The sequence below is a fragment of the Aeromonas sp. 600724 genome (assembly GCF_049175135.1).
Classification (GTDB): domain Bacteria; phylum Pseudomonadota; class Gammaproteobacteria; order Enterobacterales; family Aeromonadaceae; genus Aeromonas; species Aeromonas veronii_A.
The window spans coordinates 1-225,815 of sequence record NZ_JAAKUM010000004.1 but is presented as its reverse complement, the minus strand read 5'-3'; the positions used below and the strand labels follow the sequence as shown (position 1 = coordinate 225,815).

At 59.6% G+C, this 225,815-nt stretch carries 216 protein-coding genes, 4 tRNA genes and 2 riboswitches (1 of these 222 running past the window's edge); of the genes, 107 read left to right on the top strand and 113 right to left on the bottom strand.

The annotated features are described in order from the left end of the window. Positions 1-251 carry the 3' portion of a DMT family transporter gene (locus G5168_RS05805; protein WP_216952690.1) on the top strand. 649 nt of this gene lie to the left of the window's left edge, so only the last 251 of its 900 coding nucleotides appear in the window; the start codon falls outside the window, past its left edge; its stop codon occupies positions 249-251. A 64-nt stretch (positions 252-315) separates the two neighbouring features. Here the strand turns inward: G5168_RS05805 and G5168_RS05800 are convergent, their stop codons facing one another. The 3 genes from G5168_RS05800 to G5168_RS05790 form a co-directional block, all read right to left on the bottom strand. Further along, the gene (locus G5168_RS05800; protein WP_216952691.1) at positions 316-942 is read right to left on the bottom strand and encodes a glutathione S-transferase family protein; all 627 of its coding nucleotides are present in this window, start codon (positions 940-942) and stop codon (positions 316-318) included. A gap of 106 nt (positions 943-1,048) precedes the next feature. After that, positions 1,049-2,317: an O-acetylhomoserine aminocarboxypropyltransferase/cysteine synthase family protein gene (locus G5168_RS05795; RefSeq protein WP_005336464.1), complete on the bottom strand. Its 1,269-nt coding sequence runs from the start codon at positions 2,315-2,317 to the stop codon at positions 1,049-1,051. Between the two features lie 152 nt (positions 2,318-2,469). Further along, the gene (locus G5168_RS05790) at positions 2,470-2,646 is read right to left on the bottom strand and encodes a hypothetical protein (RefSeq protein ID WP_216952692.1); all 177 of its coding nucleotides are present in this window, start codon (positions 2,644-2,646) and stop codon (positions 2,470-2,472) included. A 100-nt stretch (positions 2,647-2,746) separates the two neighbouring features. Here G5168_RS05790 and sgrR point away from each other — a divergent pair, with 100 nt between their 5' ends. Genes sgrR through G5168_RS05775 form a run of 3 tightly spaced genes read left to right on the top strand, consistent with a single transcriptional unit; the run spans position 2,747 to position 5,655 of the window. Beyond that, positions 2,747-4,465, top strand: coding sequence for an HTH-type transcriptional regulator SgrR (gene sgrR, locus G5168_RS05785; protein ID WP_421251968.1), 1,719 nt, complete (start codon positions 2,747-2,749; stop codon positions 4,463-4,465). Positions 4,466-4,513: 48 nt separating this feature from the next. Continuing rightward, positions 4,514-4,909: an acyl-CoA thioesterase gene (locus tag G5168_RS05780; protein ID WP_421251967.1), complete on the top strand. Its 396-nt coding sequence runs from the start codon at positions 4,514-4,516 to the stop codon at positions 4,907-4,909. Positions 4,910-4,953: 44 nt separating this feature from the next. Next, on the top strand, positions 4,954-5,655 hold the full coding sequence (locus tag G5168_RS05775; RefSeq protein WP_216954488.1) for a hypothetical protein: 702 nt from the start codon (positions 4,954-4,956) through the stop codon (positions 5,653-5,655). A 44-nt stretch (positions 5,656-5,699) separates the two neighbouring features. Here the strand turns inward: G5168_RS05775 and G5168_RS05770 are convergent, their stop codons facing one another. The 3 genes from G5168_RS05770 to tyrS all read right to left on the bottom strand — a co-directional run bounded on the left by G5168_RS05770 (position 5,700) and on the right by tyrS (position 8,782). Continuing rightward, on the bottom strand, positions 5,700-6,440 hold the full coding sequence (locus G5168_RS05770) for a lipase secretion chaperone (RefSeq protein WP_421251966.1): 741 nt from the start codon (positions 6,438-6,440) through the stop codon (positions 5,700-5,702). Next, the gene (locus tag G5168_RS05765) at positions 6,437-7,348 is read right to left on the bottom strand and encodes a lipase family alpha/beta hydrolase (RefSeq protein WP_216954489.1); all 912 of its coding nucleotides are present in this window, start codon (positions 7,346-7,348) and stop codon (positions 6,437-6,439) included. Before G5168_RS05765 ends, G5168_RS05770 begins: the two co-directional genes overlap by 4 nt. Positions 7,349-7,516: 168 nt before the next feature. Continuing rightward, positions 7,517-8,782, bottom strand: a complete 1,266-nt coding sequence (tyrS, locus tag G5168_RS05760; RefSeq protein WP_227341558.1) for a tyrosine--tRNA ligase — start codon at positions 8,780-8,782, stop codon at positions 7,517-7,519. Between the two features lie 145 nt (positions 8,783-8,927). Here tyrS and G5168_RS05755 point away from each other — a divergent pair, with 145 nt between their 5' ends. Further along, a complete protein-coding gene (locus tag G5168_RS05755; RefSeq protein ID WP_421251965.1) occupies positions 8,928-9,737 on the top strand; it encodes a response regulator transcription factor in 810 nt (269 codons plus the stop codon). 7 nt (positions 9,738-9,744) lie between these two features. Here the strand turns inward: G5168_RS05755 and G5168_RS05750 are convergent, their stop codons facing one another. Continuing rightward, positions 9,745-10,524, bottom strand: a complete 780-nt coding sequence (locus G5168_RS05750; RefSeq protein WP_216952698.1) for a substrate-binding periplasmic protein — start codon at positions 10,522-10,524, stop codon at positions 9,745-9,747. A 109-nt stretch (positions 10,525-10,633) separates the two neighbouring features. Further along, positions 10,634-11,800: a hypothetical protein gene (locus tag G5168_RS05745; RefSeq protein WP_421251964.1), complete on the bottom strand. Its 1,167-nt coding sequence runs from the start codon at positions 11,798-11,800 to the stop codon at positions 10,634-10,636. Between the two features lie 644 nt (positions 11,801-12,444). On the opposite strand from G5168_RS05745, the gene G5168_RS05740 reads away from it, so the two are divergent. Then, a complete protein-coding gene (locus G5168_RS05740; protein WP_216952700.1) occupies positions 12,445-12,942 on the top strand; it encodes a GNAT family N-acetyltransferase in 498 nt (165 codons plus the stop codon). 4 nt (positions 12,943-12,946) lie between these two features. After that, positions 12,947-13,801 carry an AraC family transcriptional regulator gene (locus G5168_RS05735; protein ID WP_421172994.1) on the top strand — a complete coding sequence of 285 codons (855 nt, stop codon included), beginning with the start codon at positions 12,947-12,949 and terminating at the stop codon, positions 13,799-13,801. Positions 13,802-13,896: 95 nt separating this feature from the next. Here the strand turns inward: G5168_RS05735 and G5168_RS05730 are convergent, their stop codons facing one another. After that, positions 13,897-14,484, bottom strand: a complete 588-nt coding sequence (locus G5168_RS05730) for a superinfection exclusion B family protein (RefSeq protein WP_216952701.1) — start codon at positions 14,482-14,484, stop codon at positions 13,897-13,899. 169 nt (positions 14,485-14,653) lie between these two features. Continuing rightward, a riboswitch (yybP-ykoY riboswitch) is annotated at positions 14,654-14,760 on the top strand. An 88-nt stretch (positions 14,761-14,848) separates the two neighbouring features. Here G5168_RS05730 and G5168_RS05725 point away from each other — a divergent pair. Beyond that, complete coding sequence (locus G5168_RS05725) at positions 14,849-15,835, top strand: sodium:calcium antiporter (RefSeq protein WP_227341555.1); 987 nt, start codon at positions 14,849-14,851, stop codon at positions 15,833-15,835. Between the two features lie 70 nt (positions 15,836-15,905). On the opposite strand, the gene G5168_RS05720 is transcribed toward G5168_RS05725, so the two are convergent. From G5168_RS05720 to pepA, 3 genes are all read right to left on the bottom strand, one after another. After that, complete coding sequence (locus tag G5168_RS05720) at positions 15,906-18,758, bottom strand: valine--tRNA ligase (protein WP_421230871.1); 2,853 nt, start codon at positions 18,756-18,758, stop codon at positions 15,906-15,908. A 64-nt stretch (positions 18,759-18,822) separates the two neighbouring features. Continuing rightward, entirely contained in the window at positions 18,823-19,278 is a 456-nt protein-coding gene (locus G5168_RS05715; RefSeq protein ID WP_040068777.1) for a DNA polymerase III subunit chi, read from the bottom strand. 174 nt (positions 19,279-19,452) lie between these two features. Continuing rightward, entirely contained in the window at positions 19,453-20,961 is a 1,509-nt protein-coding gene (pepA, locus tag G5168_RS05710; protein WP_005336423.1) for a leucyl aminopeptidase, read from the bottom strand. 172 nt (positions 20,962-21,133) lie between these two features. Here pepA and lptF point away from each other — a divergent pair, with 172 nt between their 5' ends. Beyond that, complete coding sequence (gene lptF, locus G5168_RS05705; protein WP_421251963.1) at positions 21,134-22,246, top strand: LPS export ABC transporter permease LptF; 1,113 nt, start codon at positions 21,134-21,136, stop codon at positions 22,244-22,246. 25 nt (positions 22,247-22,271) lie between these two features. After that, positions 22,272-23,342 carry an LPS export ABC transporter permease LptG gene (gene lptG, locus G5168_RS05700; RefSeq protein WP_216952705.1) on the top strand — a complete coding sequence of 357 codons (1,071 nt, stop codon included), beginning with the start codon at positions 22,272-22,274 and terminating at the stop codon, positions 23,340-23,342. A gap of 66 nt (positions 23,343-23,408) precedes the next feature. On the opposite strand, the gene G5168_RS05695 is transcribed toward lptG, so the two are convergent. Then, on the bottom strand, positions 23,409-23,942 hold the full coding sequence (locus G5168_RS05695) for an RDD family protein (RefSeq protein WP_421172973.1): 534 nt from the start codon (positions 23,940-23,942) through the stop codon (positions 23,409-23,411). Positions 23,943-24,085: 143 nt separating this feature from the next. Here G5168_RS05695 and G5168_RS05690 point away from each other — a divergent pair. Continuing rightward, a tRNA-Leu gene (locus G5168_RS05690) sits at positions 24,086-24,171 on the top strand. Between the two features lie 157 nt (positions 24,172-24,328). Here G5168_RS05690 and G5168_RS05685 read toward each other — a convergent pair. From G5168_RS05685 to G5168_RS05560, 26 genes are all read right to left on the bottom strand, one after another. Next, positions 24,329-25,699, bottom strand: a complete 1,371-nt coding sequence (locus G5168_RS05685; RefSeq protein WP_421251962.1) for a Fic family protein — start codon at positions 25,697-25,699, stop codon at positions 24,329-24,331. Between the two features lie 660 nt (positions 25,700-26,359). After that, on the bottom strand, positions 26,360-27,970 hold the full coding sequence (locus G5168_RS05680; RefSeq protein WP_421251961.1) for a hypothetical protein: 1,611 nt from the start codon (positions 27,968-27,970) through the stop codon (positions 26,360-26,362). Further along, positions 27,967-28,527 carry a hypothetical protein gene (locus G5168_RS05675; protein ID WP_421251960.1) on the bottom strand — a complete coding sequence of 187 codons (561 nt, stop codon included), beginning with the start codon at positions 28,525-28,527 and terminating at the stop codon, positions 27,967-27,969. The genes G5168_RS05680 and G5168_RS05675 overlap by 4 nt, the downstream gene beginning before the upstream one ends. Then, on the bottom strand, positions 28,524-29,405 hold the full coding sequence (locus G5168_RS05670) for a hypothetical protein (protein WP_421251959.1): 882 nt from the start codon (positions 29,403-29,405) through the stop codon (positions 28,524-28,526). The genes G5168_RS05675 and G5168_RS05670 overlap by 4 nt, the downstream gene beginning before the upstream one ends. Beyond that, entirely contained in the window at positions 29,402-29,827 is a 426-nt protein-coding gene (locus tag G5168_RS05665) for a tail fiber assembly protein (RefSeq protein WP_421251958.1), read from the bottom strand. The genes G5168_RS05670 and G5168_RS05665 overlap by 4 nt, the downstream gene beginning before the upstream one ends. A gap of 15 nt (positions 29,828-29,842) precedes the next feature. After that, positions 29,843-31,378, bottom strand: a complete 1,536-nt coding sequence (locus G5168_RS05660; protein WP_421251957.1) for a phage tail protein — start codon at positions 31,376-31,378, stop codon at positions 29,843-29,845. Further along, positions 31,375-31,977, bottom strand: coding sequence for a phage tail protein (locus tag G5168_RS05655; protein WP_421251956.1), 603 nt, complete (start codon positions 31,975-31,977; stop codon positions 31,375-31,377). Before G5168_RS05655 ends, G5168_RS05660 begins: the two co-directional genes overlap by 4 nt. Beyond that, on the bottom strand, positions 31,970-33,157 hold the full coding sequence (locus G5168_RS05650) for a baseplate J/gp47 family protein (protein ID WP_421251955.1): 1,188 nt from the start codon (positions 33,155-33,157) through the stop codon (positions 31,970-31,972). The genes G5168_RS05655 and G5168_RS05650 overlap by 8 nt, the downstream gene beginning before the upstream one ends. After that, complete coding sequence (locus G5168_RS05645) at positions 33,154-33,477, bottom strand: DUF2590 family protein (RefSeq protein ID WP_421251954.1); 324 nt, start codon at positions 33,475-33,477, stop codon at positions 33,154-33,156. Before G5168_RS05645 ends, G5168_RS05650 begins: the two co-directional genes overlap by 4 nt. After that, the gene (locus G5168_RS05640; protein ID WP_421251953.1) at positions 33,477-35,249 is read right to left on the bottom strand and encodes a phage tail tape measure protein; all 1,773 of its coding nucleotides are present in this window, start codon (positions 35,247-35,249) and stop codon (positions 33,477-33,479) included. The genes G5168_RS05645 and G5168_RS05640 overlap by 1 nt, the downstream gene beginning before the upstream one ends. Positions 35,250-35,255: 6 nt before the next feature. Further along, entirely contained in the window at positions 35,256-35,390 is a 135-nt protein-coding gene (locus tag G5168_RS05635) for a DUF6890 family protein (RefSeq protein ID WP_378006070.1), read from the bottom strand. Between the two features lie 50 nt (positions 35,391-35,440). Beyond that, positions 35,441-35,704, bottom strand: a complete 264-nt coding sequence (locus G5168_RS05630; RefSeq protein WP_201912128.1) for a putative phage tail assembly chaperone — start codon at positions 35,702-35,704, stop codon at positions 35,441-35,443. Continuing rightward, complete coding sequence (gene lysC, locus G5168_RS05625) at positions 35,701-35,931, bottom strand: Rz1-like lysis system protein LysC (RefSeq protein WP_421251952.1); 231 nt, start codon at positions 35,929-35,931, stop codon at positions 35,701-35,703. Before lysC ends, G5168_RS05630 begins: the two co-directional genes overlap by 4 nt. Continuing rightward, positions 35,828-36,271, bottom strand: a complete 444-nt coding sequence (locus tag G5168_RS05620; RefSeq protein WP_421251951.1) for a hypothetical protein — start codon at positions 36,269-36,271, stop codon at positions 35,828-35,830. The genes lysC and G5168_RS05620 overlap by 104 nt, the downstream gene beginning before the upstream one ends. Then, positions 36,268-36,729, bottom strand: a complete 462-nt coding sequence (locus G5168_RS05615) for a glycoside hydrolase family 104 protein (RefSeq protein ID WP_421251950.1) — start codon at positions 36,727-36,729, stop codon at positions 36,268-36,270. The genes G5168_RS05620 and G5168_RS05615 overlap by 4 nt, the downstream gene beginning before the upstream one ends. Next, complete coding sequence (locus G5168_RS05610) at positions 36,716-37,804, bottom strand: DNA-methyltransferase (RefSeq protein ID WP_421251949.1); 1,089 nt, start codon at positions 37,802-37,804, stop codon at positions 36,716-36,718. Before G5168_RS05610 ends, G5168_RS05615 begins: the two co-directional genes overlap by 14 nt. Positions 37,805-37,813: 9 nt before the next feature. After that, the gene (locus G5168_RS05605) at positions 37,814-38,131 is read right to left on the bottom strand and encodes a phage holin, lambda family (RefSeq protein ID WP_075115611.1); all 318 of its coding nucleotides are present in this window, start codon (positions 38,129-38,131) and stop codon (positions 37,814-37,816) included. Between the two features lie 23 nt (positions 38,132-38,154). After that, positions 38,155-38,364 (bottom strand): TraR/DksA family transcriptional regulator, encoded by a 210-nt coding sequence (locus G5168_RS05600; protein ID WP_421251948.1) that lies wholly within the window; start codon positions 38,362-38,364, stop codon positions 38,155-38,157. 9 nt (positions 38,365-38,373) lie between these two features. Continuing rightward, on the bottom strand, positions 38,374-38,829 hold the full coding sequence (locus G5168_RS05595; protein ID WP_108570475.1) for a phage protein: 456 nt from the start codon (positions 38,827-38,829) through the stop codon (positions 38,374-38,376). A gap of 3 nt (positions 38,830-38,832) precedes the next feature. Next, on the bottom strand, positions 38,833-39,957 hold the full coding sequence (locus G5168_RS05590) for a DUF2586 domain-containing protein (RefSeq protein WP_421251947.1): 1,125 nt from the start codon (positions 39,955-39,957) through the stop codon (positions 38,833-38,835). 4 nt (positions 39,958-39,961) lie between these two features. Then, a complete protein-coding gene (locus tag G5168_RS05585) occupies positions 39,962-40,648 on the bottom strand; it encodes a phage virion morphogenesis protein (protein WP_421251946.1) in 687 nt (228 codons plus the stop codon). Beyond that, positions 40,645-41,157 (bottom strand): phage tail protein, encoded by a 513-nt coding sequence (locus G5168_RS05580; RefSeq protein WP_421251945.1) that lies wholly within the window; start codon positions 41,155-41,157, stop codon positions 40,645-40,647. The genes G5168_RS05585 and G5168_RS05580 overlap by 4 nt, the downstream gene beginning before the upstream one ends. A gap of 8 nt (positions 41,158-41,165) precedes the next feature. Continuing rightward, on the bottom strand, positions 41,166-41,627 hold the full coding sequence (locus tag G5168_RS05575; RefSeq protein ID WP_421251944.1) for a head completion/stabilization protein: 462 nt from the start codon (positions 41,625-41,627) through the stop codon (positions 41,166-41,168). A gap of 116 nt (positions 41,628-41,743) precedes the next feature. Beyond that, entirely contained in the window at positions 41,744-42,469 is a 726-nt protein-coding gene (locus tag G5168_RS05570) for a terminase endonuclease subunit (protein WP_421251943.1), read from the bottom strand. Between the two features lie 3 nt (positions 42,470-42,472). After that, complete coding sequence (locus G5168_RS05565) at positions 42,473-43,570, bottom strand: phage major capsid protein, P2 family (RefSeq protein ID WP_421251942.1); 1,098 nt, start codon at positions 43,568-43,570, stop codon at positions 42,473-42,475. A gap of 9 nt (positions 43,571-43,579) precedes the next feature. Further along, on the bottom strand, positions 43,580-44,452 hold the full coding sequence (locus G5168_RS05560) for a GPO family capsid scaffolding protein (RefSeq protein ID WP_421251941.1): 873 nt from the start codon (positions 44,450-44,452) through the stop codon (positions 43,580-43,582). 173 nt (positions 44,453-44,625) lie between these two features. Here G5168_RS05560 and G5168_RS05555 point away from each other — a divergent pair, with 173 nt between their 5' ends. The 6 genes from G5168_RS05555 (at position 44,626) to G5168_RS05530 (ending at position 50,790) form a co-directional block, all read left to right on the top strand. Then, positions 44,626-46,437: a terminase large subunit domain-containing protein gene (locus tag G5168_RS05555; protein WP_421251940.1), complete on the top strand. Its 1,812-nt coding sequence runs from the start codon at positions 44,626-44,628 to the stop codon at positions 46,435-46,437. Then, positions 46,434-47,447, top strand: a complete 1,014-nt coding sequence (locus tag G5168_RS05550; RefSeq protein ID WP_421251939.1) for a phage portal protein — start codon at positions 46,434-46,436, stop codon at positions 47,445-47,447. Before G5168_RS05555 ends, G5168_RS05550 begins: the two co-directional genes overlap by 4 nt. A gap of 58 nt (positions 47,448-47,505) precedes the next feature. After that, positions 47,506-47,757, top strand: coding sequence for an ogr/Delta-like zinc finger family protein (locus tag G5168_RS05545; protein ID WP_181497356.1), 252 nt, complete (start codon positions 47,506-47,508; stop codon positions 47,755-47,757). Positions 47,758-48,199: 442 nt separating this feature from the next. Next, positions 48,200-49,180, top strand: a complete 981-nt coding sequence (locus G5168_RS05540; protein ID WP_421251938.1) for an aKG-HExxH-type peptide beta-hydroxylase — start codon at positions 48,200-48,202, stop codon at positions 49,178-49,180. Then, the gene (locus tag G5168_RS05535) at positions 49,167-49,568 is read left to right on the top strand and encodes a carboxymuconolactone decarboxylase family protein (RefSeq protein WP_258721758.1); all 402 of its coding nucleotides are present in this window, start codon (positions 49,167-49,169) and stop codon (positions 49,566-49,568) included. The genes G5168_RS05540 and G5168_RS05535 overlap by 14 nt, the downstream gene beginning before the upstream one ends. Then, the gene (locus tag G5168_RS05530) at positions 49,558-50,790 is read left to right on the top strand and encodes an MFS transporter (protein WP_421251937.1); all 1,233 of its coding nucleotides are present in this window, start codon (positions 49,558-49,560) and stop codon (positions 50,788-50,790) included. Before G5168_RS05535 ends, G5168_RS05530 begins: the two co-directional genes overlap by 11 nt. A 208-nt stretch (positions 50,791-50,998) precedes the next feature. Here the strand turns inward: G5168_RS05530 and G5168_RS05525 are convergent, their stop codons facing one another. From G5168_RS05525 to G5168_RS05480, 10 genes are all read right to left on the bottom strand, one after another. Continuing rightward, entirely contained in the window at positions 50,999-53,248 is a 2,250-nt protein-coding gene (locus G5168_RS05525) for a replication endonuclease (RefSeq protein ID WP_421251936.1), read from the bottom strand. Between the two features lie 3 nt (positions 53,249-53,251). Beyond that, entirely contained in the window at positions 53,252-53,497 is a 246-nt protein-coding gene (locus tag G5168_RS05520; protein WP_108612204.1) for a hypothetical protein, read from the bottom strand. Then, positions 53,494-53,943 (bottom strand): hypothetical protein, encoded by a 450-nt coding sequence (locus tag G5168_RS05515; protein WP_421251935.1) that lies wholly within the window; start codon positions 53,941-53,943, stop codon positions 53,494-53,496. The genes G5168_RS05520 and G5168_RS05515 overlap by 4 nt, the downstream gene beginning before the upstream one ends. Beyond that, positions 53,940-54,137, bottom strand: coding sequence for a hypothetical protein (locus G5168_RS05510; RefSeq protein WP_075115567.1), 198 nt, complete (start codon positions 54,135-54,137; stop codon positions 53,940-53,942). Before G5168_RS05510 ends, G5168_RS05515 begins: the two co-directional genes overlap by 4 nt. Continuing rightward, entirely contained in the window at positions 54,134-54,394 is a 261-nt protein-coding gene (locus tag G5168_RS05505) for a helix-turn-helix domain-containing protein (protein WP_421251934.1), read from the bottom strand. The genes G5168_RS05510 and G5168_RS05505 overlap by 4 nt, the downstream gene beginning before the upstream one ends. 2 nt (positions 54,395-54,396) lie before the next feature. Further along, entirely contained in the window at positions 54,397-54,585 is a 189-nt protein-coding gene (locus G5168_RS05500; RefSeq protein WP_041213699.1) for a hypothetical protein, read from the bottom strand. Between the two features lie 65 nt (positions 54,586-54,650). Next, complete coding sequence (locus G5168_RS05495; RefSeq protein ID WP_139460778.1) at positions 54,651-55,109, bottom strand: hypothetical protein; 459 nt, start codon at positions 55,107-55,109, stop codon at positions 54,651-54,653. A gap of 10 nt (positions 55,110-55,119) precedes the next feature. Further along, positions 55,120-55,629 (bottom strand): phage regulatory CII family protein, encoded by a 510-nt coding sequence (locus G5168_RS05490; protein ID WP_421251933.1) that lies wholly within the window; start codon positions 55,627-55,629, stop codon positions 55,120-55,122. Between the two features lie 27 nt (positions 55,630-55,656). Then, positions 55,657-55,944: a hypothetical protein gene (locus G5168_RS05485; protein WP_421251932.1), complete on the bottom strand. Its 288-nt coding sequence runs from the start codon at positions 55,942-55,944 to the stop codon at positions 55,657-55,659. Between the two features lie 11 nt (positions 55,945-55,955). After that, the gene (locus G5168_RS05480; RefSeq protein WP_024943319.1) at positions 55,956-56,141 is read right to left on the bottom strand and encodes a Cro/CI family transcriptional regulator; all 186 of its coding nucleotides are present in this window, start codon (positions 56,139-56,141) and stop codon (positions 55,956-55,958) included. A 133-nt stretch (positions 56,142-56,274) separates the two neighbouring features. Here G5168_RS05480 and G5168_RS05475 point away from each other — a divergent pair, with 133 nt between their 5' ends. The 3 genes from G5168_RS05475 to G5168_RS05465 are packed head-to-tail and all read left to right on the top strand — an operon-like array spanning position 56,275 to position 59,062. Then, positions 56,275-56,958: a LexA family protein gene (locus G5168_RS05475; protein WP_411652007.1), complete on the top strand. Its 684-nt coding sequence runs from the start codon at positions 56,275-56,277 to the stop codon at positions 56,956-56,958. A gap of 27 nt (positions 56,959-56,985) precedes the next feature. Beyond that, complete coding sequence (locus G5168_RS05470) at positions 56,986-58,089, top strand: ParB N-terminal domain-containing protein (protein ID WP_421251931.1); 1,104 nt, start codon at positions 56,986-56,988, stop codon at positions 58,087-58,089. Position 58,090: 1 nt separating this feature from the next. Beyond that, entirely contained in the window at positions 58,091-59,062 is a 972-nt protein-coding gene (locus tag G5168_RS05465; RefSeq protein WP_421251930.1) for a hypothetical protein, read from the top strand. 2 nt (positions 59,063-59,064) lie between these two features. On the opposite strand, the gene G5168_RS05460 is transcribed toward G5168_RS05465, so the two are convergent. After that, entirely contained in the window at positions 59,065-60,006 is a 942-nt protein-coding gene (locus G5168_RS05460; protein WP_411651992.1) for a DNA cytosine methyltransferase, read from the bottom strand. A 190-nt stretch (positions 60,007-60,196) separates the two neighbouring features. Between G5168_RS05460 and G5168_RS05455 the strand changes: the two genes are divergently transcribed. Next, positions 60,197-61,249, top strand: a complete 1,053-nt coding sequence (locus G5168_RS05455; protein ID WP_421251929.1) for a site-specific integrase — start codon at positions 60,197-60,199, stop codon at positions 61,247-61,249. A 360-nt stretch (positions 61,250-61,609) separates the two neighbouring features. On the opposite strand, the gene G5168_RS05450 is transcribed toward G5168_RS05455, so the two are convergent. The 8 genes from G5168_RS05450 to G5168_RS05415 all read right to left on the bottom strand — a co-directional run bounded on the left by G5168_RS05450 (position 61,610) and on the right by G5168_RS05415 (position 71,981). Next, a complete protein-coding gene (locus tag G5168_RS05450; RefSeq protein ID WP_216952718.1) occupies positions 61,610-62,233 on the bottom strand; it encodes a PepSY-associated TM helix domain-containing protein in 624 nt (207 codons plus the stop codon). Between the two features lie 64 nt (positions 62,234-62,297). Continuing rightward, positions 62,298-64,340 (bottom strand): TonB-dependent receptor, encoded by a 2,043-nt coding sequence (locus G5168_RS05445; RefSeq protein ID WP_421230876.1) that lies wholly within the window; start codon positions 64,338-64,340, stop codon positions 62,298-62,300. Between the two features lie 293 nt (positions 64,341-64,633). Beyond that, a complete protein-coding gene (locus G5168_RS05440) occupies positions 64,634-65,671 on the bottom strand; it encodes an acyltransferase (protein WP_421172970.1) in 1,038 nt (345 codons plus the stop codon). A 222-nt stretch (positions 65,672-65,893) separates the two neighbouring features. After that, positions 65,894-66,805, bottom strand: a complete 912-nt coding sequence (gene pbpG, locus G5168_RS05435; RefSeq protein ID WP_110303977.1) for a D-alanyl-D-alanine endopeptidase — start codon at positions 66,803-66,805, stop codon at positions 65,894-65,896. A 260-nt stretch (positions 66,806-67,065) separates the two neighbouring features. Further along, complete coding sequence (gene yjeM / locus G5168_RS05430; RefSeq protein WP_279490100.1) at positions 67,066-68,532, bottom strand: glutamate/gamma-aminobutyrate family transporter YjeM; 1,467 nt, start codon at positions 68,530-68,532, stop codon at positions 67,066-67,068. A 435-nt stretch (positions 68,533-68,967) separates the two neighbouring features. Continuing rightward, complete coding sequence (locus tag G5168_RS05425; RefSeq protein ID WP_421251928.1) at positions 68,968-69,846, bottom strand: EamA family transporter; 879 nt, start codon at positions 69,844-69,846, stop codon at positions 68,968-68,970. 33 nt (positions 69,847-69,879) lie between these two features. Next, positions 69,880-70,800, bottom strand: a complete 921-nt coding sequence (locus G5168_RS05420; RefSeq protein WP_227341549.1) for an ABC transporter substrate-binding protein — start codon at positions 70,798-70,800, stop codon at positions 69,880-69,882. Between the two features lie 119 nt (positions 70,801-70,919). Continuing rightward, positions 70,920-71,981 (bottom strand): porin, encoded by a 1,062-nt coding sequence (locus tag G5168_RS05415; protein WP_216952723.1) that lies wholly within the window; start codon positions 71,979-71,981, stop codon positions 70,920-70,922. Between the two features lie 218 nt (positions 71,982-72,199). Between G5168_RS05415 and glpX the strand changes: the two genes are divergently transcribed. Then, positions 72,200-73,210 (top strand): class II fructose-bisphosphatase, encoded by a 1,011-nt coding sequence (gene glpX, locus G5168_RS05410; protein WP_005336386.1) that lies wholly within the window; start codon positions 72,200-72,202, stop codon positions 73,208-73,210. 134 nt (positions 73,211-73,344) lie between these two features. Further along, positions 73,345-73,596: a YkgJ family cysteine cluster protein gene (locus G5168_RS05405; RefSeq protein WP_005336384.1), complete on the top strand. Its 252-nt coding sequence runs from the start codon at positions 73,345-73,347 to the stop codon at positions 73,594-73,596. Between the two features lie 70 nt (positions 73,597-73,666). On the opposite strand, the gene G5168_RS05400 is transcribed toward G5168_RS05405, so the two are convergent. Genes G5168_RS05400 through hemC form a run of 4 tightly spaced genes read right to left on the bottom strand, consistent with a single transcriptional unit; the run spans position 73,667 to position 77,547 of the window. After that, on the bottom strand, positions 73,667-74,830 hold the full coding sequence (locus G5168_RS05400; protein WP_421230878.1) for a heme biosynthesis HemY N-terminal domain-containing protein: 1,164 nt from the start codon (positions 74,828-74,830) through the stop codon (positions 73,667-73,669). A gap of 10 nt (positions 74,831-74,840) precedes the next feature. Continuing rightward, positions 74,841-75,890 carry a uroporphyrinogen-III C-methyltransferase gene (locus G5168_RS05395; RefSeq protein WP_421230879.1) on the bottom strand — a complete coding sequence of 350 codons (1,050 nt, stop codon included), beginning with the start codon at positions 75,888-75,890 and terminating at the stop codon, positions 74,841-74,843. Further along, positions 75,887-76,621 (bottom strand): uroporphyrinogen-III synthase, encoded by a 735-nt coding sequence (locus G5168_RS05390; protein WP_421212210.1) that lies wholly within the window; start codon positions 76,619-76,621, stop codon positions 75,887-75,889. The genes G5168_RS05395 and G5168_RS05390 overlap by 4 nt, the downstream gene beginning before the upstream one ends. Beyond that, a complete protein-coding gene (gene hemC, locus G5168_RS05385; protein WP_139740585.1) occupies positions 76,618-77,547 on the bottom strand; it encodes a hydroxymethylbilane synthase in 930 nt (309 codons plus the stop codon). Before hemC ends, G5168_RS05390 begins: the two co-directional genes overlap by 4 nt. A gap of 323 nt (positions 77,548-77,870) precedes the next feature. On the opposite strand from hemC, the gene G5168_RS05380 reads away from it, so the two are divergent. Continuing rightward, positions 77,871-80,390 carry a class I adenylate cyclase gene (locus tag G5168_RS05380; RefSeq protein ID WP_421251927.1) on the top strand — a complete coding sequence of 840 codons (2,520 nt, stop codon included), beginning with the start codon at positions 77,871-77,873 and terminating at the stop codon, positions 80,388-80,390. 64 nt (positions 80,391-80,454) lie between these two features. Here G5168_RS05380 and G5168_RS05375 read toward each other — a convergent pair whose 3' ends face one another. Both G5168_RS05375 and cyaY read right to left on the bottom strand, forming a co-directional pair. Then, positions 80,455-81,108, bottom strand: coding sequence for an alpha/beta hydrolase (locus G5168_RS05375; RefSeq protein WP_421251926.1), 654 nt, complete (start codon positions 81,106-81,108; stop codon positions 80,455-80,457). Continuing rightward, positions 81,105-81,419, bottom strand: a complete 315-nt coding sequence (cyaY, locus tag G5168_RS05370) for an iron donor protein CyaY (protein ID WP_106843461.1) — start codon at positions 81,417-81,419, stop codon at positions 81,105-81,107. Before cyaY ends, G5168_RS05375 begins: the two co-directional genes overlap by 4 nt. 73 nt (positions 81,420-81,492) lie before the next feature. Between cyaY and lptM the strand changes: the two genes are divergently transcribed. The 6 genes from lptM to G5168_RS05340 all read left to right on the top strand — a co-directional run bounded on the left by lptM (position 81,493) and on the right by G5168_RS05340 (position 86,453). Then, complete coding sequence (gene lptM, locus G5168_RS05365) at positions 81,493-81,669, top strand: LPS translocon maturation chaperone LptM (RefSeq protein WP_019444858.1); 177 nt, start codon at positions 81,493-81,495, stop codon at positions 81,667-81,669. A gap of 32 nt (positions 81,670-81,701) precedes the next feature. Then, positions 81,702-82,952, top strand: a complete 1,251-nt coding sequence (gene lysA, locus G5168_RS05360) for a diaminopimelate decarboxylase (RefSeq protein WP_042053477.1) — start codon at positions 81,702-81,704, stop codon at positions 82,950-82,952. Between the two features lie 185 nt (positions 82,953-83,137). After that, positions 83,138-83,968, top strand: coding sequence for a diaminopimelate epimerase (gene dapF, locus G5168_RS05355; protein ID WP_005336371.1), 831 nt, complete (start codon positions 83,138-83,140; stop codon positions 83,966-83,968). Between the two features lie 91 nt (positions 83,969-84,059). Then, on the top strand, positions 84,060-84,740 hold the full coding sequence (locus G5168_RS05350) for a DUF484 family protein (RefSeq protein ID WP_005336370.1): 681 nt from the start codon (positions 84,060-84,062) through the stop codon (positions 84,738-84,740). Further along, positions 84,733-85,710 carry a tyrosine recombinase XerC gene (gene xerC, locus G5168_RS05345; RefSeq protein WP_337073095.1) on the top strand — a complete coding sequence of 326 codons (978 nt, stop codon included), beginning with the start codon at positions 84,733-84,735 and terminating at the stop codon, positions 85,708-85,710. The genes G5168_RS05350 and xerC overlap by 8 nt, the downstream gene beginning before the upstream one ends. Before the next feature lie 32 nt (positions 85,711-85,742). After that, entirely contained in the window at positions 85,743-86,453 is a 711-nt protein-coding gene (locus G5168_RS05340) for an HAD-IA family hydrolase (protein WP_421251925.1), read from the top strand. A 76-nt stretch (positions 86,454-86,529) separates the two neighbouring features. Here the strand turns inward: G5168_RS05340 and G5168_RS05335 are convergent, their stop codons facing one another. Both G5168_RS05335 and G5168_RS05330 read right to left on the bottom strand, forming a co-directional pair. Continuing rightward, the gene (locus G5168_RS05335) at positions 86,530-86,928 is read right to left on the bottom strand and encodes an STY0301 family protein (RefSeq protein WP_421249441.1); all 399 of its coding nucleotides are present in this window, start codon (positions 86,926-86,928) and stop codon (positions 86,530-86,532) included. A 45-nt stretch (positions 86,929-86,973) separates the two neighbouring features. Further along, positions 86,974-88,500 carry a mechanosensitive ion channel domain-containing protein gene (locus G5168_RS05330; RefSeq protein WP_421251980.1) on the bottom strand — a complete coding sequence of 509 codons (1,527 nt, stop codon included), beginning with the start codon at positions 88,498-88,500 and terminating at the stop codon, positions 86,974-86,976. Between the two features lie 145 nt (positions 88,501-88,645). On the opposite strand from G5168_RS05330, the gene G5168_RS05325 reads away from it, so the two are divergent. Continuing rightward, a complete protein-coding gene (locus G5168_RS05325) occupies positions 88,646-89,029 on the top strand; it encodes a hypothetical protein (RefSeq protein ID WP_227343122.1) in 384 nt (127 codons plus the stop codon). Positions 89,030-89,032: 3 nt separating this feature from the next. Here the strand turns inward: G5168_RS05325 and G5168_RS05320 are convergent, their stop codons facing one another. Both G5168_RS05320 and yjgA read right to left on the bottom strand, forming a co-directional pair. Further along, entirely contained in the window at positions 89,033-89,809 is a 777-nt protein-coding gene (locus G5168_RS05320; RefSeq protein WP_421251924.1) for a gamma-glutamyl-gamma-aminobutyrate hydrolase family protein, read from the bottom strand. Between the two features lie 392 nt (positions 89,810-90,201). Next, on the bottom strand, positions 90,202-90,726 hold the full coding sequence (gene yjgA / locus G5168_RS05315) for a ribosome biogenesis factor YjgA (RefSeq protein WP_421251923.1): 525 nt from the start codon (positions 90,724-90,726) through the stop codon (positions 90,202-90,204). A gap of 114 nt (positions 90,727-90,840) precedes the next feature. Between yjgA and pmbA the strand changes: the two genes are divergently transcribed. Further along, positions 90,841-92,184, top strand: a complete 1,344-nt coding sequence (gene pmbA, locus G5168_RS05310; protein ID WP_421250845.1) for a metalloprotease PmbA — start codon at positions 90,841-90,843, stop codon at positions 92,182-92,184. A gap of 75 nt (positions 92,185-92,259) precedes the next feature. On the opposite strand, the gene G5168_RS05305 is transcribed toward pmbA, so the two are convergent. From G5168_RS05305 to G5168_RS05280, 6 genes are all read right to left on the bottom strand, one after another. Further along, complete coding sequence (locus tag G5168_RS05305) at positions 92,260-94,815, bottom strand: TRAP transporter permease (RefSeq protein ID WP_263084904.1); 2,556 nt, start codon at positions 94,813-94,815, stop codon at positions 92,260-92,262. Positions 94,816-94,918: 103 nt separating this feature from the next. Continuing rightward, positions 94,919-95,890, bottom strand: a complete 972-nt coding sequence (locus tag G5168_RS05300; RefSeq protein WP_204382487.1) for a TAXI family TRAP transporter solute-binding subunit — start codon at positions 95,888-95,890, stop codon at positions 94,919-94,921. A 413-nt stretch (positions 95,891-96,303) separates the two neighbouring features. Continuing rightward, positions 96,304-98,457, bottom strand: coding sequence for a S9 family peptidase (locus G5168_RS05295; RefSeq protein WP_421251922.1), 2,154 nt, complete (start codon positions 98,455-98,457; stop codon positions 96,304-96,306). A gap of 234 nt (positions 98,458-98,691) precedes the next feature. Continuing rightward, on the bottom strand, positions 98,692-99,123 hold the full coding sequence (locus G5168_RS05290) for a DUF411 domain-containing protein (protein WP_005348551.1): 432 nt from the start codon (positions 99,121-99,123) through the stop codon (positions 98,692-98,694). A 46-nt stretch (positions 99,124-99,169) separates the two neighbouring features. Continuing rightward, positions 99,170-99,493 (bottom strand): hypothetical protein, encoded by a 324-nt coding sequence (locus G5168_RS05285; protein ID WP_005339955.1) that lies wholly within the window; start codon positions 99,491-99,493, stop codon positions 99,170-99,172. Positions 99,494-99,581: 88 nt separating this feature from the next. Further along, entirely contained in the window at positions 99,582-100,304 is a 723-nt protein-coding gene (locus G5168_RS05280) for an SDR family oxidoreductase (protein WP_421251921.1), read from the bottom strand. 142 nt (positions 100,305-100,446) lie between these two features. On the opposite strand from G5168_RS05280, the gene G5168_RS05275 reads away from it, so the two are divergent. The 5 genes from G5168_RS05275 (at position 100,447) to G5168_RS05255 (ending at position 105,570) form a co-directional block, all read left to right on the top strand. Then, positions 100,447-101,289: a LysR family transcriptional regulator gene (locus G5168_RS05275; protein ID WP_164537854.1), complete on the top strand. Its 843-nt coding sequence runs from the start codon at positions 100,447-100,449 to the stop codon at positions 101,287-101,289. Between the two features lie 101 nt (positions 101,290-101,390). After that, complete coding sequence (locus G5168_RS05270; RefSeq protein WP_005339958.1) at positions 101,391-101,987, top strand: NAD(P)H-dependent oxidoreductase; 597 nt, start codon at positions 101,391-101,393, stop codon at positions 101,985-101,987. Between the two features lie 67 nt (positions 101,988-102,054). Continuing rightward, positions 102,055-103,911, top strand: coding sequence for a monovalent cation:proton antiporter-2 (CPA2) family protein (locus G5168_RS05265; protein WP_337073106.1), 1,857 nt, complete (start codon positions 102,055-102,057; stop codon positions 103,909-103,911). Then, complete coding sequence (locus G5168_RS05260) at positions 103,908-104,294, top strand: SirB2 family protein (RefSeq protein ID WP_005342850.1); 387 nt, start codon at positions 103,908-103,910, stop codon at positions 104,292-104,294. Before G5168_RS05265 ends, G5168_RS05260 begins: the two co-directional genes overlap by 4 nt. A 289-nt stretch (positions 104,295-104,583) precedes the next feature. Beyond that, positions 104,584-105,570 (top strand): helix-turn-helix transcriptional regulator, encoded by a 987-nt coding sequence (locus tag G5168_RS05255; RefSeq protein WP_005339987.1) that lies wholly within the window; start codon positions 104,584-104,586, stop codon positions 105,568-105,570. A gap of 855 nt (positions 105,571-106,425) precedes the next feature. Here the strand turns inward: G5168_RS05255 and G5168_RS05250 are convergent. Next, a complete protein-coding gene (locus G5168_RS05250) occupies positions 106,426-106,737 on the bottom strand; it encodes a DUF1145 domain-containing protein (RefSeq protein WP_227341533.1) in 312 nt (103 codons plus the stop codon). Continuing rightward, entirely contained in the window at positions 106,721-107,350 is a 630-nt protein-coding gene (gene rsmD, locus G5168_RS05245; protein WP_075112753.1) for a 16S rRNA (guanine(966)-N(2))-methyltransferase RsmD, read from the bottom strand. The genes G5168_RS05250 and rsmD overlap by 17 nt, the downstream gene beginning before the upstream one ends. A gap of 110 nt (positions 107,351-107,460) precedes the next feature. On the opposite strand from rsmD, the gene ftsY reads away from it, so the two are divergent. From ftsY to hutH, 10 genes are all read left to right on the top strand, one after another. Then, a complete protein-coding gene (gene ftsY, locus G5168_RS05240) occupies positions 107,461-109,191 on the top strand; it encodes a signal recognition particle-docking protein FtsY (RefSeq protein WP_227341532.1) in 1,731 nt (576 codons plus the stop codon). Between the two features lie 58 nt (positions 109,192-109,249). After that, positions 109,250-109,918, top strand: a complete 669-nt coding sequence (gene ftsE, locus G5168_RS05235) for a cell division ATP-binding protein FtsE (RefSeq protein ID WP_005339995.1) — start codon at positions 109,250-109,252, stop codon at positions 109,916-109,918. After that, complete coding sequence (gene ftsX, locus G5168_RS05230; protein WP_005342860.1) at positions 109,918-110,871, top strand: permease-like cell division protein FtsX; 954 nt, start codon at positions 109,918-109,920, stop codon at positions 110,869-110,871. Before ftsE ends, ftsX begins: the two co-directional genes overlap by 1 nt. 451 nt (positions 110,872-111,322) lie before the next feature. Further along, positions 111,323-112,177: an RNA polymerase sigma factor RpoH gene (gene rpoH / locus G5168_RS05225; RefSeq protein WP_005339997.1), complete on the top strand. Its 855-nt coding sequence runs from the start codon at positions 111,323-111,325 to the stop codon at positions 112,175-112,177. Positions 112,178-112,302: 125 nt separating this feature from the next. Further along, entirely contained in the window at positions 112,303-112,962 is a 660-nt protein-coding gene (gene can, locus G5168_RS05220; protein WP_005339998.1) for a carbonate dehydratase, read from the top strand. Positions 112,963-112,973: 11 nt separating this feature from the next. Further along, positions 112,974-113,678 (top strand): histidine utilization repressor, encoded by a 705-nt coding sequence (gene hutC / locus G5168_RS05215; RefSeq protein WP_041202413.1) that lies wholly within the window; start codon positions 112,974-112,976, stop codon positions 113,676-113,678. A gap of 154 nt (positions 113,679-113,832) precedes the next feature. Then, positions 113,833-115,068, top strand: a complete 1,236-nt coding sequence (gene hutI, locus G5168_RS05210; protein ID WP_227341531.1) for an imidazolonepropionase — start codon at positions 113,833-113,835, stop codon at positions 115,066-115,068. Next, positions 115,061-116,005: a formimidoylglutamase gene (gene hutG / locus G5168_RS05205; protein WP_421172666.1), complete on the top strand. Its 945-nt coding sequence runs from the start codon at positions 115,061-115,063 to the stop codon at positions 116,003-116,005. Before hutI ends, hutG begins: the two co-directional genes overlap by 8 nt. Before the next feature lie 54 nt (positions 116,006-116,059). Continuing rightward, complete coding sequence (gene hutU, locus G5168_RS05200) at positions 116,060-117,769, top strand: urocanate hydratase (RefSeq protein ID WP_421251920.1); 1,710 nt, start codon at positions 116,060-116,062, stop codon at positions 117,767-117,769. 4 nt (positions 117,770-117,773) lie between these two features. Continuing rightward, positions 117,774-119,306 carry a histidine ammonia-lyase gene (gene hutH / locus G5168_RS05195; protein ID WP_421251919.1) on the top strand — a complete coding sequence of 511 codons (1,533 nt, stop codon included), beginning with the start codon at positions 117,774-117,776 and terminating at the stop codon, positions 119,304-119,306. A gap of 145 nt (positions 119,307-119,451) precedes the next feature. Here the strand turns inward: hutH and G5168_RS05190 are convergent, their stop codons facing one another. Beyond that, on the bottom strand, positions 119,452-120,549 hold the full coding sequence (locus tag G5168_RS05190; protein WP_421251918.1) for a calcium:proton antiporter: 1,098 nt from the start codon (positions 120,547-120,549) through the stop codon (positions 119,452-119,454). 265 nt (positions 120,550-120,814) lie between these two features. After that, entirely contained in the window at positions 120,815-122,344 is a 1,530-nt protein-coding gene (locus tag G5168_RS05185) for an EAL domain-containing protein (protein ID WP_227341526.1), read from the bottom strand. A 495-nt stretch (positions 122,345-122,839) separates the two neighbouring features. On the opposite strand from G5168_RS05185, the gene G5168_RS05180 reads away from it, so the two are divergent. Then, positions 122,840-124,768, top strand: coding sequence for an EAL domain-containing protein (locus G5168_RS05180; RefSeq protein ID WP_421251917.1), 1,929 nt, complete (start codon positions 122,840-122,842; stop codon positions 124,766-124,768). 64 nt (positions 124,769-124,832) lie between these two features. On the opposite strand, the gene G5168_RS05175 is transcribed toward G5168_RS05180, so the two are convergent. After that, positions 124,833-125,756 carry a 1-aminocyclopropane-1-carboxylate deaminase/D-cysteine desulfhydrase gene (locus G5168_RS05175; protein WP_216952742.1) on the bottom strand — a complete coding sequence of 308 codons (924 nt, stop codon included), beginning with the start codon at positions 125,754-125,756 and terminating at the stop codon, positions 124,833-124,835. A gap of 86 nt (positions 125,757-125,842) precedes the next feature. On the opposite strand from G5168_RS05175, the gene G5168_RS05170 reads away from it, so the two are divergent. The 27 genes from G5168_RS05170 to G5168_RS05040 all read left to right on the top strand — a co-directional run bounded on the left by G5168_RS05170 (position 125,843) and on the right by G5168_RS05040 (position 155,533). After that, a complete protein-coding gene (locus G5168_RS05170) occupies positions 125,843-126,706 on the top strand; it encodes an MSHA biogenesis protein MshI (RefSeq protein WP_421251916.1) in 864 nt (287 codons plus the stop codon). A gap of 100 nt (positions 126,707-126,806) precedes the next feature. Beyond that, positions 126,807-127,400 (top strand): PilN domain-containing protein, encoded by a 594-nt coding sequence (locus G5168_RS05165; protein WP_128834786.1) that lies wholly within the window; start codon positions 126,807-126,809, stop codon positions 127,398-127,400. Beyond that, the gene (pilO, locus tag G5168_RS05160) at positions 127,400-128,047 is read left to right on the top strand and encodes a type 4a pilus biogenesis protein PilO (protein ID WP_106844135.1); all 648 of its coding nucleotides are present in this window, start codon (positions 127,400-127,402) and stop codon (positions 128,045-128,047) included. Before G5168_RS05165 ends, pilO begins: the two co-directional genes overlap by 1 nt. Next, a complete protein-coding gene (locus G5168_RS05155) occupies positions 128,040-128,369 on the top strand; it encodes a SctD/MshK family protein (protein WP_106844136.1) in 330 nt (109 codons plus the stop codon). Before pilO ends, G5168_RS05155 begins: the two co-directional genes overlap by 8 nt. Positions 128,370-128,439: 70 nt before the next feature. After that, entirely contained in the window at positions 128,440-130,116 is a 1,677-nt protein-coding gene (gene mshL, locus G5168_RS05150) for a pilus (MSHA type) biogenesis protein MshL (RefSeq protein ID WP_216952745.1), read from the top strand. Positions 130,117-130,208: 92 nt separating this feature from the next. Further along, the gene (locus tag G5168_RS05145; RefSeq protein WP_421251915.1) at positions 130,209-131,099 is read left to right on the top strand and encodes an ExeA family protein; all 891 of its coding nucleotides are present in this window, start codon (positions 130,209-130,211) and stop codon (positions 131,097-131,099) included. After that, complete coding sequence (locus G5168_RS05140; RefSeq protein ID WP_266134568.1) at positions 131,096-132,178, top strand: tetratricopeptide repeat protein; 1,083 nt, start codon at positions 131,096-131,098, stop codon at positions 132,176-132,178. The genes G5168_RS05145 and G5168_RS05140 overlap by 4 nt, the downstream gene beginning before the upstream one ends. 73 nt (positions 132,179-132,251) lie before the next feature. Next, on the top strand, positions 132,252-133,961 hold the full coding sequence (gene mshE / locus G5168_RS05135) for an MSHA fimbrial ATPase MshE (RefSeq protein ID WP_421251914.1): 1,710 nt from the start codon (positions 132,252-132,254) through the stop codon (positions 133,959-133,961). Between the two features lie 3 nt (positions 133,962-133,964). Next, positions 133,965-135,185: a type II secretion system F family protein gene (locus G5168_RS05130; protein WP_005340027.1), complete on the top strand. Its 1,221-nt coding sequence runs from the start codon at positions 133,965-133,967 to the stop codon at positions 135,183-135,185. A gap of 145 nt (positions 135,186-135,330) precedes the next feature. Next, positions 135,331-135,792 carry a hypothetical protein gene (locus G5168_RS05125; protein WP_421231347.1) on the top strand — a complete coding sequence of 154 codons (462 nt, stop codon included), beginning with the start codon at positions 135,331-135,333 and terminating at the stop codon, positions 135,790-135,792. A 77-nt stretch (positions 135,793-135,869) separates the two neighbouring features. Continuing rightward, entirely contained in the window at positions 135,870-136,541 is a 672-nt protein-coding gene (locus tag G5168_RS05120) for a prepilin-type N-terminal cleavage/methylation domain-containing protein (RefSeq protein WP_106844142.1), read from the top strand. 14 nt (positions 136,542-136,555) lie between these two features. After that, complete coding sequence (locus G5168_RS05115) at positions 136,556-136,987, top strand: prepilin-type N-terminal cleavage/methylation domain-containing protein (protein WP_106844143.1); 432 nt, start codon at positions 136,556-136,558, stop codon at positions 136,985-136,987. A 58-nt stretch (positions 136,988-137,045) separates the two neighbouring features. Then, a complete protein-coding gene (locus tag G5168_RS05110) occupies positions 137,046-137,534 on the top strand; it encodes a type II secretion system protein (RefSeq protein WP_128834795.1) in 489 nt (162 codons plus the stop codon). Then, complete coding sequence (locus G5168_RS05105) at positions 137,521-138,081, top strand: type II secretion system protein (RefSeq protein WP_128834797.1); 561 nt, start codon at positions 137,521-137,523, stop codon at positions 138,079-138,081. Before G5168_RS05110 ends, G5168_RS05105 begins: the two co-directional genes overlap by 14 nt. Then, positions 138,081-139,010 carry a PilW family protein gene (locus G5168_RS05100; RefSeq protein WP_421205601.1) on the top strand — a complete coding sequence of 310 codons (930 nt, stop codon included), beginning with the start codon at positions 138,081-138,083 and terminating at the stop codon, positions 139,008-139,010. Before G5168_RS05105 ends, G5168_RS05100 begins: the two co-directional genes overlap by 1 nt. Positions 139,011-139,047: 37 nt before the next feature. Continuing rightward, positions 139,048-139,473 carry an MSHA biogenesis protein MshP gene (locus tag G5168_RS05095; RefSeq protein ID WP_421251979.1) on the top strand — a complete coding sequence of 142 codons (426 nt, stop codon included), beginning with the start codon at positions 139,048-139,050 and terminating at the stop codon, positions 139,471-139,473. Next, the gene (locus tag G5168_RS05090) at positions 139,470-143,126 is read left to right on the top strand and encodes a DUF6701 domain-containing protein (RefSeq protein ID WP_421251913.1); all 3,657 of its coding nucleotides are present in this window, start codon (positions 139,470-139,472) and stop codon (positions 143,124-143,126) included. The genes G5168_RS05095 and G5168_RS05090 overlap by 4 nt, the downstream gene beginning before the upstream one ends. Positions 143,127-143,330: 204 nt before the next feature. Then, positions 143,331-144,371 (top strand): rod shape-determining protein, encoded by a 1,041-nt coding sequence (locus tag G5168_RS05085; RefSeq protein WP_005340051.1) that lies wholly within the window; start codon positions 143,331-143,333, stop codon positions 144,369-144,371. A 42-nt stretch (positions 144,372-144,413) separates the two neighbouring features. Beyond that, complete coding sequence (gene mreC, locus G5168_RS05080; protein WP_005342907.1) at positions 144,414-145,307, top strand: rod shape-determining protein MreC; 894 nt, start codon at positions 144,414-144,416, stop codon at positions 145,305-145,307. Beyond that, positions 145,307-145,792, top strand: a complete 486-nt coding sequence (mreD, locus tag G5168_RS05075) for a rod shape-determining protein MreD (protein WP_005342908.1) — start codon at positions 145,307-145,309, stop codon at positions 145,790-145,792. The genes mreC and mreD overlap by 1 nt, the downstream gene beginning before the upstream one ends. Before the next feature lie 2 nt (positions 145,793-145,794). Then, a complete protein-coding gene (locus G5168_RS05070; RefSeq protein WP_005342909.1) occupies positions 145,795-146,382 on the top strand; it encodes a Maf family protein in 588 nt (195 codons plus the stop codon). A 95-nt stretch (positions 146,383-146,477) separates the two neighbouring features. After that, a complete protein-coding gene (gene rng, locus G5168_RS05065) occupies positions 146,478-147,947 on the top strand; it encodes a ribonuclease G (RefSeq protein ID WP_005340056.1) in 1,470 nt (489 codons plus the stop codon). Next, on the top strand, positions 147,948-151,841 hold the full coding sequence (locus G5168_RS05060) for a YhdP family protein (protein ID WP_421251912.1): 3,894 nt from the start codon (positions 147,948-147,950) through the stop codon (positions 151,839-151,841). It abuts the gene before it with no gap. 34 nt (positions 151,842-151,875) lie between these two features. After that, positions 151,876-152,196, top strand: coding sequence for a Dabb family protein (locus G5168_RS05055; protein WP_421251911.1), 321 nt, complete (start codon positions 151,876-151,878; stop codon positions 152,194-152,196). 25 nt (positions 152,197-152,221) lie between these two features. Beyond that, positions 152,222-153,055: a carbon-nitrogen hydrolase family protein gene (locus G5168_RS05050; RefSeq protein ID WP_421172672.1), complete on the top strand. Its 834-nt coding sequence runs from the start codon at positions 152,222-152,224 to the stop codon at positions 153,053-153,055. Between the two features lie 133 nt (positions 153,056-153,188). Beyond that, entirely contained in the window at positions 153,189-154,637 is a 1,449-nt protein-coding gene (gene tldD / locus G5168_RS05045; RefSeq protein WP_421172673.1) for a metalloprotease TldD, read from the top strand. A gap of 32 nt (positions 154,638-154,669) precedes the next feature. Further along, entirely contained in the window at positions 154,670-155,533 is an 864-nt protein-coding gene (locus tag G5168_RS05040; RefSeq protein ID WP_041209636.1) for an SIS domain-containing protein, read from the top strand. 68 nt (positions 155,534-155,601) lie between these two features. Here G5168_RS05040 and G5168_RS05035 read toward each other — a convergent pair whose 3' ends face one another. The 8 genes from G5168_RS05035 to G5168_RS05000 all read right to left on the bottom strand — a co-directional run bounded on the left by G5168_RS05035 (position 155,602) and on the right by G5168_RS05000 (position 163,099). Continuing rightward, positions 155,602-156,237, bottom strand: a complete 636-nt coding sequence (locus tag G5168_RS05035) for a DUF2057 family protein (RefSeq protein WP_227341513.1) — start codon at positions 156,235-156,237, stop codon at positions 155,602-155,604. A 41-nt stretch (positions 156,238-156,278) separates the two neighbouring features. Continuing rightward, positions 156,279-157,352 carry a porin gene (locus G5168_RS05030; RefSeq protein WP_227341512.1) on the bottom strand — a complete coding sequence of 358 codons (1,074 nt, stop codon included), beginning with the start codon at positions 157,350-157,352 and terminating at the stop codon, positions 156,279-156,281. A 102-nt stretch (positions 157,353-157,454) separates the two neighbouring features. Continuing rightward, on the bottom strand, positions 157,455-158,909 hold the full coding sequence (gene murP / locus G5168_RS05025) for a PTS N-acetylmuramic acid transporter subunit IIBC (protein ID WP_041234056.1): 1,455 nt from the start codon (positions 158,907-158,909) through the stop codon (positions 157,455-157,457). A gap of 96 nt (positions 158,910-159,005) precedes the next feature. Next, complete coding sequence (gene murQ / locus G5168_RS05020; RefSeq protein WP_227341511.1) at positions 159,006-159,902, bottom strand: N-acetylmuramic acid 6-phosphate etherase; 897 nt, start codon at positions 159,900-159,902, stop codon at positions 159,006-159,008. Between the two features lie 262 nt (positions 159,903-160,164). After that, a complete protein-coding gene (locus G5168_RS05015) occupies positions 160,165-160,368 on the bottom strand; it encodes a hypothetical protein (RefSeq protein ID WP_041209699.1) in 204 nt (67 codons plus the stop codon). 181 nt (positions 160,369-160,549) lie between these two features. After that, complete coding sequence (locus tag G5168_RS05010; RefSeq protein ID WP_216952760.1) at positions 160,550-160,753, bottom strand: hypothetical protein; 204 nt, start codon at positions 160,751-160,753, stop codon at positions 160,550-160,552. Positions 160,754-160,912: 159 nt separating this feature from the next. After that, positions 160,913-161,635 (bottom strand): MarC family NAAT transporter, encoded by a 723-nt coding sequence (locus tag G5168_RS05005; RefSeq protein ID WP_151287145.1) that lies wholly within the window; start codon positions 161,633-161,635, stop codon positions 160,913-160,915. A 144-nt stretch (positions 161,636-161,779) separates the two neighbouring features. Further along, a complete protein-coding gene (locus G5168_RS05000) occupies positions 161,780-163,099 on the bottom strand; it encodes an MFS transporter (protein WP_019446502.1) in 1,320 nt (439 codons plus the stop codon). Positions 163,100-163,265: 166 nt separating this feature from the next. Between G5168_RS05000 and G5168_RS04995 the strand changes: the two genes are divergently transcribed. Next, positions 163,266-163,946: an adenine nucleotide alpha hydrolase gene (locus G5168_RS04995; protein WP_216954501.1), complete on the top strand. Its 681-nt coding sequence runs from the start codon at positions 163,266-163,268 to the stop codon at positions 163,944-163,946. Here the strand turns inward: G5168_RS04995 and G5168_RS04990 are convergent. From G5168_RS04990 to G5168_RS04970, 5 genes are read right to left on the bottom strand one after another with little or no spacing between them, the layout of a single operon-like run. Further along, a complete protein-coding gene (locus G5168_RS04990; RefSeq protein ID WP_216952761.1) occupies positions 163,943-165,145 on the bottom strand; it encodes an HD-GYP domain-containing protein in 1,203 nt (400 codons plus the stop codon). The two genes, G5168_RS04995 and G5168_RS04990, sit on opposite strands and share 4 nt — an antisense overlap. Beyond that, positions 165,084-167,750, bottom strand: coding sequence for a response regulator (locus G5168_RS04985; RefSeq protein WP_216952762.1), 2,667 nt, complete (start codon positions 167,748-167,750; stop codon positions 165,084-165,086). Before G5168_RS04985 ends, G5168_RS04990 begins: the two co-directional genes overlap by 62 nt. Next, on the bottom strand, positions 167,751-168,815 hold the full coding sequence (locus G5168_RS04980) for a SpoIIE family protein phosphatase (protein WP_421231355.1): 1,065 nt from the start codon (positions 168,813-168,815) through the stop codon (positions 167,751-167,753). Positions 168,816-168,821: 6 nt separating this feature from the next. Then, a complete protein-coding gene (locus G5168_RS04975) occupies positions 168,822-169,193 on the bottom strand; it encodes an anti-anti-sigma factor (protein ID WP_216954502.1) in 372 nt (123 codons plus the stop codon). Positions 169,194-169,208: 15 nt separating this feature from the next. Beyond that, a complete protein-coding gene (locus G5168_RS04970) occupies positions 169,209-170,429 on the bottom strand; it encodes a PAS domain-containing protein (RefSeq protein ID WP_421251910.1) in 1,221 nt (406 codons plus the stop codon). Positions 170,430-170,603: 174 nt separating this feature from the next. Between G5168_RS04970 and G5168_RS04965 the strand changes: the two genes are divergently transcribed. Then, positions 170,604-170,879: an HAD family acid phosphatase gene (locus tag G5168_RS04965; RefSeq protein WP_321537281.1), complete on the top strand. Its 276-nt coding sequence runs from the start codon at positions 170,604-170,606 to the stop codon at positions 170,877-170,879. A gap of 72 nt (positions 170,880-170,951) precedes the next feature. Here G5168_RS04965 and G5168_RS04960 read toward each other — a convergent pair whose 3' ends face one another. Beyond that, positions 170,952-171,218, bottom strand: coding sequence for a hypothetical protein (locus G5168_RS04960; RefSeq protein ID WP_106844155.1), 267 nt, complete (start codon positions 171,216-171,218; stop codon positions 170,952-170,954). Between the two features lie 169 nt (positions 171,219-171,387). Between G5168_RS04960 and G5168_RS04955 the strand changes: the two genes are divergently transcribed. After that, positions 171,388-172,209 carry an HDOD domain-containing protein gene (locus G5168_RS04955; RefSeq protein WP_201937502.1) on the top strand — a complete coding sequence of 274 codons (822 nt, stop codon included), beginning with the start codon at positions 171,388-171,390 and terminating at the stop codon, positions 172,207-172,209. A gap of 130 nt (positions 172,210-172,339) precedes the next feature. Then, positions 172,340-172,837, top strand: coding sequence for a GNAT family N-acetyltransferase (locus tag G5168_RS04950; protein ID WP_227341506.1), 498 nt, complete (start codon positions 172,340-172,342; stop codon positions 172,835-172,837). Between the two features lie 153 nt (positions 172,838-172,990). Here the strand turns inward: G5168_RS04950 and G5168_RS04945 are convergent, their stop codons facing one another. After that, positions 172,991-173,167 carry a hypothetical protein gene (locus G5168_RS04945; protein WP_421251909.1) on the bottom strand — a complete coding sequence of 59 codons (177 nt, stop codon included), beginning with the start codon at positions 173,165-173,167 and terminating at the stop codon, positions 172,991-172,993. Positions 173,168-173,673: 506 nt separating this feature from the next. After that, positions 173,674-174,951, bottom strand: coding sequence for a cation:proton antiporter (locus G5168_RS04940; protein WP_019446508.1), 1,278 nt, complete (start codon positions 174,949-174,951; stop codon positions 173,674-173,676). A 216-nt stretch (positions 174,952-175,167) separates the two neighbouring features. Here G5168_RS04940 and metH point away from each other — a divergent pair, with 216 nt between their 5' ends. Together metH and rimK are read left to right on the top strand one after the other, a co-directional pair. Beyond that, positions 175,168-178,863 (top strand): methionine synthase, encoded by a 3,696-nt coding sequence (gene metH / locus G5168_RS04935; protein WP_216954503.1) that lies wholly within the window; start codon positions 175,168-175,170, stop codon positions 178,861-178,863. Between the two features lie 231 nt (positions 178,864-179,094). Further along, on the top strand, positions 179,095-179,991 hold the full coding sequence (gene rimK, locus G5168_RS04930) for a 30S ribosomal protein S6--L-glutamate ligase (protein WP_005340088.1): 897 nt from the start codon (positions 179,095-179,097) through the stop codon (positions 179,989-179,991). Positions 179,992-180,086: 95 nt separating this feature from the next. On the opposite strand, the gene G5168_RS04925 is transcribed toward rimK, so the two are convergent. Together G5168_RS04925 and G5168_RS04920 are read right to left on the bottom strand one after the other, a co-directional pair. Continuing rightward, on the bottom strand, positions 180,087-181,331 hold the full coding sequence (locus G5168_RS04925) for a sensor histidine kinase (protein WP_216952774.1): 1,245 nt from the start codon (positions 181,329-181,331) through the stop codon (positions 180,087-180,089). Beyond that, positions 181,328-181,996, bottom strand: a complete 669-nt coding sequence (locus G5168_RS04920) for a response regulator transcription factor (protein ID WP_019446511.1) — start codon at positions 181,994-181,996, stop codon at positions 181,328-181,330. Before G5168_RS04920 ends, G5168_RS04925 begins: the two co-directional genes overlap by 4 nt. Before the next feature lie 88 nt (positions 181,997-182,084). Here G5168_RS04920 and G5168_RS04915 point away from each other — a divergent pair, with 88 nt between their 5' ends. The 10 genes from G5168_RS04915 to G5168_RS04870 all read left to right on the top strand — a co-directional run bounded on the left by G5168_RS04915 (position 182,085) and on the right by G5168_RS04870 (position 194,193). Continuing rightward, positions 182,085-182,507: a hypothetical protein gene (locus tag G5168_RS04915; RefSeq protein ID WP_216952775.1), complete on the top strand. Its 423-nt coding sequence runs from the start codon at positions 182,085-182,087 to the stop codon at positions 182,505-182,507. Between the two features lie 86 nt (positions 182,508-182,593). Continuing rightward, complete coding sequence (locus G5168_RS04910) at positions 182,594-183,079, top strand: hypothetical protein (protein WP_216952776.1); 486 nt, start codon at positions 182,594-182,596, stop codon at positions 183,077-183,079. A gap of 260 nt (positions 183,080-183,339) precedes the next feature. Then, a complete protein-coding gene (aerA, locus tag G5168_RS04905) occupies positions 183,340-184,803 on the top strand; it encodes an aerolysin AerA (RefSeq protein WP_421251978.1) in 1,464 nt (487 codons plus the stop codon). 271 nt (positions 184,804-185,074) lie between these two features. Beyond that, a riboswitch (TPP riboswitch) is annotated at positions 185,075-185,187 on the top strand. A 280-nt stretch (positions 185,188-185,467) separates the two neighbouring features. Then, on the top strand, positions 185,468-187,459 hold the full coding sequence (gene thiC, locus G5168_RS04900; protein WP_421251908.1) for a phosphomethylpyrimidine synthase ThiC: 1,992 nt from the start codon (positions 185,468-185,470) through the stop codon (positions 187,457-187,459). Continuing rightward, positions 187,456-189,063, top strand: a complete 1,608-nt coding sequence (thiE, locus tag G5168_RS04895; RefSeq protein ID WP_421251907.1) for a thiamine phosphate synthase — start codon at positions 187,456-187,458, stop codon at positions 189,061-189,063. The genes thiC and thiE overlap by 4 nt, the downstream gene beginning before the upstream one ends. Next, entirely contained in the window at positions 189,053-189,847 is a 795-nt protein-coding gene (locus G5168_RS04890) for a HesA/MoeB/ThiF family protein (protein ID WP_421251906.1), read from the top strand. Before thiE ends, G5168_RS04890 begins: the two co-directional genes overlap by 11 nt. Beyond that, positions 189,844-190,050 carry a sulfur carrier protein ThiS gene (gene thiS, locus G5168_RS04885; RefSeq protein ID WP_167573687.1) on the top strand — a complete coding sequence of 69 codons (207 nt, stop codon included), beginning with the start codon at positions 189,844-189,846 and terminating at the stop codon, positions 190,048-190,050. The genes G5168_RS04890 and thiS overlap by 4 nt, the downstream gene beginning before the upstream one ends. Before the next feature lie 85 nt (positions 190,051-190,135). Beyond that, entirely contained in the window at positions 190,136-190,903 is a 768-nt protein-coding gene (locus tag G5168_RS04880; RefSeq protein WP_042081355.1) for a thiazole synthase, read from the top strand. A 17-nt stretch (positions 190,904-190,920) separates the two neighbouring features. After that, complete coding sequence (gene thiH / locus G5168_RS04875) at positions 190,921-192,147, top strand: 2-iminoacetate synthase ThiH (protein ID WP_421251977.1); 1,227 nt, start codon at positions 190,921-190,923, stop codon at positions 192,145-192,147. Positions 192,148-192,369: 222 nt separating this feature from the next. Further along, positions 192,370-194,193, top strand: a complete 1,824-nt coding sequence (locus tag G5168_RS04870; protein WP_421251905.1) for an AIPR family protein — start codon at positions 192,370-192,372, stop codon at positions 194,191-194,193. Between the two features lie 208 nt (positions 194,194-194,401). Here the strand turns inward: G5168_RS04870 and G5168_RS04865 are convergent, their stop codons facing one another. Continuing rightward, positions 194,402-194,902 carry a hypothetical protein gene (locus tag G5168_RS04865; RefSeq protein WP_421251904.1) on the bottom strand — a complete coding sequence of 167 codons (501 nt, stop codon included), beginning with the start codon at positions 194,900-194,902 and terminating at the stop codon, positions 194,402-194,404. Positions 194,903-194,906: 4 nt separating this feature from the next. Continuing rightward, positions 194,907-195,320 carry a GNAT family N-acetyltransferase gene (locus G5168_RS04860; protein WP_421251903.1) on the bottom strand — a complete coding sequence of 138 codons (414 nt, stop codon included), beginning with the start codon at positions 195,318-195,320 and terminating at the stop codon, positions 194,907-194,909. 287 nt (positions 195,321-195,607) lie between these two features. Between G5168_RS04860 and G5168_RS04855 the strand changes: the two genes are divergently transcribed. Further along, the gene (locus tag G5168_RS04855; protein WP_106844168.1) at positions 195,608-196,189 is read left to right on the top strand and encodes a penicillin-binding protein activator LpoB; all 582 of its coding nucleotides are present in this window, start codon (positions 195,608-195,610) and stop codon (positions 196,187-196,189) included. Positions 196,190-196,278: 89 nt separating this feature from the next. On the opposite strand, the gene G5168_RS04850 is transcribed toward G5168_RS04855, so the two are convergent. Both G5168_RS04850 and G5168_RS04845 read right to left on the bottom strand, forming a co-directional pair. Beyond that, a complete protein-coding gene (locus tag G5168_RS04850) occupies positions 196,279-196,914 on the bottom strand; it encodes a Vat family streptogramin A O-acetyltransferase (RefSeq protein WP_421251902.1) in 636 nt (211 codons plus the stop codon). A gap of 23 nt (positions 196,915-196,937) precedes the next feature. Further along, positions 196,938-197,255, bottom strand: coding sequence for a DUF6968 family protein (locus tag G5168_RS04845; protein ID WP_058056329.1), 318 nt, complete (start codon positions 197,253-197,255; stop codon positions 196,938-196,940). 349 nt (positions 197,256-197,604) lie between these two features. Here G5168_RS04845 and G5168_RS04840 point away from each other — a divergent pair, with 349 nt between their 5' ends. Next, entirely contained in the window at positions 197,605-198,495 is an 891-nt protein-coding gene (locus G5168_RS04840) for a sensor domain-containing diguanylate cyclase (protein ID WP_159158084.1), read from the top strand. A 690-nt stretch (positions 198,496-199,185) separates the two neighbouring features. Further along, on the top strand, positions 199,186-200,241 hold the full coding sequence (locus G5168_RS04835; protein WP_227341499.1) for an amino acid permease: 1,056 nt from the start codon (positions 199,186-199,188) through the stop codon (positions 200,239-200,241). A gap of 66 nt (positions 200,242-200,307) precedes the next feature. On the opposite strand, the gene G5168_RS04830 is transcribed toward G5168_RS04835, so the two are convergent. Continuing rightward, a complete protein-coding gene (locus G5168_RS04830; RefSeq protein WP_227341498.1) occupies positions 200,308-200,946 on the bottom strand; it encodes an exopolysaccharide biosynthesis protein in 639 nt (212 codons plus the stop codon). 251 nt (positions 200,947-201,197) lie between these two features. Here G5168_RS04830 and G5168_RS04825 point away from each other — a divergent pair, with 251 nt between their 5' ends. Then, positions 201,198-201,821 carry an outer membrane beta-barrel protein gene (locus G5168_RS04825; protein WP_266134616.1) on the top strand — a complete coding sequence of 208 codons (624 nt, stop codon included), beginning with the start codon at positions 201,198-201,200 and terminating at the stop codon, positions 201,819-201,821. A 91-nt stretch (positions 201,822-201,912) separates the two neighbouring features. On the opposite strand, the gene G5168_RS04820 is transcribed toward G5168_RS04825, so the two are convergent. Beyond that, a complete protein-coding gene (locus G5168_RS04820) occupies positions 201,913-202,836 on the bottom strand; it encodes a GGDEF domain-containing protein (protein WP_421251901.1) in 924 nt (307 codons plus the stop codon). Between the two features lie 504 nt (positions 202,837-203,340). On the opposite strand from G5168_RS04820, the gene amt reads away from it, so the two are divergent. Next, the gene (gene amt, locus G5168_RS04815) at positions 203,341-204,768 is read left to right on the top strand and encodes an ammonium transporter (RefSeq protein WP_266134591.1); all 1,428 of its coding nucleotides are present in this window, start codon (positions 203,341-203,343) and stop codon (positions 204,766-204,768) included. An 82-nt stretch (positions 204,769-204,850) separates the two neighbouring features. On the opposite strand, the gene G5168_RS04810 is transcribed toward amt, so the two are convergent. From G5168_RS04810 to G5168_RS04770, 9 genes are all read right to left on the bottom strand, one after another. Then, on the bottom strand, positions 204,851-205,318 hold the full coding sequence (locus G5168_RS04810) for a glycine zipper 2TM domain-containing protein (RefSeq protein ID WP_266134592.1): 468 nt from the start codon (positions 205,316-205,318) through the stop codon (positions 204,851-204,853). Between the two features lie 119 nt (positions 205,319-205,437). Continuing rightward, on the bottom strand, positions 205,438-205,914 hold the full coding sequence (locus tag G5168_RS04805) for a GNAT family N-acetyltransferase (protein ID WP_139405189.1): 477 nt from the start codon (positions 205,912-205,914) through the stop codon (positions 205,438-205,440). Positions 205,915-206,026: 112 nt separating this feature from the next. After that, positions 206,027-206,431 carry a nitrous oxide-stimulated promoter family protein gene (locus G5168_RS04800; RefSeq protein WP_179902684.1) on the bottom strand — a complete coding sequence of 135 codons (405 nt, stop codon included), beginning with the start codon at positions 206,429-206,431 and terminating at the stop codon, positions 206,027-206,029. An 86-nt stretch (positions 206,432-206,517) separates the two neighbouring features. Beyond that, positions 206,518-208,320, bottom strand: coding sequence for an aminopeptidase P family protein (locus G5168_RS04795; RefSeq protein ID WP_421251900.1), 1,803 nt, complete (start codon positions 208,318-208,320; stop codon positions 206,518-206,520). A 33-nt stretch (positions 208,321-208,353) separates the two neighbouring features. Continuing rightward, entirely contained in the window at positions 208,354-209,019 is a 666-nt protein-coding gene (locus tag G5168_RS04790) for a GntR family transcriptional regulator (RefSeq protein WP_005340138.1), read from the bottom strand. Positions 209,020-209,212: 193 nt separating this feature from the next. Continuing rightward, complete coding sequence (gene pckA / locus G5168_RS04785; protein WP_421172705.1) at positions 209,213-210,838, bottom strand: phosphoenolpyruvate carboxykinase (ATP); 1,626 nt, start codon at positions 210,836-210,838, stop codon at positions 209,213-209,215. A gap of 149 nt (positions 210,839-210,987) precedes the next feature. Further along, positions 210,988-211,872, bottom strand: a complete 885-nt coding sequence (hslO, locus tag G5168_RS04780; protein WP_421251976.1) for an Hsp33 family molecular chaperone HslO — start codon at positions 211,870-211,872, stop codon at positions 210,988-210,990. A gap of 78 nt (positions 211,873-211,950) precedes the next feature. Beyond that, on the bottom strand, positions 211,951-212,349 hold the full coding sequence (gene hslR, locus G5168_RS04775) for a ribosome-associated heat shock protein Hsp15 (protein WP_227341494.1): 399 nt from the start codon (positions 212,347-212,349) through the stop codon (positions 211,951-211,953). Positions 212,350-212,605: 256 nt separating this feature from the next. Further along, positions 212,606-212,986 (bottom strand): hypothetical protein, encoded by a 381-nt coding sequence (locus G5168_RS04770; protein ID WP_005340143.1) that lies wholly within the window; start codon positions 212,984-212,986, stop codon positions 212,606-212,608. A gap of 185 nt (positions 212,987-213,171) precedes the next feature. Between G5168_RS04770 and G5168_RS04765 the strand changes: the two genes are divergently transcribed. Next, positions 213,172-214,560, top strand: coding sequence for a bifunctional NUDIX hydrolase/phosphatase PAP2 family protein (locus G5168_RS04765; RefSeq protein ID WP_421251899.1), 1,389 nt, complete (start codon positions 213,172-213,174; stop codon positions 214,558-214,560). Then, entirely contained in the window at positions 214,557-215,648 is a 1,092-nt protein-coding gene (gene ydiK / locus G5168_RS04760) for an AI-2E family transporter YdiK (RefSeq protein WP_323912399.1), read from the top strand. The genes G5168_RS04765 and ydiK overlap by 4 nt, the downstream gene beginning before the upstream one ends. Before the next feature lie 104 nt (positions 215,649-215,752). On the opposite strand, the gene mutS is transcribed toward ydiK, so the two are convergent. Next, complete coding sequence (gene mutS, locus G5168_RS04755; protein ID WP_421251898.1) at positions 215,753-218,344, bottom strand: DNA mismatch repair protein MutS; 2,592 nt, start codon at positions 218,342-218,344, stop codon at positions 215,753-215,755. 250 nt (positions 218,345-218,594) lie between these two features. Between mutS and pncC the strand changes: the two genes are divergently transcribed. The 9 genes from pncC (at position 218,595) to G5168_RS04710 (ending at position 225,815) form a co-directional block, all read left to right on the top strand. Then, the gene (gene pncC / locus G5168_RS04750) at positions 218,595-219,086 is read left to right on the top strand and encodes a nicotinamide-nucleotide amidase (protein WP_216949740.1); all 492 of its coding nucleotides are present in this window, start codon (positions 218,595-218,597) and stop codon (positions 219,084-219,086) included. An 80-nt stretch (positions 219,087-219,166) separates the two neighbouring features. Next, complete coding sequence (gene recA / locus G5168_RS04745; RefSeq protein ID WP_216952794.1) at positions 219,167-220,231, top strand: recombinase RecA; 1,065 nt, start codon at positions 219,167-219,169, stop codon at positions 220,229-220,231. Positions 220,232-220,275: 44 nt separating this feature from the next. Beyond that, the gene (locus tag G5168_RS04740; RefSeq protein ID WP_216954517.1) at positions 220,276-220,785 is read left to right on the top strand and encodes a regulatory protein RecX; all 510 of its coding nucleotides are present in this window, start codon (positions 220,276-220,278) and stop codon (positions 220,783-220,785) included. 295 nt (positions 220,786-221,080) lie between these two features. Next, positions 221,081-223,705, top strand: coding sequence for an alanine--tRNA ligase (alaS, locus tag G5168_RS04735; protein ID WP_040068996.1), 2,625 nt, complete (start codon positions 221,081-221,083; stop codon positions 223,703-223,705). A gap of 16 nt (positions 223,706-223,721) precedes the next feature. Then, positions 223,722-224,960, top strand: coding sequence for an aspartate kinase (locus tag G5168_RS04730; protein ID WP_005336054.1), 1,239 nt, complete (start codon positions 223,722-223,724; stop codon positions 224,958-224,960). A gap of 103 nt (positions 224,961-225,063) precedes the next feature. Continuing rightward, positions 225,064-225,252 carry a carbon storage regulator CsrA gene (gene csrA, locus G5168_RS04725; protein ID WP_005336053.1) on the top strand — a complete coding sequence of 63 codons (189 nt, stop codon included), beginning with the start codon at positions 225,064-225,066 and terminating at the stop codon, positions 225,250-225,252. A gap of 213 nt (positions 225,253-225,465) precedes the next feature. Then, positions 225,466-225,558, top strand: a tRNA-Ser gene (locus G5168_RS04720). 3 nt (positions 225,559-225,561) lie between these two features. Beyond that, a tRNA-Arg gene (locus G5168_RS04715) sits at positions 225,562-225,638 on the top strand. A gap of 100 nt (positions 225,639-225,738) precedes the next feature. Further along, a tRNA-Arg gene (locus G5168_RS04710) sits at positions 225,739-225,815 on the top strand.

Here is a 225,815-nt window from a genome sequence, read left to right as displayed (position 1 = left end):
TGGTGTCGGTCGGGGTGGGTTATACCCTGCAGGTGCTGGGGCAGCGGGGCGCCCATCCGGCCCACGCCGCCATCATCCTCAGTCTGGAGACCGTCTTTGCCGCCGTGGGGGGCGTATTGCTGCTGGATGAAACGCTGGACGAGCGTGCCATTGCCGGTTGCGCCCTGATGCTGGCGGGGATGCTGATCTCCCAGATCCGGCTGCGCTGGTGGTGGAAGTCGCGCCGGGACAAGGTGCCTGCGACCAAGTAAACCGCGCTCGCTGCATAACAAAAACGCCCCGACTATCGGGGCGTTTTGCATGGCGGCTGTTGGGTCAGGGGCGCTGATCCAGCTCGTGCTCCAGCTCTACCGCCTTCTGACGGGCCGGATGGGTATTGAGGCGTTCCCAATAGGCTTGCAGATGCGGGAAGTGGGCCAGCTGGCCGCTTTGCGCCAGCAGATCCACCAGGAAGGAGTTCATGATGTCGGCGCCGGAGAGGCGATCCCCCACCAGATAGTGGCGATTCGCCAGTACCTCATTGAGGTAGCCCAGCACTTTGGCACACTCCGCCCTGGCGTAGTCCGGCAGGAAGCGCATCGGGCTGCCATCCTTGCGCACAAACATGTCGAGCAGCAGCGGCAGAATCCCCGAGCTCTCGGCAAAGTGGAGCCACTGCAGGTATTCGGGATACTCCGGGCTATCTGGTGCCGGAGCCAGCCGATCGGCGGCGTAGCGGGCGACCAGGTACTCGGTGATGGCGCCCGATTCTGCCAGTACCCGGCCGTCGAACTCGATGACCGGCGACTTGCCGAGGGGGTGGATGGCCTTGAGCTCGGGCGGCGCCAGAAAGGTGGTGGTGTCGCGCTGATACGCCTTGATCTCATAGGGCAGGCCCAGCTCTTCAAGCAGCCAGATGATGCGTTGGGAGCGGGATTTGTTCAGGTGGTGCAGGACTATCATAATGACCTCGATTCGGTGGCAGGATGGGGTATACGAGCGGGTGAGGAGGGCGGTTCACCGGCAGTAAAAAAAGAGCGGGCTGATGCCCGCTCGCTCAACACCAGACTCAGGCCTCCAGCGCCTGATCCAGATCTGCCAGAATGTCCTCGATCGCCTCGATCCCTACCGAGAGCCGGATCATCTCAGGTTTGACTCCTGCCTTGGCCTGCTCCTCCTCGCTCAACTGGCGATGGGTGGTGGAGGCGGGGTGGCAGGCCAGCGACTTGGCATCGCCGATGTTGACCAACCGCTTGAAGATCTTGAGCGCATCGTAGAAGCGCACGCCCGCCTCGTAACCATCCTTCAGACCGAACGAGAGGATGGCCGAGGGGCGACCGGCCATGTACTTCTCTGCCAGCAGATAGTGGGGATGACCCGGCAGACCGGCGTAGCTGACCCAGGCCACCTTGGGGTGATGCTTGAGGTGATTGGCAACCCGCAGGGCGTTGTCGACGTGGCGTTCCATGCGCAGGCTCAGGGTCTCCAGCCCCTGCAGCAGCAGGAAGGCGTTCATTGGCGCCAGCGCTGCGCCGGTATTGCGCAGTGGCACTGTGCGTACCCGCCCGATAAAGGCGGCCGGGCCAAAGGCCTCGGTGTAGACCACCCCGTGGTAGGAGGGCTCCGGTTTGGTCAGCTGTGGGAAGCGCTCGGCGTGATCTGCCCAGGGGAACTTGCCCGAGTCGACGATGACGCCACCCAGCGAGTTGCCATGGCCGCCGACATATTTGGTGAGGCTGTGGACGACTATGTCAGCGCCATGTTCGATGGGTTTACAGAGCACCGGGGTGGCGACCGTGTTGTCGACGATGAGCGGCACGCCACGGGCATGGGCTGCCTTGGCCAGCGCGGCCAGATCGACGATGTTGCCCGCCGGGTTGCCGATGCTCTCGCAGTAGACCGCCTTGGTCTTGTCGTCGATGAGGGCGGCGATGGCTTCGGCGCTGTCATCCTTGGCGAAGCGCACCTCGACCCCGAAACTCGGCAGCATGTGGGCGAACAAGGTGTAGGTGCCGCCATAGAGCTGGGGCGTGGAGACAATGTTGTCACCGGCGGCGGTCAGCGCCTGAATGGCGTAGGTGATGGCGGCGGAACCTGCCGAGACCACCAGCGCGGCAATCCCTCCTTCCAGCGCGGCCATCCGCTGCTCCAGCACATCGTTGGTGGGGTTCATGATGCGGGTGTAGATGTTGCCCGGCACCGCCAGATTGAACAGATCCGCCCCGTGCTGGGCGCTCTCGAACTCGTAGGCCACCGTCTGGTAGATGGGCACGGCGACCGCCTTGGTGGTGGGGTCGCTGGAAAAGCCGTGGTGCAGGGCCAGGGTCGCATCTTTCATCACACACTCCTTGTTGGATGTTGCTTGTCGCAGTTATAGATGGATAGACGTCCAATCTATCAGGCCCGTGGCCGATGTAAACAGCAAGATCCGGCAAAGCAATGTCGCCCGCAGGGGATGCGCGTCCCGAGTGGCGGGCAGGCCTGCCGTGCTCAGAGGCGACGGCGATACTCCTTGTCATCGATCTGGTTCATATCCCACTGCATCAGGCGGTTGAGCTGCTGCATGGGATCCTCGATGAGCGCCAGCGGGCGCGGCAGGATCCGCTTGAAGTAACGGCGCAAGGTCTGCTGGACCCGGTTCGGTTTGAGGGGGTTGGCGTGGCTCATGATGGTGCTCCTCTACTGTGGTTCTCACGTTCATCAGCAGTATTGAGCTAAAATGCGGAAGTAAAAACTGATGACTTATAGCAACAGGATTTCCTCTTTTATGCCGACCGGTCGCCTCTACCAGCAATTTCAACGACTCGCCCAGCTGCTTGGCAGCGACGAGCGGGAGATCAGCCTCACCGAGGTGGCGGATCTGCTCTGCTGCACCCCGCGCAACGCCCGCCTGCTGCTGCGGCGGATGCAGGATCAGGGCTGGCTCAGCTGGTCGGCGGAAGCGGGGCGGGGGCGGCGCTCCCGGCTCACCCTGCTCGATAGTCAGGAGAGCCTGACCCGGCGCCGCTTGCGAGATCTGCTCAGTCAGGGCCAGCTGGCACAGGCGGTGCGGCTGACCGAGGATCGCCTCGATCTGCTCACCCCGCTGCTGATCGAACAGCTCGGTCAGGCCACCCGTGAGGGGCGCCAGATCCTGCGGGTGCCCTACTACCGGCCGCTGCCGCAGTTGCTGCCCACCGGCCCGATGCGCCGCTCCGAAATTCACCTGAGCCGCCAGATCTTCAACGGCCTCACCCGGCGAAATGAGGAAAATGGGGAAATCGAAGGGGATCTGGCCCACCACTGGGAGTGTCTGGGCCCCTGTCACTGGCGCTTCTATCTGCGCCCGGCGGTGCGCTTTCACCACGGCCGCGAGCTGGTGGTGGAGGATGTGATGGAGAGTCTGCTGGCCCTGCGGGATCGCCCGCTGTTCGCCCATCTGGATCGGCTGGAGAGCCCTTGGCCGCGCACGCTGGATCTCTATCTCGACAGCCCGGATCCCTGGCTGCCCCACCTGCTGGCGGAGCCGGTGGCGACCATTTTGCCACGGGAGCTCAAGGGGGAGGCGGGCTTTGCCCTGCAACCGGTGGGCACAGGCCCATACCGGGTGGCCGCCAACGATCCCCTGCATCTTTGCCTTGCGGCGTTTGACGACTACTTCGGCCTGCGCGCCCTGCTCGACGAGATCGATATCTGGATGCTGCCTGAGCTTGCGGAGCGACTGGAGACCCACCTGCAGCTGGGGCGCGACAGCCCTGAGCTCGGTACCATGCGCGGCGAATCGGAGCTGGAGTCGGGCTGCTACTTCCTGCTGCAGGACGATCGTTCCGGATCCTTGCAGGATCCCTCGCTGCGCCAGTGGCTCGGCCAGCTGCTCAATCCGGTAGCCCTGATGGGGCGGGTCGCCCCCGAGTTGCAACGGGGCTGGACCAGCGCCCTCGGTCTGCTGCCCCACTGGCGCGAAGCACTGCCCGCGCCCTTGCCCACACCGGCGCAGTTGCCGACGACCTTGGTGCTGGCCTGTTTCAACCAGCATCTGGAGTTCAACGAGTGCGCCAACGCCATGAGCAGCCTGCTGGCCGAACAGGGGATCCGGCTCGAGGTGCGCACCCTCGATTACGGTCGTTGGGTGAGTGGCGAGGATGAAGACGTGGATCTCTGGCTCGGCACCCTCAACCTCGAACATGCCGGCCCCTTTGCCCCCTACGCCTGGTTGCAGGGCACCCCGTTGCTGCGCAAGGTGTGGAGCAGTCAGCATGAGTTGTGGCAAGGGTTGATGCAGTGGCGCGCCAGCGGTGAGGAGCCTGGCCCCCGCGCCCTGCTGGCAACTGTGCAGCAGCAGAGCTGGTTTGTGCCGCTGTTCCACCACTGGCTGGAGCTGGAGAGCCGGGTCGGCGTGCACGGGGTGCGGATGACGGCGCTCGGCTGGTTCGATTTTCGCAGCGCCTGGTTGCGGCCGGAACTGGCTGTCAGCACTTGGGATAAGACGGGGAGGCTTGAGTCCTGATGCGGGGCGCGTTAGCCTGATCGCGGTTCAATGACAAGGAGTCAACCCATGCTGGAAATGCAGATCCAACCCCGCTTTCAGGAGACGGATGCCCTCGGCCATATCAACAATACGGTGCCGGCGGTCTGGTTCGAATCGGCGCGGGATCCCCTGTTCCGGATCTTTTCCCCCGATCTGGATGTGCATAACTGGCATCTGATCATCGCGGGCTATACGGTGCAGTTCAAACGGGAGCTGTTCTACGGCCAGCCGGTCACCATCAAGACCGGCGTGCGCCGCATCGGCACCTGCTCATTTACGGTCTGGCAGGAGGCCTGGCAGGGCGGCGAACTGGCCGTCACCGCCGAAACGACCCTGATCCATTTTGACTACCGGACCCGCCAATCCCTGCCCCTGAGCGATGTTCACCGGGAAGGGCTGCGGGCCTGGCTGACAGAGAGTTAACCACGGGCCGGATGGCCCATCACAGGAGTGTTATGTACAACTCAATGCGCAACACAGCGATCGCGCTGACCCTGGGATTCTGCTCCCTCCCTTCTCTGGCCGCTTCTCTCGCCGAGCAGTTTACCCTGATGGAGAAGGGGGCCGAGAGCGCCCTCGATATCCGTCAATTCAGCCATGACGGCGTCGATATCAAGGCCTGGATCGATGGCGCCCCCGTCATCATCGCCGTGCCCATCATGAACGAGCTGGGCAAGCTGGAAGGGGAGAGCCGCTACTACTTCAAGGGCGGCAAGCTGTTCGGGGTCAAAGAGCCCGCCGCCCAGTTCGCTTTTGACGACAGCGGCAAGCTGACCCAATGGCTGGACGAGAAGGGCCAGCCCGCCGAGTTTGTCAGCAAGATGAGCATGCAGCAGCGTCAGGAGTGGCTCACCAAGCGGGCCGCCGAGCTGAGCAAGCTGTTCGCGCCGAGCGCGGCCGAGCAGAGGGCGGCCAAGGGTGGCGTCAAGCTGAAGGGGGCGGATCTCGCTCACTGGCTCTGCAACGGCAAACTGATGGATCTTGCCCATGGCGACAAGGTGATCTTCGAGCAGGATAAGCTGAAGATTGGCGAGCAGGGGATCGAGGGGGAGGTCTCCCTGCGTCAGGATAAGGGGTGGCAGGAGTTGAGCCTCAAGTGCGAGGTGCAGGGCACTCAGGTGACCCGCCTCACCTGGCAATCTTTACCGGCAACCAACAAGCCGCAATAAGTGCACCACAGCAAGGGGCCCATCGTGGGCCCCTTGTCATTGGCTCATTGTTCCCCCAGCTTGAGCCGGGTGAACGCCTCGACCCGGCGCCACTGTCCGGGTTCGAACCAGCGGGCCAGCAGCTCCTGTTGCTGTTCGGCCCGGGCCTCGTTCGGCAGTTGCCTGAGTTCGGCCAGAAAGCCGCTGAGCTGCTCCTCGAACCCTTGCCGGTTCTGCTCCAGCTGGCGCATCCGATCCACCGCTTCCGGCCCCCCCGTCTCCAGCAGCAGGGCATCCCGTTTGGCTGGCTCCATCTGTGCCAGCTCTTGCAACTCTTCAAGCAGGCGGCTGTTGGCCTCAGCCTCGCGAAACCAGCCCGGTTGCTCCGCCAGCCAGAGATCCAGCTCGCTGGCCAGCTGCGACTTGTCGCTGTCTCTTGCTTCCGCCAGCGCCCTGCGGCGCAGGGTCAGCTGCTCCATCAGTCGATCCTCGGCAAACAGCTGGGCCTGCTCGGCCGGGGTAAAGCTCTGCTGGCGCAGCTGCTCCCGCTCGTCAAACAGGATCTGCAAGCTGGCGAGGGAGATTTCGGTGGGCACCGTCAGGCTGCTCTGGGCGGAGACAAAGGTGCGATAGCGCGCCTGCAGGGCATCGGCGGCCTCCTGCTCGGGATCGTGCGGGTGGCTCTGTGCATGCTGATTGGTTTGAGCCTGTGATGAGTCTGCCGTCGGTGCTGTGGGCCAGAGCAACACCCCGCCAAGCAGCAGGGTGATGGCGCAGGGCACGACGAGCAGGGTGGCGATCTTCATAGTCCCAGCTCCTTGAGACGGTTGGCATGCTGGCGATAGAGGGTGACCGGATCGGTCTCGAACAGATGGTGGATGCCGAATGACTGGTTCACTTCGTCCAGATGGTTCATCCGGTAGTCGGTGCCGATCACCTTGCCGAGGTGACTGCTGCAGACTCCGACCAGCCCGTCATTGGGCTCCTTGAAGAAGGCGCCGGTCAGCGCCAGCGCAGGATCCACCGGATCCAGCAGATTGGTCAGGTTGCCGCGCCCGCTCCAGGAGAAGTAGTAGACGCCGTTGCTGGCCTGCATCGGCCCCTCGCCGCAATAGCGGCTGGGCAGCCCCTCCGGGTAGCGCTGGTTGAACTGGCTGGCCCCCTTGCTAGTGAGGGCATCGAGGGCGGCGACCGGATCTTGCGGCAGCTGGCTCCCGCCCGAGAGCAGCGAAATCATGTCGGAGAGGGCGTGGGCTGCGGCGGCCGCCAGCTTCTCAGCGGCCGAGCCGGGGGCGGCATTGGCCCGTACCAGATCGGCAATCTCGGAGCCGTAGTTGACCCCGCCGACGCTGGTGGCGGAGGCGACCAGCTCGGGGGCGACCGAAGCGACATAGCGGATGGTCGGGCCGCCATGGGAGTGGCCGATCAGGTTGACCTTCTCGGCGCCGGTGGCGGCCAGCAGCAGTTCAATCTGGGCGAGCAACTGCTCCCCCCGCTGCTCGGAGCTGGCGGTAGCAGATACCTGAGCCACGTAGACCTTGGCGCCATCGCGGCTCAGGGCTTGCGGAATGCCGTAGAAGTAATCGACCCCGAGCAGCTTGTCGAAGCCGAACAGGCCGTGCACCAGCACTATGGGGTAGCGGGTCTGGGTGTATCCGCTGGCGTGTGCCAGCATGGGCAGGGTGCAGAGCAGCACCAGAAGCCATCTCTTCATCATCAGCATCCTTGTTGATTCGTGAGGAACAGATTGTGTGGCGTACTCCATGTTCGCCGGTGCCAGTATGGTGGCTGCTGACGGGAGAGGCTGTGAGGGGGATCGCAACTCGGGAGTCAAAAGGGATTCAGGGGGCGGGCAGGGAGGCTGTGCTCCCCGCCCTGCGGCTTATTGCCACGCCACCAAGTGATACTGCTTTTTGCCCCGGCGCAGCAGCAGGTAGCGGCCAAACAGCCGATCAGTGGCACTCAGCTGATCATCTTGCTTGAGCACACCATTGAGGCTGATAGCGCCCGCCGCCAGCAGCTCGCGGGCGATGCGTTTGGAGTTCGCCAGACCGCAGCTGACCAGCAGGCTGACCAGATCCGTCTCGCCGCTGACGGTGCTGCACGGCATGCCATCCTGCGCCAGCTGGGCCAGATCGCTCTCGCCGAGGCGGGCCACATCGCCGCTAAACAGTAACTCGCTGATGCGCTGCACCGCCGCCAGCGCCGCCTTGCCGTGTACCAGCTCGGTCAGCTCGTTCGCCAACACCTGCTGGGCCTGCTTTCGCCCCTGCCGCTTCGCATCTTCCGCCTCCAGTGCATCAATCTCGCTCAGCGGCATAAAGCTGTAGTAGCGCAGGAAGCGGTAGACATCCTCATCTGCGGTGCCGAGCCAGAACTGGTAGAAGGCGTAAGGGGAGGTGAGCGCCGGATCGAGCCAGACCGCGCCCCCTTCGGTCTTGCCAAACTTGGTGCCGTCCGCCTTGGTGATAAGGGGCAGGGTCATGCCGTGCACCTGCGCCTGATGGAGGCGACGGGTCAGATCCATGCCGCTGGTGATATTGCCCCACTGGTCGTTGCCACCAATCTGCAGGGTGCAACCGAGCCGCTGGTGCAGCACCGCAAAGTCGTAGGATTGCAGCAGGGCGTAAGAGAACTCGGTGAACGAGATGCCCTGATCCGGGCGGGCCAGTCGCTGGCGCACCGACTCCCGCGCCAGCATGCCGTTGACCGAGAAGTGCTTGCCGATATCCCGCAGAAAATCGAGGGCGGACATCTGCCCCATCCAGTCGCCATTGTTGACCAGTTGCGGGGCCGACAGGCCATCATCGGCGGGCAGCAGCGCCCTGATTTGGGCCGACAGGCTGGCGACCCAACCCTGCACAGTATCGGCACTGTTGAGGCTGCGCTCGGTCGCCTTGAAGCTGGGATCGCCGATAAGGCCGGTTGCCCCGCCCACCAGTGCCACCGGGGTGTGGCCCGCCAGCTGGAAGCGGCGCAGCATCAAGAGCGGCACCAGATGACCGATATGCAGGCTGCCGGCGGTGGGATCGAACCCGCAATAGACGGTGCGCGAGGTGGCAAGATGATCGGCCAGGGCCGCCGGGTCGGAATTCTGGGCCACAAGGCCGCGCTCGGTCAGCTCATCGAGCAGGTGGGGGTTGATCATGGGTTCTCCAACAGCAGGGGGAAAGCCGTCATCCTCGCCGTTCTGGCTGGTGGCGGATATGTCCCCTGAGGGACATTTTTGCCACTCTCGTGCTAGTATTCAGCCATAGCGGAGAATCGCTCCCCGCCACCGGAAACGTGCCACCATGACCCAGCCATTCACCACAGATGCCTTGACCCGCAGCATGACCGAGGTGGTCGATGCCCTGCACAGCTGCGCCTTTGCGGCGGCGCTGGTGCGGCTGATCCAGCAACAGGTGGCGTTTGATTGCGCCCTGCTGCTCGGGGTGGGGCAGCGCCCCGTCTACCTCTACGACAACCTCAATCATCAGCGGGCTCTGCTGTTTGACCGCTACCTCACCAGCCACTTCAGTCAGGATCCCTTTATGCAGGCGCTGGAACAAGGCTTGCCTGCCGGCGTCTGGACCCTGGCGCAGGTCTCCCAAGGGCGGCTCGATCCCGAATATCGCCACCACTTCTATCAGGCCACCGGCTGGCAGGAGGAGGTGGGGCTGATCCTGCCGGTGCGGGACGGACTGACGCTGATGCTGTTTCTGGGGCGACTCGACAAGCGCAGTACCCTCAGCCGTGACGAGCTGGTAAGGCTGGAGCAGCTGTTCCCGCTGGTTCATTCGCTCTGTCGTCAGCAGTGGCGGCAGAGCCAGCCGCTGTTGGCCCAGAGCACTGCGCTGCCAGACAGCGCCAGCCTCCGGAGTGCGGTGGAGCAGGCGATGGCGAGTGTCGGGGGGGCTCTGCTCACCCGGCGCGAGCGGCAGGTGGCGGAGTTGCTGCTGCAGGGGCTGGATACGGAGGCGATTGCCGCGGAGCTCGGGATTGGCAGCGGCACGGTGAAGAATCACCGCAAGCATCTCTATGGCAAACTGCGGCTCGGCTCGCGGGCCGAGCTGTTTCATCTCTTCCTCAACCATCTGATCACCACAGAGGGAAGAGGATGAACCGGGGTTACTCGATCTTCGGTAGCGGCTTATCGCTTTGGGGAAGGTTACTGAGCCGCTGGTAGCGTTCCATCAACTGCCGGTATTCGCTACCGAGACGAACCTGATCGAGGGCTTGTTGCAACCGGGCGACCTGCTGCCGATCCGCCCGCGGGTTGAAAGCAAAGCAGTTGTCCTGTTCCTCCAGCACTGCGACAGAGATGAAATCTTCCGCGGCAAATCCCAGAGCTTTCAGTTGATGGAATAACATCACCTCGTTGCCTGCTACCAGATCTGTACGGGCCATGATGAGCTGGCGTACCACCTGCTCCATGCGCTCCACCGCCATCATGTTGCCCGGGCTGATGCCGCGGTTGAGCAGTAACTGCTCCCCCACGTCAGCCTGCATTACCCCTACCTGCAGTTTGGCCAGATCCCCCTTGCCGGTCACTCTGGGGGCATCCTGTTTTCGTCCGACCAGCGTCACTCGCGAGTGGCTGATGGGGCAAACCCATAGGAAATGGGGATCACGCTCTTTGGTTCTGGCGGTGGTAAAAAGAACGGCCTCCGGTTGCTGGGTCAGCAGATACCAACCGCGGGCCCATGGCAGAAATTGGATCGGTTGCTCCGGCTCCCCCAGCTCGCGCCACATCAGCCGCAGCAGCTCAACTGCCAGCCCGATGGGCTTGCCCTCCTTGTCCAGCCCGTTGAGGGGCATGTTCTGCTCCGAGTAATAGATAAAGGCGGACCGTGCGGGGAAGCTGGTCAGCAGGAGCAGGGCGATAAGGGCCGCGAGCAGGGATCGCATGACGCACTCCTTGTGCAGGGAATTACCTATCAGTCTATGTGTCCTTGGCCGGAAGTTCATAGTCGGGTCGCGGATACCGCGACAGGCCACCTTGCGGTGACCTGTCGGTTTATTTTAGCAGGGCCTCCATCTCCGCCTCTGCCTTGGCGCGAGCCTCGGCTTCTGCTGCTATGGCGGCATCGGTGGCGCTCTCTCCGGCCGTATGGGGAGCGGCACTGCTTACGGCCTGTTTGGCAGGAACGACAACAGCCTTGGTGGCCTCTTGCGTCGCGGTCGCAGCGGCGCTGCTGACGGCTTGCTTGGCAGGAGCGGCAACGGCCTTGGTGGCTTCTTGCGTCGCGGTCGCAGCTGCGCTGCTGACGGCTTGTTTGGCAGGAACGGCAACGGCCTTGGTGGCTTCTTGCGTTGCGGTCGCAGCGGCGCTGCTGACGGCTTGCTTGGCAGGAGCAGCAACGGCCTTGGTGGCTTCTTGCGTCACGGTTGCGGCGGCGGTGCTGACGGCTTGTTTGGCAGGAGTGGCAACGGCCTTGGTGGCTTCTTGCGTTGCGGTCGCAGCGGTGCTGCTCACCGCCTGTTTGGCGGGTGCAGTGACTGCGGTGGTTGCACTACGGGTCAGATCGGTCGCGCTTTGGCTTACCGCTTGGGTGGCCTGCCCTGTGGCGTTGGCGGCTGCGCCGCTGATAGCCTGACTTGCACTGTTGGTCAGCGAGCCGGTGACGCCGCGAGTCACTGTGCCCAGCGCGCTGCCAAGGGAGAAGGGGGAGGCGCCACTCTGACTGGTTGCCGTACCGGTCAGGGCATTAGCCGCCGGGGTGAGCTGGTTGGTGGGGGTCTGCCAGCCCTGCATGGCGGTTGGCCAGGTCGGTGCCGTGCCCGCCAGATTTTCGCCGAAGGTCAGGGTGGTACCATCCCCTTTTTGCAGCAATACAGACATCTGGTTGGTTTGCGAGTTCCACACCATCCCCGCCTGCTTGGCGATATCCGGCACGGGCGCATACTCGGAGACCACATAGAAAAGCGGCCCCTCCTGCTGTAACTTGTCGGCCGTCTTGAGCAACTGCATGGTGCTGTCGTAGTTGGGGCCAAGGATAGCGGTCATCCGATCCTTGATCAGGGGTTGTTCGAACAGATTGACCTCGTTCGGGTCAAAGCCGACCAGCGGCTTGAGCAGGGCCCACATCAGCTGGCTGGTGGGGCTCATCATCAGCAATGGAGCAACGCAGGCGGACAACATCAGGCTCAGGCAGGCAGCCTTGAGCAACGGCATGATACGCATTGGGATAATATCCAAATAACGATTTGATAAATAAGGTTATATTTTGTCAGGACGTGACAAATTCACCGGGAGTTTGCGCGTGGCAGCGAGAGACTGCCCACAGGCGCTGGCAGGCTACCATATTGGTTCCACAATGCCAGCAGGCTGTATGATTATCCGTCAAGTAAACTCGGGGCCGGGTTGATTGCTGGAGTGGGCCTGAGAGTCTGGCGTTCCCCTGCGATGGTGCTGCCAGTGGCCACATGGCAGCAAAACCAGAAGAGGATTTCAGGGGGCCAGTGAGGCTTTTCTTGATCCAGCTAAAGACATGGACGTGATCCCTGTCGCATAATGCAGCTCCTTTCTACTCTTGGCTGGAACCTAAGAAATGGCTCGTCGCTCTTCCAATGCACAACGTCGTCGCAGTAGCTGGTGGTACAAACGCCTGTTGGCAAGGGAGCGGCAAGAGCGCGAAGCGCGTTCCGTCCGGGATTGATAAAGCATTGAAAAACGGAGCGTTTGCTCCGTTTTTTTTCACCTATGAAACTGGCTGAATGGCTCAGTGTGCAGCCCTGTCTGCCGACAATAAATCACTCTGACCGTGCCGGTTGTATGGACTGATGCGATGGATGATGCATGATGGACGTTTCGAGAAGGAGCCTCATATGCAGATTACCATCCGTCATGCCGAATCCGCCGATGCCCCCGCCTTGCGGGATCTCTATGCCATGCCCAATGCCCAGGCGGGCACTTTGCACTTGCCTATGTCTCCCCTTAGCCAGTGGCAGAAGCGGTTGGAGAGTGACAGCGTGGTGGCACTGGTCGCCGATGTTGACGGCTTGCTGGTAGGCCAGCTCTCGCTGCTGGTTGAGCCCAATCCGAGACGCAAGCATGTGGCCTGTATCGGTATGGGGGTACGGGATGACTGGGCAGGCAAGGGGGTGGGCTCTGCCCTGATGGCTGCGGCGTTGGATCTGGCCGATAACTGGCTCAACCTGCACCGGATTGAGCTGACCGTCTATACCGACAATGAGGCCGCACAGGCGCTCTATCGCAAGTTCGGTTTCACGCAGGAGGGGCTGGCTCGTGACTATGCCTTCCGGCAAGGGCGCTATGTGGATGTGTTCTATATGGCCAGAGTTGCGGGGGGCGTCAGTCGCTAATGGCATGGTCGATTATCAGGCCAGATTGCGCCCGGTGATCCGGGCGCTGGAGCAGAATCCCGAGCTCTGCCTCAGTGAGGCGGCCAGTCTTGCGGCGCTCTCCAGCTATCACTTTCATCGGGTCTTTACCGCCGTCACCGGTGAAACCCCGACCGAGATGCAGCGCCGCCTGCGGTTGGAGCGGGCTGCTCGCTCTCTCTGCTACAGTCGCGACCCGATCACCGAGATTGCCTTCTCGGCCGGTTTTGCCAGCTCACAGGCCTTTGCCAAGGCGTTTCGCAAGCAGTTTGCCATGGCACCGGGGATGTTGCGCCGCCAGCCGTCACTCTTGCAACTGAGCAAGAATGGACACGCGGCTGCCCGGGTCTCTGATTATGCTGAAGGCCGTTCCAGTGAAAGGAGGCTACAGATGAAAACCGAACAGATGGCTGCGCGCACTCTGGCCTATATCCGGGTCACCGGCCCTTACGGCATAGGCTATGAGCCGGTGTGTGACCAGCTCTATCAATGGGCTGTCGGGTTGGGCTTGGCCGAAGGGGAGTGGATCTTCATCTACCACGACAACCCCGAAGTGACGGCTCCCCAGCAGCGCCGCACCGATATTTGCGTCACCGTGCCGGCGGGCACCAGGGGAAGTGGCAATGTGGAGATCCAGCAGCTGGCGGGCGGCCGCTATGGCCAGTCACGTTTTACCGTGACCGACCCGGCCCAGTACCCCGCACTCTGGCAGCAACATATCGGTGAGGTGGTAGCGGCCGGTTTCGAATTTGATGATCGACCCTGTTTCGAGCTCTATCACAGCTTCGATCCGGTGACCAAGGTTGCGGATGTGAGCTTTTGCTCCAGCCTAAAGGGTTAGGGCACAACAAGACGTAAGGGATGGTACAGAGCATCGCGCAGAAATTAGAGAGCCGGACAGTGTCCGGCTCTTTGCATCTGGCGGTTGGGCGGCGGTTAGCGCTGGAACCCCTTCTGGGCGAACTTGGGGCGGGCGTTCATGATCTGCTCCACCTGTTCGTCGCTCATCTTGCCACGCGACAGCCCCAGCACCTTGTAGGTGAGCAGCGGTCGGGCGGGCAGGGCGATCATCAGGGCGCGGATCTGGTTCTCGTCATCCTTATCTCGGGTCGGCTTGCCGTAGGCATAGGTGAGGACGCCGGCATCCATCAGGTTTTTGACGGCGGGCTCGGTGATCGGCAAGTTTATGACGCTTTTACGCTGTAGCACGAACTCGCGCAGCACCGCCTTTTCGTTGAAGTCGAGGAAGCCGATCATCTGGGCCAGCTGGTCCTGCTGACGGCGCGCCTGCCACTCTTCGCAAGCCCACTCCCAGGCGATCAGGAAGCCCTGACTGCAGAAGTAGGAGATGGCGATCAGCATGCCGACCCCCAGCCAGGCCGCATGATCCGCAGCCCACTGGCTGACGGCCCCTTTCATCAGCCCGGCCGGAAACAGCAAAATGATGCTGCAACAGAGCAACAACCAGACCATCAGCCAATTGAGGCGGCTGAGTTGATAGAAATGTTGGATCCACCGTTTCATTGTTCATCCTTCCCAAACTGTTGTGGATAGTGAACTACCTACAGCAATCGGTGTGCCAACAGCGTAATGGCGCCGGGGAGGGGAGGCTGGCGATACATTTCCTTACAACTTATTGAATGAGTTATCAGTAATTTGCCTTGTGAGGTGACGGTCGAGTTGGTAAAACGTCCCCTCAGTCATTGGGGAGTAGCAACCCGCCCGTATTCCGGGCCGGGCCCATGTCAACACTCTTGGATCCTCGCATCCATGGCATGGGCGGCGATAGGCACTATCGCTCTGCAAGACCTTTGGCCTCGATATGCACGCCAGCCGGGCGAGCCATGTCGGGTCCATCGGTTATTCTGCTCGCCTGGCGGTATCTATTATGTTGATTACCCTGCTGTTATTTCTCGTCTCTGCGGTCACCATCTACCTTGCCTGCGAATACTTCGTTAACGGCATCGAATGGACCGGACACCACTTCAAACTCTCGCAAAGTGCCACTGGTTCGCTGCTGGCTGCACTGGGTACGGCGCTGCCCGAATGCATCGTCACCCTGACCGCCCTGCTGATAGGCAATACAACCGCCCAGCAGGAGATCGGCATCGGCGCCGCCCTCGGCGGGCCGCTGGTGCTGGCCACCATCGGCTATGGTGCGGTCGGTCTCACTCTGCTGCTTTGCATGGGGCGTACCGAGCGCGCCATCAATGGGGAGGTACAGCGCGAGATTGGCCGGGATCAGCGCTGGTTTATGGGAATCTTTCTGGTGGCCACTGTACTGGGTCTGGTCGCCTTTACCGGCAAGAGCTGGCTGGCCCCGCTCTTCCTGCTGGTCTACCTCGTCTATGTAAGGCGCGAGCTGAAGCAGAGCGACAGCCATGAGGTCGAGTTGCCTGAGCCCCTCAAGCTGGCTCCAAATGCCGGGATCCCGCCTCTTGGCAAGGTGCTGCTGCAGACGCTGGCTGCGTTAGTGGTGGTGGCGCTGGCGGCACAGCTGTTTGTCCATCAGCTGGAGAGCATGGGCGAACTGTTTGGTCTCTCGCCGGTGCTGGCGGCCCTGCTGTTGAGTCCGGTGGCGACCGAGATGCCGGAGCTGATGAACGTGCTGATCTGGGTGCGACAGGGCAAGAATCGGCTGGCGCTGGCCAATATCTCCGGGGCCATGATGATCCAGGGCACTATCCCCAAGGCCTTCTGCTTGATCTTCACCCCCTGGTTGCTGGATGGTGCCATGATGGCCTCCTCGCTGGTGACGCTGCTGGCGGTGGGGTTGCTCTGGTGGGGGTTCAGAAAGGGAGTGATGACCGCCGGGCGGTTGGCGCTGGTGGGTCTGCTCTATCTCGGCTTCTGCGGCTGGCTACTGGTGAGCTGAAGCGAGAAGCGCGGATATGAAAAAGCCCCCTTGGGTCAGGGGGCTTTGCTGTCGCGGTTGGTCGCGGCGCTTACAGGGCGGCGATCTCGGCCTGCTGGGCTTCCAGCTTGGTCAGCTGGAGACGGTAATCTTCCAGCTTCTCGCGCTCTTTGGCGATGACCGCTTCCGGCGCCTTGGCGACGAAGGCTTCGTTGCCGAGTTTGCCTTCGATACGGCCGCACTCGCCCACCAGACGGGCAACCTCTTTAGCCAGACGGGCCAGTTCGGCATCCTTGTCGATGAGACCGGCCATCGGGATCATCAGCTCGGTGGCACCGATCAGCTTCTTCACTGACAGCGGGGCGGTTTCACCGTCCGCCAGAACGCGGATGGACTCCAGACGGGCCAGCGACTTGAGGAAGGCCTCGTTGTCAGCGGCGCGCTGGGCATCCTTGGCATCGCACTGGAGCAGCACGTTGAGGGGCACGCTCGGGGCCACGTTCATCTCGGCGCGGATGTTGCGGATACTGACGATGAACTCCTTCACCCACTCCTGATCCGCCATCGCGGCTTCGTCCACCTTGGCGGCGTCGAACTCCGGGAAGGCCTGAATCATGATGGTGTCGGCGTGTACGCCAGCCAGCGGGGCGACCGATTTCCAGATGGTCTCGGTGATGAACGGGATGATCGGGTGCGCCAGACGCAGCAGGGTCTCGAGGACGCTGACGAGGGTGTGGCGGGCAGCGCGTTGATCGGCCTCGGAACCCTTGGTCAGCACTGGCTTAGTCAGCTCCAGATACCAGTCACAGAACTGGTTCCAGATAAATTCGTACAGCACGCCAGCCGCGATATCGAAGCGATAGGTATCGAGGGCGGTGCGGAAGTCACGGATGGCCACTTGCAGCTGGGACTGGATCCAGCGATCTGCCAGACTGAACTGCATCTCGCCACCGGCAAAACCGCAATCCTGATCTTCGGTGTTCATCAGTACATAGCGGGAGGCGTTCCACAACTTGTTGCAGAAGTTGTTGTAGCCATCCAGGCGCTTCATGTCCCAGTTGATGTCACGACCGGTAGAGGCCAGCGCTGCCAGCGTGAAGCGCAGGGCGTCGGTACCGTGGGCATCGATCCCTTCCGGGAATTGCTTGGCGGTACGCTTGGCGATCTTCTCGGCCATCTGCGGCTGCATCATGTTGCCGGTGCGCTTCTCCAGCAGATCTTCCAGCGAGATGCCATCGATCATGTCGAGGGGGTCCAGCACGTTGCCCTTGGACTTGGACATCTTCTGGCCCTCTTCGTCACGGATTAGGCCGGTGATGTAGACGGTCTTGAACGGGACTTGTGGCTGGCCGTTTTCGTCCTTGATGAAGTGCATGGTCATCATGATCATCCGGGCAATCCAGAAGAAGATGATGTCGAAGCCGCTCATCAGCACGTCGGTCGGGTGGAAGGTCTTGAGCGCCTCTGTGTTGTTCGGCCAGCCCAGGGTGGAGAAGGTCCACAGGGCGGAGCTGAACCAGGTGTCGAGCACATCTTCGTCCTGACGCAGGGTAGTCACGGACGGGATGCTGTGCTTTGCGCGCACTTCATCTTCGCTGCGGCCCACGTAGACGTTGCCGGCGTCGTCATACCATGCAGGGATGCGGTGACCCCACCACAGCTGACGGGAGACGCACCAGTCCTGAATGTCGCGCATCCAGGAGAAGTACATGTTTTCGTACTGCTTTGGCACGAACTGGATGCGGCCATCTTCCACCGCCTCGATGGCGGTCTTGGCCATCGGTGCCACGCGTACGTACCACTGGTCGGTCAGCATCGGCTCGATGGGCACGCCACCGCGATCGCCGTAAGGCTGCTGCAGCACGTGATCCTTGATCTCGGCCAAGAGGCCCAGCTCGTCCAGCTTGGCGACGATGGCCTTGCGGGCGGCGAAGCGCTCCATCCCGGCGAATTCGGTCGGCAGGGCGGCGTCATAGGCGGTGCTGGGGTTGCCGTTGCTGTCGACCACTTCGGCCTCGGCACGCACGTGGGCGTCCAGGGTGAAGATGTTGATCATTGGCAGGTTGTGGCGCTTGCCCACTTCGTTGTCGTTGAAGTCGTGGGCCGGGGTGATCTTCACGCAGCCGGTGCCCTTCTCCATGTCGGCGTGTTCGTCGGCAACGATGGGGATCAGACGATTCACCAGCGGCAGCAGAATGTGCTGACCGATCAGCGCCTTGTAGCGCGGGTCTTCCGGGTTTACCGCGACGGCGGTATCACCCAGCATGGTCTCCGGACGGGTGGTGGCGACGATCAGGTGATCCTGGCCTTCGGCAGTCTTGGCGCCGTTGGCCAGCGGGTAGCGAAGGTGCCACATGTGGCCCTTGATCTCGCGGTTCTCCACTTCCAGATCGGAGATGGCGGTGTTGAGTTTCGGATCCCAGTTCACCAGACGCTTGCCGCGGTACATCAGGCCATCTTCGTAAAGACGGACGAACACTTCCTGCACGGCGGCGGAGAGCCCCTCATCCATGGTGAAGCGCTCGCGCTCCCAATCCACGGAGTCGCCCAGACGGCGCATCTGGCGGGTGATGGTGCCACCGGACTCTTCTTTCCACTGCCAAATCTTGTCGATGAAGGCATCACGGCCGTAATCGTGGCGAGTCTTGCCCTCTTCTGCGGCGATCTTGCGCTCAACCACCATCTGGGTGGCGATACCGGCATGGTCGGTACCTGCCTGCCACAGGGTGTTTTTGCCCTGCATGCGGTTGTAGCGGATCAGGGTATCCATCAGGGTTTGCTGGAAGGCGTGACCCATGTGCAGGCTGCCGGTGACGTTCGGCGGCGGGATCATGATGCAGAAGGAGTCTTTGCTGGTGTCGCCGTGGGGCTTGAAGTAACCCTGGGCTTCCCAGTGCTGGTAGAGCGCCTGTTCGATGGCGTTGTGATTAAAAGTCTTTTCCATGGTCTCGCCGTAATCTGGATGGATGGAGTCTGGTGTTGATTCTTTATGGATCAATTGGTTGCAGTCAGGGCTGCGCCGGATCCGGTGCGGCAAGGACGGGCTGATCCCTCATTTCGAGGGTATGGCCTGCCTGGCGATAGTGCTTGTAGCGCTCGCGGGCTTGCTGCTTTTGTGTTTCGTCAGTGGGGACAAAATCTACCACTTGAGCGAAGTGTCCTGCAAACAAAGGTGTCGCAGTGGCCAGATTGATGAGGCGGGCGTAGCGCCGTTTCGGTGGCTGATAGCCGATCTCCACCGGGGCCATGCCGCTTTCGCCTTGCAGCTGGTGCGGCACGAAGCGCTCCGGCGGCAGTTGCCACAACAGCTCGTCCAGGCGCAGGGCCTGGGCCTCATCGTTGCAGAAGAGGTAGATATGGCCCGCGCCCCACGACTCGGCCGCAAGAGTGCAGGCCAGTCGCTCGACCGCAGAGGCCTGCGCGTCATCCTGTTCGCTCATCAGGTAAAAGGTCACTTGGCTCATCAGGTTGATCCCGTTTTGCGGTGACGGAGTGTTGACCGCCTCATGAGGCTGACGGGGCGTTTCCCGTCCGCAACTCACTGATTCAAGAATGAAACAAGGAAGAGGCGGGCCTCTTCCTTGTGGTTCAGGGTAACGCCAACCCTTCCGATGCAGCCATCGGCAGGGGCCGGAGAGTTACTCTTTCTCTTCGATATCCACGCCAGCCCGGTTCAGCAGGAACTGGGTCAGCAGGGGCACCGGACGACCGGTGGAGCCTTTATCCTTGCCACTCTTCCAAGCTGTCCCGGCGATATCCAGGTGGGCCCAGTTGTACTTCTTGGTGAAGCGTGACAGGAAGGCCGCCGCGGTGATGGTACCGGCAGGACGACCGCCGATGTTGGCCATGTCGGCGAACGGGCTGTCGATCTGCTCCTGATACTCGTCGAACAGCGGCAGACGCCAGGCGCGATCACCCGCCTGCTCGGAGGCGTTGAGCAGCTCGTGGGCCAGCGGGTTGTGGTTGGCCAGCAGACCCGAGGTGTGGTGGCCCAGCGCGATGACGCAGGCACCGGTCAGGGTCGCCACGTCGATGACGGTTTCCGGATCGAAGCGGTCCACATAGGTCAGCGCATCACACAGTACCAGACGACCTTCCGCATCGGTGTTGAGCACTTCGATGGTTTGGCCGGACATGGAGGTGAGGATGTCACCTGGGCGATAGGCGTTGCCACCCGGCATGTTTTCGCAGCCTGCCAGCACGCCGATGACGTTGATCGGCAGTTGCAGCTGGGCCAGCGCATGCATGGTACCGAGCACGGAGGCGGCGCCACCCATGTCGTACTTCATCTCGTCCATGCCGTCGGCCGGCTTGATGGAGATGCCGCCGGAGTCAAATGTCAGACCCTTGCCGACCAGCACGATGGGCTTGGCATCCGGATGACCCTTGTATTCGATGATGGCCATCATGGCTTCGTTGTCGGAGCCGCGGGCCACCGCCAGATAGGAGTTCATGCCGAGCTCGGCCATCTCCTGCTCGCCCACCACCTTGGTGGTGATGTTGTCGTAGGCATCGGCCAGACGACGGGCCTGGGAGGCCAGATAGGCCGGGTTGCAGACGTTGGGCGGCATGTTCGCCACGTCGCGGCAGACCCGCACACCCTTGGCCACGGCCAGACCGTGAGCGATGGCTTTTTCACCAATGGTCAGTTCCCGACGCGTCGGCACGTTGAATACCAGCTTGCGCAGCGGGCGACGTGGCTCGGCCTTGTTGGTCTTGAACTGATCGAAGCTGTAGAGGCCCGCCTTGGTGGTTTCTACCGCCTGGCGCACCTTCCAATAGGTATCCCGACCCTTGACGTGCAGCTCGGTGAGGAAGCAGACCGCTTCCATGGAGCCGGTTTCGTTCAGGGTGGTGATGGTCTTGTTGATGATCTGCTTGTACTGGCGTTCGTCGAGTTCCCGCTCCTTGCCGCATCCGACCAGCAGTACGCGCTCGCTGAGCACGCCCGGTACTTGATGCAGCAGCAGCATCTGGCCTGGTTTCCCTTCCAGGTCGCCACGGCGCAGCAGCGAACTGATATAGCCATCGCTGATCTTGTCCAGTTGTTCGGCAACCGGAGAGAGGCGACGAGGCTCAAATACGCCGACTACGACGCAGGCGCTCCGTTGCTTCTCTGGACTGCCACTCTTTACACTGAACTCCATGGAATCTCCTACATCCTAAAGACAAAAGGCACCTTTTATTGAATAATGCGGTGCTTGTTGGGGTATCAGAGGCGGAGCGAACAGCCACAGGCTCCGCAGTTCAAACTGGTAAAAATCCAATATACGGCCCTATTTTTCAGGCATTCGACTAAAAACACAAGTTTACTTGGGAATGACTGTGATCGTTTTCCGATATTTGTTCAGGGAAACCCTGAAAACCCAGCTGGCAGTGTTATTCGTATTGCTGCTTATCTTTGTCAGCCAACAATTTATCAAGATCATCGGCGACGCTGCCGATGGCGAGGTGCCGACACGTCTGGTCTCCACCCTGCTGCTGCTCAACTTGCCCAATATGGCGTTGTTGATGCTGCCTATCAGTCTCTTTTTAGCCATTTTGTTTGCCCATGGTCGCCTCTACGCCGAAAGCGAGATGACGGTGATGCATGCGGTCGGCTTCAGCCACCGTTTCGTGATGCGCAGCGCCATGTTGCTGGCCTTGCTGACGGCGGTGGTTGCGGCGTTCAACACCGGCTGGATCGCCCCGCAGGCCAAGGAGCGCGAGTATCAGGTGATCGACGAGTTCAAGTCGGACCCGGGTATCTCCTTCCTGCAGGCGGGCCGCTTTATGGAGCTCGATAAGGGGCGTCTGGTTGCCTATATCCAGGATTTGAACGACAACGGCTCAAAACTGCAAAAGATCTTCGTGCTGCAGCGGGCGGAGGGGAACAATCCTCCCTCGGTGGTGGTGGCGACCGAAGGGGTGGTGACGGTCGACGAGAACGGTCTGCAGTGGCTGACCCTGATGGATGGTTCCCGCTACGAAGGGAACTTCTCCGGCAAGCAGTTCCAGATCTCCGATTTTCGCGAATATGGTCTGGTGATCCGCCAGCAAGAGATGGAGCGTTCCAACCGCAAGGCGGCGGCCAAGCCGACCATGGAACTGTTCGGTACCCAGGACAACGCCATGATGGCGGAATTGCAGTGGCGTATCTCGCTGCCCCTCTCCATTCCGGTGCTCACCCTGCTGGTGGTACCGCTGGCGCGGGTCAACCCCCGTCAGGGGCGCTACGCCAAGCTGTTGCCGGCCATCATGCTCTATCTCTCCTACTTCCTGCTGCTCAGCGCCGCCCGTTCGGCCATCGACAGCGGTCGGCTGCCCTACTGGCCGGGGATGTTCCTGGTGCCGCTCGGTTATCTGCTGTTTATTGGTCTGCCCCTCAATTTGCAGGGCACCAGCTGGTGGAACGGGGTAAAGAGCAAATATTTCATAAACAAATCAAAATGATGAAGCCACATAGGAACTACCGCTGATGTTTGGCATTCTCGATAGATATATCGGCAGGGTCATTTTTATGTCGATCCTGCTGTGTGAGCTCACGCTCGTTGGTCTTGCTGCGCTCATCAAGTATGTGGAACAGCTCAAGTCTGTCGGAGAGGGCAACTACGACATGCTCAATGCTCTCTACTATGTGTTGCTCTCCATGCCCAAGGAGGCGGTGCTCTTCTTCCCGCTGGCGGCACTGCTGGGCGGTCTGATCGGTCTGGGCCAGCTGGCGACCAGCTCCGAGCTGGTGGTGATGCAGGCGGCGGGCCGCTCCAAGATCAGTATTGTAATGGCGGCGCTCAAAACCGCGATCCCGCTGATGATCCTGGTAGGACTGATGGGGGAGTATGTGGCCCCTGTCGCCAAACGGATGGCGGATGATATCCGTGCCGGTGCCATGTCGGAAGGGCGGCTTACCGTCTCGGCCTACGGGGTGTGGGCACGGGATGGCAACAACTTCGTTAATATCAACGGGGTGCGCAACGATGGTGCCCTGACCGGCATCACCCTCTATCGTTTCACCCCCGAGCGCAAGCTGATCGACGTGGTGCAGGCACGGGAGGGGGTATTTGAAAGGCATCACTGGCTGCTCAAGCAGACGCAGGTTACCCGCTTCGACGACCCAGCTCAGATCCGCAGTGAAGAGCACGACAAGATGGAGTGGAGCTCGGAGCTGACGCCCAAGCAGCTGGGGGTGGTGAGTATCGACCCCGAGAATCTCTCGGTCTCCGGTCTGCTCGACTACATCGGTTACCTGGACGCCAACAAGCAGGATGCCGGTCGCTACAAGCTGGAGATGTGGCGCAAACTGCTGTCACCGCTCTCGGTGGTGGCGATGATCCTGCTGGCCTCTTCTTTCATCTTCGGCCCGTTGCGTTCGGTGAGCATGGGGGCGCGGATGCTGATGGGGATCATGACCGGTTTCGCCGTCTATGTGAGTGATCGGGTGTTTGGCCCCATCAGTCTGGTCTATGCGGTACCGCCCATTCTGGCGGCTGTCGCGCCCAGCCTGCTGTTTGGCGGCATCTCCTTCTACATCCTCAGCCGCAAGCAGTAATTCACACGTGGTAATACAAAGAGGGCACCTGCTGGTGCCCTCTTTCGTTATTGCATTGATCCGGTATTACTTGTTCAACAATTCCAGATTGGCCTCTTTGCTCAGCACAATCACTTCGCATTCGGCCCAGATATCCTGGAACGCCCGTGGGCGCTTGCGGTTGAACAGGCACATCAGGTTGCCCAGACCAAAGGCGGCAGTGGCGAGACGGATCAGCGCCTGGGTAATACGGATATGGCTGCCATCTTCGTTCTGAATGCGCAGCCGCCAGGCGCGCATGCCGACGGTCTGGCCAGCGCGGGTCCAGAACCAGGTGTAGAAACCGCAGATGACGAAGGCGAGCCACAGGGTGTAGATCAGGCTCAGGGGGTGGCGGGTCAGCAACCAGACGGTATCTTCACCCGCCGGTACGCTGGCCATGCCGGTGACCAGCAGCAGCTTGGCGACCCCCATGCCGATAAAGCCGGCGATGATCAGCAGCGAAGTCACCACCAGCGCATCATAGATCAGGGCGCCGAGGCGACGCAGCAGACCTGCTGACGGGTATGGCTGAGTGGCGGGAGAGGGGGATTTTTGTTGGACTTTTTTAGGCTTGGCCATCGTTTTTATTCCATTAAGATGATGGCGGCATTCTATGTAACTGGCCCCGCATCAGCAAGGCGTTGAATAAATGAACAAACGGGAGTGTTCAATCGAAAAACACCTTGCATGGCATCGCGCCATTCGTATAATCCCTCGCAGTTGCCCGGGTGGCGAAATCGGTAGACGCAGCGGATTCAAAATCCGCCGGTGAATAACCGTGTCGGTTCGAGTCCGACCCCGGGCACCATTAGAATTCAATGACTTAAGGCCATCCTCAGGGATGGCCTTAAGTTTTTACGCCACATAGTGGCGGCAAAGTGGCGGCAGAAATTATATCTGCTACTCAAAAACAGAAGGCCACCTTGGGGTGGCCTTCTGTTTTTCTAGAGTTAGAAGGGCGTTCTTTACATGAACGCTTTGTTCCAGTGTTTTTGAATGTCTTCAAGTGGCCGCATAGTAAAGACCTGTTGCCTCCCTTCTTGCTTAGCCTCCAAAATTCCCATCTCCACCATGCCTTTAAGAGCTGACGCCGCAGTGTTATAGGAACAATGGAGCTTTGCTTTCACCATATTGGCTGTTAGTTGCATCCCTTTGTTCCCTATGGCGGAGTACATGATTGCCCGTTGTTTCTCCGTCATTACGCCAAAAAGTCCTGATTTGGCGACCCACATGTTGAAATCTTGGATTGCGGTAACATTGGTTTGGTAGGTCTCAGTAAACCGCTTCAATGCCCGTAGAATGATCTGGCACTGATAATCGACAAAATAGGTCAGATCCATCTCGTCTGTTTCGGTGTACACATAAGATTTACCGTACTGTATTGCTGCTTTTTTGAGCATGGTGCTGATTGCTATATAGCGGAATGCACCATAGTCATTTTTGAACATAAACCAGTAGAACAATGCTCTAGCTACCCGACCGTTACCATCTTTGAACACATGCTCATAACCCATCGAGAAGTGCAGGGAGATGGCTTTAACCAAGGGGTGAATGTAAGTTGTACGTTCTGCATCATCATGGCACTGATTGATCCAGTCACATATCCGTTGCAAGCGTTCCTTGATCCTAGCTGCAGGAGGCGGTTGATGTACTATGTTGTTGTCTGCATCTTCGACGATGACGTCATCATCTGTCCTGAATAAGCCGGGTGTATATTTTTCATCATCAATACCCAGCACGCCAGCATGGTGAATCGATTGAATAAGTTCTATTGATAGTGGTTCGTTTCTATGTTCCCAGGCATAACTCATCATCTTGTAATTGCCTAAGATCATTTTCTCATCAGCCGTGCGAGGTTTCCGCTGTTGCCTAAGCATATCCTTGGCAACGATAGTTGTGGTTGCGGCGCCCTCCAACTGACTACTGCTGATGGCTTCATCTTCGATTAAATCATTGAGGAGGTACTCAATATGGGCTCTTTCGCCCACTTTGTTCATCATCCATTTAAGAGTTGCTGTTGTTGCATGCTTATCAACAGCTGAAGTTGCTTTTTGAATTGTCGGTGTAAGTAGCATCTTGCAAAGCTGCATAGGCTCTCCCACCGGGATCATATCCATGTAGAGCGAGCTTCTAGCCATTTTCTTGAAGCTCCAGGCGATTTCAGAGCTAGCTGGAGCTTTCACCCTAAACCGCATTTCATCATAGTGTTGATACCGACCCTTGCTATCGACTGGAGACATATGCCTGAAGTACTCGGGACCGGATGGACTATTCATATGGTCACCGATGGACTTAAGGAACTCTGATGGCTTGAATACTGGGGGCTTCTTGACCATGGCGATCTCATTTCAATTTTTAACGTTATTGAGACAAACTACATCACGAATATGATTTTGTCTCAATTTTTTTAATTTTGAAATGAAAGGCTGCAGCTAGTGTAAGGTGAAGGATCTTGCTCTATGGGCTTGCAATAATTCAGTTTTAAGATCAACGTTCATTGAGGCTAACCATCTGAAATAGATAACTTTCTTTATATTTTTCGTGGAAAGTAGGATTCTATCTCGAGAGATCAAATTTTCACTTAAAGTACAACTATATTAATTTATTCAATAGGTTACGCTTCTGCTGCTGCTAGCCAGACCCCTTTCAAAGTGTAAAACCCTACAATTTTTTTCGATCCTTTCAGATCCTCAACGCCCTGCGGATCCTTTATCTGGCGCGGTCTGGGCATATGGTTTTGCGGTAATCCACTTTTGCAAAAATTTTTACCGGTGAAGCCCGCAGGCGGGAGCGGATGAGCGCGGATTCCGTGGCGCAGACGCCGCCGTGGGCTTTTCCGTGGTGTGCTGGCAGCTGTGCTCGGCTCTGTACGTCGCGTATGATGTGCGCCTGCCTGACGGTGCCCATACATGCGGCGCCTTTCCCTGGCCATGCTTTGGTGCTGTCAGGCAGATAGAAGAAGGCCCCACAATGTGGGGCCTTCTTCGCTTGGTGGGCTACTCGATGATGGGGGAGAGGGTCTGGGCCAACTGACCAGCCTGTTTGCTCTGGCCGTTGAATGTCTCGGCATTGGTGGGGGCCGGTCCGCCATGGGTATGGCTTGCGGTGGTAGCGGCCAACTGCTCCACCAGGTTCATCAGCTGGAGCAGCAGCTCGAAGATGTTCACCCCCTCGCTACCCATCCACGAACGTGGCGCCTCGAAGTGCTGCAGCTCTCCGGCCACACTGCGCCGTAGTTGCCCGATCACCTCCACCAGATCACCGGCAGCGGTGTGGCTCATGTTGCCCAGGCACCCCGCCACCAAGTCATCACCGGCCAGCAGCTCGATGGCCCCGAGCGCCTCGATGTGCTTCATCGCCCCGATCTGCTCCACGCTGTGCTGCAGGGTAGTGAGTCGGTGCTGGCCGAACTCGCCCTGGTAGTCGTCCGCCTCGTGGTGCATCAGCAGCGCCTTGTCATGCTGGGTGCGGTCGGTATGGCGGCGCTGGTTGCCCACGGTGTCGGTGCGGCTGAACACCTCGGCCCGCAGCTGCTGGAGCTGTTCGCCCGGGGTGATGTCCGGCAGCGGCCAGCCCGAGCCCAGCACAGTGCGAATGAATGGCCTGTCAGCGCGGCCGAAGGCAAACCCCAGCTCGACGATCGTCCCCTCGATGGGGAACTGCAGCAGTCCCTGCTCGGGCCCGCCGAACATTACCGGCAGCGGCACGGCGCGATAGAGCGGTGTGACCTTGTCCGGCTGGCCATCCTCGCCCAGCAGTTGCACATCCACCGCATAGCGCGGGCGAAACGGATCACTAATCTGGCCAGCTGCCGCGCTGTCGCTGATAGCTTCGACTCGCCCGAACTTGGGCAGGTGCATCTGGTCGGCCAGCTCCGGGAACTCCCCCTCCATCTTGCGCCGCTCCGGTGACTTCACCGGTTTACCGGGCGTTGCTGTGGTAAGGGTCATCTCATCACCCTTAAGGCGCACCCGCTCCACCCGCTTGCCGTTAACGAGAGCGCCCGGGCGCATCGCCGGGATCGGCGCTGTGGTCAGGGTGTTTCCTGCCTGGCGGCCGGAGAAGGCCGGATCCAGCTCTACCGCCCGCTCGGCCCAGCGGCTGTGGGCGTGACTACCGACGAAGATGGCGCCATCCGGTTGCTGATGCCAAATGAAGTCCGGTACCGCAAAGGCTCGGCCAGCGTTGTTGAGCAGTTGATAGCCGGTGCCGGCGCTGGTGAAGTTGGGGATAGGCCGATCGGTATAGTCGGCCCCGTCCGGTAGCAAAAAGGTGAGCTTGGTTTGGTCGCTCAACCATGCCAGCAGACCGCGCAGGGTGGCATGCTGGAGGCTGACCGGAAATGCACTCCCCAGTATCCCAGCCAGCTCTCGGCACATCAGCTTGCAGGCGCCATTGCTGGCGGGCTGCACGTCATACACATATCCGGTAAACCAGCGGCGCAGCTCGCCGTTGTAGCCCAGATCCACGGTCAGGGTTTGCCCCTTATCGGCGTTCCCCTCGATAGTGAGGGCGGCGCGCCCACCTGCACAGAGATCCAGCACGATATCGTGGTCGATGAGGTTGGCCGGTTGGCCGCCCAGGGTGAGGTTTGTTGAGAGTTTCACGCTATCAGGTCTCCCAGTTTGTTATCCAGCCCCTTGATGGCTTGCTCCCACGAGCTCAGTTGCTCTTGTTCGGAGGCGGGTGCTCCCTCTGACGGCTTAGCCGGTTTGGTGTTGGCGTTGCCCTGGCCCACGGTGGCGGGTGCCTTGGGCATCCGTTGTTCCCGCTTCTCGGGTACCGAGTTGTGTTCGCGCAGGGTGAACTGCACTTGCCACGCCAGCAGCCCCTCCTGTTCGCTGGCGGTGATGCGCCCGGCAAACTTGGCCTGGCGCACCTTCACCGACTTGGCCAATAGCGACCCGACCCGGTAGATATGGCGCTTGCCACCATCCCCTTTGGCATCGGCCAGCTCAAACAAGCGGCTCAGGGTCTGCTCATCCTTGAAGGGAACCAGCCCCGAGATATCGAGTTCCTTGGCTTTGGCCCCTTGCTCCGAGCTGCTGGTCGAGCTGGTCTGGCCGCTGCTGTCCTTGTCCTGAAACTGCATCGAGGCGGTGATCCGCATCGACTTCATCACAATCGGCTCACCGTCCAGGGTGAGCATGGCGGTTTGGCTCATCGGGTTAACTCCTGCCAGAAGGTGAGCGGGGAGGGGGAGAGCAGCAGGGCGCCGACCGTCATGCTGTGGCTATGGTCTGGCGGGCTGCTCTGGCCCAGTTGGGCGGCCAGGCTTGCTGCATCACCATGCCCCTGCCAGTGCCACAGCTGGCCGCTGATGGTAGCCAGCAGGTCCAGAGCCTTCTCCAGCTCTGCCAGTTTGGCCGCGCGACGTTCTGCCAAGGTAGCCAGTTGGGCGAGCGGGGTGGTGGCCCCCTGTGCCAGGCTCTCCAGTTGGGCGAGCTCAGCCCCAAGCAGTGAGCGAGTCGAACGTAGCGGATCCCATACCAGCGGCTCATCTGCTTTCCAGCGTGGCACCTTGGCGGCGGTGGGTTTGCTCATGGCATCGTTGTGGGCCGTGAGGCGACGCAAGACCGCGCTCCACTCAGGCAGTGGCAGGATGGCGCAAAGCGGCGCCAAGGCATCGGCCAGCGCGGTTTCACTGTTCCCGGTGACCAGCCAGGCGATGGCGTGCAGCTGGCCAGCCGGCAGCAGGGGATCTGCGCCGTCCTGCAGCTTGGCGGCAAGGGTGGCCACCGCGTTGGGGGCGGCGAGGCTGTACTGGTTGCCCTGGTGCTGGCCCACCCCATGCTGATAGGGGGTGACCGTCAGGCAGCGACCGGTGACCAGCAGCCGGTCGAGCTCTGCCCGCAGCCCTGTCAACGCGGCAGCGGCTTGGCTGATAGGCGTGGGGCGGTATTGCGCTCTTGGGGCCAGTGCCTGCAAGCGAGTCATGGCGCCAGCCTGGCTGTCTGGCAGTTGGCCAAGCACCCCGCTGGTGCGGGAGTGTATTGCCTCTGTGCTGGCCGGCCAGTGCAGCGTGCCTTGCGTCCAACTCATTGCGGGGCATCCGGCCAGGTCACATCGGTGGGCCAGCCCTCGCTCTGCGGCAAGCGATAGAGGGCGACCCGGTAGCGTTGCCAGGCGGTGAGCTGGGCTTTCTCGTGCTCGCTGATAATGCCGAGCTTGTCGGCATCCTCCAGCGGTGCCATTACGGCCGCCGCCCGTTTGAGCGCCTCATCCAGGCGAGCTAGCAGCTCGGCTTCGGTCGGCGGCGGCGGGGTGATCACCTCAATAGGGCCATACTCACCAAATACGGCACGAACGTAGAGTTCGCGTCCATGTTGCTCATGGTCATCTTTGCGAGCCGCAAACTGGATCGCGTCCGGAAGATGCGAAAACAGCACATCCAGGGTGATTGTTTCGCTATCTCCATCGAATTGTCGTGGGTTCTCGGCGTGGATGATTTCAATGTGTTCCATGATCTTCTCCGGTATTCATGCAATGCGGATAAATAAGCCGGTAGCGTTCGCCGTGCCCACCGCAGCGCCAGCACCTATGTTGCTCAATGCTTTCCAAGACCCAGGTGGCGAGGAACCAAAGCTGATGTTATTGGCCGCGACGTTGCTCCATTTCAACTGTGTGCCTGCGTAAACCCCTCCAGGACCAACCGGAGGGGCTCCGGTATCAACCAGAGTAAACAGACCATGGGTGCCTACCTGCCCGACACCACCACTGACAATGTCCGCATTGGCTTGCGCTGCTGTATGACTGTGAACAGCTGGCGCCGCACCGCACTCCGCCGCGGTGGGTTTGTTGTGGGTGTCGTACACTTCGCACCAGTCACTGCCCACTGGCGTCTGGGTGGCCGTGAGGTTGCGCCATGCCATCACCCCTCTGTTGTAGTCATAGGCAAAGACGAGCTGGGTAACGATGAAGGCGTGGGAGGTGGCTTTGGTCTCGCAATAAAAAAGTTGTCCTGCGTTGGGCGGTGAGTTGGCGCAGGTGGCTTTCTCATACAAGCCAAACTCGCCCGCTTTGCAGGTGTTCATATCCTTGTTTCGGACAATCTCAACAGCTCGCTCCTGAGCGTTGAGGCTGTCGGTGCGGGGCTTGTAGTCTTTCTTTGGTAAGGCCCCGATACTCTCTGGGGTGGGGGGATCGATAATTTCATCAAAATGGTGGCGGTGGGTGCGTTGGCGACGGGTATCCGTCAGACTGCTGTCTGCACTGATGATGGCCAGCTTGGCTACGTGGTGCTGATACCCGCTGTTGTCAATGTAGTCAACCAGCGCCCTTTTACTCAGCACCAGGGAGACGTGATTCTCCCAGGCACCGAGCGGAGAGCCTGCACGATGTACATCAACCCAGACCTCCATCGGCAAGGCCTCTGGTGTTACGGTGCGATCGTCGCTGAGTACCGCCAGCAGCCCTCCAACCACGGCTTCGCCCGGGGTAACGTGATACACACCGGCATTGTTGGTGACCAGAAAGCCATCCCCCTCAAACCAGGCAGGCCCATAGAGCGGCAGAACCAAGCGGCGCATGTCCTCATCCATCCCGCGCAGGCGCGCGGCATAGTCAATCTGCCAGGTGCTGGCGTCCACATGGGTGGCGGTAGCCTCTGCAGCTCTGTCGTACTCCATCAGCATGGATTTGACCAGGCTGTTGCCAGTCTGGCCGGTGGCCTCATCGGTCTTGAGCTTGGTCTCCAGCCCTTTGTGCACAATCATCCCCACCACGCCGGTGCCCTTGTTGATGAGGTACATGGCGTTGAAGCTGAAATCGCCGACCGTGGTGTCCATCACGATGGTGTAAGCCACCGCGTCGTTGTTGATGCGTCCGCGCTGGTCTACCGCTTGGCGGTGCACGATCTGGCCCGCCAGCGGCAGCCCGCTGTCCGGGTCGATAGGGGCGGCAGGATCGAGATCCGGCACATTGGCCAGCACGAACTCATCGAGTACCACCGGCGTCTGGTTGGTCAGGCACTCCTGCCAGTAGCGGGAGAAAGCGTTGGTAATGATCTGGCTCATGGGTTCCTCTTAAGCGTCGCGCCAAACACCTGCTGGCTCATGTCGATGCGACCAAAGTTCAAGGTACTGGCGACCGGGTAAACCACCTGGAAGCGATAGCGTCGGCAGGTGCGTCCATAGTGTTGGATCAGGGTTTCCAGCAGTTGCTGGTTGCCGGCGAGGGCGCTGTCGGTCACCTCTATGGTGATGACGTCCCAGGGCGCCCCCTCTTGCCGTTCGTGGATGTCGCACCAGCCGATGCCCAGGCGCTCGAAGATGCGCTTAAAGCCTGCCACTTCGCCGGCGTCCCTAGCATTCACAAAGGCGAACTTGACCCGCTTGCGAAAGAGCGGCAGCGGCTCGCCATTAAAGCGGCTGATGTCCCGCTCCCAGGCGAGCAGCGCCAGCAGGGATTCCGAGCAGGTGAGGGGGTCTTGCTGGGCTAGCGGTAGCAACAGCCACCCCTTGAGCTGTTGCCAGAAGGCGTTGATGCCCTTGGCCAGAAACCCGGGCTCGGCGTGGGCCGGGCTGATGGTGTAGCCATCCTCCCACCAGGGGGCGTTGGCATCGGGGAGCCGCGGCGCTTGGCTATTGTGTTCAAGCGGGGTCAGGTTAGTCATAGAGGGTCACCTCCAGCGTGTTCAGGCGCGGGATGGCCAGCCCCGAGACAATGTCATCTTGTGCAAACTTGAGGCTCTGCAGCTGCGGAAACTGGCTGTGCAGCTCGCGGGTCAGCTGTGAGAGCGAAAAGCGTGAGCGCGGCCAAGTGCGGGTAACGGTTGGAAAATCCCCCGACTGACGAAACGCCGCTTTGACCAGGGATTCAGCGCCTTGCTTGAGGGCCGCTTTCTGCTCGTCGGTGAGGTTAGTCACCGGCCACAGCTCCAGCGTGAGGCTGTGCTGGGTCTCGGGCATGGCCATCACGAACAGGTCATCGCCGTGGCCGTGGTTGCCCTGGCGGCCCACATAGTCGTTAAGCTGGGCAATCAGGCTGGTCGGGGTGGCGCCCACCTCCAGCAGGATGTAGGCGTTGGCGGTACCGGGGCCCCGTGGCGCGTCATGCTCGAAGAAGATGTGATCGGCGCGAATGCCGGCGACGCTTGCCAGCATCGAGCGGTAAATCGCGTCGATATGATAGCGGCCCACCGCTGAGAACTGGTTCTGAATACGCAGCCCCAGCGCGTCATTGCTCTCGGCATCGGCACCCTGGGTGGTTATCCACTCCTTGTCATCGTTGCGGGCCGACAGGATGCCGGTGACCGGTTCGCTCAGCAGGTTGTAATAGCCCGGGGCCAGATTCCAGGCCGCACCCGCGAACTCGGCCTCGCACACCACTCGGGCCACCGCTTCACCGGCCGGGCTCACCACCGCTTGCAGCGGTTTGACCCGGTAGATGGTGCCGTTGATGCGCTCGGTACTGACCCAGATATCGGCCGGGATGGTGACCGCTTCGCTCGGATTAGCTTTGACGAAATTGATCACCCCGCGGGTCTTCTGGGCGCCCTTGCGGGTCAAGTCCACATCCCACGCCTTGAGGTCGAGATAGGCATCGGTGGCAGTGGCAGCAAAGGTGTTGGGCAGCACATGGCCAGCCAGGAGGGTGCGGATAAGCCAGAGCGCCGGGGTGATCACCACGCCGCGCACCAGTCGCCAGAAGGGGCTCACATCGCTGTCGTTGGTGATAAGGGAGCCGGCGGCCTCGACCTCTTTTTTAAGCTCAGCCTCCATGGCCTGCTCGGTGGTCGGCACACCGGTCTCGGCCAGCAGGGCCATAAAATCCACGTTGGGGCGCAGGTTCACAGGGTTACCTCCAGATCGCCAAATTCATAGGTGCGGGCGGTGACCAGCACTCGTTCGGGGGCTTCTTCGCGGAACACGATGGTGCCGGGCACCAGTCGCTCGTCGTTCTCAACCAGCAGCTCGATCTCGGTCATCACATCGGCGCGCAGGGTGGGGCTGCGCTCGCCGATGAGCTTGCGGGCCAGCCCGGACTCCATGATCCGGTGCTTGATATCCTGGCCGATGCTGTGGCGGTCCTGGGTGTATCGCGGCTGGCCGCCGGCATCGAGCTGCCAGGCGCCGTTCACCACCAAAATGTCGATGTACTTGGCGTCTCTCATCACGGGGTCTCCAGCCAGGCGTTCTCGGCCATCTGCTCAGGGGTCATCGGGTTCTGGTTGTGCATATGAACCTCCCCGATGCTCAGGTACTTGGGCGGCTTCTGGTTGGCGGTGGTTGCGGCCGCGTTGGCCTGGATCAACTGCTGACCCAGCCCGCCAGCCGGTACCCGGCTTTGGCTACCCTGGCTAAAGCGGGCGAGGGGAGCGTTGATGTTCTCCTGATTGGGCAAGTTGAGATCCGGCATGCTGCCCATCTCGATATTGACGCCCGGGATCATGTTCAGCTTCTCGACCAGCCAATCCACCGCCTGCCCGAGCAGTTTGAACACGCTCCAGTCGGCCATGCTCTTTTTCAGGTCGTCCCAGTAGTAGATAGCCACCGCCACGGCACCGATCAGCAGCACGATACCCGCTACGATCAGTCCCACAGGGTTGGCATACATGGCGATGTTGACCGCCAGCAGGATGGCGCGAAAGGTCGCCATCCCAGCATTGAGCAGGGCGAGCGGGGCGGTGATGATGGACCAGGCGATACCAAGCCCCAGGGTGGCCAGCTTGGCCAGCCCTGCGATCAGCATCCAGGTGCCGGTGACCATGCTCAACCCCACGATGGCCAGCAGGGCATAGCTGATGACCTTGGTCAGGTTCGGGAAAAGATGCGTCCAGCGCAGCACCTCGTTGGCACCATCGGCAAAGATGCTCATCACGGCGTTGATGGCGGGCAGCACCACCCCAAACGCGGCGGCGCGGATGGCAAACCAGGCTTGCTCGACCCGCTGCCATTGGTCAGTCATGGCGGCGGCCATCTGCTCGGCCTTGCCCATGCCGTGGGTATTGGCAAGCGCATTGATGTTGGTGGCGAGCGCCTTGGTGTTGGTCATCAGGAGCTTGATCATGCTGACCGCCTCATCCGAGCCGAATGCCTTCTTGAGCTCGTCCCCTTCGGCCACGCTCAGGGTGTCGCCATAGCGGGCCTTGAGCATGTCCAGCATGGTGAGCACCGGCAGCATGTTGCCTGCGGCATCGGTGAACTGGATGCCGAGCGCCTTCTGGGCATTGCCGACACCCGCCAGAAATGCCTTGAACTTGGTGCCCGCCTCGCCGCCGCTCATGGTGGCCTGCAACTGGCCGAGCACCGCGAACTGCTCATCCATCGCGATGCCGGCGGCGGTGGCGTTGGCGCCGATGGCTCCGAAGGCGTCAGCCATCCCCTGGCCGGTGGTTTTGAACATCTGCACTGCTGCGGCTGTTTTGCCTGCCAAGTCTTCCACCCAGTTGGCCTTGCCCATCTGCTTGGCCTGCTGCTCGAAGATGCCGTACATGGTGCCCATGTAGTTGGTGATGGTGGCGGCGTCGGCCTTGGTTGCCTTGGCTAGGGTGGTCGAGGCGCGGGTGAAGGTGGGCAGTTCGTTACCCTCCAGCCCCGCAATCGCCGACTGGATATCGTAGGAGGAGCGGACAATCTCGGTGGCCGATTCCCCGTACTGGAGAGAGAGCTTCAACGCCTCGCGGCCGAGCGCCCCGAGCACCTCCTTTTGCACATCGAGAGAGGCCACTTCCCCCAGCGCCCTGTCCATCTCGATGGCAGGACCTAGGGCAGACTGGATCGCTATGCCGCCGGCGGCCACCGTGGTGGCCCCCATTGCCATGCTGCTCCAGCCCTGACGGCCGGCCTTGCTGACCTTGTCCATCTGGGCATTGATGCCAGCAAGGGGCTTGGTGACCTGATCCACCAAAGCCACCTGCATCATCAATTTTTCCATCCAGGCCATAGGTCGTTATCCGTTGAATGCGTTGGCGATGCCCTCAGCCACTGCAGCGGCGTGGGACTCCCGGGCGTGTCGGTCTAACCAGAGGGCGCGGGCCAGGCTGTCGATGTCGTCATCGTCATGGGGCAGGTAGTGGCGCCGCAGCGCCAGCGCCTGCTCCAGGTGATTGCGCTCGATAGCCTCGGCGCGCGCCGTCAGTTTTTTACGGTGATCTCCAGATCGGGGGCGAACTGCTGGTTAATGGCGCCCGTCAACTGCAGCGCCGCGCCCGGGCGTTTGAGCAGCTCATCGAGCGCCTCTTTGCTCTCCTGGCAGACGATCTTTTTCAGGTAGTTGTGGGCCGGTGCCACCTTGTCGCTCGGCATCATGTCGTTGATAAAGCCGTTGTAGGCCACCATGGTGGGGGCGAATTTCAGCTCTTTGCCGGCGACGTCCAGGGTGATGATGGGTGTGGTCATGGGGTGGTTTCCTCTTGTTCAATCCAATGGTTCAGGGTATCGAGTTGGGTTTGGCAGCGGCGCAGCGCCATCTGCAGGGTGGGGATAAACCGCACGGCGTCACCGTAGGTTGTCCCCGTGAAATCAGGCTCCGGGCAGTGGGGCACCAGCCCCGGCGGCGGTAGCCGCTTTACCACCTGCGTTTGCACCAGGGTTTGGGGCTGGCTGGAGCAGGCGCAAAGCAGCATCAGGCAGAGGCTCGCGAGCGCAGTCCGGGCGGCCCGCCGGCGGCGTGGCCAGCGCTTGTTGCAGTTCATCGGCGGTCTTCCTCTGTTGTTGGTCGAGCTCGGCCAGGGCGGCGTTCTGGGTGCCCAGCAACTTGCGCAGCCCCGCGGCGTCGCGCTGCAGCGTCGCCAGCTGGCTGGCCTGCAGCTGGTTGGTCTGCTGCAGGGTGTTGATGGTCTCGTTGGCGGTGGCGAGCGCCTTGCTGCGGCTCTCCAGCATCCGGTTGCCAAGAAACAGGGCGGCGCCCATCACCAGCACCAGGACCAACAGCACATTGGAGAGCAGTGCCTTGAAGGTGCTCATGCCAGCACCCCGCCGAACTCGGTGAATTTGGCCAGCAGGTCAGCCAGCTGGTGCTCGCGCTGACCGTAACCGGCGCCCGGCAGGCTGGCCCAGATGTTGGCGCACTTGGCCACCGCCTCGCGGATGCGCCCTTTAAGCACATCGTCCAGCGCCCTGCGTTCGCGAATAAGCTGGATAGCCCAGGTGTCTTGTGACTCGGGGCCAAAGTTCGGCAGACTAAGCTGGTCGCGGTAGTGGGCCCAGTGCTTTGACAGGAACTGATAGCGGCCGGCCGCGGTGCTGCTCAGGGTCTTGTTGACCTGCACCAGCACGTTCGGGTGGGTGGCATAGCTCTCAAAGAACCCCGCCGGATTGACCAGCTTGTTGTACCCGTCATCGCCCCGGCCTTTGGTGCCTTCGGCATAGGCAATCATGTCGAGAAACGCGGCTACCTGCGGGTGGCAGTTACTGCGTGGCATGGTGTTTTTCCTCCTGACTGATAAGGGTCTGAAACTCCCGGCATGTTTGGGAAAACCTCGGGGTTTCCAGCTCCACGCCGACGAAACGGCGGCCAAGCCGCCAGGCAGCCTTGCCGGTAGCCCCCGATCCCATAAAGAAGTCACCGACCACATCACCCGGCCGGCTGCTGGTGCGCACAATGTGCTCCATCATGGCGGCGGGTTTTTCGCACGGGTGCTTCCCGGGGTAGGCTTGCACCGAGGGGTAAGACCAGACATCTGTAAAGGGGACATCCTTGGTGACGCTGAAAGGGCGGCGCAGTCGCTCATACTCGGCCTTCAGCTGGTCATAACTGGCTACCAGGGTTTGGTAGGTGCGATGCAATCCCTGATAGGTCTCTTTGAGTTGATGATGAGGCCGGCAAAGGGCGTCAGCCTTCTTGGCGAACAGGGCTTGCAAGCGGGCGTATTGTGCTTCGCTTGGCAGGCTCCACTGGCTGCGACCGAACCAGTGCCCGGCCATCTGGCACCCCATTGCTTGGTCGATCTCCTTGTTGGAGATGCCACAGGCCGCTTTGGCTTGTTGGAAATAGTCGATCAGCGGCTGCATCACCTGAACACGCAGCGTCTGGCAGGCCTGGCGGTAGCCGCTTTGTTGCGTCATGCCATGGGCGTCCAGCTGCTCGGCAAAAATGATGCGTTCACTGGCGGGCCAGAAATTGCGCAGGGCGGATTTGTCCGTGCGATTCCACACCCCCGAGGGTTTGGCCCAGACGATGTGGCTCAATACCTTGAAGTGTTTGCGTACCAAGAGTTCGATATCGGCATTGAGTCCGGGGCTGCAAAACAGATAGAGCGATCCGTTTGGCTTGAGGATGCGGGCAAACTCGATCACACACTGTTCCAGCCAATCCAGGTAGGCCGTGACGTCTGGCCACTGGTTATCCCAGTCCAGATCTTTTACCCGGAAGTAGGGCGGGTCTACCGCTACCAGATCCAGGCTGTGAGAGGGCATGGTTTTCAGGTAAACCAGCGAATCCGCATTCACCAGCTTGATGCGGTCGTTGATTTTGTGGATATGCATTTGATCAGTCATCACGTCTGTTCACTCCTTCGGTAATTTGGCGTTGAGCCACCGCTCGGCAAGGCCGCGAATGGTCTCAACACCGATAAGGCCAACCATGCCGCCGACAAATCCTGCCGCCTCTCCAGGGATCCCGAACCAGCCAAAGGCACTGATAAATGCCAAGGTGATGGCCCCGCACAAAACGGACTCCAGGAGCCTGCGGCGACCACTGCCACCGCCATAGGTGATGCGTAGCCAAGCCGTTAATACTGCTAACGCAGTGCCATAGACGGTGGGCATGTTGTCCATCAACCAGGCCAGTAGCAGGGCCCAGAGAGTGGGGTCTTTATGGGGCATGGCGTTCATGTCCATTGCTCTGATTAACGGTTCAGGTGTTCAAACCGTGTTTGGCAGGGGACGCACAGCCGCACCCCCGGCACATGTTGACGGCGTGCTGCCGGGATGGGGTCGCCGCACTCTTCGCAGTTGTGCCGGCTCTCTCCCCGGGAGCGTCCTTTGCCCACCTGGTTGGCCAGATAAACATCCAGCATCCGGGCGGCGTGGTTGTTTGCGCGGTCGATATCGTCCATCTGGCCCCCTTACCCTTTGAGGTGGCGAGTGTCGTCATCCGAGAGGTACGGCACGCCATTGATGTGAACGAAGTCGGGGGAGGTGACGATGCCCTTGAGCTTGTGCACTCCCTTGCTGCCCCCTTTGGGATCGATGTCGAGCAGGTCGGCGATCTGCAGCTTCACCCCGAAGGCCTCCACCTTCATGGTTTCGTCGCCGGTGTCGGCGTAGAACAGCACATCGTCCGGCTTCAGCCCGCGCCAGCTGCCGGCCCGTTTGGCAGCATCGCTCAGCAGCTTGAAGTTCTTGGCATCGAGCTCGAACTCGCACTCGGCCGATACCTCGCCATCCACAAAGCCGTCAGGGATGCCACGGGTCTGCGCCACGGCGCTGCTGTCGGTGATGGTGAGGCTGGCCTTCTCGACGTGCACCATGGTGCCCAGCAGTTCAATGTCGAAGCTCTGGCCTGAAATGCGTCTGGTCATGGCTTAGCCCTCCCCATTGGTGAGGCTCAGATCGAGCATGATGTTGATGGTGATCCCCTTGGGGCAGTCCACGGTGCGGATCACCACGTAGATGGAGACGTGGTTTTTGTCGGTCCACTGGATAGCGATATCGCCATCCCGGGGGGAGGTGATCTCACCCGGGAACGGCTGGCCGTTGATGGTGGTGGTCCTGGCCATCTCGCGCAGGTCTTTGCCAAAGTAGAGGATGGCGGCGGCCGTGCTGCCCGGGGTGGAGTTGAACGAGCGATCGCCGATACGGGCGATGGCGCGAACCCGCATCTGGCGCGCCACCTTGTAGGCCACCCGCAGGTTTTCGATCACCTGGTAGTCACCGCCCTCGGCGTCCAGGGTGCGGCCATCGGCCCAATAGATGCCGTCATAGTCCGGGTACCACATCGGCACCGAGAAGCGGTTCTGCTCCAGGGTTTGCAGGGTGGCGAGCGGCAACTCGACCCCGTCTTTGTCCTTGGGTTTGTTGCCAAGGCCCACCAGGGCGCCGGTTTTGACCCGGCACGGGGTATCGGCAATGCTCACCGCCCGGTTGCACAGGCGTCCGGCATAGGCGCCGGCCAGGTTGGGCCACAGCTGCGGCAGCAGGGTGACGGATTCGGCCTTGATGCCATCTTGCAGGGTGACCAGGGCGGCCTCGTAGTCGCTCCAGCTCTGGCCATCCTGCTCGGCAGCATTGATCCCCGCGACCGCCAGCAGCATGAACTGCCAGCGACCCCACTTGGCGATCAGCTCCTGGTTCAGCGCGTGGGCGGCGTTGATCTTCGCCTCGTCCCACTCCTGCCCCAGCACCACCACCCCTTCAAAGGATTGGGTCTTCTGGGCTTCACGGACGGCATCTGTCCAGTCCATGTCGGTGGGCTGCACATAAGCGGCCGCCGTCCAGTTCTGGCCGGCGTTGGCCATGGCGGCCTGCAGGTTGGTTTTGAGCTCGCAGTCAGCGGCGCCCAGCAGCTGGTCAAAGTCGCTCTGGGTATTGAGGGAGAGCAGCTTGCCGGTATTGCTTGGCGCCGTGCCGACAAACAGCAGGTGGCGCTCGACTTGTGTCACAGGCCCCTGCATCTGGTTCAAGTTGTTGATCTGTACATAAGGCCACATGGCGTTATTTCCCCTTCATCTCTTGCTTGTTGACGTCCCAGCCGTAGTCGATGCTCTGCAGGGCGCGGGCAAAGGCTTGCTCCCGTTGTTTGGCGTTGGCGCCGAGGAACGGGCGGGCAGGGAGCTCAATCTCCCAGCGTGTTTTCACCGGTTCATCCTTGAGCTTCCTGATGAGCAATCCCGCCTGGGCGTAGTTGAGATTGCCGGTGATCCAGCCAAGCGACGCCGAGCGGTATGACCCCTTGCGCGTCCCCGGGCGCTTGAACCCGAGCTCGCGCAGCTTGCGGGCCTGCGCCTTGGTCGCCGGTTTTTGCTTACCGCCTTCACTGGGGGCAATGCGGCGCCGGCTGGCCGCGGTCACCTGATAGGTGTGTCCCTTCTGGTGGGTGTTGGCGATAACCCCGGCATGGGCGTTCATCGTCCCCCGTTTGAACCCGAGCTCGGCCACGTCCTGACTGGGGGCGTGGATCTCCAGCAGCTTGGGCAGGCCGCGCAGCATCTTGCTTTTGCCTCGCTTGCGCGGCGCCCAGGGCTGGCCGTTGGGGTTTTGTTGCTGACGTACATGACGGGCCGCCAGCTTTTTGAGCTCGGCCGCGGCGCGCCACACCAGGCGCTTGCGCTTCTGGGGCGGCAGGGCCAGCAAGTTGAGCTGGTCCTGGCTGCGGCGGGCATCCAGGGTGATGGTGATCATGCCGGGCCACCTACCTGGTGATGGCCGGTATCACTGACGTTCATGTCGATGTGGTCGGCCACCCAGATCTCATAGGGCGCCACTTGCCAGCACTTGCCGAGCCAGTTGATAGGGCCGCTCGGGTGTTCAATAAGGCGCAGCGGCTCGGTAAAGGCGAGCTGGATCTCGAGATCGGCGCTCCTCTCATCGTTCGGGGTCACCGCGTATTCCGGGTCGGCCAGCTCAAACTGTTCGCGAAACGAGTCGTGCTCCTGCACCCAGGCGGCCACCGCGGCCAGCACGATGGCAGGATCCAGCTCGCGAAAGGGCAGTTGCTCAACGATGAACACCGCCTGATAGGTGAGCCAGGCCACGTCTACGCCGGTCGGGCCCATGTTGCGGGATTCGAGGCGGATCGTTCCGTTCTCCATCCAGCTGTCGAGGGACTTACGGCACTTGGCCGGCAGCACCCGGTTGAGCTCGGCGTGGAGGGCGTGCAGGAAATAGCCCTGGGCCTGCTGTTCACTCATCTCCTTACTCATATCAACGAGACCCCCGCCCGGTGTTTGCCCTTGATGCTGCGCACCAGCTGCTGACTCTCGGCCAGCAGTTGGGCCCGTTGCTCCGGTGCCCGCTCGGCCAGGTTGTTGGCAGCCGGCCGTTCGGTGACGCTGGCGTACTCCGGCAAGAGGGCAGCCTTGGCGCGGGCGAACACGGCGGCCAGATACTGCTCGGTTAGCGCATTAGTGCCACCTTCAAGGCTTGGCCCCGGTACCTCGGCGGCACTGGCATAGCCCTCGGCCATCAGCGCAGCCTGGCGCATCGCCAGTTGCAGGTTGATTTCCGAGATGGCCGCCAGTAGCGCGGCGCCAGTGGTTTGCGGGTCAAGGTCGGCAGGCAAGGCACGGCGGCGCTCAAAATCGGCCACGGCCACATCGGGCCAGAACCCGTCATTGCGGATAGTGGCGGCGCTGTAGTCGATATCCTTGCCTGCAAACATCAGTGACCTCGCTGGTTGAATAGGTGCACCCCTGTTGCCACGCAATTGCCGCTGGATTCACCAAAAGCGTTCCATGGCATTCGCGCCGGGGTGCGACGGCGCGGAGAGTCGGTTGGTTATTCGGGATTGAGCACCCGCAGGCGCATGGCAATCTTCTGGCGTAGGGTGTTAACTCCCACCTTGCTGTGCAGCTTCTCTGCCTGGGCCAGCCAGTGGTCGGCCTGATCCAGCGTGGCGGAGTCCCCCACGGCGCTCGGCCGTGGGTGGCCGTCCTGGTCACGTAGCAGCAGACAGCCCGCGGCCTTGAACCACTTGGCGGTGAGCTTCTCGTTAAGGCGCCAGTCATTGCGTACCTTGTCGAACACCCGGGAGAACCAGGGCTCGACCGCATGGCCTTCGGCCGCTTGCTTCTCGGCCCACTCCAGCACGGTGTCGGCCACAAAGTGGGCCCAGTCCCGCTTGATATTGCTCGGGGTGCGCTGGCCTTGAGCAATGGCAAGTTCGGCCCAGGCGATGCCGGTGTCGAAATCCCCGACATCGAAGGCCCAGACGGTGAGCAGCTGAAACAGCTCGTTCTGATAGGGCTGGCCGGACTTGGCGACGCTCACCAGATAACGCTCCACATAGGGGCGGTATTTGGGCATCAGCTCGCTGCGCTTCATGTTCACCCGGTCGCCAATGCGGGCCAGCTTGCGCAGCCGCACGATGTCCTGCTCCAGGGCAATCATCTGCAGGTGCAGGCTGTCCGCCACCGCGCCGGTGGCCATGCCCGTGCAGGCGGCTTGCGCGGCCCCCTTCATGGCTTGTACCCGTTGCTTGTGGCGTTGACCCGGTGAACTCATGGCTTAGCCTTGCTGCTCTGCAGCATCTTTTTTCTTGGCTGCAGCCTCAGCCGCTGCCGCAACCACTGCCGGATCGGCACCAATCTCGATGTCGGCCTCTTCAAAGCCGCCATAGGCCAGATACTCACCGATGGCGTAGCCTTCCATCCGCCAGTACTGGTTATCGAAGCACTTCTTGTCCTGGTTATCGTCGGCCTTGCGCTTGCGGGTGCCGCGCTGGGTGTAGATGTGCAGGTTGTCGAGGGTGGTGACCACCATCCGCTTGCCCGGGAAGAAGGGCGGGATGTAGGCCTTGCGCCCGGCGATGGACTCGGCCAGCTTCTGGGCGGCGATCTGCTCGGTCGGTTTGGTCGCTTCGCTGTAGAGCTTGGCTTGAGCCGAGGCCACCAGATCGGTACCGACCAGCACGACCAGGCGCGGGTCCTGGCGAAACAGCGGATCGATGGTGTTGTTGATAAGGTCTGAGGCCATTTCGTCCAGGGTCTTGTAGTTCCCCTGGCCGTTCGGGTCGAAGTAAATCTTTTGGCCGTCATCGGCCTTGATGATCTGGCTGCCGTCGTTCCACTCGCGGGCCAGCTGGTGCCAGCCTTTGTTGACGTCTTCACCCAGCGGATGGGCGGTCGGGTCGGTGTCGTCGGCCGCTTCCACGCCGTTCCAGCCGACGCGCAGCATGTCCAGGGCAAACGCCTTGTTGATGAAATCGCCCACCAGGCGCAGGAACTCGCCCTCGCTGCCGGCGTTGGCCCAGACGCACAGGGTGGCCCAGTCGAGCGAGGCACAGGAATCAGTCTCGTTCAGATCGTAGGTGTTGCCGGCGACGCCGATCTTGCCGTTAAAGCGGCCATCCTTCTTGCGGCCGGTAAACAGCTTGCCGATGCCCACTTGCACTACCTGGCCCTTGATCTGGTCTACGTCGAGGCAGGTGATAAGGCCGAGGAACTCGACGGAGGCGAGCAGCGCAGCGCGCAGGCCGGTTTCCACCGGACCGGTGACGCTGAACTGCTTGGCCAGCGCGTTGACGGGGATGCCGTAGGCCTTGGCCAGGGCGTTGCTGTATTGCTCCAGGCGCTGCATGGCCTGGACGGTAAGGGTCTGGCTCACGGTCGCTCCTTAATAGACTGCGGGGGTATCGTCACCGCCGAGGGCGCCCGGGCGCTGGCCCGGCTTCTCGACAGAGAACTGGTCGATCTTGCTGTTCAGCTCGCCGAACTTGTCGGTCAGGCTGGCTAGGGTCTGTTCCAGCTTGCTGAACTGCTCGGTGGTGATGCCGGGTTGCTCGTCCACCTTGGCGGGCTCGGTGACCGGTTGGGTGGTGTCGTCGGTGGCCGGTTTGGCGTCCAGCTTGGCGCTGAAGGCATCGATCTTGGTGCCAAGGCCGTTGAGGGCCCCCAGCATCTGATCGAACTGTTCTGGTTTCATTTCCTCATCCTCGGGTTGGCTGGGGGGAGTCGTGGGCGCTTGCTCGCCATGGCTGGCCAGGAAGCTGAAAAACTTGGCGATCAGGCCATCGGCCTTCTCGTGCTTGGGTAGCTTGAACATGGAGAGGTCCAGCGGCTCGCTGGTGCCAACGGCCTGTCCCTTGTTGCTGTTGCTGAACTTGAGATGGGTGGTCCCGGTGCTGGCAGGCTCGTCGGTGACACCGAGGCCCAGCAGGTAGGTACGCCCCAGATCGGCGAAGTTCTCGAAGGGTTCGATGGAGCAGAACTGATACTGGCCGTTCTGGTTGTAGTAGATAAGATCGCGATTCGGGCAGAGGATGGCGAACAGTTTGAGCTTGCCATCCACCTCTTCGGTCTTGAGCGCCTGCACCGTGCCATAGCTGGACCAGCGGTCGTGCTCCGGCCAGATGACGGCGGTGTAATAGGTCGGATCGTAGGTCTCGGCCATGTCGGTGAGCCAGTCGCGGGTAATATCCCGCCCATCCACCGCTTTGCCTTCGGTGGCGATACAGACCCAGCCAGTTCTCAAGGTTGATTCGTTCATGCCTGCTCCCAATAGATGCGGGGTCAGGCTATCGGGTCAGCAAGGGGGTTTCATCCAGTTGTGTTCGTGGCGATTCGGATCTGGCAGATATCCGAATTGCGTGGAACATCAGTGAGATAAGCAAGGGGAGGGGCTGGCTATGATGGCGCCATCATTCACCTGATGGAGGCGCCGTGGCGTATCCCGAAGAGATCCGCAATGCCGCGCGGGGACTCTACCTTAAACGATGGACACCCCAGGAGATCAAGGACGAACTGGGGCTCAACTCCTGCCGTGTGGTCTACTTTTGGGCCGAGAAGTACGGTTGGCGCGATCTGCTGACCGAAGAGGCGGTGGAGGATGCCATTGCCCGCCGGGTGCAGTCGCTGCTCGGGCGGGAGAAGAAAACCAGCGCTGAGCTGGACGAACTGGACCGACTTATCGGCCACCATGTCAGCCTCAAAGAGAAGGCCATCAAGTGGGCCGAGCGCCAGCAGGCCATCAAGGCCCAACGTGAAGTAGGAGAGGAACCCGCCCCGCAGCGAACCCCACGGGGGCGGGGTGGCCAGGATGGTGGCCGCAAGGGCGGCAAGAAGTGCAAGAACGAGGTCAGCCACCTGACGGCCGATGACTTTGCCGAGTGGCTGGGTACCCTATTTGGCTATCAGTTGCGCTGCCGGGAGGCGAAGAACGACCCGACGCTACCGCGTACCCGCAACATCCTCAAATCCCGCCAGATCGGCATGACCTACTACTTCGCCGGCGAGGCGCTGGAAGATGCGGTGCTGACCGGCGGCAACCAGATATTCCTGTCCGCCACCCGCGCCCAGGCCGAGGTGTTTCGCTCCTACATCTGCAAGATTGCCCAGACCTTCCTCGGCGTCACCCTGACTGGTAACCCCATCGTCCTGTCGAACGGGGCCGAACTGCACTTTTGCTCGACCAACTCCAACAGCGCCCAGTCCCGCTCCGGCAACGTCTATATCGACGAGTATTTCTGGATCCCCAATTTCGAGAAGCTCTCCGACGTCGCCAGCGCCATGGCGACTCAATCCCGCTGGCGCAAGACCTACTTCTCGACGCCATCGAGCAAGGTGCATGAGGCCTATCGGTTCTGGACCGGGGAGCGCTGGAAGGGGCAACGCCCGAGCCGGGTGGCTATCGACTTCCCGGGCGAACATGACCTGCGCGATGGTGGCCGCGTCTGCCCGGATCGGCAGTGGCGATACGTTATCACCATCGAGGATGCCATTCGCCTTGGCTGTAACCTCATCGACATCGAGGAGCTGAAAGACGAGTACCCGGAGGAGGTGTTCGACAGGCTCTACATGTGCCGGTTTATCGATGATGCGCTGTCGGTGTTCAAGTTCCAGGATATGGAGCGGGCCGGGGTAGACCCCAGCCGGTGGGAGGATTACAAGCCCGGGCGGCCTGAGCCGTTTGGCCGGCGCGAGGTGTGGCTGGGCTACGACCCGAGCCGTACTCGCGACAACGCCACTCTGGTGGTGGTCGCACCGCCGATGGTCGCCGGTGAGCGCTTTCGAGTGCTGGAGAAGCACTACTGGCGCGGGCTCAACTTCCAGTACCAGGCGCAGGAGATCGAGCGCATCGCCAAGAAATTCCGGATCACCTATCTCGGGGTCGATGTTTCCGGCATTGGCGCCGGGGTCTATGACCTCTTGAAGCCCACCTTCAAAGGCATATGCCACCCCATCAACTACAGCATCGAGAGCAAATCGCGGCTGGTGCTCAAGATGATCGACGTGGTGGAGGCAAACCGCATCGAGTGGAACAGCGCAGATCGGGATATTCCGCTCGCGTTCCTCGCCATCAAGCGCAGCACCACCGGCGGCGGTCAGATGACGTTCCGGGCAGCTCGGGACAATGTGACCGGACACGCAGACGTGTTTTTTGCCATCGCTCACGCCGTGGCCAACGAGCCGCTCGATACCACTCGCAAACGTAAATCCACCTGGGCAACCAGCCAGGAGAGAAAGGCAGCATGACCAAGCGACACAAACCCCAACCGGCCCGGGTGGCCACTCCAGCAAAGAGCGCGGTGGCGTTCAGCATGCCGGAGGCCATCGACCCCACGGCCTGGATGACTGATTACACCGGGGTGTTTTACAACCCCTATGGCGAGTACTACCAGCCCCCCATCGAGCGCAAGGGGCTGGCCAAGGTGGCCAGGGCCAACGCTCACCACGGTGCCATCCTGATGGCGCGCCGCAATATGGTGGCGGGGCGCTTTACCAATCAGCGCGCCACCATCACCGCGTTCGTGCACAACTACCTGCAGTTCGGGGACGCGGGGCTGCTCAAGCTGCGCAATGGCTTTGGCCAAGTTGTGGGGCTACATCCGCTTTCCAGCGTCTACCTGCGCCGGCGTGAGGATGGCTGCTTTGTCTACCTGCAGCAGGGCAAGCCGAGTCTGATATATCGGACTGAGGATGTCATCTGGCTGGCCCAGTACGATCCTGAGCAGCAGGTCTATGGCATGCCAGATTACCTGGGTGGCCTGCAGTCGGCCTTGCTCAACCAGGACGCCACCCTGTTTCGGCGCAAATACTTCCTCAACGGCGCCCACATGGGCTTCATCTTCTACGCCACCGACCCGAACATGGACGACGATACCGAGGAAGAGATGAAGGAGATGATCGCCAGCAGCAAGGGGGTGGGGAATTTCCGCTCCATGTTCGTCAACATCCCGGACGGCAAGCCCGATGGCATCAAGCTGATCCCTGTGGGGGATATTGCCACCAAGGACGAGTTCGCGGCCATCAAGGGGATCACCGCTCAGGATGTATTGACCAGTCACCGCTTTCCGGCAGCGCTGGCCGGTATCATTCCGACCAATGGCGGGGGAGGGCTAGGGGATCCCGAGAAGTACGATGCGACCTATGCCCGTAACGAGGTGCTGCCGCTGTGTGAGCTAATCCAGGATGCCATCAACAGCGCGGGACTCCCTCGCTCCCTCTGGGTCGATTTTCGGGAGAATATCGGTTCAACTGTATAAACAAACAGTGTTCGCTATGGCAAGATAGGCTGTTGATTTGGATAGAAAAGGGGGCGTAATGCGGGTTTATTGCAAAGTGTGTGGCCAGCGGGGCCGCATTACCAAGACCAACCGACTGAGCGATGATGTCTCGGATCTCTACTGCCAGTGCACTGATGCCGAGTGTGGCCACAGCTGGGTGGCCACACTGTCGTTCGCCCATACCCTAAGCCCCTCGGCCAAGACCACCAATCAGCTGGTACTGAGCCTGATGGGGTCACTGACGCCAGAGGGAAGGCAGTTGGTACTGAAAGGACTGGGGGCGCGTTAGTACCCACCTAACTATTTCCATTTGGATGGTTCTGCTATCCGCGCCAGCACTGGCCTTGCGTGGGATAGCAGATTCCTTTTTTCTATTGTTCACCTTCTGTCAGCATTAACCACTTTTTGTTGGCTCAGATATCTACTCTATTGACCCTAGGTCCGATTTTCCGCCCAACAAAACAACCGAGAAACACATTGATATCATTTTTTTAACAAAAAGGGTTGATCTTGGTTGGGGTCATTTGGTAACTTCAAATTGTTGCAATTCAGCAACATTTAATTTTAATAAGGATATCAAAATGCTTAAGAAATTCGATGCTACAAAAATCATCACTCTGAAGAACAAATCAACCTGCCTTAATATCATGACGATCGGCACAAAGTAGTAAAAGTACAAGTAGATAAGCAACAACAAGTTGCTTATCTACTTAAAATAAAAGGTGAGTATAATGCAACTATCACATACACCAGACCATGTACAATCTAAGCGGCTAAAAGAATTAACACGAGATAATCTGATATCATCTTTAAAGTATGTATTATATGTTTGTGATGATGTTCTTGATAAGAACACATATTTTAAAGTTGAAGAATTCATTTCACTGGCTGAGTCAAAAAAATATTCGAGCGGTTTTTTATTTTACGCAGTTAAAGAAATCTGCAAAGGGATTGAGAGACAGGAATTAGACAGGATTAAGAACTGTTTTAGTTTAATCGCAAAACTTGAGCTAGATAAAAATGAGAAGGTGATAATAGGTAGAAAGGATAACCTTCCAGAAGGAGTTTTTGATTTTTTTTCAAAAACAAATGATGATGTGTATAGTTTTCAATATATTGACGTCATGTCTGAATATGATGATTTAATTAAGGTTGGCTTAGATGAGGCTTTTAGTTTAATTCTTGATGTAGATCCTGAGTTGTATCTTGAAATACAAGAGATTGTAGATGAATTTTTTGTTTTTAGTGCCAATGAAAACAATGGTCACATCGTATATTCTGGTAGTGACTTTAATAAGTTGGGGACTGTTTTTATAAATAAGGAAACCTGTGTTAAGGACTTGTATTTTCTTGTGGATAAGATAATTCACGAGTCTGCCCATCAGGTTTTGCTTTCAATCATGACTGTCGATGAAATTGTTTTAAATAAAGATACTGAACGCTTTCCATCTCCGCTTAGGACTGGTTTAAGAACTATGAATGGAATTTATCATGCTGCCTTTGTTTTATATAGAATAGCTTGCTTCTTTAGTAGGGTCTTAAAGTTAAATCCGAGCGATGCTAAAGCGCTTTATCATTTCAACATAAGTGTTGAACAATTCAAAGGTTGTTATGATGTTATAACTAGTCATGGTCACCTCACACCTCTAGGAATTACTTTCATTAAAAATTGCAATGCGGAAATAGAGGCGGTATTAGATGAAGTTCATTGACTCTCTTGACCAAAAAACGATTGATTTAATGACAGAGTTTAATGGAGATTCTGTTAGACGCTTACAAGAAGATCTGTACCCGATTGCACCTGAACTGGTTGAGCGGTTGATCAAAAGTATTTATCAAGATGCCTATCAGAGAGGAGTTTTAACCACTAGAGAACGGCACATAGCAACAATATCAGCTTTGATTGCTGTTGGAGGTGCAGAAAGGCAACTGTCATTCCAAGGTTATGCTGCTTATAGGCTTGGGTTTTCTAGAGAAGACATGCAGGAAATTCTTATTCAAAATGCTGTTTTTTCTGGTTTTACTAGGGCTATGAATGCTGCAGTCATCTTTGATGAGACCTGGAAAAAATTTCAGAGTGGGAAGGACAATGAAGCATAAAAATTTTTACTTATATCAGTTCGCTGATGTTATTTTTACATCTTCATGTCGTGCTTTCGGAATATTGCTTGCGTGGGTTATGATTCAGCATTATCAACTGAAGGTTGAGCTTGGTTGGTTTATATCAATTTCTTGGCTGTTACAAGTGTCCACCCTCATACTGATGAGTTTTTTTGCCAGTAAAATTACAAAAATTAAAATACCAGTATTTTGTTCTCTCGCAAGTTTATTATGCTTGCTTACACTTGAGTTTTCTGGTGATAAAGAACCTTTACAACTTGGTCTTATATATATAGCTACATCTTTATTTAGTATTGCAATTCAACCAATAGGGTCTAGCATTGTTCCAGATATATACGCTGGAAATAATATTGAGCGAGCGTTCAGAATTAGAGGTTTTGTAAATTCAATTAATACCATCTTGGGTGCGGCTATATCTGGATTTGTAATTAGTGCGTTTTCTCTTGAGCAAACAACTAGAATATTGATGATATCTACAGCCATTTCATTATTGGTTTTTATTATTGTAAAGACAAACAAAAAAATATCATTTGTTAGTAAGGCCAATAATGCGACGGCAATAAGTGCCCTAATTGGAAATAAAGTGGAAAGAATTCTGGTGATAGTCTCGGCTGTGTCGAATTTTGTTCTTACACCAACCTTGATGTATATAACACCAATATTAATTGTAGATACGTATGGCTATACCGCCTTAGAAATAGGGATATCTGAAGCCATGTTTGGTATCGGTATGCTTTGGGGTAGTGTCGTACTATGTAAAAAGTTGAATGACTGGCTTGGCGTTAGAGTTACGACGGTTGCGAGCGTCAGCATTGTCGGGTTTAGCTTGTTGTTGATTTTGTATTCTGGCAGCATATTTTCTTTATTTATTGGGCTTTTGTTATCTGGTTCAGGGGTTGTTATATATAACATCAACACTACTAAGATTCGTTGTTCAGCAACACCCTCAGAACTGAGAGGGGCATTTGAATCAATATTTCTTGCCGTATGTATACTACCTATTCCAGCAGGTATGACTATGTCTACATTGCTAGTTAATTCTGGTAGTCTATATGTTGCTCTAGCACTTTTTGCTGTATTGATTTTTATTTCCGCTATTGCCATTTGGTTTTCTAAAGATTTTAAATTGGTGGCGCAGTTGGATAATGATAACTTGAATGAGCATTATGTTAAGCTTTATCCAAAAGCATACATGGCATAGTTTATTAAGGTTGCAGGAGGATGTTATTTATGAATTCCTCCTGCCTTTAGTTGTTTTCAATAAAATGCATAATGACTTTATAGCGACAATGTGTAATTTAGACCACGTTGTCTATCGAAAAACCGTTAACAACAAAATGGAGTGTTATTAGTATTTTAATCATGAATAGATGTGTGCAAATTACTAATAATGAAACTTTCTCTGTGAATCACATATCTCGTCCCTGCATCCACTCCGGTACATCCAGGCCCTCTAATACCCGCCACATCTCTGACTGATAGGGCTCCGGTAGCATATCGATCCAGCGGTGTGCACTGCCATGGCCTTGCGCCTGGTAGACTTGACCGCACAGCTCAACCAACATCGGCCAGTCTGGATCGCCTTCCGGTACCGCGTACTCATCCGGCTGGTCCAGTTCGGTTGGCGGTCGGCCATCTGGTATCCAATCCGGCTCGCTTGGGATCGCTCGGCTTGACTGCAACTGGCCGTTTTCCAGCCAGAGGGTGAAACCGTCCACCGTGATGCTGGCGCCAGCCCGTAAACGGTCGATGGAGAAGGGCGATAACCCCCATTGTTCCCTCATGATCTGGTCTGCGAAGGCATCAGGATCCGGTAGCGTACAGTTATTGTCAGAGCTCCAAGGTGCCGGGCTGTCGCCCGTCTTAACCCCAACCCCCCTCGCTGCAGCCTCGGCGGCTTTCCTGGCTTCATGGGTACCGGCAGGCACAATTTCCCACCCTTGCAGGCGGGTCTTGATGCCAAGGCGAGCGGAGGTAATGCCCATCAGGCGTTTGATGTCTTCGCCATAGCTGTTGGCCTGCTCCTCAATGAGGTGGGCCAGCTTGATGGGGTGTTCGGCACGGGTGGCCAGTGCACCGCCCATGGCGTGCAGGTAGCAGCGAAAGATGCCGTTATCAGCGGCAAAGCGAGCAGCCTCAAAGCGCGGGTCTTGCAGCACGGGCTTGGGTGGGCCAACCAGATCGGCATGCTTCTTGGCGTTGCTGATGCGGCGCAGTTCGCGCCATACCCCGACCGGGGCACCGCCAATCTGCTGGAAGGTGCGAATGCCCCACCAACTGGCCCAGGCCACGGCATGCAGCGCGCCCTCATCGGCGGCGGTGCCGGCCTCTTCGTCATCGTCCAGGTAGGCGCCGTCGATGTTCTTGGCAATGTATTTGGCGATATAGCCCGCGGCATCACCCTTGGCTGGGTCTATCTCTTTCCAGTCGAAGCGGGGAGTAAAGTCGGTAAAGGGTGGGGCGCCCTTGATATCCCGTACCAGCTCTTCGTGGTCATCGGTCAGGGCATAGCGTTGCAGGATACCGATCACCCGGTTGCGATCTTCCGGGCGCATAAATAGCAGCAGGTGCCAGTGCGGGGTGCCGTCGTGGTGAGCCTCGCACACGCGAAATCCATAAACGGGCGCGTTCCACCGTTTGAGGGCGGCTCTGGCGCGGCTCCAGAGTTTAGCCAGATAGGCGCAGGTTTCCCGCGGCGTGGCCCCTTGATAGCGTTTGTTCTCTACCGCTTTGCCGTTGTGCTTTTGTGTCCAGGCATGAAAGCGGCTCGGGGCGGTCCAGGTGAAGAAGACCCCCACATGCCCCTGCTCCTCGGCATAGTCATTGAACCCCCGAGCACGCACCATCATTTCGTTGCGGCGGTTCACCGGGTTGGCGTTGCTGGCCTCCCAGCAATCCTTCATGGACACGACCAGGTCATACTGCTCGTTGACCACTTCCGACTCGGCCAGCCAGCGCATCATGGCCCGCTTGCGTTCGCGCACCACCTTCATGGTGGCGTTCGATACATAAGCCGACACGCCTTTGCGTACCTTGCCGAGCAGAATGTTGATCTGCTCCTGCAGCCGATCCCAGCAGCGGTTGACGCGTTTCTCCCACCACTTGGCGGAGAGCAGGCGCACCAGCACGCTCAGGATCCAGTTATCCCGTACCTCATCGGATTTGAATTTGGGCATCTTGCCGATAAAGCCCCACTGGTCGGCTGGTTGGCGCATCAGCTTCCAGGTCTGCAGCAAATCCGGTTCGGCGCCTTCTTTAATGCCCTGTTCGATGTTCTTATAAATGGCTGCGGTCTGGTTGGCGAACTGGTGGGCCACCTTCTTGCGGCCATCTTCATCGCGCATCTCCCTCGGGTTGACCGGAATGGAGTGGAGCAGCTGGCGCACCCAGCGGGTTCGCTCACGCAGCCAGATATTGGCCGCCCGGCAATGGGTGAAGCTGCAATCCTTGCGGCGTCGTGCGTACTGCTTGAACAGGTCGCGGGTTAACTCGGGGGAGAGGCCATCGAGCAGCTGGATAGCCCACAGCAGATCGTATTGGCCGCGTGGTCCGCCGAAAACGGCGTCAAAGTTGACGCCGGGCAGAGAGTTGCAAAGGGTGTTGATGCGCTGCAGCTGTGTTTTTCTCGACAGCGGCAGCCGGGTGGTGAGCTTGGTCATGCGTTAAGCGGATAACGTCTTGATGCGAAACAGGCATCCACTGATGCGCTGCTGGGCATGGGTTTTCATTCGACGGGCGGCCGCACACTGGCGCAGCAACAGCTTGATGCTGACGTGGGGGCGGGCAGGTAGCCGGCGCGCATGGGCCAGCTCCCGTTGATAAAGACGCAGCCGCGCTGCGTCTTCCCGATAGGTCTCTTGCCAGCGATACATCTGGCTGGTCAGTTCCTGCTGCAGGTGATGAGTCACTTGATCACCTCACCTTGCCCATGCAGTGGCGCGCACTCCTGCCACCACTCGCCGATCTCTTTGGCTAGCGCAGTTGCCCCTTGGCCCAGAGCCAGCCAATAGACAGAGCGCACTGCACCGAGCGCCAGCAGCTCCCGGGGGATATCCCGATCGCCTCTGGCCTCACCGCCGTCGGCGATAAACTCGGCGCGGGCTGCCAGCCAGTGGGTGGTCAACTGGTTGTGAGCGGGGAGTGGTGCGGATTCTTCATCGTCCTCATCGCCGTCATCATCGAGCAGATCAGCAGGGTTGCTGGTCGCAACCAGCTGCAGCTGGATGTACTGCTGGCCGGAGTAAACCCCGCCCAGGGCGATGCGGTTATCTTCGGCATTGGCGGCGAACATATCGGCCAGCAGCCCCTCGACCACCTTGGGCGCCTGGCGGGCAATCTTGATGATGTCACTCATTGGCAGGCCCTCCGGTTGATGCTGAGAAACAGTTGGTGCCAGCGCAGGGCACGCTTTGCCTGGGCTAACAAGGTTTTACCCTCCGTTCCTCTGAGGCATGAGGAGTGACGTGCTTTGGCTGTGAGCCGCTGGCGCAGGCGCGGCAACTCGGCCAGCGCCTCCTGCTCGGATACGGGATGGAAGATTTTGCTCATGCCTGCACCTCCGGCGTGGCGATGCCGGTCAGCAGCCAAGCGACGTGGTGCTTCAGCTCCGGGTGGTTGGCGATCAGCAAGAACAGGCCGCCCCCGATCTCGCGGTATCCCAGCTCGTAGTTCTTGAGCGTGGTGGGTGGAATGCCGAGCTGGTCGGCAAACTTGGGGCGGCTCAGCTTCAACTGCTCCCGCAACTGGCGCAGGCGCTTGGCGGCATGGTGGTTGAGCAGGTTGATTTGGGTTGGTTGTGCGTTCATGGTCAGGCTCCTTGTTGAGTGGTGCAGGGGTTGATGCGGCTGAACAGAGAAGCCCAAGCCAGTGCGGTTGACCGCTCGATAAGCGCAACCCCGTCCGGGTGTTGGCTAAGACGGGCGCCATAACGGCCCGTCAGCTTGCGTTGTTGGATGCGAAGGTTGCGCAGGGCGCAGGGGATCGCTAAAGTTGCCATGTCGACTTCCTCATACGTTGTTGATAGAGGCCCGCTTGGAGTTGCCGCTCCGTAATGCGGGCTTTTTATTGCCCAATTGGTCGTGGGCCTTGCCCGGTCATCTGGCTTGCTGCCAGCACCGCGCGTTTCATACGCAGCTTTGCTGCTCTCTCTTTCTTCTCCCTCTCGATATCCCGGATAGATCTGGTGACCGGTGCCGGGTGCCACACCTTGGTGTCACAGCCGCCGCGAAATTCGCTTTGGTACTCCAGTGCAATGACGGCAAGGCGGATCGCCTCGCGCTGCGCATGCGGCAGTGCCGACAGCGTGGCGCTCATCAGTTCGCCCCGAGGCTGGCGGGCGATGGCACAGATGGCCGCTTTCTTGGCCTGGCCCAGTGCCAGCCAGTCGGTGTCGAGGCTCGAGCGCTTCTTGCCGAACATCTCGCGCAGCAACATGCAGCCGGCGGTGTTCATGGCCACCTGTTCCTCTGGCGTCAGGCCAGCCAAATTGCGTTGTTGATGGTCAATGTGTTGGGTTTGCATGGGTTCCCCCTTACATGGTCATGGTTTGCATCAGGATGTCTGACGCACAAGCCAGGGTCGGCACCGCCTGAAAGCGGGCCTCAATGTCGTGGATCAGGATGGCGAGTGACCCCATGGCCGAGGTGGCCACGCTCACCAAGGTGTTGCGCTCCGAGCGGGTGATCCGGCCGCGGTCGGTCAGCTCCAGCGCTCGCTGGCCAATGCTGGCGATCTTGGCGTTCAGGTCGATGGCCTGGTGGGGCAGGGAAGGAGCTCGATCAGCCTTGGGAATAGCCACTGCAGTGAGGCCGCACTCCAACAACAGGCCGTCGAACAGGGTTTCATCCCCCTCGGTGGCGTGATAAATGGCCACCAGTTCCCGAGCGGTGAGTTGGTGCGGTTGTGCCGGGTTCAGCTTGTTGCGCAGTACCTGCTCACCAATCCCTGCAGCACGGGCAACCTCGGCCAATGAATGGCTGGCGGCAAAGCGCGAACAGGCGGACTCGAAGTGCGGGTGTTTGGTTGAACTCAGGTCAAACATAGTGAACTCATCCTTGGCCGGTTATGGTTAACTCGCGAGCTTGAAGTTGGGCGCTAACATCGAGCCGGCCATCTGCTTAGCGATGAATACATGCACCTTGACCATCACCAGCTCGTTGCCTCTGGTTTTTTCCATGACATCGAGGCGGCCGGTTCTGACCCAGTGGCGAGCAGTGTCAACAGAGACACCGATCCACTCTGCGAACTTGGCGATGGGCATCAGCGGTGGAATGTCAGGGGAGATCACAAGATTGATCGCACTGACGGCTGCCGGCGGAGCATGCGAAACGGCAGGGTTGATATGACGTGGTGGCATAGGGGTAACCCTTACTGCGCAGGGCGAGATTGAGTGGGGTTAGCTTTCAGCTGACCACCAGTAAGTAATTCAAGCTGGTAAGCGCGGCCTTTAGGGATCGTGTCTCTCCATTGGGAAACGGCTTGTGACGAACAGCCCAGTACGTTCGCAAGCTGAGTGACTCCGCCAAAGTGGTCTATCGCATCCTGTTTCTTCATCTCCAAAAATCCTCGCTATAGGATGTAAACTTTGCTTTCGACAGGTAATGTAAGTTCTGTTTATGTAAAATGCAATGAATGCTTTCCAAAAAAGAAAAGAACGCTTACGAAAGTGGGTGGTAAGATTGCTTACATGACTAATGTAAGCGAACGTATAAAGCAGACGAGAAAGAGACTCGGCTATAGCCAAGATGTCCTCGGGGCAAAAGTGGGAGTCTCACGTGTTGCTGTCAGCCAATGGGAGAGGGGGGAAAGTACCCCCAGCGGCCGCTATCTCAATGACTTGGGGGCGGCCTTAGGCGTTTCTGTTGAATGGTTGCTAACCGGGAAGGGTAATCCGGGTGAAGCATCAAAGGCATTTGTATCTAATGTAGAGCCTGCAGTGATACCTCAGGGGAGCCGAGTGCCGATTCTTAGTTATGTTCAGGCTGGCCACTGGCGTGGAATGTGTGAACAGGCAACTGGCTTTGATGGCAATGTGGAGTATGTGTCTGCCAGCGTCGATATCGGCCCTTGTGGGTTTGGCCTCTGGTTACGTGGCAACTCCATGACCCCGTTCTTCAACGAAGGGGATCTGGTGATCATTGACCCTGACGAGCAGCCGCGCCCTGGTGACTATGTGGTTGCCAAAAATGGTGGTGAAGAGGCTACCTTTAAAAAATATCGACCCCGTGGTATCGATGAAAGTGGGCAAGAGGTGTTTGAACTGGTCCCGCTCAACGACGATTACCCCACCATGCATTCCGACCGACAGCACATCGAAATCATCGGCGTAATGGTAGAACACCGATCATTTAGAAAACGCTCCTTTATTTAAGTGGCTTTCTTATGCGAGACATTATTTATGACAACGAATAAACAAAAGGATGTAGAGCTCATAGATTTATCTGAGCTACATTTTGACCCTGAGAACCCAAGATTCTCACGGCTTTATGGTACTCAGCATCAACCAGAGGCTGAAGTTGTTGAACGAATGGTTAGTAACGAAAACGTTCAAGAACTGATGGGTTCAATAGGTGAACAAAATTACTTCAATGGCGAGCCACTACTAGTTGCTGTGAGACCTGAGGGGGGATATACAGTAGTTGAGGGGAATCGTCGTCTTGCTGCACTAAAACTCCTTTCGGGAGCTTTTGGAAGGGACCCATTGCCATCCATTACAGCATTACGTGAAACTGCAAAGCATACTCCGACAAAAATCCCATGTATTGCCTTTCCTCAAAGAAGAGACATTTTGAGGTATCTTGGTTATAGACATATAACTGGTGCTAAGAAATGGGACTCTCTATCTAAAGCTAGATACATATCTCAGTTGAGAGATGAGTTTTTCAACAATATAGATAATGAAGAAATGCTCAAGGCTATAGCTAAAGAAATCGGTAGTAAGAAGGGCTATGTCGCACAAATGCTTACAGGTCTTGCTGTTTATGACGATGCAAAAAGTCATGGTTTTTATGGTTTGCAGCATGTTAAGGATGAGGATGTTGATTTTAGTTTGTTGACGACTGCTCTGTCATATACAGACATATCAGAATATGTCGGCTTGGAAAGCCGAACTGATATTGAGATAAAAGGATTAAATAGAGAAAAAGCTAAGGACTTGTTTAGTTGGATTTATGCCCAAGACCAACAAGGGAACACTATATTAGGTGAATCTAGACAACTTAAAAAGTTAGCAGCAATAGTTAAAAATGAAGACTCAGTCACAGCTCTTAAACAAGATGGAAATTTAGAACTCGCATATATATATAGTGAGGGGCCTACAGTTGCGTTTTCAAAAGCGCTCAATGAAGTAGAGATGAAGGTCAAAGCTGCCTATAGCATGTTCCCTAATGTTAGGGTTTTTGATGAGGCTCATATTGATCAAGTAGGTAGAATATATGCAATGGCTGAAGATCTAGATTTAGCCATGAGAAGAGCTATTCGTCGCAAAAAAAGCGAGGAATGATATGGTTGATGACTTCCTGATCAAACTAGGGGATCCCCCACGAGTATCATACGTTCATGTATGGGCTGATTATGTTGAGCTTTTAACTATTACAAGTGCGGATGGTCTATTCTCATGTGGTGGGCTGGAGGATGCATTAGGTGAAGTAGAGGATTTGGCCATCGACCAAGAAGGGTTAGATGATGATGGCGAATTTGGGTTGGATAATGTAGTTCAAAGAAAATGGGCTGACATCAGAAATTGCTTTAGGTCAAGGCAGGTAAGGTTCGGTGATAATTGGCCATTCGCTATAAATGATACTGTTCTTACCAGCCGCATTGATGCAGGCAATCCAACACCAAGGCAAAAACTATATATAGCACTACTAATCGCGTCTTGCCTCAGATATGTAAACCGAGAGATGTACGCACCAATCACTGCTAACCTTGAACTAATAGGTTATCATATTTTTAAAAAAATGATGCCTGAGCCATGGATAGTTAGGCCTTTCGGTGCTCATCAACAAATTGCCGATGGTTACACTGGTACATTGTTTAATAAATTCAGGCAACTTGCTATAGACTTGAATGCAGACTTAATTCTCAAAGAAGAAGAGTTAAGACCTGGTGATACTGGTGATGGTGGGATCGACTTGATAGCTTGGCATCCAATGGGAGACGCCCTAGGTAATATTCCTGTTGCTTTTGCTCAATGTGGGGCGTCTTTAAAAGATTTAGAGCATAAACAATTTGAATCTAGCCCTGTCAACCTAAATAGCAAAATATTACCTCAACACCCAGGAATGAATTATTATTTCGCACCTCACGATTTGAGACGAAACACAGGCATTTGGGATAAAAAACCAGGATCTGTTGTAATGATTGATAGGAATAGGATTATGAAACTAGCTGAAACCTATGACCTAAATGAGGAGCAAATAATAAATACGCCGCATATCAACAAGTTGATAAATATGCAGCGTATTGATGTCTAAGCCTACCAGATGTTCGGTAATGCTGATGCTACGGCGGTGAATAAGGGCGGAGGCACGGCATTACCGATAACAGTATATCTATTTGTCAAAGAGCCACTTTTAGTGTCAGGGAATACAAGATTTTGGGAAAAACCTTGTAATCGAGCTGCTTCACGGTAGCTAAAACGTCTAGCTCTACCCTCATTCACAAACCTCCATACATTATGCTCCACTTTGGTCAATGCAGGGCTGAGTGGATGTAAAGGCATGTGCCGAGCATTACTAACAATGGTCTTGGAGAGTTGATCCCAGTCTCGACGACGATCTCTGGACATGTAGTACCAGTGAAACTCCCTATCGTAGAACTCCCCTTCAGGCCACTCTGGCAGCCCAGCAATGGCTTCACGAATTGTTGTGAACGGCTGCTGAGCATCAGGGCCATGAGTTGCTACAGGAAACTCATAGGTCAAGCCAAAGTCATGGCGGATGCCGACGATGAAAATGCGTTTACGTTCTTGAGCGACACCATAGTGTGCGGCGTTCAGAACGGTGGTGCTGACGCGATACCCCGCCTCTGTAAACACCTTGATTTGGTCTTCAAGCAGATGGCGAAAGTTTGCTCTGACCATCCCAGACACATTCTCAACGATAAATGCTTTGGGTTTGATCTGAAGTAGTGCCCTGGCAAATTCTAGATATAAGTAATTGATTTTTCTACTTGGTTCTCTTACGCCACCTTGGCTGAAGCCTTGGCATGGGTAGCACCCTACGAGCAGATCCGACTTAGGGAAATGCTCTACATTACGCACATCTCCTAAAACATAGTCAGTTTCAGGATGATTCTCTAGGTATACGTCTTTGGCATAGGGGATGATGTCGTTGGCCATAAGAACGTCAAAACCGGCATTGATAATGCCGGCATCCGACCCCCCACACCCCGAAAATAGTGAAACAGCAGTTGGCATAGTCTTCTCCAGTTGGTGGGGATTATATCGGAATTTTGAAATTGTGGCCACAAGTGCCCAGTTGCTAATAAAAGGTCCTGAGGGGCTTTATATGAGGCCTGATACATCTCAAGTGTGAGAGGAACTAAACCAAACATCCTCAAACCTCGCCGTTTGCTGTATAAACGCACAGTAATTTTGTGGAGAAGTTATGACAGTAAGAAAGCTCACCGATGGCAAGCCCAAGCTCTGGCTGGCCGAAGTTTATCCCCAAGGGCGTGATGGTCCTCGTAAACGCAAGCGCTTTGCCACTAAGGGCGAAGCCTTGGCATGGGAAAAGCATATGCTTGCCCAGCCCTGGCGGCAGGCAGAGGTGGGGAATGCGGATGAGCGGCGGCTGAGTGACTTGGTGGCGCTCTGGTATGGTCGCCACGGCCAAACCCTGACCGATGGTGAGCGACGCCGCGACAAGCTGAATTGGCTGGCTGAGGCGCTGGGCAACCCGCTGGCTACCGAGTTCACGGCCCAACAGTTTGCGGCTTACCGCGAACGGAGATTGGCAGGAGAACTGTATGTGCCCGGTCAGCGCAAACAGGTATCCCCGACCACCATCAACCGCGAACTGCTCTACCTGCAGGCGGTGTTCAATGAACTTGGCCGCTTGGGTGAGTGGGCGCACGGTAACCCGCTAGAGGTGTTGCGTCAGTACAAGGTGCAAGAATCCGAGCTGGCGTTCCTGAATCAGGATGAGATTGAACGGTTACTCGCGGCCTGTACAGGCCTGAAAGATTTGTGGCTGATCGTGATGCTCTGCCTTTCGACCGGGGCTCGCTGGTCAGAGATCGAGAAGCTTACCCGCTCACAGGTTGGCATCGGCCGGCTTACTTTCACCCGAACGAAAGGCAAGAAGAATCGCACTGTGCCGGTGGCAGGTTGGCTATTGGCCTTGTTGCCCAAGCGCACTGGCCGCTTATTTGGTGACTGCTACGCTGAGTTCGAGAAGGCGATACGGCGGGCCGAGATTGAATTGCCTGCAGGCCAAAGCACCCACGTTCTGCGTCATACCTTCGCCAGTCACTTTATGATGGGGGGAGGTAACATTCTGGTGTTGCAACGGATCCTAGGGCATACCGATATTAAGATGACAATGCGCTATGCTCACTTTGCCCCGGATCACCTTGAAGATGCAGTCAAACTCAACCCGATCACCGCACTGAAAAATGGCGGCAAAATGGCGGCAGCGCTCACCTGCGATACCCAATAAGCCCCATCCATCCCCAAGCAAACCCGCGAAAACACGGCAAGTTATTGATTCAAAATGGCTTGCGATGGTTTCAAAATCCGCCGGTGAATAACCGTGTCGGTTCGAGTCCGACCCCGGGCACCATCAAATTCATGACAAAAGGCCATCAGCAATGATGGCCTTTTGTTTTTTGGCGTTCCTGCGCATTGGTGGGTTGCTGCTGAGCAGGCAGTACTTCCAGTTACCTCTTGGTATCCCTTCTCTTTTCCCGCTATCCGTTATTTCATTTCCTTGATATAGCCGCTGACGGCATCACCGCCAGCGGCCTGTCTCTATTGCGGTTTTTTCCAAACCTTGCTGCATCAGAACATGGTTGCCGCACTATCCCAGCAGGGCAAACAGCAGGGTACCGAGGCTGCCTGCGAGCGTCAGCGCGATGATGGCTCTGGGTGTGCCGTGCAGCTTGGTCCACATAAATAGGCTGGTGAGGGCGAGCAGCAGCAGGGCCAGGGCGGCGATATCGCCAAACAGCTGCCAGCCGAGGCCGGTGCCTATGCCGCGGTGCAGCCGGTTGAGGCTGGCGGCAAAGTTGGCCAGTTGCAGGTCGGTACGTACCAGCAGGGTACCCTCAACATAGCTGGCGGCCACGCTCTGGCTGAGGGTGACACCGCGCATCTCCCACTTGGCGGGCAGGGTGAGCGGGCCGTTCGGGGTGGGCAGGGTCTGGGCCGGGGTGATCATGGTTCGCCCGTCGGCAAAGGTATCGGGATAGCGCTGTTGCAGCAGGCTTTTCAGCTGCTCCGGGCTGGCGAGCGGCGCCTCCAGCACTATCTCTTCACTCGATTTGTCGGTGTGGGGGCCGGGGATGGGCAACACGGCACGGTGTTGCAGCCAGAGACCGGTGATGCCGTACATCAGCATCAGGGCGAGGGTAAAAAAACCGGCCCAGGCATGGAGGCGGCGTACCCATTTGTTGTTGTGAAGGGGAACTCTTCTGCGTTTCATCGTGGTTGCTTCATAAAAAAACTGGCCAGCAAGGGCTGGCCAGTCGGGGTGGTTGTCACAGAGATCAGAAGCGGTAGGTACCGGTCAGACTCAGCTGACGGGGTGTGCCCGGCATGATCTGGTTGGCACTGGTGGCGCTGACGAAGTACTCGTGGTCGGTCAGGTTTTCGGCGCTCAGCTCGGCTTCCCACTGTTGCCAGCGATAACCGACGCGCGCATCGAAGCGGGCGTAACCGGGCAGTGTGGTGGTGTTGGCGTTGTCGGCGAAGCGATCGCCCACCGCCGTTACGCCGGTTTCACCGAACCAGCCCTGCTCGCCACTCTTGTAGCCGAGATAGAGCTGGCCATTCTGACGGGAGACGTTCATCGGGCGCTTGCCCTGCAGATCCGCATCCGCCTTGACCTGCTCGGCATCCTGAATAGCGAAGCCGCCACGCAGGTAGATCTCTTCGGTCAGCTCGGCGCGCGCGCTCAGCTCGACACCCTCGGTGCGCTGCAGGCCGGTGAGGATCACCTTGGTGGGATCCAGCGGATCCTTGGTGCGCTTGTTGTACATCTCCAGTCGATAGAGGGAGAGGGTGGTCGCCAGCTTGCCGTTCAGCCAGTCACTCTTCACGCCACCTTCGTAGAGGCGGGTGTGCTGGGGTTCCAGCCCGTTGTTCTTGTCGCCCGGGGTGATGCCGATCAGCTCGCCGCCCACCGGGGTGAAGGTCTTGCTGTAGGAGGTATAGAAGGCGTGATCCTCGAGGGGATTCCACACCAGACCGAGGCGCGGGCTCAGGCTGTTGACCGAGACGCTCTCCTCCTTGTTGAGGTCGTAGCGGCGACTGGTGACGGTGAAGTCGTCACGGCGCAGCCCGCCAACCAGATGCCAGTCACCCAGGCTGAGCTGATCCTGCAGATAGAGGCCATTGCCGCGCACCTTGTGTTTGGCGTCGCTGGAGAGCTTCATGGCGCCATTGTAGGTAGGCAGTGAGCCCGGGTCGTAGAGGTTGCCGGACGGGATGGCGGTGGCGTTCTGGTAGAGCTTGGGTGTGCGCTCCTGCCAGTTCTGCTCGAAGCCGACCAGCAGGCGATGTTCCACCGGGCCGGTCTGGAACAGACCTTCGGCCTCGGTGTTGCTGATCAGGTTCTTCGCTTTGAGATCCTGCTGCCAGCGGGAGCGGGTCACCTGATCCCCTTTGACGCTGGTGACATAGGTGTTGTCAAACTGGCTGTCGAGGGTGGAGTAACCGAGCTGCTGGCGCAACTGCCACTGATCGTTGATATCCCAGGAGAGGCGTGAGCGGGTGGATTGTGCCACGTCATCGATGAAGTCGCGGCTGGTATCGCTGTAGACATACTCTCGCGGCACATCGGCCGGACGGCCATTGACCCCGGGAATGCCGCGATCCGGGGTGCGGTCATGTTCGTTGCGCTCGTACTGCACCAGCCAGTTGAGGTTGTCGCTGATCTCCCAGTTGGCGGTGGGGGCCAGCAGGGTGCGCTTGCTCTTCACGTCGTTGCGGAAGCTATCTTTGTCCTCTTGCGCCATGTTGAGGCGCAGTTGCACCTGCTCACTCGCCTCGCCATTGAGGTCGGCGGCCAGTCGCTGACTGTCAAAGCTGCCGACCCGGGCGGTGACGCTGGACTCCTGCCCTTTCTGTGGCTTCTTACTGATCCGGTTGACGATGCCCCCCGTGCTGCCACGGCCGTAGAGCACGGCAGCCGGGCCCTTGAGCACTTCCACCCGCTCGATGTTGCCGAGATCCCGGGTGTACTGCATGTCGTCGCGGAACCCGTCGAGATAGAAGTCGTTGCTGGCGCTGAAGCCGCGGATATTGACCCCATCGAAGCGGGTATCACCGCTGGCGTTGACCCCGGGAATGCCGCTCAGGGCTTCACTCAGCGTTGGTTGGCCGAAGGCGGTCAGCTCGCTGACCTTGACGCTGTCGATGGTCTGGGGAACCAGCTTGGCTGGTGTATTGGTACGGGTTGCGGTGGCAACTTCCTGATGCTGGGATCGTTTGCCAACCACAGTCATGGTTTCATCGGCGGCCTGGGCAGTGAAGCCGGTGCCCAACAGTGCCAGCGAGACCAGCGTTCTGCGAAAGTGAGGGTGCTGCATATTCAATATTGACTCTTTGGATGTCGACCTGACGGCTCGAACATATTGATTTAATTATAATTAGCCTGACCCGCCAAAGCGGGATGCCAATGATATTGATTTTCATTTGTCTGGCAAGGTGAAAATGGAGAGGAGTATTGGAGGCGGGTTGTGCGGTTGGGGGAGCTCGGCTGAAAAGCAGAGCCATTGCAGCAAACCGCGAGAACGAAGAGAGGGAAAAAGGGCGTAGCGGAAGAGAAAGAGACGAAACGTGAAGAGGTATCTGGCCCGATAGGACGGGCCGGATATCGGACTCAGTGGGTGCGCAGCAGTCGGCGGGCGAGGGGCAGGGCCGCCAGCAGGCGATAGGCCAGCAGAGACGCTCCCAGCAGCAGCGGTACCTTGGCGATCTCCCACAGGATGGATGCGCCCTGCGGGCCGAACACGAAGAGCCAGACCACCAGCATCATGTGCAGGCAGTAGATCCCGAGCACTTTGGGTGCCTGGCGCTCAAGCCAGCTGCCCTTGCCCCACTCGGGGTTGGCCAGCAGCAGGCCAAACAGGCCGATAGCCCAGGGAAGGGAGCCAAGCAGGAAGTCGTGGCGGGTGAGCGGCACTGCGGCAAAGTGCTGCAGCGCCCAGGCTTCACAGCCATAGAGCGTCACCCCAGCCAGCAGCAGTTGCCAGCCGGTGCGGGCATCGGGCTGCCACTGACGCTGGCGCAGCAGGGCACCAAGCGCCACAAACAGCAGGGAGAAGAAGGGGCCGTTACGGGTGAGCAGTGGCCACTCGGCGCCCAGCAGCGGCTTGGCATAGGAGCCCCCCAGCAGCGCCAGCAGGTAGAGGCCAAGACCCAGCCAGAGGGCGAGCGCTGGTCTGCCAAGGCGGTAGCAGAGTGCCAGCAGGGTCACCGCCATGATCAGGGCTGGCAGGAACCAGAGGTGGATCATGCCGCCCACCAGCCAGCCATTGAGGGGGTCGCCGAGCTGGAATTGCCACTGCCCGCGCAGGGAGGCCAGATAGCCTTGCTGCACGGCAGCAAGCGGATTGAACGGCACTAGCAGGTAGACCAGACTCCACACCAGCCAGAGCATCAGCAAGGGGCGGCAGTAGCGCCAGGCCACGGTCAGCGGCGCTTCGCGACTCAGCCTTGGCTGCAGAAAGTAACCGGCACAGAGGAAAAACAGCGGCACGGCAAAGCGGCATAACTGGTTGATTGTGCCGCTCAGCCAGAGCCAGGATCCGCTTCCCCACAGGGCGGGATTGAACGGATTGGCGAAGGGGGATACGTGAATGGTCATCACGGCCAGAATGGCCAGTACCCGCCCGCACTCGATACTGGAAATACGCATGGTGGCTCGTCGCTACAGGGGTTGTGATGGCACGCTAAAATTCTTGCCGAAAACTTACAACCAATTGATTCTATTAGTGTGAATCACGCTGTTGAGTAGTTACGTTTTGTAACGGGATGGCGGAAGGTGTTACCTGTAACGGGAGCAAGCTCCCGTTTTTAGGCGCGCTCATGCAGATAAAAAAAGCGAGGCGGGCGCCTCGCTTGGTTGGGGATCTCGAGCTTACTGGTGAGTTAGCATGTTGTTCTGGTTGGCTGCCAGGGTGGTTCTGCCCGAGCTCTCCAGCCAGGTTTTGATCCGCTTGGCGTCGGCGACCCGATCGTTGGTGGTCTCGGCATTGAGCAGCACCATGATCACCGGCTCACGATTGACCTTGGTGCCCAGCACCAGACAGCGGCCCGCTTCGCGGATATAGCCGGTCTTGGAGAGGGTGAACTCCCATTGCCCTTCGCGGATCAGCCGGTTGGAGTTGAGGTAGTGCAGCTGGCGCTTGTTGGTGCGCACATAGCTCTGCTCGTCGGTGGAGTACTGGCGGATCAGCGGATAGGAGGCGGCTGCGGCGGCGAGCTTGGCGAGATCCTGCGCGGTGGAGACATTGCGCGGGTTGAGCCCGGTGCTGTCGGCGTAGCGGGTATTCCACATCCCCAGCATGCGGGCCTTGGCATTCATCGCCTCGACGAAGGCGCGCTGGCCGCCGGGATAGTGGCGGGCCAGCGCCGAGGCGGCGCGGTTTTCAGAGGACATCAGGGCGATATGGAGCATTTCGGCGCGGCTGAGCCTGGAACCGATGGCCAGGCGCGAGCCGGTTCCCTTGATGCGGTCGATGTCGGCATTGGTCACGGTGAGCATTTCGTTGAGGCGCAGGTTGGCATCCAGCACTACCAGCGCCGTCATCAGCTTGGTGAGTGAGGCGATGGGCATGACCCGGTTGCCGTTGCGCTCGGAGATCACCTCGCCGGTTCTGTGGTTGGCCACCACGAAAGCGGCCGAGCTGAGGTTGGGCACATCCCGTCGCTCGAGAAAGCCGCTGCTGCTCTTGCTGCTGGCGGAAAAGGGGTTGGCATGGGCACTGTCCATAGTGGCCGGCAGCATTACTGCGCCAAGCAACAGGGGAAGGAGGGAACGCATCATCATGATCAGCTCTACCGGACGAAATACAGGGATATCTCGCTAAGTTATATGTCGTGAACTGGCGCTTCACAATCATTCTCACCTTGATATTGATAATTTACGGCGTTGAGCGCGCTCTGATGGCGAGGAGAGCGTAAAAGAGGTCTCCATGGAGTCTTTTTTTTGCATTGAAACTATGGGCTGGCCGTGATGGCGAGCGGAAGCCGGCGCTAAAAAAATCGGGACCAGAACGGTCCCGATTGGCATGGAGCATTGCTTATCGTTTAGTGGGCATCTTCCTGCTTTATCTTGAAGCGCATGGCGATCACCACGAACAGCAGCGGGCCAATGATGGTCCAGACGCCGGTGGAGATATCGCCGGAGATAAAGGGGGCGACCACGGTAAAGACGTTGCCGAAGGCGACCAGGATCAGGCTGATGATGGTAGCCAGCAGCACGGAACCCGCGCTCTTGAAGAAGATCAGGTCCTTGCCCAGCGCCGGGTTGTTGCGATAGCGATACCAGGCGTAGATGAGGAACATGTAGGGCAGGGTCATGCCGACGTTGGTCATGGTGATGATCAGCTCATAGAGGGCGGCGGCCCCTTCCGGGTTGATCAGGGTAAAGATGGACTTGGCGGCAATGAACAGACAGACCACCCAGGCTTGCACCTTGAGGGCTTCAATCCGCACGCCATTCTCGTTCTCGCGTTGGAAACGCTCCGGCCAGAAGTAACTCGGGGTGCCGGTGATGAACTGGCGCAGTGGCGCGTAGGAGAGGGCGATAAAGGCACCCAGATAGCTCAGGAACATGCCAAGGCCAGCAAAGCGCATGAATAGCTGCCCCAGCCACTCGCCACCGAGATGGCGCCCCAGCTCCAGCATGATGATGAAGAGGGCGGAGAGAGAGGTGATCCCCTCGGCCGGGAAGTCGCTCCAGCGCATGATTGAGCCGACCGCCAGAAAGCCGATGATGTAGCAGAGCACGATGAAGGCGCCGGAGAGGAAGATGCCGCGCTTGAGGTCGCGCTCCGGATCTTCCAGCTCGTCAGCCACCCCGGCCATCGCCTCGACCCCGCCGTAGGCGAAGATGGCGAACACCATAAAGCCGAGGAAGGGGATGATGTCGTTGAAAGCGGCATTGGGAGAAGCCGTCAGCGATGCCTGGGTGAAGGGTTCCTGCAGAGTCATGCCGCTCACTGCGAAGGTGAAGACGCCACCGACCAGCAGCAACACGTTGAGTGCCACCACGGAGAGACCGCCGATGGCCGCCACTTTGGCGAAGCGGGCGCTACCCAGGGTGATGAGCTTGGTGACGGTGGCAACCAGCGCGATGGCGACCACTCCCAGAATAAAGGGGCCGAAGTCGATGCCGGTACCCAGGGTGACCGGGATGACGGTGATGTCGCGGCCAAACAGCATGAAGGAGAGGGGCACCCACATAGAGAGCGCCTTGCCAAACATCCAGATGACGTAGGAAGCGAACCACATGGTCAGACCGATAAAGGCGAATCGGGTCGAGACCGAATGGCGCATCCAGGTAAAGATGCCGCCCGCCTCTTTGCGAAAGCCGGTGCCGAATTCGATCATCATCAAAATGAACGGGATGAAGAAAAACAGACCGCCAATGACGAACATCGGAATGGCGGCATATCCCATTCGGTAAAAACCGATCCCGATATTAGTGACGCCAAATACCGATGTTAATATCATCAATATAAAGGCGCCCAATTTCAGCTTTTTTGCTGACATATTAAAAACTCCCTGATGGTGCTGGATTTAAAATAATCAAAAATTAAACGGACGAAACCGGACCCATTAATAACGCGGTAGCGCCATGCCATCTTGCTGTGGCGGGCGCGATCGGGTCATCTCTGACCGGGCTGGCTTACCCGTCAGGCGGTCAATGAACGTATGGGTGGAGCAGCATGGTCTGTGCCATGCGCGGTATTGGTCAGCGTTGCCGAAAATTAACTGTGAACGATTTTATCATTAATGCTGCTTGGCAGGTAAGTTTCCCGAATGAAGCTGTGGTTGAAATAAACAGACCTGCCAGTTAATTGATACGTTGCGGATGTAAACATTTACGCCCGGGCCGACACTTATTTCCATTATTGGTATTCGGCATATTTGGCGGAGTGAATTACGCCATCCTGCCTGATAAATACGCACCAATGGCGACAGCGCTTATCCTCCCAGCCGGGTCAGCAGCACGCCGCCAGTGATAATGGCCGCCGCCGTCAGCCGCATGCGCCCGAGCGGCTCTTTCAGCAGCCAGACCGAGAGCAGCATGGCAAACAGCACACTGCTTTCGCGCAGAGCCGCGACCACGCCAATGGGGGCTTGGGTCATGGCCCAGATAACAATCCCGTAGGCGAGTAGTGACATGGCACCTCCTGCCATTCCCGCCATCGCATGGCGACGGATCTGGCGCCATGCGTTGCGTTTCTGGTGGACGATCAGCACCAGCAGCATCGCCAGCCCGGTACAGGCAAAGAGCCAGAGGGTGTAGCGTACCGGTTCACCCCCTGCGCGGGCGCCGGCCCCATCCGAGAGGGTATAGGTCGCCGTGAACATGGCCGTGATCAGTGCCGCCCGAACCGCTTTGCTGGCAAGGCGCTGCTGCCCGCCTCGCCAGGCCATCAGCAAGACCCCCATGATCAGCACGCAGGCGCCGACGATGCCGCCGTAACCGGGGTAGTCCCCCAGCAGCAGGGCACTTAGCGCCATGGCGAGCAGCGGGGCACTGCCACGGGCCAGCGGATAGATCTGGCCAAAATCGCACTGATTGTAGGCATGGCTGAGAAACAGGCAGTAACCGATATGGAGCAGGACTGAGAGGCCGAGCCAGGGCAGCTCGGCAGCAGAGGGAAGCCCCATGGGCAGCAGCGCGACGGCGGCGATAAGCCCGGAGAAGATCGCCACCAGGGACACGCCCACCAGCCGCTCTTCGCCAATTTTGACCAGTGCATTCCAGCTGGCGTGAAGCAGGGCGGCCAGCAGAACGGCAAAAAAGACGGTGGTGCTCATGGGAAAGGGCTCTCGGGCGATGGGGGCCAACAGCATACCCGCCTGGAGCCTGATTGGCCGAGATCTTTATCAAGGCTTCGGTTTCTCGGGGTTCTTCTCTTGCTTGGTGGTGCTGCCCAGTTGCCCCAGCACCAGTTTGGGGTGGGGATCGGTCTGCAGCGGAATATCCTGCAACTGCGTTCCCTGCTGGTGGCGATGGATGATTACTGCGGCCATCTTGCCCAGCGCCTCGTAGCTGCTGATGGTGCCAACGCTGCAGCCGTGCTCGACGAACAGCTCGGCACTGCAGATCGTAGGGATGGCCGCTGCGTTGAGTGCATTCAGCAAACGGGGAGCGATGGAGAGCAGATAGCTGTCTGCGGCCAGAAAGACGATGTCGTTTTTGGCATCCTGTTGCAGCCGCTTCAGTTCGTTGTCCAGCCGCCGTGGGTCAGGGGCCATTCGCCAGGTGACCATCTGCCACTGATAGCGTTTCGCTTCATTGAGCAGCATATCGGCCACCAGCAGGGTGTTCTGCTCACGGGGGTTGAAGGGTAGCAGCAGCCGTTTTCCGGTGGCCAGATGCTCGCTGGCGTTGGCCAGTTGCAGCGCCATCGGTACCATGTTGCTTACTCCGGCCACCATGCTGTTCTGGGCTTTGTCTTCCGAGAGGATGTCTGCCCCGACCGGATCGGATACCACGTTGAAGATCAGTGGCTTGCGGTTGGCTACCAGACTCTTGGTCATGGTGGTGGCGGTGGTGCCAAAGGTGTAGATGTAGTCGTATTCGGCCAGTTTCGGCAGCATCTGCTGGCGCAGCATGGTTGCCAGCGCTGTGCGATCCTGATCGGCGTTATAGGTGGTGATGGTGGCCTGATAGCCAAGGCGGGTCAGCTCTGCCCGAAAGCCCGCTTCGGCTGCGGTTTCACCGCGCCACAGCACCATGGCGATAGAGAGGGCGTGAGCGGGAAGAGCCAGCAGGAACAGCAGGACGAAAGGTAGCCTGACCATGATCATCTCTCCGGCGATACATCTACTGTTGAGCCTAGGCCACTTTCTCCGGTCGTGAGCGACGCCCAGCAAAAAGCGCGATGGCAAGCCATCGCGCTTTGGGTATCAGAAAACCTCGATTAGAAGTCGTAGCGAGCAGCCAGCTGGAAGTCATCCTTGTTGGCGGTCGCTTTGCCGGCAACGCTGTCCAGATTGTTGATGCGGTACTCGCCGATCACCCGCAGGTTCTTGTTGAACTTGTACTGGGCTCCCAGGGTGTAGTAATCCACATTGTCTTTCTTGGTGCCAGCCTTGTCCTGCTCCTGTTTGTTCCACAGCGCCATCAGACCGAAGCCATTCTCGAAGTTGTAGCCCAGCGCGGCTTCCCAACCGGTGTGATCGGTGCCGGTCGCCAGGAAGTCGCTGCCATCGGCATAACTGAGGGCGGCGTAGGCGGCCTTGTTGTCAAACTTGGCGGAGATCAGCCACAGTTTTGCATCTTCTTCACCGCTCTTGTCGCGCAGGCCGACGTTATAGGCAGTACCCAGCGACAGGTTGAAAGGGAAGGTATAGGCCACGGCTGCTCCGTAGGCCGCGTCGCTATCCTTGCTGGTAGTCTCTTCGGTGTCACCACCGTCGAACTTGTAGCTGGTGTCGAGCTGGAAGCCATTGAACAGGCCGGAGTATTTCAGTACGGAACCGGCGCGGTTGGTGGCGAAGGTGTCGGTCTTTGCACCCAGCGCTTCGTTACCGTAGCCGTCGGAGAGGGAGACATCAGTCCAGTCCGCCAGGAAACCCGGGGCACCTTTCTGGCGACCGAAGGTCACTGTACCCCAGTCAGCGCCCACACCGGCAAAGGCCAGACGGGTACGCAGGTTGTCGGAGCTCTCGCTGATGGTCTTCTCGCTGTCGTTGATGTACATCTGCACTTCGTACTGGGCCAGCGCCTTCAGACCGCTCTGGATCTGGGTTTCAGCCTTGGCACCGAAGCGGACAAACTGGTTAGCCCCTTGCTTGGCGCTGTAATCCTTGGTGCCATTCGGGTTGGCGGTATCGACGTTTTCTTTCTTGTCGCCGAAGAATTGACCGGCGTAGATGCGGCCATACAGGTCCAGCATGGCGGTATCATTTTTATACACCTCAACGGCTTGCGCCTGGAAGGCGGCGGTCAGAGCCAGTGCCACTACAGTCAGCTTTTTCATCTTAATCCCTTGTGTTGCAAGCTTTTGTTTTGAAGACGGGGCCATCCTAGGGAAGATGCATGACAGCGGGGTGACAACTGGATGAAGAGTCGATGGCAATTGGGTTGCAATTGGATGAATTGGCTACATTTATGCACCTGGCAGCTACTTTTGTGCGCAAAGGTTTGCCCTTGTGGTAGAATGCCGCCCGTTTTCGAGCTCCATAGGTTGGATATGCGATGAGACGTGAACTGGCAATCGAGTTTTCCCGAGTGACGGAAGCGGCTGCACTGGCTGGCTACAAGTGGCTCGGACGTGGTGACAAGAATATCGCTGATGGGGCGGCCGTAGCGGCCATGCGCCACATTCTCAACCAGATCGAGATCGATGGTGAGATTGTGATCGGCGAAGGTGAAATTGATGAAGCGCCGATGCTCTATATCGGCGAGAAGGTCGGTACCGGACACGGCGACGCGGTGGATATCGCGGTCGATCCCATCGAGGGTACCCGCATGACCGCCATGGGTCAGGCCAACGCGCTGGCCGTGCTGGCGGTGGGCGACAAGGGTTCTTTCCTGAAAGCACCTGACATGTACATGGAAAAGCTGATCGTCGGGCCCAAGGCCAAAGGCGCCATCGACCTGGATCAGGCTCTCGAGCTGAACCTGAAGTCCGTGGCCAAGGCGCTGGGCAAGCCGCTCTCCCGTTTGACTGTCATTACCCTGGCCAAGCCGCGTCATGACAAGGCAATCAAGGAGATGCAGGGTCTGGGCGTGCGGGTGTTCGCCATTCCTGATGGTGACGTTGCCGCCTCCATCCTCACCTGTCTGCCGGACAGTGAAGTCGACATGCTTTATGGCATCGGCGGCGCACCGGAAGGGGTGATCTCCGCGGCGGTGATCCGCGCGCTGGATGGCGACATGCAGGCCCGTCTGGTGCCGCGTCACCGGGTCAAGGGCGACAGCCCGGAAGTGCGTGCGCTGGGCGAGCAGGAAATTGCCCGCTGCGAAGCGCTGGGCATCGACGTCAACAAGGTGCTCAAGCTGGAAGATATGGCGAAGAATGACAACGTCATCTTCTCCGCCACCGGCATCACCAAGGGTGATTTGCTGGATGGCATCACCAGCGATGGCGTGATGGCGACCACCGAGACTCTGTTGATCCGTGGTAAATCCCGTACCATTCGTCGTATCAAGTCGATCCATTACCTGGAGCGCAAAGACAGCGTGGTACGTGACATCATCCTGTGATGATGGCTCGCTGAACCGGCTGTGTTGTTTGAAGCCCGATCGCCCGTGCGGTCGGGCTTTTTGTTGTGCGCCAGCTACGTTTGTGCCGCCGCTTCGGCTATGGTGGCTCAGACCATCCCAAAGGAGTGGAGTCTATGGAGTGTCGTAGCGGCTGCGCTGCCTGTTGCATCGCCCCCAGTATCAGCAGTGCCATTCCCGGTATGCCAGATGGCAAACCGGCTGGCGTCCCCTGTATCCAGCTCGATAGCGCCCTTGGCTGCAAGATTTTCGGTCAACCGGAGCGGCCGGCGGTGTGTGGCGGTTTTCGCCCCATGATGGATGTGTGCGGCAGCCATCGCGCCGAGGCCATCTGGCTGATCGGCGAGCTGGAGCGGCTCACCACCTGACGAGAGCAGGGCGAAGATATAAAAAAAGAGGCCGCATCATGCGGCCTCTCGCGTTTCTATTCGCCGGGGATCAGATCCCCGCCAGCTCCAGTGCCTGACGATAGTACTCGTTGGCCTTGTTGGTAAGGCGGCGCTTGTCCATCAGCTGGCCGAGAGCATGGTAGGCGGCGGCGCTCGGCGCCCGCTCCACCTCCTGCTCCAGCAGCTTCTGGGCATCGTCCAGCTGACCGGCCAGTAGATAGAGCTGGGCCAGTGCGGTGTCCACCTCCGGTTGCCCCTGCTGTTTTTGCAGCAGTGCCAACAGCGGCTGGTAGCTGTCGAGTTTCAGCTTGGGCAGGCGAGCCAGCAGCTGCGGCATCGGCTGTTTGCGCAGCGCCTCCTGCCACAGGGTGGCGGCCTCGCCATCGGCGCCCAGCTGGCGCAGCAGATCGCCGTAGCAGGCCAGCAGTTCTGGCTCGAGGCGCAGTTTGCGCGGCAGATCCTGCCACACCGCCTTGAGGGTCTCGAGGCTGCCGGCAGCCTGTTGCAGGCGACCACACCAGGCTTGTTGCAGCAGATCTTCTTCCTGTTTCGGGGTCAGCTTGCCCACCTTGTGCAGCGCCGGGATCAGGTCGCACAGGGCGCTCCAGTCCTGACGGGCCAGATGCACCTGACGCAGCTGATCCAGCACCATGGGGTGGCGCGGGTTGAGGGCGTAGACCGACTCCAGCATCGCCAGCGCGGTATCGTACTGGCCCTGCTCGATTTGCAATTGGGTTTGGGTCAGGGTGAGCGCCAGCTCGGCTTTGGGATTCTCTTCCTGCGCTTTTTGCAGGTATTGATCCCGGCGGGCGTCGTCACCACGGGCCTGTGCCGCCTTGGCGGCGCTCAGGTAGTTGAGCAGCGGGGTATCGCTGTTGCTGGCCCCCTTGATCATCAGTTTTTCAGCCTGACTGTAGTGCCCTTCGGCCATCGCCAGGGTGGCGGCGACGGTCTGTTGATTGGCCTTGCGGCGGCGGCGCGAGCCGTACCAGCCGAGGGTCTTGCGGCGCAGGCCGAATACCCGACCCAGCAGCCATTCGACGATCAGCAGGGCTCCGTAGAACAGCACGGCCAGGATCACCGCGCTGGTGACGGAGGATTCGATGGTGTAATTGCCAAGGGCAATCAGCACATAGCCCTTGTTACCGGAGGCTTGCGGGCCAAAGATCAGCCCTGCGAGCATCACGGCAACCAGAATGATTATACGGATCATGGTGCCCTCCTCAGCTGCTGGCCAGAATGCGTTGCAGGCGTTCGGTCAGCACCTGCTCCAGCATCGCCTGGGTCTTGAACTGGGCCGGATAGTCGATCTGGATCTGCTCACCCTTGAGCTTGTCGATCTCGCCCTGCATGTAGCGGGTGGCGCTGTTGTCGGTGTCGAAATATTGGGTCAGCCAGCGCTGGGCCTTGTCCAGGCTGTCTTCGTAGAGCGCCTGCTGCTCGCGATAGACGGAGAGCTGGGCCTGCAACAGCTTGGTTTTGAGGTTTTCACGCAGGAAGATCTCCTGCTGCGGCGAGAGCAGCGCCTCGACCGCGCCATCGCGGCGACGGATGGTGACGAAGTTCTCGGTGAACTTGACCCAGTTCTTCTTCAGGTTGCTCTCCCACTCGTCGGGATTGGCGCTGACCGCCTGATCCGGCTCGGCCTTGGCTTCCGGCATGCTGACGGTGGAGAGGGGCAGCAGCTCGATCTGATCTGAGAGCGCGGCCAGCTTGAGGGTCAGCCCCTCGCGGTCGATGCGCGGCATCCCCTTGAGCTTGGCGATATCCTCGGCCAGCGCCTTGCGGATCGGCATCAGGCTGGGGTCGTTGAGGGCGGCGATCCGCTCGTCGGCATTGCCGAGCAGGGTGATGGCGGAGACGAGGTCATGCTCCAGCCACAGTTTGCGGCCCGCCATCCGTACCAGATACTCGGATTCGGCCAGCATCCAGTCGTTGGGGCGCTTGTCATTCAGGTCCAGTACCCGGTTCTGCAGACCCTGCATCTCCCCCTGCAGCCGCTGCTGGTTTTGATCCAGCGCGGCCAGCTGCTTGGCATCCTTGCTGCTGGTCTGGTCGATCTTGCTCAGGGCGCTCGCCAGCTGTTGCTTGAGCTGGGCCAGTTCGGCCTGCTGGGCAACGGCATTCTTGTGACCGTGCAGATAGAGACCGCCGGTCAGGCCAAGGGCCAGCAGGATGGCGACCCCTCCCAGTACGGCACCGGAGCGGCTCTTGCTGCCATTGACCGCAGCGGTCGGCTGGGGTTTGACCTGGGATTCTTGTTGTTCTGTCATTCCATCTTCCTCAGTTCCAGTGCGGCCGTCAGGGCCTGGTTGGATGCACCTTGGGCAATCGTGATATGGATAAAGCCCGCGGAGTGGGCCATCTCGGCCACTCGCGGGCTGGGGACCACCAGCAGGCGGTCAAAAAGCCAGGGCCGCTGGTGGTCGGGAACCAGCTCCAGCAGCCGTTGCAGCAGTTCACCACTGGTAATGAGCAGGCTGTCCAGCCCCGCTGCCTGCCAGTGGCGGGTCAATGTCTCCCCGTCTAGCTCGGGGTAGTGGCGTTCATAGGCCGCACAATAGTGCACCAGAGCACCGCGTGAGGCCAGCGTGCTGGCGATGAGATCCCGCCCGCCATTACCGCGCAAGATCAGTACCCGTTTGCCTGCTACCTGCTGCAGGGCGGGCAGGGCCAGCAGCCCTTCGCTGCGCGGGTCATCCGGGCAGCTTGCTGTGATGCCGATAGCGGCAAACGCATCTGCGCTGGCCTGACCCACCGCAAAGTACTCAATATGTGGCCAGGTCTGACCAGTTTGCAACAGAAAATCGTGTGCAAAATGAACGGCATGGATGCTGACCGCGATAACGATATCGGCGCTGTGCAACAGGTTGGGCAAGCGGGGGAGTTCACTGCCCGCCACGGTTTCCAGCAGCGGGCAGCAGAGTGGTGCATGACCGTGCTGGCGCAGCAACTGCACCAGCTCGGCGGCTTGGGCGGCCGGACGCACCACCAGCGGTGTCATGCGCGGTAGACCTCGGCCAGGATCTCGTCGGCACCGGCGGCCAGCAGACGCTGGGCCAGTTGCTCGCCGAGCGCCTCACCATCGGCCAGCGGGCCGCGGATCTCGTCACGGATAACCTGACTGCCATCCGGGCTACCCACCAGACCGCGCAGCCAGATCTGCTCGCCTTCGACCAGTGCGTAGGCACCGATGGGGACCTGACATCCCCCTTGCAGGGCGCGATTCATGGCGCGTTCGGTCAGCACCCGGGCGCGGGTCTCGGCGTGCTCCAACGGCGCCAGCAGAGCGTGCAGCTCAACGTCGTCGAGGCGGCATTCGATGCCGACAGCCCCCTGACCGTTGGCGGGCAGACTCTGCTCCGGCTCGATAAAGGCGGTGATGCGGTGCGCCATCTCCAGTCGTTTCAGACCGGCGGCGGCGAGGATGATGGCGTCGTACTCACCGGCATCCAGCTTGGCGAGGCGGGTGTTGACGTTGCCACGCAGGTCGCGGATCACCAGATCCGGGCGGGCGGCGCGCAGCTGGCACTGGCGACGCAGGCTGGAGGTGCCGACCACGGCACCTTGCGGCAGTTCGGCAATGGCCTTGAAACGATTGGAGACGAAGGCGTCGCGGGGATCTTCCCGCTCGCAGATGGTGTGCAGACCGAGCCCCTCGGGGAACTCCACCGGCACGTCTTTCATGGAGTGAACGGCGATATCGGCCCGTCCTTCCAGCATGGCGGTCTCCAGCTCCTTGACGAACAACCCCTTGCCACCGACCTTGGCCAGCGGGGTATCGAGGATCTTGTCACCCTGAGTGCTCATGGGCACCAGTTCGACCTGCAACTGCGGGTGCAGGGCTTCGAGCCGGTCTTTGACAAAGTTGGCCTGCCACAGGGCCAGCGGGCTCTTGCGAGTGGCAATTTTCAGGGTTCGGGCTGCCATATCAATCAGTTGTTTCATTTTTAGAAGGAAATCGATATTACCACCCTTTGCCCGGGCTTTCATGGCGGAGCCGGCAAAAGCGGGGCCAAGCTCAAAAATGCATGCTGAAAATGATTTTCATTAAGCAAGTGGTGTTGATTAATTCATTGAATGTATTGGGATTTAATGATTTCCCCTGATACTTGATGTGGTCATACCAGAAATAATCTGACGTTTAGCTGAAGGCTTGTTTACCACCGCTGTTTGCATTGTTAACATGATCACACTTTTTTGACGTATCCCCCTTTTGGTGCGTCATTTTCACTTAGGTGATAGGCAGGGCATTGCAGGAACACATCGATACGCTGGTTGCGCGTTATGACGACATTACCCGTCTCAAGACGCAACGGGCGTTAGGCCTCATGAGTCGCTATGGGCAGCAGGTATTCCAACTGCTGCCTGTCATGCTGCACTTCAATCATCCCCTGCTGCCCGGTTATGTCTCCGGTGATGTCCCTCATGGCATCTGGAGCTTCAGCGCCACCGCCGAGCAGCAAGCCTTTATCGATGACCTCTGCCGCAACGCCAACTGTCAGAGCGGTCTGGCAACCCATGATCGAGCCATTCAGGGGCTCTACTCCATGGGCAGCACCTCCTCCATCGGTCAATGCTGTCACTCCGATCTCGATATCTGGGTCTGCCACGTGGCCGGTTTGTCGCAGGAGCGGCTCGATCTGCTGGAGCTGAAGTGCCAGCAACTCTCCAAGTGGGCCGAACAGCGCGGGGTCGATCTCAACTTCTTCCTGATCCCGGAAGACAAGTTCCGCCAGACCAACGATGCCCAGATGCTGGGGGAGAGCTGCGGCAGTGCCCAGCACCTGCTGTTGCTCGACGAGTTCTACCGCAGTGCCATGCGTATCGCGGGCAAACGCTTGATCTGGTATCTGGTGCCCACCGAATGTGATGATCACTACGATGAGTATGTGAACGAGCTGTTCGAGAGCGGCAAGCTCAAACAGGATGATTGGCTTGATCTCGGCAGTTTTGACCGTATTCCGGCGGAGGAGTATTTCGGCTCTGCCCTGTGGCAGCTCTACAAGGGGATCGACTCTCCCTATAAGGCGGTGCTCAAGTCTGTGTTGATGGAGGCTTACTCCCACGAGTACCCCAACACCCGTTTGCTCTCGATGATCAGCCGTGACTGGTTTCAGCACAACGAGGGGATGCACTACCGGCTCGACAACTACTGCCTGATGCTGGACAAGGTCACCAACTACCTCAAGTCCATCGGCGATATGGCGCGACTCGATCTGGTGCGCCGCTGCTTCTACCTCAAGGTGTGCGACGGCCTCAGTCATCCCAAGGATGATCACTCCCCCGAGTGGCGCCGCGAGCAGATGAGCCAGCTGGTCTCCTACTGGGGTTGGAGCCAGGACAAGCTGTACCACCTCGATCACCGCCACGAGTGGAAGGTCGAGGAGGTGAAGATCGCCCATGCCGAGTTGCTGGAGGCTCTGATGCAGAGCTACCGCAATCTGATCCAGTTCGCCCGTCGCAACAACATCAGCGAGTCGATCAACCCGGAAGATATCGGCATCCTGTCGCGCAAACTCTATGCCGCATTCGAGAGCCTGCCAGGCAAGGTGCAGAGGGTGAACCTCAAGATCGCACCGGATCTGAGCGAGCCTGATCTCAGCTTCGTGCAGGTGCCCCACGGTCGCCTCAACCGCGCCGGCTGGTATCTCTACAAACATTCGCTGGAGCCGGTGGACATCATTGGTCGCGCGCCGCTCGAGTTCAACGGCTACATCAGCAAGCTGGTCTCCTGGGCCTACTTCAACGATCTGCTGACCCCCCAGTCGCGGGTGCACCTGTTCAATCAGGGCTCGGATCTGCACATCGACAATCTGCACCAGTTCTGCCGCGATCTCTCCGGCTGCTTCCCCGAGAAGTACCCGCTGGCCACCAATCTGGCTCTCAGCCGGCCGTGCGAAATTCGCCAGCTCTCCATCTTCCTCAATTTGGAGATGGACCCGACCAGCCACTGGGTCGGTCAGGTGATCGAATTTGACGCCAATACCGTGGATGTCTTCTCGTTCGGTCGCAATCAGGAGTGTCTGGTCGGTTCGGTGGATCTGGTCTATCGCAACTCCTGGAGCGAGATCCGTACCCTGCACTTCCAGGGGGATGAAGCCGTGGTCGATGCCCTCACCACCATCCTCGGCAAGATGCATCAGGATGCCGCCGCCCCCGAGATGATCGAGGTGTTCTGCTACAGCCAGCACTTCCGCTCTCTGGTGCGCTCCCGCTTCCAGACTTTGGTGGCGGAGTGTATCGACCTGCGCCTTGCCCGCGACAAGCAACAGCTGGTCAAGACCATGGCCCTTGGCCGCGAGAAGTACGGCATCTTCTTCGAGCGGCGCGGGGTGTCGGTGAAGAAGCTGGAGAACGCCATCGATTTTTACCGCCACATCTCCCACAACAAGCTGGATCACCTGCCGCTGCGGCTCGACAAGACCCACAGCCAGCATCTGCCGAGCATCGTCGATGCCTACGCCAGCGAAGGGTTGGTGCAGTTCTTCTTCGATACCCGGGATGCGGGCACCAACATCTATATCCTCGATGAGGCGAACCGGGTGGAGATCTACCAGCACTTTGCCGGCAACAAGGATGAGCTGGTGGCCGGGGTCAACCGCTTCTATACCTCCAATCACGAGCGGTTCAGCGATGATGGGCAGTTCATCAACTTCAACCTGCCCCAGTACTACGAGATAGTACAAGTGAATGGCGAGCTGGATGTGATCCCCTATCGCAGTCAGGGGACTCTGCGTGAACAGGTGCCGCCCACCCGGGAAGTGGGTTGATCCGTCAGTTGGAATCGCCATAAAAAACGGCCTGCAGATACAGGCCGTTTGCTTTTGCGGTTGTTCAGGCGCCGAGACGAGCCAGCAGCCAGCTGCGAATGTCGCCCAGCTGCGGACGGCAGATCTCGTGACGCATCGGGTACTCGTGCCACTCGGGGTCGAGCCCGGCGCTTTCCAGCCGGTTCTTGGCATCCCAACCGAGCGACAGGCTCACCACATCGTCGTAGATGCCGTGCATGTAGCAGATGGGCAGGGTGCGAGCAGCCTCGCTCATCTCGCCGAGCAGCTTGTCGGGGGCAGCCAGATAGGTGGACATGCAGAGCAAGCCCGCCAGCGTAGCCTGATAGCGCAGCGCGGTGAAGGAGGCAATTACCCCGCCCTGTGAGAAGCCTGCCAGCACGATATGCTCGGGGACAAACCCGTCGGCCACCAGCTGATCCAGCAATGCGGCAATCTGGTCGGCTGATTCACGGACATGGGACTCCACGGCCCGCTCGGCGGGATCCTCGAAGCTCTTGATGTCGTACCAGCCGCGCATCTTGTAGCCCATGTTGATGGTGATGGGGCGCTCGGGGGCATCCGGCAGCAGGTGACGCACCGGCAGCTCGGCGGGCAGATCCAGCGCGTCCACCAGTGGGGCGAGACCTGCGCCGGAATCACCCAGCCCGTGTAGCCAGATCACCGCGTGACGGGCGCCCTGCGGGTGCAGGTCGATCATGGAAACACCACCTCTTCACCCGCCTGGGCGGAGCAGGATTGGCTCAACAGCGCCTTGAGCTCGTGGCCGAAGCGGTTGTCGATCCAGGTGTCACCCTGCAGTTCGAAGTGGAAGCCGTTCTCGCGGGTGGCGACCCAAATCTGGTGCAGTGGCTCCTGCTTGTTGATGATGACCTTGGTCTTGTTCTCGAAAGAGAGGGTCAATACGCCACCGTTGCGTTCGCAGTCGATATCCGGATACCCCTCGTCGAGCGTGTCCTCCACATATTGGAAAAAGGCGTCGGTCAGGGCGTGATACTCGTGATCCTTCATCGGTTTATCCTGTTGCTTTTAACAATGTGAGTGCGATTATAGAGGGCCAAAAATTTTTTCGCAGCGAACCATTATGATCACCCAGTTCACCAAGTGTCTGCTTGCCACTCTTCTGTCCCTCGGGTTGGCCGCGTGCGGTCTGAAGGGGCCGCTCTATATGCCGCCCCCCGAGCAGCCACAGAGCCAGAGTACACCGCAAGCAGCGCCGCCTGCGACCACTGAGGCTGCCACCGAGGCCGCGCCGCACTAATGCCGCACCCATTCTAGGAAGGAACCGCCCCCTTGGATCACTTTAACTACGACGCCGCCGGCCAGCTTCAGGCCGAGCAAACCTCGCTGCAACAGCTTGCCGAGCAGTACGGTACCCCGCTTTACGTCTACTCCCGTGCTACCCTCGAGCGCCACTGGCACGCCTTCGACAAGGCCGCTGGCGATATTCCCCATCTGATCTGCTATGCGGTGAAGGCCAACTCCAATCTGGCGCTGCTCAACCTGCTGGCACGACTGGGCTCGGGGTTTGACATCGTCTCCGGTGGCGAGCTGTCGCGGGTACTGGCGGCGGGCGGTGATCCGGCCAAGGTGGTCTTCTCCGGTGTAGCAAAGAGTGAAGCCGAGATGCGCCTTGCGCTGGATAAAGAGATCCTCTGTTTCAATCTGGAGTCGGAAGCCGAGCTGGAGCGCCTCAATCGGGTGGCGGGCAGCATGGGCAAGAAGGCTCGCGTCTCGGTGCGGGTCAATCCGGATATCGATGCCGGTACCCACCCCTATATCTCCACCGGCCTCAAGCAGAACAAGTTCGGCATTCCCATCGAGCTGGCGCCAGCCATCTATCGCAAGGCGGCCGCGATGGCGAACATCGAGATCGTCGGGGTGGATTGCCATATCGGCTCGCAACTCACTGAATTGAATCCCTTTATGGAAGCGGCTGACAAGTTGCTGCGGCTGATCGACGGTCTGGCAGCGGAAGGCATTCATATCCATCATCTGGACGTGGGGGGGGGTCTGGGGGTCAACTACGGTTCCGAGCAGCCGCCCCATCCGACCGAGTACGCCGAAGCGCTGAAGCAGAAGCTGGCGGGCCGGGATCTGACCCTGCTGTTCGAGCCGGGCCGCGCCATCGTCGCCAATGCCGGCGTGCTGCTGACCCGGGTCGAGTACCTGAAGCCGGGCGAGACCCGCAACTTCGCGCTGATCGATGCCGGCATGAACGACATGCTGCGCCCTTCGCTCTACGGCGCCTGGATGAACATCATCGAGGTGGATAGCCGTGCCGGCCATGCTCCCGCGCTCTATGACGTGGTGGGCCCGGTGTGCGAGACCGGCGACTTCCTCGGCAAGGAGCGCACCCTGGCCATTGCCGAGGGCTCCCTGCTGGCGGTGCGTTCGGCCGGAGCCTACGGCTTTACCATGTCATCCAACTACAACACCCGTCCGCGCGCAGCCGAAGTGCTGGTGGATGGTGCCAAGGCGCACCTGATCCGCGAGCGTGAGCAGTTGGCCGATCTCTGGCGCGGTGAGCACCTGCTGCCCTGATGGCGCAGGCTGGGACAATGATTTCATAACGATTGACGGTGAGTTTTTACAGCCCTAACAGCACAGGAATGCACGATGTGGACAGACTGTTCCAGGATGCATGGGGCTTTGGACAACGACTTCATGGCGCTTGGCGACCCTTGGTTCGGTGAATTTTTACAGCCCTAACAGCACAGGAATGCACGATGTTGATAGATTTTTCCAAGATGCATGGCTTGGGCAACGACTTCATGGTGGTGGATGGCGTCACCCAGAAGGTATTTTTCAGCAATGACGTCATCAAGAAGCTGGCAGATCGCCACTTCGGGATCGGCTTTGACCAGCTGCTGCTGGTGGAGCCGCCCTATGACCCTGAACTCGACTTTCACTATCGCATTTTCAATGCCGATGGCAGCGAGGTGGAGCAGTGTGGCAACGGTGCCCGCTGTTTTGCCCGTTTCGTGCGTCTCAAGGGGCTGATAAACCGGGATCGCATCGCGGTCAGCACCGCCCGGGGTCGCATCGTGTTGCAGCTGGAGGGGGAGAACCAGGTCACGGTCAACATGGGTGTTCCCCAGTTTGAGCCGGGCAAGATCCCGTTCCGGGCCCAGAAGGCAGAGAAAACCTATCTGTTGCGGGCGCAGGAGCATACCGTGATGTGTGGCGTGGTCTCCATGGGCAATCCCCACTGCGTCATCGAAGTGCCTTCGGTCGCCGATGCGCCGGTCGAAACGCTGGGTGCCATCATGGAGCGCCACGAGCGTTTTCCCGAGCGGGTCAACGTCGGCTTCATGGAGATGGTCAACGCCACCGAGATCAAACTGCGTGTATTCGAGCGGGGCTGTGGCGAGACCCTGGCCTGCGGCACCGGTGCCTGTGCGGCGGCGGTGATTGGCATCAGTCAGGGCAAGCTCAAGGAGCGGGTCACCGTCAGTCTGCCGGGCGGCAAGCTGACCATCGCCTGGAAGGGGCCGGGCCAGCCGGTCTACATGACAGGCCCCGCCGAGCATGTGTTTGACGGCCAGATAGAGGTTTAGCCGATAAAGGTTCAGGTACGGGGGGCGCTGGCCCCCTTTGCCCATGATGTCGGGGCAGCGAGCCCCATTTCTCTGATGGATCAACCAATTTATGAGCGAACTCAAACGGCAGGAGCAATCGGTGGATGAAGCCACTGTGCTGGAGTACCTGGCCCGTTATCCCGAGTTTTTCCAACGTCATGCCGCCGTGCTGGACCGGATCCGCATTCCCCATGAACGCAAAGGGTCGGTCTCGCTGGTCGAGCGCCAGCTGGAGCGTCAGCGCGAGCGGATCGAACAGCTGGAGCAGGAGATCACCGAATTGATGGGGATCGCCAGCGAAAACGAGCGGATCTTCCGGGTCTATGCCGATCTCTACGGCGAGCTGTACGGCTGCCAGACCCTGTTCGAAGTGAGTGCCGTGATGGGCAAGGCCTTTGTCCAGCGGCTGCGCCTGACCGGGCTGCGGCTCTGGCTCAATCCCAAGAAGTTTGCCCTGAGCGGGCCCGAGCAGCGCTTTCTGGCGCAGGGCAAGCAGCTCGAATCCCTGCTGGGTCAGCGTCTGCCGGGGCAGGATTACTACTTTGGCCGCCTGAGCCAGAGCGAGAAGCAGGCGCTGTTTGGCCATGATGTGCTGGTCAACTCGGTGGCCCTGATGCGGCTCGGCGATCTCGGTGTGCTGGCCTTCGCCAGCTCGGATCCCGGCCACTTTACTCCCCACAACGACACCCTGCTGCTGGGCCAACTGGGGCGCCTGCTGCAACTGCGTCTGCCCGAGTTGACTCATGGCTAGAACACCGGCCAAGGCGCCTGCCAAAGCACCCGTCATCGCACCGCCACTGCCTGCGGCACTGGCGGACGAGCTGGCGGCCTTTATCGAATACCTGAGGGTCGAGCGTCAGCTCAGCCCTCATACCCGCAATAACTATCAAGCCCATCTGGAGGCGATGACCGCCGAGCTGGTGGCCCTCGGGCTCACTGATTGGGGTCGGCTCGAGGCGAGTCAGGTGCGCACTCTGGTGACCCGGATGCACAAGGGGGGCCTTGCTCCTCGTTCCCTTTCCACCAAGGTCTCGGCCCTGCGCAGCTTTTGCGACTGGCAGGTGCGGCAGGGGCGGCTCACCGCCAATCCGGCTCGCGGTATCGTCACCCCCAAACAGGGGCGGCCGCTGCCGAAAAACCTCGATGTGGACGAGATGCACCAGCTGCTCAACATTACCGACGAGCAGGATCCGCTGGCGGTGCGGGATCGCGCCATCATGGAGCTGATGTACTCTTCAGGGCTGCGTCTGGCCGAGCTGGTGGGGATCAATCTGGTGGATCTGAAGCTCGACGACCGCCAGCTCAAGGTGACCGGCAAGGGCTCGCGGGAGCGGGTGCTGCCCATCGGCCGGATGGCGGTCGAGTGGCTGCAGAAGTGGCTCAAGGTGCGCCCGCTGCTGGCCGGGGATGAGAGCGAGGCGCTGTTTGTCTCCAACCGCAAGCAGCGGCTGTCGGCGCGCTCGGTGCAGGCCCGCCTCGATGGCTGGGGCAACAAGCAGGCGCTTAACGCCCACGTCCATCCCCACAAGCTGCGCCACAGCTTCGCCACCCATATGCTGGAGTCTTCCGGCGATCTCCGGGCGGTTCAGGAGCTGCTGGGACATGCCGACCTCTCCACCACCCAGATCTATACCCACCTCGACTTCCAGCATCTGGCCAAGGTTTACGACAGCGCCCACCCCAGGGCCAAGCGTGACCCGGATGCGCAGGACGATGAATAACGGGCCCTGAGCCCCGTTGCAGAGGAGAGTCCATGCACTTCTATCGCCGCTGGCAGCCGGTTGCTGCCATCTCGTTTGACCTCGATGACACCCTCTATGACAACGGCCCCGCCATCGTGCGGGCCGAGCAGTGGATGTTGAGCCATCTGCGCGGCGAATATCTGGCGACAGCCATGCTCGACAAGCCACGCTGGCTGGAGCTAAAACGCGCTGTGTTGCTGGCCAACCCCGGGCTGCGCCACGATGTCAGCCTGGCGCGCCAGCAGACCATCCGCGCCGCCATGGTCGAGGGGGGGATGGCCGACCAGCAGGCCAGTCGCGAGGCGGAGCAGGTCTTTGCTGCGTTTCTGGCAGAGCGCTCGAAGATCGATGTGAGCGAGTCCACTCATCAGCTGCTGGCCAGATTGGCCGAACGCTACCCGCTGGTGGTCATCACCAACGGCAATCTGGATCTGCTTCAGGCCGGGCTGGATCGCTACTTCACGCTGGTCTGCAAGGCGGGGGCGGGCGCCAGGATGAAACCGGCGCCGGATATGTTTGAGCAGACCCGCAGTGCCCTCAAGCTGCCAGCGGAGCGGATCCTCCATGTGGGGGATCATCCCGAGACCGATGTACTGGGTGCCCGTCTGCATGGCTTTCGCGCCGCCTGGCTCAACGAACGGCAGCAACCGTGGCAACGGCTGCAACAGTTGCCGGACGTGGAGCTGACGGCACTGGAGGAGCTGGCTGAGCTGCTGCTCTGATGGCGCTGGCGGGTGGCCACGCTCAGGCGGTAATGGCTGTCAGCGAATAGCGATATATGGCAAGGGGTTACGCCCGCTATTTGCGACAAACCAACCCGAGCAGGGTGTAGCGGTCGCGCTGGTTGACGCGGCAGTAACTGATGCCGACGGGCAGCGCCTGCTGCAGGGTGATGGCGCTGTTCTGATAGCGGCAGACCAGATAGAGGGGGCGCAGGCTGCTATCGAGCTGGCTCCAGTAGTGGATCTCGTCGCTGTCGCCGTTATCCGGTTTGAGCTGGACCCGCTCATCGGGATTTCCGTCAAACAGGGAGAGACGATCCAGCCGATGGGTGAGGCGCTCGCCAGGTTTGCCGTTGTCGTTGCGGGTCACGGCCTGCCAGCCCTGCTGCGGGGTCAGCAGCTGCTGGCGAGCCTCGATGGTGGCAGGACAATCAAATTGCAGGCTGGCGGCAAGGGCCAGGGTTGTCAGTAACATGGCTGCTGTTCTCTCTTCACGTCCTCAACAAGATGCCATGCTACGTCATCTGCCCCCGAACAGCTTCATCAGTTTATCAAGCAGATCAAGCTGTTGTGGTGGCCGTTTCATTGACTCTGCCTCTCGTTCCAGCAGTGCCTGTTGCTCCTGCTGACGGTCACTCAGTACTCGATAGAGGGGCTCGACCAGTGACTCGCGCTGGGCGACCAGCTCCTGGAACATGCTCTGATTGATGCGATAGGTTTCGACGGTGGCCACCGCCCGCACGGTGAAGGTACTGGGTTCGCCGGTGAGCAGGCTCAGTTCCCCGAAGAAGTCACCTGCGCCGAGAGTGCCCAGTTTCAACTCTTTCCCTTCCAGATTAATCAGCATCTCGGCTTCACCTTTGACCAGTACGAACAGCCAGCTGGAGACCTCACCCTGCTCCAGCATGATGTCACCGCTGACAAAGGGGGCAAACTTCACCTGGTCCGCCAGTCTGATCAGCTCATCCTCCTGCAACATGGCAAACAGCGGCAGCTTGCGCAGGGTATCGGTTCGTTCGGCGGTGTGGCGCTTGTGGCGGGCATCCAGGTGCTGCTTCTCCTTGGCCATAAAGACATTGAAGATCGGTGGGGTAAGACGGCGATCGTTGCGACGCAGGGCGGCATCGATCAGGCTGCGTACCATGGAGTCGGTCGGATCGTCGCGAGCCAGATCGGTCAGCCAGTAGCGCACCGCATAACGGGCAATCCCCCCCTCGACATTCATCAGCAGGCAATCCGGTTGCGGATGCTTGGCGACGCAGGGGAGCTTGGTCTCTCGCAGGGATTTCTCGATCAGGGCGATGATCTGGGTCGGCAGGGTATCCAGGGTCAGATCGAACCAGACCCAGCGTCGCCACTGCAGCGGCTCGCCACGGCGACGCCCGAGCACGGTGAAGCGCTGTTTGAGCAGATGACTGTTGGGGATGACCACAGTTTCCCAGTTGCGGGTCTCGATGGTGGTGGCACGCCAGTTGATCTCCACTACCCGGCCCTGGGTGGTGTCCACTTGCAGCCAGTCCCCGATGGCGATGGAGTTGTCGAGCTGAATGGAGACCCCGGCCAGCAGATTGCCCAAAGTATCCTGCATGGCGAAGGCGATGACCGCGGTGATCACCGCCGAGGTGGTGACTATCTCCCCGAGCGCCATGCCGGAGGCGTAGAGGCGAAACAGACCCCAGCCGATATAGCCGATGGTGATGACGATGTCGGCGATGATCCGCGGGATGCGGATCTGGCAGAGGGGCAGAAGAAATTCGAACAGCAGTATCCCCCACACTTTTACCAATATCAGGCCCGCCAGCAGGGTGGAGATCTCGATCAGCAATTGATGGGGCAGCGGCAGTTTGAACCAGCCCCCTTCCAACTGGATCAGCAGGATCACGACAGTGCTTATCATCACGAAGCTGAGCTCGGAGAGCAGCTCCCGTCGTTGCCCGGGGCAGCGCCAGAAGTGGAGCAGCATCAGAGAGAGTGTGAGCAGGGTCCAGAACGGGTGTTCGCGGATCCATATCAGTGTGGGTAGCGCAGTGAGGTTGTCGCTGAACATGACGGCCCCTTGTGATGGTTTTATTTCCAGCATAGCCGTTCCGGCACGGGGAAATGGTGCGTTGGGGCAGCAATTTATTTATCCTGTGCAGAACCGGGCAAAGGAGTGCGATTGAGTGAAATTTTCAAAGAAAATCATCTGTTTGATGGCCCTGTTGCCACTGGCTGGCTGCGATCTGCTGGTCGAGAAGTATCGGGTCGAATTCCGGGATGGCTCCTGGCGTGAAATAGCTATTACCCCCTTCTCCAGCGAGGCGCGCTGGCGCGAGGGGTGTGCCACCGGCGAGGTGCTGAGCGATATGAAGGTGCCCATCAAACGGGGTGATACGGTCAATGGCCGCGAGCAGTTGCTGATCGGCGGCGAGAAGTTCGAGCTGGATGACAACAACCTCTACCGCAGCAACGGCATGGTGTTTGGCCATTCGCCTGATCATATCCAGCGCGGGCTCAAGGGGATGGATATTTGCCGTACCCTGCGCCCCGAGCGGGGCGGATTGCCCAAGCTCAAGGCGCGAGGATTTGGTGAATAAGCGTTAACGATTATCTCTCTGACGGCGTCGGCAGGCGTCACCAAAGGCCTGGAAGATCTTGATGGAGTGAGGATTCTCGCTGGCTTTCCACTCCGGGTGCCACTGTACTGCCAGCAGGAAAGGGGAGAGGGTAGGGGCATGGATGGCCTCGACCAGTCCATCTTCGGCATGGGCCAGCGGCTCTAGGCCATCACCAAGACGGTTTAGCCCCTGTCCATGCAGGGAGTTGACCGGTATCTGTTCAGCCCCCATCAGTTCGGCAAACCAGCTGCCCGGCAGCAGCTCAATCTGATGGCTTGGCCCATACTGTTCGTCGACCGGATCGTCGGCATCTTCCCGATGATCGTCATAACCCGGTTCGGTGTAGACCTTCTGGTGGATATCGCCGCCCAGTGCCACGTTGATCTCCTGCATGCCGCGACAGATCCCGAGGATCGGCAAGCCACGGGCGAGGGCTCCCTTAATGAGGGGCAGATCGAACAAGTCGCGATCCTTGTCCTGCTGTTTCTCCGGGGTGAGGTTCTCCTGTCCGTAAAGCGCCGGATCGATGTTGGAGCCGGCGCCGCTCAGATAGATGCCGTCAGCCAGATCCAGATACTGCTCCAGATCGGCGGTGCCACAGCAGGTGGGCACCAGCAGCGGGACACAGCCGCTGATCTCGACCAGCGGCATGATGTATTTGTGGGTCATTACCTGATAGGCGTGGCCGTTGCGGGGCTGGGCCCCCATGGTCATCAGCACGACGGGTTTACGGTTGGTGACGAGTATGGAATTTGGCATAGAACACCCTGATTATCCCTGGCGTTGAAGTCTCATCCTGCACCTTGGGCAGACCCTTGCACATCGGCTGGGCAAGGGCATGCCTCAAGGTATGGTCATGGGATCCCGCGTCTTACCGGGTGGCAGAATCGAATCGTCGGTCAGCCTCGGCAGCGACAGCCTGGATCCTCTCCCCAGTCTGCCAAGGCTGTTCAATATGTCAAACAAAATGATGCAAAATTGTTAATGCAATAGTTTTGAATGGTTCTTTAGTGGCGATTTTACTGGGAAAAACGGATAGGGATGTATGCCAGGAACACCAGAGTGGTGGATATATTAAACGCACAGGGAGGGGGTAGGGGAAAAGGCATCAAGATAAACACGCCTCCGCGAGGGGAGGCGTGTTTCGGGGATCACAGCAGGTCTTCGATCTCGCCGCGCAGATACTGGTACATCTCGCGGTAGGCGACCGGCGGCTTGTTCAGCACCCGCTCCTTGTTGGCGGAGCGGATCAGCTGGCGCAGCTTCTGGCGATCCAGTTCGTGGAACTGGGACATCAGCTCGTTTAGGGCGCTGTCACCTTCGGTGATCAGGCGCTCGCGCCACTGCTCCAGGCGATGCAGGCGCGCATTCACGGTGGAGTGACGGTTCTTGATGATGGAGAGCGCTTCGGCAATCGGCTCGATATCGCGGCTGCGCATCAGGCGGCCGATGAACTGCAGATGGCGACGGAAGGACTCATCCTTCTTCGGCTTGAGTTTGCGACCCAGCTCGACAGCTTCTGCAAGCTCTTCATCCAACGGGATTTTTTCCAGCTCGCTGTGGCTGAGGGAGACGATCTCTTCCCCCATTTTCTGCAATGCTTCGGCATCGCGCTTGAGCTGGCTCTTGCTGGGGCCCCAGTCTTCGAACTCGTTGTCGTCTTGATATTGACTCATCGGTCTCTTGATTCCTGTCATTCACGTTTGGCGGATATGTTACCAGCTTCTCCCGCTGGGCGCAGGGGTCTGATATGCTTACCCCCCTTTCCTTCTTTCATACAGATGTGAGTTATGGATCAGCAAGACCAAATCCGCCAGGATCAAGCCCATCTCGAGGCCGTGGTTGCCGAAGCCCTGGAGATAGCCAAAGGACTGGGCGCCTCGCTGGCCGAAGTCTCCATCAGCAAGCAGACCGGGTTGTCGGTGAACACCCGGGGTTGTGAACTGGAAAGCATTGAATTCAATAAGGATGGCGCCCTCGGCATCGCCGTCTATCGCGATGGTTGCAAGGGATCTTCCTCGACCACCGATCTGAGCAAACCCGCCATTCGTGCCGCCGTTGAAGCGGCCATCGAGATTGCCCGCCACACCTCGGCGGATGATTGCGCCGGTCTGGCGGACGCCGAGCTGCTGGCCTGGGATGCCCCCGACCTGCAACTGTGTCACCAAATCGAGCTGGATCCCCAGCGCGGCATCGATCTGGCCATCGAGTGCGAACGACTCGCTCTGGGTCGCGATGTCCGTATCAAGCACTCCGACGGTGCCGGTTTCTCCAGCCATCTTGGCATCAAGGTCTATGGCAACAGCCACGGCTTCGTCAAAGGCTACGCGGCGTCGCGTAACTCCCTGAGCTGCGTGCTGATCGGCGAGCAGGATGGCGACATGCAGCGGGATTACGGCTACTCCTCCAGCCGTTCCCTCGACGGGCTCTGGAGCGCGCAGCGCATCGCCGACGAGGCGGTGGAGCGTACCGTCTCCCGTCTCGGCGCCCGCAAGATTTCTACCCGCCATGCCCCTGTGCTGTTCCACCCCGATACTGCCTCCGGCCTGTGGGGCCATCTGGTAATGGCCATCAGCGGGGGCAACCTCTATCGCAAGTCGAGCTTCCTGCTCGACAAGTTGGGCAAGCAGATCCTGCCAGAGTGGCTCACCATTCAGGAGTTCCCTCACCTGCTTGGCGGGCTCGCCAGTACTCCGTTTGATGGGGAAGGGGTGCGTACCCGCGATATGGATATCATCCGTAACGGCGAGCTGATGAGCTGGCTGCTTACCTCCTACTCCGCTCGCAAGCTGGGGTTGACCACCACGGGTCACGCTGGTGGCATCCACAACTGGCAGGTTTCCAATACCGGCCAGGATTTTCAGGGCATGCTGAAAGAGATGGGCACCGGCCTGTTGGTGACCGAGCTGATGGGGCAGGGGGTCAATATCGTCAATGGCGACTACTCCCGCGGCGCCGCCGGTTTCTGGGTCGAGAATGGCGAGATAGCCTATCCGGTCGAGGAGATCACCATCGCCGGCAATCTGGCCGAGATGTTCAGCCACATCGTGGCGGTGGGCCGTGACGAGGATGAGCGCTCCAGTCTCAAGACCGGCTCGGTGCTGGTAGAGAATATGAAGCTGGCGGGTCACTGATCGCCGCTGCAGCGAGATCGATATCCATAAAAAGAGGGCCGCAATCGCGGCCCTCTGTCTTATTTGCCTGGCGGATTAACCGGCCTTGACGCTGCGGCGACGCTGCAGCCAGACGATCACCCCGAACAGCAGGAAGCCCGGGATCCACATCCACTCCTTGCGCCAGCGATCGGTGGGCGCCTTGACGGTGAGGATCTCCTGATCGAACTCCAGCCCCATGGTGGCGGCCGGGCTGCCAAAGGCGACGTTGTCGATCAGCGTTTTGCCATCTTGCTCATAGAGGCTCAGCCCCAGATTGGCCAGCCGCTCTTCGCCATTTGCCCCATCCGGTACGGCGACCAGCAGGGTGAACTTGCGTGGCTTGCCCACTGCATCTTCACCGAGGATCCGCAGCCGCAGGGTGCTCTCCGCCTCCACTTCACCCATGGTTTGGGCCAGCTGGGCAGGCGGGGTCTCGCGATAGGGGTCGTGCACCATGTCCATCCAGAAACCCGGGCGGAACAGGGTAAAGGCGACCAGCAACAGCAGCACGCTTTCGTACCAGCGGCTCTTCACCAGGAACCAGCCCTGAGTGGCGGCGGCGAAGATCAGCATGGCGATGGTCGCCACGATGAAGATCAGCACCCCGTGGGCGAAGTCCACGTCGATCAGCAGCAGATCGGTGTTGAAGATAAACAGGAACGGCAGCGCCGCGGTACGCAGGCTGTAGTAAAACGCCGTGATCCCGGTCTTGATGGGATCGCCCTTGGAGACAGCGGCAGCCGCGAAGGAAGCCAGCCCCACCGGCGGCGTCACATCCGCCATGATGCCGAAGTAGAAGACGAACAGGTGCACCGCGATCAGCGGCACGATCAGCCCGTTTTGCTGTCCCAGCGTCACCACCACTGGTGCCAGCAGGCTGGAGACCACTATGTAGTTGGCAGTGGTCGGCAGCCCCATGCCAAGGATCAGGCTCAGCAGAGCGGTTAGCAGCAGCATCAGCAGCAGGTTGCCCATGGAGAGGAACTCCACCAGATCCGCCAGCACCAGACCGACCCCGGTCTGGGAGACCGCACCCACGATAATCCCCGCGGTGGCGGTGGCAATGCCGATACCGATCATGTTGCGGGCACCGGCGACCAGCCCTTCCCGCAGATCCACCACGCCGTCAGCGACGGTGCCGTAGTCGTGCTTGCCGTCCTTGCGCAGCCAGTTGAGCAGCGGGCGCTGGGTCAGCAGGATGATCACCAGCATCACGGTCCCCCAGAAGGCCGACAGCCCCGGCGAGAGGCGTTCCACCATCAGGCACCACACCAGTACCACCACCGGCAGCAGGAAGTGCAGGCCGGAGAGCAGCACGGCGCGGGTGTTGGGCAACTCGGTGAGCGGCTTGTCGGGATCTTCAGCAGGCAGCGGTTCATTGCTGGCAGCGATCTTCAGCAGGGCCACATAGGCGGCAGCCAGCAGTACCGAGATCCCCGGCAGGGCGTAGTCACCCAGAGCAGGTTTGAGCCAGCCGAGGCCATAGTAGACCGCCAGTGACAGGCCGCTGATGAGGGCTGCGCCAAAGGCAAAACCGGTCAGGCGACGCAGCCAGGGTTTGGGTTGATGGTTGCCGATGGGCTGCATGCCCAGTTTCAGGGCCTCCAGATGGACGATGTAGAGCAGCGCTATGTAGGAGATGGTGGCAGGCAGGAAGGCGTGCTTGATGATCTCCACATAGGGGATGCCCACGTATTCGACCATCAGGAAAGCCGCAGCCCCCATCACAGGTGGCATGATCTGGCCGTTGACCGAGGAGGCCACTTCCACCGCCCCCGCTTTCTCTGAACTGAAGCCCACCTTCTTCATCATCGGGATGGTGAAGGTGCCGGTGGTCACCACGTTGGCAATCGACGAGCCGGAAATCAGACCGGTCAGGCCGGAGGCGACCACTGCTGCCTTGGCCGGGCCGCCGCGCAGGTGACCGAGCAGGCTGAAGGCGAGCTGGATAAAGTAGTGACCGGCACCGGCACGCTCCAGCAGGGCGCCAAACAGCACGAACAGGAACACGAAGCTGGTGGAGACGCCAAGGGCAATGCCGAACACCCCTTCGGTGGTGATCCACTGGTGGTTGGCCAGCGCGGTGAAACCTACCCCGCGATGTGCCAGCAGTCCCGGCATCCAGGGGCCCGCCAGGCTGTAGATCAGAAAGACGATGGCGATGACCGCCAGTGCTGGCCCCAGGGCGCGGCGCGCCGCTTCCAGCAGCAGCGGAATGCCGATGCAGGCGGTCACCAGATCGGCGGTGGTGAGGGTGCCGGGACGCAGCGCCAGTGCTTCATACATCACGAACAGGTAAGAGGCGGCGCCAGCAGCGATCAGACCGAGGGCGATATCGCCGAGGGGAACCCGATCCCGCGGCGAGGAGCGAAATGCCGGGAACACCAGAAAAGCCAGCAACAGGGCGAAGGTGAGGTGAATGGAGCGGGTTTCGGTGTCATTGAGTACGCCAAACCCCACCATGAAGGGGAGTGGCGAGGCGATCCAGAGCTGGAACAGGGACCAGGCCAGCGCCAGCGCGGTGATGAGCCAGCCCATGATGCCCAGCGGCAGGCGAGCGCCCACATCCTGGGCGATCAGTTCCTCGGTAGAGAGTTGTTTATCTTGCATAGGGTTAACTTGTGCCAACGAGTACAACAAGAGCGACACCCGCCCCCGCAATCAGGCGGCGGACGGGTGTCGAAGAGAGTGACAAAGGCCCCGGGGCCTTCAATCAGATCCAGCCGCGCTCTTTGTAGTAGCGGGCAGCCCCTTCATGCAGCGGTGCAGAGAGACCCACCTTGATCATGTCGGCCTCTTTCAGGTCGGCAAAGGCAGGGTGCAGGCGCTTGAAGCGATCCAGGTTGTCGAACACCGACTTGACCAGCTGATAGACCACTTCCGGATCGGTTTTGGCGCTGGTGGAGAGCACCGCTTTGCCACCGATGGAGGGGGTCGGTTTATCGCTGCCCTTGTAGATGCCGCCCGGGATCTCGGCCTTGCTGTAGTAGCTCTTCTCGGCCAGCAGCTTGTCGATGTCGGCGCCGGTCACAGGTACCAGTACTGCATCTGTGGTGGTGGAGGCTTCCTGAATGGCGCCGTTCGGGTGACCGACGAAGTAGCTCATGGCATCGATGTTGTTGTCACCGAGGGCGGAGGCCTGTTCGGCCGGTTTCAGCTCGGAGACCAGACCGAAGTCACCCTTTTTCCAGCCTTTGACCGCCATGATCTCTTCCATGGTGTCACGCTGGCCGGAGCCCGGGTTGCCGATGTTGACGCGCTTGCCCTTCAGATCGTCGAAGCTGGCGATCTTGGCATCGCGGCGAGCCAGGATGGTGAACACCTCGCTCTGCAGGGAGAAGACGGCGCGCATATCGTCCATGGCCCCTTCGGCCTGGAACGGTGGCAGCCCTTTCATCGCCTTGAACTGGTGGTCGGATTGCATGATGCCGAAGTTGAATTCACCGCTGCGGATGCCGTTGACGTTGGCAACACCGCCGCCACTGGCCGGGGCGTTGCACTTGATCTGGTGATCGGCGGCGCCGCGATTGAGGAAGCGGCAGATGGACTGGCCAGCGACATAGTAGACGCCGGTCTGACCGCCGGTGCCTATGGTCACGAAGCGCTCCTGCGCTTGTACCGGACCACCGAATGAGACACCGACCAGAGCCGCCGACAGGGCGCATGCCAAAGTTAATCCTTTCATTTTTTCTCCCTTTTCTTTGATTTTGTTTATCCGATCCCCGGATAAATTGATGGCAATCCCGTTCTGCGCCGGGCTTGCCTGCTCTTCTCGTTGCGCGAAAGCGGGGGAGTTGATTCCCCCCTTTCCGGCAGTCACCCTCATCCTGTGGTGAGGCTACCGACCTCCTGTCGGTCGAAGATAAATTGGCCCCTGAGGGGCCAAATAAAAAGTTGCAAGCACTCCGATTAAGCACATTCACCCAACATAAATCAAACGAAATGGCAAAATCACGGAGTTTAATCTTGAGAAACATGACCTTGATCATTCATTTTCTAGCCGAAGATTAATTTGATATGAAGGGAAATGGAAGAGGGAAAAACTAGGAGGGGATTCTTATGCGGCCCTTGTGTGACAAGGGCCGGGGTCATAATGGATCAGTTGGCCGGGGTGGCCAGATCCAGGATAAAGGCATACTCCAGCGCGATATCTTCGTAGGCTTTGAAGCGGCCCGACTTGCCACCGTGGCCGGCGTCCATGTCGGTGTTCAGTAACAACTTGTTATCATCCGTCTTCAGCTCGCGCAGCTTGGCGACCCACTTGGCGGGCTCCCAATACTGCACTTGAGAGTCGTGCAGTCCGGTGGTGACCAGCAGGTTGGGATAGGCTTGTGCCTTGACCTGATCGTAGGGGCTGTAGCTCTTCATGTAGTCGTAGTAGCGCTTCTGGTTCGGGTTACCCCACTCGTCATACTCCCCGGTGGTGAGGGGGATCGACTCGTCCAGCATGGTGGTGACCACATCGACGAACGGCACCTGCGCCACCACGCCGCGATAGAGTTCGGGCGCCTGATTGATGACTGCCCCCATCAGCAGGCCGCCGGCGCTGCCGCCCATGGCGTAGACCTGATCCCTGGCACCGTAGCCTTGCTCCACCAGCGCCTTGGTGACATCGATGAAGTCATTGAAGGTGTTCTGCTTTTTCAGCAACTTGCCATCTTCGTACCAGTGACGGCCCAGCTCTTCACCACCCCGGATATGGGCGATGGCGTAGACGAAGCCTCTGTCCAGCAGGCTCAGGCGCGAGCTGCTGAAGTCGGGATCCATGCTGGCGCCGTAGGATCCATAGCCATAGACCAGCAGCGGATTCTTGGGCGCATCAGCCTGCTCTTTCTTGAACTTGTCCTTGCGATAGACCAGCGACACCGGCACCGATACGCCGTCGCGGGCGGTCACCCAGAGCCGCTCGCTGGCGTACTGGTCGGCCTTGAAGCCGGCCACCGGTTGCTGCTTGAGCAGGATGCGCTTGCCGCTCGCCATGTCCAGCTCATAGGTGGAGGCGGGGGTGGTCATGGAGGAGTAGCCATAGCGCAGGGCGCTGGTATCCGGCTCCGGGTTGTAGGCGAGCCAGGTGACATAGGCGGGATCGTCGAAGGCTATCTCCTTCTCGTCACCGCTATGCCAGTTGATCTGGCGCAGTCGGGTCAGCCCCTTGTTGCGCTCTTCCAGTACCAGCCAATCCTTGAACAGGGCGTAGCTCTCCAGCAGCACGTCCGGATTGGGGGCAATCACCGCCTTCCAGCGATCGACCGGGCTCTCCTTGGTCTCGTAGAGGCCGAAGTTCTTGCCGTCCTTGTTGGAACGCACATAGAAGCGGCCGCGGTAGTGATCCAGGCTGTATTCGTGATCCACCTGACGGGGCAGGAACAGGCGTGGGGCGTGCTCCGGCTGGTTGGCATCGATCAGCCGCGCTTCGCCGGTGGTAGTGCTGGAGAGGGCGATGACGATGAAATCTTCCGAGGTGGTAGCGTAGAGGCTGATGTAGAAGGAGTCATCCTTCTCCTCGTAGACCAGCTTGTCCGTGGCCGGATCCGTCCCGAGCGTATGGCGATAGACCTGATAGGGCAGCAGGGTCTGCGGGTGCTTGCGCACATAGAAGACGGTCTTGTTGTCGTTGGCCCACACCAGATTGCCGGAGGTATTTTCCAGTTTGTCGGTGGCCCACTGGCCGCTCTCCAGATCGAGGAACTGGATCTGGTACTGACGACGGGAGAGGAAATCTTCCGCCACCGCCAGCCAGCGGTTGTTGCGGCTCACCTCAAGGGCGCCGAGGGCATAGAACTCGTGCCCTTCAGCCCGCAGGTTGCTGTCGAGCAGCAGGCTCGCCTGCTCTTCACCGAGCTTGGTGCGCGAATAGATCCCGTACTCCTTGCCCGGCTCATAGCGGGTCTGGTAGCGGTAGCCGTTCTTCACATAGGGTACCGACTCATCCTGCTGGGGGATGCGGGCGACCATCTCTTTGTAAAGCTGCTCGCGCAGGGGTTGGGTCGGCTTGAGGATGGCCTCGGTATAGGCGTTCTCGGCCTTGAGATAGTCCAACACCTCGGGCTTCTGCCGCTCGTCGTCACGCAGCCAGTAGTAGTTGTCGATGCGGGTATCCCCGTGTTTTTTCAGAGTGCGGGGATGTTTGGCGGCCACGGGCGGCTGGATTGGATGTTCGCTTGTCAGCATGGCGGGCTCTTCATTGGCATAAGTGGGGGGGAGAACTGTCAGAAAGGCTAGCAGCAGAACTCCTCGGGAAAAGGTAAACATGTCGCATCCTTGGCGCTGGAAAGGGTTGGTAGACCTGAGCATCGGCTCCATGAATTGGCGTTAAATCTGCCCCTTGTTGCCGGTGGTTGCAAGCAATCCCTTGTTATTGCAGGAAATGTAATCAAAAAAAGCCGCTATCTCGCGATAGCGGCCCTCTTTCTGGCCATGAGCGGCAAGAGTCCGCTCAGGTGTGCCTCACATGATATGGGAGTGCCCTCTCATGGCCAGTTTTCGTCAGCCGGGGTAGCTCGACCAGCGGTTGGTCGCGCCCTCGTTGCTGATACTCAGTACCTCATAGGGATGGCCCGGAATATCCATGCCCGGCGCACTCTGGGGCATGCCCGGAATGGTCAGGCCACGGATCGCCGGTTTTTCCCTGAGCAGCTTCTGTACATCGGCGGCCGGTACATGCCCCTCGATCACATAGCCATTTACGATACCGGTATGGCAGGAAGCCAGTTCCGGCGCGATACCGTATTGCTGCTTCACTGCGCCGAGCTGTTCGGTTTCGATAACGTCCAGTTCGAAGCCATTCTGCTCCATGTGCTCGTTCCAGCTTTGGCAGCAGCCACAATATTTGGATTTGTAGACGGTCATCTTCTCGGCCGCGAGAGCCGAAAAGCTGACGGTACCAGCCAGCATGGCCAGTAACAGGGGTTTGTACATCACTCACCTCAGATTGAAAGAAAAGATGCCCGATACGGGATGCGTTTCAGATCCGGGTGCGTGGGGGACGTTCGAGCCGCTCGCACGGAGCGTCCGGCATAAAGAGAGAGGGGGAGGCGAAGTCGGGGGTGTCCGGTTCCAGTACGGCGACCGTCAGGCTGTCGCTGCCTACCAGTGTCATCGAGAGGGCGGTGGTAAAGCTGCCGCAGGGCATCGCTTTTTCCAGGGTGCGCTCGCTCTGGCTGCAGTGGGTGGTCAGGGTACAGAGGTCGGTTGCGGCCCGGCTGCCAAACGACATCAACACCAGCACCAGACTCCACAAGGGGAGCCAGCGACGGGCGTGAGCGAGTTGGCGACGGGTGAGAACCATGGAATGACTCGGAAAAAATAAGGGGCACATGGTAACCCTGTGCCCCGGGGGAGGGTCAAGCCCTCCCCATGGTGTCAGTCAGCTGGATTCAAGGTTGCTGACGGGTCGCTGCCAGCACGATCTCGCGCACGCAGATGTTGGCAGGCTGGTTCCAGGCGTAGAGCACGGCATCGGCGATCACTTCCGGTGCAATGACGCCACCCATCTGATCTTTCCAGTCGTGGTAACCGGCCTTGATGCTCTCGTCAGTGGTGTGGCTGAGCAGCTCGGTCTCGACCGCACCCGGGGCAATGGTCACCATCCGCACGCCGACATCGGCCACCTCTTCCCGGATGTTCTCGGTCAGGGCGTGCACGGCGAACTTGGTGGCGCAGTAGGCAGCATGGTTCGGGAAGGTCTTGCGACCGGCGATGGAGCTGATGTTGATGATGGTGCCGCTGCGGCGCTCCTTCATGCCTGCCAGCACTGCGTGGACGCCGTTCAGCACCCCCATCACGTTGATGTTGAGCATCTGCTGCCACTCGGCGGGATCCTGCACATCGGCCTGACCCAGCAGCATGACACCGGCGTTGTTGACCATGCAGCCCACCGGGCCAAATTTGGCTTCTGCCTGCTGGACGGCGGCTTTCATGGCGGCGGTGTCGGTCACATCGACCCCGATGCAGAGGGTATCGGGCAGATTCAGCGCCTGCATCGGCTCGACCCGGCGGGCCAGCAGCAGCAGCGGATGACCGGCAGCAGAGAAGGCACGGGCGATGGCGGCACCGATCCCGGCGGAGGCACCGGTGATCACGACGAGAGATTTGGACATGGGTCTTTCCTTCTGATTCAAGAGTCGGTTTGAGCAAACAGGTGGCTGGCCAGCACGGAACCCAATCACTATAGTCACTGCATCTATAAGTGATAAATATTGTTTTCCGCTGGTTATCATCTGAAAAAACTATGGTTGGTTTATGCTGGACTTGAGATTGCTGCGTTTCTTCATCGCCATTTATGAAGAGAAGAACATCACGGCGGCGGCCGAGCGCTGCCACGTCAGCCAGCCCTCCCTCTCGGCGGGGCTGCGCCAGCTGGAAGAGGCGCTCGGTGACAGCCTGTTTGTCCGGGGCAAGAAGGGGGTGGTGGCGAAAGATCCGGCCCACTATCTCTATCCTCACGCAGTCAAGCTGGTGGAGGAGGCGCGCCGTCTGCCGGAGCTGTTTCGCCAGAAAGCGACGCGCGCGAGGCTCAATATCGCCATCATGCCGGACTTGAGTCGCCGCCGGGTGGCCGGGTTGCTGCAGCAAGTACAGCGCGTGCTGCCGCAGCTGGATCTCACCCTTTCCGACTACACCACACCCGCCGACTGCCGCTTGACGCTGGATGCCTTGCGCCGGGAGGACGAGATCTTTCTGCCGCTGTGGGAGGAGGATTATGTGCTCTGCGTGCCGGTCGACCATCCCCTTGCCAGTCGCGAAAGGATCGAGCTCGCCGAGCTGCAACATTATGATTTTATTGAGTGCCCGCCCTGCGAAGCCCATCAGCAGACTATCGGCCTGCTGGCCTGTGACCGCCTTACCCTCAATCTGGTGGCAAAGGCCGAGAGCAAGGGGCTGGTGATGGCGCTGGTGCTGGCGAGGGTCGGCATCAGTTTTCTGCCGGACGGGCTGGTCGAGGATGAGGCGGGGCTCTGTACCTTGCCGGTGAGCGGGCCGCGGATGTTTCGCCGGATCGGGCTCTGCTATCCCGCCCACCAGACCCTCAATCCGGCGCTGCGGGAGCTGATCCCCGAGTTGGCAGGCTATGGCGCTTCCTGATAAGGTCGCTCTCCTGTGCACCTTTACGATGCAGCTCCCCAGACTCCCCTTTTCTGTTTACCTCGCCTTGCACCGCAAGGCTTTGTTCGGGTGATGTGGTCATGAAACGCATTCTGGTTATTTTTTCCCATCCCGCGCTGCAGAGCTCGCGGGCCAACAAGCAGCTGTTGCAGGCGATTGAGGGGCTGGAGGGGGTCACGGTTCACGACCTCTATCAGCACTATCCCGACATGTTTATCGATGTGAAGCGGGAGCAGGCGCTGCTCTGTGAGCACGACATCATCGTCTTCCAGCACCCGTTTTACTGGTACTCCTGCCCGGCCATCATGAAAGAGTGGATGGATCTGGTGCTGGAGTATGGCTATGCCTACGGCCCTGAAGCCCACGCCCTCAAGGGCAAGCAGTGGCTGAGCGCCATCACCACCGGCGGGGCGCCGGAGTCCTACTGCAGCGAGGGTTACAACAGCCGACCGCTGCTCGATTTTCTGCTGCCATTTCAGCAGGCGGCCACCTTGTGCGGCATGAACTGGCTGCCCCCTTTCGTGCTCCACTCCTTTCACAAGATCAAGGATCCCGCCGCCCTGCGCCGCTGTGGGCAGGACTACCGCCAGCTGCTTTGCGCCCTGCGTGACGATCAGCTGACCCCGGAGCAACTGGCCGGGCGCCCTTATCTGCGCGACTTGCTGGAGGTGCTCTGATGAAACACGGGCAGCTTGCTGGCCGAGCTTATGAGCCGGATCTGATGTTCACACGGAGGGCTGACTGATGGGCCACGGGATCCTGTTTGATGCCTTTATCTACCTCTCCGCCGCCGTTATCGCGGTACCGCTGGCCAAACGCTGGGGGCTAGGCTCGGTGCTCGGCTACCTGCTGGCGGGGATCATCATAGGCCCCTTTCTGCTGGGGCTGGTGGGGGAGCAGAAGGATGTGATGCACTTCGCCGAGTTTGGCGTGGTGCTGATGCTGTTTCTGGTCGGTCTTGAATTGCGTCCGGCCCTCTTGTGGCAGCTGAAGGGGCCGATCCTCGGCACCGGCGGCCTGCAGGTGCTGCTTACCACGGCGGCACTGACCGGCGTGGCGCACCTGATCGGTCTGCCGCTGCAACAGGGGCTGGCCATCGGCCTCATTCTGGCGCTCTCTTCCACCGCCATCGTGTTGCAGAGCCTGCAGGAGCGCAAGCTGATGCAGAGCGAGAGCGGTCGCTCCGCCTTTGCGGTGCTGCTGTTTCAGGATATTGCGGTCATTCCGATCCTGGCGCTGCTGCCGCTGCTGGCCATGGCGCCGGTCGCCAGCAATGGTGGCTCCGAGCTGGCGGGTTGGCAGCATGGTCTGCTGGTGGTCGCGGCCATCTCCGGCATAGTGCTGGGTGGCCACTACCTGATGCGGCCGGTGTTTCGTGCCATCGCCCAGTCCCATATGCGGGAGATCTTCGTCGCCGCCGCTCTGCTGCTGGTGATCGCTATCGCTGTGTTGATGGAGTCGGTGGGGCTTTCGCCTGCACTTGGCTCCTTCCTCGCCGGGGTGGTGCTGGCCGACAGCGAATATCGCCATGAGCTGGAGGCCGACATAGAGCCGTTCAAGGGCTTGCTGCTCGGCCTCTTCTTTATGTCGGTGGGGGCGGGGATCGACTTCGGACTGTTTGCCGAGCACCCCTTCCTGATACCCACTATGGTGGTTGGCCTGATGGTGCTCAAATGGCTGGTGTTGATGGCGCTCGGCTTCATCATCCGCATCTCGCCGAGTCAACGCTGGACCTTCGCGCTGGCGCTCGCGCAGGGGGGCGAGTTTGCCTTCGTGCTCTTCTCGTTTGCCGCCCAGAACCGGGTGCTGCCCGGCGAGACCATCTCGCTGCTGACGCTGGTGGTGGCGCTCTCGATGGCGCTCACCCCGCTGCTGCTGATCCTCAACGATCGGGTGATCCAGCCCTGGTTCGATTACCGTAACCAGAGCGACGCACCGCAGCATGAGCAACCTGAGCTGGTGGAGCATCCGGTGATCATCGCGGGCTTCGGCCGCTTCGGTCAGATCGTGGGGCGTCTGCTGCACGGTCACGGCATCGGTACCACCATCCTCGAGCAGGATGCTAGCCAGATAGAGACCCTGCGCAAGTATGGCTATCAGGTCTTCTATGGCGATGCCAGCCGGATCGATCTGCTCCATGCCGCAGGGGCGCACAAGGCGAAGCTGCTGGTGCTCTCCATCAACGATCCAGCTACCTCGCTGGCGGTGATCGAGATGGTGCAGAAGCACTTCCCGCACCTGAAGATCCTGGCGCGAGCGCTGGATCGACCCCATGCCCACGAGATCCTGCGCCACGGGGTCGAGAGCGTGCACCGGGAAACCCTGGGCTCGGCGGTCGATCTGGGGGTGGAAGCCCTGACCCAGCTCGGTTTTCGGGCCAACCAGGCCTGGCGGGCGGGGCAGACCTTCAAGCAGCACGATAACTGGCTGTTGCGTGAGCAGGTCAACTATCTGGACGACGAACACACTTATATCAACAAGAGCCTGCAATACCGGGAGATCCTCTCCGATCTGTTGCAAGACGACGAGGAGGGGCAGGAGCGTATCCATGCCCACAACTGGAACAGCGGGCTACCCGACGACGACAAGGAAGCAAAATGATTGCCTATTATCCCATGTTCAAACACCTGCATATGACGCTGGCGCTGGTCAGTCTGCTGCTCTTTATCTATCGCTGGAGTCTGGCGCTGGCCGGCAGCGATCGGTTGCAGCAGAAGTGGCTGAAGATCCTGCCCCATATCAACGACACCTTCCTGCTGCTGTTTGGCGTGCTGCTGGCGGTGACCTTGCAGCTGAGCCCCGGCCAGCAGCCCTGGCTGATGGCCAAGCTGATTGCACTGGTGCTCTATATCGGTCTGGGTGTCATGGCACTCAAGCGCCCGGCCCGCGGTCAGAAGCTGGTGGCCGGTGTGGCGGCGCTGGCGGTGTTTGGCTACATGGTCGGTGCGGCCATCACCAAGTCAGCCTGGTCGTGGCTGATGTGATTGAGCTTGGAGGGAGGATTGCCTCCCTCCGGCTATTTCAAAAGAACAGATTCAGAAAAATCCTATTCCCCTTGATGTTAGCCTGCCTCTCCACTTAGTTTTCTTCGTGATGGTTAGCTTGTCTTAAAGTGTTAAGTTTGCCGTGCTAAGTGATTTTTATATTATAAATCATGTACATGAGTTGCTTTGTATGAAAATGGCGACAGTTGTCGCCGCAAAACTTGCGACATAGACTGTCGCAAGTTGCGACTAGGATACGATCAACGCTAAACCAGTGAAGGCATGCACCATGAGTAAGAAGCTGTTACGACAACTGACCTTGGCGCGTTGCATCCCGCACCGCCCTTACAAGCTGACCGCCAGCCAACTTCAGGTAAAACTGGAAGAGGAAGGCATCCACGTCAGTCTGCGTACCGTGCAACGGGACCTGGAGGAGATGTCCGGCATGGGACTGTTCGACCTCACCTCGGACGAGCGCAGTAAACCCCATGGCTGGTGCTTCGAGCGCCACGGCCTCAACGACTTTGCCAATATCATGCCCCTCTCGCTGGCAGTGGCCCTGAAAACCTGGAGTGATCAGGCGAGCCAACTGTTGCCGGCGAGTGTACTGACTGAATTGAATCCGCTGGTCGACAAGGCGAGCCAGGTGATCCGCGACAGCCAGAGTGAACTGGCCGAACGCTGGCTGGAGAGTGTCCACCAGTCACCGCGCCCGTTTGCCGGCAACCCGGAGATCCGTCGCAGCACCCTGATCCGCGATGCGCTCTGGCGTGGTCGCAAGTTCAGTGCCGAGATCCAGCGTGTGATCAAAGAGCGCACCGTGTGGCTCTGCTACGACCGTATCAACCCGCTCGGCATTCTCAATCAGCCGGACGGGCCGATCCTGCTCTGCACACTATCCGAGCTGGATCCCAAGGTTTACGGCATCCCGTTTGACCATATCAAGAACGTGGAGCTGACCAACTTCAGCGCCACCCAGCCGAAGGATTTCAATATCCAGAAGCTGATCCGCGATCAGGGCTATCAGGATGTGAGCGGCCCGATCCGCTTCGTCGGCCGGATCGATGCCAACAGCCAGTCGCTGGTGGATAACCAGATCCCCGGCAACAATCCACGCATGACCCGCTATGACAAGCGCAGCGTGGTGGTGGAGACCGAAGTGCAGGACACCCCGGAGTTTCGCAGCTGGTTGAACAACATCGGCGGTGAACTGGAGGTGCTGGCACCGGAATCGTTGCGCAAGGCCTATCTCAATCCGGCCAACCGCTTGAGCTGATTAAAAAATTGGAATGTTGAATAGTCGAGCCTGGTCTCGGCTCTTTTTTTGCGGTTTTTTTAAGCATATTTATTCAACTAATTTTTAAGTCTTAACGTCAGGATTGAACCGTTTTCCTGCCCCGTTTTTGGGGGGCGAAACCCGTGTAAGAGATCTGCCATAGCGACTGTAAGAGGCTGGCGCTTTGAGCCGTACGCGAAGCCATGCCAGAATGATCGAACTTTCCCGTGAAACTAAATAAATAACTGATATTAAAGGGTTAGTTTTTAAGTTTGTTTTTTGGGATGAGAGCCGCATCGGATCTTTATCATCGGATGGCCCTTGTTCGGGGGGCGCATTTCCTTAGTATGGGTTTCACAAGGACGGAGCTGGTCCGGCAGGATGCAGGGCAGCGCATAAAGATGGAATAGTCCGCAGGATGTGGACAAGGGACACCTCAGGATGAGCTCGATAATCAGGATGATTATCGTCACGGATGAATAAAGGAACACCGCGGGATGCGGCAGGACACTCTCGGGATGGGAGTAGAACGAACGGAACCTCGTTCTTCAGGATGAACAGGACCTCGCCGGATGCGAGAGGAATACTTCAGGATGAAGTGAGATAACCCGGATGGTTATCTGTCAGGAAGACGCAAGGAACCCCACAGGACGTGGTAATGGACACCTCCAGGATGGAGACAGGGAAGCAGTTCAGGATGAATTGCCAGGCCAGGAACGCCGCAGGACACGCCAACGGATTGGAAAGGGGATATTCCAAAGGATTAGGATAACGTCAGGGATTGCAGGGAGCATTGCAGTTCTACGGACAGGACGACACGACTCTAGGGGACGGCTACCGCCGTCCCCTTTTCTTTTATGATTTGTCCGAGAGATTGCCGCGCTGGGCGGCGTTGACGATCTCTTGCAGGCGCTGACGAATGTCGACCATGCCAAACACACCAAAGATCAGCACAGTGACAAATTCGGCCTTGGTGACAGCGAAGTAGCGTTTGCAAGCCGCCTTGATCATGCTGGCCTGCAGCCAGTGCAGCAGGGCGACGATCACGCCGCAGACCGGCAGAAAGCCGTTGAGTTTGCCGGGCAGCGGGGCAATCAGGCTCACCAGCACGCCAAACCAGAAGAACAATATCAGCCCCATCGCCAACAGATTAAAGACTCGCTTCATTGTTTACCTCTCTTAGATAGAGTTGATAGCAGACCTGACCGGCCTGTTTGTCCTTGAGTAGTTGCCAGCTGGCGGGCAGCGCTAGATCGGCCATCTCTTTTTCCCGCTCCAGATAGATGAGGGCGTCCGGTGCCAGCCAGCCGCGCTGCTCCAGCAGTTCGCACACTTGCGGCAGCAGCTCGCGGCGAAACGGTGGATCGAGGAAGACCAGATCGAAGGGAGTGGCGGGGCCTTGCAGCCAGCTCACTGCATCTGACTGGATCACCTGACCCTGACTGCTGCCGAGGGCGGCCAGGTTCTTCTTGATCTGGTCGGCGGCCCCTTTGTCCATCTCGATCAGGGTCACCTGCTCGGCATAGCGCGACAGCGCCTCCAGTCCGAGTCCGCCGCTGCCGGCAAACAGATCCAGGCAGCGGGTGCCGCGAATATGGGGGGCCAGCCAGTTGAAGATGGTTTCCTTGACGCGATCCGTGGTGGGTCTGAGCCCCTCCACATCCTTGACCGGCAATTTGCGGCCTCGCCACTGGCCGCTGATGATTCTTACAAAGCCCGATTTTCCTTGCGGGGCGGGACTCTTGCTCGGGTTGCTACGGCTGGATTTCACTCTGGGCATCGCGTTTCATCGTCAGAAAATAAAGTGGTAGTATAAGGCGGTTCATTTTTATGCCGACCCGCCAAGGGACGGCTATCTTAGCAGTCAGCCTTTGATGTGAGTATTTTTAGATGGCAAAAGGTTTGTTTTCCTGGCTGGGTTTCGGCCGCAAGAAAGAAGAGGCTGAGGCTGTCCAACCACAGACACCCCAAGCCACCCCCGTTACCGTTGAGCCCGAGGTCACTGCTACCCCCGCTCCCGTTTCCGATACCACTGTTTCCGATAGTACGCCGGCCGTTGCCCCCGAAGTGCCTGCCAGCGCACAGAATTCCGTTTTGCAAGATGATTGCTGCCTGCCGACCGAGCTGGACGATCACGGCCCGCTGGTGGTGGAGGAGTGCGCCTCCGATCTGGAGCCGGTGATCGTCAACGAAGCGCTGATCGCCGAAGAGGAGCGTGCCGCTGAAGCCGCTCGCACTGCCGCTGAGGTCAAGGCAGCCGAAGAGGCTCGTATCGTTGCCGAAGCCCGCGCTGCGGAAGAGGCTCGCATTGCTGCCGAAGCCCGTGCCGCGGAAGATGCTCGCATTGCCGCCGAAGCCCGCGCTGCGGAAGAGGCTCGTATTGCTGACGAAGCCCGCGCTGCGGAAGAGGCTCGTATCGCTGCCGAAGTCCGCGCCGCGGAAGAGGCTCGCATCGCTGCCGAAGCCCGTGCTGCGGAAGAAGCTCGCATTGCTGCTGAAGCTCGCGCTGCGGAGGAGGCTCGTATTGCCGCTGAAGCTCAGGCTGCTGAAGAAGCCCGTATCGCCAAAGAGGCCCAACGCGCGGAAGATCTGCGCCTGGTCGCCGCGATGGAGGCTGAGGCCGCCGCACTGGCTGCTCTGCCGCTGGCCGCCAAGGTAGACGACGACACCCAGGACAAACCGCAGCGGGAGGGCTTCTTTGCTCGCCTCAAGCGCAGTCTGGTGCGCACCAAGGAGAATATCGGCTCCGGTTTCTTCGGCCTTTTCCGTGGCAAGAAGATCGACGATGAGCTGTTTGAAGAGCTGGAAACCCAGCTGCTGACCGCCGATCTCGGTGTGGATACCACCACTCGTATCATCGAGGGGCTGGTGCAGCACGCGGATCGCAAGCAGCTCAAGGATGCCGAGGCGCTCTACGGTTTGCTCAAACAGGATATGGGCGAGATGCTGGCCAAGGTCGAGCAGCCGCTGATGATCGACACCAGCAAGAAGCCTTACGTGATCCTGATGGTCGGCGTGAATGGCGTCGGCAAGACTACCACCATCGGCAAGCTGGCCAAGCAGTTCCAGGCTGAAGGCAAGAGCGTGATGCTGGCAGCGGGTGACACCTTCCGTGCCGCTGCGGTCGAGCAGCTGCAGGTATGGGGCCAGCGCAACAACATTCCAGTGATTGCCCAGCATACCGGTGCCGACTCCGCCTCCGTTATTTATGACGCCATCGAGGCCGCCCGCTCCCGCGGGGCTGACGTGCTGATCGCCGACACAGCCGGTCGCCTGCAGAACAAGAGCAACCTGATGGAAGAGCTCAAGAAGGTAGTACGGGTGATGAAGAAGCTGGATGAAGAGGCCCCCCACGAGATCATGCTGACGCTGGATGCCGGCACCGGCCAGAACGCCCTGAGCCAGGCCAAGCTGTTCAGCGAGGCGGTTGGCCTGACCGGCATCACCCTCACCAAGCTGGATGGCACCGCCAAGGGCGGCGTCATCTTCGCGGTGGCCGACAAGTTCCAGATCCCGATCCGCTATATCGGGGTGGGCGAGGGGATCGACGATCTGCGTCCCTTCGTTGCCAACGATTTCATCGAGGCGCTCTTCAGCCGCGATGAGTCAGCTCAGCCGTGATGATTAAGTGTTCCATACCCCGACTTCGGTCGGGGTTTGTCAATGTCAGGGAACCGTTATGATTCGTTTTGACAAGGTCAGCAAGGTATACAGCGGCGGCCATCAGGCGCTGCAAAAGGTCAGCTTTCACCTGCGCAAGGGAGAGATGGCCTTTCTGACCGGGCACTCGGGGGCGGGCAAGAGTACCCTCCTCAAACTGATCAGCGTGATGGAGCGTCCGACCGATGGTCGCGTCTTCTTTCATGGTGATGATGTCAGCCATATCCAGCGCAGCCAGATCCCCTATGTTCGCCGCCAGATCGGGATGATCTTTCAGGATCACCGCCTGCTGATGGACCGCACCGTGTTCGACAACGTAGCGCTGCCGCTGGTGATCGATGGTTACAGCCATGCGGACATCAACAAGCGGGTGGCGGCGGCATTGGACAAGGTAGGGTTGCTCGGCAAGGAGCGTTACCAGCCGCGGATGCTCTCCGGGGGTGAACAGCAGCGGGTCGGCATCGCCCGTGCCATCGTCAACAAGCCGCCGCTGCTGCTGGCGGATGAACCGACCGGCAACCTGGATCCCCAGCTCTCCATGGATATCATGCGGCTATTTCAGGAGTTCAACAATTTTGGGGTCTCTGTACTGATTGCTACTCACGATCTGGGGCTGATCGCCCGCATGCGCTATCGCACCCTGACCCTCAAGGCGGGTCGCATGTATTCGGCCGGGGAGGAGCTCTGATGGCTATCGTTCGTCACAAGCAGCCGCCGCTGCGTCGTCTGATGATGTACGGGGTTGACCATGTGCGGCAGGCGTTTGCCAGTCTCGGGGAGCTGTGGCGAAATCCGCTCGCCTCCCTGATGACGCTGGCGGTGCTCGGTGTCAGTCTGGCGTTGCCCTCCTGCTTCCACGTATTGTTGAAAAACGCCGAGGTGGTGGAGGGGAGCTGGCAGAACAGCTCCCAGATCTCCCTCTATCTGCGCAAGGATCTGCCGGAGCAGAGCATTCTCGATCTGCAGCACAGGATCCTGCTCTATCCCGAGGTGGATTCGGTCACCTACCTGAGCCGTGACGATGCGTTGCGGGAGTTTCGCGAGATCTCCGGTTTCGGCGATGCCCTCGATTATCTGGACAGCAACCCGCTACCGCCGGTGCTGAGCGTCATTCCGGATCCGCGCTGGCAGAATCCGGAAGGGGCCGCCGAGTTGCTCGGCAAGCTAAACAATGAGGATGGGGTCGAGCAGGGCAAGCTGGATCTGCAGTGGCTGACCCGCCTGCAGGGGATCATGAACCTGCTGCGTCACACCATTACCGGTATCGCCGTGCTGCTGCTCTCCGCCGTGCTGCTGATCGTCGGCAACACCCTGCGTCTCAACATCCTCAACCAGCGTTCAGAGATCGAGGTGCTCAAGCTGGTGGGGGCAACCGATGCCTTCATCCATCGCCCTTTCCTCTATACCGGCATCTGGTTCGGGGTGATCGGCGGCATGCTGGCATGGTGGCTGACCGAGGTGATGGTGATCTGGAGCGAAGGGGTGGTGAAGGAGCTTGCGGGCTTGTATAACAGTAACTTCCGGCTGGTTGGCATGGGTCTGGTAGATGGGGTGAACCTGATCCTGCTGGGGGCCTTGCTGGGGCTGATTGCTTCCTGGTTTTCGGTTCATCGTCACATTCGAGATATAGAGCCATCCTGATTAATTTATTATCAAAGTAAATCGCTGGATTTTGAGAGGTGGATCAAGTAAAAGAGGCTCCGTTTCTGGCTTGGCCCCCATAGTCAGAGTATTCTGAATAACAATGATCTTCCGGATCTTCGCTAGATCCAGTGAACCTTCTGATTTATAAGCAGTCTATTAAAGCTGAAGCATTTATACGGGTGTGGCCCCTCTGCCTTGCTCGTCAGACTTGGCAAGCATGTGAAGGTTGCGAGCTCCGCAACAATGGACTTAGCATGCTACTTTTCGGGGGTCCTTCATTGTGACCCCCTTTTTTTGACTGTTCATTCATGATTCATCCTGCAGGCTTAAGATAAGCCGGTCTAAAACTGGGCATGTTCTTTGATACACGCCGCAGAATGGCATCCGGTCAGTAGACAGACCCTCTCAGGGTGTTAGACTGATTTGATTGAAAAGTAAGAGGTAACAGATGGGAACTTCATTGCAGCGCACTATGGCTCTGATTCCGCAAGGTAGTCTGGAAGGCTATATCCAGGCAGTAAACTCTATTCCTGTGCTGAGCGCAGAGGAAGAGCGTGAACTGGCTGAGCGTTTGCAGCAGGATGGCGATCTCGAGGCTGCTCGTCAGCTGGTTATGTCGCACCTGCGCTTTGTCGTTCATGTCGCCAAGAGTTATGCCGGTTACGGCCTGCCTCAGGCCGATCTGGTTCAGGAAGGCAACATCGGCCTGATGAAGGCGGTCAAGCGCTTCGACCCGACGGTCGGCGTGCGTCTGGTCTCCTTTGCAGTGCACTGGATCAAGGCCGAAATCCACGAATATGTCCTGCGCAACTGGCGCATGGTCAAGGTGGCGACCACCAAGGCCCAGCGCAAGCTCTTCTTCAACCTGCGCAAATCCAAAAAACGTCTGGGCTGGCTGAACCACGAAGAGGTTCAGGCCGTGGCGGCCGATCTCGGCGTCTCTGCCGCTGACGTGACCGAGATGGAAGCGCGGATGGCCAACTACGATCAGGCGTTCGATCTGGTTGGTGATGATGAAGAAGAGGGCGGTTTCGCTCCGGTTCACTATCTGGAGGATAAATCCTCCGATCTGGCCGCGACCATCGAGAATGACAACTGGGACGATCATGCCACCCGTCGTCTGAGCTCTGCCCTCGCCACCCTGGATGAGCGCAGTCAGCACATCATCCGCGCCCGCTGGCTCGATGATGACAGCAAGACCACTCTGCAGGAGCTGGCCGATACCTACGGCGTCTCTGCCGAGCGTGTGCGTCAGCTTGAGAAAAACGCACTCAAGAAGCTGAAAGATGCCATGGAAGCCTGATGCTTCCTCTCATAAAAACAGGGCCTGATGGCCCTGTTTTTGTTTCGCAAGGATCTGGTCGGCCTTGCTTTGGTTACCCTTGAGTGTGTTATGTTGCCGCCACTGCCACATTAGGGAGAGCAGAAGTGAAACTGTTGAACGACCTGTTTACCAACAACCGTGAGTGGGCCGAACGGATCAAAGCCGAAGATCCCGCTTTCTTTGCCACCCTTTCTGCCCAGCAGGCCCCCGAATACCTCTGGATCGGTTGTTCCGACAGCCGGGTCCCCGCCAACCAGCTGATGGGGTTGCTGCCGGGGGATGTCTTCGTCCACCGCAACGTCGCCAATCTGGTTGTACATACCGATTTCAACTGCCTCTCCGTGCTGCAATACGCGGTAGAAGTGCTCAAGGTGAAGCACATCATCGTCTGCGGTCACTATGGCTGCGGCGGCGTCAAGGCCGCGATGCAGAATCAGGAGCTGGGTCTCATCGACAACTGGCTGCGCAACATCAAGGATGTCTACTTCAAATATGGTGAAGAGCTCGAGGCCATCGAGGATGAGCACGAGCGCTTCGACTACCTGTGCGAGCTGAACGTGGCCGAACAGGTCGCCAACGTCTGCCACACCACCATCATCCAGAACGCCTGGCGCAAGGGGCAGGAGCTGGCGGTGCATGGCTGGATCTACGGGATCAAGGATGGTCTGCTGCACGATCTCGATCTCTGCATCAGCGGCCCGGATCAGATCCCCGACGTCTACCGCGCCTGGCCGGATATGCGTCCGCCCCACCGTCGGCGCTAGGGAGCTTCATGGTGGCGCCAGCCCTCTATCTGCAGATCAAGCAGCACATTCTGGACGGAATCCGCGAACGCCACTATCAGGCGGGGGACAGGATCCCGACCGAAGCGGCCCTGTGCGAGCAGTTCACCGTGAGCCGGATGACGGTCAACCGGGCGTTGCGGGAACTGGTGGCTGAGGGGTGGCTGGTGCGTACCGCCGGTTCCGGCAGCTTCGTGGCGGACAGGCGAACCGAATCGCCGTTGCTGGCCATTCGCAACATCGCTGACGAGATCGCCGAGCGTGGCGGCGAGTACAGTGCCCGGGTGATCCGGCTGCAGCGGCTGGCCGCCGACGAGAAGGTGGCGGTACAACTGGGGCTGCGGGTAGGTGCCCCTATCTTTCACAGCCTGATCGTCCATCAGGCTGATGGTGAGCCGTTGCAGCTGGAGGAGCGCTTCGTCGATGCCGGGCGCTTGCCGGGCTATGGCGAGCAGGATTTTACCCAACAGACCCCCAACCGCTATCTGATGGATGTCTGCCCCCTCTCCGAGATGGAGCACGTGGTGGAAGCCGTGTTGCCGAGCGCCGGTGAGGCGGGATTGTTGCAGATCCGCGTAGATTCCCCCTGCCTGTTGTTGCACAGACGCACCTGGTCGGAGGGGCATCTGGTCTCCTACGCCCGTTTGCTCTCCCCCGGTTCCCGTTACAAGCTAAGCTCCAAGACTCAGCTGGAGTAAATGTCTATACAACTTGATTTTGCAAAGCCCACCTCCTGGTGGGCTTTTTTGTGCTTAAACTCTAAGTTTGATGCTGTTATCAGGATGTGAATTTCGCTCTTTCTTTCGTCATAGAGATCGACTATAAGAATATGTATATACATTTGAGGTCGCTATGAACAAGGAACTGTTGAACTGCGAGCGGGTCTGGCTCAACGTGACGCCCGCTACCCTGAATGATGAGCTGGCCGACTACGGCCTGCTGCCGCTCCACGCCATCGGCGTGAAGGATGGCAAGATCCACGCGCTGGTGCCGATGGCCGAACTGAAGGGGTCGTATCCCGCTCACTGGCAGGATATGCGGGGCAAGCTGGTCACCCCCGGCCTTATCGATTGTCACACCCATCTGGTCTTCGCCGGCAGCCGTGCCGAAGAGTTCGAGCTGCGTCAGCAGGGAGTGCCCTATGCCGAGATCGCCCGTCGGGGCGGTGGCATCATCAGCACGGTGCGTGCCACCCGTGCCGCCAGCGAAGAGCAACTGTTCGAGCTGGCGTTGCCGAGGGTGGCATCCCTGATCCGCGAAGGGGTCACCACGGTGGAGATCAAGTCCGGCTATGGCCTCACTCTGGCTGATGAACTCAAGATGCTGAGGGTGGCCCGCCGACTGGGAGGGGCGCTGCCGATCCGGGTCAAGACCACTCTGCTGGCGGCCCATGCGGTGCCGCCGGAGTATCGCGACGATCCCGATAGTTGGGTCGAGACCATCTGTCAGGAGATCATCCCGGCCGCCGCCGAGGCAGGCTTGGCCGATGCGGTGGATGTCTTCTGCGAGCACATCGGCTTCTCGTTGGCCCAGACCGAGCAGGTCTATCTGGCGGCGGATCAATACGGCCTGCCGGTGAAGGGGCATATGGATCAGCTCTCCAATCTCGGTGGCAGCACACTCGCTGCCAACTTTGGCGCCCTCTCGGTGGACCATCTGGAGTATCTGGATCCGGAAGGGATCCTGGCGCTGGCCCACCGTGGCGTGGTCGCCACCCTGCTGCCCACCGCCTTCTACTTCCTCAAAGAGACCAAGCTGCCGCCGGTCGCCGCGCTGCGCAAGGCGGGGGTAGCGATGGCGGTCTCCTCCGATATCAACCCGGGTACGGCCCCTATCGTCTCGCTGCGGATGGCGATGAACATGGCCTGCACCCTGTTTGGCCTGACCCCGCTGGAGGCCATGGTCGGGGTGACCCGTCACGCCGCCAAAGCACTTGGCGAGCAGGATCGTCTTGGTCAGCTCAGGGTCGGCATGGCGGCCGATTTCCTGATCTGGCACTGCGCCCATCCGGCCGAGCTGAGCTACATGGTCGGCGTCGATCAGCTGGCAGGCCGCATCTTCAACGGCGAGGAGACCCTCCATGGATAAGTTCAACCCGATCGACATGTCGCTCTGGCAGGGGCGGCAGGATCCGGAAGATGGCGAACTGGCCCTGCGCTGGCACGACAAGGTGCTGCCCTGGACCGCCGGAGCACAAGACTCTGCCGGTGTAGTACTGCTTGGTTTTGCCTGCGATGAAGGGGTGCGCCGCAACAAGGGGCGCATTGGTGCTGCCGGGGCGCCGCTGGCGGTGCGCAAGCTGCTGGCCAACACTGCCTGGCACCTGAACCGTCCCGTCTACGATGGCGGAGATGTGAGCTGTACCGATGGCAATCTCGACGCCGCCCACGGCCATCTGGCCGAGCGGGTCGCTGCCGCGCTCGATTTGGGCCACTTCCCGCTGGTGCTGGGGGGCGGTCACGAGGTGGCCTTCGGCAGCTGGAGCGGCCTCAACTTGCATCTGGCGGGTCAGGGGCGAGTCGGCATTATCAATTTTGACGCCCACTTCGACCTGCGCATGAAGCAGGAGCAGGCCAGCTCTGGCACCCCCTTTTTCCAGATTGCCGAGCAGTGCGCCGCTCAGGGCACACCGTTTCACTACGCCTGCCTTGGGGTGGCCGAGACCGCCAATACCCAAGCCCTGTTTGCCCGTGCCAAGGCGCTGGGTGTGTGGCATGTGCTGGACGAGGCGATGACCCAGACCGAGCTGCCAGCCTTGCTAAGCGGGCTGGACGCCTTTATCGCCGATTGTGATCACCTCTATCTGACCATCGATCTCGACGTGCTGCCCGGCGCCGTTATGCCGGGAGTGAGCGCTCCCGCCGCTCGCGGCGTGGAGCTGGCGGTGATCGAACCGCTGATCGCCCATATCCGGGCCAGCGGCAAGCTCAGGCTCGCCGATCTGGCCGAGTACAACCCGACGCTGGATCAGGACAACCGCAGTGCCCGCGTGGCCGCGCGACTGGTTCATCTGTTGACCCGTTAACCCTTTTGGCCGCCCGTCGCCGAAGGCACCCTATTGATACAACAAGGAGTGTGTATGTCTGTGCAACAGCAGGATCCCCGTCATGATCCTAACCGCGTGATCCGTGCCCCGCGCGGCACCGAACTGACCGCCAAGAGCTGGCTCACCGAAGCGCCGCTGCGGATGCTGATGAACAACCTGGACCCCGAGGTGGCCGAGCATCCCCAGTCGCTGGTGGTCTATGGCGGCATCGGTCGCGCCGCCCGCAACTGGGCCTGCTTTGACAAGATCGTCGAGGTGCTGACCCGGCTCGAGGAGGATCAGACCCTGCTGGTGCAATCCGGCAAGCCGGTCGGGGTGTTCCAGACCCACAAGGATGCGCCGCGGGTTCTGATCGCCAACTCCAATCTGGTGCCGCACTGGGCCAACTGGGAGCACTTCAACGAGCTCGATAAGAAGGGCTTGATGATGTACGGCCAGATGACCGCCGGCTCTTGGATCTACATCGGTACTCAGGGGATCGTGCAGGGCACTTACGAGACCTTCTTCGCGGTGGCCAATCAGCACTTCAACGGCGAACCCAAGGGGCGCTGGATCCTGACCGGTGGTCTCGGCGGCATGGGTGGTGCCCAGCCGCTGGCTGCCACCATGGCTGGCTTCTCGATGATCGCGGTGGAGTGCGACGAGACCCGCATCGATTTTCGTCTGCGCACCCGTTATGTGGACAAGAAGGCTCACAGCCTGGATGAGGCGCTGGCCATGGTCGAAGAGGCCAAACAGAGCGGCACCGCCATCTCCATCGGCCTGGTCGGCAACGCCGCCGATGTCTTCGCCGAGCTGGTGGTCCGGGGCATCACCCCGGATGTGGTGACCGACCAGACCTCCGCCCACGACCCGGTGCACGGCTACCTGCCGCAGGGCTGGAGCGTTGCCAAATGGCGCGAGCTGCAGCAGAGTGCCCCGCAGGAGGTGAATCTGGCTGCTCGTCGCTCCATGGCCCGTCAGGTGGAGGCGATGCTGACCCTGCAAGAGCGCGGCGCGGCGACTCTGGATTACGGCAACAACATCCGCCAGATGGCGCTGGAGGAGGGGGTGGCGAACGCCTTCGACTTCCCCGGCTTCGTCCCCGCCTATATCCGCCCGCTGTTCTGCGAGGGGATAGGCCCGTTCCGCTGGGTGGCCCTCTCCGGCGATCCGGAAGATATCTACAAGACCGATCAGAAGGTGAAAGAGCTGATCCCCGACGATCCTCACCTGCACAACTGGCTCGACATGGCCCGCGAGCGCATCGCGTTTCAGGGACTGCCGGCGCGGATCTGCTGGGTCGGGGTCAAGGATCGGGTGCGCCTCGGTCTGGCCTTCAACGAGATGGTGAAAAACGGCGAGCTGAAAGCCCCCATCGTCATTGGCCGCGACCATCTGGATTCCGGCTCGGTGGCGAGCCCGAACCGCGAGACCGAGTCGATGATGGATGGCTCCGATGCCGTCTCCGACTGGCCGCTGCTCAACGCTCTGCTCAACACTGCTGGCGGCGCGACCTGGGTCTCCCTGCACCACGGCGGCGGTGTGGGGATGGGCTTCTCCCAGCACTCCGGCGTGGTGATCGTCTGTGATGGCACCGATGATGCTGCCAAGCGGGTCGGTCGGGTGCTGCGCAACGACCCGGCCACCGGCGTGATGCGCCATGCGGATGCGGGTTACGAGATTGCCATCAACTGTGCCCATGAGGCGAAACTGGATCTGCCGATGATTGACGGCGCCAACGGTGTCAAAGGAAAGGTGTAACACCATGTTTGAATTGACTATTACCCCGGGCGAGCTGGATCTTGCCACCCTGCGCCGCGTCAGCCGCGAGCCGGTACATGTTTCACTGGATCCGGCCGCCCTGCCGGGGATCCACGCCTCCGCAGCTGTGGTTACCAAGGTGATCGAGCAGAACCGGGTGGTGTATGGCATCAACACCGGCTTTGGGCTGTTAGCCAACACCCGCATTCCGGTGGAGCAGCTGGATGAGCTGCAGCGCTCCATCGTGCTTTCCCATGCGGCAGGGATTGGCGAGTACATGGATGACGCCACCGTACGGCTGATGATGGTGCTCAAGCTCAACTCGCTGGCGCGCGGCTTCTCCGGCATCCGGCTGACGGTGCTTGAGGCCTTGATGACCCTCATCAACGCCGAAGTCTATCCGGTAGTGCCGAAGAAGGGATCCGTCGGTGCCTCCGGCGATCTGGCGCCGCTGGCTCATATGAGCTGCCTGTTGATCGGGGAGGGCAAGGCCCGCCACAAGGGCGAGCTGATCGATGCCGCTACAGCGCTGAAAATTGCCGGGCTCGAGCCTATCGCGCTGGCACCCAAAGAAGGATTGGCGCTGCTTAACGGCACTCAGGCGAGCACTGCCTTCGCGCTGGAAGGGCTGTTCCATGCTGAGGATCTGTTCGCTGGTGCCATCACCATAGGTGCTATGAGTGTGGAGGCTGCCCTTGGCAGCCGACGGCCGTTCGATGCCCGCATCCACGCGGTGCGCGGTCAGCGTGGCCAGATCGACGCGGCCGCCTGCTATCGCCACCTGCTGGTGGATGGCAGCGAGATCGGCATGTCCCATCACAACTGCGAGAAGGTGCAGGATCCCTACTCATTGCGCTGCCAGCCGCAGGTGATGGGGGCCTGCCTGACCCAGATCCGTCAGGCCGCCGAGGTGCTGGTGTGCGAGGCCAATGCGGTCTCCGACAACCCGCTGGTGTTTGCCGAGGATGAGGAGATCCTCTCCGGTGGCAACTTCCATGCCGAGCCGGTGGCCTTCGCGGCCGATAATCTGGCGCTGGCCATCGCCGAGATAGGTTCCCTCTCCGAGCGGCGAATGGCGCTGCTGATCGACTCGCGCATGTCCGGTCTGCCGGCGTTTCTGGTCAATAATGGCGGGGTCAACTCCGGCTTTATGATCGCTCAGGTCACCTCGGCGGCGCTGGCCTCCGAGAACAAGACCCTGGCCCATCCCGCCTCGGTGGATAGTTTGCCCACTTCCGCCAATCAGGAGGATCACGTCTCCATGGCGACCTTCGCTGGCCGCCGGCTTGCCGATATGGCCGAGAACACCCGCGGCATTCTGGCAGTTGAACTGCTGGCGGCGGCACAGGGGCTCGATTTTCGCGCGCCGCTGCACAGTACCGAACTGATCGAGCTGGCCAAGGGACGACTGCGGGCAGAGGTGAGCTTCTACGACAAGGACAGGTACTTCGCGCCGGATATCGAAGCGGCCGCCGCCCTGCTGGGCCGTGCCAGCTACAACGACCTGATCCCGGTCGGGGTACTGCCCAGCCTGTAAGCCTTGATCCCCCTTCTCTCCTGGCGGGAGAAGGGTGGGGGATGAGGGGGACGCCGCTTCACTGGCGCCGGTGAGGTCCGGGAGCCGATAACAAAAGACCGCCCAATCGGGCGGTCTTTGCGTGTCTGACGTTGGTTGAACGCAGTTATTCGTGTTCGAACATCAGGAACAGATAGACCACAAACAACACCAGATGGGTCGCACCATGGAGCACATTGGTGCGGCCGCTGCTGAAGGTCACTTTACAGACCATCAGGGTCGTGACCAGCAGCACCATATCGGCGGGGGAGAGGCCGAGGCGTACCTCCTGACCCAGCATGGAGCCGATAAAGAGCACGGCAGGCACGGTGAGGGCGATGGTGGCCAGCACCGAGCCGAAGTAGAGGTTCATTGCTCGCTGCAACTGGTTGTTGAAGGCGGCTTTGATGGCGCCGACTGCTTCGGGAGCCAGCACGATACAGGCGACGATAAAGCCGCCCAGTGCGGCGGGCGCGTCCATGACATGCACCCCGTAGTTGATGGGGATGGCCAGGGTCTTGGCCAGCAGGATCACCACCAGCAGGTAGGCGAGCAGCAGGATGGTGTGATAGACGTTGCTCTGCAGCGGGCCGTGGTGCTCCTCGTAATCCTCGTGATCGCTGTCGACGAAGAAGTGGCTGTGGCTGCGGGTCTGGATCAGCAGAAAGACCCCGTAGAGCAGGATCGAGATGATGATCAGCATCCACGACATGGCGCGCGACATACTGCCGATTGCACCACCTTCGGTGAAGTTGGGCAGCACCAGACAGAGCAGGGCCAGCGGGATGATGGCCACCAGATAGGATTTGACCCCGTCCAGATTAAAGCTCTGGGTGTGGTAGCGCCAGCCGCCAAACAGCAGGGTGAAGCCCACCAGACCGGTACTCACCAGCATCACTACCGCAAACATGGTATCGCGGGCCATGGTGGGGTTGGGCTCGCCGGTCAGCATCACCGAGGAGATCATCACCACCTCCAGCGAGATGACCGAGAGGGTGAGGATCAGGGTGCCGAAGGGCTCGCCCAGCTTGATGGCGAGGGCATCGGAGTGGCGCACTACCGAGAAGATGGCCCAGGTTACGATGGCCAGTAGTGCCGCCGAAACCGGAAGATAGATCCCGAGCGGAGTTGTCTCTGTCAGCAGGTCGCTCCCGATCGTCTTGAAAAAGAGCAGGGTCAGCAGGCCGACGGGCAGGGCAATGTCTTGCCGGATAAATGTCTTCATAGGCAATGGTTCTCATCTCGGGACGGCGCTGGCCGACAGGGATTGATGGGAGGCGTGCGTGAAGGTGCTCACGGTAGCCGAATGCTTATGATAAGGGTTCCATCCTCTCAGGGGCAGATCATTTTGTTGCTGAATGTAAATGGTGGTTCAAGGGCGATGAGCCAGGTCGTGGCAGAGGCTTTGGGAGTGTCAGCCTCTGTGCAAAAGGGTGCGTGTGCTCCCGGTGGGGGGAGCCCTGCCAGCGCTGGCCTGTGCAATATCGGTGTCAGCTCTCTTGCGAATATTGTGGAGGCCACGTCTGCTGCCAGATGGCAAGATCTGCCAGCGCCATGGGCCTGCCAAAGACGTAACCCTGGATCAGATAGACGCCGTGTTGCCGCAAGTAATCAACCTGTTCCCGCGTCTCAACCCCTTCCGCAATCATCTCCATGCCTGATTCCAGGCCAAACGTGATGATGGCATCCAGCACGCTGCGTTTGAGGTCGTTGGTGCCTATGGTATCGACGAACATCTTGTCGATCTTGATCTGGCGGATCCCGAGGCTCTGCAGGTAGGCAAAACCACCGTAGCCGGTACCGAAATCATCCAGTTTGAAGTGATATCCCATCTGCTGCAACAGGGTGATCTCCTCGGTAGCGGCTTTGATGTCGAGGATCGGCTTGCGTTCGGTCAGTTCGAAGGTAAGGCGCTCGGGCGAAGGGTTATGGTGTTCACTCAACATGTTGCGCAGCAAGGGTTGTTCGATATGGGTGGCCATCAGATTGACACTGATCCACTGCTCTGGTGGCAACAGCGGCAGATCCGTGATCACCTGCTCCAGCAACTGCCTGGTGATAGGCAGGATAAGTCCCTGATCTTCAGCATATTCGATGAAAGCGCTCGGGGGGATCAGCTCGTGTCCACGTTGCCAGCGTAGCAGCGCCTCAAAACCGGCAACCTGCCAGGTTCGAAGATCCACCACGGGTTGATAGAAGGGGATGAACTCCTGGCGCACCAATCCGGCCTGCAATAGCCCCTTGAGCGAGCGGCGATAGTTTCGCAGCGACCAGTAAGCGGTCACCAGCAGCAGGCCCAGGATAGTGCCGCTCCAGAGTGCGATTCGTCTGACTTGCTCGCGAGCATACAGATCCAGTGCAGAACCGGCCCAGATGGTTTGTCGGGTCAGTTTGTCCTGATCAAAGAAGCTCAGGCTGCGGCTGCCCTCTTCCAGCTTGATGGTCCGGTCACCGCGCGGGAAGCGGGGGGTCATCGCTGCGGGATCCCGCTGGCTGAACTCCAGATAGAAACAGTCACTGCAGGGGAGCTGTAGCAGATCGTGGCTCCAGCTGTTATCGAGCACCCAGTAGGCAATGTTGCCGCCGTTTTTGTAGTAGGCAACCATCTCCTGTTCCGTATTGAAACTGGCCGTTGTAGCAGTCAGCCCCAGTTTGTCGGGGAGGGCGCCATCCTGGTTGGCGTTTTTGATGAGCGAAATACCCACACCCAGGCTTGAGCAGCTTTTCCCTGATGCCAGTTCCAGCCCCTGCAGACGAATATGGGTGTTGTAAAAGCGGGGATCCCGCAGCAGTGCCATGTCGTTGGCACCACAATCGAAATCAAACAGCGTCAGCTGCTCGCTCATGGCCTTGTCCAGCGTGTGATGGCGTATCGCCATGGCTCGCTTTATCTCGGCCACCTTCTGCTCAAGCAGGTGGTTGGCCATCGGTTTTGTTAGCCACAGACCGACGGACTGGCTTGCCAGGATGGGCAAGAGCAGTAGCAGTACAGTGATCCAGAGGGGGGTGATGCGTAACAAGGGCGCCTGCCAGTTTTACGAGACACAAATGGGTCAAGCCATCATAGTGCATTAGTACAATCAATTTGAGCTCTACTTGTCACACTTATTGGATGATTTTTTAAATGTATGATTTTAAATGTTTTTATTGTTAACCTTGAAAAGATTCAATCGCTGACCTGTCATAAATGACAATTGCTCAACTTATCCGAACTGCTTTAGAGTACCCCTGCGGTTTGACTCACCGTGTGTTCAATACTCCTGTATCTGTTTTTTGTCAGTAGCACAGAGTGTTAGTTTTGATATGAGTGTTCCTTTTGGTCCCTTTTGAGGGACCATTTTTCTGTCTGCTATCTTCCCCTGCTCCACCTGTGTACCTTCCTTGGTATTCTCCCGCTGCTTTGGGTATGCTGCCCCGCTTAAATTACAGAAGCGGGATCCCCGTCCATAGTGATGGCCACAGCGCCACTGCTACCATGAACTCCAATGGATGATGCCGGGCACACGGAAAGGCACATGAAACTCACAACACATCTTGTCTCGTTTATTACCTTGTGCGTGATCGCTGCCATGGCGACCGTGCTGATTGGCGGGGTGTTCAGCTTTCGCGAGCTGGGCATGGAGTTGCAGCAAAAGAAGGTCGATGCGCTGGTCGAGGTGATCGACAAGCAACTCGACGTTGCTCACGGTATGGAGGATATGAGCCGCTGGTTGCCCACCTTGCTGCGGGCGGCTCATGTGGTGGAGCTGGAGGTGCGCCAGAATGACCAGCGGGTCTACTGGTTCCGTGACGTACAGCGTCCGGTTGATGAACCGCTGCTGGTGCCATACAGCCATCCGCTGCCCCATCAGGCTGGCATGCAGGCCAGCTTCAAGCTGGAGCGCCCCTTCAAGGAGGCGGAGTACTCCATCAAGGCGATGTCGGGCATCTCGTTCGGGATCTTCATCGTGGTGTTCGGTCTCTGGTACTCCATCCGCTGGTTGCGTCAGCAGTTGCGCGGCGCCGAGCTGCTGGGCATTCGCGCCCAGCTGATCCTCGATGACAAGCTCTCCAAACTAAGCCATGACCCCGCCGAAGAGTGGCCGGTGGCCGCCAGTCAGGCCCTCGATCATCTGCTCGCCGAGCTGGCGGATGCCCGCAAGGAGCGCAGCCGCTTCGACAACTTCATTCGCAGCAACGCCTTCGTCGACAAGATGACCGGCATCGGCAACCGCCTCTTCTTCGATAACCGGCTCGAGAGCGCTATCATGGAGGCGAGCGTGATGAGTGGCGGTGTCTTGCTGATTGAACTCGCCTGTCTGGAAGAGCTGGAAGCGGAGCAGTTCGAGCTGCAGGGGCATGATCTGCTGCTGGAGGCGAGCGCCGTGATCAGTGCTTTTGTGCGCAAGCATAACGGTGCCTTGCAGGCTCGTTATGCCGGACATGTCTTTGCGGTATTGTTGCCCAACATGTCGGAGAGCGAGATGGTGGACAGTGCCAGCCAGCTGCTCAAGAGTCTGCAACGGCTACACTGGCCGCAGCAGGTCAATCCGGAGACGGCCATCTATATCGGGGCTGTCTGCTACCAGGCGCAAGACACTCTGCTCAAGGTGCAGGAGGAGGCCGAGCTGGCCCTCAAGAGTGCACGTCTGCAGGGGCACAACGGCTGGTTCCTCTACGAGAAGCAGCTGGACGAGGAGCAGAGCAGCAAGGGGACGGTGCGCTGGCGCACCCTCATCAGTCGCCGTCTTGAAGAGCAGGGGATCGATTTTTATACCCAACCGGTCCAGCAGGAGCGGGATCAGGTGGTACTGCAGCAGGATCTGCTCACCTATATCCACGATGAGCAGGGGAGGGAACTGCAAGCAGGGATCTTCATGCCAATGGCGGAGAAGGTGGGCCTGCTGCTGCAACTGGATCGGCTGGTGGCGGAGCAAACGCTGGTGTTGCTGCGCCAGCGTTCCGAGCAGAGCTGTCCCATCACTCTGACCCTGAGTGCCCAGAGTCTGCTCAACCGCGAGTTCCAGCGCTGGCTCTTCTTCGCCCTGTTCCAGCTGCCGCGCAGCACCAACGAGCGGTTGATCCTGCAGCTCTCGGAGGCTCAGGTCACACGCCACTTCGAAGCACTCAAGCGGCCGCTGCGCTCCCTGCGGATGCTGGGCTGCCAGCTGGCCATCGATCATGCTGGCCAGGATGTGGTGAGCACCCAGTACATCAAGGAGTTCGAGATCAACTTCCTCAAGCTGCACCCCAGCCTGGTGCGGGAGATTCACGCCCGACAGGTGAACCAGATGGCGGTCCGCAGTCTGGTGGGGGGCTGCGCCAATACCCGTACCCGGGTGCTGGCGGTGGGGGTAGAGAGTGGCGATGAGTGGAAGATGCTGCGCCACCTCGGGGTGCATGCCGGGCAGGGGCCCTGGTTTGCCGAGCCACGCCGGTTGGTGCAGGAGTCGGCTGGTGATTGAGATAAATGAGAGAGGGTCGTCGTGGGGCGACCCTCTCTCGTTTTCGGTTGCCGTCAGGCGGGGCTCACAGTCGCCCCTGCTCCCGCAGTCCGGCCAATCCCTGCATGCCGCCGGTATGGATAAAGACAATCTTGCTGCCGGGGGCGATGCGGCCCGCAGCCAGCTCGCGAAACAGCCCCCACATCGCCTTGCCGCTGTAGATGGGCTCCAAAGGCAGACCTGTTTCGGCGCTGAAATCTTGAACCCACTGCCAGAGGGCCGGGCTGAATTTGGCGTAGCCACCATCGTGGTGATCGAGTGCGACCCGCCAGCCGGGGATGCTGGCGGCAGCGGGATGGAGGCGACACACCTCGTCAGCGATAAAGCCGCCTCCTTTCAGTACCGCAATGGCGAGGATCTGCTCCCGGTCCTGTTTGCCAGCGATTAGGCCCGCCAGGGTGCCGCCGCTGGCACAGGGCAGTACCCAGAGATCCGGCGAGAAGGGTACCTCGCCGACCAGTTCGGCAACCCCGGGGATAGCCAGCGGGCTGCTGCCCCCTTCCGGCACGATCAGGGTATCGGGTGCATCGAATTGGGCCAGCCAGTCGGGATCCTGGCGACGGCGGTAACTCTGGCGGTCGACGAAAACGAGATCCATACCCCAGCGTCTGGCATCCCTCAGGGTGGTATTGCTGACGGCATCAGATTCGCCCCGTATGATACCGGTAGTTCGAAGGCCAGATTGGCACCCTGCTGCTGCCAGTGCATGGATGTGATTGGAGTAGGCGCCGCCAAACGAGAGTAGATGCCGTTTGCCGTGCTCTCTGGCATGAAGCAGGTGGTATTTGAGCTTGCGCCACTTGTTGCCGGAGATGGTCGGATGGATCAGATCATCCCGCTTGCACCAGAGTTCGACGCCGTAGCGGGTCAGCAACGGGTGGTGGAGGGGGTGCAGGGGGGAGGGCAGGATAGCTGACCCCTCTGGCTCGGCTGGAAGGCTGGCTTGCAATGGTGAGTCCGTCTTTTATATAGAGGCTAATCTGCTGTTTATGTTAATATTTCATACATTTAATCACTATTGATGGGCGGGCTTACATGAAAAAACTGTTCAGACGGTCGACGCCAAGCCGCCAGGTCGGGCTCTTGTTGGCCAATGACAGGATCATGCTGGCTGCAGTGGGCAATCCCCCCGTCTTCGCGACGCGCACCATCAACGGCCCACAGGAGTGGGCTGTGGCCATGAACGAGCTGTTCAGCCGTTATGGGCTGGCCAAGTCTAAAGTGCGGGTAGCCCTCGCCGCCAGCCTTTATCAACAGATCCAGATCGACAAGCCTGCCGTGCCTGACGCCGAGATGGCGGGGGCGCTCCCCTGGGCCATCAAGGACTATGTCAGCGAACCCGTGCTGCAACTGGCGATGGATTATGTGGACTTGCCCACCCCGCCTGCCGGTCGTCCGCGCATCAATGTGATCTGCCTGCCCAAGAGCCGGGTGCAACAGCTGGCCGATGCCATCAACGTCATCGCCACCCTGCAATCCATCATCAGCGACGAGCTGGCGCTCACCTCTCTCTATGAAGCGGATGACACTGTGCGCATGCTGCTGTGGCAGCCCAAGGGGCAGGATCTGCAACTGCTGGTCTTCCATCAGGGGGGGCTCTGCTTCTCCCGCCAGCTGCGCGGTTTCACCAGCCTGACCGGCGAACATGAGCCTGACGCCATGCTGCTCGATTCACTGGCGCTGGAGATCCAGCGCTCCCTCGACTATCTGGCGGGCCAGCTCAAATTGCCCGAGCTGGGGCAGATGCAGTTTGCCGTCGCTTCGCCCTTTATCGGTACCCTGGTGCGTCACATGGAGCAGACCTTCGGCTTTGCCGTCTCCGCCATGGCCAACAAGGCGGTGCTGGCCGGCGTCGAATACCTCTCGGCTTATGCTGCCGCATTGGGGGATGATCAATGAGAGTGTTATTCCCCCTTGCTGCCATGGTCAACAAGACAATGTTGCTGGCTGGCGTCGAATACCTTTCTGCCTACGCAGCCGCCATCGGGGAGGATGCGTGATGAAACGTCAGATAAACCTCTATGGTGCCGAGTTTCGTCCCAAGCGGCAGTGGGCCAGCCTCAATCAGATGGCGTTGGTATGGGGTGTTGCGCTGTTGCTGATCCTGCTGACGGCTATCGGTTACAGCTGGCAGCAGCAACAGGTCAGCCGGGCGCTAGCGCAACGCACCGCCGAGCTGGAGCTCAAGCGCAGCGAGGCCAGACGCCTCGATGCCGAGCTGGCGCGCCATCAGGCGGATCCCCGGCTGCAACAGCAACTGGTCAATAAACGGGATGAGCTGACCGCCAAGCAGGGGCTGATGCGTCAGCTCGGTAGCCTGTCTCTGCAAAAATCCCAGGGCTATGCCAGCGTGATGGCGGATCTCTCCCGCATTCGCAGCAGCAACCTCTCGTTGCAGCGCATCGAGATCAACGAAGGGCGGATCAACCTCTCCGGTTTTGCCGGACGCAGTCAGGATGTGCCGGCCTGGGTCAACCGCTTCAAGCAGACCCCGAGTCTGGTAGGCAAGGAGTTTGGTGAACTGACCCTCGGCCGTGACGAGGAGGGTCGTCTGACCTTCCAGTTGAGCGGCATCGCGCGGGAGAAACCCTGATGAACCTGAAAGCACAATGGCAGGCGTGGGGCCAGCGTATCGCCCGGTTGAGCCAGCGGGAGCGGGTGTTGATCCTGCTTACCGGTCTGGTTTTGCTGGGCGCTGGCAGCATCTACGGTTGGCTCGATGGCGCCGATACCCGCCTGCAGCAGGATCGCATGGCCCTGAGCGCCGCCGAGCGCGACCTCGAAATCATGGAGCTGGAGAACCTCGGCAAACAGGCTCGGCTCAAGCGGGATCCCAATCAGGGCGTTCGCGACCAGCTGGCGCAGGTCGAAGCGGATCTGGCCCGGATCGACGATGAGCTGAAGGCCCAGACCGTCGATCTGATCCCGGCGCACGAGATGCCGCAGGTGCTGGAGGCGCTGCTCTCCCGCTCCGCCAACCTTCACATGCTGGCGCTCAGTTCGCTGGAGCCGACCCCGCTGATGGCGGGAGAACAGAAGGTCAATCTCTACAAACATGGTATCCGGCTTCAGCTTGAAGGTGGCTATTTCGATGTTTATCAATATCTTAAAGCGCTGGAAGCCTTGCCGCGCCACTTTTACTGGAAGCAGTTCGACTACCGGGTCAAATCCTATCCCGGCGCGGTGGTGGAGATGGAGATCTACACCCTGAGTACCAGCAAGGAGTTTATCCGTGGCTAGAGTGTTTGCGTTGTGCTGTTGCCTGTTCAGCGTGCTGGTAAAGGCGGAGCAGGTCGAGGTATTGCAGGATCCCACCGCACCGCTGGCGGATGTGGCGATTGGCGCCCGTGCGACCGGCGAGAGCAACACCGGTTTACCGAAGCTGCAGAGTGTGGTGCTGGGCAATGGCCCGGCGCTGGCGGTGCTCAATGGCAAGAGTTATCGGGTCGGGCAACAGGTGGATGGCTATACGCTGGTGGCCATCACGGCAGATGCCGTGGTGCTGGAAAAGGCGGGCAAACGCCACGCGGTCACACTCTTTGCCAGCAAGATCCGGGTTTGAGTCGTGCTTGCCTTTCGAGAGGTGGAGCGGCTTTATCGAGTTTAATTGCAAGTCAGGGTGCTCTAATTACATGAAAAAACACCGTCTCTGTCTGATCACCATGGCCATGATGGCCGCAGGCTGTACCACGTATCAGCACCCCGAGCCGACCCAGGCCAAGGATGCTCTCAAACAGGCCATGAACGAACAGCAGAAGCAGGCTGCCCCGCTGACCGCCTTGCCCAAATCGGTGCAGAGTGAATTGCTGCAGCTGAACCGGCCGCAGATGCCGGTCGGCATGCCGGAGAAGCGGCTGCGCATCGCGGCTCACGACGTGGAGGCGGTGGAGTTTTTCGGTTCCCTGTTCAAGGGCTCCCGCTACAGCGTGGCGGTTCATCCCGGGGTGGCCGGGCTGGTCTCGGTCGAGCTCAAGGATGTGACCCTGCCGGAGGTGCTGGCGGTGGTAGGTGACATGTATGGCTTCGACGTGCAGCGCAAGGGCAATGTCTTCCACATCTATCCGGCGGGTCTGCGCACCGAAACCATTCCGGTCAACTATCTGATGATGTCCCGCCGTGGCCTATCCCGCACCTCGGTCAGCACCGGCGGGGTGACTGCCAATGACAACAACAATGGCAGCAATAACAGCAGTTTCGACAGCGCGTCCAACAACAGCGGCAGCAACAGCTCCTCCAGCAACAACTCGAGCGGTGACAACAGCAACGGTACCCGGATCGAGACTGACACCAACAGCGACTACTGGACCGATCTGCGCGACTCCCTGCAGACCCTGATTGGCACGGGTGATGGTCGCGCCGTGATCACCAGCCCGCAGGCGGGTCTGGTCACTATTCGCGCCTATCCGAAGGAGCTCAAGGCGGTACGTGAATTCCTCAATCAATCCGAGAGTCACCTCAAGCGCCAGGTGGTGCTGGAGGCGCGGATCATCGAAGTCGCCCTCAACGAAGGGTATGAGCAGGGGGTTGACTGGAGCGGTCTCTCCGCCAGTTGGGATGGCGGCAAGGGTATTACCGGCGGCCAGTCACTTGCCAAGACCCAGCTGCCCACCACCCCCAACCAGATCTTCAGTGCGCTGGGCGGCGGCGCCGGTTTCACGATCTCTGATGGCAACTTCGAGGTGGCGGTCAACCTGCTCAAGACCCAGGGCGATGTGAATACCCTCTCCAGCCCGAGGGTCACTGCGACCAACAACCAGAAGGCGGTGATCAAGGTGGGGACGGACGAATATTTCGTCACCAATGCCTCGACCACTACGGTGACCTCGACCGGCACGGCCGAACCTATCGTGACCCCCAATGTGGAGCTGACCCCCTTCTTCTCCGGTATTGCGCTGGACGTAACGCCGCAAATCGATGAAGAGGGCAAGGTGCTGCTCCATATCCACCCTTCCGTTATCGACACAGAAGAGCAGAAGAAGACCATCAACGTCGGTACCGCCAAACCGCTGGAGCTGCCGCTCGCCAAGAGCTCGATCCGCGAGTCCGATACCGTGGTGCAGGCCAATAACGGCGACATTATCGTCATCGGTGGTCTGATGAAGACCGACAAGCAGGAGATCGTCAGCAAGGTGCCGCTGCTGGGAGATATTCCCTGGGTGGGCGAAGCCTTTACCAATCGTCGCGAGAGCACCAAGAAGGTGGAGCTGGTGATCATGCTCAAACCGACCGTGGTGGAGAAAGATACCTGGCAAAACGAGCTGCAGCGTTCCGCAGATCTGCTCGACAAGTGGTATCCGGCGAAGGGGTAAGCCATGAGCTGGCGATTGGCATCTTTCCATTCCGCCGTACTGCGGGCCGAGGCTCGCGGTCGCAGGTTCCCCGTACTGGCTGGTGAGCGCCCATGTACCTGAGCCACTTCGGCCTGCAGGAGGCGCCGTTCGGCCTCACCCCCAATACCGGCTTCTACTACGGCCTGCCCCCTCACGAGGAGGCGCAACAGGTGCTCAATTGGGCGCTGACGCAAGGGGAGGGATTTATCAAGGTGACCGGCGAGGTGGGTACCGGCAAGACCCTGCTCTGCCGAAAACTGCTGAGCGAGCTGGGCTCGGAAGAGTGCCCGGTGCGGCTCGCCTGGTTGCCCAATCCCCACCTCAGCCCGGCCGAGCTGCGCACAGCGCTGGCGCTGGAACTGGGGTTGTCGGTGCGGGAGCAGAGTGAGCTGGATCTTACCGATCGCATCCATCGTCACCTGATCAGCCTGCACCAGCAGGGCAGTCGGGTGGTGGTGCTGATCGATGAGGCCCAGGCGCTGCCTGACGAGACTCTGGAGGCGATTCGCCTGTTTGGCAATCTCGAGACCGAATCGAGCAAGCTGCTGCAGATTGTGCTGTTCGGCCAGCCGGAGCTGGATATCAGACTGGCCAGGCCCCACCTGCGCCAACTGCGCCAGCGGATCGGCTTTTCATACTGCCTGCGCCCGCTGCGCTTTGACGAGACCCGCGCCTATCTGGAGCACAGATTGCAGGTCTCCGGCTACCGCGGGGCACCACTGTTTGCCGGCCGCGCCATGCGGATGCTGTGGCGGGCCTCGCGAGGGATCCCGAGACTTATCAACATCCTGGCGCACAAGTGCCTGATGCTGGCCTACGGTCAGGGGAGGCGCCGGATCGATAGCCGTCTGGTGAGGCTCGCCATTCGCGATACCGACGATGCCAGCCGCTTTGCGCCATTGCGCTGGTGGCCCCTGTTACTGTTGCTGGGGTGCGCCCTGGCTTATGGAGTCTGGCCATGAGCGTTATCAACCAGATGCTGAAAGATCTGGATCGGCGCCAGCAAGGCGCCGAGGGAACTGCCGTCTATATTGCCCCTGCGCGCCAGCAGGGGTGGTGGATGTTGCTGCTGACCCTGATCTGTGGTCTGGCATTGGGGATCCTCGGTTGGCGCACCTGGATCTACTGGCAGCAGACACACCCTGTCGTCGCCGCCAGCGAAGTGGTGGTTCCCGATGTGGTGACACGGGCCGCCGAGCCAGTCAATCCGCCCGAGCCGGTCGCAGTGGCCGCTGCGCTGCCGTTGCCGGGTGGGGATGAGAGAGTGGCTGATACCGCTGGCGGGCAGGTAGAGGGAGAGATGGCCGATGGTGCCCCCTTTGATGCCTCCAGCGATGTTGACGATTCGGAGCCGACCGATGAAGAGCTGCAGCCCGAGCTCTACGCCGAACTGGCGGCAGAGCAGCAGGCTGTCGCCAGCGCCCCGCGTAAACCGGGCATATTGAAGATCGAGACGGTCGAGCTGTCGGCCAAGGAGCTGGCGGCACTGGCGGAGCGCAAGGCGACGACCGCCATGGCCAAGGGAAGCCTGCGGGATGCGCAGGACAACTACTATCAGGTGCTGGCCCACGACCCCTATAACCAGGGGGCGCGCGAGCAACTGGCGGGGTTGCTCTACGGCGAGGGGCGCCTGACCGAGGCGCGCCAGCTGCTGGAGGAGGGGATCCGGCTCGATCCCCAACAGGCCGATTTTCGTCTGCTGCTGGCCCGTCTTGCCATCAACGAGGGGCAGCAACAGCAGGCGCTTGGCTGGTTGTCCGGTTATCAACCTGATCTTGCCAGCAACCTGGACTATTACGCCACTTGGGCGGGTCTGACCCAGGAGCTGGGTCAAAATGCCGATGCGGCGGCGCTCTATGTGAAGCTGCTGCGCCAGCAGCCGGATCAGGGCCGCTGGTGGCTTGGTCTCGGTGTCGCCGAGGATGGTCAGGGGCACAGCCAGCGGGCACTCGATGCCTATCGCAACGCCCTGCTGCACGGCAATCTCGGCGAGGCGTCGACCAACTGGCTGGAACAACGAATTGGCCAACTAACCCCTTGATAAACGCAGATTCGATGAGCGAAGCCTCATCGGATGCGGCAACGGGTGTGAAGTAACAGATATCGGAGCAAACATGGCACAACCCAGACTGAAAATGCGCCTCGGCGACCTGCTGGTTCAGGAGCAGATCATCTCTGATGATCAGTTGCAGCTTGCCCTGCAGCAGCAGCGTCAGACCGGACGCAAACTGGGTACCACTCTGATTGACCTCGGCTTTATCAGCGAGGTACAGCTGCTGCAGTTCCTCGCTCGCCAGCTGGATGTACCCTTCTTCGATCTCAATAACCTCACCATCGATGCCGCCGCGGTGCCGCTGCTGCCCGAAGTGCAGGCGCGCCGTTATCGGGCGCTGGCGGTCAACCTTACCGACGACAAGGTGACGGTAGCCATGTCGGATCCGGCGGACTTGAGTGCGCTGGATGCCATTGCTGCCTTGCTGAGCCCGCGGGAGATGGTGCTGGCGGTCGCGCGGGAAGGGCAGTTGCTGGACTATTTTGACCGCCTCTATCGCCGCACCCGCGAGATTGAGAGCTTCGCCGAACAGCTGCAGGAGGAGTATCAGGACTCCGGCTTCGAGTTGGGTTCAGGTAATCTGGGGGCCAATGGCGAGGGGGAGGCGACGGTGGCCAAGCTGCTGCGCTCCCTGTTCGAGGATGCGGTGCAGGTGGGAGCGTCGGATATCCACATCGAGCCGGACGAGAAGGTGCTGCGCATTCGCCAGCGGATCGACGGCATCCTCCACGAGAATATCCTCAACGAGGTGCGCATCGCCCAGGCGCTGGTGCTGCGTCTCAAGCTGGTGGCCGGGCTCGATATCTCCGAGAAGCGCTTGCCGCAGGATGGCCGTTTCAACATGAAGGTGCGCGGCCGTGATGTGGATGTGCGGATGTCCACCATGCCGGTGCAGTATGGCGAGTCTGTGGTGATGCGTCTGCTGGATCAATCCTCCGGCATCCTGTCGCTGACCGAGACCGGCATGCCGCCGGAGATCCTGACCCGTTTCCGTCGTCAGCTCAAACGCCCGCACGGCATGATCCTGGTGACCGGCCCCACCGGTAGCGGCAAGACCACCACCCTCTATGGCGCTCTCTCCGAGCTCAACCAGTCCAGCAACAAGATCATCACGGTCGAAGATCCGGTGGAGTATCGTTTGCCCCGTATCAGCCAGGTGCAGGTCAATCCCAAGATCGGTCTCACCTTTTCCCACGTGTTGCGTTCTACCCTGCGTCAGGATCCGGACATCCTGCTGGTGGGTGAGATGCGTGACAACGAGACGGTGGAGATCGGCCTGCGTGGCGCCATCACCGGTCACCTGGTGCTGACCACCCTGCACACCAACGATGCGGTGACCAGTGCCTTGCGCCTTATCGACATGGGGGCGCCCGGCTATCTGGTGGCGAGTGCCCTGCGGGCTGTGGTCGCCCAGCGGCTGGTGCGGCGGGTATGTGAGCACTGCGTCGAGGAGAAGGCGCCCGACGAAGGGCAGGCCACCTGGCTCACCGTGCTTTCCGGCGAGGCGCCTGGCCAGCATACCTATCACAAGGGCCGGGGTTGCCAGAGCTGCAACTTTACCGGTTATTCCGGCCGGATCGGGGTCTACGAGCTACTGGAGCTGGATCAGCCGATGATGGATGCCCTGCGCCGCAACGATGCGGAAGGGTTCGCCAAGGCGGCCCGTCAACACGAACACTACCGGCCGCTGGCCCTCACTGCCCTCGATTATGCCCGTCAGGGGATCACCTCGGTGGATGAGGTGTTGCGACTGGCCGAGGATTTGGGGTAAGCGATGGCTAACTTTGCTTACAAGGGGCGTGACAGCCAGGGCAACGCCACCAGTGGCGTGGTCGAAGCGGCCAACGAGATGGCGGCCGCCGAGCAGCTGATGCGCCGTGGTGTGATGCCCACCGAGCTCAAACCGGGCAAGGCCAAGTCCGCCGCCATCGACTGGTCACTGTTGCTGGAAGGTGGCGTCAAGCTGGATGAGCTGGTGATCTTCAGCCGCCAGATGTATGCCCTGACCCGGGCCGGGATCCCGATCCTGCGTGCCATCGCCGGGTTGGAGGAGAGTACCCACAGCAAGCCGCTCAAGCGGGCGCTTCACTCGCTGGGGGAAGATCTTGGCAACGGTCGCCCGCTCTCCAGCTCGATGCAGGCGCACCCCAAGGTATTCAGCAGCCTGTTCGTCGCCATCATCCATGTGGGTGAGAACACAGGTCAGCTGGAAGAGTCCTTTTTGCAGCTCGCCAACTATTTCGAGCTGGAGCTGGAGACTCGCAAGCGGATCAAGACCGCGATGCGCTACCCCAGCTTCGTGATGATCGCCATCGGTATCGCCATGGTGATCCTCAATATCATGGTGATCCCGGTGTTTGCCGGCATGTTCGCCAAATTCGGGGTGGAGTTGCCGCTGGCGACCCGCATTCTGCTCGCCACCTCGCACTTTTTTGTCAACTACTGGTGGCTGCTGCTCGCTATTCTGGCGGGGATGGTGTTCGGTTGGCGCCGCTGGGTCGCCACCACCAAGGGCAAGCTGACCTGGCACCGCTGGCAGCTCAAGTTGCCGATCGTCGGCACCATCATAGAGCGCTCCCTGCTGGCCCGTTTTGCCCGCAGTTTTTCCATGATGCTCAAGGCAGGGGTGCCGCTGAACACCGCGCTGACCCTGGTGGCCGATGCGGTGGATAACGCCTATATGGCGGGGCGGGTACGGGATATGCGCGCCGGTATCGAGCGGGGCGAGAGCCTGCTTCGCACCGCCAGCAGCAGCGGCCTGTTCACCCCGCTGGTGATGCAGATGATCGCCGTGGGTGAGGAGACCGGTCAGGTCGATGACCTGCTGCACGAAGCGGCCGAGTATTACGAGCGCGAGGTGGATTATGACCTCAAGAGTCTCACCGCCCGCATCGAGCCGATCCTGATCGGGATCGTGGCAGTAATGGTGTTGATCCTGGCGCTGGGTATCTTCACGCCTATGTGGGACATGATGAGGGCCGTAAGAGGCAAGTAACCCCGTATCTTCACGCCAGAATGGTGGGACATGATGCGAGCGGGATGTGAGTGGTTCGTAGCAAGTAACTCGGCATCTTCACACCTGAGTGGCTGGGCATGATGAGCGTCGTAAGAGGCAATAGGGCGAGGGAGTCGAGGAGTGGATGAACAGACAGACACAACAGGATGATCGCTGGCTGGCCGGATATCGGCGGATCGCCGTGATAATCCTGCTGATGGTGATCGTCACGACCCTGGTGCGCAGCTATCAGATCAACCGGGAGGAGGCGCAACAGCTTTCGTTCACCCTGCTGGGGGAGCAATTTGCGGAGCGGGCACAGCGTTTGCACGGGATCTGGCTGAATGAACGGCGCCCCGACACCCTGCATAGCGCGGGTCATGGTTGGCAATTTGATGAGCGTGGCTGGCCACTCGGACTGTTGCCCCTGCAATCACCATCAGAAAATTGTCGTCAGTTGTGGCTGGCGTTGGTGGGAGAGACGGAGGGGGGCATGCCACCCTTGCAGTTTCTGGCCCGCCCCGATGGCAGCGGGTGCGAGATGGGGTGGGATGGTTATTGGCTGGTTTATCTGTTTTCCGACGGGCGAGTGATTAAAAAGCCTTGAATGAGGCTAATCATATGACCCAACTACATGATTTTTTTAGGTCTGCATGAAATAATATCGGCCATTACCAAGGGAGCATGAAAATGAAACCAATGGCACCATCAATGCCAAATAACGGGATGACAAGAGTGACCGCCGGCTTCTCCCTGATTGAGCTGGTGATCGTTATCGTGATCCTGGGGATCCTGGCGGTAACAGCATTGCCCCGTTTTCTGGATGTAACCGACGAGGCGAAAAAGGCCAGCGTCGAGGGCGTCTCGGGTGGTTTTGCAACAGGAGTGTCGCTAGTGCGGGCCCAGTGGGAAGCGGAAGGGCGCGCCAAACAGGATAGCCTCAATACCGTGCTCTATGACGGCAGCCGCTTCTATCTGACCACGCCGACCGATGCCCAGATCAGCAACGGCGAGTTGTCTCCCGGCTATCCCATGGATACTGCGGCTAGCGGCAATCCGGATGTGGATCCGGCCAATCTGAGCGCAGAGCGTTGTCTCAAGATTTGGGAGGGGTTGCTGCAAAACCCGCCCAAGGCTACGGCCAACTTCAATGAAGTACGCGGTAGCGGCAATGACCTGAAATACTATGCCACTGTGAGCAGTAATGGACTGGATTCGGTCTGTCGTTACTATCTGGTCAATAGTTTGAGTAAGGGCAGCGATGGCAAGTATCAGGATCCGCAAGGCAGTACTGATGCATTCATGAGTTTCAGTTACCGTCCGGCGTCCGGTCAGGTGACTACCAACATCAATTGACAGAGGAAAGTGAAATGAAAAAACAGGCGGGTTTTACCCTGATCGAACTGGTTATCGTGATCATTATTCTGGGGATTCTGGCGGTCACCGCTGCACCCAAGTTCCTGAATCTGCAGGATGATGCGCGTAAAGCAGCTGCTGATGGGGTCAAAGCATCACTACAGAGTGCGGCTCAGATGATTTACAGTAAGGCGGCTATCCAAGGTATTGAAAACTCTTCTTCGGCAGTCTCTGTTGCTGGCACTACCGTCGATGCCAAGTATGGCTATCCGACAGTAGGTACCATTGCAAACGCCGTTACTTTAGATGGGTGGGATGAAGTATCTGCATCCAAAGGGACCTTCAAGCCCAAGGCGGCTGGCAATAACGCTAATTGCCAAGTTAAATACAATGAGGCCACTTCAGCCGCTGCATTCAGTGTTGATGTGACAGGTTGTAGCAACTGATTGAATTATCAAGCGAGGCTTTGGCCTCGCTTTCTTCTTTCCCCCTATGAGAAAAACCATGCCTGCAACCAAGGGCTTTACCCTGATTGAACTGGTTGTGGTGATCCTGTTACTCGGGATTCTCGCCGCCTTTGTCGTGCCCAAATGGCTGGGCAAAGGCGGCGTTGAAACTCAAACTGTGCGTGATGAACTGCTGACCCGTCTGCGGTTGGTACAGACCGTCAATATGCATGAGCCTGCCAACCGCTGTACCCTGCTGGTGGTCGCCTCTCCCCGTTTTGCCCACCGTACTTATGCGGCGTGTCCCGCCAGCGATGATCTGGGCAGTGGTTGGACCGATAACCTGCGCACCCGTGGTCGGCTGGTGACCGCCTCTGACGGAATCACGCTTTCCCTGAACAGCAACAGAAGCTTCGTACTCCGCTTCGATCAGATGGGCAGACCGCTAGGCAGCTGTGCCAACGGTTGTACCTTGCTGGTGAGTGATGGTCGCGAAACCAGCCGCATCCAGATTGAGTCTGAGGGGTATATCCATGAGATCCCTTAAGCGCGGCTTTACCCTGATTGAGCTGATTGTCGGCATAGTGCTGCTGGCGGTGGCCTTGACCGGCATATTGGGGTTACTCATCAATCAGGCGCCCCGGGCGGTGGATCCGGTACAGCAGGTGCGTGCCGCCCAGCTGGCCCAGCGCCTCTCCGGCGAGATCCTGCAAAAGTCGTTTGATGAACATTCGGATCATAATGGTGGCCGTTATCGTTGTGGCGAGCAGGTGGCGGGGGTGAACATAGCTCCCTGCTCCGGCAGTTATGGCCCCGATGGTGAGCCGGCTCCCTACGCCTATAACGATGTGGATGACTTCGATACTGCGGGAAACTGGCGGGATGCCAGCTGGTTTACCCAGACGGCGGCGGGGATCAGCGGCGAGGAGTATCGCAACTATCAGGTCAGGATTGCGGTCAGCGCCGTCGATTTTAGCGATGGCACCTTCAAGAGTTGTACCGCGCCCTGTTCTGTGGGCAAGCGGATTGATCTGCAGATCAAGCTGCCGGATGAGAGCGTACTCGACTTCTCCTTCTACCGGGGGAACTACTGATGAATCGTTCCGCTGTCGGGTGTTGCCTGCCTGTCCGAAAGTCCGCTCCTGTAACCACTTCCGGCCTCCGATTATGTCTGGCGGCTAGTCGAACTTACCGTAAACCTGGGGGTAACAGTGGCTTTACCCTGGTCGAGCTGGTGATGGTGATCCTGCTGCTGGGCATCATGGCGACATTTACCAGCCAGTTTATCGGCATCGGCAGCCAGATCTATGGTGATGCCAGCAGTCGTGAGCAGTTGATGAGCGATGCCCGCTTCGCCATGGAACGGCTTAATCGCGAACTGCGCGATGCGGTGCCGGGATCGGAGCGGATCGAGACGCTTGATGGTACCTGGGTTGACTCGGGGGCTTGCCTGCGGTTCTGGCCTATCAGCACCTCCAGCCGCTATCTGGCGCTTAACCGTGCCATGTCGGGGAGCACGGCCACCCTTGAGCTGGTGATGGCGACCCCGGCTTCTGCTGCCAGCCCGTCGAGTGCAGATCCGTTAGCCGTCGGCAAAGGTGACTGGATGATCGTTTTCCCGGTACCTGACCCAAGTGCAGGGTCGCTGCTGAGCAATTGTGAATATGGCCGCTGTGTGGCCAGGGTTGCTGATGTGCTGGCGCCCGTCTCCGGCGCACAAACGATCCGCTATACCAATAGCGAGAGTCTGGCTGGCCTCTCTCCCGGTAGCCGTGTCTACTTTGCCAATCAACAGGTACGTTATTGCGTTGATGGGGGCACCCTCACTCGTGCCAGTGCCGCAATCGGTGCTCCTTTACCTGCGCAAGGCGTGCTGATGGCAGAGTCGCTCCGCGCTGGCGGTTTCTATCGGGAAACATCGGCATTCAACGCGGAAGGGGAGTTTGGCATGCGGTTCTTGTTCGAACGCAAGGGGGAGTCGGTCACCTTCAGCCACAAGATCGAGGTGTTCAATGTCCCGTGATGCACTCCCGGCAGGACGGATGCGTGGTAGCGCCCTGATGATCGCCCTGTTTGTGAGCGTGGTGATGGCGCTGCTGGCGGCCGCCATGGGCCGTTTTCTGGTCGACAGTAGCGAGAAAAATACCGTGGAGGTACGCAGTGTGCGTGCTCTGCTGGCCGCCCAGAGCGGGCTGGAGATTGCTCTGTATCAGCTGTTTCCGAACCGGCCTGCTGCGCCATCTCCCCAGGATCGTTGTGACTGGATCAGCCCGACCCCCTCGTTCACCGGCGTTACCGGTCTGGTGCAGTGCCAAGTTGCTGTGCGTTGCACTCAGGTTCCGGTGACCTATAACGGTGCCGTGACTAATGGCTATCGTCTCGAGAGTGTCGGAACCTGTGGTTCCTCTGAACTGGATAGTGCGAGTCCCGATTTTGCCGTGAGCAGAACTCTGATGCTTGAAGCGTATGACGGAGGCGGACAATGAAATGGGTATGGGCGCTTGCCCTCTTTACTGGCCATGTCTGGGCCTTCGACCCTATCGACACAGGCACGCTCTTTCCGGATGTGGTGCAAGGGCATCATGGCAACAACAATAACGTTTGCCATCAGATTAGCGGCTACCAGCTTAGCCAACTCAACAACGCCAAGATCAACGGTTCCGGCGGTTTGCCTCTCAACTTCTGCTCCATCCAGCCGGATCAGAACAATACGCCGCGCTGCGATGATGGTACTGGCGGCTACATGGTTTGTAGCGTTACTGGCAAAGATATCCGCGGGCTGTCCCTGAGCGGGAATAATGCTTTTCCCGCCATCACCTCCAATTCGACCCAGCTCTGTTCGTTCGGTGCGCAAACGGCTTCCAGTACCTCTTATGGTGCGATGACGGTAGAAAACTGCACTATGACGTTCCCCAGCCGCAGCACCTACCTGATCAAGACGCTGACAGTGCGCAACAACGCGATCCTGGTGCTGGGGGAGGGGGATTACTTCATCGACAAGCTGATTCTGGACAGCGGTACCATCCGTCTCTCAGGCAGTGGCACCACCCGGATTTTCGTCAATCAGGATGTCAAGCTGGTCAATACGGTCAATATCAATGCCAATAATCAGGGCAGTCTCATCTGGGTTAACTATAACGACATGGTGATCGACAACCGCACCACGTTTTATGGTTATCTCTATGCCGATGGGAAGCTCACCATGAACAATAATGCCACCGTCTATGGCAGGGTGACGGCCCGCTATCTGGCCATGGATGCCCAGTCCAGCATCAATGAAGCGGTACTTCCGCCGATGCTGACCTGTTTTGTCGACGGTTTCGAAAGCAGCCAGATCAACCCCGACAGTTGGGTCGTGGCTCAGCGCAACAACAGCACATTGCCATCGGTGCAGAATGGTCGCCTGCGTCTCACCCAGAACGTCACCAACCAGGCCACGTCGGCCACTTTCCAGCGCCTCTTCCCCGGGGCTGGTAACCTGGTGACGGTCGAGTTCGATCAATACGCCTACAAGACTTCCGGCACAAGCGGGGCGGATGGCATGGCGGTGGTGCTCTCGGATGCCACCCTGACGCCACAACCAGGTGCGTTTGGTGGCCCCCTAGGATACGGTTTCAAGACCGGGATCAGTGGTTTTGCGGGCGGCTGGCTTGGTGTCGGGATCGACGAATACGGCAACTACGCCAATGAGGGGGGGGCTTATAATATCGGCTCCCGACCGCAGGCCGTATCTATTCGCGGATCCGGCTCCGATACCTCCGGTTACCGCTACCTGGCCGGAACCGCCAGCAATCTCAACCCGACCGTCGACAGCGGTACCAACAGCAATCGCCCCCACCGCTATCGCATTACGGTCGACTCTCGCACGGCGGGCAACTCGGTGGCCACCGTCGAACGGGATAGCGGTGACGGGTTTCGTACGCTCGTTGGTCCAATCAACATGACGAGCCAGACCGGCCAAGCGACAGTACCGGGCAACTTCCTGCTGTCATTGACTGGGTCCACCGGGTCGGTGACCAACTTCCACGAGATCGATAACGTGCGGATCTGTGCGCTGCGTTCCAGTCCAGTGGGCACCCAGATCGATCATTTCGAATTCGATCACAGCGGCAATGCGCTGACCTGCAACCCTGAAACCCTGACCATTCGGGCCTGTGCCAATGCCGACTGCAGCCTGTTGGTGACCGAGCCCGTGACTGCCACCCTGCAACCCGCAACGAGTACCAGCGGTGGTTGGGTGGGAGGCAATCAAGTGAGCTTCAGCGGAGGAACCACCACGCTGGCGCTGCGACAGAATACCGCCGGTACGGTGACCGTCGGGGTCAGCGGCTCGACGCCCTCGACCAAACCGTTGAGTACCACCCTGTGCCGGGTTGGCGGTGGCGCCAAGAGTGCGGCTGCCTGTACGCTCACCTTTGCCGACAGCGGATTTATCTTCGACGTGCCCGACACCTACTCGAACCAGCCGCAGACGGTGACCATCAAGGCGGTCAAGAAGAGCGACGTGACCAGGCAGTGCGTGCCGGGGTTTGCCAACCAGAGCAAGAGCGTCAAGTTCTGGGGTAGCTATATCACCCCCACCAGTAACCCCTATAACAGCCAGATGAGCGTCAACAGCAGTACGATTGGTGCCAGTCAGGGCGCTGCAACGCCGCTCTCCCTCGCATTCGATGCTCAGGGGCAGTCGACCATAACGGTTAAGTACCCGGACGCGGGCAAGGTGCAACTGGATGCCCGTTATGATGGTACCGGCAGTGAAGCCGGTCTGGTGATGCTCGGCGCGGATCAGTTTGTAGCGCGTCCGGTGGGCTTGTGCATTACCCCTCCGCAAGGGGTATGCGCGGCAGGTGATAGCAGCTGTCCAGTCTTCAAAAAAGCGGGGGAGACGTTTCAGGTAGATATCAAGGCGATGGCCTGGGAGTCGGCTAATGATGGGGATATCTGCGCAGGAAATCAGACTACGCCCAACTTTGTGCTGAGTGGCATTGGCTTGGGTAGCACCTTGGTGGCACCAAGCCCCGGCTCCAATGCCGTATTGGGTACTTCTACTTACAACCACGTGGCAGCGACCAACAGTGTCAATAGCCTTAGCCAGACTGTGAGCGAGGTGGGAGTGTTCCGGATGACGGCGACGCCACCAGCCAATGGCTACTTCAATTACACCATCCCATCAGCCCAGAGCCAGCCGGTGGGGCGTTTTATTCCTGCCGACTTCAATCTGGTCAGCGGTGATATCGTGCCGGCCTGCAATGCGTTCTCCTACATGGGCCAGCCCTTTGGCGTTGCGCTGGATGTGCAGGCTCGTAACACGACGGGTGTACAGACCCTGAATTATACGGGGCCCTTTGCCAAGGGGAGTGCTTTTATCTCGGTTGCCAATAACCAGGATGGTAAATCCCTGTCGAACCGCTTGCGCAGTTTGCAGCCGTTGCCATGGCTAAATGGCCGGGCGACTTTGACTGCCGGTAGCAGCGAGTTTGTGCGCCTCTCTGACACGCAACCGGATGGTCCCTACAACTCTTTGCTGTTTGGCCTTTATATGAGGGATAACGATGGCGACAGAACGCTGATTGCCAGCCCGAATTTCAATGATGCCGTAGTGGGTAACTGCAGTGGCCGCGGTTGTAATGCCCGTTTAATCGACAGTGTGCCAATGAAAGCCTATTTCGGCCGCCTGCAGGCGGGCACGGAGGCAGGCCTGGCCTCGGCGCCGCTGGCCATTCCGCAGCAGATGCAATATTACGAAGCGGGCAACTGGTTGTTGAACAAGGAAGATCAATGTACCCAGCTCTCTTTGGCCAATCAGGGGTTCACTTTCCTCAACCCGAGTCACACCTTTGATGGGGCCAGCCGTGACCTGGAGCTGGGGGCGGGTCGCAAGATAAAGCTGGGGTTGGGCAGTTCGGCACCGGGTGGGGAGGCTGCACTGGCGAAAGACGGGGAGATCCTGTTCCACTTTGCCAAGCCGGACATCTCGGTGCGCATCCCCTACAAGGTCGAATTGGCAAAACAGCCGTCGCAGCCACTCTGGTTGTCTGACCCAACGAGTGCCAATGACGGCAACCTGCAAGGTGAGGCCATTTTCGGCTCCAGCCGGGGTAATGACAGAATTATTTATCGGCGCGAAGTATTGCACTGAATGATGTGAAAGGAGGAATGGCTCAACAGCATCCCCCTAAATCCTTGTTTATTAGTGTTTGCAAGCGTGTGCGAGTGAGTGATGACTCGCATTTTTGTCGCGCCTGATTGATTGGCGACAGTTTGAGCGCTTGCCCATTGGGGTGGGCATTGGTAAAGTTAGCCGGTTTTCTGCACCTCCAAATTCTTAGGATTTCCCGTAGCCATGTTCAAAAAGCTCAGAGGCGTCTTTTCCAACGATCTGTCGATCGATTTGGGAACTGCCAACACCCTGATCTATGTAAAAGATCAAGGGATCGTCCTTAACGAACCCTCAGTTGTCGCCATTCGCCAAGAGCGCGGGAACGCCAAATCGGTCGCTGCTGTCGGTCATGCCGCCAAGCAGATGCTGGGCCGTACCCCGGGCAACATCTCCGCGATCCGCCCGATGAAAGACGGCGTGATCGCCGATTTCTACGTGACCGAGAAGATGCTGCAGCACTTCATCAAGCAGGTTCACGACAACAACTATTTCCGCCCCAGCCCGCGCGTGCTGGTGTGTGTACCGTGCGGTTCAACTCAGGTTGAGCGTCGCGCCATCAAGGAGTCCGCACTGGGCGCTGGTGCCCGAGAGGTATACCTGATCGATGAGCCTATGGCTGCTGCCATCGGTGCCGGCCTGCCGGTCTCCGAAGCGACCGGTTCCATGGTGGTTGATATCGGTGGTGGTACTACCGAAGTGGCCATCATCTCCCTGAACGGTGTGGTTTACTCCCAGTCTGTCCGTATCGGTGGCGACAAGTTTGACGAAGCGATCATCAGCTACGTTCGTCGCAACTACGGTAGCCTGATCGGTGAAGCTACTGCCGAGCGCATCAAGCACGAGATCGGCTCCGCCTACCCGGGCGAAGAGGTGCGCGAGATCGAAGTTCGTGGTCGCAACCTGGCTGAAGGTGTGCCGCGCAGCTTTACCCTGAACTCCAACGAGATCCTGGAAGCGCTGCAAGAGCCGCTGTCCGGTATCGTGGCTGCCGTGATGGTGGCGCTGGAGCAGTCTCCGCCGGAACTGGCTTCCGACATCTCCGAGCGCGGCATGGTGCTGACAGGTGGTGGTGCGCTGCTGAAAGATATCGACCGTCTGCTGATGGAAGAGACCGGTATCCCTGTCGTCGTTGCCGAAGATCCCCTCACCTGTGTGGCCCGTGGCGGCGGCAAGGCGCTGGAGCTGATCGATATGCACGGTGGCGATCTGTTCCACTACGAATAAGACCCAAAGCCGGCCAGCGTGCCGGCTCTTTTTTGACGACCCATGAAACCCATTTTTGGTAGAGGCCCTTCGCTTCAGTTACGGTTGTTTCTCGCCGTCATCATCTCCATTGCTGCCATCGTCGCGGACTCCCGCTTCGGTGTGTTTACCCATGTCCGCGTCTACCTCAGTTCGTTAGTCAGTCCCCTGCAATACATGGCCAATGCGCCCGGTACCCTGCTCGACACCATGTCGACCCAGGTGCAGACCCGTGCCGATCTCATCGAGCAGACCAAGCAGCAGGAGCAACAGCTGTTTACCCTGCGCTCTCGCCTGCTCAAGATGGATCATCTGGAGCACGAGAACCAGCGTCTGCGCGAGCTGCTCGGTTCGCCGGTGCACAAAGAGTCCCGCAAGATGGTGGCCGAGCTGCTGTCGGTGGATTCCGACCCCTTCAGCCATCAGGTGCTGATCAACAAGGGGGCGCTGGATGGCGTCTATAACGGTCAGGCGGTGATCAACGATCAGGGTGTGATTGGTCAGGTGCTCCACGTGGGCTCCACCACCAGTCGCGTGCTGCTGATAACCGACTCCAGCCACGGCATTCCGGTGCGGGTGCTGCGCAACGACTTGCGCGCCATCGCCTCCGGCAGTGGTGAGCTCGACAAGTTGGAGCTGCGCAACCTGCCGCGCAACACCGATATTCAGGTGGGGGATCTGTTGGTCACCTCCGGTCTGGGTGGCCGTTTCCCTGAAGGTTATCCGGTGGCGACCGTGACCCGCTCTGAATATGTGGAGGGCAAGCCCTTCGCCCAGGTCGAGGCCAAGCCGCTGGTCGAGCTGGACAGGCTGCGCTATCTGCTGCTGCTGTGGACCGACAAGAAACCCGAAGTACACGATGATGAGAATGGCGAACGGGTGGCAACGGCTGCCTCCGCCGCAGGAGCCACTCGCTGATGCTGCAACCCGCCAGCGGCAGGATCTGGATCTGGATTTCGATCCTGCTGGCTTTGAGCCTGTCGATCCTGCCGCTTCCTTTCGAATTTGATCCATTTCGTCCGGACTGGCTGGCCATGGTGCTCATTTACTGGGCACTGGCGTTGCCGCACCGGACCAACGTCGGCACCGCCTGGGTGGCCGGCCTGCTGCTGGATGTGCTGCTTGGCAGCACCCTCGGCGTGCGGGCCATGGCGATGGCCATCACCACCTATCTGGCAGCATTCCAGTTCCAGAAGATCCGCAACTTCTCCCTCTGGCAGCAGGCCCTGATCATCGGTGGGCTGTCGCTGGTAGGCAAGCTGACGGTGTTCTGGGCCGAACACCTGTTTAGCCGGGCCAGCCTCAACTTCGCCTACTTTTGGTCGACGTTGACGACGATGCTAATATGGCCCTGGGTGTTTCTGGTGTTGCGCAAAGTGCGGCGCCGCTTCAATATCAGGTAAATATGAGCAAAAACAACGAACTGCAACTCTATCTTGCCTCGGGTTCCCCCCGTCGTCGCGAACTGTTGGCCCAGCTTGGCTATCGTTTTGATGTGCTGAAACTGGATGTGCCGGAGCAACGGGAAGAGGGGGAGAAACCGCAGGATTATGTCTGCCGTCTCGCCCGCGACAAGGCGATGGCTGGTGTGGCGTGTGCGCCGACGGCGTTGCCGGTGTTGGGTGCCGACACCATAGTGGTGCTGGGGGATCGGGTGCTGGAGAAACCGTCCGATCTGCTCGATGCCAAGGATATGCTGGAGGCACTCTCCGGCAAGGTACATCAGGTGATGACCGCGGTGGCGCTGGCCACCCCCGAGCGCTGCGATGTGCGACTGGTCACCACCAACGTGGCGTTTCGCAAGCTGGACGAGGCCGAGATTGAGGCCTACTGGCAAACCGGAGAGCCCTGTGACAAGGCCGGGGCCTACGGCATTCAGGGGATTGCCGGCAAGTTTGTCAGCCGCATCGAAGGCAGCTATAGCGCCGTGGTCGGCCTGCCGCTGCTGGAGACGGATCTATTGATCAAGCAGCATCTGGAACAACACAAGTAATTTTCCGTCAGCTGTGCTCTGCTGCGTTCTTCCTTGCGCGCGTTGTACCGGATTGGCTGTATAAGAATTCAAAACTGGAACAGGCAAGGTTACTTATGTCGGTAGAACTGCTGGTTAACGTTACCCCCTCCGAAACCCGTGTCGCTCTGGTCGAAAACGGTCTGCTGCAGGAAGTGCATGTAGAGCGTCAGGCCAAACGCGGCATTGTCGGCAACATCTACAAAGGCAAGATCAGCCGGGTGCTCCCGGGCATGCAGGCGGCTTTCGTCGATATCGGTATGGACAAGGCGGCCTTTTTACACGCCTCCGATATTGTGCCCCATACCGAGTGTGTGGCTGTGAAGGAGAAGGAGCAGTTCCAGGTCGGCAATATCGCCGAGCTGGTGCGTCAGGGGCAGGACATCATGGTGCAGGTGGTGAAAGACCCGCTGGGTACCAAGGGTGCCCGTCTCACCACCGATATCACCTTGCCTTCCCGCTATCTGGTCTTTATGCCGGGCAGCGCTCACGTCGGCGTCTCCCAGCGAATCGAGTCCGAAGCGGAGCGGGAGCGCCTCAAGCGCACCGTAGCTGGCTATGTGGATGAGCTGGGTGGCTACATCATCCGTACCGCCGCTGAAGGGGTGGGGGAGCAGGAGCTGGAGCAGGATGCCGCCTTCCTCAAGCGGCTGTGGCGCAAGATCCTCGAGCGCAAGCAGAAGTATCCCCCCTGCAAGATCCTCTACGAGGATCCCAGTCTGGCATTCCGGGTGGTGCGCGATTTCGTCGGCGCAGAACTCGACAAGATCCGCGTTGACTCCCGCCAGAGCTTCGATCAGCTCAAGCGCTTCACCGAAGAGTATGTGCCGGAGCTGGCCAGCAAACTGGAGTACTACCCCGGCGAGTCACCGATCTTCGATCTCTACGATGTGGAGAACGAGATCCAGCGGGCGCTGGAGCGCAAGGTGGAGCTGAAATCCGGTGGCTACCTCATCATCGACCAGACCGAAGCCATGACCACGGTGGATATCAACACCGGCGCCTTTGTCGGCCATCGTAATCTGGAAGAGACCATCTTCAATACCAACGTCGAGGCGACGGCAGCCATCGCTCGTCATCTGCGCCTGCGCAACCTCGGTGGCATCATCATCATCGACTTCATCGACATGCAGTCGGAAGATCACCGCCGCCGGGTGCTGCACAGTCTGGAGCAGGCGCTGTCCAAGGATCGCGCCAAGACCAACGTCAACGGTTTCTCCCAGCTGGGCCTGGTGGAGATGACCCGCAAGCGCACCCGAGAGAGTCTGGAGCATGTGCTCTGCTCCGAGTGCCCCGAGTGCAAGGGACGCGGCCGGGTCAAGACGGTGGAGTCGGTCTGCTTCGAGATCCTGCGGGAGATCATCCGGGTCAACCGTGCCTACGATGCAGATCAGTTCACCGTCTACGCAGCCCCTGCCGTAGCCGACTATCTCCATGGCGAGGAGTCCCACAGTCTGGCGGAGCTGGAAGTGTTTATCGGCAAGCAGGTGCGGGTGGTGAGCGAGCCTCTCTGCGGCCAGGAGCAGTTCGACGTGGTGATGATGTAATTGGTCTATCGCTGGCTGAGTCGGGGCTGGTTAGCCCTGGGGGTCCTGTTCGTACTGCTGGCCATGCTGGTCACCCTGGTGCGGGTCGGGGGCCCTTTGCTGAATCAGTATCGAGAGAGCCTTATCCACACTCTGCTCGGCGATTCGCAAATCAAGGTCAGCGTCGATCAAATTGGACTGAGCTGGACACAATCAGGCCCGGCCCTCGAACTGCAACAGCTCGCCGTTGCCCCCGACTCCAAACGCTATACCGTCAAGCTCGGCAAGGCCTGGGTGCATCTCGACTTCTGGCGCACTATTAACGAGCTAAAGCCGGTGTTTGGCGAGCTGATCCTCAGCGATGGCGATATCACCCTCGACTTGCGCCAACCGGCTGACGACAGCCCTTCCGGCGATCCCCAGCAGGGCGCCCTGCTGCGCTTTCTGCTGACCCAGCTCTCCACCTTTGACATCCATAACACCCGGCTCAATGTCACCACCGCACTGGGCGACATGCGAGCACTCGATATTGCCCAACTGCGCTGGCAGAATCGTGGCAAGCGCCATCAGGGGGTCGGTAAGGCCTATCTCATCAACGGGGTAGGCGAGAGCACCCTGGACCTGATACTCGATGTAGATACGCCACAAGATCGGCTCGATCGCCTCAAGGGGCAGCTCTATCTGGGTGCCCGCCAGCTCGATATTACCCCGACCCTCGCCAGGATCCATGCTGGTGAACCCAAGGTGGCCGGGCAGCTCGATTTCCAGCTCTGGAGCGAGTTTGACAGCGGCAAGCTGGGCAATACCCTACTAGCCTTTGGCAACAACTACCTGATCTGGAAGGATCCCAAGAAAGGGGAGATGCACCGTTTCGGCCTCGATGGCGGCAAGGTTCAGCTACGCCGCGATGGTGAAAACTGGCAACTGGCCAGCCATGGCGTCACCTTCAAGCTGGATGGTAAACCCTGGCTGCACAGCCGGTTGCAGCTGGAGCGGATCGGTGAGCGGGTGCAGGGCTATGTGCCGCAGATCGATCTCGACCAGCTTGCCCAGCTGAGCCAGCTGGTCTCCGCGATTTATCCTGCCCAGAGCGAGCTGCTCAAGCAGACCAAACCCAAGGGCAAGCTGACAGATTTGACCCTGCAGGCGGATGCCGGGTGGCAGGATATATCCCTCAGCGGCGAGATCGTCAATGTGAGCCTCAATGCCTGGCACGACGTGCCCGGGATGCAGGATCTCAACGGTGAATTCTGGCTCACCCCCAAGGGGGGCAGCGCCAGAGTGGCGCTGGCAAACGACAAAGTGGATCCCGCCCGTCACTTCAAGATGCCGATCCCGGTCGACAACTTCTCGGCCCGCCTCGACTGGTGGCGCGAGGAACAGGGCTGGGTGCTGTACGGGCAGGATATCGCGCTGGATAACCCGGATCTGACCCTGTCCAGCCGTTTCCGCCTCGATCTGTTCGAGCACCCTTTCCTCGCCCTGACCGGTCGCATCGATGTGAAGAATGCGGGCCATGCGGATCGCTACTTCCCGCTGCAGGCGATGGACAAGGGGCTGGTGGATTACCTGAGCGGCGCCATCAAGGGGGGCAAGGCCAAGGGGGCCGACCTGCTCTGGTATGGGGAGTTTCGGGATTTCCCTTATGAGAAAGGTGATGGCATCTTCCAGGTGGCGGTGCCGCTGGAGCGGGCCACCTACGAGTTCTTCCCTGGTTGGCAACCGCTCACCGACCTGCAGATCGATCTCTTGTTCCAGAATGCCGGCCTCGATATGCGCAGCCGCTCCACCCGACTTGGCAAGGCGAGCTCCGACTCGGTGCATGCCTGGATCCCGGATCTCTCCCCAGGCGCCCACCTCTATGTGGATGCCAAGGTGCAGGGGGAGGGTAAGGCCATCAGCGACTACCTGCAGGACTCCCCGCTGGGCAGTTCGGTGGGACAGGCGCTGCGGGAGATCGAGATCCGTGGCCCGATGGCAGGATCGGTCAAGCTCGATATTCCTCTCGATGGCGAGAGCGAGGTGAAGGCGAGTGGCGATGCCACCTTCAGCAACAACAAGGTGCGGGTCGCCAGTCTGGATCTGCCGCTGGAGAAGGTGCAGGGGCGCCTCGAGTATGACAACCAGCAGACCCGTTTCAGCAACCTCAAGGCGAGCCTGTGGAACCAGCCGCTGACCCTCGACTATCAGGGGCGCCAGCATCCGGATCACTATCAGGTCGACCTCGATTTCAAGGGGCAATGGGATAGCCGCCGCCAACCCGCCGCCATCTCTTCGTACGGTATCCTCAACGGCCGCAGCAACTGGGGCGGCAAGCTCGAGTTGATCTTGCCCGAGAGCAAGCCGTTCAGCTTCCAGCTGGCGCTCGACTCCAACCTGCAGGGGATGGGGCTGGATCTGCCGCTGCCGCTGGCCAAGAGCAGCGCCAGCCGGCTGCCGCTCAAGGTGATCGCCCGTGGCCGGGATGGCAGCGCCGACATTCGCGCCGTGCTGGGGGCTGATGTGGATATGCAGACCCGGCTGGTCTACGGCGAGGGGGTGCCTTATCTCAGTCGGGTGCGGGTTGATATAGGCCAACCGGGTGCCCGGGTAATGCGCGATGCCCCCATGTTGCTTGCCATCAACCAGCAGGAGGCCGATGTGGGCGGCTGGCTGACGCGACTCAAGCAATGGCTGCCAGCGCAGAACCAGACCGGTAATGCGGTAGTCGGCCCTGCCTTCCTGCCACAGGAGTGGTGGGTGGATGGGCAGCTGGCCCGTGCCTATATCGGCAGTGCCACCCTCAAGGCGGCGCGTTTCACCGTGGGGCCGACCAATCAGGCGACCGAAGTGATGATCGATAGCCCCGATGTGATGGGGGTGATCCGCCTGCCCGCAGTGGCCAACCGTCCGGTGGATGCCAAGTTTGCCCGCATCTACTGGTCCGGCAAGAGTTCGGATCTCAGCCCGGATCCCGATGCGAAGCAGGATAACGCCATCATGGCTTCGATCCCCTGGCTGACATTCAGCTGTGTCGATTGCCGCTTTGGCGAGTTGCCGCTTGGCGAAGTGAAAGGCGAGCTGCTGCCGGGCGCCAACAAGGTGACTCTCAAGGGGCTGGATATGCGGTTGGCAGGCAGTCAGCTTGCCGGCAGCGTCGACTGGCTGGCCGATGGCAACCGGATGGAGACGCGGGCCCGTGGCAAGCTGACCAGCAACAACAGCGAGCTGCTGCTCAAGCGGCTCGGCTACACCTCGCCCATCGGTGATGCCCCCGGCTCCCTCGCCTTTGATCTCAACTGGCAGGATGTGCCCTACCGCCCGAGTCTGCCGACTCTGGGGGGGAGTGCCAACTATCAGCTGGAGGGGGGCACCCTGCGGGAGGTCAACGACAAGGGCGCACGGCTGCTCTCCCTGCTCAGTCTCGACTCCCTGCTGCGCAAGCTGCGGCTCGATTTTCGCGATGTGTTCGACAAGGGTTTCTACTTCGAATCCATGTCTGCTTCTGCCACCATCAAGCAGGGGCAGGTCAGCAACAATGATTTCTATATGAAGGGGGCTGCAGGCAATCTGCGCGGCGAGGGGATCGCCGATTTGGTGCGCTGGCGGCTCGACTACGAGCTGAGCTTTTCCCCGAACCTGGGTGGCACCCTGCCGGTGGTGGCGGCCTTCTCCATCACGCCGATCACGGGTCTCTATGTGCTGGCCCTCTCCAAATTGCTGGAGCCGGTGGTGGATGTGGTGACCCGCATCGACTTTCGTATCTCGGGCCCGCTCGACGCACCCAAGCTGATTGAGGCGGGGCGCGATCGCGCACGCATCAAGCTCAACCAGCAGCAGAAAGAGGCGGTCGACGCCGTTGCTCCCAGCCTGCCAACGCAAGAGGTGACCCCTTTCCTGCTGAGCCCCAAACACGCGGGGCCTGCTCAGCGCTGAACGAGCGGCCCGGCACCATCACAAGGAGTGAGCCATGATCCGACATATCCTGCTGATCGCCTTCAAGCCGGACACCAAGCCTGCCCAGATAGATGCGGTGCGTACCGCCTTTCTCGCCATTCCGCATCAGGTCAGCGGTGTGACTGCTGTGGAGTGGGGTGAGAATGACAGCCCGGAGGGGAGGGATGACGGTTTTACCCACAGCGTGCTGATGACCTTTGCCGACGAGGCTGCCCGCCAGCGCTATATGCCCCATCCGGATCACGCTGCCCTCAAGGCCATCTTTCGCCCGGTGCTGGCGCGCATCATAGTGCTGGATTACACCCTGCAGGCGGGTGATGCTGTCACCATCTGATGGCCCAAGCGACAAGGAGAGAGTCATGTGGTTAGCCGCAATACAGCTGGTATCTGGCCGTCACTGGCAGGATAACCGGGAGCAGATCGCCGCCGAGCTGGCCGCCTTGCCCAAAGAGCGGCCGCTGCTGGTGCTGTTGCCGGAGAACTTTGCCCTGTTTGGCGAACGGCAGGGTTATCTGGATGGGGCCGAGGCAATCGGCTCCGATCCCAGCGCCACTCTGAGCGGAGCAACGCCCATTCAACAACAACTGGCCGAATGGGCCCGCGATTATGGCATCTGGCTGGTGGCCGGGGCTATGCCGACCACCATCGCAGGTTCTGACCATATCCACACCAGCTCGCTGGTGTTTGACCCAAGCGGTGAGCTCAGGGGCTACTACCACAAGATCCACCTGTTCGACGTGGATGTGGCGGATAATCACGGCCGCTATCGGGAGTCGGAGACCTTCAGCCCTGGGGAGGCTCCTGTGTTGGTGGACTCCCCCTTTGGTCCCCTCGGCCTCTCGATCTGTTATGATTTGCGCTTTCCCGAGCTCTACCGCCAGTTGGCCCGAGTTGGAGCTCGTGTGCTGCTGGTGCCTGCCGCCTTTACCGCCGTGACAGGCGAGGCGCACTGGGAGCCGCTGCTGCGGGCTCGCGCCATCGAAAACCAGTGCTACGTAGTCGCGGCCAATCAGGGCGGCACTCACGAAACGGGGCGCCAGACCTGGGGCCACAGCATGGTGATCGACCCCTGGGGCCGGGTGCTGGCCAGCAAAGAGTCCGGGCGCGGCACAGTGCTGGCGAAGATGGAGCCCGGGCTTATCGACGAATTGAAACGCACCATGCCAGTGCTGCAACACGCCCGTTTGCTCTGATGGTGTGGTGAAAAATTGAAACGCAGCCGTTTGCCCGTGCTGGAGCATGCCCGTTTGTTGTGATGGTGTGGCTTGTTGCCAACCCGTCGGCAAGACGATTTAAAACAGCTCGTTACGAGAGTGGAGAAGAAGATTGAGTCTATTGAGCCAGGTTAGTGCCTCCCTGTTGGCCCCGAACGACCTCGACGAAGGGCGCCTGCAGCAGCTGCTCTGCAGCCTGATGAGCCATCAGGTGGAGTTCGGCGATCTCTATTTCCAGCGCAGCTGGCACGAGTCCTGGATGCTGGAAGATGGCATCGTCAAGGATGGCAGCTACAACATCGATCAGGGGGTCGGGGTGCGCGCCGTCAGCGGCGAGAAGACCGGCTTCGCCTACTCGGACGAGCTGAGCCTGCTGGCGCTGCAACAGTCGGTGACTGCTGCTCGTGGCATCGCCGCTGCCGGTGCTCACGGCAAGGTGAAGGCGTGGGCGCGCACCGAAGCGAACCTGCTCTATCCGGCCATGGATCCGCTACAGACCCTCGACAAGCAGCAGAAGATCGCCCTGCTGGAGCAGATGGACAAGTTTGCCAGAAGTCTGGACCCCGCCATCAACCAGGTGATGGCCTCCATCAGTGGCGTCTATGAAGAGGTGCTGGTGGCTGCGACCGACGGTACCCTGGCTGCCGATATTCGCCCACTGGTGCGGCTGTCTGTGACCGTCATTGCCGAGAAGGGCGATCGTCGCGAGCGCGGCAGTGCCGGTGGCGGCGGCCGCTTTGGTTACGACTGGTTCCTCGAACTGGACGGGCTGGAGAGCCGTGCCTTTGGCTATGTGCGCGAAGCGGTGCGTCAGGCGCTGGTCAACCTCGACGCCATCGATGCGCCGGCCGGCACCATGCCGGTGGTGCTCGGCGCCGGCTGGCCCGGCGTGCTGCTGCACGAGGCAGTGGGTCACGGTCTGGAGGGGGACTTCAACCGCAAGGGCTCTTCCGCGTTTGCTGGCCGCATCGGCGAGCAGGTGGCCTCCAAACACTGCACCATCGTCGATGACGGTACCCTGCCGGGTCGGCGTGGCTCCGTCAGCATAGATGACGAGGGGACGCCGGGTGGCTACAACGTGCTGATCGAGAATGGCATTCTCAAGGGTTACCTGCAGGACAAGCAGAATGCCCGTCTGATGGGGGTGCCGCTCACCGGCAACGGTCGCCGCGAATCCTACGCCGCCATGCCGATGCCGCGCATGACCAACACCTACATGCTGGCGGGTCAGTACGATCCGGCCGAGATCATCGCCTCGGTAAAGAAGGGTATTTATGCCCCCAACTTCGGTGGCGGTCAGGTGGACATCACCTCCGGCAAGTTTGTCTTCTCCGCCTCCGAGGCTTACCTCATCGAGGATGGCAAGATCACTGCCCCCATCAAGGGGGCGACCCTGATCGGCAACGGCCCCGAGGCGATGAGCCAGGTCTCCATGGTGGGTAGCGATCTTGCACTGGATCGCGGAGTCGGTATCTGCGGAAAAGAGGGGCAGAGCGTGCCGGTCGGTGTCGGCCAGCCCACCCTTAAACTGGATCAGCTCACCGTGGGTGGCACCCAGTAAGCCTCGACGCAGAACAAGAACAGAGAGAAACCATGCTTACCCTGTCGAAAATATCCAATATCAGGAGCCAGCTCTCCCCCAGCGAGCTCAAGATTGCCGATTACATCCTCTCCTGTCCGGAACAGGTGACCCACTTCTCCTCTCAGGAGCTGGCCCAGCAGGCGGAGGTGAGCCAGTCGAGCATAGTGAAGTTCACCCAGAAGATCGGGTTCAAGGGCTTCACCGCCTTCAAGCTGGCGGTCAGCGAGGATCTGGGGCGCAAGCATGCCATCAAGACCGACACTGTCGGTGATCTCTACAATGGCATCGGGCGAGACGATGATCTGGAGACCATGGCCAAGAAGCTGGCGCAGGAGAAGATAAATTCTATTATCGAGACCACTCAGGCTCTCGACAGTGCTCTGCTGAAGCAGGTACTCGACACCATAGATGGCGCCGGGCGAGTACAGCTGGTGGGGATTGGCGGTTCGGCACTGACCGCCAAGGATCTCTGGTACAAGTTGCTCAAGATCGGCGTAACTACCCTGTTTGCCCAGGATAGCCATGTGCAGATCTCCATCGCCCAGACCCTGGGGCCGGGTGATGTGCAGCTGGTCATCTCCTATTCTGGCGCCAGCCGTGATGTGCTGGCGGCGGCCGAGCTGGCCAAGCGCAATGGTGCCACCCTGATTGCCGTGACTTCGTTCCGGCAAACCCAGTTGCGCCAGATGGCCGACATGGTGCTGGATACGGTGGCGGAGGAGAACGAACTGCGTATCTCTTCCATCTCCTCCCGTACCGCCCAGAACACCATTACCGACATCCTGTTCCTTGGCCTGGTGCAGCGCAGAGACGAGCGAGCCTGGGCCCTGATCGATGGTACCCGGGATGCCATCGACCGACTCAACAAGGAGTGAGGCCGGCTCTCCCGCTGCATCATCCGTACAACAAAAAACCACCTGAACAGGTGGTTTTTTGTTGTCTGCTAGAGGTCAAGGGCCCAGCGGATAAAGGCTTTACGCCGCTTGGCATCGGCCGCCAGATAGAGTTCCCGCAGGGTGGCATCCGCCTGCTCCGGCGTAAGTGCCGAAGCTGTATGAGCAGTAGTTGCGGCCTGTGTTGCGAAAATGGGGGCCGGGCTTACTGTTGGCGTATGGCTTTCCAGCAGGGCCTGGTAATCGGTGCCCAGACTATCCTGGCTGCGTGGCAGGGCTTGTAGTGCCAGCGGCTGTGAGGTGCCCTTGTCGTCACTCAGCAGCAGGGCCGGGCTGGCGGCAAACTGGCGGATAGCCGAGGAGCTGGTCAGCACCGGGGGGGTCAGTTGCAGCGTCCCTTGTGATGGTGCTGTAAGGGTAACCAGCAGAGGAGCCGAGGTCACGCGTCCCTGGCTCTCGTTGGTGGAGCGAGGGTCACTTGGGCTGTCAAAGCGCACCAGCAGTCGGGACTCTCCCGCCGGGAGCTCAATGGTCCGGGTGAAGGCCGAGGGTTTGCCCTGTGGCGAAGCGAGCAGGGTGAGGGTATCGGCCAGCTCCAGTCGGGCGGCCGTGGCCGGTACGCTGAGCAGCAGGGCAAACAGGGGGGATAATAGTAGGGGAGAGAGCAGGGAGGATCGTGCCATCATAAGACTCCATGAAGGAGCCGGCCCGCAGGCCGGCAACCAGATCAGAATTCGTAGCGCAGGCCGAGGTGGTAGAAGCTCTCGCTGTTGCTGCTGCCACCAAAACTGGTGATGGTGCTACCAGCCAGACCATCTTCACCATTGCGGATCACATAGGCGCTGTAGAGGGAAGATCGCGGGGTGAGCTTGTATTGCAGTTCCAGCGTAGTATCGCGCAGTGCCATCTGGTCGCCCCCCTCGTTGACGAGGTGACGATAGCCTGCGCGGGCCGCCCACTTCTGGTTGATGTCATACACCGCGGTCAGTTCCCACACCTTGTCTTCACTGTCGGCACGGCCATCGCGATAGGTCACCTGATCCTTGCTATAGAGGGCGCCCAACATCAGAGGGCCGAGATAGTAGCGGGTACCGATCCCGGCGAAGCGATACTCATCGGCATTGGGATCGACCTTGCTGCCACTGCTCTGGGCGGCTTTGGTCTGCTGATACGCCACGACTGGAGCCAGTTTGCCTGCATTGCCCAGATCGAAGGTGTAGCGCAGGGCGCCGTTGTAGCCGTAATCAAGATCCGAGGTACCGTTACCAAGGATGTAGGCGAGCGAGAGATCCAGATTGCCGAGGGTGTTCTGGTACTGCAGGGTGCCATCCTGACGGAACACCTGCACCGCGGTGGAGTCCACCTTGCTGGCCTGACGAGCCATGGAGACATCAGAGGCGGCAAACACATCGCCAATATCGGTGAACATGATGAGGCCGGAAGAGACGCGCCCGCCGGTCACCTTGCCCCACTGACCACCATCGATCCCTGCCCAGACGTAACGGGCAGTGAGGTCGCTGCTGTTCTTCTGCACGTTGTTGGCGTATTCGGCTGCATTGACCTGATATTGCGCCATGCCGATCACTGCGACATCGTCATTGACGGTCTGACGGGCGGTAAAGCCGATACGGCCATCGAAGTCACCCTGATCATTGCCGCTCTTCTTGTCGGAAATATTGAAGCCAAGACGGCCGTAGAGGTCGACGTTGGAGCCATCGTCAGCCTGATAGATGACGGCCGCATGAGCGGAACCTGTGCCGAGCAGTGCGGGAAGAACCAGAGCAAGCATGGATTTTTTCATTTTTTATCGTTCCTGTACGGGCTCTGTGCCAGAGCCGGGATGAGTTTGGCCATGACCCCGATTGCTCGGGGCCAGACCTTGGCTAGAAATCCGGAGGAGGGATTAACTCAGATCGACGTTCTTGCAGCCGAACATCAGGGTGAAGAGATAGCCGCCGAGGTAGGCGACGGCGAGGCCGACCGCATAGACCATCATGCCGGGGAAGATCCCCTGGGCGGAGGTCATCAGCGGCAGGGCGACGATACCGGATGGTCCAAAGACGGTGTTGAGGCCGACCGGCAGACCCAGCCAGGAGATCAGGCCAACCACGAAGCCCCCCAGCGAACCACCGCAGCAGGCCGTGATAAAGGGTTTGACCCGCGGCAGGGTGACGCCGTAGATGAGCGGCTCACCGACCCCCAGAATGCCCGGAATGATGGTGCCCTTCACCTGAGTGCGCAGTAGGGAATCCTTGCCTGCCCGGCTGTAGAGCGCCAGCGCAGCCCCTACCTGTCCGGCACCGGCCAGCGCCAGGATAGGAAACAGGGAGTTGAAGCCCTGGGCATCCATCAGCGCAAAGTAGACGGGAACGAACCCCTGGTGGATGCCGAACATCACCGAGATGAGGAACAGGCCAGCCAGAATAGCGGTACCGAACGGGTTGCCATTGAGGTTGATGAAGAGCCAGGACATGCCGTTATAGAGCTGCACGCCGAGGGGCATGATCAGGATAAAGGTGACGGCTCCCATGATCAGCAGGGTGATGCAGGAAGTGAGGATCATATCCAGACTGTCCGGCATGTAGCGGCGAACCTGGCGCTCAACTGAGGCGCCTATGATGCAGGCGATCAGCACGCCGATGATGTTGCCGCGGGGATCGATCTGATGGCCGAAGAAGTCGGTGATACCGGAGTAGATGCCGCTGCTGGCCTGAGGGTCATAACCCATGACAAACAGAGAGGCGATGATGGCACCGTTGACGCCGGAGCCACCAAACGCCTTCTGGGCGTTGTAGCCGATCAGGATGCTGAGGAAGCTGAACAATCCCTTGCTGAAGAGCTTCATGTAGCCGACAAATTCGGCCAGCATGCCCCCTGTCTGCTGTCCTTCCAGCAGCAGGGTTTGCTCGATCAGGGTGGCGCAGCCGAGCAGCAGACCCGCAGCGATAAAACCGGGGATCAGCGGTGTGAAAATGGTGGCAAACTTGGCCAGGAAGCGGTGCGCCGCACTGCTCTGTTTCTGCTTCAGCGCCTGTTTGTTGGCGGCGGCGATGTCGACAAGATCCGCTGATTGCGGGCGGGGGGCGGTGAGGATGCCCGCGTCCGCACTCAGCATGCCGTTCATCATTTCGCAGGCGGTCTGGGCTTTGCCCGGACCAAGCACGATCTGGAACTGGTTGTCGCTTTCAATCACCCCCATCACCCCGGCGATCCGTTTGATGGTATCGCGATCGGCATGCAGGCTGTCCGCCAGGCTCAGCCGCAAGCGGGTCATGCAGTGGCCACAGTTGGTGATGTTATCCCGGCCGCCGATGGCCTGGATGATCTGGCCAATCATGGAATCAGTTATTTTTGCCATAAAGAACCCGGTCAGTCTGATGTGAGGGGGCGGATGCCCCCGCTTATGTTGTTATCCTGTCGCCATTGCTGGCGCGGCCAATGTGCGGTCGGCCGATTAATCTGTGCATTTGCTGATAAAGCCGCCGCTGCTTTTCAGCCGCTCTCGTGCTTCGCTGGCGGAGATATTGGCCAGGATCATTACGATGGCGGTCTTGCAGTGGTTATCTGCGGCGGCGAGAGCCTGCTCGGCCGTGCCACGGTCACATTCGGTTGCTTCCATGACGATGCGCTTCTGGCGCTCCACCAGTTTGGCGTTGGTCGCCTCCACATCCACCATCAGATTGCCGTAGACCTTGCCGGTACGGATCATGGCGCCGGTCGAGAGCATATTGAGGATCAGCTTCTGGGCTGTGCCCGCTTTCATGCGGGAGGAGCCGGTCACAATCTCGGGGCCGACCACGGCGACCATGCTGATGTCGGCCGCTTTGGCGAGCGGGCTGCCCGGGTTGCAGCTGATGCTGCACACTGTGGCACCCAGGCTCCTGGCATATTGCATGGCGCCCAGCACATAGGGGGTTCGCCCGCTGGCTGCGATACCCACCAGCACGTCGTGGGCACTGAAGTGGATATTTTTAAGATCGTTGGCACCGAGTTCTGCATCGTCTTCGGCATTCTCCACCGCCTGCAGTATGGCCTTGTGGCCCCCGGCAATCAGGCCGATGACCAGCTCGGCAGAGACCCCGTAGGTGGGCGGGCATTCGCTGGCGTCCAGGATGCCGAGGCGTCCGGAGGTGCCAGCCCCGATGTAGATCAGGCGGCCGCCTTTGCCAAATGCGGCTGCAATAGCATCGACCGCCTTGGCGATCTCGGGCAGCAGTTGGCCTACAGCCACTGCAACGTGTTGATCTTCTTGATTGATGATCCGCAGCATATCCAGCGTCGGGAGCTGATCGATCTCGATGCTGGCTGGATTGCGGGTTTCGGTAATCATGCTTGATAGGTCAATGGTCATCGCTTCCTCTACTTCAGGTCGTCGCCATTCCCGGCGTAAATCATTCTTCTCGATGCGGGTCATCATGCTCGATTTTTGATTTTTATTATGAGATCGGTATCGCATAATTAATTATTCCAATTAATTTGTTTTTAAAGGAGGTAAAATTCCATTAGAGGAGTATGGAGAGAAGAGGGGGGGACAGGGGGATTGGCTAGCCTGCTTGATGGGCATGCAACAAAAAGCCCCGGTCAGTAGGCCGGGGCTTGCAGAATCATCGGTGTTAATTGACCGAGATGGCGCGGGCGTCGATGAAGTAACGGGCTTTGCCCTGTTTGTCGATCTGGATTTTGGCGAGCAGCCTCTCTTGCTGCCTGTGTTCCCACAGTTGTTCTATGTTGGCAAGAGCTGGATTGGCTATGCCGAGCACATTCAGGTATTCGTGAAACAGGCTATGACTGCCGATTTCGGTCAGCATCTTGGTCATATGGGCACTCTTCTGGAACAAGGGGGGCAGATACAAGATAGCCATGTCGAGCTGAATGAGCGCTGTACAAAAAACAAACAGAGCTTCTGGCAACAGCAGAGATAATGCGGGTCAGCGAGTGCGGGATCGCAGACAACAAAAAGCCCCGTTCGGTGGAGCGGGGCTGGCTGGTTATTCGGTATCAGTTGATGGATATGGCGCGAGCATCGATGAAGTAACGGGCATTGCCCTGCTTATCGATCTGGATTTTGGCGACCAGCTGCTCCCGCTTTTTATATTCCCAGTGTTGCTCAATCTTGGCGAGGGATGGGCTCGCAATCCCAACCACGTTCAGGTACTCGTGAAACAGGCTATGGCTCCCTATTTCGGTCAGTATCTTCTCCATCTGCATACTCTCCTGAAGTTGAGTGGGTATTCATCAACAAACCTATCAGCGTCCGTCTGAATAAAGTCTGTATAAAAAACAAACTAACCCATTTTTGTGTCAATAACATGATCAGGAACAAGATCAGTGCAGATCGTCAGGGACTTTTTGATACCGTTTTCAATCAGGGCTGACGGGCTTTTGCGGCAACTGATCAAACGTGCCGGAAGCCTGCGGTAGCGCCGGTGCGGTTTGCACGGCCTGGCCACCGTGGAAGACCGGATCCTGTGCCACTTCCTTGATGCCGTTGATGCAAAACTGCATACCCATGCAGACCAGCAGGAAGCCCATGATGCGGGTCATGGCATCGATGCCGGTGGCGCCAAGGATCTTGCAGACCGGATCCGCCAGCTTCAATACTCCCCAGCTGATCAGGCTCATCAGGGCAAACGCAGTGACCATGGCGCCATAGATGGTGAGGCGGTTGTACTCGTCAGGCAGCTCGGCAATCTGGGCTGCCCCGCTTATTACCAGCGCCATGGTGCCCGGCCCGCACATGCTGGGCATGGTGAGTGGTACGAAGGCGATGCTCTGGTTGATATCGACCCCGCTCTGCTGGCTGGGGGCGGGGAACAGCATGCGAAAGCCGATAAAGCCGATGATGAGCCCCCCGGCCAGGCGCAAACCCGGAATGGAGATACCGAACAGATCCAGAATCGAGGATCCGATAAAGAAAGTGATGCAGAGGGTGCAGAACAGATAGATGGCCGCCATATTGACCTGACGTCGCACATGTTCGCGCGACATCCCCTTGCTCAGCCCCAGCAGCAGGGTGGCCGTGGTAGGCGGATTGACCATGGGCAGCAACGCCAGCAAAGCGAGAAATACGACCTGAAAGAACATGTTGAGCCTCGGATAGCAGGGATGAATGGGAATACCTTGATCCAGGTGGTCACCTGACTCAAGAGGGAGGCTATCTTATGCTGGCGAAACTGAACATAAGCAGTACAAAAAAGCCCCGGCAGATACCGGGGCTTGTTGTTCGGGTCAGGCCGCTTGCGGTGCTTGCTGCTGCCGGATGGCCCGTTGCTGGAACCAGAGCCAAAGACCGATGGCGAAACCCAGCACCGACAGGCTCACCACATAGTGGGAGGGGGCCAGCATGTCGCTCTTCATCCATAGGGTCACCGCCATCGGGGTGAGGCCGCCGAAGATGGCGTAGGCCACGTTGTAGGAGAATGACAGACCGGAGAAACGCACCACCGGCGGGAAGGCGTTGACCATCACGTAAGGCACGGCGCCGACAATCCCGACCGCAAAGCCTGCCAGCATGTAGAGCGGCACCAGCTGGCTCGTACCGGCCGCCAGACCGTGATAGAAGGCGTAGCTGGAGCCCGCCAGCAGCAGGGAGCCGAACATGAAGGTGAGACCGCTGCCCAGCAGGTCGATCAGTCGACCATAAACGATGCAGCCGAGGGTCAGGGCCACGATCGCCAGCGAGTTGGCGGTCAGGGCGTCCGCCGGGCTGATGCCATAGACCTTCTGCAGATAGGTCGGGGTCATCAGGATCACCACCACGATACCGGCGGAGAGCAGCCAGGTGAGCAGCATGGAGACCACCACGCTGCTCTTGTGGTTGCGCAGCACCGACTTGAGGGGCAGCTCGTCAGCCAGGGTCTTGTTGGCCTTCATCTCGGCGAAAACCGGGGTCTCGTGCAACCAGCGACGCAGGTACATGGCGACGATGCCGAAGATACCGCCCAGCAGGAAGGGAACTCGCCAGCCCCAGTCACTCACTTCGGCCGGGGTCAGGCTCTTGTTGACCGCAGTGGCGATGAGGGAGCCGAGCAGGATGCCGGCCGTCAATCCCGCCGTGAGCGTGCCGCAGGCGACCCCGACCCGACGGGCAGGAACGTGCTCGGCGACAAATACCCAGGCGCCCGGCACTTCACCGCCGATGGCGGCGCCTTGCAGGATCCGCAATCCCAGCAGGGCGATGGGGGCGCCGATGCCGAGCACCGCATAGGTGGGCAGCAGACCGATCAACAGGGTCGGCAGCGCCATCATGATGATGCTGAGGGTGAACATCCGCTTGCGACCGATGAGATCGCCAAAGTGGGCCATGATGATGCCGCCAAGCGGGCGGGCCAGATAACCGGCGGCGAAGATGCCGAAGGTCTGGAACTGGCGCAGCCACTCGGGAATGTCGGCCGGGAAGAACAGCTCGCCGATGACCACGGCGAAGAAGACGAAGATGATGAAGTCGTAAAACTCCAGCGCGCCGCCGAGGGCAGCCAGGCTCAGAGTTTTGTAATCCTGTCGATTGAGGGGGCGGGCGTGATCGTGTTGTTGTGTGGTCGTGGTCATATCCGTATGTTTCCCATCGGTTTTTTTAGTTATTGTCACCCCGGACAAGGGGTATATACAGGTGATCGAGAGTATGCTGCCTGCCTCTTGTGTGTAAATCGCGCAATTCGCAACACTGTCTTGCATCTTTTTGGGGCAATCCGAGTGCCCCGCTGGCGGAGGAATGATGGAAAAGAAACGGGTACTGCTCTCCTGGAGCAGCGGCAAGGATTGCGCATGGGCTCTGCATCAGTTGCGGCAGGATCCCGCCATCGAGGTGGTGGGGCTGTTTACCACCCTCAATCAGGCATTCGAGCGGGTGGCGATGCACGGGGTGCGCAAGCAGCTGTTGACCGAACAGGCCGCCTGCGTCGGGCTGCCCCTCATCACCATCGATCTGCCCTGGCCCTGCAGCAACGAGGATTACGCCCGCATCATGACCGGCTTTATCGCCGATGTGGTGGCACAGGGGATCCGCCATATGGCCTTTGGCGACTTGTTCCTTGAGGATGTGCGCGCCTACCGTGAAAAGCAGCTGGCAGGCACCGGCATCGAACCACTGTTCCCGCTGTGGGGCAGCAATACCCGTGAACTGGCGTCGCAGATGGTGGCCGCTGGGTTGAAGGCGCGGATCAGTGCTCTCGACCCGAACAAGCTGGATGCCAGCCTGGGGGGCCACGATTTTGACGAGGCACTGCTGGCGGCGCTGCCGGCGGGGGTCGATCCGTGCGGCGAGAACGGCGAGTTTCACACTCTGGCCTGGGATGGTCCCATGTTTCTGCGCCCGCTGGCGATCTGCACGGGGGAGACGGTGGAGCGCGATGGTTTCATCTTCACTGACTTGTTGCCTGCTGATTCCAGCACCTAGTCGAGTTTGGCCTCCTGATCGCTCTTGTCGTCGTTGTAGCGCAGCGCGATCTCGTGAAACTGCACGTGGATGTGAGCGAAGGCATCCGTGATGTCGGGATCAAAATGGTTGCCCCTTCCCGCCAAAATAATGGGCACCACCTCTGCATGGGTCATGGCTGCCTTGTAACACCGCTTGCTGATCAAGGCATCGTACACATCTGCCAGCGCCATCAGTCGGGCCGAGAGGGGAATTTCATCTCCTATCAGACCGTAGGGGTAGCCGGTGCCATCCCACTTCTCGTGGTGGTAGCAGGCGATCTCCTTGGCCAGTCTCAGAAATTCCACCTCTACCCCCAGCGCTTCCTCGGCGTGGACTATGGCCTCCTTGCCAAGGGTGGAGTGGTGTTTCATCTGGGCGAACTCATCTTCATCGAGTTTGCCAGGTTTGAGCAGGATCCGGTCCGGTACGCCGACTTTGCCGATATCGTGCAGGGGGGCCGACTTGAACAGCAGCTCTATTGTCTTGGGGGTCAGCTCGGCACGAAAGCGAGGGTGCTCGCAGAGAGTTTCCGCCAATAGCTTCACATAATGCTGGGTGCGCAGAATGTGGTTGCCGGTCTCGTTGTCCCGGGTTTCGGCCAGAGAGGCGAGGGAGTGGATGGTGATGTTCTGGATCAGCTCGTTTTCTCGGGTGCGTCGTTCCACCTCCTGCTCCAGATAGGCATTTTGGTCATGTAGCAGATCCCGTGCCGCCTTCAGCTCAAGGTGGTTTCTGACGCGGGCCAGCACGATGGCGGGGGAGATCGGCTTGTGAATATAGTCCACGGCGCCGAGAGCCAGTCCATGTGCCTCGGCGCTCTCCTCTACCTTGGCAGTCAGAAAAATCACCGGAATATGCCGTGCCTGCGGCATCTCCTGCAGTGCCTGCATCACCTGATAACCATCCATCCCGGGCATCACGACATCAAGCAGGATCAAATCTACCCGGGAGTCTGATGACAGTATCTCCAGTGCCCGCTGGCCACTGATGGCGACCTTGACCCGGTATTGTGGGCTGAGCAAGGCGCTGAGCAATGAGAGGTTTTCAGGGGTGTCATCGACCACCAGCAGGGTGGGCTTGGTATCGGGATCCAGCAGGTTGAGCATGGTGGTGCCCTCACTCTTGGTTGAACAGATCGGGCCTGAGGGCCCGGACTCGTTGCAGATGTGCAAGTGCATCCGTAAAACGGAAGCCGGTAATGGCGTCAGCCATCCTGGATGCCGTCTCTCCCAGCACTCTCGTCAGCTGCTGCTGATGCTGCTGGAACAGGGTCAGAGCTCCGGCATCATCTTCCGCCAGCAGCCGGATCAGCTGCGCCAGCAGGGGCGCCAGGTCGACTTGTTCTTGCTCCGGCAGGTCGGCTGTGGTCTGGGTGGGTAGCAGGGCCTGTAGGCCATCGCTCAGTTGCTGCTGCATCTGCAGCCCCTGTTCCGCCAGTGGAAGCAGGCTGGTGGTGTCATCCCCCCGGGAGAGTGCACTCTCCAGCCTGGCCGAGATACCCCGCAGTGGTTCGGCGCCCAGAGTGGCGGTAATCCCCTTGAGGGTATGGGCCTGACGATGGGCCTCCTCCCGGTCGTTCTTCTGCAGGGCGGCGATCAGGCTCTGCATGGGCCGGGTGCCCTGTTGGGCAAATCGTTGCAGCAGATCCTGATACCACCCCCAGTTGTACATCAGCCGTTGCAGGGCGGCTTCGGCATTGAGTCCGAGCGCTCTTAACTGAGGCTGCAATGGCTGGTGCTGTGGTGAAGGTGCGCTCTTGGGTATTGCATCGGTTTCAACGCTGAAGGCAGGGGCCCAGCACTGCAGTGCGGCATAAAGCTTGTCGGGGTCGATGGGCTTGGCGATGTGGTCATCCATACCGGCCGCCAGACAGCGTTCCCGGTCACCGGCCATGACATTGGCCGTCATGGCGAGGATCGGAGTGTGGTGCCCTTCGCTCTCTTGCTGGCGCAACTGACGGGTGGCAGTCAGTCCATCCATCACCGGCATCTGCATGTCCATCAGGATCAGGTCGTATGGTTGTTGCGCAGCCATTTCCAGAGCAATGGCACCATTGGCAGCAATGCTGACGTCGATGCCCGCCGCTCGCAGCAGTTCCATGGCCACCTGCTGATTCAGCTCGTTGTCTTCTGCCAGCAGTATACGGAGTCCCTCGAAGCGATAGTTGTGGGTAGGCTGGGTGGGCTTCAAGGCAGTCGCCGTGGTTTGCTGGCCGAACAGCCCAATGATGGTATCAAACAACACAGAGGCACAGACTGGTTTGACCAGTACCCTATCAAAGCCGGCGGCCTCTGCTTCGCGAAAAATCTCTTCCCGCCCATAACCTGTCACCATGACCCGATAAAGCCGCTTGCCAAGGCCGCGGGCGATGAGGCGGCGCCCCGTCTCTATGCCATCCAGCCCGGGCATGTGCCAATCCAGCAGCACCACCTCGTAGGCGTTACCTTCCTGCTCGGCACAGGCGATCATCTGCAGCCCTTGCTGACCCGATTCGGCGGTGTCGACCACGAAACTCATGCTGCGCAGCAGGGCAGCCAGTATGGTGCGGGCGCTGGCACTGTCGTCGACCACCAGTATGCGGCGGCCACGCAGATCCAGACTTGGCAGATAGCGTGAGCGGTATCTGCCGCGGCCGAGTCGGGCAGTAAACCAGAAAGTGCTTCCCTTGCCCGGTTCGCTCTGCACGCCGACCTCCCCTCCCATCAGTGCCGCCAGTTCGCGGGAGATGGCGAGCCCGAGGCCGGTGCCGCCGTATTTGCGGGTGGTGGAGCTGTCCGCCTGCTGGAAAGACTGGAACAGCCGTTGCTGCTGCTCCTGGCTCATGCCGATCCCCGTGTCCTGCACCGAGCAGTGCAACAGCACCTCTTGCGGTCGTTTCTCCAGACAAGTGACCTTGACCAGTATCTCCCCCTGCTCGGTGAATTTGACTGCGTTGTTGGCGTAGTTGATCAGGATCTGGCCGAGCCGCAGGGGATCGCCATAGAGCAGGGTGTCTAGCTGGTGATCGACCTCGAACAGCAGTTCTATGCCTTTGGCTTCGGCCTTCTCGCCCACCAGGGTTGCCAGATTTTCCAGCACATGGTCGAGATCGAACTCGATCTGCTCCAGATCCAGCTTGCCCGCCTCGATCTTGGAGAAGTCGAGGATATCGTTGATGATGCCGAGCAGGTGATGGGCCGAGCGCTGGATCTTGCCCAGATAATCAGCCTGCTGCGAGTCGAGGCGTGTTTGCAGGGCCAGGTGGGCCATACCCAGAATGGCGTTCATCGGGGTGCGGATTTCATGGCTCATGTTGGCGAGAAAATCGCTTTTGGCCCGGGTTGCGCTTTCTGCCAGCTCATAGGCCTGCTCCAGCTCCTGATTCTTGGTCTGCATCACGGCGAACAGCTCATCCCGGGTCGGTTCAGCGAACTGCTGCTGCATCTGCAACAGCAGAGCGTCATCGGGCCAGTGTGGCAGGTGGCATACCAGAGCGATGGCGGTGTCAGCATGAGGAACCAGCCGGATGCTGCCATGGGTTGCACCGGGTGCGTTGTGCTGCAGTGGCTCGTCGGCCGAGAGGGAGACCCACAGCTCCCGCGTATTGCTCTCCAGCCAAAGCTGGAGTTGCAGCGAGTCGATGGTTGCCGTCAGCTGGCGCACCAGCTCCGAGGTGGTACCCGCCAGCGGCGCCACGAAGGTGGGGCTCTTGTCGATGCAGGTGAGCACCTGGATCACCTTGCGTCTGGCGGTGAGGGCTGCCGTCGGGCCAGAGAGCCTGATATCACCGATCAGCTGCCGCATCTAGCGCTCCTTCTCTGGTTGTACCCGCAGCACAATACAGCTCGCATCGTCGGTGCTGCGCCCACTATGGTCTATGACTTGACGGGCCAGAATGACGGGATCAGCCCCCAGATCCAGTGCGCCGTCACGCAGGTTGAGTGACTCGCTGATGCCATCCGAATAGAGCATCAGCACATCCCCCGGCTTGATGGGCTGGCGTTGCAGCAAGGGGGTGGGGAAGCGCTCCCCCAGCACCCCATCACGGGAGATACCGCGCCAGAGGTCATGGCCGCGCAGACAGATGCGGGTGTTGCCGATGCCGGCGTAGCTCAGTTCCCCCCGTTCACTGTTGACTAGGGCTATGCCAGCGGCCGCTCCCCGGGTACCGATGCAGTGTTGGTGCAACAGCTGCAGCAGAGGTGCCGGCTCCTGTTCAGGGGTGTTTTGCAGCGCCTCTTGCAGTATCAGTGCCAGCTTGTTGGCCGAGGCGCCGTGGCCGCTGACATCGATCAGTACCAGCAAGACGCCGTCGGATGTGGGCCGGATAAAGACCAGATCGCCGGAGACCTTTTCCGGATAACAGGGTCTGTTTTCGCTAGCCCAGACCAGTGTCAGACCTGCCTGCCCCCATTGTTGGGTGGGCGTGATGAGACGTGGGACCGAGGGTACAGAAACCAGCCATTTGCGCGCCTGCACCAGGGTGCCCCCTTCCGGCGGTGTGCTGATGGTGAGCTCTGACATCATGCGCCGCACGCCGGGCAGTCCCAGTCCCAGGGTGCCGGAAGTGCTGTAGTGATCCTGCAGGGCCTGATAGACATCCGATATGCCGGGCCCTTTGTCACGGGCGATGATGTCGATGCAGGATCTCCCCTTCGGGTGATGGAGCATCAGGGTGATCTCCCCCTGCCCGGCGTATTTCAGGATATTGCTGCCAAGTTCGGAGACCACGGTGGAGAGCATGGCGCGATCCACGTCGGATAGGTTGGCGATAAATGGGAGCCGACGAACCGACATCACAGCCAGGTGCAGATCGATATCGTGGCGTAGCGGATAGCTGGCCTCCCGGGTCGCATGCTCTTGTATCATGGCGGTTTACTCCTCGCCCTGGAGGCGGCTGACATGGGCAAAAGCGTCGTCCATGTCGATGAAGCAGCGCAGTGGCCCGGGCTGTGCCTCGGCTAGCGCCAGAAATGCGGCGATCCCGGCATTGAGCCCTACCAGCAGGCAGGTGGCACCCAACAGACGGCACACCTCGGCAAGTTTGCAAACCTGTCTGAATTCATGGTGATCCAGTAGCATGACGCCGGAGAAGTCGAGCAAGACTGCATGGTGACGCCCGTGTACCAGTCGCTGGGAGAGGGCCTGCATCAGCATCTGCATGCCGTCGTCTCCGAGATCGGGGCGCATGCTGACTACTATGCAGTCGGCCATATCGGCGATGCCAAGATCGTTGTTGAGCTGCATGGTCATTGCCGCGACCTAGAGGGCTGAGCCAACCCGTTTGAGCGCTATTTCGAAGGCGTCTCTCAGGGTCGCCGTGGTACGGACGTCACCGACCGACACCCCCAGCTCCACCATGGAACGGGCAATGGCGGGGGATACTCCCGAGATGATGGCTTCACAGCCCATAAACTGGGTCGCCTTGGTGATCTTGATCAGCTGGTTGGCGACGCCAGTGTCCACGGTGGCGACTCCGGCAATATCCAGCACAAAGACCCGGGCGCGGGTTTCGGCAATCTTGGTGAGCGACTTGTTCATCACGTCGGCAGTGCGCATGGAGTCGATGATCCCAACCAGTGGCAGCAGCAGGATCCCGTCCCAGATAGGGGTGACAGGGGTCGACATCTCTTGCAGAGACTTGTGCAGCTCCTCGCGCACTCTGGCGGCCTCTTCCGCTTCCACCATCGCCTGTTTGAGCTGGCGGTGCTGCTCCACCTGCGCCGTGATGTCGGTGGCAAACTTGACGATTTTACTGGGCTTGCCGTTCAGATCCAGCACGGGGTTGTAGGAGCCCTGGATCCATACCTCCTGTCCCTGCTTGTTCAGGCGGCAGAATTCGCCAGCCAGAAACTCGCCCCGGCGCAGCGTGTCCCAGAAGGCGAGGTAATCCGCCGACTGGGCGTAGTCTGGGTCAACCAGCAGCCTGTGGTGTTGCCCTTTCAGCTCTTCCAGCTGGTAACCCACTATGTCGAGAAAGCGTGGATTGGCATCCAGTATGGTGCCCTCCAGCGAAAACTCGACCTTGCCCATGACCCGGCTCAGCGCATTGAGCTGGCCCTCGAAGCTGGCCGTGAGCTGCTTCTGCCCGGTCAGATCCATGGCGTACAGAGTCATACGAGATAGTTGTCCATTGTCATCCAGAACCGGGCTGCAGGCTCCACGGATCCAGACATCCCGTCCCGGCTTGTCCAGCAGGTGAAGCTCGTCCTCCTGCGAGGAGCCGCTGCGCAGTGCGGCCTGAAAGGTGTCATGTGTGGCGGATTGCACCTGGTCCGGGGAGAGCAGCATGCTGTAGTGCTTGCCGGAGAGCTCATCCAGCGTGTAGCCCATGAGGCTCAGAAATCGCGGGTTGGCATCAAGGATCTGCCCCTCTGGCGAGAGTTCGAGCCGTACCAGCACCTGATCGAGGGTGTCTATCCCGGCATGATGAGTGGAAGGGGCCGAACCTGTGGTATTGGAAGAGGAAGTGTGCGCGTCCATGGCATCTCCAGAGAGAGTCGTTGATTTTGATATCAATAGCGGGTGTTAAGCAGTTATAGCCCACTCTGGCTCTTCCAGCCGATATCTAGGGTCAAAAGAGGCTTGTCATATCCTGGTTGGTGGAGGCTTATCCCGGGCGGATAAAATGGGGGGCTAGCCACCAAGACCGAGACCGTGAGCCAGATCCTGCAGCAGACCATGAATATTCCGGCCGACCAGCTCAATCCGGTGATCTTCGCCGGTGATCAGCCGGGCCAGAACACCAAGGTGCAGTGGCTCAAGGATAAGCAGATGACGCTCTTCTACGGCGACGCCGATGGGGATATCAAGGCGGCGCAGGAGGTCGGCATTCGCGGCATTCGGCTGCTGCGGGCCGCCAACTCCAGCTATCGGCCACTGCCGTTGGCAGGGGCGCTGGGGGAAGAGGTGATCATCAACTCCCAGTTCTGATCCGGAGTGGATCCATGCAAAAGGGCGGGACCATTGGCACCCGCCCTTTTTGCATCCGTTATCCAGCTCGGGTCAGTCGTCTGCCCACGGCATCTCGGGCAGGCTGTCGAGGAACTCGCCGTAACGGGCCAGATTGAAGGGGCCCTGATCGGCCTCCATCGCCATCAGCTCGGCCCCGAGGGCGCAGGCGATATATTGCAGCGCCTCTTCCCGCGGGGTGCCCTTCATTACCAGCCGCATCAGGGTCGCCTTCACATGGGGCGGGTGACCGTCGTTGAGCTGGTTCTCCACCATCTCCAGCAGCGCGTCTTCATCAAAAAATTCCTGAGTGTCGTTCATGGGATATCCGCAACAGTGAATGTGGCGGCCAGTATAGCCTGAATGGGACTAACACCTTGAACAGCCAGCGAATAAACAATCCGATGGGGAGGCCATTTGTTACCCATAATTAGGAAGAGTTTGCCAAGGCAAACAGGTTGGAACACAGATAACATGGATGGACACGCCTATGCCCACGATAGATTCCCTGCTGGCCGAGCCCAAGCTACTGCCCCAGATCCCGGAAGTGATGCGCGATTTGATCCAGACCTTCAATGAAAAGGATCCGGATCTGCTGAAGATCAGCAAGTTGATCAACAAGGACCCTGTCATCTCCGCCAAGTTGCTGCGGCTGGCCAACTCGGCCAAATTCGGCAGCAGTCGTCAGATCGGCACCGTCAATGAAGCCGCGGTGCGGCTTGGACTGGCGATGGTGCGCAACATGGTGCTGGCCTGCGGGCTCACCGAATCGGTCAAGGCCGTGCCCGGCATTGATCTCAAACATTTCTGGGGCTGCGTCTTCAACGTGGCTGAACTGGCCCGCCGTCTGGCGGTGAAGAAAGGGATGAAGGGAGATGAGGTTTTTACCTGCGCTCTGCTGCACGATCTTGGCCGGCTGGTGATGCACGTGGGGCTGCCTGAAAACACTGTCCACCACATTCACGATCTGGAGCTGCACAAGGGGCGGGCCAAGGCAGAAGAGCTGGTGGTCGGCTTCAACTATGCCCAGGTCGGGGCGGCCATGGCTCGTTACTGGAAGTTTCCCGATACCATCAGCAATGCGGTGGAGTATCACTACAATCCCATGCTGGCCAAGGTATTTTCCGCCGAGGCCGGGTTGATCCATCTGGCCATTGTGCTGGCGGCCCAGTCCGATGTGGGGGAAGAGGCGCCCCCTGAGTGGCCCCACAAGGTGGCAGATGCGTTGGGGCTGAGCTGGGCCGATTGCGCTGCCCAGTTCACTGCGCTGCGCGAGCAGGGCAACGGCTATGCCGGACTGCTGGCCGCCTGAGCCCGTTTCTCCCATCTCGTCAGGGGTCGCACTGCGGCCCCTTTTGTATGAGTGATGGTGCCACAGGCTTGCCAGCCCGGGAGTGACGGGGCACTCTTTGCCCTTCACTTTCCGTTTGAGAGCCCTTGCCATGATTGCCTCCTCCCGCCTGATCCTGCGCGAAATGATCGCCACCGACGCCCCCTTCATCCTTGAGCTGCTCAATGACGGTGACTTCTATCGCTACATCGGTGATCGGGGCATTCGCACCCTCGAACAGGCGCAGGAGTATATCCAGCAGGGGCCGGCAGTCAGCTATGCCCGTCATGGTCATGGCCTCTATCTGGTGGAGCGCAAAGAGGACGGTGCCAGCCTCGGTATATGCGGTCTGATCAAGCGCGATACCCTGGAGCAGGTCGATATCGGTTACGCCTTCCTGCCGCAATATCGCGGTCAGGGCTACGCCATTGAAGCGGCGCAGGCCGCTCTTGCCGATGGCAAAAGCCGATTGGGGATCGGGCAGGTAGTTGCCATCGTCACTCCGGGTAACGAGCGATCCATCGGCCTGCTGGCCAAGCTGGGGCTGGTGCGCAGTCGACTGGTCAAATTGAGCGAAGATGCCGATGAGTGCCTGCTGCTGGAGCAGTGATCAAGGTCAGAGAGCTGAAAAGCGAATGGCGAGGTAGCTGTCAGGTTGAGTGACAAGCAAGAGCCCGGGTCTGGCGAAAGGCGTGAGAGAAGCAAAGAGGCCGCCGTGAGTTGCGGCCTGTCTGCATCGGGCGCTGCCGGAGGGCAGGCAGGATCAGTTGAGGTCTTCGATGGAGAACTCGCCAGCGATACCATCACAGGAGATGGCGAAACCGCCGCTGAAGCGGGTGCTGAACTGGATCAGAAACACATCATTGTCGTGCTCTTGCACAGGCAGGTTGATGGGCTTGCTACGACGCAGGGGCTTGTGTGTTTGTACTGCTTTCATCATGGTATTTCTCTATATAAATTAGGTGTTTGCTCCTTGTATTGGCAAATGTCAGGTCAATGGGCGCGGTCGATTGGGTGAACGACAAGCGCGCAGGAATACCCAGCCCGGTTAAAGGGCGTCTGCACTTTCAAGGAATATGCTGATGCATAAATCAAATTGGGTGGGCAGATCGGGTCTGCACCGTGAGAGCCGGGCAACGCAGGCAGACAGCCTGACGGTTCTCAAGGCGAGTAAATCAGAAGAAGGTTATGCGGGTACTGGCAGGATTCATCGTGAGGTGAAGCATTGCAGGGTAAACATAAACAGGGCTGATTAACTAGCCGACGAGCATTCTCTCCTCGAAATGAATAAAAAGCAAACAATAATTTGCCGATGTTGAAGTCAGTACGCTTTTCCTCTGTGTAATCAAGGCGCTATCAGCAGCAAATATTCGCAACTATCCGCCATAAAAAGAGGGCTCCCGACGGGAGCCCTCTCTCATTCTGCAATCAGCACAGTGGGCCGACTCAGTAGTCGCCACAGGCCTTTTTGGCAGCCGTGATCATCGGGGTGATGGTCATGCCTTGCACCACGATGGAGAACATCACCACCGAGTAGGTCATCACAAGGATGACCTCCCGCAGGTCGACGCCATGTTCCGGGATCATCATGACGCCGGAGGGGAGTGCCAGTGCCATCGCCATGGCCAGACCACCGCGCAGGCCACCCCAGGTGAGGATCCGCACCGAGAAGGTGTTGTAATTGCGGAATCGGCGGAAAGCCACATAGGGCAGCGACACGCTGATAAAGCGGGCACCCAGGCAGAGCGGCACCGCAATGACCAGCAGGATCCAGTCACGCCAGGCGAGATCCAGCAGTACCAGCGCCAGACCGATCAGCAGGAACAGCAGGGCGTTGAGGAACTGGTCCATCAACTCCCAGAAGTGATCCAAGTGATGGCTGCTCTGCTCGGAGAAGCCGGAGTGACGGGTCCAGTTGCCGATCATGATGCCGGTGACCACCATGGCCAGTGCGCCGGAGACGCCGATCATGTTGGCAAAGGCAAAACCGGCGGTCGGGATGCAGAGGGTCAGCAGCAGCTCCAATGAACCGTCATCGGTGGCGCTGATCATCACGTGGGCGATAAGGCCCAGCACGGCGCCGAACAGAATGCCGCCTAGGGCCTCGTGCAGGAACAGACCGGCCACGCTACCGAAGGTGGGCTCGACACCACCAAAGGCGACGGCAAACACGGTAGCGAAGATGACGAGGCCAACACCATCGTTGAACAGGGATTCCCCTTCGATCTGGATGGCGATCTGGGGTGGCGCCTTCATCTTCTTGACGATGGCCAGTACGGCAATCGGGTCAGTGGGGGAGATCAGCGCGCCGAACAGCATGCAGTAGACCAGCGGCAACTCCCAGCCCAGCAGCTTGGCGATAAACCAGAAGCCGTAGCCGATGAGGAAGGTGGAGAGCAGGGTGGCAATGATGGCCAGAATGGTGATCTCCCACTTCTGGCTACGCAGCGCCTTGAGGTTGATGCCAAGGCCCCCGGCGAACAGCAGGAAGCCCAGAATCCCCTTCAGCAGGAAGTTCTGGAAGTCGATGCTCTCCATGGTCTTGACGGCAAGAGGTTCCAGGTTGAACCAGCCCAGTTTGCCAAACAGCACCAGCAGTGCGGAGATCAGCATGGAGCCCGCAGTAATGGCGATGGTGGTCTGGATCTTCACAACATACTGGTTGGCAAAGGCGATAAAAATCGCCAACGCTGCCAGAAAACAGAGTGTGTAGTAGACGCTCATAGTTATTTTTTTCTCGTTGGTAGACAGCAAGCACGTATCCCTATGCAGGACGGGCATAGGTTACTCTCGGGCCCTATGTTACTCATTACCCATAAATGAGTATATGGTGGCGCATTTGGACTGATAGACGGCTAGATTTCCATTTTATTTGTTTGCTGTTAGGATGCTGTTTACGCAGTTGCATGGATGTAAGAGGAACACGCGGTGTCGAACGTAATGTCGAGCAGAGAGCCGAGCAAGCAGTCGGACGTAACAAAGAAGCTGGAAGCCTGCCTCAGGGAGCGGATCCTGATCATCGACGGGGCCATGGGCACCATGATCCAGGGCTACAAGCTGGGGGAGGCGGATTATCGGGGTGAGCGGTTTGCCGACTGGCATACCGACATCAAGGGCAACAACGATCTGCTGGTGCTGACCCGTCCGGCGGTGATCCGCGAGATCCACGAGCAGTATTGCGCTGCCGGGGCCGACATTCTCGAGACCAACACCTTCAACGCCACTCGCATCGCCATGGCCGATTACGAGATGGAAGAGTTTTCCGCCGAGATCAACCGTGAAGCCGCCCGTCTGGCCCGCGCCGTGGCCGACGAGTGGACGGCAAAAGATCCCGCCAAGCCGCGCTTCGTAGCAGGGGTGTTGGGCCCCACCAACCGCACCGCCTCCATCTCGCCGGATGTGAACGATCCCGGCAAGCGCAACGTCACCTATGACCAGCTGGTGGCCGCCTACACCGAATCGACCCACGCGCTGATCGAGGGCGGCGCCGACATCATTCTGATCGAGACCATCTTCGATACCCTCAACGCCAAGGCCGCCGCCTTCGCGGTGGAAGGGGTGTTCGAGGCGCTGGGCTTCAGCCTGCCGGTGATGATCTCCGGCACCATTACTGACGCCTCCGGTCGTACCCTCTCCGGCCAGACCACCGAAGCCTTCTATCACTCGTTGCGCCACGTCAAACCGGTCTCGTTCGGCCTCAACTGTGCGCTTGGGCCCGATGAGCTTCGCCAGTATGTGGAGGAGCTGTCGCGCATCAGCGAATCCTGCGTCAGCGCCCACCCCAACGCCGGTCTGCCCAATGCGTTCGGCGAGTACGACCTCGATGCCGTCGAGATGGCGGAGCATATCCGCGAGTGGGCCCAAAGCGGCTTCCTCAACATGGTCGGCGGTTGCTGCGGCACCACCCCGACCCATATTCGTGCCATGGCCGACGCCGTGGCGGGCATCAAGCCGCGCGTGCTGCCCGAGCTGCCGGTAGCCTGCCGCCTGTCGGGCCTCGAGCCGCTGATCATTACCCCTGAATCCATGTTCGTGAACGTAGGGGAGCGCACCAACGTCACCGGTTCGGCCAAGTTCAAGCGGCTGATCAAGGAGGGGCTCTACGACGAGGCGCTCGACGTTGCCAAGCAGCAGGTGGAGAACGGCGCCCAGATCATCGATATCAACATGGACGAGGGGATGCTGGACGCCGAAGCGGCCATGGTGCGCTTCCTGAACCTCATCGCCGGTGAGCCGGATATCGCCAGGGTGCCTGTGATGATCGACTCCTCCAAGTGGGAGGTGCTGGAAGCGGGCCTCAAGTGCGTGCAGGGCAAGCCGGTGGTCAACTCCATCTCCATGAAAGAGGGGGAGGAGAAGTTTATCCAGCAGGCCAGATTGCTGCGTCGCTACGGCGCCGCCGTCATCGTGATGGCGTTCGATGAGGTGGGTCAGGCCGACACCCGCGCCCGCAAGTTCGAGATCTGTCAGCGCGCCTACCGGATCCTGGTGGATCAGGTCGGTTTCCCGCCGGAAGACATCATCTTCGACCCCAATATCTTCGCGGTGGCGACCGGCATCGATGAGCACAACAACTACGCGGTGGACTTCATCGAGGCGGTGAAGGACATCAAGACACACCTGCCCCACGCCATGATCTCCGGCGGCGTCTCCAACGTCTCGTTTTCGTTTCGCGGCAACGAGCCGGTGCGCGAAGCCATTCACGCCGTCTTCCTCTACCACGCCATCAGGAACGGTATGGACATGGGGATCGTCAACGCCGGCCAGCTCGCCATCTATGAAGACATTCCGGCGGAGCTGAAAGAGAAGGTCGAGGCGGTGGTGCTCAACCTCAATGACAACGCCACCGAAGAGCTGCTGGCCATCGCCGAGAAGTATCGCGGTGCCGGTGCCCAGGCGGAGGATCCGCGGGATCAGGAGTGGCGCAGCTGGCCGGTGGGCAAACGGCTGGAGCACGCACTGGTCAAGGGGATCACCGACTTTATCGAAGAGGATACCGAAGAGGCGCGCGCTGGCGCGGAGAAGCCGCTGCACGTCATCGAAGGGCCGCTGATGGATGGTATGAACGTGGTCGGCGACCTGTTCGGCGCGGGCAAGATGTTTCTGCCGCAGGTGGTGAAATCGGCCCGGGTGATGAAGCGGGCGGTGGCCTATCTGCAGCCCTATATCGAGGCGGAAAAATCGGGCGGCTCCAGCAATGGCAAAATCGTGCTGGCCACCGTCAAGGGTGATGTGCACGACATCGGCAAGAACATCGTCGGGGTGGTGCTGCAGTGCAACAACTTCGAGATTGTCGACCTCGGGGTAATGGTCTCCTGCGAGACCATTCTCAAGACTGCGCGTGAGGTCGGCGCCGATATCATCGGGTTGTCGGGTCTCATCACCCCGTCCCTGGACGAGATGGTGCACGTGGCCAAAGAGATGGAGCGTCAGGGCTTCAAGCTGCCGCTGCTGATCGGCGGTGCCACCACCTCCAAGGCCCACACTGCGGTGAAGATCGAGCAGAACTACTCGGAGCCTGTGGTCTATGTCTCCAACGCCTCCCGCGCGGTGGGGGTGGCCCAGAGCCTGCTCAGCCCGGATCTGAAGGAGGCGTTTGTCGCCCGCATCGACAAGGAGTACGAGATCGCCCGGGATCAGCATGCCCGCAAGCAGCCGCGCTCCCGCCCGGTCAGTCTGGCCCATGCCCGCGCCAACCGGCACCAGCTGGACTGGGTTGGCTACCAGCCGCCGAAGCCCCACGAGCTCGGGGTGCAGAAGTTCGAAGATGTGGCCATTTCGGTGTTGCGCCCCTACATCGACTGGACGCCGTTCTTCCTCAGCTGGGAGCTGGCGGGCAAATTCCCGCGCATCCTCGAGGACGAGATCATTGGCGAGGAGGCGACCAAGCTGTTTGCCGACGCCAACGCCATGCTGGATCAACTGGAAAAGGATCAGAGCGTGCGCTGCGCCGGGGTGGTCGGCCTGTTCCCGGCCAACGCGGTAGGGGACAGCATCGAGGTCTACAGCGACGAGTCCCGCACCGAGGTCATCAAGGTGCTGCACCACCTGCGCCAGCAGAGCGAGAAGCAGGGCTTCCCCAACTACTGTCTGGCGGACTATGTGGCGCCGAAAGAGAGCGGCAAACCGGACTGGATCGGCGCCTTCGCGGTGACCGGTGGCATCGGTGAGGAGGCCATCGCCAAGGCCTACAAGGCGCAGCACGATGACTACAACGCCATCCTCATTCAGGCGGTGTGCGACCGTCTCGCCGAAGCCTTTGCCGAGTATCTGCACGAGCAGGTGCGCAAGGTACATTGGGGTTATGCTCCCGACGAGGCCCTCAGCAACGAGGAGTTGATCCGCGAGAACTATCAGGGTATCCGCCCGGCCCCCGGTTATCCGGCCTGCCCGGAGCACACCGAGAAGGGGAGCATCTGGGAGCTGCTGGAGGTGGAGCAGGCCATCGGCATGCAGCTCACCGAATCCTACGCCATGTGGCCGGGGGCGGCGGTATCGGGCTGGTACTTCTCCCACCCCGAGAGCAAATACTTCGCGGTGGCGCAGATCCAGCACGATCAGGTGGAAGATTACGCCGCCCGCAAGGGTATGACGCTGGCCGAGGCCGAGCGCTGGTTGGGGCCAAACCTGAACTGACTCCCGCGTGACATCGGTTGATCTTTAACGAGAAACGGCGGCATCCTTGCACGGGTTGAACAACCTGCGCAGAGCCGCCGTTTAACCTGTTGGTCACAGTGATGTGGTAGCGTGCGGTTTGGTGTGGTTTGTCTTGTTGTCAGGATAAACAATTGGCGTTGTCTTGGCGCTGTGGCGCCTTATACTCTCCCGCCCCATCCTGCCCAGGCACAGCCTTCTAGCGGAATTGTCATGAAGATCGCCATTTTATCCCGTGAGCCGAAAAACTACTCCACCCGCCGTCTGGTCGAGGTGGCGCAGGCGCGCGGTCATCAGGTAGAGGTGCTCGACACCCTGCGCTGCTATATGAATATCGCTTCCCACAACCCCTCCATTCACTACGAGGGTGGGGAGCTGGGAAGTTATGACGCCGTGATCCCGCGGATCGGGGCCAGCATTACCGCCTACGGCACCGCCGTGCTGCGCCAGTTCGAGATGATGAACACCATGGCCCTCAACAGCTCGGTGGCTATCAGTCGTTCCCGCGACAAGCTGCGGGCGATGCAACTGCTCTCCCGCCATGGCATCGGCCTGCCCATCACCGGCTATGCCCACAGCACCCACGACGTGCCCGACCTCATCACCATGGTGGGCGGGGCGCCGCTGGTGGTGAAGCTGCTGGAGGGAACCCAGGGGATTGGCGTGGTGCTGTGCGAGACCCAGAAAGCCGCCGAGAGCGTGATCGAGGCCTTTATCCAGACCAACAACAACATTCTGGTGCAGGAGTATATCCGCGAGGCCAATGGCGCCGATATCCGCTGTCTGGTGGTCAACGGCAAGGTGGTTGCCGCCATGCGCCGCCAAGCCCAGCCGGGGGAGTTTCGCTCCAACCTGCACCGTGGCGGCACCGCCGAGGCGATCAAGATCACCCCGGAAGAGCGCGCCACCGCGGTGCAGGCCGCCAAGATCATGGGACTGGATGTGGCGGGGGTGGATATCCTGCGCAGCGCCCGTGGCCCGCTGGTGCTGGAGGTCAACTCTTCCCCCGGCCTGCAAGGGGTGGAAGCCGCCTCGGGCAAGGATGTGGCCGGCAAGATCATCGAGTTCCTCGAACTCAAGGCGAGCCGCAAGAACAAACCGGCGGAGTGAGCCGCGGGCTTGCATCCGTCAGATAGAAACAGGGCGCCCTCGGGCGCCTTGTTGCTATCTGGCTGGTGGGTTGGCGGTGCCACTGCGCCCTCACCCTAACCCTCTCCCAAAGGGAGAGGGAACTCTCCGGCGGCGATCATCGCCAGCCGGGCGCTGAAAATTCCGTCCTTCAGCCGGGTATCGATCTGCCAGCCCAGCTTCTCGCAGATGCGCTGAATGATGGTGAGGCCACAGCCGTAGCCGAGGATCTGATCCGGCGCCGCCGCCGTCGGGTTGCTGATGGTGAGCACCGGGCCACACAGCTCGATGTCGATATGTCCCTCGGCATAGCTCAGGGCATTTTTCAGCAGGTTGCCGAGGGCGATGGCGAGCAGGGAGAGGGGGGCGTTGACTTCGCTGCTCTCGTCCAGATTAAGCCGGATATCGAGGGCCTCCCGCTGCAACAGCGGAGCGAGGCGGGCCAGCTCCTGACGGATCAGCGGGGTGACCTGTTGCAGCGGTCGCTCCACTGCCTCCTTGCGGCCCAGCAGCAGGAAGGTCTCGGTGAGCAGCGCCATCTCGTCGGCGGCGGCGCGGATGCGGATGGTGGCGCGGGCGGCCGGTGCGGGCAAGTCCGTCACCTTGCCGAGCAGGGCCGCCGAGCCCTGGATCACCATGTTGGGGGTGCGCAGCTCGTGGCTGGCGAAGCGGCTGAACTCCTGCTCGCGGGCGAACACTGCGCTCACCTCCTGCTTGCCGGCCAGCAGCGCCAGCTCGATATCCCGCAGCTCCTGCCAGGGGGCGTCGGGTTCGAAATCCGCCTGATCCGGGGTGAGGTGGGCGACCCTCTGTTGCAGCCGTTGCAGCGGCCCCGTGATATGGCGCACCAGCCAGATGCCGAAGCCGAGGCAGGCGAGCAGCAGCGCCAGCCCGATCAGTCGGGTGGCCAGATGCAGCTTGTCTTCGTAGGGGTCGAGGTAGTCGTCGGCGTCGTCGTTGAAGACCAGATAGAGCAGTCCCTCGCCGGAGGGGTGACGGGCCACCAGAAAGTGTTTGTCCTCTTTGCCCAGTTGGTGCTCGAAAAAGCCGGGGGTCTGGTAGGGCTTCAGCCACTTCGGCAGGCGGCCCGCCTCGGTCCAGTAGCTGGAGAACTGTCTGGGGCTCGGGGCAGCCGCAGCCGGGCCGAGTCGCAGCCAGTCATCGCTGTAGCGGGTCACTTCGGCTTCCAGCCAGTGGCGCAGGCTCAGCTCCTCCATCTTGTCCTCGGCCACCAGCATCAAGCCGGAGAGCAGGATCAGCAGCACCACCCCGGCGCCGCCGAGCGCCATGATCAGGCGGCGGCGCAGGCTCGGCAGGCTCATGCGCTCACCAGTCGATAGCCCTGACCGTGCAGGGTCTCCAGCATGGGAGTGGGGAAGGGTTTGTCGAGCGCGTTGCGCAGGGCGTAGATATGGCTGCGCAGGGCATCGGAGTCGGGCTCCTCATCCCCCCAGACGGTGTCGAGTACCTCCTGACGGCTGACGATGGCGGGGGCGCGGCGGGCCAGCAGGGCGAGGATTTGGAACGGGATCTTGCCGAGCTTGAGGGGCTCACCGGCGCGGGTGGCGCGGCCGCTGGCGACATCGACCGTCAGATCGCCAAAGCTGATGGCCCCCACATCGCCGCGCGGGCCACGCAGGCTCAGAGCTTGCAGTCGCACCTCCAGCTCCTCCATGGCGAAGGGCTTGACCAGATAGTCATCCCCTCCCGCCTTGAAGCCCGCCAGCTTGTCTTCCAGGCTGTCGCGGGCGGTGAGAAACAGCACGGGAGTGGCAATCCCCTGCTCGCGCAGGCGCGCCACTGTGCTGAGGCCATCGAGGCGCGGCATCATCACATCCATGATGATGACGTCGAAACGCTGCTCCTCCAGCAGTTGCAGCGCCGCCTGACCGTGATAGGCACAATCGAGGCGGTGACCGGCCAGCTCCAGATAATCCATGATGGTTTCCGCCACCTGAGGATTGTCTTCCACTACCAAAATCTTCATGCTTTGCTCTCCTGGTTGGTGAGCGTTTCACGCTCTTTTCACACCGGATTCGGCATCCTGTTTGCCAGTGTAACCCCGAGGATCCCTGATGAAGAAGTCTCTCTGCGCCCTCCTGCTGTTGATCTTGTTGCCACTTGGCACCGCACAGGCGACCGAATTCAAACTGACCGGCCGCACCACCTGGCAGCTTGGCCAGTTGATGGTCAACGGCATGCCGTTCGTGATCGACGACCAGACCCGCTTCAAGGATTGGCTCAACGAGGATGATCTCGGCGGTACCTGGGTCGAGATGAAGGGGGTGGTGGAGAACGGCGTGCGCTATGTGCGCAAGGTCGAAGCCCTCGACGAAGATGACAAGGACGAGATGGATCTGGAGGGGCCGGTCGAAGGGGAGCGGATCTGGGGCTACACCACCTCGGACAACAGTCTGGTGCCGTTTGAAGGGCGCTGGCTGGAGCTGGAGTGCAAGTTTGACGGCATGCGCCTGAGCCGCTGCCGCGAGGATGACTGATCCGATCTCTGCGTTCCGATTAGAAATGCTCCCGAATGAAGCCCATGCTTGTCCAGCATGGGCTTTTTGTTCAGGGACGAACGAAGATGGAACAATCGAGAAAGTGGTGTGCATGGATGCTGGGTGTGCCGCTCTGGGCGGCGCAGGCGGGAGCCGACGAATTATGGCTGGTGGAGCTGGAGCACAGCGATGGCATCCGCCTGCAATTTCAGGGGGCCGAGGTGGAGCAGGGCAGTGCCGCCATCTGGCGGCAGGGGGAGATTTGGCCGCAGCCACTCAAACCCGGCGACCAGCTCGCTCTGCTGGTCGCCGATGGCGTTGCCACCCGGATTGAGCTGCTGGCCGCCAGAGCCCCGCTGGCCAATCAGCCCTGGCTGCGGGCGCAAGATCGCCTGCAATCCTTCGATGACCGGCAGCTCACGCTGGCCACCCTGGGCACTGTGCGACTCAATCCGCAGGTGCGCTGGGTCAACGGCTCGGCCGCCGATCTGCATGCCGGGAGCGAGCTGGTATTGATCCGTTCGGCGGATGGAATATTGCAGGGAATTGAAGTGGTCAATCCGGAAGAGTAATTCAGCATCTTCTTATTTAATATGGTTTCACCATATTGTGGCAGGCACTAAATAATGCCTGTCACAATATTTATGATTTATTCCTCAATAAAGTCATCACTCTAATTATTTTCTTATACCGCCATTATTTTGTTTGTCATGGATGTTTTTTGGTGGTTTATTTTATTTGTGTCAGGTTTTGTCGGAGTTCATCCCTGTCAAATGAAAAAGGATATTTCTACACAATAACAATTATCGCATGTCTGAAAGAGGGATAAATGATGAATAGAATAATTACCGCCAATCTGGCGTTTTTGGCGTCTTCATTGATGCTCGCTCAGGTGCAGGCGGCTGAACCTGTCTACCCTGATCAGGTCAAGTGGGCGGGTCTTGGCACGGGCGTCTGTGCCAGTGGTTACCGTCCTCTGACCCGCGATGAAGCCATGAGTATCAAGGGTAATCTGGTCAGCCGCATGGGGCAGTGGCAGATCACCGGGCTGGCGGATCGCTGGGTGATTATGGGGCCTGGATATAATGGCGAAATCAAACAGGGCACTGCCGGAGAAACCTGGTGTTATCCCAACTCACCGGTTTCCGGAGAAATACCAACACTCTCTGTCTGGAATATTCCGGCGGGTGATGAGGTCGATGTACAATGGCGTCTTGTCCACGACAATGATTATTTTATCAAGCCGGTCAGTTATCTCGCCCATTATTTGGGATACGCCTGGGTGGGTGGAAATCATAGCCCCTATGTCGGGGAAGATATGGATGTTACCCGGGTTGGCGATGGCTGGTTGATAAAGGGAAATAATGACGGCGGTTGCTCCGGATATCGTTGCGGGGAGAAGAGCTCCATCAAGGTAAGCAACTTCTCATATACCCTGGAACCCGACTCCTTCAGCCATGGTCAGGTCACCGAGAGCGGCAAGCAGCTGGTCAAGACCATCACGGCCAATGCGACCAACTACACCGACCTGCCCCAGCAGGTGGTGGTGACCCTGAAGTACGACAAGGCCACCAACTGGTCGAAGACCGACACCTACAGCCTGAGCGAGAAGGTGACCACCAAGAACAAGTTTCAGTGGCCGTTGGTGGGGGAAACCGAACTGGCCATCGAGATCGCTGCGAGCCAGAGCTGGGCTTCCCAGAAAGGGGGCTCAACGACCGAGACCGTCTCGGTTGAAGCGCGCCCCACGGTGCCGCCTCACTCCAGCCTGCCGGTGCGGGTTGCCCTCTACAAGTCCAACATCTCCTACCCCTACGAGTTTAAGGCCGAGGTCAATTATGACCTGACCATGAAGGGCTTCCTGCGTTGGGGCGGCAATGCCTGGTATACCCATCCTGAGAATCGCCCCACCTGGGAGCACACTTTTGCCGTCGGCCCGTTCCGCGACAAGGCGAGCAGCATCCGCTACCAGTGGGACAAGCGTTATATCCCGGGTGAAGTGAAGTGGTGGGACTGGAACTGGACCATCAGCGAGTATGGTTTGTCGACCATGCAGAATAACCTGGGTCGTGTGCTGCGCCCGATCCGTTCGGCGGTGACCGGTGACTTCTATGCCGAGAGCCAGTTTGCTGGCGATATCGAAATCGGTCAGCCCCAGACCCGTTCAGCGGCCTCTGCCCAGTTGCGTAACGCCTCTGCTGAAGGTGTGGCTCTGACCGGTGTGGATCTGGACAGCGAGGCCCTTGCCAACGAAGGGTTTGGCAACGTATCCCTGACCATAGTGCCGGTTCAATAACCTCCCTCACAGGCCCCTTTCACAGGGGCCTGTTTCTGTTCTGCGCAAGACGATGCACTTGCCCTGCGCCCCTCGATTTTCCCTCTTTTTCTCCTCTTGTCCCTGAATGATCACAACAGGAAGCTATGGCGTGCCAAGTTGATGCCAACGCAGGTTTGACCTCTGTTTGGGGTGGTCCCGTGAGCGAGGTATTGTTCACTCATTTGTTGCAAGAGTGGTGTTGGCCAGATTGTTAACGGCTTGTGCTTTAGATTTTCCCCCTTATACTGGCGCCATCTTGTCGGAGTGCTGACCGTCGAACGACGCGAAGCTGAGACCGTTAATTCGGGATCCGTGGAACCTGATCAGGTTAAAACCTGCGAAGGGAACAAGGGTAACTTGCGGGTTACCGCGCCGGAGGAGGAACAAGCCTCTTCCGCTCATCAAAGGGCTCACCCTTGATGGGTCAGGGCGCACAGGAGGGAGTCTGTCCCGTCCGGTTGTCCAGCACGTGGGGCGCCTTGCCCACTGCATGCAGAGAGCGGGAAGGGGCAGTACAGCAGCGCGGAGATCTATTCCGCACGGACTCCCTCCCGAGATAAACACCCCGCCGCAAGTTCATCTTCTCCTCGAACTCCAGACAAGCAAACACCCATAACTTCAACCAGTTAATGTGAGTTTTGCTATGTCTACTTCTGTATCTGATACCACCAAATCCAGCCGCCGCGAGCAGCGCTCCAGCGCTCAGGCCTTTATCGACAGCCTCAAGGGGATGGCTCACCCCAACTCCCGCCGCATCTTTATCGAAGGCTCCCGCGCCGATATCCGTGTCCCCCTGCGGGAGATCCAGCTGGCCGACACCTTCGTCGGCGGCACCAAAGAAGACCCCCGGTTCGAGCCCAACGAACCGGTGCCGGTCTACGACACCTCGGGCCGTTACGGGGAGGAGGGGGTCGCCATCGATGTGCGCCGCGGTCTGCCGCGCCTGCGGGAGAACTGGGTGCTGGAGCGGGATGATACCGACGAACTGCCGGGGCTCAGTTCCACCTTCACTCAGGAGCGTCTGGCCGACGAGGGGCTGGATCATCTGCGCTTCGAGCACTTGCCAAAGCCGCGCCGCGCCAAGCCGGGTCGCCGGGTCACCCAGCTCCACTACGCCCGCGCCGGCATCGTCACTCCCGAGATGGAATTCATCGCCATTCGCGAGAACATGGGGCGCGAGCGGGTGCGCTCCGAACTGTTGCGCACCCAACATCCGGGCCGCGATTTCGGTGCCCGCCTGCCGGAAAATATCACCCCCGAATTTGTCCGTGATGAGGTGGCCGCCGGTCGCGCCATCATCCCCAGCAACATCAACCACCCGGAAGCGGAGCCGATGATCATCGGCCGCAATTTTCTGGTGAAGATCAACGCCAACATCGGCAACTCGGCGGTCACCTCCAGCATCGAAGAGGAGGTGGAGAAGCTGGTCTGGTCGACCCGCTGGGGCGCCGACACCGTCATGGATCTCTCCACCGGCCGCTACATCCACGAAACCCGCGAGTGGATCCTGCGCAACAGCCCGGTGCCCATCGGTACAGTGCCCATCTATCAGGCGCTGGAGAAGACCAACGGCATCGCCGAAGACCTCACCTGGGAGCTGTTCCGCGACACCCTGCTGGAGCAGGCCGAGCAGGGGGTGGACTACTTCACCATCCACGCTGGCGTCCTGCTGCGCTTCGTGCCGATGACCGCCAAGCGCCTCACCGGCATCGTGTCGCGCGGTGGCAGCATCATGGCCAAGTGGTGCCTCTCCCACCACAAGGAGAACTTCCTCTATCAGCACTTCCGCGAAATCTGCGAGATCTGCGCCGCCTATGATGTGGCGTTGTCGCTGGGCGACGGTCTGCGTCCGGGCTCCGTCTATGACGCCAACGACGAGGCCCAGTTCGCCGAGCTGCGCACTCTTGGCGAGCTGACCAAAATTGCGTGGGAGTACGACGTGCAGGTGATGATCGAGGGGCCGGGCCATGTGCCGATGCACATGATCGAGCGCAACATGACCGAGCAGCTGGAGCACTGCCACGAGGCGCCGTTCTATACGCTGGGCCCGCTCACCACCGACATTGCTCCGGGTTACGATCACTTCACCTCCGGCATCGGTGCCGCACTGATCGGCTGGTACGGCTGCGCCATGCTCTGCTACGTCACTCCCAAGGAGCATCTGGGCCTGCCCAACAAGGAGGACGTGAAGCAGGGGCTGATTACCTACAAGATCGCCGCCCACGCCGCCGACCTTGCCAAGGGTCACCCTGGGGCCCAGATCCGCGACAACGCCATGTCCAAGGCGCGTTTCGAGTTCCGCTGGGAGGATCAGTTCAATCTTGCCCTCGACCCTGACACTGCCCGTGCCTACCACGACGAGACCCTGCCGCAGGAGTCCGGCAAGGTGGCTCACTTCTGCTCCATGTGCGGGCCCAAGTTCTGCTCCATGAAGATCACTCAGGACGTGCGCGACTACGCGGCGAAGCTGGAGGCCGTTGAGATCAAGCTGGTCGGCATGGATGGCCAGCAGGAGCAGGTGGTGGCTCAGGTGGAGAGCGGCATGGCCCGCATGGCGGAAACCTTCAAGGAGACCGGTGGCGAGATCTATCATCAGGCGGCGGCGCTGAAACAGGCCGCAGGGGAGGAGGCGTGAGCAGCGCAAGCGGGGCTGTCAGCCCCGCCGATCTGCTGCCTGTGACGGACTCCCGCCCAGTTGTCTGGACCATCGCCGGTTCAGACTCCGGCGGCGGTGCCGGCATTCAGGCCGACTTGCACACATTGCACGACCTCGGTGTGCACGGCTGCTCGGTCATCTCTGCCATCACCGCCCAGAACTCGGTGGCGGTGAAGATGGTTGACCCCGTGCTGATGCAGACCTTCACCGCCCAGATCGACGCCCTCGGTGTCGATCTGCCGCCCGCCGCCATCAAGATCGGTCTGCTGCCGACCCGGCTGCATGTGGAGGTGCTGGCCCGCCGGTTGGCGGCCATCGAGGCCCCCTTCGTGGTCTACGACCCGGTGGCCATCGCCAGCACCGGCACCCCGATGGCGGAGCCCAATATGCTGGCGGCGGTGCGCGAGCAGCTGTTGCCGCGCCTCTCGCTCATCACCCCCAACGGCCCCGAGCTGGAGGCCCTGACCGGCTTGCCGGTCAGCAGCCCCGATCTGGTGCGCCTCGCCGCCCGCCGTCTGCGCGAACTCGGTGCCCGCGCCGTGCTGGTCAAGGGCGGCCATCTGGAGTGGAGCGGCGATCTCTGCCTCGACTACTACCAGGATGAGACCCGCGAATTCTGGCTGGCGGCGCCGCGCCTGAATACCCGCCACGGCCACGGCACAGGTTGCTGCTACGCCAGCGCCATCGCCGCCGTGGTGGCGCAGGATTATCCGGTAGAGGACGCCATCACCCTGGCGCGAGCCTACCTGCAACAGGGGCTGGCGGCGGCGCAAGGAGTTGGGGCAGGCCCCGGCCCCATCGCCCATCTCGGTTGGCCCGCCGATCTTGCCCACTTCCCTCGCGCCGGATTGGCGGGCTCAACCCTCGATCGCCGCTTCGGACTTTATCAGACAAGCAGTGCCCGCCTGCCGCAGGGCCCCTTCGCGCCGACCGAACACAACCTCGGCCTCTATCCGGTGGTCGATTCGGTCAAGTGGCTGCGCCGCCTGCTGGGGCAGGGGGTCAAGACCATCCAGCTGCGGATCAAGGATCTGCCCGCCGCTCAGGTAGCACCGGCCATTCGCGATGCGGTTGAGCTTGGTCGCCGCCATGGGGCGCGACTCTTTATCAACGACTACTGGCAGCAGGCCATCGAGGCGGGCGCCTGGGGCGTGCATCTGGGGCAGGAGGATATGGAGACCGCCGATCTCGCCGCCATTCAGGCGGCCGGGCTGCGCCTTGGCATCTCCACCCACGGCTACTTCGAGCTGATGCGGGCCCGCGAGCTGGCCCCCTCCTATATGGCGCTCGGCCATATCTTCCCCACCAACACCAAGGCGATGCCTTCCCGCCCGCAGGGGCTGGTGCGGCTGCATCGCTACCGCGCTCTGATGTGCGACTGGCCGACGGTGGCCATCGGCGGCATCAGCGAGGAGCGGGTGGCGGCGGTCAAGGCAAGCGGGGTCGGCAGCATTGCGCTGGTCTCGGCCATTACCGCCAGCGATGACTGGCAGGGGGCGACCGAGCGGCTGCTTGCTGCCGTGGGGGCGGGGGATGAGCCACGCTCGGCCACCGTGATACGGGAGGCTGAACATGCGCTCTGATGCCGCTTCTCTTAGTGACAAAGAGTATTTGCGATACGGTCGCCAGCTGATGCTGGCGGAAGTGGGGGAGGCCGGTCAGGCGCGGCTCAAGGAGAAATCGGTGCTGATCGTCGGCCTCGGCGGGCTCGGCTCGCCGCTCGCCCTCTATCTGGCCGGGGCCGGGGTGGGTACCTTATGGCTGGCCGATGGCGACACGGTCGATTCCAGCAACTTGCCGCGCCAGATCCTGTTCGATAGTGAGGCGGTCAACCACTCCAAGGCGGAGCTGGCCCGCGAGCGCTTGGCCGCCCACAACCCGCTGGTGGAGCTGATTGCCATCAACCAGCGGCTCGATGCCGCCAGCCTGCCGGAGTTTGTGGCCGAGGTTGATCTGGTGATCGACTGCTGTGACAACCTCGCCACCCGCCAGGCCATCAACGTCGCCTGCGTGGCTCAGGGCAAGCCCTGGCTCTCCGCCGCCGCGGTGGGCTGGCAGGGGCAGCTGATGGCGCGCACCAGCAGCGATCACGCCTGCTACGCCTGCCTCTATCCGCTGGATACCAAGCTCGCCCAGAGCTGCGAGACCAGCGGCGTCACCGGCCCGCTGGTCGGAGTGATGGGCTCTTTGCAGGCGCTAGAGGCATTGAAACTGCTGCTCGGGATGCCGAGCCCGGTCGCTGGCACATTGCGCCGCTTCGATGCTTTGACCCATCAGTGGCAGACCCTCACTCTGGCTCCCGATCCCGATTGCCCGGTCTGCGGACAGCGCCGATGCCCGACACACGATAAGGAGATCACCCCATGACCCTCACCATCCGACTCAACGATAAAGCCCAACCGCTGGCGGCAGGGCAGAGCGTGGCCGACCTGCTGGCTGCACAGGGGGTTAATCCCCAAGGGGTGGCGGTGGCCCTTAACGGCGCCGTGCTGCCCCGTGGCCGCTGGGCCGAGACCCGTCTTAATGACGGGGATGAAATTCACCTCTTCACCGCCATTGCGGGAGGCTGACCCATGATGCTCACAGTCCCATCTTCGCGTGCTCTGCCTTGCGGTGGAACCTCATCTCTTCTTATCGCAGTGGCAGGAGGCTGACATGCTCAAGATTGCCGATCACACCTTCTCATCGCGCCTCTTTACCGGCACCGGCAAGTTTGCCCGCCCGGAACTGATGGCCGCCGCCATCGAGGCGAGCGGCTCCCAACTGGTCACCATGGCCATCAAGCGGCTCGAACCGGGCAAGGCCCACGACGATATCCTGAGCCCCTTGCTGCAACTCGGGGTCAAGCTCTTGCCCAACACCTCCGGCGCCAAGACTGCCGCCGAGGCGGTGTTTGCCGCCCACCTCGCTCGCGAGGCGCTGGGGACGAACTGGTTGAAGCTGGAGATCCACCCCGATCCGCGCTATCTGTTGCCCGATCCCATCGAGACACTGAAAGCCGCCGAGCAGCTGGTGAAAGAGGGCTTTGTGGTGCTGCCCTACTGCGGCGCCGACCCCGTGCTCTGCAAGCGGCTGGAAGAGGTGGGCTGCGCCGCCGTGATGCCGCTCGGCGCGCCGATTGGTTCGAATCAGGGGCTGGTAACCCGGGAGTTTCTCTCCATCATCGTCGAGCAGGCCAATGTGCCTGTGGTGGTGGATGCGGGGATCGGTGCGCCGAGCCACGCCGCCGCCGCCTTTGAGCTGGGTGCCGACGCCGTGCTGGTCAACACCGCCATTGCGGTGAGCGGCGACCCGGTCGCCATGGGCCGCGCCTTTGCGCTGGCCTGCACCGCCGGTCGCAGCGCTTATGAAGCTGGCCTTGGCGCCCGCGCCCTGCAGGCCCAAGCCTCCAGCCCGCTTACCGATTTTCTGGGGGCGTTATGAGTCATGAAGCTGGCGCGATGAGTGACTTCGAGCCTTTTGCACAACCTCAGGTGCGCCCGAGTGATAGCCCCCCTCTCGGCTCTTCACAAAATAAGGGAGAGGGGCTGGGGGTGAGGGCTAAGGAGCCAACCTTTCTCGACCGTTGGCAGGAGCTGGAGTGGGACGATATCGGCATGCAGATCCGCGCCAAGACCGCCGCCGATGTAGAGCCGGCGCTGGGTTCACCCCGCCGTACCTTGGCCGATTTTATGGCGCTGATCTCCCCAGCCGCCGAGGCGTTTTTACCGCAGATGGCTGCCGAGGCCGAGCGGCTGACCCGCCAGCGCTTTGGCAACACCATCGGCTTCTATGTGCCGCTCTATCTGTCGAACCTCTGCGCCAACGACTGCACCTACTGCGGCTTTTCCATGAGCAACCGCCTCAAGCGCAAGACCCTGAATGCAGAGGAGATTGAGCGCGAGTGTCTGGCCATCAAGGCGCGCGGTTTTGACAGCGTGCTGCTGGTGACCGGCGAGCACGAGCACAAGGTGGGGCTCGCCTATTTTCGCGAGGTGATGCCCATCATCCGCAGCCACTTCAGCACGGTAGGGATGGAGGTGCAGCCCCTCTCGCAGGCCGACTATGCCGAGCTGAAGAGCCTCGGCCTCGACGCCGTTATGGTCTATCAGGAGACCTACCACGCCCCCACCTACGCCCGCCACCATCTGCGTGGCAACAAGCGGGACATCGCATGGCGCCTCGCCACGCCGGATCGGTTGGGCCGCGCCGGTATCGACAAAATCGGGCTGGGGGCGCTCATCGGTCTCTCCTCGGACTGGCGCGCCGACAGCTACTTTGTCGCCGAGCATCTGAGCTGGCTTGAGCGCCACCACTGGCAGAGCCGCTACTCGCTCTCCTTCCCGCGCCTACGCCCCTGCACCGGTGGGCTGGAGCCTGCCGTCATCATGTCGGATCGCCAGCTGGCCCAGCTTATCTGCGCCTGGCGTCTTTTCTCGCCCACGCTGGATTTGTCGCTCTCGACCCGCGAGTCTGCCACCTTTCGCAACGGCGCGGTGCGCCTTGGCATCACCCAGATGTCGGCCGAGTCGCGCACCCAGCCGGGTGGCTATGCCGAGGGGGATGCGGAGGAGCTGGAGCAGTTCGCCATCCACGACGACCGCCCGGTGGGGGAAGTGGCCGCCGCTGTGCGGCAGGCGGGGTTGCAGCCGGTGTTCAAGGACTGGGAACCCTTCTTGGGTCGCTAACGACGTTTACAGCTGTGGTAACAGACAGCGGCAAGCAGATCTGAGGGGCAGATCCCCTCCACTGCTTGCCGCTTTGCTTTGTCTATGTAGATGAGATTATCTAAACGTTATTAAAAGTGTTTTTTGAGTTATGTGAGTCTAGATATTCATTCATTTATAAATCGGGTGTAGAGTAGATTGTCACTTAGAAGTATTTATATGTAAACATTGCAAGGAGAGCATATGCATTATGGTTATCTAATATCTGTGTTAGATCAAATAATTAAAGAGGCACCTGATAAATATAGCAAGCTATATAATAAGAATGAAACTGATATAGAAAAAATAAATCAGTGTAGAGCTAGGGCTTTTATACATTTGTATTTGAAAGTTAGTTTCGGAATAACTGATTTTTCAGAGAGGGAGCATACGCTAACAGATAAAGGATATGATGGGGGGATTGATGGCTATCACATTGATCAAGATAACAAGGTTATATATTTAATCCAGTCTAAGTTCAGAGCCAATTCACACAACTTTGAAAATAAAGAAATAAGCCTTGACGAAATTCTCTCAATGGATATTAGCAGGATTCTAGAAGGGGAGGAGAATGATGAACATGGCAATACTTACAATGGTAAGATAAAACAATTACAGCGGGAGATTTCTAACATAAGTGATATAGCCAGATATAAGTATCAAGTGGTGATATTAGCAAATCTAAGAGGCTATTCTGTACATCAACTAAAACGGTTGACTGATGGATATCCTGTGGATGTTTTTGATTATGAAAAAACGTATAATGGCTTGCTATTTCCGGTACTCACTGGAAACTATTTTACGGCTAGTGATATAATAATACCGATTGACCTGTCTAATAAAAGTTCCGGTAGCAAAATAAGTTATTCCGTAGAGACGAAATATAGTGAGTGTGAAATAACAGTTCTCTTTGTTCCAGCGATAGAAATCGCAAAAATGATGCGTAAATATAAGAATGCAATTTTGAAATATAATCCTAGAAGTTATCTTGATATGGATGGTCGAGCGGTGAATGATGCAATCCATACTACTATAATTGGATCTAACACAAATGAGTTCGCCCTCTACAATAATGGAATAACCATGTTGTCAGAGGAAACAAATATTAATGAAAAAATTGGGCAAAAAAACAAAGCTCAGCTTAGAGTGAAAAACCCACAAATAATAAATGGTGGGCAAACATCTTTTACTTTAAGCCGCATTCTAGAAGAAAATGAAGCCAAAGCGGAAGATGTGTTTAATAATAAAGAAGTAATGTTGAAGGTTATCACTGTATCTGAATGTGAAGTAGAAAAGAAACTACAGCTTATAGATGAGATCTCGGTTGCCACGAATAAACAAACGCCAGTTATAAATGCTGATAAATTCTCAAACGATGAATATCATAAAAATTTACAAAATAAAGTATTTAATGTCGTTGGATTACTATACGAGAGGAAACGTGGCGAATTTTCCGATGGGCTAAAAGATGGTTATATTAAGAAAGAGCAAGTGATTGAACGAAATTTTTTCTGGCGTGTATTTTTCGCATCTAATGGGAAAATTAACCTAGGCTTTCAAAAAAGACTATTCCAGAAAAATAAATTTCCATCATTGGAAAAAATCACAGATAGAGAGATAGAGCGAGCATCAACAGGGATTAAAGTCCATAATGCGCTGTCTATCGGTCTCAACGCGCACTCTCAGAAAATAAGAAAGGATTTATATGCTAAGGTCTTTATTGCAACCGAGTTTTTAGTTAACTCAAAGGATGCTAGTAATGACGATGCTATTCAGTCTTCAATTCCGGTGATTGAGGATGTATGGGGATTTTTTATTTCAACGGCAAAAGAAAATCCTGATTCTGCAGGTTATATACATAAGGTTGATAGAAAAACAGGCCTTCCAACTAGACATTTTTCATTAGAAAAATATTTAAGACATAGCCGTTTTGAGAAAGAATTTATCCATTTCATGGACTTAAGGCGAGATGAAATTAATGCAATACTTTCTCGATGTATAAATGAGCAAGTCCCCTCAATTTTATAAGGAGGTGGTTTAGTCCGTTCCTTGCAAGGGCGAGCCACTCTGCTCGCCCATCACCAAATAAAATGTTTTCATTTGGTTTAGCGAAAACTTTTCGGTAGTTTACATCAACAAAAAATAGCCAAAGTGAAGATGGTTGTTTTGGTTAGGGTTGGATTTTTGGCTCAAAAGAATAGATAGTCGCCTCGTGCATTGTCGATTTCTGTCTATATCAAAGTTGCTTTAGGTAATTACTTAACGAGAATGGCAGAGCAAATTCCTTCATCCCAACCAATCTGTCCAGTTCTGCCTGACCAATCTTCTGTAGCTGGGCTTGCTGGGCGGGAGTGAGCGTGGTGGTCCTCGCCTTGATCAAAGTGTTCAGAAAAGTGCTATCACCCTCTACCGCCCGATGGAACGCCTTGATCGCCAGCGCATCCACTTCTGCTGAGGTGCAGCGCTCCATGCTTTTTTCGTGCAGATAGATCAGCACGGTCGCCTGTTGTTCCCTCTCCAGTGACCAGAAGGGGTCGCTTTGCGCGGGCAGTGTGGCACCGTGTTGTGACTTGAGCGCTTCACAACGCTCAAACGCCGGATCCAGATCGTGCAGTGACAGGGCAAGGGCGCTGGAGCTGGTTGCAAGCAGCGCAAAGAGCAAGGCAAGGCGTCTGTAGAAGGAGAGACACCTGCTACCCGGTGCCTTGTCTATTACAGGGCTGTTGCGGCTGCTCATCGGCTTATGACTGCTTTTTCAGAAAGTAACTGATATGCCCCGGCGGCATATCGGGCAGCTGGCCAAAGACTTCGTAACCCTGCTTCTGGTAGAAGGGGAGGGCCTGAAAACTGGTGGTTTCCAGATGGTAGTTGCTGATGCCTTTGCTTTGGGCGTACTGCTCCATGGCGCCGAGCAGGCGGCCGCCCCAGCCATCGCGGCGGATACTTTCATCGATCCAGAGCCAGTCGACATGCAGCCAGCCCCACTTGATGTCGGCGATGATGCCGCCGTGTACCTTGCCCTCTTCATCCTTGATAAAGCTGGCGATCCGCTCGCGCAGATGGGTACCGGCGTGTTCCTTGTTGTAGCCCGAGAGACCAATGCGCAGCGCTTCGATCTCATCGTTCTGAGGCGGTTGGGGTGGGGTGAGTTGCATAGTGCTTCCTGCTTGAGTGTGATGATCTCTGTCGGGTTGCGACGTGTTGTGCGCCGGGCTTACCGCTGCGTTACTGTTGATGTTTTACCGACACTACCCTAACGGAATCGGGTGGAGCCGTGCCAGCTTTTTCGTGGGCCCAGGTTCGCCAGTCTCTGTCGCCCTGTGGTGGTGGGCGTATCGACCCCGCCGGGGTTTGTCCCTAGCATAAGGAGGATGCGGGGCAGGGGCTCCGCCATGCGGGCATGTGTTGATGCCCGTTTACGGATTTCTGGCGGAGAGAAAAGATGAAGCTGCGTTCCTTGTTGATGGTGGGGGCCCTGCTGCTGGGCGGTTGTGCGGTCAATCCCTACGGTGGTACTCAGGCTCCTGTCAGTGAACCCGATCAGCCAGTGAGCCAGCCGGACAAGCCGGTGACCAAACCGGATAGCGGGGACGTTCAGCCCAAGCCGGTGGCGCCGACAGGACTGGCGCAGGCCATGGCCGATCTCTTTGTGCAGGCCCCCGAGGTGCGGGAGCTGGCGCAAACCGGTCAGCCGGTGCTGCTGCTCACCCCGCCCCAGAACGGCACCGGCGAGCCGGTGGACACCCGCGCCATGGCGGCGGCCATGAGCAAGCTCATCCAGAGCAAGAGCGGTTTTCACTTTGTCGACCAAGGGCAGGTGGCAGCCATCACCGGCCAGCTTGAGTATCAGCAGGGCAGGATGAACCCGGCCTCCCTGGTGCGGCTTGGCCGTCAGACCGGCGCCGGCTACATGCTCTACGGGGATCTGGTGACAGAGGGGAGCCGTTATCGGTTGTCGATGACCCTGATGGAGCTGCGCAGCGGCGAGCTGATCTGGAGCGGTAGTCGCTCCGCCAGCCACTGAGCGGTCTGCGACCAATCAAAAAGAGGGTTGAGTGCCTGTGCGCTCAACCCTCTTCTCATTTCTGGCCCTATGCCTGATGGGGCTTGTCTCTAGCGGATTGCCGCTTCCAGCGCGGCTATCTCGCCGCCGCTGATAAGCGGCAGGTTGCGGCTGATCTGCTCCACCGGCCAGTCCCACCAGGCGATGGCGTTGAGACGGGCTATGGTGTCGTCGTCGAAGCGGTAGCGGATCACTTTGGCCGGGTTGCCGCCGACCACGGCGTAGGCGGGCACGTCACCGGTGACCACGGAGCGGGCGGCGATAATGGCGCCGTTGCCGACCTTTACCCCCGGCATGATCAGAGCCTCATAGCCAATCCAGACATCGTTGCCGATGACGGTATCCCCCTTGTAGGGGAGGCTGCCCGGGGCGGGTGCGGCATGCTCCCAGCCGTTGCCGAAGATAAAGAAAGGGTAGGTGGAGAAGCCGGAGGTCTGGTGGTTGGCGCCGTTCATGATGAACTTCACCCCGCGGGCGATGGCGCAGAACTTGCCGATGATGAGCTTGTCGCCGACGAAGGGGAAGTGGTAGAGGACGTTGCGCTCGAAGCCCGCCGAATCCTCCGGGTCGTCGTAATAGGTGTAGTCACCCACCTCGATATTGGGCCCCTTGATGGTGTTCTTGATAAAACACACCTGGGGGAAGCCGGCCATGGGGTGGGGATTGGCGGGATCGGGTCCGTGCATCCGGGCTCCTTGGGTTGGCCGGGCTAGAGCGCCGGGAAGTAGCAGGCGCTCATGTCGATGGGGTGATCGGGGCAGCCAGGCAGATAGAATTGCCAGCCCGCATCGGAGAAGGCGCGCAGTTCGGTTTCGACAAACTTGATGGCGAGGCTCAGGGCCTGCAGGCTGTCGATGCCGTAGATAAAGGTTTTGTCGCTCAGCCCCGCCAGCTTCACCTTGCAGCGCCAGTCACCGCTGGCGGACTTGGGATCCGGCTCGGGGGCCTTGATGGCGATCTTGAGGGTGAGCTGTTCCCCTTCGGTACTGATAGCGTCGAAGCGGGCGGTAACGATGGCGTTTTTCATCTGGCGATTCCTTTTCCGTGGTACAGCCCCTGCGGTTGCTGGGGGCTGGCGTTCCTGATGGCTGATGAGGTGAAAACTGGACTCGTGACGGCCAGCGTAAATGAACTTGTGAGTTGAAACAATGAGATATCATTGAGCGAGGGAGGGGCCATCCGCCACTGCGAACGGTCGCAAGTCAGAGCGGCGGTGGGCGCAGGCAATCCTTGCTGGCCGAGACGTCCGCATGCTGCTAGATGTAAAGGATTGTTGGCTATGACGGCAGATTTTTCTCCGTTGCCGATGAGGGCGAGTGAGTCCTTTTAAGGCAGAATATCTTCCCCCTGTTTGACCCTAACGTACAGGAGTCTCCGTGGCGCTTTCGGTAACCCAGCTTTATGAAGTGATGGCCCAACTGCCAGATCCCATCTTCATCCTCAGTGAAGATGGTTATTACGTGGAATATATCGGCGGCATGGAGCAGCAATCCTATCACGATGGCAATCCGCTGGCGGGCAAGCAACTGGCCGATGTGCTGCCACCCGAGATGGCCATGTGGGTCAAGGCACAGGTTGCCGAGTCACTGGCGAGCGGTCAGGTGCGGGTGGTGGAGTATGAGCTATCAGCAGCCGAGGTGGGGGGGATCAATGCCGCCGTCGGGCCGCAGGGGGTACAACGCTTCGAGGGCAAGATTGCCCCGCTGCCCTCCCTCTATGACGGCAAGCGGGCGGTGGCCTGGGTGACTCGCAATATTACCCGCCAGTACGAGTTGCAGCAGCGACTGCAGCGCCAGAGCGAGACCGATCAGCTGACCGGTCTCTACAACCGCCGCTTCTTCTTCGAGCACTGCCAGCCGCTGCGGACAGGGGAGGCGCCCTGTGGCCTTATCATGCTCGACATCGATCACTTCAAGCAGATCAACGATCACTACGGCCATCAGCAGGGAGATCGGGCCTTGCAGCGATTCAGTGGCTGCATCGATGCCCTGTTGCGGGCGGACGATCTCTTTGTGCGCAGCGGCGGCGAGGAGTTTCTTATCCTGTTGCCACGGATCGATGAGGCCGGTTTGCTGCAGATGGCGGAGCAGATCCGTGCCGCTGTCGAAGCATTGCCTGCCGATCCGGTCGCCATCACGGTCAGTCTGGGCACAACCCTGGTGCAGCCGGAGGAGGAGATCAATCAGGCGCTGGCCCGGGCCGACGAGTGGCTCTATCAGGCCAAGCGGGCAGGGCGCAACCGGGTGGCACACTGCCCGGCACGCTGAGCTGATTGGTCCTGTTATTGGCAGACATCACCTTTCCTTTTGCCATAAATAAATTGGCTGACATCACTGTCAATTAGTAGAAAAGTTGGCCGTATTATTTCACTGATATTCCACAGCTTAAGGTGTTAATATTATCGGCCTGATCGCTGGTCTTATTTGTGTTGTTGGGCAACAGGATGAGGTTTTATCGGTATGTTATCAAAAGGGTTTGGATCTGGTTCTGGATGACGAATGTGACACATTTCATTGTCTTTTGAAACAATCCGATTCAAACGGTCATGAATTATTAACCTTGACCAGGTTGGCGATTTCAACGATGGTAGCGTGGCAGCTCCGTTTCCCTCCGGTGGCCCTGTTGGCTACTGGCGGCGTTGTTCTTTCACGAACAGGGCGATCTGCCATGACATATCGCCAGCCTGTTATTCGGGCCAATAAAAATAATGATGACAGACTAATAAGGTATATATTGCAATGAGTGTTTCTATTGCTGAAAAGAGTCACCCTGTTTCAAAATTGAAATGGGAGAAAAGCGATTCGGTATGGACCATGGGCTTATATGCCACTGCTGTTGGTGCCGGTACGTTATTTCTCCCTATTACTGTCGGCAGTAATTCCCCGGTTATTTTGCTGTTTATATTATTGCTGGCTTTTCCGCTTTCTTATTATTCCCACCGGGCATTGAGCCGCTTTGTGCTCTCCAGTTCCCATAAGGAGGGGGATATCACCCATGTGGTGGAGGAGCACTTCGGTGCCAGGGCGGGCAAGCTGCTGATGCTGGTCTATCTGATGGCCTTCTACCCCATCATTCTGGTTTACAGCATCTCCATCACCAATGCGATCCAGAGCTTCGTGGTACATCAGCTGGGGGATGCCGCGCTTCCCCGCGGCTTGCTGGTGCTGGGGGTGATGCTGGGTCTGCATCTGATCCTGCTGGCCGGCAAACAGATCGTGGTGTCGGCCATCAGCGTGCTGGCTCTGCCGATGGTCGCCTTTCTGATTGGCCTCTCCATCTATCTGCTGCCCCAGTGGAGCCTCTCCTATTTCACAGAGAGTCAGGCAGTGGAGTGGCGTGACCCGGCGTTCTGGAAATCCCTCTGGCTGATCGTGCCGGTGATGGTGTTCTCTTTCAGCCATGCGCCCATTATCTCCTCCTTCAGTGCGGCGCAGAAAAAGCGCTGTCAGGAGAGTGCCGACCTGCGTGCCAAGCGGATCATCAAGTACAGCAGCATGTTGATTTGCGGCAGCGTGCTCTTCTTCGTGGTGAGCTGCGTGATGAGCCTGAGTCAGGCCGAGATGGCGCTGGCCCGCACCGACAATATCTCGGTGCTGTCGGCGCTGGCGAACAAGTTTTCCAATCCGCTGATCGCCTATGTAGGGCCGCTTATCGCCATTCTGGCCATGTCCAAATCCTTCCTCGGCACCTCCATGGGGGTTAGCGAGGGGACTGTGAGCATGGTGAGCGGTGCCTGTCAGGGGCTGGGGCTCTCCCTCAAGGAGTCGACCATCGCCCGGGTGTCGTCGGTGATCCTGTTTATGGTGACCGCCCTCATCACCTATCTGAACCCCAATGTGCTCGACATCATCGAGCGCGTCAGTGGCCCGCTGATCGCGGTGATCCTGTTTCTGCTGCCAGCCTGCTCCATCTATCGCTTGCCCGCACTCAAGCGTTATCGCGGGCCGAGTACCCTTTTTGTGTTGGTGATGGGGCTGCTTGCCATCTCGGCCCTTATCTACGATCTGCTTTGACCGGGCAGTATCCCGCACAAATCCAAAAGGGCGACCATCTGGTCGCCCTTTTTCTGTGCATCGGGGTTAGCCGAGCAGGCCGGTGGCGCTCTGGCCCGCCATCAGCAAGCCGAGGGCCAGCACGCTGAACCAGACCAGGGTTGCGCTTACCAGCAGATAGCCGCTGGCAACGAACAGACCGTCCCGCTGCAACATGCCGGTGGCCAGCAGCAGGATGGCCCAGGCAGGCATGGCGTTGGTGAAGGGGATGGCGCCCAGGGGTAGCATCAGCAGCAGGGCGGCCAGCATGATCAGCAGACCGTTGCAGCGGTTGACCGTGCTGCTGCCGGTCAGCACCAGCAGACGCGGGCGGATAACGCGATCGACACGGGCCAGCAGATCTGCCCCCTTGTGCAGGGTCGGCTTGAGCTGGTCGGCGGCGAAGCGGCGCTCCATCAGGATGGCGGGTAGCCAGGGCACCCGGTTGAGGGTGATGCCTATACCGATAAAAAGGATCAGCAGGCCAAACGGGGTGCTGACCCCGGGAATGGAGACCGGCAACAGAAAGGGGACGGTGAGCAGCACGCAAAACAGCAGCATGCCCTGTTCGCCCACCAGCTCCAGCATCTGGCGCAGGCTGATGTGGCTTTCGTCGATGGCGTGCGCGGTGGCCCGCAGGGTATCCGCGAGGGTGGTTTGGGGGTCGTGAAGTTGCGCGGCAACCATTCCCTGATGTCCTTCTGAGTGGTGATGACTGGTCCCTATGACCCGCTTTGGCGCCAGCATACGTGGCAGAGGTTAACCGTCGATGAATGGTGGCGGGGAGTACGGCAAGGCCACAATGGTACTGCTTTGCCGCGCCATCGATGAGTGTGATCCCCCCCATGAAAGTGATCCGGTACAGCCGCCGTTTAGGATGGGCCTAGGACGCCTCTGGTATGCTTTCTGCACAATCACACAGGGAGCAGGGGATGATGATGAAGAGAGCCGGGATAGTGATGATGGGGCTGTTGCTGCCACTGGGTCAGGCCTGGAGTAGTGAGGCAGCAACCACATCCGGTTGGCAGGTGACGCCGTTTTTCGGCTACAGCTCAGCCATCGACTTCGAGAAGAGTGACGAGGTGGTGCAGCCGGTCTCGCGCTCGGCCTCGCTCGATTCACTGCAGGGGCAGGGCTCTGGCAGTTGGGGTCTCTTTATCAGCAAGGAGGTGGATGATCCGGGCATGATCGAGCTGCTCTACAGCCATCAGTCCACCACCCTCTCTCCCGACCAGCCGGATCGCCTGACGGTGGACATCCTGCACTTTGCCGGTGCTCTGACCCTCTCTGACAACCTGATGGCGCCCTATATCGGCGCCGGGATCGGGGTGACCCGCTTTGCCGCTTACGACAGCGAGGTGACCCCTTCCATGTCGCTGGCGCTCGGGGTGCAACCGCGCCTCGCCGAGCATCTGGCGCTGCGGGCCGAGGTGCGCGGTTATGGCTCGCTGGTTAACGACAACAACCAGTTTCTCTGCAACCCGGAGCAGTGCGTGTTCAAGGTACGCGGGGAGCTGGTGACCCAGTGGCAGGCCAATCTCGGTCTTACCTTCCGCTTTTAGGCGGGGGGATTTCCCCCCATAAAACAGGGGCCCCTGGGCCCCTGTTTCAGCAGCAATGTTCCGCAGTGACCGGCAATCAACCGGCAGCTCTTCACGCCTCTTTATTAGTCGGCGTCGCCCATACCGCGCAGTTTCTACCCGCCTCCTTGGCGCCATAAAGCGCCTGATCCACCCGTTTGAACAGCGAGACGGCCGGTTCCTTGGGCTCGCGGATCCCCACTCCCAGACTGACCGTCATGGTATGGGTCGGGTCGGGGGCTATGGTGCGGGTCGCAGTGAGCAGGGTGTTGGTCAGTTGCTGCAAATCGGCTTCGTGAGCGACGGGCAGCAGCAGGGCAAACTCTTCACCACCGACACGGGCCGCCAGCGCACCCGGTGGGCAGTGCTGTTGCAACAGCTCGCCAAACTGCTGCAGCACCCGATCCCCGATATCGTGGCCGTAGTTGTCATTGATCCGCTTGAAGTGATCCAGGTCCAGCAGGATGAGGGCATGGCAAACCCCTTGCTCCAGAAACAGCTGCTGATGAAAGTAGCGCCGGTTTGGCAGCTTGGTCAGATCGTCAAACAGCGCCTGCTCTCTGAGCCGGGTATTGATATGAAAGAGGTGGTGCATGGTGCTCAGGATGCCGATGCTGCTGAGCAGGATGCCGCTGGAGCGCAGCAGATCCTCGGCATAGATGGCGAGCCAGAGCGGCTGCGCCACCAGCTCATCCATGATGTCGGCGGTGGCCCCCATGATCCACAGCATCAGACCGCAGGAGAGCATGCGGTAGGTGTGGGTGGGCAGGTGGGCGCACTGCACCACCCAGAACAGGAACAGCATGGTGAGCCAGTTGATCACCTCGAAGCCAAAGCTGACGGCGTAAAAGCGCTCGTAGGGGAAGTGGGGCAGCAGCAACAGATGAAGGGTCATGATGGCCAGCATCAATCCCCCCAGCAACAAGATGTGGGAACGATGCTCCCGATCGAGCTGATGGTAGTGGGAGAGGCTGATATCGAGACGATCAAACTGCATGGTGTTCCTCGGATTGGGCCCGCCATCACGTTGCAAACAAGGCACTGCGTAATGGTATGCCGTAGTCGGATAACAGAAACGGCTGGTCTGCCAGTGTAAACGAGTTGGCCCGCAGCGCGCGATATCGAGGGCTTCAGCTTGTGGGCTGGTTCAGGATTTGCGCATTTGTGGTGCGCCGGCCATGCCCTGCCCTGTGACAGGGCGGTTCAGTACCGGTTAGCGCAGAGCGTGCGCCATTTTGGTGCGTTAGCGATAGCTGAGATAGTTAATTTAATGATTTTTAAGGATTTAAAATTATGGCCCACTTTATGCTTTTTACATGTCAGACGGTCTCTTGCGCTCATCGGCGGCAGACGCAGTGATGAGGAAGTGGCAAGAGGCATCCCCGTGCCGGGCGCGGGTGTGATTCTGGCGGGTTGCAGCAACACCTTGCGGTTCGCCACAGATTCAATCAGGGAAACGGAGCCGGTCTTGTACCGGTACGACAGGGAAGGAGAGTGCTCTATGGTCAAAAAATGGATGATGGCGGGTCTGACGATGTTGCCTGCCTTGCTGGTTACCCCAAGTTGGGCCGAAGAGGTCGCTCAGGTACAGGCGGCGGTGGCTCCGGTTGCCGCCATGACAATCAACAAGGGTGACAACACCTGGATGCTGCTCTCGGCGGCCCTGGTGATCCTGATGTCGATCCCCGGTCTGGCCCTCTTCTACGGTGGTCTGGTACGGGCCAAAAACATGCTGAGCGTGCTGATGCAGGTCTTTACCCTGTTCTGCCTCATCTGCGTGCTCTGGGTGATCTACGGTTATTCGCTGGCCTTTACCGAGGGGGGCAATTTCTATGGCTCCTTCAGCAAGGTGCTGCTCAAGGGGGTAACCCCTGACTCCATCGCCGCCACCTTCAGCAAGGGTGTCGGGATCAGCGAGCTGATCTATGTGGTGTTCCAGGGGGCCTTTGCCGCCATCACCTGCGGCCTTATCGTGGGGGCGTTTGCCGAGCGCATCAAGTTTGCCGCCGTGCTGCTCTTCTCGGTGATCTGGTTCACCTTCGCCTATATCCCGCTGGCTCATATGGTGTGGTATTGGGCGGGTCCGGATGCCTATACCAGCGCCGAAGCCGCAGCAACCGCGACCGCAACTGCCGGGTATCTGTTCCAGCATGGTGCGCTGGACTTTGCAGGCGGCACAGTGGTGCACATCAACGCCGCTGTGGCGGGTCTGGTGGGTGCCTATCTGGTGGGCAAGCGTCTGGGCTACGGTCGTGATCCCATGACCCCGCACAGCCTGACCATGACCATGATCGGTGCCTCCCTGCTCTGGTTCGGCTGGTTCGGTTTCAACGCGGGCTCCGCGCTGGAAGCCAACGGGGTGGCTGCGCTCGCCTTTATCAACACCTGGGTGGCACCGGCTGCGGCAGCTCTGTCATGGACGTTGGCCGAGTGGGTGATGAAGGGGCGTCCCTCCCTGCTGGGTGCGGCGTCCGGAGCGGTGTCCGGTCTGGTGATGATCACCCCGGCGGCCGGGTTTGTCGGTGTCGGTGGCGCGCTGGTGATGGGTCTTGTCAGTGGTGTGGCCGGTCTGTGGGGCGTCCACGGTCTCAAGCGTCTGCTGGGGGCCGATGACAGCCTGGATGTCTTCGGTCTGCACGGGGTGTGCGGCATTCTCGGCGCCCTGCTGACCGGCGTCTTTGCCAGCCCGGATCTGGGCGGCACCGGGGTGTGGGACTATGTCACCAATCAGGTTGCCGATGGCTACTCCATTCTGACTCAGGTGAAGATCCAGGCCATCGGGGTCGGTGTCACCCTGTTCTGGTCCGGTGCCGTGGCGGCGATTGCCTTCAAGGCGGTCGACATGCTGGTGGGTCTGCGGGTGAACGGCGATGCCGAGCGGGAAGGGCTGGATGTCACCTCCCACGGCGAGAAGGCTTACAGCATGTAATCCCGAATGCCAGACAACAAAAAACCGCCGGAACCGGCGGTTTTTTTATGACTCTAAAGCTGCAAAGCCTGAGTTCACACGCTTAGTTCACGACGGCCACGTTGATGCTGCCATTGCCCTGGGTCATGCGCACGCGAGCACCCGGGGTGAAGGTGGGGCTGGCTTTCTGCACGACCACGATGGCTTCGCCGTTCTCTTTCTTGATCTCCAGCTCGACGCCGTCGACCTGGTTGAGTTTGTCGCCAGCGGCCTTGCCGGCTGCCGCGCCGGCAATGGCACCACCTGCTGTGGCGATATCACGGCCGGTGCCGCCGCCTATGGTGCTGCCCAGCAGGCCGCCGACTACGGCGCCGCCAATGGTGCCAATCAGGGAGTTCTCATCGGCCTGGATCTTCACCGGGCGGGTGGAGATGATGGTGCCATAGCTGACGGTTTGTACCTGCTTGGCACGGTCTTTGGTGTAGACATCGCCAGAGTAGACATCGCTGTTGGCGCAACCGGTGACGGTAGTGGCGGCCAGCAGGGCAATAAGGGTCATACGTTTCAACATGATGGGCCTCCAAGGCTGAATAGAATTCAAACAATCAGTTTGATGAATTGAACTTTACTCCAAGCAAGCGGGACATGAAATCGGCAAAATGTAACCAATTATGCGTTCTGTAACCGGTTTTATCCTTGAATCGCAGCTGTACCGGAGAGGGTTTTAACCAGCACAAGCCGATCCTCGCCGGGGCCGAAGTAGTCGGCGACCTCTTCAACCAGTTGATAGCCAAGACGGTAGTAGAGGCGCTGGGCCGGATTGGCCGGATCGACCGTGAGCCGCAGTTCGCTTATCTGCAGCGCCTGCTGGTTGGCCTCCATCTGGCGCATCATCCGCTCCGCGAGGCCGAAACCGCGCGCCTCGGGCAGCACCGCCAGCGAGAGCACCCAGCCTTGCGACCGCTCCTGACCAAAGCCACCCAGCACATAACCCACCAGTTGCCCCTCGTATTCGGCCACCAGCAACAACTCGGGCCACAAATCCATCGCCTGACGGAAGAAGAAGGCGGGATAGACATCTTCACCAAAGACTTTGGCATCGATCTGCCAGATGGCGTGCATGTCATTGTGGGTGGCGGTGCGTAGCAGGGGTGGGTTGTGGTGCATCAGGACTCCATCGGCAGCAAACGGATCGGCAATGCCGCTGACCTTGGGGCCAACGGCAGAAAAGGAGTCATAGGGTAGTGGTCATCCCCTGCCGGATGCAAGGGATTGGCGGTTATGGCGGCAGCGGTCTGCTGTGGGGCAGTTTGGGAGCCTTGCGAAAGCCGTCGAGCAGGTGGCGAAGGGTGAGCCAGGGGTGGCGCAGCAACATGCGCGGGCCGCTCCACTTCATCACCTGCTGGATCTGTTTGCGCATCGCCGGGGCGTAGCAGTGGATATTGCAGTTGGCGCAGGTGGGTTTGTGGCCGTGGCCATAACGGCAGCGACGAAGGCGCTGATGGGCGAAATCCCGCAACTGGCGACAGTGACGGCAGTGGGGATCCTGATGATGGTGCTGGCAGTAGAGGCGGATCATGGCGCTGACCGTCTGCTGCTCGCGCATGAGTCTGGGGTGGTCACTCGCCTTTTTGCTGGCTGCGGCGTGTGAGCCCCGGGCTGGGCTGGCATGATGACTTTTCATGGCCGCCATTCTCCTGACCTGCTCGCTTGGGGTGTTGATACAGGTCAAATGGGGGATAAAAAACAGGGCCCGCAGGCCCTGTGTCATCAGATGAGGCTGGTTGCCTGCTCCAGCCAGGCGAGATCCTCGCCCTCGAGCAGCGGGCTCAGACGACGGAACACCTCGGCGTGGTATTCATTGATCCAGCGGAATTCGGCCGGGCTCAGCAGGCTGCGATCGATCAGGCGGGTATCGAACGGCACGTATGTCAGGCGCTCGAAGCCGAGCATCGGCAGCTCGCCAACCTGTTCCAACTCGGTCACCACCACCAGGTTCTCGCAGCGGATGCCGAAGCCATCTTCACGGTAGTAGCCCGGCTCGTTGGAGAGCACCATGCCCGGTTGCAGGGCAACCATGCTCCCTTTCGGCGCGATGCGCTGGGGCCCTTCGTGGACACTCAGGAAGTGGCCGACGCCGTGACCGGTGCCGTGGTCGTAGTTGTAACCGGCTTGCCACAGCGGCATACGGGCCAGCACGTCGAGCTGGATACCGGCGGTGCCGCGGGGGAAGCGGGCCTGATCCAGCGCGATATGGCCCTGCAGTACCCGGGTAAACATCGCTTTCTGCTCGTCGCTCACCTCACCCACCTTGATGGTGCGGGTGATGTCGGTGGTGCCATCCATATACTGGGCGCCGGAGTCCAGCAGATAAAGGCTGTCCTGACCGAACGCGCGCGGGGTGCCGTTGGTGTGGTGGTAGTGGCACATGGCGGCGTTGGGGCCGAGTGCGGAGATGGTATCGAAGCTCGGCTCGACGTAGTGCTCCTGCTCGCGGCGGAACGCTTCCACCTGATCGGCCAGGGTGCCTTCATCCACCCCCTCGAACTCGCCGGAGGCGACCAGCCGATCCAGCCAGGCGAGGAAGCGGGTCATGGCCACGCCATCACGCAGGTGAGCGGCGCGCATGCCGGTCAGTTCGATTTCGTTCTTGCACGCTTTCGGCAGCATGGTCGGGTCTTGCCCTGCCACCAGAATGGCGCCCGCCTCTTCCATGACGAGCTGGGTCCAGGCGTTGGCGCTGTCCGGATCGGCCAGCACCTTCTGCTGATCTTCACCGATGCGTTGCAGCACGTCGCCCAGCTTGTCGATGGGGTAGACGGAGACATCCTGCCCCACGTGCTGGGTGAAGGCGAAGCAGTCAATTTTGTCGGTATCGACGAAGAAATCCATGCTGGTGTTGGCGTAGAGCACCGCAAAGCCCAGCACCACCGGCAGCCGGTCGATATCGCGGCCGCGCAGGTTGAGCAGCCAGTTGATGGGCTCGGCCTGGGTCAGCAGCACCGCATCCAGCCCGCGCTTGCGCAGGTCCGCCGCCAGCTGTTCACGTTTGGACTGGCTGGACTGGCCTGCCAGCTCCTCGCTGTAGAGGATGACCGGGCTCTTGGTCGGCTCCGGGCGATCGCTCCAGTTCAGGTCGATGGGGTTCTGCTCGACGCGGATCAGCTCGATACCGCGGTCGGCCAGCACGGCCTTGGCATTCTTGTACCAGGTCAGGCTGTGCAGACGGGCATCGAAGCCAACCCGGGAGCCTGACGGCAGCTGCTCGGCCAGCCACTGTACATGGGGATTTTCAATGAGGTGGAGGAATTCGAACAGTTCGGCGGGAGTTTGCATCCGCGCCTGCACCGTATAGCGACCATCGACAAAGAGGGCTGCCCGCTGGGCCATGATGATGGCGACGCCGGCAGAGCCGTTGAAACCGGTGAGCCAGTCAAGCCGCTCGGCATAGGCGGGGATGTACTCGCCGAGGTGCTCATCATCGTGGGGGACGATAAAGGCGTCCAACTCCTGCATGGCCAGCTCGGCCCTGACTTGGGCGACGCGGGTTTCAATTATCTCGAAATTATTCATGTCGTTAGTGCCAGATGGTTGCTATATGAGTGTTCAGTTTTTATGGCCGCTGGCCAGGATCCGCTTGATCGACTGACCCGCTGCTTCGATATGCTGCCTTAGCAGCACCACCGCCTCGTGCTTGCGCCGGGCGCGGCACAGTTCCAGCAATTGGGCGTGTTCACGCTCCGCCTTGTCCACCCCGTCGCTGGCAAACAGCAGCTCGAAGCGGACATAGCGGTCACAGCTCAGATTGATCTGGGCGATCAGTTCAAGTGCCTGGGGGCGACCGGCTGCCTGATAGAGGGTGGCGTGAAAGCTGTGGTTCAACTCGGCCCAATGTTCAATCTGGGTGCCTGACTCCAGGGCGTGATCAAACTGGGCGAGGATCGCCTCCGCTTGTGCGAAGGTGGCTTCCGTCATCTTGTCGACGGCGTGAAACAGGGTATCGGCTTCCAGCAGCGCTCGCAAATAAAAGAGCTCTTCAATGGCCGAGGCGTCCAGCATGGTGACCACGGCGCCGCGATGGGCTTCGAACTTCACCAGCCCCTGCGCTTCCAACTGCATCAGGGCTTCGCGCACCGGAATGCGGCTCACGGCCAGCTCTTTGGCAATGGCATCCTGACGCAAGGGGGCGCCAGCGGGGAACTCCCCACGGAGGATCCGGCCACGGAGGTTTTCCATCACCATCTGGGTTCGGGTCTTGTAGGGTGGGGTCATGGTCGGGTCACGATTGGGCGTTACAGAATTGTATATTGTATAAAGTTTGGCTGAATCTAACCTGTCACAATGGGCAAAGGCAAGGTTTGGGCCCCTTTAACGGGGGCGATGGCGGCGTTCGGGTCTCCACAAAAACAAAAATGCCGGTCAGCGTGGCTGACCGGCATGATGTCACTGATACGAAGCGAGCCTGTTACAGCTGCGGGCCTGCCGCAACCAGACGCTTGCCCTCTTCATTGTCGGTGAAGCGCTCGAAGTTTTTGATGAAGCGCTGGGCCAGATCCTGCGCCTTGGCGTCCCACTCGGCCTTGTCGGCATAAGTATCGCGCGGGTCCAGGATCGCCGGGTTCACATCGTGAAGCTCGGTCGGGATCTCCAGATTGAAGATCGGCAGCACCTTGGTTTCGGCCTTCTCGATGGAGCCATCCAGAATGGCGTCGATGATGGCGCGGGTATCCTTGATGGAGATGCGCTTGCCGGTGCCGTTCCAGCCAGTGTTGACCAGATAGGCCTCTGCACCTGCCGCTTCCATCCGTTTCACCAGCTCCTGACCGTACTTGGTCGGGTGCAGGGAGAGGAAGGCTGCGCCGAAGCAGGAGGAGAAGGTCGGAGTCGGCTCTGTGATGCCGCGCTCGGTACCGGCCAGTTTGGCGGTGAAGCCAGACAGGAAGTGGTACTTGGTCTGCTCCTTGGTCAGCTTGGAGACCGGGGGCAGCACGCCGAAGGCGTCAGCGGTCAGGAAGATCACCTTGGTGGCGTGACCTGCCTTGGATACCGGCTTGACGATGTTTTCGATGTGATAGATGGGGTAGGAGACGCGGGTGTTCTCGGTCTTGGAGCCATCATCGAAGTCGATGGTGCCATCGGCAGCAACGGTCACGTTCTCCAGCAGCGCATCGCGGCGGATGGCGTGGTAGATGTCCGGCTCGGCCTCTTCGGAGAGCTTGATGGTCTTGGCGTAGCAGCCCCCTTCGAAGTTGAACACGCCGTGGTCATCCCAGCCGTGCTCGTCATCGCCGATCAGCTGACGCTTGGGATCGGTGGAGAGGGTGGTCTTGCCGGTGCCGGAGAGGCCGAAGAAGATGGCTACGTCACCATCCTGACCCACGTTGGCGGAGCAGTGCATGGAGGCAATGCCGCGCAGGGGCAGGAAGTAGTTCATCATGGAGAACATGCCCTTCTTCATCTCGCCACCGTACCAGGTGCCACCGATGAGCTGCATCTTCTCGGTCATGTTGAAGGCAACAAAGTTCTCGGAGTTGAGACCCTGCTCCTTCCAGTTCGGGTTGGTGCACTTGGCACCGTTCATCACCACGAAGTCAGGCTTGAAGGTTTTCAGCTCTTCCTCGCTCGGGCGGATGAACATGTTTTTCACGAAGTGTGCCTGCCAGGCCACCTCGGTGATGATGCGCACGGCCAGGCGGGTGTCCGGGTTGGCACCGCAGAAGCCGTCTACCACAAACAGGCGCTTGCCGGAGAGCTGTTTGGTGACCAGCCCTTTCAGATGTGACCACACTTCGGGGGTAATGGCTTTGTTATCGTTTTTACCCTGGTCAGACCACCACACAGTATCCTGGGTAGTGGCATCTTTGACGATATATTTATCTTTCGGAGAGCGGCCGGTAAAGATACCGGTGTTGACGTTGACGGCGCCCAGTTCGGTGACGACGCCGCGCTCGAACCCTTCCAGGTCAGGGCGAGTCTCTTCAGCGAAAAGCTGCTCGTAAGAGGGGTTGCGAACGATTTCCTGGCTGTTTTTGATGCCGTACTGGTCCAGTCCTAATTGTTGGGCCAGGGTGGGTTCTGCCACGATTGTCATTGTATTCTCCTGGGTTCAGAGGTTTGTAGGGTTCTATCTGACGTTCATCCTATCACTTAGGTGGTAGAGTTTAGCGATCGCCATCAAACTTTATAAAATAGGGTATTTTTTTGTTATTAAAGTTAAAGGCGGGTTTTGCCCGCCTTTAATTAGTGTAACTTGTTTGCATCATTGCCGGGAGCCCTGCTGAACAGGGTTTCGACATCGATCCCATTAAATTGGTACTGGGCGCCGCAATAATCACAGTGCATGTCGATCTTGCCGAGCTCCTGCACCATATCCATCACCTCTTCCTTTTCTATCTGTAGCAGGGCCCCTTCGCAGCGCTCGCGGGAGCAGGTGCAGCGGAACTCGACCGCCTGCGGATCGAACACCCGCACCTTGTCCTGATGGTAGAGACGGTAGAGGATCTCTTCCGCTTCCAGACCGAACAGCTCTTCATCCTTGATGGTGCTGGTGAGCTGGGTCAGGTGCTCGAAGTCGTTGCTGTGATCTTCGCTCTGGGCGGGCAGCTCCTGCAGCATGATGCCGGCAGCGCGGGGTTCCCCTTCATGGTAACCGGTACGGATCCACAGCTTGGTCGCCAGCTGCTCGGACTGGGCAAAGTAGTGCTCCAGACAGCCAGCCAGGGTGTCGGCGTCCAGCGCGATGATGCCCTGATAGCGCTCGCCCTGATCCGGGGTGATGGTGATGATCAGCTGGCCGTTGCCGATCAGGCTCTGCAGCTTGTTGTCGCTCGGCAGTTCGCCTTCAAAGCGGGCCACGCCGCGCAGCTGCTGGTTGTGGTCACCGTTGATGACGGCCAGACGCACCGGGCCATCGCCCTGCAGCTGTACGGTGATGGAACCTTCAAACTTGAGGGTGGCGGTCAGCAGGCTGGTGGCGACCAGCAGCTCGCCCAGCAGTTTTTGCACCTGCACCGGGTAGTTCTGGGCTTCCACCACGTGGCGGTAGGTGTGATCCAGCTGGACCAGCTCGCCACGTACTTCGTACTCTTCAAACAGATAGCGATACAGCAGATCTTGGTTGCTCATCATATGTTCCTGGGTTCTTCGGTGAGGTAAATCGGGCGGGCTGGGGTTGCGGCCAGCCCGGTATCAAATCGGGGTCGGTCAGTACTGTTTGACCTTGAGCAGCTGGCGCCGCTCCTGCTTGTCGGGGCGACGCTCCGGGCTCGGCGCAAACTGGCTGTTGAAGCGGCGCGCCTCGCTGTTTTCGGCCCGTTTTTTCAGGCTTTCGGCGGTCTCTTCATAGAGCTGCTGGGCGAGCGGTGCCGATTTGCGCTGATCGCTGATGGCCAGCACCCGCACTTCCCGCTCATCCTGCCCCTGCCAGAAGCGGATCAGCGCACCCACTTCCACCTGTTTGCCCGGCTTGCTGCGCTGACCATTGTAGTGCACCTTGCCGCCGTCAATCTGATCCCGCGCCAGCGAGCGGGTCTTGTAGAACCGGGCCGCCCACAGCCACTTGTCGAGCCGAACCTCGAGGGCGTTTTCTGCATGATTGGCCATGAACAGGCTCCATAACGGGGAAAAGAGGCGGTCGATTATACCAGAGCCCGGGGGCGGGATAGAAACCGGGCAGCCGCCGCGCGGGGCGCAAACCATGCCAAGGTGATGCAACATATGGGCAGTTTGCTGATTCACAAGGGAAAGCCGCTGCTTTATCGGGTATCCATGGGGGCTGGGAAGGGCCTTCATACCGCGCATATAACACTGCCGCCCCGGTTGGGGGCGGCAGCGTTCACATCCATCGACCATATCAGAGTCAGAAGTGATCGTGCTGATCCGGCTTCTTCTGGTCGTGGGGGCCTTCGCTGTGGGCGATGGCGGTGCGGATCAGATCAACCCCGGCGCGGATAATCAGCACCCCCATGTTGACCAGCTTGACGCAGACCCACATGAAGGTGATGAGCAGGATCAGCTTGAGCACGGTCTGGAAGGCTTCCAAGAAGTTCTGCTCCAGCTGGGCGGTGAGGCCGTTGGCGCTGGTCATCAGCCAGGTGTAGACCTCGCGCACGAACGGGATGCGGCTTGGCATCTCCAGCACATCCAGTGCGGCAGGGAGCGCCTGGAAGATGACGATGCTGCCGAACAGGATCAAAATGACACCGATGGCGATGCCGAGGAAAAAGCCGAACTGTCTCATGGAGGGCTCCAGCGTTTGCTGCATGAAATTGAAGATAGCCGCCAATAGTAGGGAGTGCCCTGCTTCATCGCAATCTTCCGTGCACCTCCATTGCGGCGGGAACGACGGCGATCCGGTCGCCACCATTGCCCAACTATCTGATTTCTGGGAGGCTTGTCGCCATTGTGCATAGGGAAAGCAAATTGATGTCGAGAACCCTCTTTTTACTGTTGCTGGCGTTGTTTGCCGCTCTGCCAGCCCTGAGTGCCGAACCGGCTGGCCCAACGGCAGCCGCCTGCGCCATCCGCCATCAGGATCAACTGCTGCTGGTGCAGGATCGCATCTCCTCCCGCTACAGCCTGAGCGGTGGCTATATCGATGGCGGCGAGAGCCCCGAGCAGGCGGCGCTGCGCGAGCTGTATGAAGAGACCGGTCTGCGCGGCGAAGTCGTCGCGGATCTTGGCCGCTGGCAGAAAGCGCAGGTCTTTGCCTGTCGCACTCTTGAGCCTATCGTCGCCCAGCAAGATTCCGATTTTGTCTCGCTGCTGCAGGCCCCCAATCTGGGTGGCGAGATCCTCAACGCCCGCTTGATCGCGGTGGACAAGCTCCCCCGCGCACAGCGCCGCTTCCCGGAGCAGCTCGACTGGCTGCAATCCCGACTGGATAAGGTGCCCGAGAGCGAGGTGCGCTGGCAGGCCGATTTTGTGGCGCAGGGCAATGCGCTGCATCAGGCCGAGATCCCGCTGATGCTGCGGCTGCAACAGTGGCTGGGGCCCGATGTCTGGTGGCTGTCGGTCAGCAATCTGTTTGGTTCAGGCGGCTTTCAGCTTGCCCTGATACCTTTGCTGCTCCCGCTGCTGGGGTGGCCGCGACTGCGCCAGCTGCTGTTCGCCATGCTCTGGCTCGGCTTGCTGGTGCAGGCGAGCAAGGAGGGGATCGGCTGGCCGCGTCCCTTCCATCTGCAACCTGAACTGGCGACTCACAGTGCCCAGGGCTTTGGCATGCCGAGCGGTCACACCGCATCGGCCCTGCTGTTCTGGGGCGCGCTGCTTGGCTGGCTCTGGCCTGCCCGGCGCGGACAGGCCTACTCGCTGGCGCTGCTGCTGGCCCTTACCACCGGTCTGGCGCGGGTCTGGCTTGGGGCACACTTTATCTCTGACGTAGTGGCGGGGCTGCTGATGGGCGCCATACTGCTGGCTGCTCGTCCCTGCTGGCGTACGGATGGGCTTGTGGCAGGCTGGTTGCTGCTGATTGCCGCGGCGCTGGCGCTCGGGGGACTGACCCAATCGGCCCATCTGACCGGGATCGGGCTGGCGGCCCTCGGGCTCTGGGTTGGCGGTTTGCGCTCCCTGACCCGCGGCGGTTATCCCCCCATTGTGACTGGCGCGGTTACGCTGGCGGGGGGCGCGGTGATCGGGGCGGGACTCTGGGCGCTGCCACTGCTGACCAGCAGTTCGCTGGCTATACTGCTTGGTCAGTTTGTGCTCTTTTTCGGGCTGGGGCTCTGGTTGAGCGCTGGCCTCTGGTGGATACTCTCTTTCTTGAAATGCGACACACGACCCAAGGGCAACGGCTCTGACAAGGGAACTCTATGAATGTGAAAAAAGTGGATTTGGCCAAGATAACCCTGGGGGTGCTGTTTCTCAGCATCCTGATTATCTCCTGTTTCTTGGTGTTGCAGCCTTTCCTGCCTGCGCTGGTGTGGGCCACCATGATCACCATCGCCACCTGGCCACTGATGTTGATGGTGCAGCGGCTGTTGTGGGGCAAGCGCACCCTGGCGGCCCTCTTTATGACGCTGGTGCTGCTGCTGATGTTCGTTATCCCGCTCTTTATGACGCTGGCCAATGTGGCGGAGAAGGCGCCCATGCTGATCGAGCTGGGTACCCATATCAGCCAGTCACCGCCGCCGGAGTTGCTCTGGCTGCAACAGATCCCTCTGGTGGGCGACAAGCTCTATGACTTCTGGCAGCAAATTCTGGCGAGCGGTGGTCAGGTGCTGTTTGCCAAGCTGGCCCCCTATTTTGGCCAGACCGCCCGCTGGTTGGCCTCTCAGGCCGGTAATCTGGGGCTGTTGTTTGTCCACTTCCTGCTGACGGTCGGTATCTGTGGTGTGCTCTATCACTCGGGGGAAGTGGTGGCGACCGGCATTCGCCGCTTTGCCCACCGGCTGGCGGGTCAGCGTGGTGACAACGCCACCGTGCTTGCTTCACAGGCGATCCGCGCCGTGGCGATGGGGGTGGTGGTGACTGCGCTGGTGCAATCCTCGGTAGCCGGTGTCGGCCTGCTGATTGCCGGTATCCCTTACGCCATGGTGCTGGTGGTGGTGATGTTCCTGTTGATCGTCGCCCAGATCGGCCCCTTCCCGGTGCTGCTGGCCTGTATCGGCTACCTCTACTGGAGCGGCGACACCACCTGGGGCACCTTCCTGCTGGTGTGGTCATTGATTGCGGGCACCATGGACAACTTCCTGCGCCCCTTCCTGATCAAGCGGGGCGCCGACCTGCCGCTGATCCTCATTCTGGTGGGGGTAATCGGTGGCTTGCTGACCATGGGGATTATCGGTCTCTTTATCGGCCCCGTGGTGCTGGCTGTGGCTTATACCTTGCTGGATGCCTGGATCAAGGAGGGTGACCACCAGTCAGAGGCGACCCATATCGCGGCAGCGCCCAGTATAGATTGACGGTTCTATAAAAAGACGATGCAAAGAGCCGCCCGATGGGCGGCTCTTTTGTTGATGATGACAGCGTCAGGCCAGTTGTTTCATACCTGAGCCGCAGCGGTTGTTCACAGCATCTGCTTGAGGCGATAGAGCAGGTCCAGTGCCTGGCGCGGGGTGAGCTCGTCCGGGCGCAGCGCTTCCAGCTCTTCCACCACCGGATGAGGCTGCGGGGCGAGGGTCACCGGAGCCGGGCGGCTTTCACCGGCGGCGACCGGGGTGGCGCTCTCCAGCTCATGCAGTTTGTGACGGGCCTGCTGGATCACCGATTTCGGCACCCCGGCCAACGCTGCCACTTGCAGACCGTAGGAGCGGCTGGCCGCCCCTTCCTGCACCGCGTGCATAAAGGCAATGGTGTCGCCGTGCTCCACCGCATCGAGGTGGACGTTGGCCAGCCCGCTCATCAGCTCGGGCAGGCGGGTCAGCTCGAAGTAGTGGGTGGCGAACAGGGTGTAGGCGCCAATCTTACTCGCCAGCTGTTCGGCACAGGCCCACGCCAGCGAGAGGCCGTCGTAGGTGCTGGTGCCGCGGCCAATCTCGTCCATCAGCACCAGACTGCGGGCGGTGGCGTTGTTGAGGATATTGGCGGTCTCGGTCATCTCCACCATAAAGGTGGAGCGGCCGGAGGCGAGATCGTCTGACGCCCCGATGCGGGTGAAGATACGGTCGATGGGGCCGATGCGGGCGCTGTCGGCGGGGACGAAGGCGCCGATATGGGCCAGTAGCACGATCAGCGCGGTCTGGCGCATGTAGGTCGATTTACCGCCCATGTTGGGACCCGTGATGATCAGCATCCGCCGCTCCCGCTCCAGCCGGATGGGGTTGGCGATAAAGGGATCTGTCATTACCTGCTCAACCACCGGATGGCGGCCCGCCTCGATCAGGATCTGATCCTCATCGATGAGGGTCGGGCAGCGATAGTCGAGGGTCTCGGCCCGCTCGGCCAGGTTGGCCAGTACGTCCAGCTCCGCCAGTGCGGCGGCGGAATCCTGCAGATCGCCGAGGTGGGGCAGCAGGGCATCGAGCAGCTCTTCGTAGAGCCGTTTTTCCAGCGCCAGCGCCTGGGACTGGGCGGTGAGTACCTTGTCCTCGTACTTCTTCAGCTCATCGATGATGTAGCGTTCGTTGTTCTTGAGGGTCTGGCGGCGGATGTAGTGGGCCGGCACCAGATGGCTGTTGGCGCGGCTCACCTCGATATAGAAGCCGTGCACTTTGTTGTAACCCACCTTTAGAGTGTTGATACCGGTCAGCAGCTTCTCCCGCTCCTCGATGCGGGCGAGGCTGGCGGTGGCGCCGTTGGCGAGATCCCGCAGCTCGTCCAGCTCCTGATTGAAGCCGTCACGGATGACGCCACCATCGCGGATCAGCACCGGCGGCACCTCCATCACCGCGCGCTCCAGCAGGTCGAGCAGCTCGGGGAAGGTGCTGGCACGCTCGGCCAGTTGTTGCACCGCTTCGTGTTCGTTGTCCGCCAGCAGACGCTGTAGCTCGGGCAGCTGGGCGAAGGCCTGACGCAGCCGGGTGAGGTCGCGCGGGCGGGCCGAGCGCAGGGCGAGGCGCGCCAGCACCCGCTCCACATCCCCGACCTGACGCAGCAGGCTGCCCAGTTCATCGTAGAGGTTCTGCTCGATAAGCGTATGGATGGTGCTCTGGCGACCTTTCAGGATCACCCGATCGCGGATCGGCTGGTGGATCCAGCGCTTGAGCAGGCGGCTGCCCATGGGGGTGGCGGTGCGATCCAGCACCTCGGCCAGGGTATTTTCGTAGCCACCGGCCAGATTCTGGGTCAGCTCCAGATTGCGGCGGGTGGCGGCATCCATGATGACCGCGTGATCCGGCTGCTCCAGGCGCACGCTGCGGATGTGGGGCAGGGCGGTGCGCTGGGTGTCCTTTACGTACTGCATCAGACAACCAGCGGCGCACAGGGCGGTCTCGCTCTTGTCGACGCCAAATCCCACCAGATCCTGGGTGCCGAACTGCTGGCAGAGCAGTTTGCGGGCGGTGCCCAGCTCAAACTCCCACTCCGGGCGGCGACGCAGGCCGCGGCGACCCTCTATATGGTGCAGGAACTCGAACGATTCCGGGTAGAGCAGTTCGGCCGGATTGGTGCGCTGCAGCTCTGCCAGCAAGGTCTCTTCTTTCTCGAACTGGTTGATGAAGAAGCGGCCGGAGCCGATGTCCATGGTGCCGTAACCGAAGCGGCGGCCATCGTGATAGACGGCGGCGATCAGGTTGTCCTGTCGCTCGCTGAGCAAAGCCTCGTCGGAGACGGTACCCGGGGTGATGATGCGAATGACCTTGCGCTCCACAGGCCCCTTGCTGGTGGCGGGATCCCCCACCTGTTCGCAGATGGCGGCCGACTCGCCGAGCTGCACCAACTTGGCCAGATACCCTTCGATAGCGTGATAGGGCACCCCCGCCATCGGGATGGGGCTGCCCGCCGACTGGCCGCGCTTGGTCAGGGAGATGTCGAGCAGCTGAGAGGCCTTGCGGGCATCGTCATAGAACAGCTCGTAGAAGTCGCCCATCCGGTAGAACAGCAGGATCTCCGGGTTCTCGGCCTTGAGGCCAAGGTACTGCTGCATCATGGGCGTGTGGGCGCTCAGATTGGCGCCGGGAGCGGAGCTTGTGGCGCCGCTGGCTTGGTGTTGTGCGGTCATGTTCTGTTCCAGAAGGGGCCTCTGCGGGCCGGTGTCTGCGGTGATGAGCCTTGAGCTTGATGGCGCCATTCTACACATAAGCGCCGCGGCGGGGGAGCGGGTGTTCCGGGCGCGGTTGTTCTGCACTATTGAAGGCATGGCTCCGGTGCGGTACCTCACATTGCGGCAGGCAAGGGCGGTCTGCCGTGGTTGCGGGCGGCGCTAGCGGGATCGCATAATGTGCCTCTTGAGCGGATCAGAAGGAGTCGTGATGAAACTGGATGCAGAGATAGAGCACCTTGCCATCGAGCTGGGACGGGCCCTCGGTCAACGGGGCTGGCTGGCGGCGACCGCCGAATCCTGTACCGGCGGTGGGGTGGCTACGGCCATCACCGACATCGCGGGTAGCTCCGGCTGGTTCGATCGCGGATTTGTCACCTACACCAACGAGGCCAAACAGCAGATGTTGGGGGTGAGCAGCGAGAGCCTTGAGCGGCACGGCGCGGTGAGCGAGGCGGTGGTGCTGGAGATGGCCCGCGGCGCGCTGGCGCACTCGTCTGCCTCCATCAGCGTTGCCATCAGCGGCATCGCCGGCCCCGGCGGCGCCACCGAAGGCAAGCCGGTCGGCACCGTCTGGTTCGCCTGGGCCGACCGCAATGGTCGTCACCACTCCCTGCTGGCCCGCTTCGACGGAGATCGCCGACAGGTACGCCAGCAGGCGGTGAGACAGGCCTTGTCGGGTCTGTTGGCCCTGCTCAGATAAATTGGGCTTGATACTGTATGAATAGACAGTATACTTAGCCCAACTTCACTTCTTACTCACGATTTCCAGCGGAGATTGGCATGGATCAGAACAAACAGAAGGCACTGGCGGCTGCGCTGGGTCAGATTGAAAAGCAGTTCGGCAAAGGTTCCATCATGCGTCTGGGCGACAGCAAGACCATGGATATCGAAGCCATCTCTACCGGTTCCCTCTCGCTGGACGTGGCTCTGGGGATCGGCGGTCTGCCGTGTGGCCGTATCGTCGAAATCTACGGCCCGGAATCTTCCGGTAAAACCACCCTTACCCTGCAGGTGATCGCGGAAGCCCAGAAGAAAGGCAAAACCTGTGCCTTCGTCGATGCGGAACACGCCCTCGACCCTATCTATGCTGCCAAGCTGGGCGTCAACGTCGACGACCTGCTGATCTCTCAGCCGGATACCGGTGAACAGGCGCTGGAGATCTGCGACATGCTGGTTCGCTCCAACGCGGTTGACGTCATCATCGTCGACTCCGTGGCGGCCCTGACCCCGAAAGCGGAAATCGAAGGGGAGATGGGGGATTCCCACGTTGGCCTGCAGGCCCGTTTGATGTCCCAGGCACTGCGCAAGCTGACTGCCAACATCAAGAACGCCAACTGCCTGTGCATCTTCATCAACCAGATCCGGATGAAGATCGGCGTCATGTTCGGTAGCCCGGAGACCACTACCGGTGGTAACGCGCTCAAGTTCTACGCCTCCGTGCGTCTGGATATCCGTCGTACCGGCGCCATCAAGGAAGGCGACGAAGTGGTCGGTAACGAGACCCGCGTCAAGGTAGTGAAGAACAAGGTGGCTCCTCCCTTCAAGCAGGCCGAATTCCAGATCTTCTACGGTGCCGGTATCTCCAAAGAGGGCGAGCTGGTTGACCTTGGCGTCAAGCACAAGCTGATCGACAAGGCGGGCGCCTGGTACAGCTACAACGGCGAGAAGATTGGTCAGGGCAAAGCCAACGTGATGAAGCTGTTCGCCGAGAACAAGGCGCTGGCTGGTGAAGTGGAAGCCAAACTGCGCGAGCTGCTGCTCTCCGGTGCCGTACCTGTCGATGACAAGGCTACACCGGTTGAGGCAGAAGAGTTCGATGCCGAAAGCGAACAAGAGTTCGAATAAGGAACAAAGGAAGGCCGGGTAGATACCCGGCCTTGTTATTTATGATGGTAGATGAATCCGTGACCGAATCGCTCGAGCCCGCCGAGCCGACCTTTGCCGAACAGCTGGCCGCAGCCCGCGGCTATGCCATGCGCAGTCTGGCCCGCCGCGAGAGTGCCGAATCGGAGCTGGCCAGACGCCTGTGCCAGCAGGGCTATCAGGAAGATGTGATCGAGGCGGTGGTCGACTATTGCCGCGGTTATAACTGGGTCAATGACGAGCGATATGGTGCCATGGCGGTGCGGGCTGGCGCCGCCAAGGGACATGGCCCGCTCAAGATCCGTTTCGACCTGCGTCGTAAGGGGCTGGATGATGGCCAGATCGATGCCGCCTTCGAGCAACCCGAGCTGGACTGGTTCGAGCTTGCCTTCGAACTGCTGGAGCGACGGGCAAAAATTGCCGATCTGGCCGATTTTAAGCTGCGGATGAAGTGGCTCAAATATCTGCTGGGGCGCGGCTTTACCCAGGATCAGGCGCGTTACGCTATCTCGGCCCTGCAGGAGCGGGAGGAGTAACGCCGCTGCGTGGCAACAGTCGTTTTACCTCTCCTTGTTGCAGGTTTTTCCTGCCGGCTCAGTAGGTTGCGAGCGCAATTCCGAAAAAGCCGCCTTTTGTTCATCTCATCCCTCTTTCTGCGCTGCTTTTTTGCCTCTCGACAGTGAAAAAAGCCACTGTGAGCAGTGGCGCTCTTTTCTGGCCCGTTTATGTGCGCTTTTTCGCCCGTGGCGGCCCTGTCCGTTTTACTTTACCCCGCAGAAAACTTACATTAATGCGGTTAAAAGTCCGTATTCGAATCAAGCAGGATTTTCCATGTATATGTCCACGTCAGAGATTCGCGCTGCGTTTCTCGAGTATTTCCGTTCCCAGGGGCACCAGGTTGTCTCCTCCAGCTCGCTGGTACCGCATAACGACCCGACCCTGTTGTTTACCAACGCGGGTATGAACCAGTTCAAGGACGTGTTCCTTGGCGCAGACAAGCGTGCCTACAATCGCGCGACGACTTCCCAGCGTTGCGTGCGTGCCGGTGGTAAGCACAACGATCTGGAAAACGTCGGCTATACCGCTCGTCACCACACCTTCTTCGAAATGCTGGGCAACTTCAGCTTCGGCGACTACTTCAAACAGGATGCCATCAAGTTTGCATGGGGTTTCCTGACCGAGGTGCTGCAGCTGCCGAAAGAGCGCCTGCTGGTGACCGTCTACGCGACTGACGATGAAGCTTTCGACATCTGGGAAAAAGAGGTCGGTGTGCCGGCCGATCGCATCGTACGCATCGGTGACAACAAGGGGGCACCGTACGCTTCCGACAACTTCTGGGCGATGGGCGATACCGGTCCGTGCGGTCCCTGCACCGAGATCTTCTACGACCACGGCGATCACATCTGGGGTGGCCGTCCCGGCTCACCGGAAGAGGATGGCGACCGTTTCATCGAGATCTGGAACGTGGTGTTCATGCAGTTCAACCGTCAGGCTGACGGCACCATGGAGCCGCTGCCCCGTCCGTCCGTGGATACCGGCATGGGTCTGGAGCGTATCTCCGCCATCATGCAGGGTGTCCACTCCAACTATGAAATCGACATCTTCCAGGCGCTGATCAAGAAAGCGGCCGAGATTGTCGGCACCACCGATCTGAGCAACCAGTCCCTGCGCGTCATCGCTGACCACATCCGCTCCTGCGCCTTCCTAGTGGCAGATGGCGTGATGCCGTCCAACGAAGGTCGTGGCTATGTGTTGCGTCGCATCATCCGCCGCGCCGTGCGTCACGGTCGCAAGCTGGGCGCTACCGATGTCTTCTTCTACAAACTGGCTGCCGAGCTGGCGGTGCAGATGAAAGACGTCGCTGCCGAGCTGATCGCCCAGCTGCCGCTGGTCGAGCGAGTGCTGCGCATCGAAGAGGAGCAGTTCGTCCGCACGCTGGATCGCGGTCTGCTGCTGCTGGAAGATGCTCTGGCCAACCTGGGCGATGCCAAGGTTATTCCGGGCGAAGTGGTCTTCAAGCTCTACGACACTTACGGCTTCCCGGCCGACCTGACTGCCGACGTGGTGCGCGAGCGCGAGATCGGCATCGACGAAGAGGGCTTCAAGGCCGAGATGGAGAAGCAGCGTGCTCGTGCCAAGGAAGCCTCCAGCTTCGGCGTGAACTACAACGAGATGCTCAAGCTCGACTTCGAGACCCCCTTCACCGGTTACAAGACCCTGACCGAGCGTACCCGCGTGGTCGGTATCTACAAGGGTGTGGAAGAGGTGAGCGGTCTCATCGCCGGTGACGAAGCTGTCATCGTGCTGGAAGAGACCCCTTTCTACGCCGAGTCCGGCGGCCAGATTGGCGACAGCGGTACCCTGAAAGTGGACGACGGCATCTTTGCCGTGACTGATACCCTGAAAGCGGGCAAGGCGATCATCCACAAGGGTTATATGGAGTTGGGCACCCTGGAGAAAGGGGCCGAGGTTGAGGCCGTGGTAGACGCTGACCGTCGTCAGGCCATCGCCCTGAACCACTCCGTGACTCACCTGCTGCACGCAGCTCTGCGTCAGGCTCTGGGCGAGCACGTCACCCAGAAAGGTTCTCTGGTTGGAGCCGAGCGCATGCGTTTCGACTTCTCCCACTTCGAGGGGCTGACCATGGCGACCATTCGCCGGGTCGAGGAGCTGGTCAACAACCAGATCCGCGCCAACCACGAAATCACCACCCAGCTGATGGATCTGGAAGCGGCCAAGTCCGCCGGTGCCATGGCTCTGTTTGGTGAAAAATATGAAGACGACGTGCGCGTGGTGCGCATGGGCGACTACTCCACCGAGCTGTGCGGCGGTACTCACGCCAAGCGTACCGGTGATATCGGCTTCTTCAAGATCATCGCCGAGAGCGGTATTGCTGCTGGCGTGCGCCGTATCGAAGCGGTGACCGGCAAAGCGGCCATCGACTTCATGCATCAGGTTGGCGAGCAGATCGAAGAGGCTGCTGCACTGGTGAAAGGTGACCAGTTCTGCATCGCCGACAAGGTTCGCCAGATGCTGGACAAGGCCAAGATGATGGAGCGCGAGCTGGAGCAGCTTAAGGCCAAGCTGGCCGCTCAGGCTGGTAACGATCTGCTGGGTCAGGTGATCGAGATCAACGGTCAGAAGGTGCTGGTTGCAGCGCTGGAAGGGGCCGATCCGAAATCCCTGCGCGGCATGCTGGACGAGCTGAAGAACCAGATGAAGTCCGGTGTCGTGCTGCTGGCCACCTGTGCCGACGGCAAGGTCAACCTGATCGCGGGCGTCACCAACGACCTGACCGGCAAGGTCAAGGCCGGTGAGCTGGTCAATCTGGTTGCCCAGCAGGTGGGGGGCAAGGGCGGTGGCCGTCCGGACATGGCACAGGCGGGTGGTACCCAGCCTGAGGCGGTGCCGGCAGCGCTGCAATCCGTTCACTCCTGGCTGGAAGAGCGCCTGTAATCGGGCGAGGTGATCTGTGGCACTCTATGTACAGAAGTACGGCGGCACCTCGGTCGGCACACTGGAGCGGATCGAGGCGGTAGCTGAGCGGGTCGAGCAGACCCGCGCCCAGGGACACGACGTGGTGGTGGTTGTCTCCGCCATGTCGGGCGAAACCAACCGGTTGCTGGGCATGGCCCAGCAGCTGGATCCTGATGCCAACCGGCGCGAGATGGATGTACTGGTCTCCACCGGTGAGCAGGTCACCATAGCGCTGCTGGCCATCGCGTTGAACAAACGCGGTTGCCCGGCGGTCTCGATGACTGGCGATCAGGTACGGATTCATACCGATTCCGCCTATGGCAAGGCGCGCATCACCCACATCGACACCGAGCTGGTTCATGCCGAACTGGCTGCGGGCAAGGTGGTGGTGATCGCCGGTTTCCAGGGCCGTGACGAGCATAACGCCATCACGACGCTGGGCCGCGGCGGTTCGGATACCACGGCGGTTGCCGTGGCGGCGGCCATCAAGGCTGATGAGTGCCAGATATTTACCGATGTGGATGGGGTATACACCACGGATCCGCGCATCGAGCCCAAGGCTCGTCGTCTCGACACCATCACCTTCGAGGAGATGCTGGAGATGGCCAGTCTCGGCGCCAAGGTGCTGCAGATCCGCTCGGTGGAGTTTGCGGGCAAGTACCGCGTCCCGCTGCGGGTGCTGTCGAGCTTTATCGATGGAGAGGGAACCTTAATCACATATGGAGGTGATAGGATGGAAGCTCCCCTGGTATCCGGGATCGCTTTTAACCGCAACGAGGCCAGCCTGACCATTCTGGGCGTGCCGGACAGACCAACCGTTGCCGCGCAGATCCTGAATCCGATCAGCGACGCCAACATTGATGTCGACATGATTGTGCAGAACACCCTGGGAGATGGCACCGCCGACTTCACCTTCACGGTGAATCGTGATGACTATCGCCGTGCCCGGGCTCTGTTGGAGGAGACCGCCACCGAACTTGGCGCCTCCTGCGTGCAGGGAAATGGCGAAATTGCCAAGGTTTCCATTGTCGGTGTCGGCATGTGGAACCATCCCGGTGTTGCGCGCACCATGTTCAAGGTATTGGGCGAGGAGGGGATCAACATGCAGTTGATCTCGACCTCTGAAATCAAAATCTCTGTGGTGATTGACGAGAAGTATCTGGAGCTGGCGGTGCGGGCCCTGCACGCGGCTTTCGGGTTGGATCAGGCACCGCAAGAGCAGCCCTTGGGCTAACAATCTCTGATTGATTTAGTTTCAACCATTTACCATATCGGTATCTTTGTTAGATAATGTCGCATATCGATATAAAAACAAAACAGGATACAGGAGCAAGCGAATGCTTATTTTGACTCGTCGTGTTGGGGAAACCCTGATGATTGGTGATGAAGTGACTGTCACCGTACTGGGCGTTAAAGGCAACCAGGTCCGTATCGGTGTTAACGCGCCGAAAGAGGTCTCCGTACACCGCGAAGAGATCTACCAGCGCATCCAGGCCGAGAAAGTTCCGGGCCAACCGGGCTTCTAAGCCACTTTCATGGCTGTGACAAGGCGACACCTCATGTGTCGCCTTTTGTTTTTTCGGCCCCCTGAAATCGCCCTGCAGGGCGCGAAACTGCGGGATAAGTGCCGATATTGTTTGAATATTCCACGCTTTGACCAAATGCTGAGCGAACGCACTTTTTTCTCCAAAAAAGTGTTTGACTAAAAATCCCTGTGAAGTATTATCAGCCCCGCAAACGGAGAGGTGGCCGAGAGGCTGAAGGCGCTCCCCTGCTAAGGGAGTATGCGGCTTATACCCGCATCGGGGGTTCGAATCCCCCCTTCTCCGCCATTTGCGCCCGTAGCTCAGCTGGATAGAGTACCTGGCTACGAACCAGGTGGTCAGAGGTTCGAATCCTCTCGGGCGCACCATATTACGACTCAAGCAAGAGTCATGTGTTGACCATCAGCAAGTCGACACTTTGGAAAAGGCTTACTGATAAGTAAGCTTTTTTTATCGTTTTAAAACAGGGCGCCCGTAGCTCAGCTGGATAGAGTACCTGGCTACGAACCAGGTGGTCAGAGGTTCGAATCCTCTCGGGCGCACCA

Excerpts from the sequence above, each read along its gene's own strand:
- mreD (WP_005342908.1), top strand. The coding sequence starts at position 145,307 with ATGCTGCAACCCGCCAGCGGCAGGATCTGGATCTGGATTTCGATCCTG.
- G5168_RS05780 (WP_421251967.1), top strand. The coding sequence starts at position 4,514 with ATGCTGGAAATGCAGATCCAACCCCGCTTTCAGGAGACGGATGCCCTC.
- rng (WP_005340056.1), top strand. The coding sequence starts at position 146,478 with ATGTCGGTAGAACTGCTGGTTAACGTTACCCCCTCCGAAACCCGTGTC.
- G5168_RS05670 (WP_421251959.1), bottom strand. The coding sequence starts at position 29,405 with ATGAGTTGGACGCAAGGCACGCTGCACTGGCCGGCCAGCACAGAGGCA.
- G5168_RS05775 (WP_216954488.1), top strand. The coding sequence starts at position 4,954 with ATGCGCAACACAGCGATCGCGCTGACCCTGGGATTCTGCTCCCTCCCT.
- pckA (WP_421172705.1), bottom strand. The coding sequence starts at position 210,838 with ATGACAATCGTGGCAGAACCCACCCTGGCCCAACAATTAGGACTGGAC.
- G5168_RS05765 (WP_216954489.1), bottom strand. The coding sequence starts at position 7,348 with ATGAAGAGATGGCTTCTGGTGCTGCTCTGCACCCTGCCCATGCTGGCA.
- amt (WP_266134591.1), top strand. The coding sequence starts at position 203,341 with ATGGTCAAAAAATGGATGATGGCGGGTCTGACGATGTTGCCTGCCTTG.
- G5168_RS05535 (WP_258721758.1), top strand. The coding sequence starts at position 49,167 with ATGAAGTTCATTGACTCTCTTGACCAAAAAACGATTGATTTAATGACA.
- G5168_RS04860 (WP_421251903.1), bottom strand. The coding sequence starts at position 195,320 with ATGCAACTCACCCCACCCCAACCGCCTCAGAACGATGAGATCGAAGCG.
- ftsY (WP_227341532.1), top strand. The coding sequence starts at position 107,461 with ATGGCAAAAGGTTTGTTTTCCTGGCTGGGTTTCGGCCGCAAGAAAGAA.
- G5168_RS05305 (WP_263084904.1), bottom strand. The coding sequence starts at position 94,815 with ATGCAAGATAAACAACTCTCTACCGAGGAACTGATCGCCCAGGATGTG.
- G5168_RS05645 (WP_421251954.1), bottom strand. The coding sequence starts at position 33,477 with ATGAGAGACGCCAAGTACATCGACATTTTGGTGGTGAACGGCGCCTGG.
- G5168_RS04765 (WP_421251899.1), top strand. The coding sequence starts at position 213,172 with ATGTCGAGAACCCTCTTTTTACTGTTGCTGGCGTTGTTTGCCGCTCTG.
- G5168_RS05145 (WP_421251915.1), top strand. The coding sequence starts at position 130,209 with ATGTACCTGAGCCACTTCGGCCTGCAGGAGGCGCCGTTCGGCCTCACC.
- G5168_RS05350 (WP_005336370.1), top strand. The coding sequence starts at position 84,060 with ATGAGCGAACTCAAACGGCAGGAGCAATCGGTGGATGAAGCCACTGTG.
- G5168_RS05255 (WP_005339987.1), top strand. The coding sequence starts at position 104,584 with ATGAGTAAGAAGCTGTTACGACAACTGACCTTGGCGCGTTGCATCCCG.
- G5168_RS05755 (WP_421251965.1), top strand. The coding sequence starts at position 8,928 with ATGACCCAGCCATTCACCACAGATGCCTTGACCCGCAGCATGACCGAG.
- G5168_RS04870 (WP_421251905.1), top strand. The coding sequence starts at position 192,370 with ATGCATTATGGTTATCTAATATCTGTGTTAGATCAAATAATTAAAGAG.
- G5168_RS05585 (WP_421251946.1), bottom strand. The coding sequence starts at position 40,648 with ATGATCACCATCACCCTGGATGCCCGCCGCAGCCAGGACCAGCTCAAC.
- ftsX (WP_005342860.1), top strand. The coding sequence starts at position 109,918 with ATGGCTATCGTTCGTCACAAGCAGCCGCCGCTGCGTCGTCTGATGATG.
- G5168_RS05320 (WP_421251924.1), bottom strand. The coding sequence starts at position 89,809 with ATGCCAAATTCCATACTCGTCACCAACCGTAAACCCGTCGTGCTGATG.
- G5168_RS04980 (WP_421231355.1), bottom strand. The coding sequence starts at position 168,815 with ATGATACAAGAGCATGCGACCCGGGAGGCCAGCTATCCGCTACGCCAC.
- G5168_RS04810 (WP_266134592.1), bottom strand. The coding sequence starts at position 205,318 with ATGTTGAAACGTATGACCCTTATTGCCCTGCTGGCCGCCACTACCGTC.
- xerC (WP_337073095.1), top strand. The coding sequence starts at position 84,733 with ATGGCTAGAACACCGGCCAAGGCGCCTGCCAAAGCACCCGTCATCGCA.
- G5168_RS04865 (WP_421251904.1), bottom strand. The coding sequence starts at position 194,902 with ATGAGCAGCCGCAACAGCCCTGTAATAGACAAGGCACCGGGTAGCAGG.
- G5168_RS05720 (WP_421230871.1), bottom strand. The coding sequence starts at position 18,758 with ATGGAAAAGACTTTTAATCACAACGCCATCGAACAGGCGCTCTACCAG.
- G5168_RS05330 (WP_421251980.1), bottom strand. The coding sequence starts at position 88,500 with ATGTTCAGCGACAACCTCACTGCGCTACCCACACTGATATGGATCCGC.
- G5168_RS04940 (WP_019446508.1), bottom strand. The coding sequence starts at position 174,951 with ATGAGCGTCTACTACACACTCTGTTTTCTGGCAGCGTTGGCGATTTTT.
- G5168_RS05000 (WP_019446502.1), bottom strand. The coding sequence starts at position 163,099 with ATGACCACGACCACACAACAACACGATCACGCCCGCCCCCTCAATCGA.
- rimK (WP_005340088.1), top strand. The coding sequence starts at position 179,095 with ATGAAGATCGCCATTTTATCCCGTGAGCCGAAAAACTACTCCACCCGC.
- G5168_RS05795 (WP_005336464.1), bottom strand. The coding sequence starts at position 2,317 with ATGAAAGATGCGACCCTGGCCCTGCACCACGGCTTTTCCAGCGACCCC.
- G5168_RS04830 (WP_227341498.1), bottom strand. The coding sequence starts at position 200,946 with ATGGTTGCCGCGCAACTTCACGACCCCCAAACCACCCTCGCGGATACC.
- yjgA (WP_421251923.1), bottom strand. The coding sequence starts at position 90,726 with ATGAGTCAATATCAAGACGACAACGAGTTCGAAGACTGGGGCCCCAGC.
- G5168_RS05505 (WP_421251934.1), bottom strand. The coding sequence starts at position 54,394 with ATGAACGCACAACCAACCCAAATCAACCTGCTCAACCACCATGCCGCC.
- G5168_RS05420 (WP_227341549.1), bottom strand. The coding sequence starts at position 70,800 with ATGGTCAGGCTACCTTTCGTCCTGCTGTTCCTGCTGGCTCTTCCCGCT.
- G5168_RS05610 (WP_421251949.1), bottom strand. The coding sequence starts at position 37,804 with ATGACTGATCAAATGCATATCCACAAAATCAACGACCGCATCAAGCTG.
- G5168_RS05560 (WP_421251941.1), bottom strand. The coding sequence starts at position 44,452 with ATGAACGAATCAACCTTGAGAACTGGCTGGGTCTGTATCGCCACCGAA.
- G5168_RS05695 (WP_421172973.1), bottom strand. The coding sequence starts at position 23,942 with ATGGCCAAGCCTAAAAAAGTCCAACAAAAATCCCCCTCTCCCGCCACT.
- G5168_RS05605 (WP_075115611.1), bottom strand. The coding sequence starts at position 38,131 with ATGCCCCATAAAGACCCCACTCTCTGGGCCCTGCTACTGGCCTGGTTG.
- G5168_RS04910 (WP_216952776.1), top strand. The coding sequence starts at position 182,594 with ATGGAACAATCGAGAAAGTGGTGTGCATGGATGCTGGGTGTGCCGCTC.
- G5168_RS05440 (WP_421172970.1), bottom strand. The coding sequence starts at position 65,671 with ATGCGTATTTCCAGTATCGAGTGCGGGCGGGTACTGGCCATTCTGGCC.
- ydiK (WP_323912399.1), top strand. The coding sequence starts at position 214,557 with ATGAATGTGAAAAAAGTGGATTTGGCCAAGATAACCCTGGGGGTGCTG.
- metH (WP_216954503.1), top strand. The coding sequence starts at position 175,168 with ATGTCGAGCAGAGAGCCGAGCAAGCAGTCGGACGTAACAAAGAAGCTG.
- G5168_RS05465 (WP_421251930.1), top strand. The coding sequence starts at position 58,091 with ATGGTTGATGACTTCCTGATCAAACTAGGGGATCCCCCACGAGTATCA.
- G5168_RS05090 (WP_421251913.1), top strand. The coding sequence starts at position 139,470 with ATGAAATGGGTATGGGCGCTTGCCCTCTTTACTGGCCATGTCTGGGCC.
- G5168_RS05100 (WP_421205601.1), top strand. The coding sequence starts at position 138,081 with ATGAATCGTTCCGCTGTCGGGTGTTGCCTGCCTGTCCGAAAGTCCGCT.
- lptF (WP_421251963.1), top strand. The coding sequence starts at position 21,134 with ATGACTGTGATCGTTTTCCGATATTTGTTCAGGGAAACCCTGAAAACC.
- lptG (WP_216952705.1), top strand. The coding sequence starts at position 22,272 with ATGTTTGGCATTCTCGATAGATATATCGGCAGGGTCATTTTTATGTCG.
- pbpG (WP_110303977.1), bottom strand. The coding sequence starts at position 66,805 with ATGATGATGCGTTCCCTCCTTCCCCTGTTGCTTGGCGCAGTAATGCTG.
- G5168_RS05400 (WP_421230878.1), bottom strand. The coding sequence starts at position 74,830 with ATGATCCGTATAATCATTCTGGTTGCCGTGATGCTCGCAGGGCTGATC.
- G5168_RS04850 (WP_421251902.1), bottom strand. The coding sequence starts at position 196,914 with ATGCACGGACCCGATCCCGCCAATCCCCACCCCATGGCCGGCTTCCCC.
- G5168_RS05525 (WP_421251936.1), bottom strand. The coding sequence starts at position 53,248 with ATGACCAAGCTCACCACCCGGCTGCCGCTGTCGAGAAAAACACAGCTG.
- G5168_RS05325 (WP_227343122.1), top strand. The coding sequence starts at position 88,646 with ATGGCCCTGTTGCCACTGGCTGGCTGCGATCTGCTGGTCGAGAAGTAT.
- G5168_RS05770 (WP_421251966.1), bottom strand. The coding sequence starts at position 6,440 with ATGAAGATCGCCACCCTGCTCGTCGTGCCCTGCGCCATCACCCTGCTG.
- recA (WP_216952794.1), top strand. The coding sequence starts at position 219,167 with ATGGATCAGAACAAACAGAAGGCACTGGCGGCTGCGCTGGGTCAGATT.
- G5168_RS05275 (WP_164537854.1), top strand. The coding sequence starts at position 100,447 with ATGCTGGACTTGAGATTGCTGCGTTTCTTCATCGCCATTTATGAAGAG.
- G5168_RS05445 (WP_421230876.1), bottom strand. The coding sequence starts at position 64,340 with ATGCAGCACCCTCACTTTCGCAGAACGCTGGTCTCGCTGGCACTGTTG.
- G5168_RS05270 (WP_005339958.1), top strand. The coding sequence starts at position 101,391 with ATGAAACGCATTCTGGTTATTTTTTCCCATCCCGCGCTGCAGAGCTCG.
- G5168_RS05300 (WP_204382487.1), bottom strand. The coding sequence starts at position 95,890 with ATGAAAGGATTAACTTTGGCATGCGCCCTGTCGGCGGCTCTGGTCGGT.
- G5168_RS05540 (WP_421251938.1), top strand. The coding sequence starts at position 48,200 with ATGCAACTATCACATACACCAGACCATGTACAATCTAAGCGGCTAAAA.
- pncC (WP_216949740.1), top strand. The coding sequence starts at position 218,595 with ATGAAACTGGATGCAGAGATAGAGCACCTTGCCATCGAGCTGGGACGG.
- hutH (WP_421251919.1), top strand. The coding sequence starts at position 117,774 with ATGTTTGAATTGACTATTACCCCGGGCGAGCTGGATCTTGCCACCCTG.
- G5168_RS05475 (WP_411652007.1), top strand. The coding sequence starts at position 56,275 with ATGACTAATGTAAGCGAACGTATAAAGCAGACGAGAAAGAGACTCGGC.
- rsmD (WP_075112753.1), bottom strand. The coding sequence starts at position 107,350 with ATGCCCAGAGTGAAATCCAGCCGTAGCAACCCGAGCAAGAGTCCCGCC.
- G5168_RS05110 (WP_128834795.1), top strand. The coding sequence starts at position 137,046 with ATGCCTGCAACCAAGGGCTTTACCCTGATTGAACTGGTTGTGGTGATC.
- G5168_RS05490 (WP_421251933.1), bottom strand. The coding sequence starts at position 55,629 with ATGTTTGACCTGAGTTCAACCAAACACCCGCACTTCGAGTCCGCCTGT.
- tyrS (WP_227341558.1), bottom strand. The coding sequence starts at position 8,782 with ATGATCAACCCCCACCTGCTCGATGAGCTGACCGAGCGCGGCCTTGTG.
- glpX (WP_005336386.1), top strand. The coding sequence starts at position 72,200 with ATGAGACGTGAACTGGCAATCGAGTTTTCCCGAGTGACGGAAGCGGCT.
- G5168_RS05085 (WP_005340051.1), top strand. The coding sequence starts at position 143,331 with ATGTTCAAAAAGCTCAGAGGCGTCTTTTCCAACGATCTGTCGATCGAT.
- G5168_RS05735 (WP_421172994.1), top strand. The coding sequence starts at position 12,947 with ATGGTCGATTATCAGGCCAGATTGCGCCCGGTGATCCGGGCGCTGGAG.
- G5168_RS04845 (WP_058056329.1), bottom strand. The coding sequence starts at position 197,255 with ATGAAAAACGCCATCGTTACCGCCCGCTTCGACGCTATCAGTACCGAA.
- G5168_RS05740 (WP_216952700.1), top strand. The coding sequence starts at position 12,445 with ATGCAGATTACCATCCGTCATGCCGAATCCGCCGATGCCCCCGCCTTG.
- G5168_RS05515 (WP_421251935.1), bottom strand. The coding sequence starts at position 53,943 with ATGAGTGACATCATCAAGATTGCCCGCCAGGCGCCCAAGGTGGTCGAG.
- mshE (WP_421251914.1), top strand. The coding sequence starts at position 132,252 with ATGGCACAACCCAGACTGAAAATGCGCCTCGGCGACCTGCTGGTTCAG.
- G5168_RS05340 (WP_421251925.1), top strand. The coding sequence starts at position 85,743 with ATGCACTTCTATCGCCGCTGGCAGCCGGTTGCTGCCATCTCGTTTGAC.
- G5168_RS05545 (WP_181497356.1), top strand. The coding sequence starts at position 47,506 with ATGCGGGTTTATTGCAAAGTGTGTGGCCAGCGGGGCCGCATTACCAAG.
- G5168_RS04950 (WP_227341506.1), top strand. The coding sequence starts at position 172,340 with ATGATTGCCTCCTCCCGCCTGATCCTGCGCGAAATGATCGCCACCGAC.
- G5168_RS05570 (WP_421251943.1), bottom strand. The coding sequence starts at position 42,469 with ATGAGTTCACCGGGTCAACGCCACAAGCAACGGGTACAAGCCATGAAG.
- G5168_RS05790 (WP_216952692.1), bottom strand. The coding sequence starts at position 2,646 with ATGAGCCACGCCAACCCCCTCAAACCGAACCGGGTCCAGCAGACCTTG.
- G5168_RS05035 (WP_227341513.1), bottom strand. The coding sequence starts at position 156,237 with ATGATGGCACGATCCTCCCTGCTCTCTCCCCTACTATTATCCCCCCTG.
- G5168_RS04805 (WP_139405189.1), bottom strand. The coding sequence starts at position 205,914 with ATGCACCACAACCCACCCCTGCTACGCACCGCCACCCACAATGACATG.
- G5168_RS05480 (WP_024943319.1), bottom strand. The coding sequence starts at position 56,141 with ATGAAGAAACAGGATGCGATAGACCACTTTGGCGGAGTCACTCAGCTT.
- G5168_RS05280 (WP_421251921.1), bottom strand. The coding sequence starts at position 100,304 with ATGTCCAAATCTCTCGTCGTGATCACCGGTGCCTCCGCCGGGATCGGT.
- G5168_RS05405 (WP_005336384.1), top strand. The coding sequence starts at position 73,345 with ATGGAGTGTCGTAGCGGCTGCGCTGCCTGTTGCATCGCCCCCAGTATC.
- G5168_RS05750 (WP_216952698.1), bottom strand. The coding sequence starts at position 10,524 with ATGCGATCCCTGCTCGCGGCCCTTATCGCCCTGCTCCTGCTGACCAGC.
- G5168_RS04915 (WP_216952775.1), top strand. The coding sequence starts at position 182,085 with ATGAAGAAGTCTCTCTGCGCCCTCCTGCTGTTGATCTTGTTGCCACTT.
- G5168_RS04795 (WP_421251900.1), bottom strand. The coding sequence starts at position 208,320 with ATGAATAATTTCGAGATAATTGAAACCCGCGTCGCCCAAGTCAGGGCC.
- csrA (WP_005336053.1), top strand. The coding sequence starts at position 225,064 with ATGCTTATTTTGACTCGTCGTGTTGGGGAAACCCTGATGATTGGTGAT.
- G5168_RS05600 (WP_421251948.1), bottom strand. The coding sequence starts at position 38,364 with ATGGACGATATCGACCGCGCAAACAACCACGCCGCCCGGATGCTGGAT.
- mshL (WP_216952745.1), top strand. The coding sequence starts at position 128,440 with ATGAAAAAACACCGTCTCTGTCTGATCACCATGGCCATGATGGCCGCA.
- G5168_RS05745 (WP_421251964.1), bottom strand. The coding sequence starts at position 11,800 with ATGCGTATCATGCCGTTGCTCAAGGCTGCCTGCCTGAGCCTGATGTTG.
- G5168_RS05015 (WP_041209699.1), bottom strand. The coding sequence starts at position 160,368 with ATGACCAAGATGCTGACCGAAATCGGCAGTCATAGCCTGTTTCACGAA.
- G5168_RS05140 (WP_266134568.1), top strand. The coding sequence starts at position 131,096 with ATGAGCGTTATCAACCAGATGCTGAAAGATCTGGATCGGCGCCAGCAA.
- G5168_RS04960 (WP_106844155.1), bottom strand. The coding sequence starts at position 171,218 with ATGAACGACACTCAGGAATTTTTTGATGAAGACGCGCTGCTGGAGATG.
- G5168_RS04770 (WP_005340143.1), bottom strand. The coding sequence starts at position 212,986 with ATGAGACAGTTCGGCTTTTTCCTCGGCATCGCCATCGGTGTCATTTTG.
- G5168_RS05005 (WP_151287145.1), bottom strand. The coding sequence starts at position 161,635 with ATGTTCTTTCAGGTCGTATTTCTCGCTTTGCTGGCGTTGCTGCCCATG.
- G5168_RS05055 (WP_421251911.1), top strand. The coding sequence starts at position 151,876 with ATGATCCGACATATCCTGCTGATCGCCTTCAAGCCGGACACCAAGCCT.
- G5168_RS04800 (WP_179902684.1), bottom strand. The coding sequence starts at position 206,431 with ATGAAAAGTCATCATGCCAGCCCAGCCCGGGGCTCACACGCCGCAGCC.
- G5168_RS05590 (WP_421251947.1), bottom strand. The coding sequence starts at position 39,957 with ATGTGGCCTTATGTACAGATCAACAACTTGAACCAGATGCAGGGGCCT.
- G5168_RS05170 (WP_421251916.1), top strand. The coding sequence starts at position 125,843 with ATGAAAAAACTGTTCAGACGGTCGACGCCAAGCCGCCAGGTCGGGCTC.
- sgrR (WP_421251968.1), top strand. The coding sequence starts at position 2,747 with ATGCCGACCGGTCGCCTCTACCAGCAATTTCAACGACTCGCCCAGCTG.
- G5168_RS05595 (WP_108570475.1), bottom strand. The coding sequence starts at position 38,829 with ATGACCAGACGCATTTCAGGCCAGAGCTTCGACATTGAACTGCTGGGC.
- rpoH (WP_005339997.1), top strand. The coding sequence starts at position 111,323 with ATGGGAACTTCATTGCAGCGCACTATGGCTCTGATTCCGCAAGGTAGT.
- G5168_RS05455 (WP_421251929.1), top strand. The coding sequence starts at position 60,197 with ATGACAGTAAGAAAGCTCACCGATGGCAAGCCCAAGCTCTGGCTGGCC.
- pepA (WP_005336423.1), bottom strand. The coding sequence starts at position 20,961 with ATGGAGTTCAGTGTAAAGAGTGGCAGTCCAGAGAAGCAACGGAGCGCC.
- G5168_RS05250 (WP_227341533.1), bottom strand. The coding sequence starts at position 106,737 with ATGAAGCGAGTCTTTAATCTGTTGGCGATGGGGCTGATATTGTTCTTC.
- G5168_RS05675 (WP_421251960.1), bottom strand. The coding sequence starts at position 28,527 with ATGAGCCAAACCGCCATGCTCACCCTGGACGGTGAGCCGATTGTGATG.
- thiC (WP_421251908.1), top strand. The coding sequence starts at position 185,468 with ATGTCTACTTCTGTATCTGATACCACCAAATCCAGCCGCCGCGAGCAG.
- G5168_RS05095 (WP_421251979.1), top strand. The coding sequence starts at position 139,048 with ATGATCGCCCTGTTTGTGAGCGTGGTGATGGCGCTGCTGGCGGCCGCC.
- G5168_RS05800 (WP_216952691.1), bottom strand. The coding sequence starts at position 942 with ATGATAGTCCTGCACCACCTGAACAAATCCCGCTCCCAACGCATCATC.
- G5168_RS05500 (WP_041213699.1), bottom strand. The coding sequence starts at position 54,585 with ATGGCAACTTTAGCGATCCCCTGCGCCCTGCGCAACCTTCGCATCCAA.
- aerA (WP_421251978.1), top strand. The coding sequence starts at position 183,340 with ATGAATAGAATAATTACCGCCAATCTGGCGTTTTTGGCGTCTTCATTG.
- G5168_RS04890 (WP_421251906.1), top strand. The coding sequence starts at position 189,053 with ATGCGCTCTGATGCCGCTTCTCTTAGTGACAAAGAGTATTTGCGATAC.
- thiH (WP_421251977.1), top strand. The coding sequence starts at position 190,921 with ATGAGTGACTTCGAGCCTTTTGCACAACCTCAGGTGCGCCCGAGTGAT.
- hutI (WP_227341531.1), top strand. The coding sequence starts at position 113,833 with ATGAACAAGGAACTGTTGAACTGCGAGCGGGTCTGGCTCAACGTGACG.
- hslR (WP_227341494.1), bottom strand. The coding sequence starts at position 212,349 with ATGGCCAATCATGCAGAAAACGCCCTCGAGGTTCGGCTCGACAAGTGG.
- G5168_RS05470 (WP_421251931.1), top strand. The coding sequence starts at position 56,986 with ATGACAACGAATAAACAAAAGGATGTAGAGCTCATAGATTTATCTGAG.
- G5168_RS05665 (WP_421251958.1), bottom strand. The coding sequence starts at position 29,827 with ATGGAACACATTGAAATCATCCACGCCGAGAACCCACGACAATTCGAT.
- G5168_RS05450 (WP_216952718.1), bottom strand. The coding sequence starts at position 62,233 with ATGAAACGCAGAAGAGTTCCCCTTCACAACAACAAATGGGTACGCCGC.
- G5168_RS05415 (WP_216952723.1), bottom strand. The coding sequence starts at position 71,981 with ATGAAAAAGCTGACTGTAGTGGCACTGGCTCTGACCGCCGCCTTCCAG.
- G5168_RS05290 (WP_005348551.1), bottom strand. The coding sequence starts at position 99,123 with ATGTACAAACCCCTGTTACTGGCCATGCTGGCTGGTACCGTCAGCTTT.
- pilO (WP_106844135.1), top strand. The coding sequence starts at position 127,400 with ATGAACCTGAAAGCACAATGGCAGGCGTGGGGCCAGCGTATCGCCCGG.
- G5168_RS05390 (WP_421212210.1), bottom strand. The coding sequence starts at position 76,621 with ATGACACCGCTGGTGGTGCGTCCGGCCGCCCAAGCCGCCGAGCTGGTG.
- G5168_RS05125 (WP_421231347.1), top strand. The coding sequence starts at position 135,331 with ATGAACAGACAGACACAACAGGATGATCGCTGGCTGGCCGGATATCGG.
- cyaY (WP_106843461.1), bottom strand. The coding sequence starts at position 81,419 with ATGAAGGATCACGAGTATCACGCCCTGACCGACGCCTTTTTCCAATAT.
- G5168_RS05040 (WP_041209636.1), top strand. The coding sequence starts at position 154,670 with ATGCTTACCCTGTCGAAAATATCCAATATCAGGAGCCAGCTCTCCCCC.
- G5168_RS05395 (WP_421230879.1), bottom strand. The coding sequence starts at position 75,890 with ATGACAGAACAACAAGAATCCCAGGTCAAACCCCAGCCGACCGCTGCG.
- G5168_RS05070 (WP_005342909.1), top strand. The coding sequence starts at position 145,795 with ATGAGCAAAAACAACGAACTGCAACTCTATCTTGCCTCGGGTTCCCCC.
- G5168_RS04955 (WP_201937502.1), top strand. The coding sequence starts at position 171,388 with ATGCCCACGATAGATTCCCTGCTGGCCGAGCCCAAGCTACTGCCCCAG.
- G5168_RS05530 (WP_421251937.1), top strand. The coding sequence starts at position 49,558 with ATGAAGCATAAAAATTTTTACTTATATCAGTTCGCTGATGTTATTTTT.
- murP (WP_041234056.1), bottom strand. The coding sequence starts at position 158,909 with ATGGCAAAAATAACTGATTCCATGATTGGCCAGATCATCCAGGCCATC.
- G5168_RS05425 (WP_421251928.1), bottom strand. The coding sequence starts at position 69,846 with ATGCTGTTGGCCCCCATCGCCCGAGAGCCCTTTCCCATGAGCACCACC.
- G5168_RS05265 (WP_337073106.1), top strand. The coding sequence starts at position 102,055 with ATGGGCCACGGGATCCTGTTTGATGCCTTTATCTACCTCTCCGCCGCC.
- G5168_RS04985 (WP_216952762.1), bottom strand. The coding sequence starts at position 167,750 with ATGCGGCAGCTGATCGGTGATATCAGGCTCTCTGGCCCGACGGCAGCC.
- hutU (WP_421251920.1), top strand. The coding sequence starts at position 116,060 with ATGTCTGTGCAACAGCAGGATCCCCGTCATGATCCTAACCGCGTGATC.
- G5168_RS05660 (WP_421251957.1), bottom strand. The coding sequence starts at position 31,378 with ATGAGCCAGATCATTACCAACGCTTTCTCCCGCTACTGGCAGGAGTGC.
- G5168_RS05575 (WP_421251944.1), bottom strand. The coding sequence starts at position 41,627 with ATGTTTGCAGGCAAGGATATCGACTACAGCGCCGCCACTATCCGCAAT.
- hslO (WP_421251976.1), bottom strand. The coding sequence starts at position 211,872 with ATGAGCAACCAAGATCTGCTGTATCGCTATCTGTTTGAAGAGTACGAA.
- G5168_RS05460 (WP_411651992.1), bottom strand. The coding sequence starts at position 60,006 with ATGCCAACTGCTGTTTCACTATTTTCGGGGTGTGGGGGGTCGGATGCC.
- G5168_RS04880 (WP_042081355.1), top strand. The coding sequence starts at position 190,136 with ATGCTCAAGATTGCCGATCACACCTTCTCATCGCGCCTCTTTACCGGC.
- alaS (WP_040068996.1), top strand. The coding sequence starts at position 221,081 with ATGTATATGTCCACGTCAGAGATTCGCGCTGCGTTTCTCGAGTATTTC.
- G5168_RS05375 (WP_421251926.1), bottom strand. The coding sequence starts at position 81,108 with ATGATCGACCTGCACCCGCAGGGCGCCCGTCACGCGGTGATCTGGCTA.
- mutS (WP_421251898.1), bottom strand. The coding sequence starts at position 218,344 with ATGACCGCACAACACCAAGCCAGCGGCGCCACAAGCTCCGCTCCCGGC.
- G5168_RS05725 (WP_227341555.1), top strand. The coding sequence starts at position 14,849 with ATGTTGATTACCCTGCTGTTATTTCTCGTCTCTGCGGTCACCATCTAC.
- G5168_RS04790 (WP_005340138.1), bottom strand. The coding sequence starts at position 209,019 with ATGACCCCACCCTACAAGACCCGAACCCAGATGGTGATGGAAAACCTC.
- G5168_RS05120 (WP_106844142.1), top strand. The coding sequence starts at position 135,870 with ATGAAAATGAAACCAATGGCACCATCAATGCCAAATAACGGGATGACA.
- G5168_RS05655 (WP_421251956.1), bottom strand. The coding sequence starts at position 31,977 with ATGACTAACCTGACCCCGCTTGAACACAATAGCCAAGCGCCGCGGCTC.
- yjeM (WP_279490100.1), bottom strand. The coding sequence starts at position 68,532 with ATGTCAGCAAAAAAGCTGAAATTGGGCGCCTTTATATTGATGATATTA.
- G5168_RS05485 (WP_421251932.1), bottom strand. The coding sequence starts at position 55,944 with ATGCCACCACGTCATATCAACCCTGCCGTTTCGCATGCTCCGCCGGCA.
- G5168_RS05730 (WP_216952701.1), bottom strand. The coding sequence starts at position 14,484 with ATGAAACGGTGGATCCAACATTTCTATCAACTCAGCCGCCTCAATTGG.
- G5168_RS05615 (WP_421251950.1), bottom strand. The coding sequence starts at position 36,729 with ATGCCACGCAGTAACTGCCACCCGCAGGTAGCCGCGTTTCTCGACATG.
- G5168_RS05165 (WP_128834786.1), top strand. The coding sequence starts at position 126,807 with ATGAAACGTCAGATAAACCTCTATGGTGCCGAGTTTCGTCCCAAGCGG.
- G5168_RS05580 (WP_421251945.1), bottom strand. The coding sequence starts at position 41,157 with ATGAGTGAACAGCAGGCCCAGGGCTATTTCCTGCACGCCCTCCACGCC.
- G5168_RS04975 (WP_216954502.1), bottom strand. The coding sequence starts at position 169,193 with ATGCAGCTCAACAACGATCTTGGCATCGCCGATATGGCCGACTGCATA.
- G5168_RS05115 (WP_106844143.1), top strand. The coding sequence starts at position 136,556 with ATGAAAAAACAGGCGGGTTTTACCCTGATCGAACTGGTTATCGTGATC.
- G5168_RS05180 (WP_421251917.1), top strand. The coding sequence starts at position 122,840 with ATGAAACTCACAACACATCTTGTCTCGTTTATTACCTTGTGCGTGATC.
- G5168_RS05620 (WP_421251951.1), bottom strand. The coding sequence starts at position 36,271 with ATGAGCACCTTCAAGGCACTGCTCTCCAATGTGCTGTTGGTCCTGGTG.
- G5168_RS05050 (WP_421172672.1), top strand. The coding sequence starts at position 152,222 with ATGTGGTTAGCCGCAATACAGCTGGTATCTGGCCGTCACTGGCAGGAT.
- G5168_RS04920 (WP_019446511.1), bottom strand. The coding sequence starts at position 181,996 with ATGAAGATTTTGGTAGTGGAAGACAATCCTCAGGTGGCGGAAACCATC.
- G5168_RS04995 (WP_216954501.1), top strand. The coding sequence starts at position 163,266 with ATGGAAAAGAAACGGGTACTGCTCTCCTGGAGCAGCGGCAAGGATTGC.
- G5168_RS05640 (WP_421251953.1), bottom strand. The coding sequence starts at position 35,249 with ATGGCCTGGATGGAAAAATTGATGATGCAGGTGGCTTTGGTGGATCAG.
- G5168_RS05510 (WP_075115567.1), bottom strand. The coding sequence starts at position 54,137 with ATGAGCAAAATCTTCCATCCCGTATCCGAGCAGGAGGCGCTGGCCGAG.
- G5168_RS04740 (WP_216954517.1), top strand. The coding sequence starts at position 220,276 with ATGGTAGATGAATCCGTGACCGAATCGCTCGAGCCCGCCGAGCCGACC.
- G5168_RS05550 (WP_421251939.1), top strand. The coding sequence starts at position 46,434 with ATGACCAAGCGACACAAACCCCAACCGGCCCGGGTGGCCACTCCAGCA.
- G5168_RS05030 (WP_227341512.1), bottom strand. The coding sequence starts at position 157,352 with ATGAAAAAATCCATGCTTGCTCTGGTTCTTCCCGCACTGCTCGGCACA.
- G5168_RS05260 (WP_005342850.1), top strand. The coding sequence starts at position 103,908 with ATGATTGCCTATTATCCCATGTTCAAACACCTGCATATGACGCTGGCG.
- dapF (WP_005336371.1), top strand. The coding sequence starts at position 83,138 with ATGTTGATAGATTTTTCCAAGATGCATGGCTTGGGCAACGACTTCATG.
- hutG (WP_421172666.1), top strand. The coding sequence starts at position 115,061 with ATGGATAAGTTCAACCCGATCGACATGTCGCTCTGGCAGGGGCGGCAG.
- G5168_RS04855 (WP_106844168.1), top strand. The coding sequence starts at position 195,608 with ATGAAGCTGCGTTCCTTGTTGATGGTGGGGGCCCTGCTGCTGGGCGGT.
- G5168_RS05495 (WP_139460778.1), bottom strand. The coding sequence starts at position 55,109 with ATGCAAACCCAACACATTGACCATCAACAACGCAATTTGGCTGGCCTG.
- G5168_RS05685 (WP_421251962.1), bottom strand. The coding sequence starts at position 25,699 with ATGGTCAAGAAGCCCCCAGTATTCAAGCCATCAGAGTTCCTTAAGTCC.
- G5168_RS05285 (WP_005339955.1), bottom strand. The coding sequence starts at position 99,493 with ATGGTTCTCACCCGTCGCCAACTCGCTCACGCCCGTCGCTGGCTCCCC.
- G5168_RS04820 (WP_421251901.1), bottom strand. The coding sequence starts at position 202,836 with ATGCAGTTTGATCGTCTCGATATCAGCCTCTCCCACTACCATCAGCTC.
- G5168_RS05105 (WP_128834797.1), top strand. The coding sequence starts at position 137,521 with ATGAGATCCCTTAAGCGCGGCTTTACCCTGATTGAGCTGATTGTCGGC.
- G5168_RS04970 (WP_421251910.1), bottom strand. The coding sequence starts at position 170,429 with ATGGACGCGCACACTTCCTCTTCCAATACCACAGGTTCGGCCCCTTCC.
- hemC (WP_139740585.1), bottom strand. The coding sequence starts at position 77,547 with ATGGCAGCCCGAACCCTGAAAATTGCCACTCGCAAGAGCCCGCTGGCC.
- G5168_RS05295 (WP_421251922.1), bottom strand. The coding sequence starts at position 98,457 with ATGTTTACCTTTTCCCGAGGAGTTCTGCTGCTAGCCTTTCTGACAGTT.
- G5168_RS05190 (WP_421251918.1), bottom strand. The coding sequence starts at position 120,549 with ATGAAGACATTTATCCGGCAAGACATTGCCCTGCCCGTCGGCCTGCTG.
- G5168_RS04925 (WP_216952774.1), bottom strand. The coding sequence starts at position 181,331 with ATGAGCCTGCCGAGCCTGCGCCGCCGCCTGATCATGGCGCTCGGCGGC.
- lysC (WP_421251952.1), bottom strand. The coding sequence starts at position 35,931 with ATGCTGCTTTGCGCCTGCTCCAGCCAGCCCCAAACCCTGGTGCAAACG.
- lptM (WP_019444858.1), top strand. The coding sequence starts at position 81,493 with ATGATCACCCAGTTCACCAAGTGTCTGCTTGCCACTCTTCTGTCCCTC.
- murQ (WP_227341511.1), bottom strand. The coding sequence starts at position 159,902 with ATGACCATTGACCTATCAAGCATGATTACCGAAACCCGCAATCCAGCC.
- G5168_RS05010 (WP_216952760.1), bottom strand. The coding sequence starts at position 160,753 with ATGGAGAAGATACTGACCGAAATAGGGAGCCATAGCCTGTTTCACGAG.
- ftsE (WP_005339995.1), top strand. The coding sequence starts at position 109,250 with ATGATTCGTTTTGACAAGGTCAGCAAGGTATACAGCGGCGGCCATCAG.
- G5168_RS04825 (WP_266134616.1), top strand. The coding sequence starts at position 201,198 with ATGAAGAGAGCCGGGATAGTGATGATGGGGCTGTTGCTGCCACTGGGT.
- G5168_RS04945 (WP_421251909.1), bottom strand. The coding sequence starts at position 173,167 with ATGATGAAAGCAGTACAAACACACAAGCCCCTGCGTCGTAGCAAGCCC.
- G5168_RS04990 (WP_216952761.1), bottom strand. The coding sequence starts at position 165,145 with ATGCACTTGCACATCTGCAACGAGTCCGGGCCCTCAGGCCCGATCTGT.
- mreC (WP_005342907.1), top strand. The coding sequence starts at position 144,414 with ATGAAACCCATTTTTGGTAGAGGCCCTTCGCTTCAGTTACGGTTGTTT.
- G5168_RS05130 (WP_005340027.1), top strand. The coding sequence starts at position 133,965 with ATGGCTAACTTTGCTTACAAGGGGCGTGACAGCCAGGGCAACGCCACC.
- G5168_RS05630 (WP_201912128.1), bottom strand. The coding sequence starts at position 35,704 with ATGACCACACCCATCATCACCCTGGACGTCGCCGGCAAAGAGCTGAAA.
- G5168_RS05335 (WP_421249441.1), bottom strand. The coding sequence starts at position 86,928 with ATGTTACTGACAACCCTGGCCCTTGCCGCCAGCCTGCAATTTGATTGT.
- G5168_RS05715 (WP_040068777.1), bottom strand. The coding sequence starts at position 19,278 with ATGAGCCAAGTGACCTTTTACCTGATGAGCGAACAGGATGACGCGCAG.
- thiS (WP_167573687.1), top strand. The coding sequence starts at position 189,844 with ATGACCCTCACCATCCGACTCAACGATAAAGCCCAACCGCTGGCGGCA.
- pmbA (WP_421250845.1), top strand. The coding sequence starts at position 90,841 with ATGGATCAGCAAGACCAAATCCGCCAGGATCAAGCCCATCTCGAGGCC.